The sequence below is a fragment of the Amycolatopsis sp. NPDC021455 genome, assembly GCF_040640995.1.
Lineage (GTDB): Bacteria > Actinomycetota > Actinomycetes > Mycobacteriales > Pseudonocardiaceae > Amycolatopsis.
Window position 1 is genome coordinate 1 of the sequence record NZ_JBFACT010000009.1, and the last position, 201,027, is coordinate 201,027.

The following is a 201,027-nucleotide window of genomic DNA, read 5'->3' on the forward strand; positions in this document are numbered from 1 at the left end:
GCGGCGGGGCGTGTGAGCAGGTCGTGCTCACCCCCTACAAAGCCGAAACCAACCGGCCGCTCACCGCCGGGCAGAAGACCGCGAACGCGGTGTTCTCCGGGCTGCGCTGCGCGGTTGAGGGCGGCTTCGCCGCCCTCAAAACCTGGCGCATCCTCGACAAACTCCGCCTCCACCCCCGCCACGCCACCACCCTCACCCGCGCCCTGCTCGTGCTCACCCAGCACGAACAAGACACCCGCGACACGGCCCGGCCAGCCGCAGCCTGACCATTACCACACCCCGTCAACCCACCCCCACCAGCACAAACCAAGATGAAAAATCCCCATTGGGGCCGCTTGACCCGCGCTGTGGACAACTCCGGCCGGCCGCGGGCGGAGAGCCCGGAACTGTCGGTGCGTGCCGGTAGCGTGGAAAGCGGGGGGCGCCCCCAAGCGGCTCGGGCAGTTCGAGCAACTCAGCCGACGTCCGGCGCGGCTTCCGCCCGCTCGACCATCGCGACCAGCTCGGCGATCCACCCCAGCACCACCTCGCTGCCCGGGAACCGCGCCTCGGCCGCCGCCGTCAGCGACTCGCGGATCACCCGCGTGATCTCCGCCGCCTGGGCCGCGGTGAACATCCCCAGGGAGATGAACGAGTAGTCGGCCGCCACGAACTCCCGCAGCTCGGCGGCCAGCCCGGCGTCTTCGACCCGGTCGGCGACGGCTCCCACCACCCACTGCACCGCCGCTCCGCTCGGCATCCACGCCAAGCCGAGCGGAACCTTCCCGGGCGGGTCCAGGACGAAATCCCCCGACACCGCGTCAGCCCAGCCGCCGCGCCGTCACGAACCGGGCCCGGCCGGTCAGGTCCGCGTGGTCCTCGACCCCCGTCAGCACCCGCCGGGCCCGGACCAGGGCCGGGACCGCCGAGCCGTGCGTGTCGTCGTGCTCGATCGCCAGCCCGCCGCCTGGGCGCAGCAACCGCGCGCCCGCCGCGATCGCGTGACGGATCACCGCCAAGCCGCTCTCCTCGGCGAACACCGCGCGCGGCGGGTCGTGCTCCGCCACCTCCGGCGGCACCGGCGTGCCCTCCGGGACGTACGGCGGGTTGCACAGCACCAGGTCGACCAGGCCGTCGAGCTCGGCGAACATCGTCGGGTCGCCGATGTCGCCCGAGTACAACCTGATCGGGGTGTTGCCCGCGTCCGCGTGGACGTCGGCGTTGTGGCGGGCCCAGGCCAGTGCCTGCGGGTCGACGTCCACCGCGTAGACGACCGCGTCCGGCCGCGCGTGCGCGACCGCCAGTGCCAGCGCGCCGGATCCGGTGCACAGGTCCACCACCACCGGGAACTCCCGGCTCTGCAGGAACTTGACGCCCCACTCGAGCAGCAGCTCGGTCTCCGGGCGCGGGACGAACACGCCGGCGCCGACCGCGACGGTGATGTCCCCGAGCGCGGCCCAGCCGGTCAGGTACTGCAGGGGGATCCGCTTCGCGCGTTGCTGGACGAGCTGCCCGATGGCCTCGACGACCGGCGGATCGACCAGCGGCACCATCGGCAGCCGCCCGCGCTCGACCCCGAGCACGTGCGCGGCGATCACCTCGGCGTCGAACCGCGGCGAGGCGACGCCCGCGCGCTCGAGGATCCGGGTGGCCTCGATGATGGCCAGGCGCAGCGGCTGCCGATTCACTCGTCGTCCTTCACCTCGTCAAGCCTGGCACACCAGGCGGAACTCCCCCGTGAGGACACGCGCCGGTCCTACGCCGTCCAGCGTATCGAGGCGCCCTCAGCGCCCAGGCGACAAGTACCCGGCCAGCGCGCTCCGGCGCCGCTGCAGCGTCCCGATCCGGTCGTCCATCGCGGTCAGCTCGCGGCGCAGCAGCCGGGACAGCTCCGGGCACAGGTCCAGGTGGGCTTCCTCGCCGCTCGCGCACTGCAGCACCGAAGCGATGACCTCGGTGTTCAGCCCGGCCCCGAGCAGCCGCCGGATCTGCCGGACGCGGACGACGGCGTCGTCGGCGTAGGTGCGGTACCCGTTGTGGTCGCGTGACGCCGTCAGCAGGCCCTGCTCCTCGTAGTACCGCAGCAGCCGCGTGCTGACGCCGGTGCGTTCCGCGAGCTCGCCGATCCGCATGTGACCCCCGAAAGGTTGACCTTGACACCGATGTGAATGCCTAACGTCGCCGGCATGACCGAACATTTCCAGCACGTCGTCCGCGGATCCGGGCCCGGCCTCCTGCTCGCCCACGGAGGCGGCGGCAGCGTCGAAGGCAACTTCGGCCCGATCCTCGACGACCTCGCGCGCACGCACACCGTCGTCGGCCCCGACTACCCCGGCTCCGGCGCGACACCCCGCGGCGACCGCCCGCTCGACCTCGACGAAGTCGCCGACGAGCTGGTCGCGATCGCCGTCGGCGCCGGTCTGGAGCGCTTCGCGATCCTCGGTTATTCACTCGGCACGGCGGTGGCGGTGCGCGCGACCACACGGCACCCCGACCGCGTCACCGGGCTGGTCCTGACCAGCGGGTTCGCCCGGCTCGACAACCGGATCCGGCTCGCCGTCGACGTTTGGGCGGCCCTGCTGGACGGTGACCGGGAGCTGCTCGCGAAGTTCCTCACGCTGATGGCAGCAGGCGGACGGCACCTGGAATCCCTGACGCCGGAACAGCTCGACGCCGCCGTCGCCGGGCTCGCCGCGTTCATCCCCGCGGGCAGCCCGGAGCAGGTCGGTCTGGTCTCCCAGGTCGACACCCGGGCCGAACTGGCCGCGATCGCCGTTCCGGCGCTCGTCATCGCGACCACCCTCGACGGGCTCGCGTCGCCGGCGCTGTCGCGCGAACTCGCCGACGGCATCCCCGGCGCCCAGCTGGTCGAGATCGAAGCCGGCCACAACATCGGCGGGGAAGCGCCGGGCGAATGGCTCGCCGCGATCCAGAAGTTCCTCGGAGGGCTGTGATGGACCTCGAAGTCGTCCTGCCGAGCGAAGAGCCCGACCTCGACCCCGCGCGGCCCGCCGAGCTGGCCCGGCTCGCCGAGGACCTCGGCTACCACGCCGCCTGGCTGCCCGATCACCTGATCCCGCCCGGCGCGTACGGCGAGGTCTTCGGCGGCGTCTACGAGCCGCTGGTCACCCTCGCACACATTGCCGCGCTGACCACCCGGATCCGGCTCGGGACGTCGGTGCTGATCGTGCCACTGCGGGAGCCGTACGCGCTGGCCAAGCAGGTCGCGACGCTCGACCGGCTGTCGGGGCACCGGTTCACCCTCGGCATCGGCAGCGGCTGGAACGCGCCGGAGTTCGCCGAGGTGGGCGCCGACTTCGGCGGCCGCGGCAAGCGGACCGACGCGACGCTCGACCTGCTCGCCGAGCTGTTCCGCACCGGCCGCGGGCCGGGCGGCGGGTACTTCGAGCCGCGCCCGGCGGGCCCGGTGCCGATCACCGTCGGCGGCAACTCGGCCGTGGCGCTGCGCCGGGCCGCGCGGATCGGCGCGGGCTGGACCAGCGCCGGCCTGTCCCCCGCCGCGTTCGGCGAACGCGCTCGTGAACTGAAGACCCTGAGGAGCGGAAGTGAACCGCGGTTAACCTCCGGCGCGGACGACGTGAACGGCGGTTAACCGCCAGGATGGAGTGGGACGGCGACGATCTCGCCGCCGCCGTCGCGCAGTTCCGCGCGTATATCCTGGCGGGGGCGGACGCGGTGGCCGTCCACTTCGGCCCGGCCGGGACCTTCGAGCGGCGGATGACCACCTTCGCCGAGGCCGTGGCCGGAACCTAGGATGTAGACGCCGACCCCACGGGAGCGCCAGTGCCGACCGAGCCGACCACGCGCCGCCGGGTCGCGTTCATCTTCCCGATCTACAACGAGGAAGCGAACATCGACGTGCTGCACCGCACGGTCGACGAGGTCACCGCGCCGCTGGCCGGGCGCTACCGGTTCAGCTTCCTCTACGTCGACGACGGCAGCCGGGACGGCTCCCTGGCCCGGCTCACCGAGCTGGCCGAGCGGGACGCGCGGGTCACGGTCATCGAGTTCTCCCGCAACTTCGGGCACCAGATGGCCGTGACCGCCGGGCTCGACCTGGTCGACGCGGACGCCGTGATCATCATGGACAGCGACCTGCAGGACCCGCCCCGGGTGGCGCTCGAGCTGCTCGAGAAGTGGGAAGAGGGCTACGACGTCGTCTACGCGCAGCGCCGGTCGCGCCGGGACTCGCCGTTCAAGCGGTACACCGCGAGCGCGTTCTACTGGTTCCTGCAGAAGATGGCCGCGGTCGAAATCCCGAAGAACACCGGCGACTTCCGGCTCGTCGACCGCAAGGTCGTCGACGAGCTGCGCAAGTACCGCGAACGCGACCGGTTCCTGCGCGGCCTCGTCAGCTACGTCGGGTTCAAGCAGACGGCGGTGCTGTTCGACCGCGACAAGCGCTACGCCGGTGTCACGGGCTATCCGCTGACGAAGATGCTGCGCTTCGCCGCAGACGGCATCCTCGGATTCTCGGTGACGCCGCTGCGGATGATCACGCGGATGGGGTACCTGATCTCGCTGCTGAGCTTCGTCGGCGTGCTCTACGTCGTCGGGGTGAAGCTGTTCGCCCCGGAGACCGCGGTGCCCGGCTGGGCGTTCATCACCATCGCGATGTTCTTCCTCGGCGGCATCCAGATCATCATGCTCGGCGTGCTCGGCAGCTACATCGGCCGCACGTACTCGCAGGTGCAGAACCGGCCGCTGTACACGGTGGCGTCGGTGCGCACGGGGGTTCCCGAGTCCGCCGAAGAGAGCCGGAGCGCCGCCCGATGAGGCTCGTCACGGCCACGCAGGTGCGCTTCGGGATCGTCGGGATCGGCAACACGCTGGTCGACGCGCTCGGCTACGCGCTGCTGGCGACGCTTGGCCTGCCGGTGTTCGTCGCCAACCTCATCTCCACGACGGCCGGCATGCTGCTGTCGTTCGCGCTCAACCGGAACTTCACGTTCCGGGCCAAGGACGGCGACCTCCGCCGCCAGGCGCTGCTGTTCTTCGGGGTCACCGCGTTCGGGCTCTGGGTGGTGCAGTTCTTCGTGATCTGGCTGGTCAGCCACCTGTTCACGGGCGTTAACCTGCTGATCCCGAAGGGTGCCGCGATCGTCGTCGGGCTGTTCTGGAACTACCTGCTCTACCACTACGTCGTGTTCCGGCACCGCCCCGTGAGCCCGGTACCCGGTGCCGCACCCGCCGACTCAGCGTGATCTCGTACGCTCTTCCGGGTGCGATCCCGTGAACTGCGCTTCGGCCTGGGCGTCTTCGTCCTGTCCCTCGGCGCTCTGCTGCTCCGGTTCCTCGTACCCAGGCCGATCGGGATGGCCGACAACGGCGACGGCTGGCGCCTGCTGTGCGACCTCGGCGGCCGGCACCCCGACATCAAGCCCGAGTTCTACGTGCACTTCAGCTACGGGCCGGGCCAGGTGTGCACCACCCAGTACATCTCGAGCCAGGCGTGGCTCGACTGGTTCGCGAGCAAGCTGGGGAAGGTGCTCGGCTCGTCGGCGGAGCTCAATCTGCTGGTGCTCGGCGCGATCACCTGCGTGCTCGTCGCGGGAGGCATCGCGGCCACCGTCCTCGGCCTGGAGCTGAGCCGCCGCAACCGCGTCATCGCCGCCGTCCTGCTGCTGCTCGTGATGGCCGACTCGGCGTTCTTCGGCTACTTCGCCTCGGTGCTCAGCGAGGGCGCCGGGTTCCTGGGGATGCTGCTGACCGCTGGTGGCCTGCTGCTGATGCACCGCACGGGCGCGTGGCGCTACTGGGGCGCGGCGCTGACCGTGGTGGGCGCGCTCATCGGCATCAACGCGAAGTCGCAGACGCTGCTGCTGATCCCGCTGTTCGTGATCGCGCTGGCGCTGGTCCGGCCGCTCGGCGCGAAGGGCCGCAAGCGGTGGCTGGTGCCGCTGGGCGTGCTGCTGGTCGTCGGCGCGGGCACGGCCGCGGTGCAGTCCCACGGCGACCCGGCCAACGCCGAGTACCGCGAAGCGAACATGTACCACGTGGTGTTCGACAGCATCGTCGACGGCAAGCACGACACGGACGCCGACCTGGCCGCGCTCGGCCTGCCGCCGACCGCGAAGAAGTTCATCGGCACGGGCTGGTGGGAAGTGAGCCCGTGGAAGGACGCGGACTACAACGGCTTCCGCGACAAGATCAGCCGCCGCAACGTGGTCAAGTACTACGCGTCCCACCCGGGCCGCACGCTGCAGATCCTCCAGCAGGGCGCGGTCGACACGCTCACGGCGCGCCCGTCGCGGCTGGGCAGCTTCGCCGACACGTCCGGGATGCCGCCGATGGCGCAGGAGTACCGGGTCCCGGTGCTGTCCGGGCTGTCCGCGCTCGCGGCCCCGCTGGGATTGTTCGTGCTGGTCCCGTTCTGGCTGCTGATCGGCTGGGCCGGGATCCGCGCGTTCCGCCGCCGCGCGCGCGAGTACGGGATCGTGGTGTTCTTCCTGCTGCTGTTCGCGGTCGGGCAGTTCGGGCTGTCCGCGCTGGGCGAGGGCGTCGAGGGCGTGAAGCACCAGCTGCTGACGCTGTTCCCGACGTTCCTGGCGGCGGTGTTCGCGGTGCTGAGCTTCTTCCCGCGGCCGGCTCCCCCGGTCACGGAGGAAGAGCCGGCCGAGGAGCCCGAGCCGGCGACCGAAGTGTTCGACGCCTTCCGCGAGCCCGAGGAGCCCGCGGTCCGCTGACACCCTGCGGCCGGCAGGAGGCATCCGCCCCCTGCCGGCCGCAGGGTGTCACCGCGGATCGGCGAGGCCGGTGGTCCGGTCGCCCATCGCCGTCCGGAAGAAGGCCGCGAGTGCCGCGTCGATGGGATGGGGCAGCAGCCTGCCCGAGGGGTCGAGCGCGTTCCACCGCTGCAGGTTCACCGCGACGGACATCCGCCGCCGGCCGTCGGCGCTGATCATGGCCATCGTTCCGCCGCCCCAGACCGTGCCGCCGTGTCCCCAGACGGCGCCTCCGCCGGGCACCGCGACCGGGTGCAGGCCGAGGCCGTAGTCGATCAGCTTGCCCTCCTGGGAGATGACCGGGACGGTGGTCTGCATCCGCGCCAGCGACGACGGGCTGACGATCTCGCCGGCCAGCAGCAGGCCGAAGAAGCGGTTCAGGTCCGCGACGGTCGAGATCAGTGCGGCCGCGGGCCCCACCCAGGACATGTCGTAGACGCTGTAGTCGCGCGGCGGGTCGATCATGCCGAACCACGCCTCGTAGAGCCGCGAATGCGGCCCCTCGATCTCCGGGCCGGCGGGCAGTTCGGTGTCCCGCAGCCCGGCGCGCTCGATGACGTTCCGGGTGATGCACTTGTCGGCCGTCGAGCCGGTCACCTTTTCCAGGAGTTCGCCGAGGAGCAGGTAGTTGGTGTTGGAGTATACCCCCGGAGTCCCGCCGGGGACGCCGGTGGCGGGGGCGACGACCCCCATCCCGATCAGCTCGACGGGATCGAACCGCGTGCACCGGTGGTCGTCCAGGCTCTGCGGGCTCGTGCCCGCCAGGTCCGGGTACGCCGCGAGCGAGGGGTAGGCGTAGGGCAGGTATTCGGCGAGCCCGCTGGTGTGGTTGATCAGCATCCGGACCGTGATCGCCTGCCCGCGTTCCCCGGGGACCAGCCGCGGCAGGTAGCGCCCGACCGGGGCGTCGAGGTCGAGCTGCCCCTCTTCGACCTGCTGCAGCACCGCGGCGGCAGTAAAGGTCTTGGTGACACTGCCGACGCGGTGCCGCATGCCGGCGGTGACCGGACGGCCGGTGGCGACGTCGGCGACCCCCGCGGCGCCGCGCCAGACCTCGTCGCCGTCCCACACCTCGGCGAACAGGCCGGGCACTCCGGCGTGGTGGACGTTTTCGAGGGCGGAATCCAGTGAGTTCTGCAAGACGTGATCCTTTCAACCCCATGTGTCCTCATTATGCACGCAGTGCGTGCAACAGCAAGTGCATAAGCTATGCTGGCGCAGGACGAGAGGAACGGGATGGCAGGCCGACGGCGCTGGACGACCGAAGAAATCCTGGACACGGCGGCGGAACTGCTGCGCACGAGCGACGCCGAGTCGTTCAGCGTGCGCAAGCTCGCCGCGGCACTGGGGACCGATTCCTCGAGCCTCTACCGGCACTTCCGCACCAAGACCGAGCTGCTGCGGGCGGTCGCCGACCGGACCCTCGCGGACGCCATGGACGGTTACCGGCCCGAGGGCGACTGGCAGGAGCGGCTGATGGCCACCGCGTTGCGCTTGCGCGCGGCTTTCGGCAGGCAGCCCCAGATCGCGGCGATCTGGGGGCGTTACGCGTCAGGCGGCACCGGATCCCGGCTCGTCATGGAAGAGGTGCTGCAGGCCCTGCGCTCGTCGGGCCTGCCCGACGAGCGGATCCCGGGGATCTACCACCGGCTCGCGATCCTGATCTCCGCGTTGATCGCCGCCGAAGCCGGGATCAGCACGGTCACTCCCGAGGAGCACGAACAGAGCATGGAGCTGTTCCGGGTGGCAGTCCTGGGCGCCGACCCTGAACGCTTCCCCGCGCTGGCCCACTTCGCCCGCGACGTCCGGCCGCTCGGGGTGGACCGCCAAGGCGCGTTCGTGGAACTCTTCGCCGCCCAGCTGACCCGGATCGAGGCCGAGATTCCCTGACAACAGTCCCGTGGCTCGGCAGACTGGGGGCCATGCGGATCATGCATCAGGTCGTCACCTTCGACGCCGCCGATCTCGCGGCCGAGAGCCGGTTCTGGGCGGGCGTGCTCGGCGGAGAGGTCGACGAGGACGGCGACTGGCACATGGTCATGGTGGACGGCGCGCCGCGGATCGGCGTCCAGCTCGCCCCGGACCACGTGCCGCCGGAGTGGCCGGACGGTCCGACGAAGCAGCAGATCCACCTCGACCTCTGGGTCGAGGACTTCGCCGAAGCGCACGAGCACGTCACGGCGCTCGGCGCGAAGGTGCTGAAGCCGGTGGAACCAGGGGGCGACTTCCAGGTCTACGCGGACCCGGCCGGGCACCCGTTCTGCCTGTGCTGGCTGGTTCCCCGGCAGCCGGGAACTCAGCCCGACTGAGCCGCCAGGCGCTCTTCGCGGTCCGCCGTCGCCAGGGCGTCCAGGACGCCGTCCAGGTCGCCGTCGAGGACCTGGTCCAGGTTGTACGCCTTGTAGTTCACCCGGTGGTCCGAGATGCGGTTCTCCGGGAAGTTGTACGTGCGCACCCGCTCCGAGCGGTCGACCGTGCGGACCTGCGAACGGCGGGCGTCGGACGCCTTGGCCGCCGCCTCCTCCTCCGCGATCGCCTGCAGCCGCGCCTGCAGCACCTGCAGGGCGCGCGCGCGGTTCTGGATCTGCGACTTCTCGTTCTGGCAGGACACCACGATGCCGGTCGGCAGGTGCGTGATCCGGACCGCCGAGTCGGTCGTGTTCACGCTCTGGCCGCCCGGGCCCGACGAGCGGAAGACGTCGATGCGCAGGTCGTTCGGGTCGATTTCGACCTCGACCTCCTCCGGCTCCGGGTAGATGAGCACGCCGGACGCGGACGTGTGGATGCGGCCCTGCGACTCGGTCGCCGGCACGCGCTGGACGCGGTGCACGCCGCCCTCGAACTTCAGGCGCGACCACACGCCGTCGACGTCGGCCGTCTTGCTCTTGATCGAGAGCGTGACGTCCTTGAAGCCGCCCAGGTCGGAGTCCACCGAGTCGAGGACCTCGGCCTTCCAGCCGTGACGCTCGGCGTAGCGCAGGTACATGCGCAGCAGGTCGCCGGCGAACAGGGCCGACTCCTCGCCGCCCTCGCCGGACTTGATCTCCATCACGACGTCGGAGCCGTCGTACGGGTCACGCGGCAGCAGCAGCTCGGTGAGCTTCGACTCCAGCTCGGGGATCTTCGCGGACAGCTCCTCCGCCTCCGCCGCGAACTCCGCGTCCTCCGAGGCCATCTCCCGCGCGGCCGCGAGGTCGTCCCGGGCCGTGTCGAGCTCCTGGACCGCGCGGACGACCGGCGTCAGCTCGGCGTAGCGGCGGCCGAGCTTGCGGGCGCGCCCCTGGTCGGCGTGCACCGCCGGATCCGCCAGCTGCTGCTCCAGCTCCGCGTGCTCGGCGAGCAGCCCCTTGAGCGAGCTCGAATCCACCTCTGCCACCTCTCAGCCCGGAAAACCAAAGACAAAAAACGACGCCCACCCGCGCAGGCGAGTGGGCGTCGTCGGAAAAGCTACTTGGCGTCGGCCTTCTTCTGGCGCTTGCCGTAGCGAGCCTCGAAGCGCGCGACCCGGCCACCGGTGTCCATGATCTTCTGCTTGCCCGTGTAGAACGGGTGGCAGTTCGAGCAGATCTCGACGTGGATGTTGCCGCTGGTCTTGGTGCTGCGCGTGGTGAAGCTGTTGCCGCAGTCGCAGTTCACGTTCGTGACCACGTACTCGGGGTGAATACCGCTCTTCATGGTGTCCTCTCTCGTTGGCTCCGGGTCCCCAGTCGTTCCCACGGGGTGAACCGGCGCCGGACTTCAGCGGGTAATTCTGCCAGACGGGCAGACGCTCACTGGAACGCACCCCGCTGACCAGGTATTCCCGACGCCGTGAAGGCCTCCTTCCCGGCCATAAGAGCCGGTAAGGAGGCCTTCACGGACCTTGCCGAGGTGACGCTCAGTCGTCTTCGCCGCCGCCGAGGGCGGTCTTCGAGACCTGCATGAGGAACTCGACGTTGGTCTTGGTCTTGCGCAGCCGCGAGATCAGCAGGTCGATGGCCTGCTGCGAGTCGAGCGCGTGCAGCACCCGGCTCAGCTTCACGGTGACCGCGAGCTCGTCCGGCGAGAGCAGCAGCTCGTCCTTGCGGGTACCGGACGGGTTGACGTCGACCGCCGGGAACACGCGGCGCTCGGCGATCTTCCGGTCCAGCTTGAGCTCGGCGTTACCGGTGCCCTTGAACTCCTCGAAGATGACCGTGTCCATCGTCGAGCCGGTCTCGACCATCGCCGTGGCGAAGATGGTCAGCGAGCCGCCGTTCTCGATGTTGCGGGCCGCACCCAGGAAGCGCTTCGGCGGGTACAGCGCCGTGGAGTCGACACCACCGGACAGGATCCGGCCGGACGCCGGGGCCGCCAGGTTGTAGGCGCGGCCGAGGCGGGTGATCGAGTCGAGCAGCACGACGACGTCGTGGCCCATCTCGACCAGGCGCTTGGCCCGCTCGATCGACAGCTCCGCAACCGAGGTGTGGTCGGACGGCGGCCGGTCGAAGGTCGAGGCGATGACCTCGCCCTTCACCGAGCGCTGCATGTCGGTGACCTCTTCCGGACGCTCGTCGACCAGGACGACCATCAGGTGGCACTCGGGGTTGTTCGTGGAGATCGCGTTCGCGATGTCCTGCATGATCGTGGTCTTACCGGCCTTCGGCGGCGACACGATCAGGGCGCGCTGCCCCTTGCCGACCGGCATGATCAGGTCGATCACGCGGGTGGTGAGCTTGTGCGACTCGGTCTCGAGGCGCAGGCGCTCGTTCGGGTACAGCGGGGTCAGCTTGGTGAAGTCGGGACGCCGCTTGGCCTCGTCCGGCTCCAGGCCGTTGATCGAGTCGACGCGCACCAGCGGGTTGAACTTCTGCCGCTGCTGCTCGCCGTCGCGCGGCTGGCGCACGACACCGGTGATGGCGTCACCGCGGCGCAGGCCGTACTTGCGGACCAGCGACAGCGAGACGTAGACGTCGTTCGGGCCGGCGAGGTAGCCGGAGGTGCGGACGAACGCGTAGTTGTCCAGCACGTCCAGGATGCCCGCGACGGGCAGCAGGACGTCGTCCTCGCGGATCTCGGTGTCCGGCGAACCGCCTTCGCCCCGGCCGCCACCGCTGCCCCGGCGACGGCGGTCGCGGAAGCGACGGCCGCGACGGCCGCCTTCCTCGTCGTCGTCCTGCTGCTGGGCCCGGTTGTCGCGGTTGTTCTCCTGACCGCCGCCGCGGTTGCCGCCGTCCTGCTGGTTGTTGCGCTGACGGTTGCCGTCCTGGCGGTTGTCACCCCGGTTGTCGCCGCGGTTGCCACCGCCCTGGCGCTGCTGGTCGCGGTTGCGGTCGCCGCCCTGCTGGCGGTCACCCTGCTGACGCTCGCCCTGCTGGCGGTCGCCCTGGCCCTGCTGGCCGTCGGGGGCCCCGGCGGCGCGGTTGGAGCCGCGGCGACGCCGGCTGCGGCCGCCCTCCTCGGGCTGGCCGTCCTGGCCCTGCTGGCCGTCCTGCTTGTCCTGCTGCGGGCGCTCGGCCTGCGGCCGGTCGTCCGACGGCGCGGAGGCGGGCGCCTCGGCCTTGGGCTCCGGCTTGGTCTCGACCGCGGCGGCGGGCGCCTCGGCCTTCGGCTCGGCCTTGGGGGCCTTCGGCGGCTCGCCGACACCCTCCAGCGGCAGCGTCTCGGCCGCCGCACGCGGCTTGCGCGACTTGCCCTGGCGCTCGCGGATCGCGGCGATCAGGTCGCCCTTGCGCATGCCCGTCGTCTCGCCGACGCCGAGCTCCCCAGCCAGCGAACGCAGTTCGGCGACGGTCTTACCGGTCAGCCCGCCGACCGTCCGCTTGGGAGCGGGGGCGGTGCCGTTCGTCTCGGCCGTGCCGCTCACGTCGCTCAAAAGATCGGTGTTGCTCACACATGTCCTTCCTGACCGATCCACGCCTCCAGGTGGATCAGCGGACTGCCGCTCGCTTCTGATCGCGAACCGGCGTAGTTGCCCCCCGATACGCGAGATGAGCTCTTCGGCCGTGCGGAACACAGCTGGAGCGCCTCCACCACAGGGGTTTGCGTCCTCCAAACGGAGGACACGGAATTCGGCACCGCCGAAACCGGAAACCCGCCCAAGTCGTTCCGCGTTACCCCGCTTGCCAGGCGGTGCGGATTCGGCGGATCGACGACGGATGCGGATCCGGGGATTCCCCGGGACCGGCATCGGGTGCGGAAACGCACGGTGATCGAACGCCCCCGAGGGTAGACCGCGGCGGTGCCGGGTGCAACAACCACCCCCCGCGTGGCGGCGTCGGCGTCGGCCACGTGACCGAGCCTTTACTGAGCCGCAACCTGCACACCCGTGAGATCCACGGGCAGCTCGAAGACGTCGAATCCCTCAACGCCGACCTCGGCCGGAAGTATTCCCGCGGTGGTCAGCGCCAGCACCGTCGGACCCGCACCGGAGATGGCGGCGGCCACGCCCTGTGCACGGAGCGTGGCGACGAGTGCCGTACTCGCCGGGTACGCGGGCGCGCGGTAGTGCTGGTGCAGCCGGTCTTCGGTGGCAGCGAGCAGAAGGTCCGGCTTCGCCGTCAGGGCGTGCAGGGCGAGCGCGGCGCGGCCGGCGTTGTGCGCGGCGTCGGCGTGCGGCACGGTCGGCGGCAGCAGGCCGCGCGTGGTCGCGGTGGCCGAACGCACCGACGGCACGGCGACGACCGGCCGGATCGACGCGTGCGGCGCGAACCGCTCGGCGTGGAACCGCCCGCCGTCGCTCCAGGCCAGGACCAGCCCGCCGAGCAGGCTCGCGGCGGCGTTGTCGGCGTGGCCTTCGAAGCCCGCGGCCAGCTGCAACGCGCCGGGCTCGTCGATCTCGCGGCCGGCCAGGGCGTACCCGGCGGCGACCCCGGAGACGACGGCGGCCGCGGACGAGCCGAGCCCGCGCGCGTGCGGGATCGCGTTGAAACAGCGCAGGTGCAGGCCCGGCGGTTCGACGCCGAGGTGCGCGCAGGTCTTGCGGATCGCCCGCACGACCAGGTGGGTTTCGTCGGTCGGGACGTCGGCGACGCCACCGGCGCCGGCGTCGATCACCTCGACCTTGAGCCCGGCGTCGGTGACCTGCACCTCGACGACGTCGTACAGGCCCAGCGCCATGCCGAAGGCGTCGAAACCCGGCCCGAGGTTCGCCGCGGATGCCGGGACGGTGATCTTGAATCCGATGCTCACCGCAGGTCCAGGGCGGCGGCGACGGCCGAGGGGTCGACGGCGAGGGGTTCGACCTCGACGTTGCCCGCCAAGGCCGTCTGCGGGTCCTTGAGGCCGTGTCCGGTGACCGTGCAGACGACCCGCGAACCGCGCGGGAGCCTGCCGTCGGCGGCCGTCGCGAGCAGGCCCGCGACGCTGGTGGCGGACGCCGGCTCGACGAACACGCCTTCGCGCGAAGCCAGCAACCGGTACGCCTCGAGGATCTTCTCGTCCGTGACGGCGTCGAAGAGCCCGCCGGACTCGTCCTTCGCCGCCACCGCGGACGTCCAGGACGCCGGGCTGCCGATCCGGATCGCCGTGGCGATCGTGTCGGGGTCGCGCACCGGCTCGCCCAGCACCAGCGGCGCCGCACCGGCCGCCTGGAAGCCGAACATCCGCGGCGTGTTCTTCACCACACCGTCGGCCGCGTACTCGGAATAGCCCGCCCAGTAGGCGGTGATGTTGCCGGCATTGCCGACCGGCAGGCAGTGGATGTCCGGCGCCGTGCCGAGCACGTCGCAGATCTCGAAGGCCGCGGTCTTCTGGCCGGCGATGCGCACCGGGTTCACCGAGTTGACCAGGGTGACCGGGTAGTCGTTCGCGGTCTTGCGGGCCAGCTCGAGGCAGTCGTCGAAGTTGCCGTCGACCTGCAGGATCCGCGCGCCGTGCAACACGGCCTGGGCGAGCTTGCCCATCGCGATCTTGCCCTGCGGCACCAGCACGGCGCAGGTGAGCCCGGCACGGGCGGCGTAGGCGGCGGCCGAGGCGGACGTGTTGCCGGTCGACGCGCAGATGACCGCCTTGAGGCCGCTGGCGAGCGCGTGCGTGATGGCCACGGTCATCCCGCGGTCCTTGAAGGAGCCGGTCGGGTTGGCGCCCTCGACCTTGAGGTACACCTCGCAGCCGGTCAGCTCGGACAGGTGGTGGGCGGGCAGCAGCGGCGTGTTGCCCTCCCCGAGCGTGACGACCCGCGCCCCGTCCGGGACCGGGACGCGGTCCCGGTACGCCTCGATGAGCCCGGGCCAGGGGTGCCTGATCACTGGTCTTCGCCTTCCACCCGCATCACGCTGACAACTTCGTGCACGACGTCGAGCCGCGCGATCTGGTCCACAGTGGACTGCAGAGCGGCGTCGGGTGCTTGGTGCGTCACCACGACGAGGCTCGCGCGGTCGCCGACGTCGCTCTGCCGGACCGCCGCGATGCTGACGCCGTGGTCGGCGAACGCCTGCGCCACCTGGGCCAGCACACCCGCGCGGTCGGCGACGGAAAGGCTTACGTGGTACCGGGTCGGCGTCTGCCCCATCGGCCGCACGGGCAGGCCCGCGTGCGCGGATTCGCGCGGGCCGCGGCCACCGGCGACCCGGTTGCGGGCCACCGCGACGAGGTCGCCGAGCACCGCGCTCGCGGTCGGCGCGCCGCCCGCGCCCTGGCCGTAGAACATCAGCTCGCCGGCCGCGTCGGCCTCGACGTAGACGGCGTTGAACGCGCCGCCGACACCCGCCAGCTGGTGGCTGCGCGGGATCATCACCGGGTGCACGCGGGCGGACACCGACTCGACGCCGTCGTCGTCGGTGACCCGCTCGCAGATCGCCAGCAGCTTCACCGTGCGGCCGAGCATCCGGGCCGCGGCGAGGTCGGCGGCGGTGACGTCGGCGATGCCTTCGCGGTGCACGTCCGACGCCGTCACCCGGGTGTGGAAGGCGAGCGAGGCGAGGATCGCGGCCTTCGACGCGGCGTCGTAGCCGTCGACGTCGGCGGTCGGGTCGGCCTCGGCGTACCCGAGCCGGCTGGCCTCGTCGAGCGTCTCGGCGTAGCCGGCGCCGCTGGAGTCCATCGCCGACAGGATGTAGTTGGTGGTGCCGTTGACGATGCCCATCACGCGGGTGATGCGGTCGCCGGCGAGGGATTCCCGCAGCGGGCGCAGCAGCGGGATGGCCCCGGCCACCGCGGCCTCGAAGTACAGGTCGGCGCCCGCGGCGTCGGCCGCCTCGAACAGGTCCGCGGAGTGCTCGGCCAGCAGCGCCTTGTTCGCCGTGACGACGGACTTCCCGGCCTTCAGCGCGGCGAGCAGCCAGCCGCGCACCGGCTCGATGCCGCCGACCAGCTCGACGACGACGTCGACGTCGTCGCTGGTCACGAGCTTCTCGGCGTCGGCGGTCAGCAGCTCCGGCGGCAGCTCGGGGTGCTTGTCCGGGCGGCGCACCGCGATGCCGGCCAGCTCGACCGGCGCGCCCGCCCGCGCGGCCAGCTCGTCGGCCTGCTCGGTGAGCAGCCGGGCGACCTCGCCGCCGACGGTCCCGCAGCCGAGCAGGGCGACCCTGATGGCACCTTCCTGTGGGGCAGCCACTGTGTTCAGACCTCCAGGCGCAGCATGTCGTCGGTCGTCTCCCGCCGCAGCAGCAGCCGCGAGCTGCCGTTGCGCACGGCGACCACGGCCGGGCGGGGCATCCGGTTGTACGTGCTCGCCATCGAATAGCAGTACGCGCCGGTCGCCGCGACCGCCAGCAGGTCGCCGGGAGCCAGCGTGTCCGGCAGCCAGCAGTCTCGTACGACGATGTCGCCGGACTCACAGTGTTTTCCCACGACCCGGGACAGTACGGCCTGCACCGGCTGTTCGTTGTCGCCCGCGGAGCGGGAAACCACCCGGACGTCGTAGACCGCGTCGTAGAGCGCGGTGCGGATGTTGTCGCTCATGCCGCCGTCGACGCTGACGTACCGCCGCGCCGACTCGTCGCCGAGCGAGACGTCCTTGATGGTGCCGACCTCGTACAGCGTGATCGTGCCGGGACCGGCGATCGCGCGGCCCGGCTCGCCGGCGATCCGCGGCACCGGCAGGCCCGCGTACGCGCACTCCTTGCGGACGATCTCGCGGATCTGCGTGATCATCTGCGCCGGCGGCGGCGGGTTGTCCTTCTCGGTGTAGGCGATGCCGAAGCCACCGCCGAGGTCGACCAGGCTCAGCTGGTCGAGCAGCTCCGGGCCGTGCTCCTTGGCCAGGTCGGCGAGCAGCCCGACGACGCGGCGGGCGGCGACCTCGAAGCCGTCGGCGTCGAAGATCTGCGAACCGATGTGGCTGTGCAGGCCGACCAGCTTGAGTGAACGGGCGTTGAGCACCCGGCGCACGGCCTCGGCGGCGTCGCCGGAAGCCAGCGAGAACCCGAACTTCTGGTCCTCGTGCGCGGTCGCGATGAACTCGTGGGTGTGCGCCTCGACGCCGACGGTCACCCGGATCAGCACCGGCTGCACGACGTCGTGGCGCGCGGCGATGTCGGCCAGGCGCGCGATCTCGAAGTAGGAGTCGAGCACCACCGTGCCGACGCCGGCGACGACCGCGGCTTCGAGCTCGGCGGGCGACTTGTTGTTGCCGTGGAAGGTGATCCGCTCGGCCGGGAAGTTCGCGCGCTGCGCCACGGCCAGCTCGCCGCCGCTGCAGACGTCCAGGCTCAGCCCCTGCTCGGCCACCCAGCGGGCGACCTCGATGGAGAGGAACGCCTTGGACGCGTAGTGCACGAGCGACGGGTCGTCGAACGCTTCGGCGTAGTCCGCGCACCGCGACTTGAAGTCGGCTTCGTCGACCACGAACAGCGGCGTGCCGTGCTTTTCGGCCAGCTCCCGGACGTCGACCCCGGCGATCCGGACGACACCGTCGCCGCCGCGGAAGGTGTTGCGCGGCCACACTTTCGCGGGCAGCTTGTCGAGCTCCTCCACCCCGGACGGCTGGAGCCCGGAGGTGTCGGCGTGGGGGTAGACGTCGGCGTGCCGTGGGCCCGCGGGGTGCGCCATTTCTCTTACATCCGTTCCGGAGCGGTGACACCGAGGAGCGCGAGGCCGTTCGCCAGCACCTGGCGAGCCGCCCCGTACAGCGCGAGCCGCGCATACGTCAGCGGCGTCGCCTCTTCGTCGCCCTGCGGCAGCACGCGGCTGGAGTTGTAGGACTTGTGGAAGGCGCCCGCGAGTTCTTCGAGGTAACGCGCGATCCGGTGCGGCTCCCGCATTTCGGCGGCGCGGCGCACGGTTTCCGGGAACTCGCCGATGGTGCGGATCAGGTCGCCCTCGGCGGTCAGGGTCAGGAGTCCGTAGTCGACGTCCGAAGTGGATTTGAGCCCGAGGTCGCCCGCGGCGCGCTCGATCGAGCGGATCCGGGAGTGGGCGTACTGGACGTAGTAGACCGGGTTGTCGTTGGAGTGCTTGCGCAGCAGGTCCAGGTCGACGTCCAAAGTGGAGTCGACGGAGTAGCGGATCAGCTCGTAGCGGGCCGGGTCGACACCGACGGCCTCGACGAGGTCCTCCATCGTGATCACGGTCCCGGCGCGCTTGGACATCCGCACCGGCTTGCCGTCGCTGACCAGGTTGACCATCTGGCCGATCAGCACCTCGACCGTCGCCGGGTCGTCGCCGAACGCGGCGGCCGCGGCCTTCAGGCGCGCGATGTAGCCGTGGTGGTCCGCGCCGAGCATGTAGATGCACAGGTCGAAGCCGCGGTTGCGCTTGTCCTTGAAGTAGGCCAGGTCACCGGCGATGTAGGCCGGGTTGCCGTCCTGCTTGATGACGACGCGGTCCTTGTCGTCGCCGTACTCCGACGACTTCAGCCACCAGGCGCCTTCGTCGAAGTAGAGGTTCCCGGAGTCCTTCAGCTGCTGGACCGCGGCGTCGACGGCACCGGACTTGTGCAGCGAGTCCTCGTGGAAGTAGACGTCGAAGTCGGTGCCGAACTCGTGCAGGCTCGACTTGATCTCGCCGAACATCAGCTCGATGCCGATCCGGCGGAACGTCTCGTGCCGCTCGGCCTCGGGCAGCGACAGCGCGCTCGGCTCGGCCTTGATGACTTCGGCGGCGATGTCGTTGATGTAGCCGCCCGCGTAGCCGTCCTCCGGCGCGGGCTCGCCCTTCGCGGCGGCGATCAGCGACCGGACGAACCGGTCGATCTGGGCGCCGGCGTCGTTGAAGTAGTACTCGCGGGTGACGTCGGCGCCCTGCGCGGCCAGCACCCGGCCCAGCGCGTCGCCGACCGCGGCCCAGCGGGTGCCGCCGAGGTGGATCGGGCCGGTCGGGTTCGCCGAGACGAACTCGAGGTTGATCCGCGTGCCGGCCAGCGCGTCGCCGCGGCCGTAGGCGGCGCCGGCGTCGAGCACCTGGCGCACGATGTCGCCCTGCGCGGCCGCGGCGAGCCGGAAGTTGAGGAAGCCGGGGCCGGCGACCTCGGCCGAGGCGACGCCGTCGTCCGCCGAGACCGCCTCGGCCAGCGCTTCGGCAAAGTCGCGGGGCTTGAGGCCGGCCTTCTTGGCCACCTGGAGGGCCAGGTTCGTCGCGTAGTCGCCGTGGTCGGGGTTGCGCGGGCGTTCGATGGTCACCTGCTCCGGCAGCACGGCGTCGTCGATGCCGCGTGCGGCGAGCACCTGCACGGCGGAGCTGCGGACCAGGTCGGCGAGAGCGGCGGGAGTCACTCGCGGAATTCTAGGTGTGCCCAGGTCGGGCGCTCGCATCGGTCTCGAAGACGTCACGACGGGTCGGTGTGTGAGGTGTTAACCGTGATCAGACGGGTGGCCCCTAGACTGGCCGGGGCGGGAATCCGTCCGCAGCCACCAGAGGGAGAACGCGGGAGCCATGGCGAACGGGACAACTCGGAAAAAGGGGTCGGCGGTGAAGGCTGCCCGAGGTTCCGTCGTGACCAAGAAGGGCACGCCCTGGGGCACGATCATCGCCGTCGTCGCCATCGTGGCACTGGCCGCTTCGGTGATCATCTACTACATGGTGCAGTCGGCGCCGAAGCGTGAGCAGGCCGACCGCGAGGCCGCCGCCGCGTCCTTCGCCCCGACCGCGTCGGACCCGGACCCCTCGAAGCGCATCCCCGGCGTCGTGACCGCGACCTACACCGGAAGCGTGCACGTGCTCCCGACCGAGCGGGTGGCGTACGACAAGACCCCGCCGTTCGGCGGCCCGCACGACGGCTACTGGGCGGCGTGCACCGGCATCGTCTACCCGAACGCGGTGCGGACCGAGAACATGGTCCACGCGCTCGAGCACGGCGCGGTCTGGATCGCCTACAACCCGCAGCAGGTGACCGGCGACGCGCTGAACCAGCTCAGCGTCCGCGCGAAGGGCAAGCCGTACACGATGATGTCGCCCTACCCGGGCCTCGACAAGCCGATCTCGCTGCAGTCGTGGGGCCACCAGCTGAAGCTGGACGACGTCAACGACCCGCGGATCGACGAGTTCATCGCGGCCCTGCGGACCAACCCGAACGGCGTCTACCCCGAGGTCGGCGCGTCCTGTGACGCCCTCGGCCCGGGCCAGTTCGACCCGGACAACCCGCCGCCGTTCGACCCGTCGAAGCCCGGCCCCGACGCCAAGCCGATGGACTACAAGGGCAGCGCGGGCGCGCAGCAGGAGCAAGGCGGCATGAACCAGCCTTCGCAAGGCGCGCCTTCCTCGGGTGCCTCCACGCCCCCGGCCACGCCGAGCAAGTGACGTCCGAAGAACAGCCCACCTGGTCGCGCTGGGTCATCATCGGCGGGACGCTGCTGGCGGTCCTGCTGATCGGCGCGACGGCAGGCATGTTCCTCACCCGGGCGATCGACGACGCCCCGGCTGCCACCCCGGCAGCCGGGTCGGTCGAGGTCGGCTTCGCGCAGGACATGTCGACGCACCACCTGCAGGCCGTGACCATGGCCGGCTGGGCCCGTGACCACTCGACGGACCCGGAGGTCCGCCAGCTGGCGTTCGACATCGAGCGCACCCAGCTCGAGCAGGTCGGCCGCATGAAGGGCTGGCTGATGCTGTGGGACAAGCCGGAGCAGCCGATCGGCGCGCCGATGCAGTGGATGACCGAGCCGACGCAGGGCCACGACGGCATGTCGATGCCCCCGTCCTCGCTGAACCCCGCGGGCGGCCCGCTGATGCCCGGCATGGCGACGGACGCGGAGCTGGCCAAGCTGCGCTCACTGTCGGGCAAGCAGCTGGACGTTTATTTCCTCCAGCTGATGCTCCGCCACCACCAGGGCGGGACGGCGATGGCCCAGTACGCGGCGTCGCATTCGAGCCTGCCGGCGTTGAAGGCCCTGGTGAACAGCATGCTCACCTCGCAGGGCGCGGAGATGGACCAGATGAAGCTGATGCTTTCGGCCCGGGGTGCCCAGCCGCTGTCTTGATCACGGCTTCACCGCCCGCCGCTACCAGGACAGCTCTTGGCAGCGGCGGGCGCACTGCGGCGCCTCCACCTGCAGGGTGGCGTGCTCGATCGCGTACCGGGACGACAGCAGGTTCTGCGCTTCCGTCAGCACGTCCGATTGCTTCGCGGGCGGCGCGAGCGTCAGGTGTGCCGAAGCCACCTCCATGCCCGAGGTGAGCGTCCAGATGTGCAGGTCGTGCACGTCCGCCACGCCCGGGAGCGCGGACAGCTCGGCGTTGACCGCCCCGACGTCGACGCCCTGCGGCGCGTGCTGGAAGAGGATGCGCAGCGCGCGCCGGGCCAGCGTCCACGTGCGGGGCAGCACGAACAGCCCGATCGCGACACCGATGATCGGGTCGGCGTAGCGCCAGCCCGTGAGCAGCGTCAGCGCGCCGCTGATCAGCACGCCGACCGAGCCGACCAGGTCGGCCAGCACTTCGAGGTACGCGCCGCGGACGTTGAGGCTTTCCTTCGCGCCCGAGCGCAGCACGGCGAACGAGATGATGTTGGCCACCAGGCCCGCCGCCGCGGCCAGCAGCACCGGCAGGCCGGGCACCGCGGGCGGGTCGCCGATCCGGCCGATGGCCTCGACGAGGACGTACCCCGCGACGCCGAAGAGCAGCACCGCGTTGGCGAGCGCGGCGAGCACCTCCGCGCGGTAGAGCCCGAAGGTGCGGCTGACCGTGGGCCGGCTGCGCCGCGCCAGGACGATGGCGGTCAGGGCCATGCCGACCCCGAGGACGTCGGTGAACATGTGCGCCGCGTCCGAGATCAGGGCCAGCGAGCCGGTCGTGAAGCCGACGACGAACTCGAGCACCATGAAGCCGGCGCCGACGCCGAGGGCGATGGCCAGGCTCCGCACGTACCGGCCCGACGCGCTCGCCGGTTCGATCGCGTGCCCGTGGCCGTGTCCCTGCCCCATTCCGCCTCCGTTCCCGGTTCACCGTCGGGCCCAACATATAGTCGGATGCGCATATATGCAACAGAGGGCACCCTAAGTTCACTCACCCGAAAGCTACCCCGGCGTGCCCGCGCCCACCAATCCACCAGGCGGGGTTTCCCAACGCGCGGACTCGTCACGCTTCGACGTCGACCATCCGTTGCAGCAGGTCACGCAATCGGACACGCTCGGCGGGCTCGAGCGCGGCCAGGGGTTCGGCCGCGAAGCCCAGCGACCGGCGAAAGTTTCGCGCCAGCACGGCGCCCGCCGGCGTGGCCACGATGTTCTTGATCCGCCGGTCGCGCTCGTCCGGACGGCGTTCCACCAGGCCGCGCGCTTCGAGCCGGTCGATGATCCCGGTCACGTTCGAGCGCTCGGACTTCAGCTTCTCGGCGATCCGGTGCATCGGCAGCGGCTCCCCGAGCGCGGCGAGCACCTTGGCCTGCACCGTCGTCAGGCCCTGCGCGGCGGCCGCGGACTCGTACGAGGCGACGAACCGGTCGACGATCCGGGCGAGCAGGGAGACGACGTCGTCGGTGATCGGGTCAGTGCTCATGCGCAGAGTGTATGCCGATAGTTGACTACATGAACCATCCATGTCTATAGTGGTTTTAGTTCACTCCATTAACCATCATCCACCTGAATCACATCGAGGTTTCCGAGATGAGCAACGACCGCGTCGTCCTGATCACCGGCACGTCCACCGGGATCGGCCTCGCCACGGCGGTCCAGGCGGCCCGCGCGGGCTTCCGGACCGTGGCCACGCTGCGCGACCCCGCGCGCGCCGACCGCCTGCGCAAGGCGGCCGCGGACGCCGGCGTCCAGTTGGACGTCCGCCCGCTCGACGTCACCGACGCCACGTCCGTCCGCACGGCGTTCGAAGGCGTCCTGGCCGACTACGGCCGGCTCGACGTCCTGGTCAACAACGCCGGCGCGGGCCACATCGGCACGATCGAGCAGGAGCCGGTCTCCGCGGTCCGCGAGACCATGGAGGTCAACTTCTTCGGCGTCGTCGAGGCGACGAAGGCCGCGCTGCCGGCGTTGCGCGCCAGCGGCGGCCGTGTCATCACGGTGAGCAGTGTCGGCGGCGTGATCGGCCAGCCGTTCAACGAGGCCTACTGCGCGGCGAAGTTCGCCGTCGAAGGCATGATGGAGGCCCTGGCGCCGGTCGCCGCGGCCCAGGGCGTCACGGTCTGCGTCGTCGAGCCGGGCGCGGTCGCGACGGAGTTCGTCAACAACGTCGGCCTCGACGAACGGCTCTTCGCCGAAGCGGGGCCGTACGCCGACACCCTGCGGTCCTACATCGCCAGCGTCACGAAGAACTTCCAAAGCGCCCAGACGGCCGACGAGGTCGCCGCCGTGATCCTGGACGCGATGACGGCGGACGCGCCCGCGTTCCGGATCCAGACGTCGAAGTGGGCCGAGGACTTCGCGGCGATCAAGTTCGCCGACCGCGACGGCTCGGCCGTGCAGCGGATGACCGCCGGCTGGCTCGCCTAGCGCACCAGCCGGAAGAAGCCGCGGATCTGCTCGACGAGCATCTCCGGCTGTTCGAGCGCGGCGAAGTGACCGCCCGCGGGCAGCTCCTCGAACCAGCGCAGATCGGTGTAGCGCTGCTCGGCCTGGCGCCGCGACGGCCGCACGATCTCCTTCGGGAACACCGAAACCCCGGCCGGAACGTCCACTGTGGGCTGAACGCGACCGTTGTTCTCCCAGTACATCCTCGCCGAGGAGGCCGCGGTCGCGGTGAACCAGTAGACGGAGATGTCGTCGAGGATCTTCTGCCGGTCGATGGCGTCCTCCGGATGGCCGTCGTTGTCCGTCCAGGCATGGAACTTTTCGACGATCCACGCGGCCTGGCCGACGGGCGAGTCGGTGAGGCCGTAGCCGAGCGTCTGCGGTCGGGTGCCTTGCTGGCCGGAGTATCCGCTGCCGGTCCGCCGGAACTCCTCCAGGTCGGCCAGTGCCCGCTGCTCCGCCGGCGTCGGATCGTCGACTTCGAGCCGCACGGGCGCGAAGTTGACGTGCACCCCGGCGACCCGCCCGAACGACGCGAGCGCGTTGGTCACGCCGGCGCCCCAGTCGCCGCCCTGGGCGCCGTAGCGGTCGTAGCCGAGCGACGTCATCAGCCGGTCCCACAGCTCGGCGACCCGCGGGATCTTCAGCGCGGGCTTGTCGCTCCACCCGAACCCGGGCAGCGACGGCGCGACGACGTGGAAGGCGTCGGCGGGATCTCCACCGTGCTTTTCGGGCTCGGTGAGCGGCCCGAGGACATCGAGGAACTCCAGCACGGACCCGGGCCAGCCATGGGTGAGGATCAGCGGAAAGGCATCGGCATGCGGCGACCGGACGTGCACGAAGTGCACCCCGACGCCGTCGACATCGGCCCGGAACTGCGGAAAGGCGTTGAGCCGCGCGGCGAAGCCGAAGTCGTACTCCTCACCCCAGTCGCGGCACAGCTCGCGCAGGTAGGCGAGCGGAACCCCCTGAGACCAGTCCCCGACGGTCTCGGCCTCGGGCCACCGCGTCCGCCGCAACCGCTCCCGCAGATCGGCAACGTCGCCCTCATCGAGGACGACCTTGAAGGGCTCGGCCATGTCAGCTCCTTCGGGTGGGGTTCCCACGCTAGCGACGCCCCGCCGAATCGATCAACTTCATAGTCCTGACCAGCGGATACCCTGGTGGAGGAACCTGCCCGCAGCGGCCCCGGAGGATGCGCTAAGCTTTCGGAGTCGCCCAGCGATGGGCCCTCGTAGCTCAGGGGATAGAGCACTGCCCTCCGGAGGCAGGTGTCGCAGGTTCGAATCCTGCCGAGGGCACCCGAGGACGAAAACGGGAGAGATGCCGGGCATCTCTCCCGTTTCTGCGTCTACACCCCTCACAGCCGGCTGGTCGACCCGGCTCCGCCTGCTTCGAGCACCGCGAGGTCGCGCACCGCGTAGCGGTGGTGCTCGGCTTCTTCCTTCAGCACCACCTTGAGACAGCGGCGCACGACGTACTCCTGGTCGGGATAGGGATCCGCCGGCTTGCGAGCGCACACCCGGTCGAGCTCCGCCACGGTGAGCCCGTCGATGACACGCCGCATCGCTGCCATGCGGGCCAGCCGGGGCGCGAGCACCTCGTCGAGCGCCGGGGTGGCTTCGAGGGTGAGGCCGAGTTCCTTCAGCGGCGCTCCTCCGGCCGGCAAGCCCAGCGGGTGATAGGGCGCCTCCTCCTCGAGCACCGCGTTGCCGAGCCACGCGTCGCAGGCGAACAGGAGATGGCGCTGCGTCTCGACGAACGACCACTCGCCGTCGACCCGCTCGTGCAGTTCGGCCTCGGGCCGCGACCTCGCCCGCTCGAGCGTCGCGCCCCACAGGGCCTCGATGGCGTCCCAAGCAGCCCGGTACTCCTCGGGGGTCGCCGCGTCCCGGGCCAGCGCCCGGACGGGATGCCGGCGGTCCAGTTCGGCTTCGACATAAGCGGTCACGTCTACGTCGTTGACGACGAGACGCTCGAAGTCACCCCCGAGATAGACGTCGCTGCCGTAGCAGTCGACGATCTTCAGGCCGTTCACCTCGCAGTCCCGGATCTCCAGACCGGTGAGGTCGCACAGGTGGATACGACCACCTCGGAATCGGTCGCTCTGGGCGTACTCGGAAACCATCGAAGCAGTCTGGCCCACTCGTCACGTCCGCGCCAGGTTCGCAGCGACGCGGACTATCCAAAGTGGAATCTCCGGGGAACGCGGTCGCATCGGGGATAGCGTTACCCCCTACCCGTATGTATCATCCGGTTCCGAGCTGCCTCGACGGTTTCGGTCCGCTAGGCTGCTTAGTAGATCGGCGTGGCCGAGGGAGGCGCGGTGCAAGGTGCTCTCGTGGTGCTCGCCGGTGTCCTCGTGCTCGTCGCGGCGGCCTACGGCGTCGCGAGGCTCGTCCGGCTGGCACCGACGGCCCGGGACGTTCTGCCGTACCTCTCGGGCGGCTCCCCGGCCGAACACGCGGTCTCCCGCTACCACGTCCGGTGGTACACCATCACGATGGTCTTCCTGGCCTTCGACATGGAGATGGTGTTCATGTACCCGTGGACGCTCGTCGTCGCGGAGGTCGGGACGCCGGCCGTGGTCGAGATGTTCGCTTTCCTGGCCGTGCTGTTCGCCGGTGTCTGGTACGCCCGGCGCGAAGGCGTCTTCCGATGGACCTGACGGCCTGGCTGCTCGGCCGGACGCCCGTCCGGCCGCTGATCGCCACCGCGGTCGGCGGGACAGGGGTTCGGCTCGCCGTCGAACGGGAGGCGCGCCGGCGCGGCTGGCGGCCCGCGCTGCACCCCGCGGAGGCGAACCTCCTGGTGGCCGCGGGCCCGGACGACCCGGCGATGGCACCGTTCGCCGACGCGGTGTGGCAGCTGGTTCCGGCGCCTCGCGTGCGCATCAGCCTGACGGATCCCTCGGAGGTCCCGGCCGCGCTGTCCGACGCCGAGCAGCGGCTGCGATCGCCGGCCCACCACGACATGCCCGCGGCGCGCAGCGAGCACGAAAACCACGCGCCGCACCACGAGCACGCCGAAATGGACCATTCCGACCACCACGGCCACGACATGAGCGGCATGGAGATGCCCGGCGGCATTCCGATGGCCGACCGGGCCGAAGACCGCGACGGCCTGAAACTCGACCGCCTGACCGTCCCGCTCGGCCCGGTACTCCCGGCTTGGCCGGCCGGCCTGCTCGTCCGCACCTGGATGCAGGGCGACGTCGTGCAGGAGGCGACCGCCGAAACCGTCCTGACCTCGCGGCCCGGGACGCGCGCGTTCTGGGACAGCGAGGCCCGGCTCTCCGCACGCCGGCTCGACAGCTGCGTGCGGCTGCTGACCGTGGCGGGCTGGGAGCACGCCGCCGTCGTCGCCGCGCGCCTGCGGGACGACCTGCTCTCCGGCCAGGACCCGGGCCCGCGGTTCACGCGCTGGGCGAAGCGGGTCCGCCGCTCACGAGTCCTGCGCTGGTCGCTGACCGGCGTCGGCGCGCAGGCCGGCTCCGGTGACGTGTGGGACCGCCTGATCCGCTGGATCGACGAGGCCGACAACCCGGCCGTCGAGGACCCGGCCGAGATCCTCGACGCCCTGCCGGCGCTGCTGGCCGGAACCGAGCTCACGGCGGCCCGGCTGGTCATCGCCAGTCTCGATCCCGACCTCGAACGCCTGCGGGTGTCCCATGGTTGACGAACTCCCCTGGTGGGGTGGCCTGCTGCTGCCCGTCGTGCTGGCGGTCCTGGCCACGGCGACCGCCTCGTGGGACGCGGTGCTGCGGGACCGGGCCGGCGGCGGTCCCGGGCGAAGGGCGCTGACGCTGCCCCTGCGTCAGGCCGGCGGGCTGCTCGTCCAGCAACGCCGCCGCACGCTCGCGGCCGACGTCCTGCTCGGCCGCGGCGGTGCTCTCGCGCTGCTGCTCGCCGCGGTGCTCGCCTCGCTGGTAACCCCGCTCGGACACCGGGCAGTGGCGGACCTGTCGATCGGGATCGTCTGGTTCAACGCGATGGAGGTCGTCGCCTGGGCCGCCGTCTGGCTGGTCGGCTGGGGCGCCAACTCGGCGTACGGCCTGGTCGGCGGCTACCGGTTCGTCGCGCAGGGCCTGGCCTACGAGCTGCCGCACATGTTCGCGCTCATCACCGCCGCGCTCGGAGCCGGTTCACTGCGGGTCGCCGACGTCGTGGCCGCGCAGGACGGGCTGTGGTTCGTGGTGTGGATGCCCGTCGCGTTCGTCGGCTACCTGCTGTCGGTGCTCGCGATGGCGTTCTGGGGCCCCTTCGGCCACCCGGTCGGCGCCGACGCCGCGGGCGGCGCGGCCGCCGAGCTGTCCGGTGTCGACCGGCTCGTCTTCCAGGGCGCCCGGTGGCTGCTGCTGACCTCGGGAGCGGCGTTCGCGGTGCCGCTGTTCCTCGGCGGCGGGTCCGGGCCGCTGCTGCCCGCGTGGCTGTGGTCGCTGGTGAAGACCCTGGCCGTGCTCGCGGTGCTGGTGTGGGTCAAGCTCCGGATCCCGACCTTGCGGATGGAGCGCTACCAGGAGATCGCCTGGGTGGTCCTCATCCCGCTGACGCTGGTGCAGGCCCTCGTCGTCGCCGTCGTCGTCCTCGTCCGCTGAAGGGAGTCCGTCGCATGTGGACACAAGTCGCGTTCTGGGTGTGCGCGGCCGGAGCGATCGTGACGGGAATCGCGGTGTTCCGGGTGGACTCGATGGCGCGCGCGACCTTCGCGCTGCTGGCGTCGTTCGTCTTCGCCGCGGGCACGGTTCTCCTGCTGAACCTCGCCTACTTGGGCGTGCTCGTGATCCTCATGATGATCATGGAGATGGTCGTCATGGTCGTCTTCATGATCATGTACATGATGAACCCGGCCGGGTTGATGCCGATGACCATGGTGCACAACCAAAAGGGCGCACTGGTCATCGCGGGCGGGGTGTTCGCCGCGCTCGCCGCCGGCATCTTCCTGGTCGACTGGCCGACCTCGGACCGGCCGCGTCCGGCTGATCCGACGCGCGCGTTGGGCGAAGCCCTGATGGGCTCGAAGATGCTGGTCATGATGGTGCTCGGGCTGTGCCTGTTCGCCACGATCGTCGCCACCGTCGTCCTCGCGACCCACCGCGGCCGTTACGACCGCTACGGCGACCGGCTCCGCGAGAAGCGACCCACCGACCCGATCCGGGGAGGGCTGGACCGGTGACCCTGCAGGCGTTTCTCCTCTTGGCCGCGGCGCTGTTCAGCGTCGGGCTCTACGGCGCGCTGTCCCAGCAGTCCATCGTGATGATCATGATGGGGCTGGAGCTGATGGCCAACGCGGTGATCGTCGCCGGTGCCGCGTTCTGGTACTTCGCCTCGCCGACGCGGCCGGACGGCCAGGTGGTCGTGCTGGTCGCGGTGACCCTGATGGCGGTCGACATGGCGATCGGGTTCGCGGTGGTCACGGCGATCTTCCGGCGCCGCGACGTCGACCTGACCGACTCGGCCGCGGACCTCAAGGGCTGAGCCGATGACCCTCTGGCTGCTGATCGCCCTTCCCCTGCTCGCCGGAGCCGGGCTGCTGCTCGCCGGTCGCGCCGCCGACCGCGTCGCGCCCGCGGCCGGCGTCGCGACGGCCGTCGTCACGCTCGTCCTGGCGGTCGCCGCCGCGGTCGCGCGGCCCGGAGTGTCGGCTCCGCTGCTGGCCCGGCTGCGGGCCGGGCTCGCCGTGGACGGGCTGTCCGCGGTCATGGTCGTGACGGTCGCGGTCGTGCTGGTGGCTGTCCTGGTCTTCGCCGCCGGGGAGTTCGGGACCGAGGAGTCGCGGGCCCGCTTCCACGGCCTGATGCTGGTCTTCGCCGGAGCCATGCTGGTCACGGTCACCGCCCGGGACCTCGTGGTGCTGCTGATGGCGTGGGAGGTCATGGGCGCGTGCTCGTACGCGCTGATCGGCTTCTGGTGGCGGGAGGACCACCGCGTCGGCTCGGGCGCGATCGCGTTCCTCACCACGCGCTCCGCCGACCTCGGCCTGTACCTCGCGGCCGGCGCCGCCCTCGCGGGCGGGGTCGCGGGCCTGAGCCTGGCCGGGCTGCCCCAAGCCACCGACGGCTGGCGAGACGCCGTGGCCGCCGGGATCGCGCTGGCCGCCCTGGGGAAGTCCGCGCAGCTGCCGTTCAGCTTCTGGCTCTCCCGCGCGATGGACGGCCCGAGCCCGGTCTCGGCGCTGCTGCACTCGGCGACCATGGTCGCGGCGGGCGCGTACCTGCTGATCCGGGTCGAGCCGCTGCTGGCCGCGACCGGCTGGGCCGCGGACACGGTGGCCTGGGCCGGCGTGCTGACCGCGCTGGTGCTCGGCGCGGCCGCCGTGGTGCAGCGGGACCTCAAGCAGGTGCTGGCCGCGTCGACCTGTTCGCAGATCGGGTTCATGGTGCTCGCCGCCGGCGCCGGCGGTGGCACCGCCGGGACCGGCCAGCTCGTGGCCCACGCGGCGACCAAGAGCCTGCTGTTCCTCGGTGCCGGGGCCTGGCTGGTCGCCCTCGGCACCAAGGACCTCGACCGGCTTCGCGGCGCCGCACGCCGGTATCCGCTGCTCGGCGTGCTGTTCACGATCGGTGCGCTCACCTTGGCCGGAGTGCCGCCGCTCTCGATCTGGGTGACCAAGGACGCCGTGCTCGCCGCGGCGCTGGCCGACTCCCCCGCGCTGTACGTCGCCGGGCTGGCGGCCGCGCTGGTCAGCGGCGCCTACGTCGGCCGGGTGCTGGCGATCCTGTGGCAGCCGGCCGAAGTGGCCGAGCGGCGGCTGAGCCCGCTGCTGCTCGCGCCGTTGCCGGTCCTCGCCGCGGCGGCCGCGTTGCTCGGGATCGGTGGCCTGCCGGGCTTCGCGCGCCGGTTCGCCGGGCTCGTCGGCGCCCCGGAGGTCACGCCCGGGTGGGGCGAGCTGGTCGCGTCGGGTCTGCTCGCGATCGCCGGCGTCGTCGGGGCCGGTCTCTGGATCCGCCGGCGAGCTCTGCCGGAAACGGGGGTCCTCGCCGACTGGCTACGGCTGGAGCGCATCGCCCACCTCGCCGTGGCGACGCCGGCGATGCGGCTCGCACGAGGCCTGGCCCGGTTCGACGACCGGGTCGTGGACGGCGGCGTGCGCGCGGCCGCCGCGACCGGCGCGGCGCTCGGGAAGCTGGCCGACGTCCGCGTGGAGGTGTCGATCGACGCCGTCGTCCGCGGGGTGTCCCGGGGAGCTCGCGCGCTCGGGCGGCTGGCGCCGCGGCCGCAGACCGGGCAGCTGCACCACTACTACGCCCAAGCCGCGGTCGCGCTGGGCGTCCTGGCCGTGTTGTTGATCATCCTGTGAGGAACGTGAGGTAGCGCGTGCTCAGCGTCGTGGTGTTCCTGCCCCTGGTGGCCGCGGTGGTGCCGCTCGCGCTGCCGCGCGCCGGCGCCCGGTTCGTCCGCTGGTGGTGGATCGCCGCCGCCACGGCCGACCTGGCCCTGGTCATCGCCCTCTGGATCGGCTACCCCGGCGGCGACGGCTACGCCTACGAAGTAAACCTGCGCTGGATTCCCAGCATCAGCTCGGGCTACCACCTGGGCGTCGACGGCCTCAGCCTCCCGTTGCTGGCCCTGACGGCCGTGTTGTTCCTCGCCTGCGCGGTCTACTCGCTGCGGCAAGACCACCGCGTCCGGTCCTTCGCCGTGCTGTTCCTCTTCCTCGAGTCCGTCAGCCTCGGGTTGTTCGTCTCGCTCGACCTGATCCTGTTCTTCGTCTTCTTCGACCTGTCCATCGTGGGCATGTACTTCGTGATCGCCGGCTGGGGCCATCGAGACGCCGCCCGCGCCGCGCTGAAGTTCTTCCTCTACACGTTCGTCGGGTCCCTTGCGCTGCTGGTCGGGTTCATCGCGCTGTACGTGACCGCGTCACCGCACACCTTCGACATCGTGGAACTGACCCGTCGGACGCCGTTGGCAGGCGGCGGGTGGGCCGCGGGGCTGGTGCTGCTCGCGCTCGGCGCCGGGTTCGCGATCAAGACCCCGACCGTCCCGTTCCACACCTGGCTGCCGCCCGCGCACACCGAAGCGCCCGCGGCCGGGTCGGCGATCCTGGCCGGCGTCCTGCTGAAGATGGGCACCTACGGTTTCGTGCGGATCGCGATGCCGATCCTGCCGGACGCCTGGCGCCGCTACGCGGTCGTGTTCGTCGTCATCGGCGTCGTGAGTGTCCTTTATGGAGCGTTGGTCGCCCTGGGACAACGGGACTTCAAGCGGATGATCGCCTACACGTCGGTCAACCACATGGGATACATCGTGCTCGCGGTCGGCGCGGCCGGGCTCGTCGCGAATTCGGACGCCGAAGCGCGCCGGCTCGCCGTCACCGGCGCGGTCACCCAGATGGTCAGCCACGGCCTCATCACCGGCGCGCTGTTCCTCCTCGCGGGGGTGCTGTACGAGCGCGGCGGCACCTACGACATGGACCGCTACGGCGGCCTGGCCGCGAGCGCGCCCCGGTTCGCCGGGCTGACGGCCGCGGCGGCGTTCGCCTCGCTCGGGCTGCCCGGGTTCTCCGGATTCATCGCGGAGTTCCAGATCTTCACCGGCTCGCTCGGCTCGGCGCCGGTGGCGACGGTCCTCGCCTTCCTCGGCATCCTGGTGACGGCCGCGCTGTTCCTCCGCGCGTTCCAGAAGGTGTTTCTCGGCCAGGCGGACACGACGGCGGCCGACCTCACCGTCACCGAAAGCGCCTCGATCGCGCCGCTGCTGGTGCTCGCCGTCGTCGTCGGCGTCTTCCCGCGGTTCCTGCTCGACCTGATCGAACCCGCATCGCGGTCGGTCCTGCACCTCCTGGCCCGGTGACCGCGCCGTGGAGATGATGAACGAGGACCCCCTCGCGCTGCTGCCCGAGATCATCCTCGCCGTGGCCGCGGTCGCCGGACTGCTGCTCGGGTCGTACCTGCCCCGGCAGCGGCAGTGGCCGGTCCGGCTGCTCACCGCCCTCGCCTGCGCGGCCGCCCTGGTCGCCACCGTGGCGGTGTGGAACGACCCGGCCCGCACGGTGTTCGGGGACAGCTACGCCATCGACGTCGCCACCGATGCCGGGCGCGTCATCGTCCTGGTCGCCGTCCTGCTCACGCTCGGGGTGAGCGCCGGGGAGTTCCGATCGTCGCCGCGCGAGAGCGAGCTGTACGTCCTGGTGCTGCTCGCCGCGCTGGGCACGATCGTGCTCACCGGCGCGAACGACCTGCTCCTGCTCGTGGCCGCGTACCTGCTGGCCAGCATCCCGCTGTACGCGATCGCCGGGTTCGCCAAGGACGACCTCGGCACCGAAGGCGCGCTGAAGTTCTACCTCCTCGGCGCGCTGCTCGGGATCACGATGCTGGCCGGGGCCACCGTCCTCTTCGGCGTCGGCGGCGCGACGACCTACACCGACCTGCAGAAGTCGCTCGGCGCCGCGCCCGCCGCCGCGGTCGCGGCCGGGTTCGTCGGGGTGCTGGCCGGGCTGCTGTTCAAGATGGGCGCCGTCCCGGCGCACTTCTGGATCCCGGACGTCACCGAAGGCACCCGGCCGCCCGCCGCGGCGTTTCTCACGACCGTCCCGAAGGTCGGTGGCGTCGTCGCCGCGTACCGGCTGGCGGCGACCGCGATGTCCGGCTCGGCCGTCGACTGGCCACTGCTGGTGGCCCTGATCGCCGCGGTGACCATGACGCTGGGCAACCTGGCCGCGTTCTTCCAGCGCGACGTGCGCCGGCTGCTCGGCTACTCGACAATCAGCCAGGTCGGCTACCTGCTGATGGCCGTCGTCGTGGCCGGCCGCAGCCCACTGGCCCTCCCGAGCACGCTGCTCTACCTCGCGGCCTACGCCGTGACGAACCTCGGCGCCTTCGCGGTGGTCTGCGCCCTCCCGCGGCGGAAGCTGATCGACGAGTACCGCGGGCTGCTGCGCCAACGCCCTTGGCTGGCCGTGAGCCTGGCGGTGTGCCTGCTCGGGCTCGTCGGGACCCCGCCGACCGCCGTCTTCGCCGGGAAGCTGACCGTCTTCACCGCGGCACTCGACGGCGGGTACGGCTGGCTCGTCGTCGTGGCCGCCGTCAACACCGTCGCCAGCCTCTTCTACTACCTCCGCTGGATCGCCCCGGCCGTGCGCTCCGCCGCAGTACCGGAAACCGCCGAAGTCGACGGCTGGGCCGCCACGACCGCGTATGCGGCCGCGGTGGGATCACTCGCTTCGGGGCCGTTGTCGGGCCTCCTCCTCGCCGCGTTCCGGGTGAACTGAGGGCGATGTACTATCGAATTTAGTAGATCCGGTCGCCCGAGCAGAGGACCCCATGACGCCTGCCGAACGCCCAGCCACCCCGGACCGTTTGCTGAACCGGCGCGGCTTTCTCGCACTCGGCGCCGGCGCAACGGCCGCCCTCGGGCTCGCGGCATGCTCGTCCGGCACCGCACCGGCGTCACCGACCAAGGTCGGCCCGACGTCACCGCTGGTCGCTCGGGCCGAAGCCGCGCGGCGGCCGGCTGACGCCGTCGTCCGCCCGGTTGACCTGACCGCTCAGGTCGGCGATCTGGACCTCGGCGGCGTTCAGGTGAAGACGTGGAGCTTCGGCCGGCTCCCCGGCCAGGAGATCCGGCTCAAGCGCGGCGAAGTGCTCCGGGCCAAGCTGAACAACCGGCTGCCCCAGCCGACGACGATCCACTGGCACGGCTTGGCGCTGCGCAACGACATGGACGGCGTACCCGGCCTCACCCAGCCCGCGGTCGCCGCGGGCAGCGACTTCACCTACGAGTTCGCGGTCCCCGAAGCGGGCACCTTCTGGTTCCACCCGCACGTCGGCGTGCAGCTCGACCGCGGCCTCTACGCCCCGCTCATCGTGGAGGACCCGGCCGAGGGCGGCGACTACGACACCGAGCTGGTGATCGTCTTCGACGACTGGCTCGACGGCACCGGCACCGATCCCGACGCCGTGCTGGCCAACCTCAAGCAGAACGGCATGACCATGGGTGGCATGCCGGACATGCCCGGCATGGGGCACCTGGGCGGGATGCCGAGGTCCGACCTCCTCGGCGGCGACGCCGGCGACGTCACCTACCCGCATTTCCTCGCCAACGGCCGGACCGCCGCCGCACCGACGTCGTTCGCGGCCAAGCCGGGCCAACGCATCCGGCTGCGCCTGATCAACGCGGGCGCCGACACCGCGTTCCGGGTCGGCGTGCCCGGCGTCCCGTTGCGGGTCACCCACACGGACGGTTTTCCCGCCATGGCATCCGGCGAGGCCGAGGCGGTGCTGCTCGGCATGGGCGAGCGGATCGACGCCGTGTTCACCGTGCCGGCCACCGGCGTCCCGGTCGTCGCCCTCGCGGAGGGCAAGAGCGGATACGCGCAGGTTCTCGTGCACGCCGGGAACAGCCGGGCGGGCACGGCGAACGAAAGCGCCGCCGAGCTGCTGAAGAAGGCGAAGGTGCAGACCGTCGATGACTTCTCGGCGGCACCGCAGGTGAACCTGAAGAACCGCGCACCCGACGTCACGCACGACCTGAAACTGGCCGGCCCGGGCGCGAAGTACGACTGGACCATCAACGGAAAGCCGTACGATCCCGCGGACGGCCTTCCGGTCCGGCAGGGACAGCGGGTCCGGCTGCGATTCGTGAACGACTCCGACATGTACCACCCGATGCACCTGCACGGCCACACGTTCCAGGTGCGCGGCCGGAACGGGCCCGGCCCGCGGAAGGACACGGTGCTCGTCCTCCCGCGCCGGACGGTCGAAGTGGACTTCGACGCCGGCAATCCGGGGCAGTGGCTGACGCACTGCCACAACGCCTACCACGGGGAGTCGACCATGATGACCGTGGTGTCCTATGTGGAATGAAAGCCGGCCTGGCACGTTCTACTACTCTACTAAGTAGCTCAGTTTTGAAGCCGGAACGATGAACCGGCTCACCGTGGCGCCCGTGTAGGAGACGAGTCCCGGGAACGGCCCGGGGTCGTCGTTCGGAGATGCCATGCCGGCGGGCGCGCTCAGCGGGACACAGCGGCTGTTCCTGCTGTTCGCGCTCGCCTTCGGCGTCATCCTCATGCACCACGTCAACGCGCCCGGCGCGATGGCCGGCACGGCGGAAACCGTCGTCGAACACGCGGAAGCGGTGCCGGCCGCCCCGACCCAGGATTCCGAGCCCGCCTCGCCGCACCATGCCTGCCCGCCGTGCGGCGCCCATGTGATGACGCACGTGTGCCTGGCGGTATTGGACGGGATGCCGCCGATCCTGCTCGTGCTGTTCGCACTTGCCGGGTTCGCCGGGCTCGGCGCGACGACGGCAGCGGGCTCCCGCGGCGCCCCACGGCCCAGCCGGCCGCCCGACCTGCACGGGCGAGCAGCCCTCACCTCCCTCTGCGTGTTGCGGGTGTGATCGAACGGGTTCTCCGCGAGACCTCGTTCGACTCCCTTGAACCAGCAGAGAAGGAACCGACGTGCGCAAGACTCCGATCATCAGTGCCATCACCCTGGCCTCGGCCCTGCTCCTCGGCGCCTGCGGCGCCGAATCCGGCAGCACCGCCATGCCCGGGATGCAGTCCTCCGCGGCGGCCGCGGGTGCCGGCCGGGAGGCCGGGCACAACCCCGACGACGTCACGTTCGTCCAGCAGATGATCCCGCACCACACCGACGCGGTGAACATGGCGAAACTGGTGCCGAGCCGCAGCAAGAACCCCCAGGTGATCGATCTGGCGAGCCGGATCGAGAAGGGTCAGGACCCCGAGATCCAGCAGATGCAGGGCTGGCTGTCGACGTGGAACGCGTCGATGCCCGGGATGCCCGGGATGTCCGACGGCTCGATGCCGGGCATGAGCGGCGGATCCATGCCCGGCATGATGTCCGCCGAAGACATGCAGAAGCTCGGAGAGGCCAAGGGCGCCGAGTTCGACAAGATGTGGCTCGACATGATGATCAAGCACCACCAGGGCGCCATCGACATGGCGAAGACCGAGCTGGGCAAGGGCGCGAGCACGGAAGCCAAGACGCTCGCCCAGAAGATCATCGACGCCCAGCAGGGCGAGATCACCGAGATGCAGGGCATGCCCTCGAAGAGCTGACGGAACGCGCGACGACGCGTTGTGAACGACCGACGTTCACAACGCGTCGTTCCGTTACGCGGTAGCCGACAAGTCGACTACCGCCTCTCGTACTACGACACCTAGCAGAAGACCCCGCGGGGCACACCGCACAGAGCTGAGTACCGTAGAGACGTGGCGACGAACCGGCTCGGCAAGGCACAGCAGGTCATGCTGCTGTGCGCGCTCGCGCTGTGCGTCGCCGCCATGCACCACGTCAGCATGGCGAGGAGTCCCGAGGGCGTCTCCGGGATGCAGACCATGGCGGCCACCCAGGTCGTGGCGGCCGCGGCCGTCGACGCGGGCTCCGGCGAGCACCATCCCGGCATGCCGGACGGCACGCACAACCTCCTCCACCTCTGCTTGGCCGTCGTCTCCGCCGCGGTGGCGCTTTTCCTCGCGCTCGTGGCACTCGGCCGGGTGCTGCCGGTGGCGGTCGCCGCACCGGCGAGTCCCCGCGGCTCCCCCCATCCCGAGCGCCCGCCCGACAGACGTGGCCGGCGGATCCTCACCTCTCTCTGCGTTCTGCGGACCTGACCGGCCGCGTTCTCCGCGGTCGTCACGGTCTTCCAGCAGCAATTCACAGAGAAGGATTTGTCATGCCCAAAAACCTGCTCGCCGGCGGCATCGCCGTCATCACCGCGCTCGTACTGAGCGCGTGCAGCAGCAGCGACCACCCGTCCATGCCCGGCATGAGCGCCGGCTCGTCCGCACCGGCTCCGTCCCCGAGCGGGCAGGCGGCGGGCCACAACGCCGACGACATCGCGTTCGCCCAGCAGATGGTTCCGCACCACAGCCAGGCCCTCGACATGGCGAAGCTGGTGCCGTCCCGCAGCACCAACCCCAAGGTCATCGACCTGGCGAGCCGGATCGAAAAAGCTCAGGACCCGGAGATCCGGCAGATGCAGGGCTGGCTGACCACCTGGGGCGCTCCCTCGGCCTCGTCGATGCCCGGCATGGACCACGGGTCGATGCCGGGCATGAGCGGGTCGATGCCCGGCATGATGTCCGACGCCGACATGCAGAAGCTCGGACAGGCCAAGGGCGCCGAGTTCGACAGGATGTGGCTCGACATGATGATCAAGCACCACCAGGGCGCCATCGACATGGCGAAGACCGAGCTGTCCAAGGGCAGTGACGCCGACGCGAAGGCACTCGCCCAGAAGATCATCGACGCCCAGCAGGCGGAGATCACGGAGATGCAGGGGCTGCTGCAGCAGAGCTGATTCCGGCCAGGTGAAGGCCACCCCGGGGTTCCCCGGGGTGGCCTTCACGCACGCGCCAGGGGCGTGACTTCCATCCTTCGTGGCCCCAGGAGCGAAAATCTTCACCACGGGCTGACAACTACCCGTCTAGTACTAAGCAAACTAGTACTCCATGCACCGAAGGTCCCCACGACAGGAGATGCAGCACCCGTGACTCCGCACCGGCGATCCCTGCGACATCCGCTCGCCGCCACCACCGCACTGCTGCTCATCGGCTTGGGCACGCTCCCCGCGAGCGCGCAACCGGCACCGCCGCCCACCGGCGGCCAGGACCCGATGCAGCGCTACCAGGAACTGGGCGCGCAGGCCGCCAAGGCCGACGAGGACCTGCTGACCGCCCAGGATCAGCTCAACGCGCGACAGGCCGACCGCGACAAGGCCAACGCGGACGTGACCAAGGCCGACGACGACCTCGGCAAAGCGCAGGCGGCCATCGCGCAGTTCCGGCCGCAGGTCGGCACCATCGCGCTGTCCGCGCTGGACGGCGGCCCGCTCGACAACGCCGCGATGCTCCTGGACAGCGGCAACCGGCAGGAGTTCCTCGACCGCGCTTCGGCGTTGTCGATGCTGGCCGATCGGAAGACCGCCGTCCTCAGTGGCCTGCGCGACGCCGTGAACCAGGCCGAGAACGCGAAGACCACCGCGGCGAACGCGCAGAAGACGGCCCAGCTCGCCGCCGACGACGCGGCCACGGCCCTGGACGAGGTCCGCAAGCGCCAAGAGGACCTGAAGGGGCAGATCGCCGAAGTCCGCGAGGCGCTCGGCAAGCTTCCCTCGGCCGACCGCAAGAAGCTCGGCACGGTCCAGGACAGCGGTTCCTACCTCGGTCCGCCCGGCGCCGCGAACGACGCGTTGCAAGCCGCGCTGTCCAAGCGCGGGTCGGAGTACGAGTGGGGCGCCACCGGGCCGGACGAGTTCGACTGCTCCGGTTTGACGTCCTGGGCGTACAAGCAGGCCGGCATCACGATCCCGCGCACCAGCCGCCAGCAGTTCACCGCCGGCAAGGCCGTGCCGCTCACCCAGCTCCTCCCGGGCGACCTCCTGTTCTACGACGACGGCACGGGCAACGCGGGCGCGATCCACCACGTCGCGATGTACGTCGGCGACGGCAAGATGGTCGACGCGCCCACCGAAGGGCAGCTGGTCGACGTGCGTCCCCAGCGCGGCGACGGCCACCTGATGGGCGCGCGGCGCATCGTCGGGTGATCCCGGCCGGGGAAGGTATCCTTCTGCGCGGAGGTGCCATGCTGAAGTTGGGCGAGCTCGAGGCGTCGGTCATGGACGTGCTCTGGAGCGCGACGGAACCGATGCGGGTCCGCGAAGTGCTCGACGAGCTCAACCAGCACCGCGACCTGGCCTACACGACGGTGATGACGGTGCTGGACAACCTGCACCGCAAGGGCTGGGTGGTCCGCGAGATGGAGAACCGCGCCTACCGCTACACCGCCGTCACCTCCCGCGAGGAGGCCACCGCGCAGACGTTGCGGGAGCTGCTCGACGCCGGCGGCGACCGGGAGTCGGTGCTGCTGCACTTCGTGCGTTCGACGTCGGAGGAAGAGTCGGACATTCTCCGCAAGGCACTGCGCCGGAAGCCGCGCAAGCGGTGATCACCGCGGCGGCGCTCCTGCTCGGGGTTCTCGTGGTCGGCTGGTGGTCACCACGGCCGCTGAGCAGGCTCTCCGCCCTGGTCGGCCCCGGCACGGCACTCACCTGGTGGTTGCTGACCGCGGCCGGGCTCGTCGCCGGGACCATCGCCGGCGTTCTGCTCCTGGTGCTGCCCGGGCACGGCCCCGCCGCGGCCGTCCTGGCCGTGCTGCACGACTGCTGGGCCGCGGTCGGTCACGGCGACCTGCCGGCCCTCGACCCGATAGCCGGGGGCGTGGCGGCCGCCGTCGTGCTGGCCGCGGCCGCCCGGCTCGCACTGGCTTCGGCCGGACGCCGCCGGCGCCGCAACGTCCTGCACCGCCGCCATCTGGTCGCCCTGCGGCTGTCCGGCTCGGCCGACGGCCGGCCGCTGCCGACCCTCTGGGTGCCGGAGGACGAGCCGGTCGCCTACAGCCTCGGCGGTCGCCAGGCGTTGATCGTCGCCAGCACGGGGCTGGCGGACCGCCTGTCGGGCCCGGAGCTGCGCGCGGTCCTGGCGCACGAGCGCGCCCACGTCCACAGCCGTCACCACCTGCTCACCGCGGTGGCCGACGTCCTGGGCCGCACGCTCGGGTTCGTCCCGCTGATGCGGGAACTGCCCGGCGCGGTCCAGCTGCTGGTCGAGCTGGCGGCCGACCGGACGGCGGCCGAGCAGTGCGGCCGGGAGCCCCTGCGTTCCGCCCTGCTGTCGATCCGGGCGGTCGAGGGTCCCCGGCGTTCGCTGGCCATGGCGGGCGGCGACACCGCGATCCGGCTGCAGCGGCTCACCGCCCACACCGGCTCGCGGCTCGTGTCCCGGGTGGTGACCGTCGCCGGCGGGCTCGCCGCGCTGGTCGCACCCGCGGCGGTCGCCGCCACGCTGGTGGTCGGGACCGGCCTGGTTTCCTGTCCGTGAGGGCCGCCCACCGGCCGGCGGACGGCCCTCACGGGTCGGTCAGCCCGCCGCGCGGAACCCGCGCAGGCGGAGACTGTTGCTGACCACGAAGACCGAGCTGAACGCCATCGCCGCGCCGGCGATCATCGGGTTCAGCAGGCCGGCCGCGGCCAGCGGCAGGGCGGCGACGTTGTAGGCGAACGCCCAGAACAGGTTGCCCTTGATCGTCCGCAGCGTCCGCCGGGACAGCCGGATCGCGTCCACCGCCGCCCGCAGGTCACCGCGCACCAGCGTCAGGTCCGCGGCCTCGATCGCCACGTCGGTGCCGGTGCCCATCGCCAGGCCGAGATCCGCCTGGGCCAGCGCGGCCGCGTCGTTGACGCCGTCCCCGGCCATGGCCACGACCTTGCCCTCCTCCTGCAACCGCCGGACGACCTCGACCTTGTCCTTGGGCAGGACCTCGGCGACCACCTCGTCGATCCCGACCTCGGCGGCCACCGCCTGCGCGACAGCCTCGTTGTCCCCGGTCAGCAGCACCGGGGTCAGCCCGAGCGCCCGCAGCTTCGCGATCGCCTCGGCCGAGGTCGGCTTGACCGTGTCGGCGACCACCAGTACCGCACGGGCCTGTCCGTCCCAGCCGACCGCGACCGCTGTCCGGCCCAGTTGCTCGGCCGCGGCCTTCGCCTCGGCCAGCTCGCCGGGCAGGTGCAGGCCCCACTCCGCCAGCAGCGCCGTCCGGCCGACGAGCACTGCCGCGCCGTCCACGACCCCCTGGACGCCGAGTCCTTCGACGTTCGTGAAGCCTTCGACCTCGGGCAGGTCGCCGACCTTGCCCCGGGCGCCCGCGGCGATCGCCTGGGCGATCGGGTGCTCGGAGGCGTTCTCCAGCGCCCCGGCCAGCCGCAGCACCTCGTCCGGCTCGACGCCGTCCGCGGTGTGGACCTCGACCAGCGCCATCCGGCCGGTGGTGACCGTGCCGGTCTTGTCCAGCACCACGGTGTCCACGCGCCGGGTCGACTCCAGCACCTCCGGGCCCTTGATCAGGATGCCCAGCTGCGCACCCCGCCCGGTCCCGACGAGCAGCGCGGTCGGCGTCGCCAGCCCGAGCGCGCAGGGGCAGGCGATGATCAGCACGGCCACCGCGGCGGTGAACGCCGCCGACGCCGTGCCGCCCGCGCCGAGCCAGAAGGCCAAGGTCCCCACGGCGAGCGCGATGACGATCGGGACGAACACCGCCGACACGCGGTCGGCGAGCCGCTGCACCTGCGCTTTGCCGGTCTGCGCGTCCTCCACCAGCTTCGCCATCTGCGCGAGCTGCGTGTCGGCGCCGATCCGGGTCGCCCGGACGACCAGCCGGCCACCCGCGTTGACGGTCGCGCCGACCACGGAATCGCCGGGCCCGACCTCGACCGGCACGCTTTCGCCGGTGAGCATGCTCGCGTCGACCGCCGAGCTGCCGTCCTCGATCACGCCGTCGGTGGCGATCTTCTCCCCCGGCCGCACCACGAACCGGTCCCCGAGCCGCAGCTGGTCGACCGGGACGCGCTCCTCACGGCCGTTCCGCAGGACGGCGACGTCCTTCGCGCCCAGCTCGAGCAACGCCCGCAGGGCGGCACCGGCGCGGCGCTTGGAACGGGCCTCGAAGTAGCGGCCGGCGAGGATGAACGTCGTCACGCCCGCCGCGACCTCGAGGTAGATGTTGCCGTCGCCGGCCATCCGCTCGATGGTCAGCTCGAAGGGGTGCTTCATGCCCGGCATGCCGGCGCTGCCCCACAGCAGTGCGTACAGCGACCAGAGGAACGCGGCCAGCGTGCCGAGTGAGATCAGCGTGTCCATCGTCGCGGCGCCGTGGCGCAGGTTCGCCCACGCGGCGCGGTGGAACGGCCACGCACCCCACACGAGGACCGGCGCGGCGAGCGTCAGCGAGATCCACTGCCAGTACGTGAACTGCAGCGCCGGAACCATGGCCAGCAGCACGACCGGCAGCGACAACGACGCCGAGACGGCCAGCCGCTGCCGCAACGCGCGGGTCGGGTCCTCGTCCCCGGCCGTCTCCGGTGCCTCGGTCTTCGGGGCGGGCAGCGTGGCGCCGTAGCCCGCGGCCTCGACCTGCTCCACCAGCCGCTCCGGCTCGACATCGCCGGAGTAGACGACCTTCGCCTTCTCGGTGGCGTAGTTGACCGTGGCGGTCACGCCGTCCAGCTTGTTCAGCTTCCGCTCGATCCGCATCGCGCACGACGCGCACGTCATCCCGGTGATGGCCAGCTCGACCTCGCCGGTCGCCACTTCGGTGCTCATGCCCCGGCCCCCGCTCGCGTGCCGACGGTGAACTCGGCCGTGCGGACCTTCCCGGCGTGCCGGAAGTCCAGGAACAGCCGGTAGGTGCCGGCCGAGGGGACCTCGGCGTGGAAGGTGACCGCGGGGCCCGCGGGGGTCTTGCCGTCGCCGGGTTCGCCGTCCGGGTGGACGTGCAGGTAGGCGAGGTCGCCGCCGCGCAGCGCCACCAGGTGGCCGTACGCGCCGAGGTAGGGCTGAAGGTCGGTGACGGGCTTGCCGTCCTTGGTGACCGTGACGGTGACCTTCGACGTGCGGCCGGGCACCAGGTCGCCGTCGAGCCGGACCTCGTAGCCGTCCACAGTGGACGATTTCGAAAGTGCGTAGCCGACCGGCCGGAAGTCGCCCGGTGCCACGAGGTCGACGCCCAGCGTCGTCGCCGCGGCGCCGGCCGGCTTGAAGTCGGCGAACGCGCGGTAGCTGCCCGCGTCCGCGATGGACAGGGGCACGCTCCAGGTGCCGTCGGCGGCGAGCTCGGGGTGCACGTGCTGGAACCCGGCGGTGTCCCGCCGGACGACGATGAGGTGCAGCCGCTTTTCGTGCTCGACGTCGAACTCGGTCACCGGGTGCCCGTCCGGGCCGGTGATGCGGAAGGTGAAGGGCGTCTTCGTCCCGGGAGTGAGCGTCGTGCTGGTGGGCGTGAGGGTGTAGCCGCCCCTGGACGACGCGAGCCCGCCGGGCTCGTCGGTGTTCGCGGCCTCCGCGACGGTGCCGCTGTGAGTGTCCCCGTGCCCGGCTTCCTCGTCGCCGGGCACCCCAGCCGTGCTGGAGAAGGGACCGACAGCGGTGCCGGCCGCCCAGGCGCCACCGGCGGCCAGGGCGAGCGCCGCACCGTAGGCGGAGAGCTTCGCTGCTGTGTTCATTTCCGTGTCCTCACCGCGGGCGAGTGCCCGCAGGTCGAGGAGCTGCCGCGCCTCAGGCGGTCAGCTCGTAGCCGGCTTCCTTGACGGCGCCGCGCACGTCCGCGACGTCGAGGTCCTTGCTGCTGGTCACGGTCACCTTCCCGGTCGGCAGGTCCACCACGACGCCGGTGACGCCGTCGATTTCGCCGATCTCCTCGGTGACCGAACGCACGCAGTGGTCGCAGGTCATGCCGGTCACGGTGTAGGTCTGCTCGCTCATGTTCTTCCCCTTCGGTTCTTCAGGAACGGACGAGCCGGGCGATCGCGTCGCTCGCCTCGCGGATCTTGTCTTCGGCGGTCGTCCCGCCCTCGGCGATCGCCTGGCTGACGCAGTGCTGCAGGTGTTCGTCCATCAGGCCGAGCGACACCGACTGCAGCGCCTTCGTGGCCGCGGAGACCTGGGTCAGGATGTCGATGCAGTACTTGTCGTCCTCGACCATCCGCTGCAGCCCGCGGAGCTGCCCCTCGATGCGCCGCAAGCGCTTCAGGTAGTCCTCTTTGCCGGCGCTGTACCCGTGCCGGCCGGAGGTCGTCTCGCTCATGGCTCATTTATACCCTAGGGGGGTAGGGTAAGCAACAGCGCACGACGACAGGAGTTCCCATGACACGCCTCACTCCGCTCGCCCCGGCCGACGCGCCGGAACGGTCCCGGCAGCTGCTCCGGGAAATCATCGAGCGACACGGCGAAGCCGGCGCGATGACCGCGACGATGGCTCATTCCCCCGCCCTGCTGCAGGGCTACCTCGAACTGTCCCGCGCGATCAAGCGCGTGAAGCTGCCGCGCACGCTCAGCGAGAAGATCTCCTTGGCCGTTCAGGAATGGCTGGGATGCGCACTGTGCCTCGCCGCGCACACGGAGGCCGCCCGCGACGCCGGGTTGAGCGAGGCGGACATCTCGCTGGCACGTCAGGGCACTTCGACCGACGCACGCGAAGCGGTATTGCTGACCTACGCCGTCCAAGTCCTGGCCGAGCCGTCGTCGATCACCGGCGAGGACATCGCCGGACTGCGGCGGCACGGCTGGAGCGACCGGACGCTCGCCGACGTCGTGGGGCTGGTGTCGCTCAACCACCTGACCGGCGCGTTCAACCTGGTGGCCGGGCTGGAGCCGGCACCGGCGAGCTGACCGCGCCACCCCGGGCCGCGACCACCAGGTAGGCACTGCCGAGCCGGCTCCGGACACCGCGGCCGAGGGTGCCTTCCGGGTGCTCGCGCCACCGCGTCGACCAGCGCCACAACAGCCGGTCGAACGGCGGGACGACCGGCGCGACGTCGTAGTGCACGACGTCGATCGGCTGCCAGCCCGCGCGGCGGAGCAGCCGGCACAGCCGCCCGGAGGACAGCGCCCTGATCCCGGTGCGGGGCGGGTTGTGCCGCCTCCGGGCGGGGACGCCGAACACCTTTTCGAGCCTGCCCAGCAGCCGCAGGGCGGGCCAGTACACCGCCCATTCGAACATCCGGTACGGACTGGCCGGGTTCAGCATCGTGACCAGCAGGAGCCCGTTCTCGCGCACGACCCGCGCGCACTCCCGCAGCGCCTCAGGGATGTCGCAGTACTCGAATACCCCCATCGCCACGGCGACGTCGAAACTCCCGTCGGGAAACGGCACATCCCCGGCCTCCCCCACGGCCAGGCGGACACCGAAGCCGCGGACCCGGGCCGCCGCTTCGGCGACCATCGCCGGGGACTGGTCGACGCAGGTGATCCGGAAGTCGTCCGGCCTGACCTCGCCGAGGTGCCGCGCGAACATGCCCGGACCGCACCCGATGTCGACCAGGTCGCCGCCCGGCCACCGGTCGAGCGCGGCCATGACAGCACACATCCGGGACGAGAAGTACCGCTCGGACGGACCCCGGCTCCGGTACGCCGCAGCGTAGGACGCCACACCGGCCGGGTCCGCGAACTGCGCCCGGACGAGCCTTTCGCGCCCGCCGACCGCGGGCCGATCGGCAGCCCGCCCCCGTGTTCGGCCATCCACCAGGCCCCCCTCCGTTTCCAACTATCTCTCATAGTAGTTGTACCTACTATGAGAGATAGTTGCACCGGCCCGCTATACTATTTTTCGTAGTAGCAGCAGGCGACCCGGGAGGGCCCGTGCGCGGACTCGGCGAGCTGGAACGGGCGGTGATGGACGTCCTGTGGGCCGGCGGCGGCCCGATGAAGGTGCGGGACGTGCTCGACCGGCTCGACACCGGCAAGGCTCTCGCCTACACGACCGTGATGACGGTCCTGGACAACCTCCACCGGAAGCAGTGGGTGAGCCGCGAACGGACCGGCAAGGCCTACGCCTACGAGCCCGCGGTGACCCGCGCCGACGCTTCGGCGCAAGCCTTGCGCCAGGTGCTCGACGAGTCCGGTGATCCGGAAGCGGTGTTGCTGCATTTCGCGCGGTCGGCCACCGCGCACGAATCGGCCGCGCTCCGCAAGGGCCTCCGGCGGACGGCCGCCGACGGATGACAGCGGCGCTGGCTCTCCTGCTGGGCGCCGTCGCCGCCGGCTGGCTCGCGCCGGCCGTGCTCGCTCGGGCCGACCTGGCCCGCACCGAACCCGCCGCGCTACTGACCGGATGGCTGTTGTCCGCGGCCGGGGTGCTCGCGGCGACGGTTTCCGGAATCGCCCTGCTGTTGTTCCCCGGTCACGGGAACGGCACTGGCATGGCGACGGCCATTCACGGTTGCCTGGAGGCGATTTCCCACGGCACGTCTCCGCGCGGCGAAGAGTTCGCCGGCGTGGTCGGCCTGCTCCTCGTTTCGGGGTTGATCGGCCGGTTCGCGGTCACCGGCACCCGGCTGGTCCGGCGCCGGGCGCGGACCCGCCGGGAGCACCTGTCCCTCTTGCGGGTCACCGCGCGGTGTGCCGGAAGTTCGCCCGCGACCTGGTGGCTCGACCACGACGAGCCGATGGCCTTCAGCATCGCCGACGGCGCCGGGGTGATCGTCGCCACCGAGGGATTGAGCCGCCGCCTGTCGGCGACCGAGGTCGCCGCCGTCCTGGCGCACGAGCAGGCGCACCTCCGGGGCCGCCACCACTTCCTGGTCACCTGGGCGGACGCGCTCGGGCAAGCCCTGCCCTTCGTCCCGTTGTTCCGCCGGGCTCCCGCTGCCGTGCGGGAACTGGTCGAACTGGCCGCGGACGTGGCCGCCGTCCGGGCGTGCGGGACGCATACGGTGCGGACGGCGCTGGCCGGCGTCGCCGGGCACTCGGCGCCGGACGGCACCCTCGGCATGGCGCAGGGAAACATCGACCTCCGGCTGGCTCGCCTGGAATCGGGCAAGGCCCCGGCGGGCCGGCTGCGCCGCATGTTGTCCTGCGGCTTCGCGGCTGCCGCCGTGACCGCGCTACCGGCGATCACCAGCTCCGCCGCGCTCCTCGCCATCGCTGTCGTGACCTGCCCGCTGTCGGGCGGCTGATTTCCCGTTCTGCCGCATGCCCGGGTGCCGGGGGCCGGCGGCATGCGCGGCGAAGCCGGGGACGTGGTGCGCGCGCACCCGCCGCCGGGTGAGCACAGCCACGACAACGATCTTCAGAACGACGACCGCGAGCACGACGTCCGCAGCCACGCTGGTCCATCGCCAGGACGTGAGCGCAGCGCTGCCGACCACCACGTGCGCGACGACCGCCAGCACCACCGCCGCGGCCAAAGCGATCTTCGTCCCCCGCTTGCGCACCCCGCCGGATGCGGGCGTGTCCACGCCCTGCCAGACGACCTGCAGGCCGTCCCGCTGCCCGAACCGCTCGAGGTCGGCAGTGAGCAGATCCCGGATCACCCGGAGCCGGTCGGCGCCGTCCACGTCGAGTTCCACCACCAGTTTCTCCGCGGTGGCCCGCAGCGTGCACCGGCCCCACGTGAACTCGATGAGCCCCGCTTCGTCGGTCCATTCGACGCGGGCCACCTCGGGACGTTCATGGTCACCACCGGGCAGCTGCCGCGCTCGCCCGCCCATGGCCTCGGCATGACGGCAAAGCTGGACGAGGAACCGGCTCGCCCGCGGGGTCCGGACGGTGGCCTCGGCGACCGGCATGGCTCAGCTCCTCGTCAGGGCGGCGAACCACGCGCGGACGCCGTCCGGGCCGGTGGTGATGTCGATGGTGGCCGGTTCGATCGAGTCGACCAGCCAGCCGCCGGAGAACGTGACGGCGATGTCCCCCTGGCTGACCCGATGTACGTGGGACCAGCGATCTCCGCGTTCCAGGTCGCTGAAGCACAGGACGAAGCAGCGACCGCCCGGGCCGAGGACCGAGCCGAGGCTTTCGACGTACGCGGCGCGGTCGTCACCGTCGAAGATGTGGAACAGCCCGCAGTCGAGGACCGTGTCGAACGACTCGCCGAGTTCGGCCAGCTTGCGGGCATCGTGCCGGAGGAACCGGGCCGCAAGGCCGCGGTCGCGTGCCTTCTCCCCGGCTGTGCGCAGCGCCGCCGAAGCCAGGTCGACCCCGGTGGCGTCCAGGCCGAGCTCCGCGGCCATGAGGACGTGTTCACCGGTTCCGCACCCGACGTCGAGCACCCGACCGCGGAGCACATCGGCATCCGCGAGGGCCCGGAACGCCGGCTGTGGCCTGCCGATGTCCCACGGTGGGCGGGTGGCATAGAGATCGTCAGGACCGCGCACGGCCTGCGGATGTCCGCTTGAGTCAACCATGCCGTAAGTTTTATCGAGACATAGTGTCGCTGTCAATTCAATATGTATTGACCATGCCGCCGTGTACGCTCTCCTGGTGCCCAAGCTGTGGAACGAGACGATCGAGACCCACCGCCAGGCGGTGCGCGACGCGACACTGGACACGACTGCCGCGCTGGTCGCCGAGCACGGCCTCACGGCGGTGACGATGTCGAAGATCGCCGAGAAGACCGGCATCGGGCGGGCGACGCTCTACAAGTACTTCCCGGACGTCGAGTCGATCCTGTCCGCCTGGCACGAACGCCGGATCAGCGCCCACCTGCATGAACTCGCCGCCGTCCGCGACCGGGTCGCGGATCCCGCCGCCCGCCTCGAACGGGTCCTGAAGGCCTACGCCTTGATTCACCAGGAACGGGTACGACACCACAACGAGCCCTACGGCGCCGAACTCGCCGCCCTTCTGCACCCCGACGAGCACGTCGCCCACGCGCAACGACATCTGCACGAGATGTTCCGAGAACTGCTGGAGCAGGCAGCCGAGGCCGGCGCTGTTCGCGACGATGTCGCCGCCGAGGAACTGGCCACCTACTGCCTGCACGCCCTCACCGCGGCCGGGGGCCTCCCCTCCGAGGCCGCGGCCGAGCGGCTGGTCGAGGTCACCCTGACCGGCCTCCGCCCGCCGGACGCCAAACCCCCCGCGAACATCGATCGGCGCCCGTAGCCGGTGCACACCGTCGCCGGCAGGCCGTCGTGCCCGGGTCGAGAGCACGGTGCCGGTGAACACGACGGGCGACACGGGCGGCGGCGTCACGCAAGATGCCGATGCCGGACCGCCGCGATCATCAGTGATCCCGCCACCGCGGCAGCGACCGAGACCGGCTTTCGCAAGCTGCCCGCATACCGCGAGGACGCGGACAACCCGCGAGAGGGTTGCTCAGGGACTGCCTCCTCCGAGATCCAATCGCCCTCACGCCCGCACTACTAACCTCTCTAGTAGCGTAGCCGTTGCGCGTAGCACCTTGCACGGGGTCTTCGCGCGACGCGGCGGCTTTTGCCGGCGCGGCAACGGACGGGTCTCTTGCGCATGGACTCGAACCGCTGTGGGTGCGGCGGCCGCCGGCCTGGGAACCGGCCGGCCGCCGCACCGTCGGCGGCGCTCCTCCCCTTCATCGAGCAGGTTCGCGGGCTGCTGCGGATGGTCGAGATCGCCGTCGTTCCCTGGGCCTGCTCCAGGAACAAGGGCGCCGAGACGAAGGTGGCGCGGCGAATCACCGCATCGGCAGGCACCGCGCGGCGCTACCGCGATCAGAGATCCGCTGTCAGGTTCGTTGACAGCGGCCGGCTCAAGCGCCCCAATGTGGCGTTGGTTGCGTCCAACGCACCGAACGCCACATTGGGTGCGCTGGACGCACCGAACGCCACATTGGGGCGCATCGGCCAGAACGTGAACCGACTGACAACTCACAACACTAGTGGTGCGGTGGAGTGAAGCGCAGGACGTCGATGCCGCCGGAGTACTGGGCGGCGTAGACCAGTCCATCGTGGTAGGCCGGGACGGCTGCCTCGCTGTCCTTCGGGAAGAAGTAGCCGACCTGAACCGGGTGCCGGGGGTCGGAGAAGTCGATGAACTTGGTGCCCTGGCCGTAGAAAGCCTGGACGAGGATGTTGCCGTCGCCGACGCCGGGCATCGGGTCGAAGTAGTGCGCGGAGCAGTCGGCGTTGGGCTGCTCACCCGGGCTGCCGACCGGCCCCCAGTCACCGACGACCTTGAGCCGGAAGGGATGCTCCGGCGTCGAACGCCAAGCTTCGCCGCCATAGCTGCCCTTGAGCGAGACGATCAGCAGCCGTCCGGCGTCGGCGCAGGTGTCGCCGAAGTCCTCGTCGGTGACGAACAGCAGCTCGCCGGGCGCGAAGCCGCCGATCGGGCGCAGCGGGTGCCAGGAGTTGTGGTCGAACGTGTACGCGGGATCGTTGGGGCTGATGATCTTCCCGCCCGCGTACGGAATCGGGTCGGCCGCGGTGGCGAACCGGATCCGGCCCTGGACCGGGTCGAAGTGCACGCCCGTGGTCCAGTAGCCGCGGACACCTCCGGCGCCCGATGCCCAGGCGACACCGGCCGCGTCGACGTCGGTGTTGTGCACGTAGTCGGTGACGCCGTCGTTGCGGTGGAGGTCCACCGGCGTCGGGAAGGTGTACGGGTGGCTGGGCCGGCTGACGTCGGTGACCCAGGCAGGCTGTCCCTGCCAGTCCGGCGGCTGGTTCCCGGTTCCGGTGTGCGACGGCCCGCCGCTCCACAGGTACCGGCAGCCGTTGATGCACTGCGAGGTGTGCCCGCCGGGTTCCTCGTGGAAGCCGATCAACCGCAGGTGGGCCGGGTCGTGGGCGTCGACGAGGTCGATGCCCGAGGTGCCGGTCTGCTTGTTCCCGCCGAAGGCACGCGGGTCCCGGGTCAGGAAGACGAGCTTGCGCACCGGGTCGACCTGCAAGTGCTCGCCTTCCCAGAAGCCCTTGCTCACGTCGTCGCCGGGCAGCGCCAGCGCCGACGCGGGCAGCTCGCCGATCAGCTTGGGGTGCCGCGGGTCCGTCAACGACCACGCGCGCAGGCCGAACACCCCGTCGGCGAACATCACGTCCGAGTCATGCCGCCCGGGGTAGGCGATGAACGCCAGTCCGGCGACGGCCGACGGCGTGTCCGCGTGCGCCAGCCAGGTCACGTTCTGGGCGTCGGCCGGTCCGGTCGGCGGGCCGTCGGCGGCGTACGCGGTGGTGCTGCCGGCGGCCAGGCCCACCGCGGCGGCCAGGGAAAGGAACAGGCGAGAGCGGCCCATCGGATGTCTCCTCGCTCAGAAGGTGCCGAGCCGGTCGGGTTTGACGATCCACAGACCGTTGCTCATGTCGCTGGCCAGGATCACGTGGTGGATCTTGTCGATGTACACGCCCCAGACCTCGGACGACGAACCGTCGCTGTTCGGCGGCGGCACGAACTGGCCGCGTTGGGTGCCGACGCCGTGCTCGGTCATCGTCCACCACACGATGCCGTCGGAGTACCAGGACGAGAAGAACTGGTCGTGTGCGGCGACTTCGGTGTTGTGATCGGTGTACTCCCCGTCGGTCCGGGTCGAGCGGCTGTCGCTCGTGGAGAAGGTGCCGAGGAACACCGGCTGTTTCGGGTTGCTGTTGTCGTAGACGTGCACCTCGCCCCAGCCGCCGGACGCGGAGTCGCCGGGACAGTCGGCCGGCGAGGTGTCTTCGGTGTTGATGATCAGCCATTGCCCGTTGTGGGCCAGGGTCATGGAGTGGTTGTCGCCGTCCTCGTCCGGCGGGGTGATCTTGGTTGTGCTCACCACCGCGGGTGCGGCCGGCTTGCTGATGTCGAGGTGGACCGTGCCCGCGTCCCAGTACGAGACGTACACGGAGTTGCCGCCGTCTTCGAAACGGGCGCTGTGCGCGAACTGCACGGCCGAGCAGCCCACCCCCTGACCGGGGTCGGCATTGAGGGACCAGTCGGCGCGCGTCGCCGGGCCGGCCGGGTTGGTGGCGTCGATCAGGTGCAGCGCCGTCGCACCCTTGCTGTTGCGGTGGTCCACCAGGTTGCGGGCGCAGGCGACGAGCACCTGCCCGTCGGCGCGCTGCACGGCGTCGATCTCGTGGCAGCCGATCGTGCCCTGCGGCAGGTCCCAGTGCCCCAGCAGCGCCGGGTGCGCCGGATCGGTCACGTTGAACAGGCGGATGCCGGGCACGACCTCGGCTTCGTGGCCGCTGCCGAAGCACGCCTGGATGCCGACCACCGCGAGCGCACCGGTGAACGACGGCGTGCGCACGTCGAGCACGGTGACGTCCTCGGCGCGCGTGTAAGCCGGGTTCGGCAGCTTGCTCACCAGGCGCGGGCGGTTCGGCCGCGAAATGTCGACGACCTGGACGCCGTCGCCGCCTTGGTGCGTGGCGGAGCATCGGCTGCCGATGTAGGCGTAGTTCCCGTGCGCGGAGAGGTCGCCGTAGTCACCGAACCCGTCGAGCCCGGAATGTCCGACGAACGTGAAATTCTCGAGCACGGTGCCCGCCGGCGGCCGACCGGAATCCGGTGCCGCGCTGGCCGGGACCGAGGACCCCAGCAACACCAAGCCGAAGAGACTGCCCAGAAGCACCGACCGCGAACGCCTCATCCCACACCCCCGAGGACGACGGAGATTTTCGTCTGCACGCGAAGTCCGGTGGGATTCTCCTCCACGCCATCCCCGATGTCACCAGACGATCGGTCCCGGAGAGCGGACAAAGAGACCAAAGTGGACGGCTTCGCGAAACGTCACCCGGGTGGCGGAGCGAGGGCAGCCAGCAGGGTCGCTTCGAGGACGCGACCCGCGTCCTGTTGCGGGAGCCGCTCGGCGTTGACGTCTTCGGCGGCGGCGTGCAGCAGGGTGTAGACGGTGGTGACCAGCCAGCTAGGCGGCAGGTCGGTCCGGAAGACGCTTCTGCCGCGCCGATTCCGGCGGGCGCAGGCGGTCTTGCCCGCTGCCCGGCACGTTTCCCTTCCGGGGAGCGGTCACGTGCCCATGATCGACGATCCGGACCGGGTGGCCGAGCTGGTCCTCGCCCGATGAAGTCGCTCGTCGTGGCCGGGATCCGCATTGTCAGACCGGCTCATGGTCCTGGTGATCCAGACGCCGTCGGTGCGGCGCTCCCCGGGCTGTCACGCCGGATCGCGATCCCGATCAGGCTGTCACCGTTTCGGGCTGACGCCCGCGGCGATGAACAGCGGCAGAGCCAGGAACATCCGGTCCGATTCCGCGCGCCGGGTCTGCTCGGCTACCCAGGTGGCCGCCCGATCGCGCTCGACAGCCCCGGCAGCCGACGCCGCAGTGGCGAGCCCGGCCAGCACCGGGAGCATCAGCCGGTCGGTGAAGATCGCCGTCCGCACCTCGACAGTGACGTCCTCGAATCCGGCGTCGAGCAGCAGGGCCCGGTATCCCCGGGCCGCCCGCGGGCTGGGCACGGTGCCGGCTCGGGCGTGCACGATGGTGCGGGTCGGTTCCGGCTCGTCGGAGTCGATGACGAAGGTGTCCCAGTCCTGGCCGACCAGGACGATCCGCCCATCCGGCAGCAGCACCCGTCGCGCCTCGGCCAGCGCCGCCGCGGGATCGGTGAGCTCGTGGAACACCTTGTCGGCGCGGTATCCGGCCACGCTGCCGTCGTCGAGAGGAAGCTCCGCGGCGACGCCTTCGCGGAAGTCCTGCTCCGGCCAGCGCCGCCGCGCCGCGGCGAGCATCCGCGGGTCCGGGTCGACGCCGATCGGCTGCGCCCCTCGGCCGGCGAGTTCGGCGACCGCGCGGCCGGCGCCGCAGCCGACGTCCACGACCCTCTGCCCTCGGTCGATTCGCAGCAGTCATAGGTGTGGGCGCGCAGATCGGCCGCGCCGGGCAACGCATCGGCGGCATCGAGCAGCCGGATCAGGGACTCGGTGGCGTCGGGCTGAGAGGTCGCAGAGCTGGACATGTCCGCCATGCTGCGACTTAATGTCGACGTGAAGTCAACCGGCGCGGAGATGAGCATCGGCGAGATCGCGCAGCGCTTCGGCCTGGCCACCCATGTCCTGCGACACTGGGAATCGGTGGGACTGCTGACCCCGTCCCGGGTCAACGCATCCCGTCGCCGCTACGGCTCGGCCGACCTGTACCGGGTCGCGGTGATCCTGCGCGCGAAGGAAGCCGGGTTCAGCTTGGATGACATCCGGGAGCTGCTCACCGCCCAGGATCCCGCCGGCCGGACGACTGTCCTGCGCCGCCGGCGCGCCGAGCTCGCCGCCCGGATCGCGGCGGCGCAGGCGTCGCTGGATCTGTTCGACTGCGCGTTGGAGTGCGATCACGAAGACATCGCCGAATGCCCGCACTTCCAGGCCACGGTGGCCGCCCGGATCAGCCCCGGCTCCGTGCCGCCGCATGTACGCGTATGACCGCCACTCGGCCGAATCTGCGAAGGACCAGCAGCCCATGTGCGACACGGATCCGGCCCGCTCACCCATCCGATGGGCCGGATGAGGCCACCCCGGCTACGGACTCGGCACCGGGTCCGAGAGCTCGACGCGCAGGCCCGCCTCGGCGAGCCGGGCGAAGAATCGTGCCGGGCCGATGACCTGCTCGGGCATCCAGGCGCCCGGCCGCGAAATCTCGCCCTCGACCAGCGATCGCACCATGGCCGCAGTGCTCGTCGCGGTCGCGTGCGCCTGACCCTGGCCGGTCAACGCCGCGTGCGCGGCGCGGCCGTCGTGGGTCACGTCGACCCGCACCGCGTACGGCGCGTCCGGCCGTCCGGTGCGGCCGTGGCGCAGCCGGCCGAGCACGGCACGAACAGGCGCCGTCGCGACAAGGCGACTGGCGCGCGTGGCCACCAGCAACGCCGGCAGCCGGCTGATCCGGGCAGGAGCGATGGCCAGCCGGGTCGTCACGGTGCGGGCGCCGAGGGTGCGCGGATACAGCACCTGGTCGGAGAACGGGAACAAGTAGCCGTGTGCCGGCGGCGGGAAGTCGACGACCCGGGGTGCGGTGAACGCCCGCACCCGGCGATCGGTTCCGTCGACGTGGATGTCGAAGGACATCGCCAGCTCCTGCAGCAGGTAATCGAATGAGCCCGGTCCCATGACGTCGTCGGCGCTGAGCAGTAGCGAGGTTTCGATGCCGGTCGCGCCGCCGAGCCGGTCGTTCAGGGCACGCACCATCACGTTGGTGATGCCCGGCGCGATCCCCGCTCCCAGGAGGATCCGCGCGCCGGACGCCGTGGCCGCCGCGTCGATGCGGTCGTAAGCGGCGCCACACCCGAGGTCGGTCAGGTGCGGGGTGATGTCGGTGTAGGCCAAGCCGCGTTCGACGGCAGCCCACAGCAGACCGCGCTCGGGCTGGTCGATGCAGTTGACCGCGACCGAGACGCCCTCCAAGGCGGCGTCGATCGACGAGGGCTCGGTGACGTCGATCCGACGGCCTCGCACTCCGTGCCCGATCTCGGCCGCGCGGGCGTCCGCCAGTTCCCGGGTGCGGCCCGCGACGACAACTCCGTCCGGGAAGCCGGTCGCGAGATCGGCCGCGATCCGGCTGCCGACCACACCGTACCCACCCACGACGAGAATCGATCCGGTCGTCATGCTGATCCCCTCCGGGAGGACGCGCGGCGGAACAACACGGTGGAGCGGGCCGGTTTCATCAGGACTCCGAACCCCGGCCGGTGCGACCGAGCAGCGTGTCGAGCCTGCGGTGGTATTCGTCTTCGTCGATCTCGCCGCGCGCGTACCGGTCGGCGAGTATCCGTTCCGGGGCTGCCCGCTGGGCAGCGGGGACCGCGGTGTGCTGCGATCCCCGGCCGAGCACACGGACCAAGGCGACAACACCGAAAATCAGCAGGCCCCAGAACAAGACCATGCCCACGGTCATGAGGACGTAGCCCCAGCCGCCCATCCCGTTGCCATACCAGAACATCATGACTAATGCCCCATTCCTCGCATCATCAGCGCCATCATCACGGTGCACATGACGGCGACGATCAGGAAATCGACGCCGACGACACCGGTCGCCAGCAACACGGCGGCGATCACCAGCATCGGAACGCAGCAGGCGATCATCATCCAGCCGTGTCCACCACCCTTGTGCCCGCTGCGTTTGCCGGAGCCGGCCGGGAACTGTTGCCGGGCCGGTCCGGGGAGGTGGCCGCGGGGATCACGTGGCGTCGTCATCGCGTCCTCCGGAACGACCGTGGTACGTAGCCGAGCTTCCGGTACAGCGGGCAGTGCCCCAGCGCGCCGGTGACCAGGAGGTCGACGCCGGCCACAACGAGGAGAACCTCGAGCACCACCGCGAGCACCGAGCCGGCACCGAGCAGGAGCAGGATGCCGCCGGCGATGGCGGCGAGACCGATCAGGATGCGGCCCCACCGTTCGACCGGCGTGATGTTCACACTGCGCCAGGTCGCAGGTGCGGCACCAGGCGCCGCGGAGACCTTGTGCTGAGTCATTACCTCTCCTTCCGTTGTGTCGTCACCGTGCCGCGCCACCGCGTCGACCGGCCACTTGCCAACGTCATCGCCGCTGGGGCACAAGGTCCTATCCCGGATAGTTGAGGTCCGTGGTCACCCGATCCGGGACCTCCGGCCCTGGGCGGGATGTCCGAGGTCCCTACCCCGGGTGGGTATGTGCGCGAACAGTGGGTGCGGACGAAGCGTCGGCGGAAGAGGTGAGCAGGGTGACGGCGGCATACGGACAGGTGACCACCGGCTACTGGCCCGCGGTCGTGATCGGAGTGGCGCTACTGCTGGTCCTGGTCGTGACCACGATCGTCGCGGTGCGGCGTTGGCACCGTGCTGCCACGTCGTCGGCACCGGCAGTACCGGGAGACGCGGACGTTCCGCGCGAGCGATGCCGGGTCCTGATCGCGGAAGCTCTCATCGTCCGCGAACGCGTGGCCGGCCGGATCGACGCGGCCACCTACCGGACACGCATGAGCGACCTCGTGTCCCGAGGTCGTGGAGGAGCCGATCATGTCGAGCGTTGATGTCGTCGTCGTGGCGATCGCCGTAGCGGCGATCGCCGCCTTGGGCTGGTATTTCTTCGCGCCGCGCCGCGCCCGCACCGCCACGATCAGCGGCGGCGTTCAGCGGCTCCAGGTCACCGTCCACGGCGGCTACAGCCCCGATGTCGTCCAGGTTCGCCAGGGTGTTCCGGTGGAGATCGAATTCGACCGGCAGGAAAGCGGGGACTGCAGCTCGCGTGTCGTCTTCCCCGATCTCCAGGTCTCCGCGGCGCTGCCCGCGCACCAGCACACGACCGTCCGCTTCACCCCGCGCGAGGCCGGGTCGTTCGGGTTCGCCTGCGGGATGAACATGATCCACGGCACCCTCGTCGTGACTCCCAACGGCACCTCACCGGAGGAGCACGCACCCGCGACGACCGCGGCGGTGTCGAAACCGGCGGCGGACATCGAAGCGGCCCAGGCCAGGGAGCGCCACGCCGAAATCACGGACCTGACCCGTCGCGTCGTGATCGGCGCGGTGCTCACCGCCCCGGTGCTGTTCGCCGTGATGGCCCAGTCGCTGTTCGGCGCGGGCTGGGTGCCCGGCGTGCTCCTGAACCACTGGCTGCAGCTCGCGCTGATCACCCCGGTGATGATCTACGCCGGGTGGCCGATCCACCGCACCGGCTGGCTGGCTCTCGCCCACCGCAGCGCCGACATGAACAGTCTCATCACCCTCGGCACGGTCGCCGCCTACGGCTACAGCCTGCTCGTCACCCTCGCTCCAGGCGTCCTGCCCATGGAGGTCCGCGAGGTGTACTTCGAAGCCGTCGGCGTGATCCTCACCCTGATCATGCTCGGCCGGCTGCTGGAAGCCCGCGCCAAGGCCGGCACCGGCGAAGCCATCCGCGCGCTGCTCGGCCTGCAGGCGCGCACCGCACGCGTCCTGCGCAACAGCGTTGAAGCCGAGATCCCGATCGACCAGGTCGTGGTCGGGGACGAGATCCTGATCCGGCCCGGCGAGAAGATCCCCGTCGACGCGTCCGTCCTTTCCGGACAGTCCGCCGTGGACGAGTCGATGGTGACCGGTGAACCCATGCCGGTCACCAAGCACGCCGGAGACACCGTCATCGGCGCCACCGTGAACACCACCGGTTCCCTGCGGGTGCGGGCGGCCAAGGTCGGCGCGGACACGATGCTGGCGCAGATCATCCGCATGGTGCAGGCGGCGCAAGCCTCGAAGGCCCCGATCCAGCGGATGGCCGACGCCGCCTCGGCGTACTTCGTGCCGGTCGTGATGGCGATCGCGCTCGCCACGTTCGCGGTCTGGTTCGTGGTCGGCCCGCCGCCCGCGGTGACCCAGGCGCTGGTGTCCGCGGTGGCCGTGCTGATCATCGCCTGCCCCTGCGCGCTCGGCCTGGCCACCCCACTGTCGATCATGGTCGGCACCGGGAAGGGCGCCCGCGCCGGCATCCTCATCCGCTCGGCCGAAGCCCTGGAGACCGCGCACAAGCTCGACACGATCGTGCTGGACAAGACCGGCACCATCACCGCCGGCAAGCCCGCCCTCACCGACGTCCACCCTGTCGGCGCGTGCGCCGAGGACGAGCTGCTGACGCTGGTCGCCGCCGCCGAGTCGATGAGCGAACATCCGCTCGCCGCCGCGATCGTCACCGGCGCTCGCAACCACAGCGTTCCCGCGGCCGAGGACTTCACCTCGATCACCGGCAAGGGCGTCCGCGCCACCGTCGCCGGGCACGCCGTCCTGGTCGGCACGGCCAAGCTCATGAGCGAAGCCGGCATCGGCACCGGCGAACTCACCGCGATCAGCGACCGGCTGTCCGCCGAAGGCAAGACGCCGATCCTGGCCGCGATCGACGGCGAACCGGCCGGGGTCCTCGCGGTGGCCGACACGGTCAAGGACGACTCCGTCGCCGCGATCGCCGCGCTGCGCAAGCTCGGCCTCGACGTCGTCATGCTCACCGGCGACAACGCTCGTACCGCCGCGGCGATCGCCCGCCAGGTCGGTGTCACCCGCGTGCTCGCCGAAGTCCTGCCCGAGCACAAGGCCGGCGAAATCCGCCGCCTGCAGGCCGAAGGCCGTCGCGTCGGCATGGTCGGCGACGGCATCAACGACGCCCCCGCCCTCGCCCAGGCCGACGTCGGGCTGGCGATCGGAACGGGCACCGACGTGGCCATCGAAGCCGCCGACATCACCCTCATCTCCGGCTCGCTGGCCGGCGTCGTCACCGCGATCCGGCTGTCCCGGGCCACGATGCGCAACATCCGGCAGAACCTGTTCTTCGCCCTGATCTACAACGCCGTCGGCATCCCGGTCGCGGCCGGTGTGCTCTACCCGCTGCTGGGGCTGCGGCTCTCGCCGATGATCGCCGCCGCCGCGATGGCCCTGTCCTCGCTGTCGGTCGTCGGCAACGCCAACCGCTTGCGCCGCCACCACGTCGAACCGCTGCCGCCGGCTGAGCCGCCTGCCATCGAACCCCAGGTGGAAACCGGCGCCGACCGGCTCGAAACGGTGGGCCGATGAACACGTTCGACCGCCGCAGCATCCTCCGTGCCGGCCTGCTGGCCGCCGGCGCGGGCGTACTGTCGGCCTGTACCGCTTCCCCGAGTACCGCGAACCTGGTGCTTCCCAGCGACCCTCGCGTGGCCGAGGCAGAAGCCCGGCGGCACACGTCCGGCCAGGTCCGCACGGTCCGGCTCACCGCCCGGCCCGGGCCGGTCGACCTCGGCGGCCCGCAGGTCAGCACCTGGACCTACGACGGCGTCCTGCCCGGCAAGGAGATCCGCGTCCGCGCCGGCGACACCATCCACGCGGAACTGACCAACCGGCTCCCGGCCGAAACCAGCGTCCACTGGCACGGCCTCGCCCTGCGCAACGACATGGATGGCGCGCCTGGCCTCACCCAGCAAGCCATCGGCACCGGCGCCTCGTTCACCTACCGGTTCGTCGCCGAGCAGCCGGGCACCTACTGGTTCCACCCGCACTCCGGCACCCAGCTCGACCGCGGCCTGTACGTGCCGTTGATCGTCGAAGACCCGCACGAGCCGGGCGGCTACGACCACGACTGGGTGGTCGTGCTCGACGACTGGATCGACGGCACCGGGCAGACCCCCGACGACGTGCTCGCCACACTCCGGCAGGGCATGGGGTCCATGGGCGGCATGATGGGTTCGCCGTCCGGCATGGGCGGCAGCAGCCCGCTGCTCGGCGGAGATGCCGGGGATCTGCGCTACCCGCACTACCTGATCAACGGCCGGGTCCCCGCGGCGCCGGCCACCTTCACCGCCCGCCCCGGGCAGCGCGCCCGCATCCGCATCATCAACGCCGGCTCCGACACCGCCTTCCGCGTCGCGCTCGGCGGCCACCGGCTGCGGGTCACGCACACCGACGGCTACCCCGTCCAGCCCGCCGAAACCGACACCCTGCTGATCGCCATGGGCGAGCGCTACGACGTCACCACTACCCTCGACGACGGCGTGTTCCCGCTCGTCGCGCTGGCCGAAGGCAAGAACGCCACCGCGCTCGCCCTCGTCCGCACCGGCGCCGGCACCCCGCCCCCGGCCACGATCCGGCCTGCCGAACTCGACCGCGACCGCGTCACCTACGACCGGCTCGTCCCAGCCGACGAGGTCCGGCTTCCCGCCAAGTCCCCGGACGTCACGCACACCCTGGACCTCACCGGCGGGATGATGAACTACGACTGGGGCATCAACGGCCAACCGCTCGACATGGGCAGGCGCCTGCTCGTCCAGCAGGGGCAGCGCGTCCGGTTCGTCCTCCGCAACCGCACGATGATGTGGCACCCGATCCACGTCCACGGCCACACCTTCCAGCTCGGCGACAGCGGGCCCCGGAAGGACACCGTCGCCGTACTGCCCGGGCAGACCGTCACCGGCAACCTGGACGCGAGCAACCCCGGACAGTGGATGATCCACTGTCACAACACCTACCACGCCGAGACCGGCATGGCGGCCATCCTCGGCTACCAGACCTGAGGAAACGTTCATTCGCCGAACGTGCCGCCAAGGCAGCCCCGGTGCCGGTGCGGGTCATCCCCGGACACGCCGAAGCCCTCCCCGCCGAGGACAACAGCATCGACGTCGCCGCGGCCATCCGGGCCGCCGGGCTTCCGGGCCGCCGGGCTTCCGGGCCGCCGGGCTTCCGCATCGAGCACCTGGAACACGTCCACTACGCCCCACTGCGGTTCATCCCGCCCCACGACCCATGCGTGTGGGAGCGACCCCCAGCGAGAGCCGATTCGTGTCCGGGGCCGGGCTCACCCGGCTTGCTCGACGTGGAAGTAGCCGACCGGCTCGGGGCCTTCGGTGATCACGACGACGGTGCCCTCCTGGACCCGGTACGGGCCCGCGTTGTCGACCACGAGCCAGCGTCCCGCCGCGGCTGTCGCCCAGTTGCTGGGGTCGAAGTCGCCGAGCACGAACGACGCCATGCCGGAGCCGGCCGTTTGCGGCGGCACGAAGGCGTTCGCCGCGTAGACACCGCTCTCGCCCGGCCTTGGTGGGCCCGTGGTGCGGCCGCCTTGCTCGGGAGTCAGCCACACCACCCGGCCGCGGAACGGGAACGGGACGTCGTTCGGGAGCTTCGGCACCGGACGAGTATGCACCGCTCGACGCCGGCCCGGCCGCGCCCGCGGTGAAAGCGTTTTCAGTACAGACGACCCGCTTGGCCCACTCGGACCTCCGGTGCCCGGTGCTACCGTCGGCTCACCGAAGATCCCGTTCCCGCGCCAGCTGCCCGGGAGCGCTCTCGGATTCGGTTTTCCGCAATTCCTGCCCGCAAGGAGGCGTGCATGAGTTCGTACGGAAGCGTCAAGAAAGCGCTTACAGCAGCTGCCGCGCTGGTCACGATCGGCGCGCTCGCGCCGCCGTCGGCAGCCGCGGCCACCACTCTCTACGTGGCCCCCAACGGCAAGGACTCCGCCGCCGGCACGCAGGCGGACCCGACGACACTGCCGTCCGCACTCGGCCGCATCACCGCCGGCGGCACCATCTCGCTGCGGGGTGGCACTTATTCCTACGCCCAGACCGTCACCATCGCACCCGCGAACAGCGGCACGTCGAGCGCGCGCAAGACGTTGTCCGCCTACCCCGGCGAGACGCCCGTGCTCAACTTCTCGGCCATGAAGGAGGACCCGGCCAACCGCGGTCTCGCCGTCAACGGCTCCTACTGGCGCGTCGCCGGGATCGTCGTCGAACGCGCCGGGGACAACGGGATCTTCGTCGGCGGGAGCAACAACGTCATCGAACGGGTCGTCACGCGCTTCAACCGCGATTCCGGGCTGCAGATCTCGCGGATCGCGTCGAGCACGCCGAAGGACCAGTGGCCGTCGAACAACCTCGTCGTGAGCTCCGAATCCCACGACAACGCCGACTCCGACGGCGAGGACGCCGACGGGTTCGCCGCGAAACTCACCGCCGGTCCCGGGAACGTCTTCCGCTACGACGTCTCCCACAACAACATCGACGACGGCTGGGACCTCTACACCAAGACCGACACCGGTCCCATCGGCCCGGTGACCATCGAGGACTCGCTCGCCTACGCCAACGGCACCCTCAGCAACGGCACCGTCAACAAGAACGGCGACCGCAACGGCTACAAGCTCGGCGGCGACAAGATCGCGGTCGACCACATCGTCCGGCGCGACATCGCCTACCGCAACGGCCACCACGGGTTCACCTACAACAGCAACCCCGGGACGATTTCCGTTTCCGACAACGTCGGCATCGACAACGCCGAACGCAACTTCTCCTTCGACGCCGGCACGTCGGTGTTCCGCAACGACACTTCCTGCCGCTTCGCCAGTGGCGGCTCGAACGACAAGACCGTCGGCAGCGTCGACAGCTCGGACCAGTTCTGGACCGGCAAGAACGGCTCCCGGTGCTCGTCGTACGCCGGCACGATGAAGTGGTCCTTCGCCTCGGACGGCCGGCTCGTGGTCACCTTCGGCTGACAGCGGACGCCGTGAACGACCGTTCACGTCGACGTGAACGGTCGTTCACGGCACCTGCCGCAGCAGGACCGCGAAGGCGTCGTCCACCGCCGGCCCCAGTGCCACCGGGTCGGCACCCGCCACCGCGTGGCCCGCGCGGAAGCACGCCAGCGCGACGTGCGCCGCCAGCGACGCCTCCGCGGGCGCCATCCCCCGCGCCGTCAGGAGGTCCGCCATCGCCTCCGCCAGGTTCAGCAGCTTCCGCTCGCCGCGGTCGTGCAGCTCTTCGTTCTCCGCCACCAGCTTTTCGTGCAGCCGGTACCGCTCCCGGTCCGCCGTCACCGCCTGGCACATCACCTCGACCGCCAGCCGGGCCTCCTCGATCGCCTCGCGGAACGACGGCGGCCCGGGCGCGGGCGGCGAGGCCGCACGGAGGCCGTCGAGCAGGCTCTGCTCCTCGGCGAACAGCACCTCCTGCTTGTCGCCGAAGTAGCGGAAGAACGTCGTGCGGCCCACTTCCGCGCGTTCGGCGATCTCCGTCACCGTCACGTCCGCGAACCCCCGCTCGGCGAACAGCGCGTACGCCGCGTCGACGATCGCCTCCCGGGCTCGGCGCTTCTTGCGCTCGCGGAGCGGCACCTCGGTCATGGGCGCATCCTAGCGACGCCGGACCCGATGCCTTACGGTACTCAGTACCAGTTGGTATCGAGTTCGAGGAGCGGCCGTGGAGACCCTGCTGATGACCGGGGCGAGCCGGGGACTGGGCCGGATCGCCGCCGAAAAGATCCTCCGGGAGCGGCCGGACATCCACCTCGTCGTGACCGCGCGCGCCGGAACACTCGCCGACGACCTGACGCGCAGCACCGGCAACCCGAACGTGACGGCGCTGACGTGCGACCTCGCGTCCGGGCGATCGGTCCGAGCCGCCGCGGAGGTCCTGGCCGGCCGCCTCGACAGCGGTGCGCTGCCGCCGTTGCACGGCTTCATCGGCAACGCCGGCCTGCAGCTGACGAGCCGCGCCCGCGCCACCGAAGCCGGCATCGAGCCGACCTTCGCCGTGAACGTCCTGGCCAACCACCTCTTGGTGCGCCTGCTGTGGTCCCGGTTCACCGCACCGGGCCGGATCGTGCTGGTCGGCAGCGACACCCACTTCGGCGACCTGCGGCACAACCTCGGCATGGTGCCCGCGCCGCGCTGGGAGCCCGTCGCCGACCTCGCCCGTCCCCGCCCGGACGCGCGCACCGCCACCGACGGGCGCCGGGCTTACTCGACCAGCAAGTTAACCATCGTTTACCTCGTGCACGCCCTGGCCCGGCGGCTGCCGGACGGCATCGACGTCTACACCTTCAACCCCGGTTACGTCCCCGGCACCGGGCTCGTCCGCGATGCCGGCCCGGCCGTCCGCTTCCTGTCGCGCACGCTGCTGCGTGCCCTCACCGCGACTCCGCTCGCCCTGTCCGCCGCCGCGGCGGGCGCGTTGCTCGCCGAGGCCGCCGTCGGCCCGCGTCCTGGTGAGAGCGGCGCCTACATCGACCGCCACAGGGTGACCGCGTCCGCGCCGGCGTCCTACGACCACGACCGCGAAGAGGAGCTTTGGCGCGGGCTGTGCGCGCTGGATCCTGTTGAAATGCTGTGAACCGGACAGAACTGGCACTCCCCGCGCCGCCCGTGCGTTCTCAGGGAGAGAAGAACGGAGGGATCATGGGTGCCTTGGGGACGCTGCTGGGGTTCGCGCTGAGCCTGTACCTGCTCGTGCTGATCGCGCGGATGGTGCTCGACTGGATCGGGATGGTGGCCGACACCCCGCCGTGGGCGCGGCGCGCCCGCGGCCTGGCCTACGCCGCCACCGAGCCGGTGATCGGGCCGGTCCGGCGGGTCGTGCGGCCGGTGCGGATCGGCGGGATTTCGCTCGATCTGGCCTTTACGCTGGTCTTCATCGGCGTGATCGTGCTGCGCGGGATCGTGTACGCCCTCTAAAGCGAGCCGCGGAAACCCGCGGACAGCCGGTCGACGCTGCGCTCCAGCTCGGCGCGGAGCCCGCGCAGGTCGACGCCGTCGGGGTCGATCAGCGCCTCCATCGAGATCCCGCGCAGCTGCGCGAGCAGCGCCGACGCGTACGAATCGGGGTCGTGGACGCCGGTGATCGACCCGTCCGCGACGCCGCTGGCCACGGTCTGGGCGATGGCGAACCGGAACCGGCGGTCGGCCTCCGTCAACGCGCCGCGGAGGGCCGAGTACTCCGCCGCCGCGTCGCCCCAGAGGGCCAGGAACGCCTGGTTGAGCGTCGGCATCGTGCGGATCAGCTCGAAGATGATGTCCAGGAGCGCGCGCAGCATGTCCATCGGCGTCGCGGTGGCCGCACCCGTCCGGGCCGCCACCGCTTCGCTGTAGGCCTTGGTGAACTCTTCGACGGCGTGCTCGACCAGCCGCCGCCCGAGCCCGTCCTTGTCGCCGAAGTGCTGGAAGACCACGGACCGCGCGTAGCCGGACCGGGCGCAGACGGCCCCGATCTTCAGCCTGCCGAACCCTTCGTCGGCGATGAGATGCGCGGCGGCGGCCAAGATGCGCGCCTCGACGATCTCCTCGCCGTCTTCCTGGATCCGGCCTGCGGCGGAGCGGTCCACCCGCGTCATGTTAGCGACTGCAACCGCACGCGCCACCGGCCGTAAGCGGATGGTGCGGAAACCGTCAGCGGCCGCGGGCAGCCTCGGGTCAGCACAGCGACCCGAGAGGAACTGAAGATGACCGCCAAGACCGTGCTCGTCTCCGGAGCCGGCATCGCCGGCCCGTCCGCCGCCCACTGGCTGCACCGCGTCGGCTACCGCGTGACCGTCGTCGAGGCCGCGCCCGGCCTGCGGCCCGGCGGCCAGGCCGTCGACTTCCGCGGCGAACAGGTGAAGCTGCTGAACGCCATGGGCGTCCTCGACGACGTCCGCCGGTACGAGACGGCGATGGGTGACCAGACCGTGCTCGGCCTGGACGCGCGTCCCCTGATGACCGTGCCCGGCGCCGCCTGGAGCGGGGAGGTCGAGATCCTGCGCGGCGACCTCGCGCGGATCCTGTACGAGCACACCGCCGGCCACACCGAATACGTCTTCGGCGACCGCGTGACGGCCCTCGCCGAGACGGCGGACGGCGTCGAGGTCACCTTCCGCCACGGCGCGCCGCGGAAGTTCGACCTGGTCGTCGGGGCCGACGGCGTGCACTCCGGGGTGCGGGCCGCCGCCTTCGGGCCGGAGCGGGACTTCCGGCGCGACCTGGGCTTCGGCATCGCCGGGTTCACCGCGCCGAACCACCTGGGCCTGGACCACACGAGCGTGATGTACAACGAGCCCGGCCGCGGCCTCAGCGTGGGCAGCCACCGGCTGCCGGACCGCCTGCACGTCGGCCTGGTCTTCGCCGCGGACGGCGTGGAGTTCCCCCGGAAGACGGCCGACCAGCGCGCGCTCGTCGCGCGGCTGTTCGCGGACACCGGCTGGGAGACACCGAAACTCCTCGAGGCGCTGCCGACGGCCGACGACCTCTACGTCGACTCGATCAGCCAGGTCCACCTCGACCGCTGGGCGAAGGGCCGGGTCGTGCTGCTCGGCGACGCCGCCTGGTGCGCCGGGCCCGGCGGCTCCGGCACCGGGCTCGCGATGATGGGTGCCCAGGTGCTGGCCGGCGAGCTCGCGGCGGCCGGCGGCGACCACGTGACGGCGTTCGCGAAGTACGAGGCGCGGCTGCGCAAGCCGGCCGCGGTCGGGCAGAAGAACGGCAAGGGGTCCGGCAACTTCCTCGCGCCGCGCACGGCCGCGAAGATCCGCGGCCGCAACCGCGCCTACCGGATGCTGACCACACGGCTGTTCGGCAGCATCTTCCTCAAGATGACCGACCGGGCGGCCAACGCGATCGAATACCGCGAGTACCCCGCGCTCACCGCCGCCTGAAGTGCCGATCTTCGTCTCATCGGGGGACTCCGGTGGCGGCCCGGCGTGGCGTGCGTCACTCTTGACGCCATGTCAATACGCCGGGCCTCCGACGCTCCGGTCAGGACGGCGCTTGTCGGCCTGGCGGTGCTGGCCCTGGGCGTACTCACCGCGCTCAACGCGCGCTCCCTGCCGGTCATCGGCGACGGGACGACCTACTCCGCCGAGTTCGGCGAAGCAGCCGGGCTGATCGAGGGCAACGACGTCCGGGTCGCCGGTGTCGAGGTCGGCCACGTCTCGGACATCCGGCTGAGCGGTGCCCACGTCCTGGTTTCGTTCAAGGTCAAGGGCGCGTGGCTGGGCGACGCGACGGGCGCGGCGATCCGGCTGAAGACCGTGCTGGGCCAGAAGTACCTCGCCCTGGACCCGCGGGGCGACGGAACGCTCGACCCGGCGAAGCCGATCCCGCGGGCACGGACCAGCGTGCCCTACGACGTCCTCGCGGCGTTCGGCGAGTTGTCGTCCACTGTGGACCAGATCGACACCGGCCGGCTGGCGAAGAGCTTCGACACGCTGTCGGCGACGCTGGCGAACACGCCGCAGAGCGTCCGCGCCGCGCTCACCGGACTGTCCCGGCTCTCGGACACGCTCGCCACCCGTGACCACCAGCTCGCCACGCTGCTCGGCAACACGCGGGTTGTCTCCCAGACGCTCGTCGACCGCGACGCGGCCGTGCAACAGCTCCTGGACGACGGAAACCAGCTGCTCGCCGAGGTGAGCAACCGCGAAACGGCGATCAGCGCGTTGCTCGACGGCTCACGGCAGCTCGCGGCCGAGCTGTCCGGGCTGATCAGCGACAACGACACGCGGATCGGCCCGCTGCTCACCCAGCTCGACCAGCTGACGTCGATGCTGCAGCGCAACCAGGACGCGCTGGCCGCCGGCATCAAGGCGTTCGCCCCGCTGGTCCGGCTCGGCACGAACATCGCCGGCAGCGGCCCGGTGGATCGACGGCTACCTGTGCGGGCTCCTCCTGCCGTCGTTCGGCCCGCTCAACGAGGAAGGCTGCCACGGCTGACGAACCGGACGTCCACTGTGTACTGACCACGAGCGGCTAGGCCACGATGAGCCGGAAGCCCGCGTCCCACTCCGGGAGGTCCAGCAAGTCGGCGTGCTCCGCGTGCCAGCGGCCGGACTCCAGGTCCGCCCGCAGCCGGGCGATTCCGCGATCCACCGCGGCCGGCGCCGTCTGCGCGAGCGCCGAGCACGACCGCCGCACCACCGGGTCGAGGTAGGCCTCCGGACGCCGCCAGTACGCCGGGAAGACGCCGTCGGTGAAGTCCCACGGCACCGGCAGCTCGATCACCGAAGCCGCGTCCAGGTACTCCGCGATCTCCGGTGCGGACGGCCTCGACGCTTCCAGCGCGGCGACCTCCGGTACGTACTGCCGCACGAACCAGAAGTCGTTGTGCAGCGCGGTGTCGTAGGCCAGGACGACCTGGCGGCGCGCGACCCGGCGCAGTTCGTCGAGGCCGCGCCGCCAGCCGGGCCAGTGGTGCACGGTCAGCACCGCCAAAGCGGCGTCGAACGTCCCGGCGGCGAACGGCAACGCCTCCGCGACCGCCCGCACCACCGGCGCGGCGCCGGGACGGCGTTGCCGGACCATCTCCGCCGACGGCTCGACCGCGGTCACCCGCCGCCCGGGCGGCTCGTACGACCCCGTCCCGGACCCGACGTCCAGCACCGTGGTCGCGGAGCCGAGCGCGCCGAGCACCGGCGCGAGCCAGCGCGGGTCCGTCCGCCTCCCCAGCGTGTAGCCGACGCCGATCTCGTCGTAGCGCGTCATCAGCGCTCGGGCCCGTCGCCGCCGTTCTGCTCGGCGAGGAACCGCTCGAACTGCGACCCCAGCTCCTCCGCGGTCGGCATGTGCTCGACCGACTCCGCGAGCAGGCTGCCCCGCGCGGAGGCCTCGATGAACGTGTCGTACTGCCGCTCCAGCGCGCGGACGACGTCGGCGATCTCGTCGGACTCGGCGACCTGGCGGTTGATTTCGGCGTCGGCCAGGTCCGCGGCCGCGCGCAGCTCGCCCTCGGCCAGGTTCAGCCCGGTCGCGCGGCTCAGCGCGTCCAGCACGATCAGCGACGCGGCGGGGTACGTCGACTGCGCGAGGTAGTGCGGCACGTGCGCGGCGAAGCCGACGGCGTCGTGGCCCCACTCGCCGAGCCGGTACTCCAGCAGCGCGGCGACGCTGCCCGGCACCTGCAGCCGGTTGGGCAGCGGCTGGTGCTCGCCGACCAGGTCCTTGCGGGTGGCGTGCGCGGTGACGCCGAGCGGGCGCGTGTGCGGTGCCCCCATCGGGATGCCGTGGAACCCGGCGGTCAGCCGGACGCCCCAGCGCTCGACGAGGTTGCGGACCGCGCGGCAGAAGCGCTCCCAGTCGTGGTCCGGCTCCGGGCCGGACAGCAGCAGGAACGGCGTCCCGTCGCCGTCGTGCAGCAGGTGCACGACGAGTTCCGGCGCGTCGTAGTCCTCCCAGTGGTCGACCGCGTAGGTCATCGTCGGCCGCCGCGAGCGGTAGTCGATGAGCCGGTCGACGTCGAACCGGGCGATCACCCGGTGCTCTCCGCCCAGCAGGTGCTCCGCCAGCAGACGGCCCGCCGAGCCGGCGTCCATGAACCCTTCGAAGTGGTGCAGCAGCACCGCCCCGGTCAAGTCGGGGACGTCCGAATCCACCTCGTACAGGTCGTCGGGATCGAGTCCCACGGGTCCTCCTGCTTTCCGACATGCCAACGCTTCAAGCACAACACAGCCCGACCGGGATTCCATTCCTCCGTCGGTGTCGCCGATCGTAACGGCCCGCGATCGAAGCCGAACCGGCTCGGCAACATGACATATGTCGTGGGCACGCAAGCCGCCGATCGGGCACGCTTGAGCGGTGAGCGAACACACCACGAACACGGCGTTGCGGCTGCGCCCGCCGGCGCACCGGGTCAGCCGCCGGGCCATCGGCTACTGGACGGTGGCCGCCTCGATCCTGTGGATCATCCTGATCGGCGTGCAGACGCTCATCGTCGTGACCAGCGACGACGCGCCGTCGTTCCTGACCGTGACGCTGGTGATCTCCGGCATACTCGCCCCGCTGCACCTGATCGTCATGCCGCAGTGGCGGTACCGCGTGCACCGCTGGGAGGTCACCGGCGAGGCCGTCTACACCCAGTCGGGCTGGCTGAAGCAGGAGTGGCGGATCGCGCCGGTGTCGCGGATCCAGACCGTCGACATCGAGCGCGACCCCTTCGAGCAGCTGTTCGGGCTGGCGAAGATCACCGTGACGACGGCGTCGGCGGCCGGCCCGCTGCGCATCGCGGGCCTGGCGCACGACCGGGCGCTGGCGCTGGCCGACGAGCTGACGAAGACCACTCAGGCGGTACGCGGGGACGCCACATGAGCAGCACCGAAGCGGTCGTGACGCCGCCGGCCGAGGGCACGCAGGACGCGCCGTGGCACCACCTCGACCGGCGGATGCTGCTCATCCGGCCCGTGCTGGACCTGGTGAAGTCGCTGCCGGTGCTGCTGGGCGCGCTGCTGTTCGGCCACGGCGAGCCTTGGCAGTGGATCGGTCTCGTCTTCACCGCGATCGCCGTGTTCACCGGGGTCTCCCACGTGCTGACCTCGCGCTACCGGATCACCGAGTCGCAGGTCGAGTGGCGCACCGGGCTGCTGCAGCGCAAGCACCGGGCCGTCCCGCGCGACCGGATCCGCACGGTCGACGTCACCTCCGAGCCGAAGCACCGGCTGTTCTCCCTCGCCGCCGCGCGGATCGGCACCGGGCGGCATTCGCACGGCAAGGGACCGGGCAAGGACGAGCTCGTCCTGGACGCCGTCACCATCGCCGAGGCCCAGCGGCTGCGGACGCTCCTGCTGCACCGGAAGGAGACCGTGGCGGCGGAGACCGCCGCCGCGCCGCCCGAGCAGCTGATCGCCGCGGTCGACAAGCGGTGGCTGCGGTACGCGCCGTTCACGCTGTCCGGGCTGGCCGTGGTGGGCGCCGCCGTCGGCACCGTCTACCACTTCGCGCACGAGCTGCACTTCGACCCCATCCAGTTCTCGCTGGTCCAGACGGTCGTCGGGCACTTCGCCGACACCCCGGTGTGGCTGAGCCTGGTGCTCGCCGCCGCCGGCCTGCTGGTGCTCGTGTCGCTGTTGTCGGTCGGCGGGTACGTGCTGTCGTTCTGGAACTTCCGGCTCACCCGCGAGCCCGCCGGCACGCTGCACATCCGGCGCGGGCTGATCACGACCCGGTCGGTGTCGATCGAGGAGGAGCGCCTGCGCGGCGCCGAAATCCGCGAGCCGCTGCCGCTGCGGCTGGCCGGCGGCGCGCGCTGCGTCGCCATCGCCGCCGGCCTGCGGGAGGGCAAGAGCGCGGACAAGGGCGGCGGCCTGCTGCTGCCGCCCGCCCCGCTCGCGCGGGCGCACGAAGTCGTCGCGGAAGTGCTCGGCGAGGACCCGGTCGCGACGCCGCTCACGCGTCACCCGCGCCGGGCGCTGTACCGGCGGCTTTCACGGGCCGTCGTCAGCGTGCTGCTGCTCGCCGCCGCGCTCTACGGGCTGGCGTGGCTCGGCGCGCTCCCGGACTGGCCGTGGCAGGCCGCGCTCGTGCTGGTGCCGTTCGCCGCGCTCGTCGGCTGGGACCGCTACCGCGGCCTCGGGCACGCCTTCACCGGCCGCTACCTCGTCACGCGTTCGGGCTCGCTCGACCGCGGCACGGCGGCGGTGCGCAGCGACGGGATGACCGGCGTCGTCGTCGAACGCTCGTACTTCCAGCGCCGGGCCGGGCTCGTCACGGTGATCGCGCCGGTGGCCGCGGGCAAGGGCAAGTACCACGTGGTCGACGTCGGCGAGAGCGACGGGCTGGCGCTGGCCGACCGGGCCGTCCCGGGCCTGCTGACGCCGTTCCTGACCGGTGAGCGGGACCGCGGTTGACGGTTCACCGGCGCGGCTCGTAGCGTGCATTCCGCCGTCCGAAAACCTCGACCGCAGTTCGCGTTCACGAGAGGACGGCAAGATGTTCCGGAAGCTCTTCGGTGTGCTGGCCGCGGCGATCGCCGTGGCTTCGGCGCTCGCGCCCACCGCGGCGGCCGCGGCAGTCGTCACCGAAAACCCCTACGGCGACCCGAACCTGGTCTCGATGTTCGACGGAACCGACCTGAGCCCGTGGACGTCGTCGAAACCCGGTTTGTGGTCGGCGAAGAACGGGGTGATCCACGGAAACGGCACCGCCCGCGGCTGGTTGTACTACAACAAACAGCAGGTCGGAACGTTTCGGTGGATATTCAATGTCCGGCAGGTCAAGGGCAACCACAAACCGACCGTGCTGATCTGGGGCACCACCGACCCGATCCGCGACGCGCTGAGCGCCATCCAGTTCCAGCCGCCCAACGGCGGGCACTGGGACTACCGGCCGGGCCACAACGACGGCGGCGGGAAACTGTTCAAGCAGCTGTCCCACACCACGATCGACATCAAGAAGTGGGCGCAGTGCGAGCTGATCGGCGACATGACCACCGGCGTCGCCCGGATGGCGTGCTGCCCGCTCACGGGAACGGCCGTCACCTGCAAGGGCGTCGAGGTGCTGCAGTTCACCGACAAGACCGCCGGGCGCGTCGGCCCGCTCGCGCTGCAGGTGCACAACTCCGGGATCCAGGACGAGTACCGCGGACTCTACGTCGAGTCACCGGTGGTGACGAAACCGGGCGAGTTCCTCACGATGTGAACCCTCGAAAAGCGGCCGGCCATCGGGATTGCTGGCCTTCCTTTCACACAACGTGCTAATTTATTCACCCCGTGTGATAGCGAAGGTCGTTTTTGTCTCACCGAGAGGTCATGATGACGCCTGCCGTCAGTGCCGTCGACGGTTCCGCCACCACTTCCCCGCGCCGCACCCCGGGTGCCAGCAGTTCCCGCAAGGTCCTCCAGCTGCTGCTGGCCTTTTCGGAGCGCCGGTGGGAAGCCAGCGTCGCCGAGCTCGCCGCGACGATCGGCACCCCGGTCGCGACGACCTACCGGTACGTGGCCCTCCTCAAGGAGCTGCAGCTGCTCGAGGAGGGCCGCGCCGGGCACTACCACCTGACCAGCCAGGTGATGCCGCTGGCACGGGCCGCGCAGCTGGCGAACGACCTCGTGCGGCTGGCGAGGCCGTCGATGGAGGAAGCCGCACGGGAGCTCGGCGAGACGGTGATGCTGTTCCAGCAGTTCGGCGACACCGCCGTGTGCGCGGACCGCGTCGAGTGCGACCGCGCCATGCGGTTCACGTTCGAGCCCGGGCATTCGATCCCGCTCGGCCTCGGCGCGTCCGGCAAGATGCTGCTCGCGCTGCTGCCCGAGATGGAACGTGAACGGCGGTTAACCTCGATCGTCGACCGGCACGGTCCTGCCGTGCGCGACGAGCTTAAGCACGCTCTGGAGTACCGGTTTTCGGTCAGTTCCGGGGAGATCGACGAAGGCGTCTGGGCGTGTTCGGTGCCGGTGCCGACGATCGGCAGGCGGCCGACCGTGCTGAGCATGGCGGGCCCGGCCGCCCGGATCACCGAAGAAGCCCGGCACACCGCGATCACCACGCTGCGGGAGTACGCGATCCGCATCGAGCGGACGATCGCCTCTTATTCGCTGTGAAAACGCCGGCCGGGCGCGTAGAACTGCCCGGGTGATCCGGCTCGCGCGTCCCGACGACCTGCCCGCGCTGATCGACGTCGAACGCGAGGCGGGCGCCCTCTTCCGCGACGTCGGCATGACGGCGATCGCCGACGACGATCCCGGCTCGGTGGCCGAGCTGGCGGTGTACCAGTCCGACGGCCGCGCGTGGGTGAGCGTCGACGCCGCCGACCGGCCGGTGGCCTACCTGGTCGCGGAGGTCGTCGACGGGCACGCGCACATCGAGCAGGTCTCGGTCCGGCCGTCGTACGCGCGGCGCGGGCTGGGCAGCGCGCTGATCGAGACGCTCGCCGGGTGGGCTCGTTCCCGTGGGCTGCCGGCGTTGACGCTGACGACGTTCGCGGCGGTGCCGTGGAACGCGCCCTACTACGAGCGGCTGCGCTTCCGGGTCCTGCCGGAGGCGGAGCTCGGCGACGGGCTGCGCGCGATCCGCCGGGCCGAGGCCACCCGCGGCCTGGACACCTGGCCGCGGGTCGCCATGATTCGGCCGCTCTGACCTGCGGTTTCTTTTCGTGCTCCCCTACTAGGGGGAGAGAGTGGCGCGAGTGGTCGAACATGTGTTCTACTGTGCTCGCCGGTCCCGGAGGGGGAAGCTCCTGGGCCGGCCCCACAGACTTCGGGAGGTTGTTGTGGCGGTCAAGATCACCCACCTGACGAACGGCCAGCAGGTCCGGTTCGCCAACGCCGACGGCGCGCGCCGCTACGCCGAGATCATGGGCGGCGGCGTGGACAAGTGGCGCTTCACGGTCGTGCCCGAGGACCCGATGCTCCGGAAAATGTCGGACTCGGTCGTTAACGTGCCGGTATGGCGCATGACTTCCAGGTAGTGGTGGATACGGCCGACCCGCACGTGCTCGCGGACTGGTGGGCCGAGACGCTCGGCTGGCCGGTGGAACCGACGGACGAGGACTTCATCCGCGAGATGATCGCGAAGGGGTACGCGAAGGAGGAGGAAACCCGGACCTACCGCGGCGCGCTGGTCTGGAGATCGGGGGCGGCGATCCGCCACCCGGACTCACCACCGGACGGCCCGCCGAAGCGGATCCTCTTCCAGGAGGTACCCGAACCGAAGACGGTGAAGAACAGGCTGCACATCGACGTGTGGGTCGGCGCGGACAACGTCGAGGCGACGCTTGAGAAGCTGACATCACGCGGCGCCGAGTTCCTTCACCGCGGGAGGCAGGGACCACACAGCTGGGTGACAGTGGCGGACCCGGAGGGCAACGAGTTCTGCATCTCGTGAGACATCGGCAAGCCGGCGGCGAACTGGGGGTCGCCGCCGGCTCGCCGTGAGTTCCGGCCCCAATCACGCGAGACCCGGGCCCGATCACGCCGAACCCGGGCCCCGTCACGTGGCCACAGACGTCAGACTTGCGCCGCCAACCGCTCCAAAGCCTTCGGCAACGCCGACGCCAGCAGGTCCAGCTCCGGCTCCGCCGCGACCAACGGCGGCGACACCGCGACACCCCGCCCCAGGTTGCGCACGATCACGCCCTCGTCGCGGCAGGCCCGCTGCAGCTTCACCGGCGCACCGGGGTCGGCGTCGACGACCTCCGCCGCCAGCTCCACCGCCGCCAGGAAGCCCAAGCCCGCGCGCACCTCTGCCACCAGCGAGTGCTCGGCCACTCCCGACACCGCGTCGGCCAGCGGTTTCTCCAGTTCGCGGCCACGGGGGATCAGCCCGTCGCGCTCGTAGATGTCCAGGGTCGCCAGGCCCGCCGCGCACGCGACCGGGTGACCCGCGTACGTCGCGCCGTGGCGGAAGATCGGCGCGCCCGGCGCGCCCGTGAAGAACGGCTCCGCCACCCGCGGCGCCACGATCAGCGCGCCCAGCGGGATCGTGCCGCCGGTGATGCCCTTCGCCGTCGTGATCAGGTCCGGCCGGACCGGCCAGCGGTCGATGCCGAACCACGTGCCGAGCCTGCCCCACGCCGCGATCACGCAGTCGGCCACGAACAGCACGTCGTGGCGGCGGCAGATCGCCGCCACCTCCTCGAGGTAGCCCTCCGGCGGCAGCAGCACGCCACCCGCGCCGATCACCGGCTCGCAGAAGAACGCCGCGACGCGCGAAGCGCCGACTCGCTGGATCTCCGCCTCCAACGCCGTCGCGCTGTCGTACGGGACGTGCGAGAAGTCCGGTGGCTGCGGGCCGAAGCCCGCCGCGTTCGCCGGGATGCCGCCGACCGCCGTGCCGAAGCCGTGCGTGCCGTGGTAGCCCTGCGCCCGGCCGATCACGTGCACCTTCTCCGGACGGCCGGTGTGCGCGAAGTACGCCCGCGCGAGCTTCACCGCCGTGTCGATGACGTCACCGCCGCCCGAGCCGAAGAACACCTTCGACCCCGGCTCCGGCGCCAGTTCGGCGACGCGGTCGGCCAGCTCGATCGCCGGCTGGTTCGCGTTGTAGCCGAACAGGTTGTACGAGTCGAGCGTCCGCAGCTGCCGGGTGACGGCTTCGGTGATCTCGGGACGTCCGTGGCCGAAGTTCGCGTACCAGAGCGACGCGGTCGCGTCGAAGTACCGGCGGCCGGCGTCGTCCCAGACGTACGAGCCCTCGCCGCGGGTGATGACCATCCGGTCGCCGTCGACCGCGCCCATGTCGGCGAACGGGTGCCAGAGGGCGTGCTGTGCTGCCATCGGTCCTCCTCAATCCTGTCCCCATCCCTACCAGGGCGGAGCGGGAAGCGCGAACACTCCATCGTGCACAGTTCGCGATTCCGGACTGGCCGGTCAGTCCAGGAACCCGGCGATCTCCTCGGCGGAGTAGCCCAGCTCCGCGAGGACTTCCGCGGTGTGCTGGCCCAGCGTCGGGGGTGCCGACGCCGGCCGGGCCGGGGTGTCCGACGCCTTCACCGGGAACCCGGTGCCGACGTACGTCCCCACCGCCGGGTGCGGCAGCCGCACCACCTGCTCGCGCGCGGCCGTCCACGGGTCCGCGTAGACGTCGTCGATCTCGTTGATCGGGGCCGCCGGGATGCCCGCCGCGTCGAAGTCCTTCAGCCACTCCGCCGCCGGGCGCGCCCGCAGCACCGGCTCGAGCAGCGAGTTCAGCTCCTCGCGGTGCGCCGATCGTGAAGCGTTCGACGAAAACCGCGGATCGGCGGCGATGTCCAGGCCGAGCACCGCGCAGAACGCGTGCCACAGCTTTTCGCTGCCGACCGCGATGATCAGCCAGCCGTCCGCGACGTGGTACGCCTGGTACGGCACGATGCTCGGGTGCGCCGAGCCCATCCGGCGCGGCCGCGGCGTGTCGTAGAAGTGCGCGCCCGCGGCGTAGACGTGCCACGCCAGCTGACTGTCCAAAAGGGATACGTCGAGGTACTGGCCGCGGCCCGTCGTGTGCCGGGCCTGCAGCGCCATCAGCACCGCGATGATCGCCCACGTCCCCGCGTTCAGGTCCGCCACCGGCAGCCCGACCTTCGCCGGCGCGCCGTCGGGCTCGCCGGTCAGCGACATCACGCCGCCGAGCGCCTGCGCCACCAGGTCGTAACCCGCGCGGTCGCGGTACGGCCCGGTCTGCCCGAACCCGGTGATCGACACGTGGATCAGCCGGGGGTTGAGCGAAGACAGCACGTCGTACCCGATCCCCCACTTCTCGAGCGTGCCCGGCCGGAAGTTCTCGACGAGCACGTCGGCGTCCGTGACCAGCCGCCGGAGGGCTTCGCGCCCGCGGTCGCTCTTCAGGTCGAGCACGATCCCGCGCTTGTTCCGGTTCGCGGCGAGGTAGTAGACGGCCTCGCCGCCGACGAACGGCGGCCCCCAGCCGCGGGTGTCGTCGCCGTGCCCCGGCGGCTCGACCTTGACCACGTCCGCGCCCATCTCGCCGAGGTACTGGGTGCAGTACGGCCCCGCGAGGATGCGTGACAGGTCGACGACCTTGATCCCGTCCAGCGGGCGGAATCCGGCACGGTCGGCAGGCATCGACGTCACTCCACTCTCCCTGCGCTGAGCTCCAGCAGGCGGGCTTCGGCGTCGCGGAGGTAGCGGTCGAGGACCGCCTCCGCGGCGTCGAACCGGCCGCGGCGCAGGTCACGCAGGATTTCGTCGTGGCAGCGGAGGAACGGCTCGTAGAACTCGCGTGTGTTCTCGTTCAGCACGAAGAAAAGCCGCGTTTCGGCGAGCACCTGGCGCATCGTCGCGGAGAGACGCTCACTGCCGGCCAGGTCCGCGAGGGCCTGGTGGAAGTGGATGCTGGCGGTGCCGACCGCCGGCCAGTCCTCGGCCGCCGCGGCCACCCGGCCCTCACGGAGGGCACGCTCCACTGCGGACAGATCCACAGTGGACAGCTCGGCGGCCCGGCGCAGCGCACCGCATTCGGTGGCACGGCGGACGACGTAGAGGTCCGCGATGTCCTCCGTGGTCAGTTCGCGCACGAATACGCCGCGGTTCAGCTCGTGCACGGCCAGCCGTTCGTGGGCCAGCAGCTGGAACGACTCGCGCAGGGTGTTGCGCGAGACGCCGAGTGCCGAGCTGATCACCGGCTCCGAGAGCCGTTCACCGGGGGCGAAGACGCCGTCGGTGATGTACTGGCGCAGGATGGCCGCGACGCGCTCGGCCGTGCCGCTGCGCATCAGCTGGTGCCGCTCGCTCTCCAGCCCCGAGGCATCGACGGTCACGGCACTACCTGACGCCGAGTTCGAAATCGAGACTGTAGCGGTTGCCCGGCATCGCACCCGCGGCCTTCGCGCCGTCGATCGGCAGCACGACGCCGTTGACGAACCGCGACTCGTCGCTCGCCAGGAACACCACGGCCTTCGCGACCTCCCAGGCCTCGCCGACGCGCGCGGCGGGCGTGCTGGCGACGAGCTGGTGCTGCTTGGTCTCGAACTCCTCCGGCGACGCGAGGGTGCCGCGCAGCATGTCGGTGTCGATCGCGCCCGGGTTCACCGTGTTGGCGCGGATGCCCTGGTGCGCGTGCGCGACGGCGATCGACTTCGTCAGCCCGACCAGCGCGTGCTTGGTGGCGTTGTACACCGGGTCGCCGGGACGGCCCATCACGCCGCCGTTCGACGACGTCGTGATGATGCTGCCGGCCTTCTGCTCGATCATGTGCGGCAGGACGGCGCGGGTGCCGAGGAAGGCGGCGCGCACGTTCAGCGCGAAGATGTTGTCGAACTCGGCCAGCGTGGTGTCCACCAGGGACTTCCCGAGGTGGATGCCGACGTTGTTGAACAGCACGTCGATGCGGCCCGCCTCGGCGATGACGCCGTCGACGAACGCGCCGACCTGCTCTTCGTCCGTGGCGTCCACGATGGAGTAACCGGGTATCTCTTCGACGGGCTCACGGATGTCGGAAGCGAACACCGTCGCGCCCTCGGCGAGGAACTCCTTCACCGTGGCGAGACCGATGCCCCGCGCGCCGCCGAAGACGACCGCCACTTTACCGGCCAACCGACCCATGTTCACTGCCCTGCTCTCAGTCGTGCTGTCTGCTCTTCGTCCACCGCGTAGTCCCCGGGGAGCCGGACGAGCGCGTCCGGCTGCCCGAGGTACCGCACTTCGACGCCGTACACCTCGCGCGCCGCTTCCGCCGAGACGTAACCCTCGACGACGTCGGCGAGCACGGCCGCCACCGGCCGCTCGCGCGGCGGCCCGTACCCACCACCGCCGGGCAACGTGACGTCCACGACGGACTCGGGCGTCAGCGTCACGCGGCTCTTCGCGGGCAGGTCCGCGCCGCCGTGCAAGCCGAACCGGCCGGCCGCACCAGGGCATCCACCGTCCACGCCGGACGCGGCGGCGCGCACCCGGTCGACGTTCCCGTTGACGCTCCAGGAAGTCACGCCGAGTGCGCCCATCGTGGTCACCTGTCCGAGTCCGCCGCGGAACCGGCCCGCGCCGCCGGAGTCGGTCCGCAGCGCGCGGGAGTGCTGGACGAGCGGCGCCATGGTCTCGATCACCTCGGTCGGCGTCGAGCGCAGTCCACTCGGGAATCCCGTGGTGTTCAGGCCGTCCTTGTCCACGCGGGCGCCCATGCCGCCGGTCTGGAAGACGTTGAGCATGAACCCGGGGCCGCGCCAGATGGTCATCCACAGCGCGTCCGCGCTCGGCGCGATCGCCGTCCGGGGCAGGGCGCCGATCAGCAGCGACGGCAGGAAGTGCCCGATCAGGTGCCGAGACGCGACCGGCGCCGGCGGCAGGCAGTTCAGCACCGAACCTTCGGGCGCGGTGACGTGCACCGGCCGGAACGACCCGGCGTTGTGCGGCACCTCCGGCGAGATCGCCGCCTTGACCGCGAACGACGCGTACGCCCGCGTGTAGTTCAGGACGACGTTGATCCCGCGACGGCTCTGCGGCGACGAGCCCGCGAAGTCGAGGCTGATCTCGTCACCGTCCACAGTGGCCGTCACGCGCAGGACGACGTCTTCGTCGTCGAAGCCGTCGGTGATGATCTCGTTCGTGTACGTCCCGTCCGGCAGTTCGCGCAGCGCGTCGCGCAAGGCCTTTTCGGACCGGTTCATGATCTCGGCGGCGACGTCGTCGAGGGTGTCGAGGCCGAACTCGTCCAGCAGGCGCAGCAGGCTCGCCGCGCCGACTTCGTTGCCGGTGACCTGCGCGTACAGGTCGCCGATGGTCTCCTCCGGCGTCCGGACGTTCGCCCGGATCAGCCGTTCCAGGTCGGCGTTGACCTCGCCCGCGCGCAGGAACTTCATGATCGGCAGCCGCAAGCCCTCTTCGAAGACCTCGTGGGCCTCGGCCGACACCAGCCGCCCGCCGATGTCGGGCGCGTGGCAGCACGACGCGAACCACGCGACCAGCCTGCCGTGCCGGAACACCGGGGTCGCCACCGTGATGTCGTTGATCTGCCCGGCCGTCTGCCACGGGTCGTTGGTCAGCAGCACGTCCCCGGGTTCGAGCGTCTCCGGCGGGTACGCGGCGGCGAAGTGGTGCATGCCGGTCGCCATCGCGTTGATGTGTCCCGGCGTGCCGCCGACGGACTGGCCGATCATCTCGCCGCGCGAGTCGAACACGGCGCACGCCAGGTCGAGCGATTCCCGCACCACCGCGGAGAAGGCCGTGTTGACCAGCGCGTTCTGCTGCTCGGCGAGGATCGAGTGCAGGCGGTTGCCGAACAGCCCGACGACGATCGGGTCGGTGCCCATTGCCGCCTCCGCGGGAAAAAGTGCGTCGGCGGGGCTCACACCGTCACCTCCAGGCTCCCGTCGGACCGGACGACGCAGTGCGCGTCCGGTGGGATGACCACAGTGGACTCGCGTTCCTCCACAATGGCCGGTCCGTCCACCCGGGTCCCCGGCGCCAGCCGGTACCGATCGAACACCGCCGTGTCGGCAAATCCCCCTGCCGATGGGAAGTAGGCCTTGCGGGTCCCCTTGCGCGCGTCTCCCGGGGAAGCCCCGGCGGCGAGCCGCAACGTGACGTCCGGCGCGGGGCCGCTCGAGACGACCCGCCAGTTCAGCACCTCGACGCCGACTTCGGGTCCGGTGCGCCGGTAGAGCGTGCGATAGGTGCGGGTGAACTCGTCGATCAGCGTTCCGGGCCAGCTGCCGCCGTGGACCGGGACGCGGATCTCGTAGCCCTGCCCGGCGTACCGCATCTCGGCGATGCGCCGGTGCGTCACCTCCACGACCCCGGACTTCGCCAGCAACGCGGCGCCCTCGGCCTCCATCTCGGCGAACAGCGCGTCGACCTGCGCCCACTCCAGGTCGTGCACGGCCGCGCGAGCCGAGCGCACGAAGTCGAACGCCAGCGGCGCGGTGAGGAAACCCGCGGCGCTGAGCACCCCGGCGGCGGGTGGCGCGACGACGGACGGCGCTCCGAGCGCCCGTGCGACGCCGGCGCCGTGCACCGGACCCGCCCCGCCGAAGGTGTACATCGGCAGCTTCGCCGGGTCGTGCCCGCGCTCGACGGCGTGTACGCGAGCAGCGTTGGCCATGTCCTCGTTGACACTGGTGTGGATGCCCCAGGCGGCCTCTTCGACGCTCAAGCCGAGCGGACGGGCGATCTTCTCGTGGAGCGCTGCTTTGGCGGCCTCGGCGTCCAGGCGCATGCCGCCGCCGAGGAAGTAGCCCGGGTCGAGGTAGCCGAGGACGAGGTCGGCGTCGGTGACCGTCGGCTCGGTGCCGCCGCGGCCGTAGCAGACCGGGCCGGGCTCGGATCCCGCCGAATCGGGACCGACGGTCAGCAGGCCCATTGCGTCGATCCGCGCGATCGACCCGCCGCCGACGCCGATCTCGATCATGTCGGTGACCGGGACCCGCACCGGCAGCCCGGAGCCGGGCAGCAGCCGGTACTTGCGGTCCACTTCGAACTGGTGGGTGACCAGCGGCTCGCCCCCGGCGATCAGGCACAGCTTCGCGGTGGTGCCACCCATGTCGAAGGCCAGCAGGTCCGGCGGCCCGATCGCGGCCGCCGCCAGCGCGCCGCCCGCCGGGCCGGACTCGAGGATCCGGATCGGATAACGAGCGGCGGTGTCCACAGTGGCCAGTCCGCCGTTGGAGAGCATGATGTGCGGCGCGCGGGTGACCCCCAGCCGCTGCAGCCGCAGTTCGAGGTCGCGCAGGTACCGCTCGGTGAGGTCCTGGACGTAGACGTTGGCGACCGTGGTCGACGCGCGCTCGAACTCGCGGATCTCCGGCACGACGTCGGAAGACAGCGCCACCCTGAGTGAAGGCGCGACCTCGGCGAGGATCTCCGCCGTCCGGCGTTCGTGCGCCGGGTTGGTGAAGGAGTGCAGGAAGCAAACCGCGACGGCCTCGATCCCGCGGTCCGCCAGCTCCCGCCCGAGCCTGGCGACGTACTCCTCGTCGAGTCCCGTGTGGACGGACCCGTCGGCGAGGATCCGCTCCGGGACGTCGAACCGCAGGTGCCGCGGCACGAGCGGCGCGGGCAGTTCCAGGTGCAGGTCGTACAGCTCGTACCGGTGCTCGCGGCGCATCTCCAGGACGTCGCGGAAGCCGGCGGTCGCGAGCAACGCGGTCCGCGCGCCCTTGCGCTCGATCAGCGCGTTGGTGACCAGCGTCGTCCCGTGCACCACCTGCTCGACGGTTCCGACGTCCGAAAGCAGCGTGGCCAGACCTTCTTCGACCGCCCGCGCGGGCTCGTCGTGCGTGGTGAGGACCTTGTGGACGGCGACGATCCCGGTCGCGTCCACCGCGCAGAGGTCGGTGAACGTGCCGCCGATGTCGACGCCGATCCTCATGTCCGGTACCACCGCGGCGAGGTGTTCAGCGGCGGCTTCAGCTTCGCCTTCACGACCAGCACGTTCGGCTCGTCCGACTCGACGAACTCGCCGAGCAGCCGCCGGAACGCCCGCCCGAACCCGGAGACGCGGTCGGCGTGCACCCCGAACGACCGCGCCAGGCCGACGAAGTCCGGGCTGTCCCAGTCGACCCCGCGGTGCGGCAGGCCCTCGCGGTCCTGGTCGTAGCGCAGCATCCCGTAGCCGCCGTCGTCGACGAGGACGACCGTGACCGGCAGCTGTTCCTGCGCGAGCGTGGCCAGGTCGCCGCAGCCGTAGAGGAACCCGCCGTCGCCGGTGATGCAGATCGCGCGCCCGGTGCCGGCCGCGGCCGCGCCGAGCGACGCCGGGAAGCCGTAGCCGAGGGTGCCCCAGCCCATCGGGTAGGCGAGCTTGCGCGGCGCCCGCACCCGGTGGAAGCCGCCGACCCAGTACCCGGCGACGCACATGTCCGAGACCAGCACCGCGTCCGTCGGCAGCACCTCGTCTAAAGTGGACAGGAAGTCGTAAGCCTGCGGTTCCTCGTCGCGGATCCGCTGGCGCACGCGCCGGCCGATGCCGGCCAGCCGCAGCGTGATGTCGTCGAGCCCGTCCCGCTGCTTCGGCAGCAGCCGCTCGACGATCGAGCGCGCGTCCCCGACGAGCGTGAGGTCGGGCCGGTAGTTCTTGGCGGCGTCGTCGGCGTCGACGTTGATCGCGATGAGCCGGGGCGGCTTGGGCATCCGCCAGTTCTGCGTCATCAGGCCGTCGAAGTCGGTGCCGATGGCGAGCACGACGTCCGCCTCGTCCCACAGCTCGCCGACCTCCGGCGTGTGCACGGGGTTCGGCGCCAGGCACGGGTGGTCGAGCGGGAGCAGGCCGCGGGCGGCGAAGGTGGTGATCACCGGCGCGGCGAGCTTCTCCGCGAGGGCGCCGATCGCGTCGCCGGCCCCCGAACGCAGTGCGCCGCCGCCGGCCCAGATCAGCGGGTGCCGCGCGTCCGACAGCATCGCCTCGGCCCGCGCGAGATCCGGGACGTCGACGTCGGGCTTGCGGTGCGGCGCGGGCGGACGGCGGTGCGGCACGCTCTCGCGCAGGTAGTCGGTGGGCACGCCGAGGTAGACCGGGCCGCTCTGCGGCAGTTGCGCGAGCCGGGCGGCGCGGTGGACGGTGGTGCCGATCTGGTCGGGCGCCCGCACGGTGAAGCCGCCCTTGGTCACCGGCGCGAACATCGCCTGCTGGTCGGAGGTCTCGTGCAGCACGCCGCGGACGACGCCGGGCCGCCGCAGCGCCGAGGGGATGTCGGTGGCGATGACGAGCACCGGCGCGGCGGACGCCATGGCCTCGCCGACCGCGCCGAGCGTGTTGGCAGCGCCCGGGCCGGTGGTCACGAGGGCGACGCCGAGCTTGCCGGTGGCGCGGGCGTAGCCGTCGGCGGCGTACCCGGCGGTCTGTTCGTGGCGGACGCCGATGAGCTTGATGCGGGTTTCACCGAGCGCCTCCCACAGTGGCAGGTTGTGCACCCCCGGAAGGCCGAAGACGATCTCCGTTCCCAGCGCTTCCAGCGCGTCCACCAGCTCCCGAGCACCACTCACAGCCACGGCTCGGATACTGCCAGATCGTTCAACGATCTGGCAATCGGCCCCTAGACGATGTTGTGCTCGGCGCTCGTGGTGCCCGCGGCGAACCGGCGGACGTCGAGTTCCGCGATGTCCACCGCCGGCTGCCGGCCCAGGTAGAGGTCCCGGATCAGCTCGCCGGCGGCCGGGCCCATCTGGAAGCCATGCCCCGAGAAGCCGGTCGCGTAGAAGAACCGCGGCAACAGGACGCTTTCCCCGATGATCTGGTTGCGGTCCGGCGTCATTTCGTACAGCCCGGCCCAGGCCGTCCGGATGCCGGCGTCGAGCACGGCCGGGATCCGGCGGCCCGCCAGCTCCGCCAGCCGCGGCAGCCACTCGCCCGGCTCGTACCGCGTGCCGAAGCCCGGGAAGCCGTCGTCCTCGCTGAACGACATCGCCAGGCCGGGCCCCTCGCGGTGGCAGTAGAACGCCGAGGGCAGCTCGATGGTCAGCGGCACGTGTTCCGGCAGCCCGGGCACCGGCCCGGTGAACACGACCTGCCGCCGGAACGGGCGCACCGGCAGGTCCAGCCCGGCCAGCTCGCCGATCCGTCCCGACCACGCGCCGGCCGCGCACACCACCGCGCCGGTCCGGACGAACCCCGCCGTCGTGTTAACGCCGGCTAACGTGTCGCCGTCGCGCTCGATCCCGGTGACCTCGATCTTGGTTCGCAGCTTCGCGCCGTGCGCGCGGGCGGCTCTCGCGTAGCCCTGGACGACGGCGTCCGGCGTCGCCTTCGCGTCGTCCGGCGACCAGAGGGCCGCGACGATCCCGTCTCGTTCTATCAGGGGGAGAACAGCCTGCGCTTCCGCGGGATCAAGCAGGTGGCTGCGGACCCCGTACTCGCGCTGCAGCTCCGCGCAATGTCCGATTGCGGACACGTCCGCCGGGTCGGTGAGCAGGTACAGGTAGCCGTCGCGCCGGAAGTCGATCTCGACGCCGAAGTCGCGGGAGAAAGCGCTGTACGCGGCGAGCCCGCGCAGTCCCAGCTCGACGTTGACACGGGTGGTGAACGACGACCGGATGCCGCCCGCGGCTTTGGCCGTCGAGCCGCCGCCCAGCTCGCCGCGCTCGAGCAGCAGCACGTCGACACCGGCCTCGGCGAGCCGGAAAGCGCAGCTCACGCCGATCACGCCACCGCCGATCACGACGCATTCGGCCATCTGTGGCACGGACGTTTCCCCGGCGCCGCCGACGGTCATACTCGCCAGAGTAGAACGTGATCCACCCGCGGGCGCCGAGCGCGTAGAGTCGGCGTGCCGAGCGCGGAAGGTGATGTCCCATGGCGATGATGCCCGTGACCGACTCGATGTTCCTCCTGGTCGAAACGCGCGAGCATCCGATGCACGTGGGCGGGCTGCAGCTGTTCAAGAAACCCGACGGCGCCGGCCCGGAGTACCTGCGCGACATCCGCGGTTCGCTGCTGGAGTCGGACAACATGCGCTCGGTGTTCCGGCGCCGCCCCGCCCGGCCGGTGAACACGGTGGGGCACGTCGCCTGGTCCACCGACGCCGACCTCGAACTCGACTACCACTTCCGGCACTCGGCGCTGCCGCGGCCGGGCCGCATCCGCGAGCTGCTGGAACTGACCGGCCGCTGGCACAGCACCCTCCTCGACCGGCACCGGCCGCTCTGGGAGACCCACCTCGTCGAGGGGCTGGACGACGGCCGGTTCGCCGTCTACACCAAGGTCCACCACGCCCTGATGGACGGCGTCTCGGCGTTGCGCCAGCTGCAGGGCACGCTGTCGGACGATCCCGCGGACCTGGACTGCCCGCCGTGGTGGGGCACCCGACGCAAGCCCGGTGGTGAGCGCGAGAAGCGCCCGCGATCGCTGCTCGGGACGGCGAGGAAGACGGCCAACCAGCTCGCGAGCCTGGCGCCGGCCGCGATGAAGGTGGCGCGCGAGGCGTTCGGTGAACACACGTTAACGCTGCCGGGCCAAGCGCCGAGGACGATGCTCAACGTCCCGATCGGCGGCGCGCGGCGGTTCGCGGCGCAGTCGTGGTCACTGGACCGCGTCCGGAAGGTGGCCACGGCGGCCGGGGTGTCGCGCAACGACGTCGTGCTCGCGATGTGCTCGGGTGCGCTGCGGGACTACCTCATCGAACAGCGCGCGCTGCCGGACGCGCCGTTGATCGCGATGGTGCCGGTGTCGCTGCGCCGCCAGAACGACCCCGGCGAGGCGGCGGGCAACAACATCGGCGCACTGCTGTGCAACCTGGCCACCGACCTGCCGGACGCGGGCAAGCGGCTCGTCACGATCCACCAGTCGATGCGCAACGGCAAGCGGCTGTTCTCGGAGCTGACGCCGTTGCAGACGCTGTTGTTATCGGCCGTTAACGTCGCACAGCTCGGCGTCTCGCCGATCCCCGGCGTCGTCAAGAACACGCGACCGCCGTTCAACCTGGTGATCTCGAACGTGCCCGGCCCGCGCAAGCAGATGTACTGGAACGGCGCCCAGCTCGACGGCATCTACCCGGCTTCGGTGCTGCTCGACGGCCAGGCCGTGAACATCACGCTGACCAGCAACGGCGACAACCTGGACTTCGGCGTCACCGGCTGCCGCCGCAGCGTCCCGCACCTGCAGCGGATCCTGACCCACCTCGACACGGCCCTGGTGGAACTCGAAGCCGCGGTGCGGTAGCCCGCTCACCGGCTCCCCCATCGGAAGGAATCTTTCCGAACTCGCTGGTCAGTCCGCTCCGGACGCTCCTAGGGTGGCGATGGTCACCCCAGGAGAGAGGAGCAGGACATGCTCGAGGAGTGGACGACCCCGGACTTCGTCGAATACGAAACCCCCATGGAGGTCACCGCTTACGCGGCCCGCATGGCGGACTGACGGATGCTGGTCGAGCCACTTCCGGAAAGCGCATTCATCGACGAGCTGCGCGGACTTTCCGGCCGGTACTGGGGAACGCACCCGTTCCACCGCCGGCTGCACGCGGGCGAGCTCGACGAGCGCGCGCTGCGGCTCTGGGCGGCGAACCGCTGGTACTACCAGTGCGTGCTGCCCCAGAAGGACGCGGCGATCATCAGCAACTGCCCATTGCCGGAGATCCGCCGCCAGTGGCTCGACCGGATCGTCTACCACGACGGCGCGAGCGCCGGCACCGGCGGGATCGAACGCTGGCTGCGGCTCTGCACGGCGGTCGGCCTGGACCGGGACGAGGTTCTCGACGAACGGCACGTCGTCCCCGGCGTCCGGTTCGCCGTCGACGCATACGTGACTTTCGCGCGCACGAAACCGTGGTGGGAAGCCGTCGCCTCGGGGCTGACCGAAATGTTCGCCGGGCACCTGATGCAGCAGCGCGTCGCGGACATGCTCGCGCACTATTCCTGGATCTCGCGCGAAGACCTCGCCTACTTCACCAACCGCATCGACAAGGTTTCCGGCGAAGGCAAGGACACCCTCGACATCGTCGTCCACCACTGCGTCACGCGGGAGCAGCAGGACCGCGCGATCGCCGCGTTGTCGTTCAAGTGCGACGTGCTGTGGTCGATGCTGGACGCGGTCGAACGGGCGGCCGCGTGATCACCGCCGATTCGGTCCCGCAGCTCCGGCGCGGTGTCCGATTGTCCTTCGACCACGTCCGGGAGACGCACGTCCTGCTGTTCCCCGAAGGCGTCCTGGTCCCGAACCCGACGGCGGCGGCGGTGCTCGAGCTCTGCGACGGCGCCCGGTCCGTCATCGAGATCACGACGGCGCTTTCCCGGCGCTACTCCGGCGTGCTCGAGCAGGACGTCCTCGCGGTACTGACGCGGCTGGGCGAACGGCGGGTCGTCGCATGGACGTGAGCCCGCCGCTCGGCCTGCTCGCCGAGCTGACCCACCGCTGTCCGCTGCACTGTCCTTATTGCTCGAACCCGGTGGAACTGACCACCCGAGACGCCGAGCTGTCCACCGACGACTGGCTGTCGGTGCTGTCCCAGGCCCGCGAGCTGGGCGTGCTGCAGGTGCACATGTCCGGCGGCGAACCCCTGCTCCGGCCGGACCTGCCCGAGCTGGTCGGGCACGCGAGCGGGCTCGGCTGCTACGTCAACCTGGTCACGTCGGGGCTCGGCCTGACGTCGTCACGGCTCGACGACCTCGTCGAGCGCGGACTCGCGCACGTCCAGCTGTCGGCGCAGGGCGCGACGCGGGAGCGGTCCGATCTGCTGGCCGGCGCCAAGGCGTTCGACCGGAAGCTCGCCGCGGCTTCTCTGGTGAAGTCGTCCGGGCTGCCGCTGTCGCTGAACGTGGTTCTGCACCGGCGCAACCACGACCAGCTCGCCGGGATCATCGAGCTGGCCGAGCGGATGGGTGCCGACCGGCTGGAACTGGCGAACACGCAGTACTACGGCTGGGCGCTGCGCAACCGGGACGCGCTGATGCCGACTCCGGCGCAGCTCGCCGCGGCCGAGCCGGTGGTGCGCGCGGCCGTTGCCCGATTGCGGGGCACGATGGAGATCGTCTACGTCGTCGCCGACTACCACGAGCCGTACCCGAAGCCGTGCATGTACGGCTGGGGTGCGCGGCAGCTGACCGTGGCGCCGGACGGCACCGTCCTGCCGTGCCCGGCGGCGTCGGCGATCTCGACGCTTTCCCTCTCGTCCGTGCGGGACACCCCGCTCGCCGAGATCTGGTACCGCTCCCCGTCGTTCAACGCCTACCGCGGCGAGGAGTGGATGTCCGAGCCTTGCAGCACGTGCGACCGCCGCGGGCTCGACTTCGGCGGTTGCCGCTGCCAGGCGTTCCTGCTCACCGGCGACGCCGCGGCGACCGACCCGGTGTGCTCGCGATCGCCGCAGCGTGGCGTCGTGGACCTGGTGCTCGCCCGTCCTCCGGCCGCCGACCTGGTCATGCGCCGGTGAAGGTGATCCTGCTCGGCACCGCCGCGGGCGGCGGGTGCCCGCAGTGGAACTGCGCGTGCCGCCTCTGCGTTTCCGGACTGCCGCCGCGCTCGCAGGACTGCGTCGCGATCAGCGCGGACGGCGCGGGCTGGTACCTGCTCAACTGCTCACCCGACATCCGCGCCCAGATCCTCGGGACACCGGAGCTGCGCGCCGGGCCGGGCCCGCGCGAGATCCCGCTGCGCGGAGTACTGCTCACCGACGCGGAACTCGACCACTCGCTGGGCCTGCTGATGTTGCGCGAGTCGGGCGGGCTCCCGGTGTGGGCACCGGAGCCGGTGCTGTCCGCGCTGTCCCCCTTCCGCACCATCGTCGACGGCTACGGCGGCTGGACCTGGTTATCGGCCGTTAACATCCCCAGGCTGCGCGTCGACGTGCTGCCGGTCAGTGACAAGCGACCGAAGTACGTCCCGGCTGGTGCAGCGGACGGCCCGTGGGTGGTGGCCTACCGGATCGAGGACAGCACGACGGGCGGCGTGCTGGTATACGCGCCGTGCCTGCGCAGCTGGCCCGCCGGGTTCGACGCTTTCGTCGCGGACGCGGACCTGGTGCTGCTGGACGGGACGTTCCACGCGCCGGACGAGATGGCCGGCGTCGGCGGACCGGACCAGCTCGCGATGGGGCACCTGCCGATCACGGCGAGCCTGGCCCAGATCGCTGGGCGAGCGGGGCACTGGGCGTTCACGCACGTTAACAACACGAACCCGGTGCTGGATCCGGCATCCCCCGAGCACTCGGCCGTGCTGGCCGCCGGTGCCGCATTGCCGGCGGACGGCACCTGTTACGAGCTTTAGCCAAGGAACCCCCAAATAACCCTTTGACGGTGCTGTCAGACTCGGGACATGCCCCACGACCACCTCCGGGTCCTGGCCCACCCGCTCCGCCTGCGGATCCTGTCGCTGCTGACGGGCACCCCGCTGAGCGCGGCCGAGGCGGCGCGCGAACTCGGCGAGACCCAGGCGAACGTCAGCTATCACGTCCGCCGCCTGCACGACGCGGGCCTGCTGGAGGTGACGGAGGAGGTCCGCATCCGCGGCGGCCGGGCGAAGCGCTACCGCCACAAGCCGGACTCCGGCAAGCACTTGACCAGCCGCGACCCGGCCGAAGAACAGCTCCTGACGAAGGCGATCGCGGACGAGCTCCTCCGTCGGGCCGGGCAACGCGCCGCGGACCGTCCGGCGTCGCTGACGGACGCCGAGTTGTGGGTGGATCCGGAGGTGTGGTCGCGGCTGCTGAAGCAGGCCACGGCACTGAGCGTGGAGCTCCACGACGCGGCGCAGCCCCCTCGAACGCCCGGGACAGTGCGGGTCAGCGCCAGTGTGGCGCTGTTCGAACTCACCGCACCTGCTGACGGAGGTGAGGTGTGACGGTTCCGTACCCGCGTCCCGCTCACGCGGTCCGACCGGAGCTCACCGCGCCGCCGTTCCGCACTCCAGCACGTCCCGATCGCCCCGTCCGACCGGAGGAGCTTCCGTGACCACGCCCCTGCTCGCCCCGCTGCGGGAAGCTCGCTTCCGCGCCCTCGTCACCGGGCGGACGTTCGCCGACTTCGCCAATGCCGTCGCGCCGTTCGCACTCGCGTTCGCCGTGGTCGACCTCACCGGGTCGGCCGTCGACCTCGGCATCGTCGTCGGGGCGCGGTCACTCGCCAACGTGCTGCTCGTCCTGTTCGGCGGGATGCTGGCCGACCGGCTGCCTCGGTCGGTCATCCTGCAGGGCACCGAAACCGCCGCCGCCCTCACGCAGGCGGCCATCGCCGCGAGTGTCCTCTGGGGATTCGCGTCCGTCCCGCTGCTGGTCGGGCTCAGCCTGGTCAACGGGGCCGTCTCGGCGATCTCGCTGCCCGCCGCCGCTTCGCTGACGCCGTTGACCGTGCCGGGGTCCCTGCTCGCCCAGGCGAACGCGCTGGTCCGGCTGCTGTCGAACGCCGGCCGCATCGCCGGCGCCGGGCTCGCCGGGGTCCTCGTCGCCTTCGCCGGCTCGGGCTGGGCACTCGGCGGGAACTCCGTGCTGTTCCTCGCCGCCGCGCTGGCCTACAGCCGGATCCGGCTGCCGCGCACCGAACGGCTCCCCGGCCGCCGACCACTCGCCGAACTCACCGAAGGCTGGCGCGAGTTCCGCTCACGGTCCTGGGTGTGGCTCGTGGTGCTGCAGTTCATGATCGTCAACGCGGTCATCGCGGGTGCGCTGCTGGTGATCGGCCCGCTGGTCGCCGACGACACCTTCGGCCGCACCGGCTGGGGCCTCGCGCTGGCCGTCCAGACCGCCGGCTCCCTGCTCGGCGGCGTCATCGCCGCGCACTGGCAGCCCCGGCGGATGCTGCTGGTCGGCGTCGCGCTGGTCATGGCCGAGGCGCTGCCGATGCTGGCCCTCGGCGAAACGCCGTACCTGCTGCCGCTGCTGGCGGCGATGTTCCTTTCGGGCGTGACGATCGAGCAGTTCGCCGTCGCGTGGGACGTGTCGCTGCAGGAAAACATCCCGCCGGACAAGCTCGCCCGCGTCTATTCCTACGACATGCTCGGCTCGTTCGTCGCGATGCCGCTCGGCCAGATCACCGCCGGTCCGCTGGCGGAGTACGCCGGCCGCGAGGCGACGCTGCTCGGAGGCGCGGCACTCGTCGTCGGCGCGACCGCGCTCGTGCTGTGCAGCCGCCAGGTGCGAACCCTGGTCCGGCGCGCGCCGGTCAGCCCGGGCGCACCAGGATGAAGTTCAGCAGGCTCGCGCTGAACACGATTTCGCCGCCGCCGTCGACGAGTTCGACGCGGGTGCGCACCAGCCCGCGGTCGGGTTTCGAACGGGAGCGCCGCGCCTCGGTGACGATGGCCCGCAGCCGTAGCACGGCGCCCGGACGCACCGGACGCGGCCAGCGCAGTTCGTCGACGCCCGGGCTGCCCAGGCTGGACACAGTGGACAGGTAGTGGTCCGCGTACAGCCGCATCATCAGGCTCGCCGTGTGCCAGCCGCTGGCGATCAGCCCGCCGAACGGACCATTCGCTGCCACGGCCGGGTCGGCGTGGAAGTCCTGCGGGTCGTAGCGCCGGGCGAACTCGACGATCTCGGCCTCGGTCACCGCGACGCTGCCGCAGTCGTAGGTGACGCCCGGGACGTAGTCCTCGAAATAACGATCGATCACGGCCGCAGGGTGCCACAGGAAATGTTCGATCCGGAGCGAAAGGTTCCGCGGCTACGCTGACGCGATGCCCGCCGAGCCGGACATCGCGTCGGTCGCCCAGGCCATCGGCGAGCCGGCGCGCGCAGCCATGCTGCTGCAGCTGATGGACGGCGACGCACACACCGCCCGGGCCTTGGCGGCGGTCGCCGGGATCGCGCCGTCCACGGCGAGTCCCACCTGCGCCGCCTGTGCGAGACGGGTCTCGTCGAGGTGGCCGAAGCAGGTAGACGACGCCTCCACCGGCTCGCCGGCCCGGAGGTGGCCGAGTTGGTGGAGGCCTTGGCGGCAATCGCCCCACCTCGGCTGCCGGAACGGCTCCAGCCCACCCCACCCGCAGGACCGTTGCTGCGGGCCCGCGCGTGCTACGGCCACCTGGCCGGCCAGCTGGGCATCGACGTCGCCGTGGCGCTGCGCGAGGACGGAGTCGTCGGCGACCTGACGCCGGGCGAGACAGGCGTGCTGCACACTTTCGACCACCCGCTGCTGGCGGCGCTGGGCATCGGCGGGCTGCCGGGCGCAGGACCGGCCGTGCGGGGGTGCCTGGACTGGTCCCATCGGAAGGTGCACCTCGCGGGAGCACTGGGAGCCGCACTGCTGACGGCGCTGCTGGGCGCCGGCTGGGTACGCCGCCGCCCAGGTGGGAGGGCCCTGCGCATCACCGAAGCCGGACGGCGCCGGCTCGGCGAGTTCGGCCTCGTCTGAGGTGTGGCCACAGCCCGGATTCGGTCTCGGACATGGTCTCGGCCCCGGCCGACCGCTGCGTTGTCCACAGTCGTGCCCGAATGTGGACAACTCCAGCGCCGAGCCGTCGGAAAGCCAGGATTGACGCGACTCGCCGATAGAATGGGCTGGGGGCAACCCCCGGGACAGGGTGGGCCCTGCCCGGCCGGTTCTTTCCCGCAAGCGCGTTGCCGCTACCGGACCACGCGTTACCTACCGGCCGACGCGGGGGCCTGACGTGAGGTCCCGGTGGCCGTCGAGGCGCCACCAGCTCTCCAGCGTCTCCCGCAGCGCCTTCAGCAGCTCGCCGCCCGTTTCCAGCGGGACCAGCGCCGCCTTGCCGTCGTCCACCCTCAATGCCGCGGACAGCCGGTCACCCTGCTCGATCAGGCCGACCACCACACGGGTCGGTTTCCCGGTGACGTCGACTGTCGGGATGGCTCGTTCGCAGCGCCAGCCTTGAGCGTTCACCCGGCCGACAGTGGCACAGCTTTCCCCGCCGCGGACCGGGTTTCACCCTCAAGTGTGGTCAGGCGGCGGCCCAGGGCCGCACTTCCTCCAGGAGTTTCGCCACGGCCAGCACGAGGTCGTCCGAGTGCCGGGGCCCGACGATCTGCAGGCCGACCGGCAGCCCCGCCGACGTGCGGCCGGCCGGCACGCTGATCGCCGGCTGCTGGGTCATGTTGAACGGGTACGTGAACGGCGTCCACTCCGGCCACTCGCTCAGCCCGCTGCCCGGCGGCACGTCCTGCCCCGCCTCGAACGCCGCGATCGGGACGGTCGGGGTGATCAGCACGTCGTAGCGGGTGTGGAACTCGCCCATCAGGATGCCCAGCGCGGCCCGCTCGGCGGTCGCGTCGAGGTAGTCGCTCGCCGTCCACGTCCGGCCCAGCTCCCAGACCTTGCGCAGGCCGGGGTCGGTCCGCGCCTCGGAACCCGGCGGGAACGTATCGAGCAGCTTCGCCGCACCCGAGGACCACAGGATGTCGAACGCCGGCTTCGGGTCGGCGAACCCCGGGTCGGTCTCCTCGATGTGCAGGCCCGCGTCGTCCAACGCGCGGACCGCCGCCACGACGATCGCGGCCACCTCCGGGTCGACGTCGACGTAGCCGAGCGTCGGCGAGAACGCCGCGATCAGGCCGCGCACGTCCCGCCGGACCGCCTCGCGGAACGACGCCACCGGCGGTGCCAGCGCGGCCGGGTCGCGGTGGTCCGGCATCGACAGCACGTCCAGCAGCAGCGCGGTGTCGTCGACCGACCGCGCCATCGGGCCGGCGTGCGAGAGCGGGCCGAACGGGCTCGCCGGATACAGCGGGATCCGGCCGTGGGTCGGCTTGAGCCCGACGATCCCGCAGAACGACGCCGGGATCCGCACTGAGCCGCCGCCGTCCGTGCCGACGGACAGCTCGCCCATCCCGGCCGCGACGGCCGCGGCGCTGCCGCCGCTCGACCCGCCCGCGGTCTTCGACGGGTCGGCCGGGTTGCGCGTGATGCCACACAGCGGGCTGTCGGTCACGCCCTTCCACGCGATCTCGGGGGTGGTCGTCTTGCCCAGGAGCACCAGGCCGGCCTCGCGCATCCGCGCGGCGACGGGGCTGTCGACGTCCCACGGCTGGTCCGGGCTGATGCTCTTCGAACCCCGGACGGTCGGCCAGCCCTGGGTGAGGAACATGTCCTTGATCGAGGACGGCACGCCGTCGAGCCAGCCGATCGGATTGCCGTCGCGCCAGCGGATCTCGGACGCCTTGGCCTGCTCCAGCGCCCGGTCGGCGTCGACGAGGCAATAGGCGTTGCACTCGCCGTCGCGGGCTTCGATGGCCTGCAGCGCGTTCTGCGTCGCTTCGATCGGTGACAGCTCACCGGTCGCGTAGGCGGCGACGAGTTCGCTGGCGGTCAGCATCCTGTCGTTCATCCGGCTCCCTGGTTCCCCGACGGCACGTAGCCGAGTGTCTTGTCGACGACATTGCGCAGCGGCTCCCCAGCGCGCCAACGGCGGAAGTTCTCGGTGAACACCTCGACCAGCGTGGTGCGCCAGCCGACGAAATCCCCGGACATGTGCGGCGAGACCAGCACGTCCGGCATCGTCCACAGCGGGCTTTCGGAAGGCAGCGGCTCGGTGTCGAACACGTCGAGCGCGGCGCCGGCAATGGTGCGGTTCTCGAGCGCCGCGACCAGGTCGGACGTCACCACCAGCTCGCCGCGGCCGACGTTGACGAACCGCGCCGACGGCTTCATCGCGGCGAACGCGCGCGCGTCGAACATGCCCTTGGTGTGCTCGGTCAGCGGCGCGACGGCGACGACGTAGTCGGCGTGCGGCAGGAACTCCGTAAGCCGCGCGGACTCGTGGACGACGCCGAAGTCCGGGTCACCGATGCGCTCGCGGCGCCCGGCACCGCTCACCCGCATCCCGGCCGCGCGCAGCAGCCGCGCGATGGCCCGGCCGATCGGCCCGGTGCCGACGACGACCACCTCACGCCCGGCGATCCGCTCGCTCTCCCGGTGCAGCCAGCGACCTTCGCGCTGCAGGTCGTGCGAGCGCGCGAAGTCCTTCGCGAAGGCGAGCACCACCCCCAGCACGTACTCGGCGATGGCGTCGTCGAAGACGCCGCGCGAGTTGGTCAGGACCACGTCGCTCTCCCGCAGTCCGGGGAACAGCACCGGGTCGACCCCCGCGCTGGCGATGTGCAGCCACCGCAGCCGGTCGGCCGCGTGCCACGCACCAGGCACCGCCGTGGAGAGGAAGTCGTAGACGAAGAGCGCGTCCGCTCCGGACAACGCTTCGGCCAGGCCTGCCGCGTCCGTGTAACGCACGACCGCCCCGGATTCGACAGCACGCATGTCCGGTGGGCGGGACTCGCCACAGAGCACTGCCAGGACGGGAGCTTCCCGGTCTTCCGAGGCGATCACGTTGACACGGTAAAAGTCACTCGTATGATTGTCAACAATCCGAGGAACGACCCCCGGAGCACCGGACGTGTCACGTACAGACGTATTCCGGAGGCTGAGCCTTGGATTTCGACTTCCTGGCGTTCGAGGGCCCGCTGGCGCAACGCGGCATCGGGGTGATCGCCCCCTTCGACCTCGCGCTGGAGCGCGAGCTCTGGCGCTGGGTACCGATGGAGGTGTCCCTCCACCTCGCCCGCACGCCGTACGAGCCGGTCCCGGTCAGCATGGAGATGGCCCGCCTCGTCAGCGACAGCCATCACCTGGCCAGCGCCACCCGGGACGTGCTGCACGTCGAGCCCGAGGTCGTCGCCTACCTCTGCACGTCGGGCAGCTTTGTCAACGGCGTCGACTACGAGCGGTCGCTGACCAAGGCGATCTGCGACGCCGGCGCGCCGGACGCCGTCACCACCTCGGGCGCACTGGCCGAGGTACTGACCCAGCTCGACCTCCACCGCGTCTCGGTGCTCACGCCGTACGACGCCGACCTCACCCGCGCCCTGCACGACTTCCTCGCCGAACTGGGCGTCGAGACCGTGGCCAGCGACCACCTCGGGCTGGGCGGCGGGATCTGGAAGGTCAGCTACCGGACCATCGCCGAGCGCATCCTCGCCGCCGACCACGGCGACGCCGAAGCGATCTTCGTCAGCTGCACCAACCTCCCCACCTACGACCTGATCGAGCCACTGGAAGCCGCCCTCGGCAAGCCGGTGCTCACCGCGAACCAGCTGACGATGTGGGCGTGCCTGCGCCGGATGAACCTCCCCATCGTCGGACCCGGAAGGTGGCTTCGTGACGTGTCGTGAAGGTATTCCTTGACCAGCCCTCTAGGATTGTCGACAATTTGCGTCCCCTCCGGAGGTTCCGTGACCACCATCGGCTTCATCTACCCCGACCACGCGGCCGAAGACGACTACCTGCTGGCCGAGCAGCTGCTCGGCGGCACGGCCGTCGACGAGGGCGACATCCGGCTGGCGGTCGAGCACATCTACGGCACCGACAAGCACGCGGTGGCCGAGCTGCTGGACCTCGGCAGCGAGGCCCGGCTCGCCGACGGAGCCGCCCTCCTCGCGAAGCACGAGCCCGCCGCGGTCATCTGGGCGTGCACCAGCGGCAGCTTCGTCTACGGCTGGGAGGGCGCCCGCGACCAGGCCGACCGCCTCGCGGCCGTCGCCGGGGTCCCGGCCTCCAGCACCTCCTTCGCGTTCGTGCACGCCGCGCAGGCCATGGACGTCAAACGAGTCGCCGTCGCCGCCAGCTACCCGGACGACATCGCCCGGCTGTTCGTGGACTTCCTCGGGGCCGGTGGCATCGAGGTCGTCTCGATGGCCAGCGCCGACATCATCACGGCCGCCGAGGTCGGCGCGATGACCCCGGAGGCCGTCGTGGAGCTCGCCGTGAGCCACGACCACCCGGACGCCGGGGCCGTCCTCGTGCCGGACACCGCCATGCGCACCCTCGGCGAGATCAACGCCGTCGAAGCCGCGCTCGGCAAGCCCGTGCTGACCGCCAACCAGGTCACGGTCTGGGAGGGCCTGCGCCTGACCGGGCAGCACCGGCTCGTCCGCTCGCTCGGCGCGCTCTTCCGCCACCTGCCGGACGGGAGAGCCTGACATGGCCCTGCCACCGGGCACATTGCCCGAGATCGAGCCGGTCAGCCGCGAGTCGACGGCCGCCGTCATCGCGCGTCAGCTACGCGACGCGATCATGACCGGCGCCCTCCCGCCCGGCACCCAGCTCGGCGAAACCGAGCTGGCGTCACGGTTCCAGGTGTCACGGGGGCCGCTCCGGGAGGCCATGCAGCATCTCGTCTCCGAAGGGCTCCTCCGCAGCGAACGGCACCGCGGGCTGTTCGTGATCGACCTCGAGCCCGGCGACGTCTACGACATCTATGCAGCTCGCTCGGCGATCGAACGCGCCGCCATGCTCCGCGCGCTGCGCGGGGACCGCGACCGGATCGCCGACCTGCTCGAACAGACCGTCGTCGAGATGGCGACCGCCGCAAGCGAAGACGACCCGAACGCGCTCTCCACCGCGGACCTCAAATTCCACGAGGTCCTCATCGACGCCTCCGGCAGCAAGCGGCTCGTCCGGATGGCCCGGACGCTCCTCATCGAGACCCGGATGTGCCTGACCGCGCTGCAGAGTACGTACCAGCGGGTCGAGGAACGTGTGGAAGAGCACACGAAGCTCATCCAGGCGCTGCGGGACGGCGACGAAGAGACGGCGCTGGCGCTGCTGGAGGCCCACATGGAGGACGCCGTGCAACGGCTTGCGCCGGGCACCAGCCTCAGGGGCGGGCACGTCCCGCCGGTGCCGGGAAACGCGTGACCGGAACGCCGCCACGCTTGATCGGAGCGCCGACGCGCGTGTTCGCAGGACCGACACCCGCGCCCGGACGGCCGGTTCGGGAACGACGAAGGACGACACACGGGCATGAACGGCCCGCGAGGGTGTCGGGAAGCAGTTGGTGGGCCGGGCGCACCTGCAGTCAGCGGCCACGACGCACCCCCAGCACCGGCTGCCCGCCTTCACCGTCGCGGAAGTCGGGTGACCACGGCCAGCGGCCCTGGTCGTCCGCGTGGACCAGTTGCAGCGCATGGATTTCCGGGCCGAACAGCGCGACCGCGAACACCAGGTGCGCCGACGGTTCCGCGAGCGCGACGACCTCGACCAGCGGGCCGCCCCGCAGCGGGATGCGTTCACCCGGCGAAGGTGGCGACGCGTGCAGGGAGTGTTCGGCCATGCCGTTGAGCAGGTCGCCCGCCGCCCGCAGGGGCAAGCCCGTCACGACCAGCTCCGGCAGGCCGAACCCGCTGAGCCCGATCGTGTAGGCCCAGGGCGGGTACAGGCCTGATCTTTCCACTCCCTGCACGAGCCAGCCCCGGTCGGCCACGCCTTCCCGGAGCAGCATCAGGTATTCGGACTGTGGCCGGTCCGGGTTGTCGCACTGCCAGCACATCGGTTTCTCCTCCCCCTCGGTGGGCTTGGGGCCACCGTGCCGGAGGGCACCGACAAAAACTCAGCCCAGCGCTTCGGCCACCGCCGTGCCGAGCCGTTCTGTGGTATCCGTGCCGCCGAGGTCCGGGGTGCGCACGCGGCCCTCGTCGAGCACCCGGTCCACTGCGGCCCGGATTGCTTGTGCGGCAAGGGTTTCGCCCACGTGTTCGACCAGCATCGCGGCCGCCAGGATCTGCGCCACGGGGTTCGCGATCCCTTGTCCGGCGATGTCCGGAGCGCTTCCGTGGACCGCCTCGAACATCGACGGGAATTCACCCGATGGGTTGATGTTGCCGGACGGTGCCATGCCGAGCCCGCCGGTGATCGCGGCCGCGAGGTCGCTCAGGATGTCGCCGAAGAGGTTCGACGCCACGACGACGTCGAGCCGGTCCGGCGCCTGGACCATCCGGGCGGCCAGGGCATCCACGTGCATCTGTTCACTGTGGACGTCCGGGAACTCCGCCGCGACCTCGGCGAAGATCTCGTCCCAGAACGGCATCGAGTGGATCAGGCCGTTGGACTTCGTCGCCGAGCAGACGCGGGAAGACCGCGTCCGGGCCAGTTCGAACGCGTACCGGATGATCCGCGTGACGCCGACGCGCGTGAAAACCGACTCCTGCAGCACGAATTCGTCGGGACGGCCGGCGTTGTGCCGTCCGCCGATCGCCGAGTACTCCCCTTCGGAGTTCTCGCGGACGATGACCAGCTCCAGCTCCTCGGCCTTCCGCCCGGCCAGCACGGACGTCGTGCCGGGCAGCAGCCGCACCGGCCGCAGGTTGACGTACTGCTGGAACGCGCGCCGCAGCGGGATCAGCAGGCCCCACAGGGAGACGTGATCGGGCACGCCGGGGAAGCCGACCGCGCCGAGCAGGATCCCGTCGAACGCCGAGAGCTGCTCGACGCCGTCGTCCGGCATCATCGCCCCGAGCCGGGCGTACCGTTCGCAGCTCCAGTCGAACTCGGTCCACTCCAGGGAAAAATCGAAGAGAGCGGCAGCCCGGTCGAGGACCTTGCGGGCCTCGACCGTGACGTCCACGCCGATCCCGTCGCCCGGGATGCTCGCCAAGCGGTAGGCCGTCACAGGGCCACCGCGATGTACTTGGTTTCCAGGAACTCGTCGATGCCGACCGAGCCGCCCTCGCGGCCGAGCCCGGACTGCTTGATCCCGCCGAACGGCGCCGCCGGGTTCGACACGATGCCCTGGTTGAGGCCGATCATGCCGGCCTCCAGGGCTTCCGAGACCCGCAGCGCGCGCTTGAGGTCACTGGTGAAGACGTAGGAAACGAGCCCGAACTCGGTGTCGTTCGCCTTCGCCACCGCCTCTTCCTCGGTGTCGAACAGCGTGATCGGGGCGACCGGCCCGAAGATCTCCTCGTGCGTCAGCCGCGCCTCCTGCGGGACGTCGGTGAGCACGGTGGCCGGGTAGAAGTGGCCCGGCCCGTCGATCTCCGAGCCGCCGGTGAGCACCTTCGCGCCGCGGTCGGTGGCGTCCTTGACCAGCTCGGTCACCTTGTCCACGGCGTTCTGGTCGATCAGCGGGCCGACCACGACGTCCTTCTCGGTGCCGCGGCCCATCGGAAGGGACCGCATTCGCTCGGTCAGCCGCCGCGCGAACTCCTCGGCGACTCCGCGCTGCACGTAAAATCGGTTCGCCGCAGTGCACGCCTCGCCGATGTTGCGCATCTTCGCCTGCATCGCGCCGTCGATGGCGGCGTCCATGTCCGCGTCGTCGAAGACCAGGAACGGCGCGTTGCCGCCCAGTTCCATCGACGTCCGCAAGACCTTGTCGGCGCACTGCTCCAGGAGCTTCCGGCCGACGCCGGTGGAACCGGTGAAGGAGAGCTTGCGGGCGCGGCCGTCGCGGATCAGCGGTTCCATCACACCACCGGAGTCGCTGGTCGTGACGACGTTGAGGACACCTTCGGGCAGCCCGGCCTCGGCGAGGATGCCCGCCAGCGCGAGCATCGACAGCGGCGTCTGGGCGGCCGGCTTGATCACCGACGTGCAGCCCGCGGCGATCGCCGGGCCGATCTTGCGCGTCCCCATCGCCATCGGGAAGTTCCACGGCGTGATCAGCAGCGTCGGCCCGACCGGCTGCTTCGTGATCAGGAACCGGCCGGCGCCGTTCGGGGCGGTCGCGTAACCGCCGTCGATGCGGACGGCTTCCTCGGCGAACCAGCGGAAGAACTCCGCGGCGTAGGCGATCTCACCCTTCGACTCGGCGAGCGGCTTGCCCATCTCCAGCGTCATCAGCAGGGCGAGCTCCTCCTGCCGCCGCATCAGCAGCTCGAAGGCCCGGCGCAGGATCTCGCCACGCTCGCGGGGCGCCATCTTCGCGAAATCGGCCTGTGCCGCGACGGCGGCGTCGAGCGCCGCGACGCCGTCCGACGGGGAAGCGTCGGCGACGTGGCACAGCTCCTTCCCGGTGGCCGGGTCGACCACCGGGAAGGTCTTCCCGTCCTGGGCGGCGACCCACTTGCCGCCGATGAACAGTTCCTTGCCGACCGCCTCGACGACGCCGGACTCGGTGCTCGCGCTCATCCCGACTTGCTCCTCACGTGTTGTCCCGGGGGCCATGCTATGGATATTGTCAACAATCGACAACCCGCTCAGAACGACCGAGGAGCACGCTGTGGCTCAGCTCTCTCCGCTGCTCAAGCAGGCAACGCCCGTCGTGGTCGACCACGGTGAAGGGGTTTACCTCTACGACGTCGAGGGCAAACGCCACCTCGACTTCACCGCCGGCATCGGCGTCACGAGCACCGGGCACTGCCACCCGCACGTCGTGCGGGCCGCGCAGGAGCAGATCGGCAAGCTCGTCCACGGTCAGTACACGACGGTCATGCACAAGCCGCTCCTCGAGCTGACCGAGCGGCTCGGCGAGGTCCTGCCGAGCGGGCTCGACTCGCTCTTCTACGCGAACTCGGGCAGCGAAGCCGTCGAAGCGGCGTTGCGGCTTTCGCGGCAGGCGACGAAACGCCCGAACGTCATCGTCTTCCAGGGTGGCTTCCACGGCCGGACCGTCGCGGCGGCGTCGATGACGACGTCCGGGACGCGGTTCAGCGCCGGCATCGGCCCGCTGATGGCGGGGGTGCACGTCGCGCCGTTCCCCTACGCCTACCACTACGGCTGGGACGAGCAGACCGCGACGAAGTTCGCGCTGCGGGAGCTGGACTACCTGTTCCAAACGGTCAGCGCGCCGAACGAAACTGCCGCGATGTTCGTCGAGCCCGTACTCGGCGAAGGCGGATACGTCCCGGCGAACACCGAGTTCATGGCGGGACTGCGCGAGCGCGCCGACCGCCACGGCATCCTGCTCGTCGTCGATGAGATCCAGACCGGCTTCGGCCGCACGGGGAAGTTCTGGGGCCACGACCACTTCGACGTCTCGCCGGACATCGTCCTCATCGCGAAGGGCCTCGCGAGCGGCTTCCCGCTGTCCGGCATCGCCGCTTCGCAGGAGCTGATGGCGAAGGCGTTCCCGGGATCGCAGGGCGGAACATATGGCGGCAACGCCGTTTCATGCGCGGCGGCGATCGCGACACTCGAGGTCATCCAGCAGGAGAACCTCGTCGAGAACGCCGCCGAACGCGGGCGCCAGCTCCTCGAAGGCGCGCGGGTGATCGCGGACAAGACGCCATCGATCGGCGAAGTGCGCGGGCTCGGGCTGCTGGTCGGCTCGGAGTTCACCACCGCCGACGGCGAGCCGGACACGGCGACCGCGCAGGCCGCGCAACAGGCGGCGGCGAAGAACGGCCTGTTGCTGCTCACGTGCGGGCCGTACATGAACGTCGTCCGCATGGTGCCGCCGCTGGTCGTCACCGCCGAGCAGGTCGACGACGCGCTGCGCGTCTGGGGAGACGTCGTCGCGTCGGTCGCGGGGAGCTGAGCATGGCCCGGTACATCACGATCACCCTCGACAAGCGCGGTGTCTCCTGCCGGGCCCGGCTGCTGGACGACGAAGCACCGCGCACCTGCAAAGCGGTCTGGGACGCGTTGCCGCAGAGCGGTTCCGCCTACCACGCGAAGTACGCGCGCAACGAGGTCTACACGCTCGTGCCGCCGTTCGCGGAACCCAAGCCGGGACGGGAGAACCCGACGATCACGCCGATCCCGGGCGACGTCGTGTACTTCGGCTTCGAGGCGTGGGAAATCGGCAACCCGGCGTACGGCTACGACGAAGGCAGCGAGGCGCACAGCGACCAGGGCGCGACCGACCTGGCGATCTTCTACGGACGCAACAACCTGCTGATCAACGGTGACGCGGGCTGGGTGCCCGGCAACGTGTTCGCCACGATCGAGGAGGGCCTGGCCGAGATGGCGGCGGCCGCGCAGGACCTCTGGCTGCGGGGTGTCGAAGGCGAGACGCTCTCGTTCGCGCGAGCCTGAAACAAGCCCGGCCGCGGGGAGACCGCGGCCGGGCCGGTTCACCCGAGCGCGTTCAGCCGCTCGAAGTCGTCGTCCGAGAGTGCTACTTCCGCGGCGGCGCAGTTCTCTTCGAGGTGCGCGACCGACGACGTCCCCGGAATCGGGATCACGACCGGCGAGCGGCGCAGCAACCAGGCCAGCGACACCTGGGCGGGTGTCGCGCCGAGGCCGGCCGCGACCTTTCCGAGCATCCCGCCCGCCGTCGCGTGATCGCCCCGCGCGATCGGGAGCCACGGCACGAACGCGATCCCCTCGCGCTCGCAGTAGGTGAGGACGTCGTCGGAAGCGCGGTCGGTCAGGTTGTAGCGGTTCTGCACGCTCGCGATCGGCGCGATGGCCCGCGCTTCGGCCAACTGCGCGACGCTGACCTCCGACAACCCGATCCGCGCGATCTTGCCCTCGTCCCGCAGCCGGGCGAGCGCGCCGACCTGGTCGGCGAGCGGCACCTGCGGGTCGAGCCGGTGCAGCTGCAGCAGCTCGAGGCGTTCGACGCGCAGGCGTCGCAGCGAAAGTTCCGCCTGCTGCCGGAGGTATTCGGGCCGGCCGAGCGGAACCCACTCGCCGCGGCTCGGGCGGGCGTGCCCGCACTTCGTCGCGATGAGCAGCCCGGGGTACGGGTGCAGCGCGTCAGCGAGCAGTTCTTCGTTCAGTCCCAGGTCGTAGGCGTCCGCGGTGTCGAAGAAGGTGACGCCGAGCTCGGCCGCCCGGCGCGCGACCGCCACGGCGCCGGCTTCACGTGGTCCCATTCGGTCAGCCGCATGGCGCCGAAACCCAGCCGGTGCACGGAAAAGCCGTCTTCGAAGGAGTACGTCGTGGTCATGCCGGAAGCTTCGCCGCCGTGCCCGTCACCCACCAGAGATTTAGCCAGAACTAAATCCGGGTTGAACACTCTCCGTAAGATTACCCATTGTTGTTAACGCGAACAGTCCATCGCGATTACGCCGTTCGGGGATATCCGGATGCATCGGCCAACTTTAGGGTGATCGAACCTGACCACGCCCGTGCGTCGCCGGAGACCGAGGAGAAGCGATCCCCATGAACATCGAAACGGCGCTGAAGGAAGCCCTTTCCATCACCGGTGCGGTGGGTGCGGCACTGGTCGACTACGAGAGCGGGATGGCGCTCGGCACGCTGGGTGGCGGCGACTGGCTGGACCTCGACACCGCGGCCGCCGGCAACACCGAAGTCGTCCGATCCAAGCTCAGAGTGATCTCCGCGCTGAGACTCAACGACGAGATCGAGGACGTCCTCATCACACTGCGCCGCCAGTACCACCTGATCCGGCTGCTGCAATCGGGCAAGAACAACTCCTCGCTGTTCCTGTACCTCGTCCTGGACCGGGAGCGGGCCAACCTCGCGCTGGCGCGCCACCACCTCAAGAACATCGAAGCCGAGCTGGTCGTGTGACGAGGATGCAGGCGGACGTGCCCGGGACCCCGGTCCCGCTGCCCACGCGCAGACAGGGAAGCGCCGAGACGGTCCCGGCGCAGCAGAAACTCCGCGAACCCCACCCGGACGCCAACGCCGCAGCCAAGGCACTGGAGAAGATCCGGGACAAGGTCGACCGCGTCAACATCACCGGACTTCTGGTGGCGAGCCGGGATGGCCTGCTACTGGCCAGCGACACCCAGGAAATCGAGGACGACAGCGTGGCGGCCATGGCCGCGGCCTCGGTCGGGCTCGCCACGCGGTTCGTCGGGCAAGCCGGCCTCGGCGAGGCACGGGGAGCGATGTTCCAGGGCTCCCTCGGACACGTCTGCGTCTTTCCCGTGCAAGGACCGATCCTGCTGGTCGTGTTCGCGCGGCCGGACACGACCATGGGCTTGTTCAACGTCGTCGCGCGCCAGGCGCTGACGCTGCTCCAGGATGCGTTAACCACGACTAACTGACCCCGGAAGCTCCTCCGCGCCAGAACGTGAAAAAGATTCATAGCGGCGTACCGGCGGTACGTACTACGCTGCGGTAACCACAGCGACGGCGCGGAGGAGAGACTGCCGATGGGCGACGTGACGGCACGGCTGGCCGAGATCGTCGGGGACAAGAACCTGCTCACGGGCGAAGCGATCTCCGAGGACTACGCGCACGACGAAGCGCTTACAGCGGAGCCGCAGAAGCCCGCGTACGTAGCGAAGCCGGCAACGGCCGAAGAAGTGGCGGAGCTGCTGAAGGCCGCTTCGGAGCACAAGGTCCCCGTGACCGCCCGCGGATCCGGCAGCGGGCTGTCCGGGGCCGCCCGGCCGAGAGAAGACGGGCTGCTCATCTCCTTCGAGCGCATGAACGCCGTGCTCGAAGTCGACACCGGGAACCACGTCGCCGTCGTCCAGCCCGGCGTGACCCTCGCCGAGCTCGACGCCAAGACCGCCGAAGCCGGGCTCAGCTACACCGTCTACCCCGGTGAGCTGAGCGCGAGCGTCGGCGGGAACGTCGGGACCAACGCCGGCGGGATGCGCGCGGTGAAGTACGGCGTCACCCGGCACAACGTCCTCGGCCTGCAGGCCGTGCTGCCGACCGGCGAGATCATCCGCACCGGCGGCAAGACGTCGAAGGTGTCCACCGGCTACGACCTCACCCAGCTGATCATCGGCTCCGAAGGCACGCTCGCGCTGGCCACCGAGATCACCGTCAAGCTGCACCCGCGGCTGCCCCACGGCGCCACCGTCCTCGCCCCCTTCGGTGACTTCGGCCAGGTGATGGCCGCCGTGCCGGAGATCCTCTCCAGCGGGCTCGCGCCGCACATCCTCGAGTACATCGACAACCTGACGATGGCGGCGATCGTCTACAACGAGAAGCTCGAGCTCGGCGTCCCGGACAAAATCCGCGAGACCAGCGAGGCGTACCTGGTGGTCGCGCTGGAAAACCGCGAAACCGGACGGCTGCACGAAGACGTCGAGACCGTCGGTGAACTTCTCGGCGAACTCGGCGCGACCGACGTCTACGTCCTCGAAGGCAACGCGGCGCGCAAGCTCATCGAGGCTCGCGAGAAGGCCTTCTGGACCGCGAAGGCGGCCGGCGCCGACGACGTGATCGACGTCGTCGTGCCGCGGACCGCGATGCCGCAGTTCATCTCGAAGGCACGGGAGCTGGCGATGGCCGCCGGCGGCGGTGCGCTCGGCTGCGGGCACGCGGGCGACGGGAACGTCCACTTCGGGATCTTCTGCAAGGACGCGGCCAGGCGGAAGCAGCTGCTCACCGATATCTTCGCCTACGGCATGGAACTCGGCGGCGCGATCTCCGGCGAGCACGGCCTCGGCCGCACCAAGGCCGGCTACCACCAGGAACTCGAAGACCCGGCGAAGATCGAGCTGATGCGCCGGATCAAGCAGAGCTTCGACCCCGCCGGGATCCTCAACCCCGGCGTTCTCTTCCCCGAAGGAACCGCATGAGTGAGCCTGCGAACGAATCATTCAACACAGCGCTTGCCGCTCAGGCCGCGCTGAGCGTCGGCGAGGTGCGCGCATGAGCGAGCTGAACGGCGCCCAGTCCCTGATCCGCACCCTGGTCGACGCCGGTGTCGAGGTGTGTTTCGCGAACCCCGGCACGTCGGAGATGCACTTCGTCGCCGCGCTCGACACCGTTCCGGAGATGCGGGGCGTGCTCGCGCTGTTCGAAGGCGTCGTCACCGGCGCCGCCGACGGCTACGCGCGCATCGCGGACAAGCCCGCCGCGACGCTGCTGCACCTCGGTCCCGGCCTGGGCAACGGCCTGGCGAACCTGCACAACGCGCGCCGCGCGCACACGCCGATCGTCAACGTCGTCGGCGACCACGCGACCTACCACAAGCAGTACGACGCGCCGCTGGAGTCGGACATCGAGGCCGTCGCGGGCTCGCTGGAAGGCTGGGTACGCCGCTCGGAGCACACCAAGGATGTCGGGGCGGACGCCGCAGCAGCAGTCGCCGCTTCCCAGGACGCTCCCGGCCGCGTCGCGACACTGATCCTGCCCGCCGACGCGTCGTGGGGCGAGGGTGGCGAGACGTGCGCGCCGATCCCTCCGCGGGTGCCGCAGGCCGTGGACGCCACGACCGTCAAGGACGTCGCCGCGGTGTTCGGCACCGGGGAGCCGGTGGCGCTGCTCGTCGGCGGCAGCGCGTGCCGCGAAGAAGGCCTGCGCGCGGCCAGCCGGATCAGCGCCGCAACCGGCGCGAAGGTGTTCGTCGAGACGTTCCCGTCTCGCCTGGAGCGCGGCGCCGGCCTGCCGAACATCGAGCGGCTGGGCTACCTCGCCGAGCAGGTCGCCTACCAGCTCGACGGCATCAAGCACGTCGTCGTCGCGGGCACGAAGGCGCCGGTGTCGTTCTTCGCCTACCCGGGCAAGGCCAGCGATCTGGTGCCCGAAGGCGCGAAGGTGCACACGCTCGCGTCGATCGCCCAGGACGTCACGCGCGCGCTGAACGAGGTCGCCGACCTGGTCGCCGCGGACACCGAACCCGTGCTGCAGCAGGCGTCGCGGCCCGCGCTGCCCAGCGGGCCGCTGACCCCGCAGAACTGGGTCGACGTCGTCGGCGCGCTGCTGCCGGAGAACGCGATCATCGCCGACGAGGCCAACACGTCCGGCCTGATGCTGCCGATGGCGACGGCCGGCGCGCCGCGCCACGACGTGCTGACGCTGACCGGTGGCGCGATCGGCTACGGCATGCCGGTGGCGACCGGGGCAGCCGTCGCAGCTCCGGATCGGCCGGTGCTGAACCTGCAATCGGACGGCAGCGCGTTGTACACGATCTCGGCGCTGTGGACGCAGGCGCGGGAGAACCTGAACGTCACGACGGTCCTGCTCAACAACCGCGCGTACGCGATCCTGCGGCTGGAGCTGCAGCGCGTCGGCGCGGCCTCGGGCGGTCCGAAGGCGAACGACCTGCTGGACCTGTCCCGGCCGGACATGGACTTCGTGAAGATCGCGGAAGGCATGGGCGTGCCCGCGTCGCGGGCGACGACGGCCGAAGAGCTCGCGGAGCAGCTGCAGCGGGCCTTCGCCGAGCCGGGTCCGCACCTCATCGACGCCGTGGTCCCGCCGTTGCTGTAGAAACCGGACTATCCTCCCGTCACACCGACGGCGAGGAGTGACGATGACCGACGAACACGCGAAGCGCGGGATCGACTTCGACAAGCCGAACGCGGCGCGCGTGTACGACTACTTGATCGGCGGCAAGCTCAACTACGCGATCGACCGGATGTTCGCCGAGCAGATCCTCCAGGTGCGGCCGGAGGCCAGGGACCTGGCGCTGCTGAACCGGCGGTGGCTGCGCCGCGCCGTGCGTTTCGGCGCCGAGCAGGGCATCCGCCAGTTCCTGGACATCGGCTCGGGCATGCCGACGGTCGGGCACGTGCACGAGGTCGTCCAGTCGATCGACCCGGAGTCCCGGGTGGTCTACGTCGACAACGAGCCGGTCGCCGTCGCGCACAGCGAGATCGTGCTGCAGGACAACGACAACGCGGCGATGGTGCAGGCCGACGCCGAGTTCCCGGCCGACGTCCTCCAGCACGAGACGACCGAACGACTGCTGGACTTCGACCGGCCGGTGATGGTGGTCATGGCGGCGTTCATCCACTTCATCCCGGACGAGCGCGATCCCGCCGGGCTGATCGCGGCCTACCGCGACGCGGTCGTCCCGGGCAGCTACCTGGCGCTGTCGTCGGGCACGTTCGAGGGCCAGGGCGAGGAGGTGCGCCGCGCGGCCGAGCTCTACCAGAAGAGCGGCACCGACGTCGTCGCGCGGTCGAAGGAGGAACTGCGGGCGCTGCTGGACGGCTTCGAGATCCTGCCGCCCGGGATCGTGTTCACGCCGGAGTGGCGCCCGGACGACCCCGCCGAAGTCGGCGAGCACCCGGAGCAGGCCAGCCAGCTGGCCCTGGTCGCGCGCAAGATCTAGGCACCCACCACCTGGAGCGCCGGGTTGGCGGGTGCCGAGACCGAGCTCGAGTGGTTAACGCGCGTTTACCGCGCCGTGGACCGCATGTTGAACGACACGAGTCACCTCGCGGGCTGACCGGCGGGTCCGGCTATTCTCGCGGCAGACTTGATCCAGGGAGCGGCGGATGAGCGAAGACGAGCACGCGCGGCGGGGCATCGACCTCGACAAGCCCAACGCCGCGCGCGTGTACGACTACATCCTCGGCGGGCAGCTCAACTACGCCGTGGACCGGATGTTCGCCGAGCAGGTGCTCTCCGCGCAGCCGAACGCGCGGGAGCGGGCGCGGCTCAACCGTCAGTGGCTGCGCCGGGCCATCCGGTTCGGGATGGACCAGGGCATCCGGCAGTTCCTCGACATCGGCTCGGGCATGCCGACCGTGGGACACGTGCACGAGGTCGCCCAGGCCGTCGACCCGAAGGCGCGGGTCGTCTACGTCGACAACGAGCCGGTCGCCGTCGCGCACAGCGAGATCGTGCTGGAGGACAACGAGAACGCGGCGATGGTGCACGCCGACGCCGAGTTCCCCGACGACGTCCTCGAACACGACACCACCGAGACCATGCTGGACCTGGACCAGCCGCTGATGGTGGTGATGGCGCTGTTCGTGCACTTCATCCCGGACTCCCGCGACCCGGCGCGGCTGATCGCCGCCTACCGCGACGCGCTCGCGCCCGGCAGCTATCTCGCCCTGTCGTCGGCCACCTACGAGCAGCAGAGCGAAGGCACCAACCGAGCCGTCGAGATGTACAAGCAGAGCGCGAACCCCGTTACGCCGCGCTCGGCCGACGAGCTCCGCGCGTTGGTCGACGGCTTCGAGATCGTCGACCCGGGCATCGTGTTCATCCCGGAGTGGCGCCCGGAGGAAGCCCACCCGAACCCTTCGGAGAGCGGCGGCCTCGCGCTGGTGGCGCGCAAGAACTAGACGGCGACCAGCTCCGGCGCGGTCCGCGTCTTCGGGACCAGCGCCGCCAGCAGCACACCGGCCAGCGCGGCGAAGGCGGCCACCGCGAACGTCGCGCGGAAGCCGGCCAGCGACGGCACCGGCAGGCCGCCGACCGTGATCGTGAGCTGGGCCAGCATCGCCGCCATGACCGCGCTCGAGACCGCCGTGCCGACCGAGCGCATCAGGGAGTTCAGCCCGTTCGCCGACGCCGTTTCGGTGACCGGCACCGAACCCATGATCAGCGCGGGCATCGCCGCGTACGCGATGCCGACGCCGGCCCCGATGATCACCGACGCCGTGATCAGCTCGAACGCGTTGTCCATCAGCACGATCGCGAACACGTACCCGGCGGCGATCACCAGCGCGCCGCTCATGAGCGTCGGGCGTGGGCCGAACCGGCCGATGAGCCGCGCCGAAACGGGCGAGAGCAGCATCATCACCAGGCCGTTCGGGGCCAGCGACAGCCCGGACTCCACCATCGTCTGGCCCAGCCCGTAGCCGGTCGCGGCGGAGGCCTGCAGCAGCTGCGGGAACGACAACGCCATGGCGTACATGGCGAACCCGACCATGATCGACGCGAGGTTCGTGAACAGCACCGGACGGCGAGCGGACACTCGCAGGTCGACCAGCGGGTCGCGCCGGCGCAGCTGGTAGGTGCCCCAGGCGAGCAGGACGACGATTGCCGCCGCGGCCAGCCCGAGCGTCGGCGCGCTGGTCCAGCCCCACGTGCCGCCCTTGACCACCGGGAGCAGCAGACACAGCAGACCTGCGGCCAGGCCGAACGCGCCGAAGTAGTCGAACGGCGCGGGCGTGCGCAGCGGTGACTCCGGCACCACGGTGAGGATGAGCAGCGCACAGGCCAGCCCGAGACCGGCGGCGGTCCAGAAGAGCACGTGCCAGTCGGCGTTCTCGGCGACGACGGCCGCGACCGGCAGCCCGATCGCGCCGCCCACGCCGAGGGTCGCGCTCATCAGCGAGATCGCGCCGCCGACGCGTTCCGGCGGCAGCTCGTCGCGCATGATGCTGATGCCGAGCGGGATCACGCCCATCGCGCAGCCCTGCAGACCGCGGCCGAGGATCTGGAACGCGAGCGCGCTCGTCGTCGCGGACACGACCGAGCCGGCGATGAGCAGGCCGAGGCTGACGAGGATCATCCGTCGCTTGCCGTAGAGGTCGCCGAGCCGTCCGCTGACCGGGGTGATGACGGACGCGGCCAGCAGCGTCACGGTGACCACCCAGGACGCGTCGGCCGCCGACGCGTGCAGCAGCCGCGGGAAGACCGGGATCAGCGGCACGACCAGCGTCTGCATGAACGCCGCGACGAGCCCGCAGGACGCGAGCACCACGACGATCGCGCGGCCCGACCGTCCGGACACCGGCACACCCCCCAGCGCGTAGTTAGTAAGCGTCATGCAACTTCATGCACTGTACCTACGCGCTGGGGGATTTCCGCCCCGATGGTGCTCTCGTCACAGCCAGGTCTTGACGCCGCCGTGGCCGGAGCAGGTGCCGGAGCGGTGCTGGCTGTAGCTGTAGGTGCCGTCCTTGCACTGCGCGGTCGCGCCCGACGGGTTGTCGCTGGGCCGGTGCACGCAGTTGCCGTCGGAGTTTCGGTAGTAGTCGGCCCCGCACCCGGCCGGTTCCGGCGCGGCCTGCGCGGTGGTCTTCGGCTTGGCCACCGTCGTCTTCGGCGCGGCCGCTTTCGTGGCCGGCGGAGCCTCGGTGACCGCCGGCGCTTCGGAAGTCGTCGCGACCGGAGTGGTGGTTTCGGTCGGCACAGGAGCGGAATACGACGGTATCGAATATGTCGATGTGGGCGTTTCCAAAACGCCGAGACCGCCCGTGTCCTTGGGCGGCACGGAACCGACCCCACAGCCGGCGACCAGGACACCCGCGGCCAGCACCGCACCGAACTTCATCCGCACGAGGACTCCTTAGCATGACGAATTAACGTGGCGGATGTCGATCGGAAGCCGTTCTCCGTTACACCGGAAACGGTTTTGGAAAACAATCGGTTTCATTCCGGCCACGGGTGTAACGCCGTACTCCTAGACTGGGCGCATGTCCTGGTTGCGGCGTTACGCGGCGGAGCTGGCGGTCACCATCACCGTGCTCGCCGGCTCGCTGTTCGCCGTGTTGAACGACGGCGCCAAGCCCGCCCACCACGCCGCGCTCGGCTGGGCGCTGACTGTCCTGTGCTGCGCCGCGCTGTTCCTGCGGCGGCGCTACCCGCTGAGCGTCGCCGGGTTAACGCTTGTTAGCTGCGCTCTCTACTACCCGCTCACCGACCCGGACGGCCTGGTCCTGCTGGCCTTCGCGTACGCGCTCTACAACGCCGCCGCATCCGGACGGATCCGCGGCGCCGCGCTGCTGGTCGTCGCCGCGATGGCGGGCGTCACCGCCGGCGAGATCAGCTCGCGGACCGGCCGGCACGTCGACAACTTCGCGTTCTTCCTGATGACCGGCTGGTTCGTCGCCCTCGTTGCGGGCGGTGCCGTCGCGCACTACCGCGCCGAGGCCGAGCGCACCAAGGAAGCCGAGGCCCGGGCGCGGGCCACCGACGAACGCCTGCGCATCGCCCGGGAACTGCACGACGTCCTCGGCCACCACCTCGCGCTGATCAACGTCCAGGCCGGCGCCGCGCTGCACCGCCGTGATCCCGCACAGGCCGAAGAGGCTCTCGGCACCATCAAGGACGCGAGCAAGACCGCACTCCAGGAGTTGCGCGCGACGCTCGGCATGCTCCGCCAAGCCGACCAGCCGTCGCTGTCGAGGGTCGCGGAGCTGGCAGAATCCGTCGGCGCGTCCGGGCTGACCGTGCGCACCGAGATCGACGGTGTCGCACACGACCTGCCGCCGGACGTCGAGCACGCCGCGTTCCGGGTGGTGCAGGAGGCGCTGACGAACGTCGCCAAGCACGCCGGTGCGAAGACCGTCGTCGTCCGGCTCGGCTACGGCCCTGACGCGCTGTCCGTGCAGGTCGACGACGACGGCCGCGGTGGCGACGCCCCGCCGGGCAACGGCATCCGGGGCATGGCCGAGCGGGCGCGGGCGCTCGGCGGCGAGCTGACGGCGTCGGCGAAGGAGGACGGCGGTTTCCGGGTGCGCGCCCGGCTGCCGGTGCGATGATGGGCCGATGATCCGGGTTCTCCTCGTCGACGACCAGCGGCTGGTCCGCGCCGGTTTCCGGTCCATTTTGGACACCGAGGACGACATCACGGTCGTGGCCGAAGCCGCGGACGGGCGCGAGGCACTGCAGGCCGCGCACGACCACCGCCCGGACGTCGTGCTGATGGACATCCGCATGCCCGTGCTCGACGGCCTGGCCGCCACCCGGCACGTCCTGGAAGACCCGGCGCTCACCGGCACGAAGGTCGTCATCCTCACGACGTTCGACCTCGACGAGGACGTCTACGGCGCGCTGCGCGCGGGCGCGAGCGGGTTCCTGGTCAAGGACACCGAGCCCGAAGAGCTGGTCCACGCCGTGCGCGTCGTCGCCCGCGGCGACGCGCTGCTGGCGCCGTCCATCACCCGGCGCCTGATCTCGGAGTTCGCCGCGCGGGTCACCCGCCCCGGGCCGGCCCCGGCGCTGAACCGGCTCACCGACCGCGAGCGCGAAGTGCTCGCCCTGGTCGCGGCGGGTTTGTCGAACGACGAGATCGCCCGGGAGCTCACGCTCAGCCCGGCGACGGCGAAGACGCACGTCAGCCGCATCATGACCAAGACCGGCATGCGCGACCGGGCGCAGCTCGTCGTCCTCGCCTACGAGTCCGGCGCGGTGACACCACGGTGGTTGACTCCCTGAGCCGTACTCCCCCGGGAGTACGGGAAAGGACTTAAGGGACACCGGCGGGAGCAGGCGAAGTGTCCTCCGCTGCGCGACGCGCGGTAGGGCTCTCCTCGCGAATCCTTGTCCCCCATGGACACCATCACTCGCCCCACCGGGGGAAGCCTGGCGAAACTGGCCGGCTGGGCGCAGCGCCACCGGTGGCTCGCCGTCGCACTCTGGGCGCTCGTTCTCATCGGCGTCACGTTCACTTCGCGCCTCACCGGGAGCGCCTTCCACGATGACAACTCGCTGCCCGGCACCGAGTCCCAGCAGGTCGTCGACCTGCTGAAGAACACCGCGCAGTCGGGCGCCAGCGCGCAAATCGTGCTGAAGGCCGACAACGGGCTGACCAGCGAACGCGCTGCAATCGGACACATGCTCGAGAATGTCCGGGCCCTGCCGCACGTGCGCTCGGTGACCGGGCCGTTCGAGACACTCTCGCCCGACGGCCGGATCGGCTACGCCACGGTCACCTTCGACGCGGCCTCGACCGACCTCCCCTACGACGACATCGTCGAGTTCGCCGACACCGCGAAGCAGGCCGGACCGGTCAAGGTCGCCCTCGCCGGGGACCCGGTCAAGCGGATCTCGGAGGGCGGCGGTCCCGCGGAAGGCGTGGGCTTGCTCGCCGCGCTGGTCATCCTCGTGTTCCTGTTCCGCTCGCTGCTCGCGGCCGGGCTGCCCGTCCTCACCGCGGTGTTCGCCGTCGGGAGCACGCTCGGTGTCATCACGGTCGTCTCGCACTTCGTCGACATCGCGAGCTACACCTCGCCGCTGATGATGCTGGTCGGGTTCGGCGTCGGCGTCGACTACGCGCTGCTGATCTTCTCCCGCTACCGCACCGAGATCTTGAACGGCTTCGACCGCGAAGCCGCCGCCCGGCGAGCGCTCGACACCGCCGGCCGCTCGGTGCTGTTCGCCGGGACGACGGTGATCATCGCCCTGCTCGGCCTGCTCGCGCTCGGACTCGGCGGGCTGCGCGGAGTCGCGCTGTCGGTGGCGCTCACCGTCCTGATGACGATGCTCGCGTCGGTGACGCTCCTGCCCGCGCTGCTGTCGCTGTTCGGCAAGCGGCTGGAACGCGGGATCCGCCGGCACGCCGTCCGGCGGGAACACGGCAAGGCGTGGCGACGGCTCGCCGACGGCGTCCAGCGGCGCCCGCTGGCGCCGCTCGCGATCGGCCTGGCCGTTCTCATCGGGCTGTCCATCCCGGCCGCCGGCATGCGGCTCGGGTTCGCCGACGCGAGCACCGACCCCGCCGGGTCCACCACGCGACAGGCGTACGACCTGCTGGCCGAAGGCTTCGGGCGGGGTTTCACCGGACCGCTCGCGATCGTCTCCGAGGACGGCGATCCCGTCGCGCTGGAGCGGAAACTCGCGTCGACACCCGGGATCGCCCGGGTCCTGCCGCCGATGGGCCCGACCGTGCTCGCGTTCCCGGCGACGTCGCCGCAGGACGCGGCAACCGCCGACCTGGTGACGCGGCTGCGAGCCGAGGTCCTGCCGTCGCTGCCGGGCCACTACCTCGTCGGCGGGTCGGTCGCGGCCGCGACGGACTTCGCCGGCGCCGTCGCCGACCGGCTGCCGCTGTTCGTGCTGGTCGTCGTCGGGTTGTCCGCACTGCTGCTGATGGTGGTGTTCCGGTCGATCCTCGTCCCGCTCAAGGCGGCGCTGCTGAACCTGCTGAGCATCGGCGCCTCGCTCGGCGTGATGACGCTGGTGTTCGGCGACGGCTGGTTCGGCGCGCAGCCCGGCCCGATCGAGGCGTTCGTGCCGGTGATGATCTTCGCGATCGTGTTCGGGTTGTCGATGGACTACGAGGTGTTCCTCGTGTCGCGGATGCACGAGGAGTGGCGGCGCACCGGCGACGCGCGGCTCGCGGTGCGCGAAGGACTGGCTTCGACCGGCGCCGTGATCACCGCGGCCGGCGCGATCATGGTCCTGGTGTTCGGCGCGTTCCTGCTCGACCCGTCGCGGATGCTGGCGCAGTTCGGTCTTGGCCTGGCGGTCGCGGTGCTGCTGGACGCACTGGTGATCCGCTGCCTGGTCGTCCCGGCGATCATGCGTCTGCTGGGCGCCCGCGCCTGGTGGCTGCCGGCCTGGCTGGACCGCCGGCTCCCGCACTTCGCGCTGGAACCCACGTCGTGACGCCGTGAAGGCCACCTTGAGGAACTCAAGGTGGCCTTCACGTTAGCGACGGTTTACCCGAAACGTTAGTGACGGTTTACTCGTAGATCTCGCCCTTGGCGGCCTTCTCCACGAGCGACGCAGGCGGCTCGAAGTGGTCGCCGTAGCGGGCGGCCAGCTCGCGGGCCCGGTCGACGAAGCCCTGCAGGCCACCCTCGTACTGGTTGATGTACTGGATGACGCCACCGGTCCACGCCGGGAAGCCGATGCCGAAGATGGAGCCGATGTTGGCGTCGGCCACCGACGTCAGCACGCCCTCGTCGAAGCACTTGACCGTCTCGAGCGCCTCGGCGAAGAGCATCCGCTCCTTGAGGTCCTCGAACGGCACCTGCGCCGAGCCGGACTTGAACGCGTCACGCAGCCCCGGCCACAGCCCGGTGCGCTTGCCGTTCTCGTCGTACTCGTAGAAGCCCGCGCCGCTCGAACGGCCCTTGCGGTCGAACTCCTCGACCATCCGGTCGATCACGACCTCCGACGCGTGCGCCTTCCACGTGCCGCCGGCGGCCTCGACGGCCTCCTTCGTCTCCTTGCGGATCTTGCGCGGCAGAGTCAGGGTCAGCTCGTCCATCAGCTGCAGCGGCGGCGCCGGGTAGCCCGCCTGCGAACCGGCCTGCTCGATCGACGCCGGCTCGACGCCCTCGCCCAGCGCGGCGACGGCCTCGTTGATGAACGTGCCGATCACGCGCGAGGTGAAGAAGCCGCGGCTGTCGTTGACGACGATCGGGGTCTTCTTGATCTGCAGCGTGTAGTCGAAGACCTTGGCCAGCGTGGCCGGCGACGTCTTCTCGCCGCAGATGATCTCGACCAGCGGCATCTTGTCCACCGGCGAGAAGAAGTGGATCCCGATGAAGTCCTCGGTCCGCTGCACGCCCTCGGCGAGGGTGGTGATCGGCAGCGTCGAAGTGTTGGAGCCCAGGACCGCGTCGGCGTTGACGATGCTCTCGATCTCGCCGAACACCTTGTGCTTCAGCTCGACGCTCTCGAAGACGGCCTCGATGACGAAGTCGACGCCCGCGAAGTCGGCCGGGTCGGCGGTCGGCTTGATGCGCGCCAGCAGCGCGTCCGACTTCTCCTGCGTGGTCTTTCCGCGCGAGAGGGCCTTCTCCTCGAGCTTGACCGCGTAGCCCTTGCCCTTCTCGGCCGCCTCCTGCGAGACGTCCTTCAGGACGACGTCGATGCCGGCCTTCGCCGACACGTACGCGATCGCGGCGCCCATCATGCCCGCGCCGAGAACACCCACCTTGCGAGCCGTGTACTTCTCGAAGCCCTCCGGCCGCGAGCCGCCGGAGTTGATGGTCTGCAGGTCGAAGAAGAACGCCTTCGTCATGTTCTTCGAGACCTGGCCGGTGGCGAGGTGGATGAAGTAGCGCGTCTCGATCTGGAGCGCGGTGTCGAAGTCGACCTGCGCACCCTCGATCGCGGCGGCCAGGATCGCCCGCGGCGCCGGCATGTTCGCGCCCTTGATCTGCTTGCGCAGGTTCGCCGGAAACGCCGGGAGGTTGGCCGCGAAGCTCGGGTTCGACGGGGTGCCGCCGGGGATCTTGTAGCCCTTGACGTCCCACGGCTGGACGCCGCCCTCGGGGTTCGCCTTGATCCACGCCTTCGCGGCCGGGACGAGCTCCTCGACCGTGCCGACGAGCTCGTGCACGAGGCCGAGCTCGAGCGCCTTGGCCGGGCGGTGCCGCTGGCCCTGGAGCAGGACGTTCAGCAGCGCGCTCTGGATACCCAGCAATCGGACAGTGCGGACCACGCCACCGCCGCCGGGCAGGAGGCCCAGCGTCACCTCGGGCAGGCCGATCTGGCTGCCCTTGACGTCGGCGGCGATGCGGTGGTGCGTCGCCAGCGCGATCTCGAGGCCGCCGCCGAGCGCGGCGCCGTTGATGGCCGCGACGACCGGCTTGCCGAGCTGCTCGATGCGGCGCATCTGCCCCTTCATCAGGGTGCTGCCCTCGGTCAGCTCGACCGCGTGCTCCGGCTTGGCCTGGATGAGGTCGTTCAGGTCGCCGCCGGCGAAGAACGTCTTCTTCGCGGACGTGATGACGACGCCGGTGATGTTGTCCTTCTCCGCCTCCAGGCGGTCGACGGTCACGCCGAGCGACTCGCGGAAGTCGGCGTTCATGGTGTTCGCCGACTGCTTCGGGTCGTCGAGGGTCAGCGTGACGATGCCGTCCTCGTCCTGCTCCCAGCGGATGGTCTTGCTCTCAGCCATTAGTGTCCTCACACCCGCTCGATGATGGTCGCGACGCCCATGCCGCCGCCGATGCACAGGGTCACCAGCGCGCGGCGCGCCTGGCGGCGTTCGAGCTCATCGACCACCGTGCCGACCAGCATCGCGCCGGTCGCGCCGAGCGGGTGGCCCATGGCGATCGCGCCGCCGTTGACGTTGACCTTCTCCTCGTCGAGGTGCAGGTCCTTGATCCACTTGAGCACGACGGAGGCGAAGGCCTCGTTGAGCTCCCACAGGTCGATGTCCTCGGGCTTGAGGCCCGCGGTCTTCAGCACCTTCTCGGTGGCCGGCGTGGGACCGGTGAGCATGATCGTCGGCTCGGAGCCGACCGACGCGGTCGCCACGATCCGGGCGCGCGGGGTCAGCCCGAAGGTCTTGCCGACCTGCTCGGACCCGACCAGCACCAGCGCGGCGCCGTCGACGATGCCGGAGGAGTTGCCACCGGTGTGGACGTGGTTGATCTTCTCGACGGAGTGGTACTTCTGCAGCGCGACGGCGTCGAAGCCACCCATCTCGCCGATGGTGGTGAAGGCCGGCTTGAGCTTGGCGAGACCCTCGATCGTGGACCCGGGACGGCGGTGCTCGTCGTGGTCCAGGATCGTGACGCCGTTGATGTCCTTGACCGGCACGACGGACTTCGCGAAGTAGCCACCGGACCAGGCGGCCTCGGCGCGTTCCTGCGAGCGGACGGCCCACGCGTCGACGTCCTCGCGGGAGAAGCCCTCCATGGTCGCGATCAGGTCGGCGCCGATGCCCTGCGGGACGATGTAGTTGTCGTAGGCGGTGGCCGGGTCCATGAACAACGCGCCGCCGTCGGAGCCCATCGGCACCCGCGACATCGACTCGACGCCGCCGCCGATCACGAGGTGGTCCCAGCCGGAGCGGACCTTCTGCGCGGCGGTGTTGGTGGCCTCGAGGCCGGAGGCGCAGAAGCGGTTGAGCTGCACGCCGGCGACGGTCTCGGGGAGGCCCGCGTTCAGCGCGGCGGTGCGCGCGATGACGGCGCCCTGCTCGCCGACCGGCGAGACGACGCCGAGGACGATGTCGTCGATCGCGGCGGGGTCGAGGTTCGGGTGGCGGACCTTGAGCTCTTCGATCAGGCCGACCACCAGGTCGACCGGCTTGGTGCCGTGCAGGGCACCGCCCTTGTTCTTGCCGCGAGGCGTGCGGATCGCCTCGTAGATGTAGGCCTCGCTACTCACTGAACAACTCCTCGCGAGCGTGTCGGACGTCGTCGTACCGCGGCCGATGATACCGGCCAGTAGGGCTAATGCCCATTAACATATCGCCGGATAACCCCATGGTGTCAATGGGTTGCAGCTGTGCCGTTAGCCGCTATGGTGTTTTCACCATGACCGACGTCGAGCGCAGTGCCCGACCGCGCGACCGCAAGGCCCAGCTGGCCGCGGTGGCGGCGGAGCTGTTCCGCGCGCGCGGCTTCCCGGGCGTCGGCATCAAGGACATAGCGGACGCGGCGGGCGTCACCGGCCCGGCGCTGTACCGGCACTTCGCGGACAAGCAGGCGATCCTGGCGTACGTGGTCCTGAGCGGCTTCGAGGACCTGGAGGCGGCGACGGCGGAGGCGCTGTCGGACTCGGTTCAGCCGTCCGACCAGCTGCAATCCCTCCTCGTCCGGCTCGCGACGCAGGCCGTCGAACGCCGCGAGATCGCGGCGCTCTGGCGCTGGGAGGGGCGCCACCTGCCGAAGGAGGACCAGCGGGAGATCGCCCGCCGGTCGACGCTGGCGCTGGCGACGTGGGCGAAAGCTCTGCAGGTCAGCCGCCCGGAGCTGTCCTCCGAGGACGCCGAACTGCTCTGCTGGGCGGCCCTGTCGGTGTTCGGCAGCGTGTCGGTGCACCACACGTCGGTGGCCCGCCGCCGCTTCGCGGCTCTACTGGTCGAGCTGGCGCTCGATGTGCTGAACGCCACACTGCCCTCGCCGTCTTCGGTTTCGGAGGCCCCCGCGTCGCGGCTCGGCACACCATCCCGCCGCGAGCAGGTCCTGGCGGAGGCAACAGCACTGTTCGCCCAGCGAGGCTTCCACGACGTGAGCATGGAGGACATCGGAGCGGCGGCGGGCATCGCGGGCCCCAGCGTCTACCGCCACTTCCCGAGCAAGGCGGCCCTGATGGTGGCCATCGGCCACCGGGCGGCGGACCGCCTCGCCCTGGCGGCCGAGCGCGCGCTCCAGGCACCGGACGAACGCTCGGCACTGCGCCGCCTGGCGGCGTCGTACGTGCACACGATTCTGCACACGCCGGAACTGCTGGTGTCGTTCTCGGCGGACCGCGTCACGATGCCGGACCGCGACAAGGTGGATCTGCTGCGGGTTCAGCGGGATTACGTCGCCCAGTGGGTGACGCTGCTTTCGGCGGTGCGGCCCGAGTTGCCGGCACGGGAGGCGAAGATCACGGTCCACGCGGCGCTGACCATCGCGAACGACCTGGCTCGCACGCGCCGCGTCGCATCCAGGCCACACTTCGAAGCCGAACTGACGGCGCTCCTGCACACAGTCCTCGGCGTGACCTGAACAATACTGCCCGAGCACGTGAAATCAAATGGTGCGAGCATACGAAGTACATTCTTTTCTCATTGTTCTCATTCAACGAAACCGGCCGCGCCCCGATTGACACTCACCTGAGTCAGCTTCCAAGCGCGATGTCTATGTAACGCAGGGTAGTTAGCCAATGGGCCAAACGGGCCACCTTGATCGAACAGGGGTACGACTGGCAGTTCGAGTTGGAATCTCAGTGCGACCAGCCACAACGCATCGGTGATGGGCGGCCCCGAATGGGCGTAAGGTGGGCGTGCTAACTTACGCGCTCCAAACGGTTCTTCTGGACGAGAGGAATGTCCTCATGCTGTCGCCGGGTGGCAGCGAGCAGCCGGGGATCAAATCCGAACTCCTCGACCTGAGCGCTGTCTCACTGTCCGAACTGCGGAAACTCAATGTCACCGCACTCCGCCGTTCGATTCGTCACGCCGTGGCTCGCTCGGCGCACATCCCGGTGACCGCCAGCGGAAGCCAAGGCGGCGCCAAACGCGTCGACTGAATTCGCTCCGAAGGGCACATACTGTGCGCACGCAGGACCACCTGGTGTCCGGCCCCGAGCTGCATTCGATCAGCTGGGACATCTTCGATCAGCTGGCCGTCGGCGGCGGCGGAGTAACCGCCGTGAATCTGTTGCGCAGCGCCGACCGCAGCCGCCGGTTGCTCCTGTTCGCCGGCCTCGTCGAGCGCGCGGAGACGGAGGACCGCCTGGCAGGTCCGCTTTCGTCCGCCGCTGAAGGCGCCTGGGAACTGCTCGTGCGGGCTCAGGAAGCCGAGCCCGACGCGCTGGAGCGCGTGATCGCCCACCCCTACACCGGGAGCTGGGCCGGCTACACCACCCGCCTGGTCGAGCAGGACCTGGCAGGCGAATGTCCGCTCTGGGTCCACTACGGCTACCTCCACACGCTCGCCGCCGCCGCCGCGATCCACGCCGGCCTGGAGTTCACGATCCGGGTGCCGGTCTGGAACGACACCGTGGTGCTGCCGACGCTGGGCGCGGCCCGGCTGGACGAGGGTGGCGGGTTCACGACCGCCGAAGTGCACGGAACGGCGGGCACCTTCACGATCAACGGCGGTCGCTCGCAGGTCGCGCCCGGCACACCGGCTTGGTCACCCCTCCGGGAGTTCCGGCTCGAAGCCGGCGGGCGAACCCTGGACCTGTGGCTTGACGACCTGGATCCCCACCGCGGCCTCTACCACCCGATTCCGCCCGACCGGCTCGCGGAAGCCGAAGCGGTGCGGTGGCGCGACCTGCTGGACGAAGCCTGGCAGCTGATCGTCGAGCACCTCCCCGAGTACGCGGAGATCCTCCCGGCGGGTCTGACGTCGATCGTGCCGCAACCGGCCGTCCCGTTCCGGCTTCCCAGCGCGTCGACGGGCGAAGCCTTCGGCAGCGCGGTCATCGCCGCGCCGCACGACGAGGAACCGGCCACGCTCGCCGCGGCGCTCGTGCACGAGTTCCAGCACATCCGGCTCGGCGGGCTGCTGCAACTCGCGCGGCTGCACGACGACGACCGCACGGAGCGGCTCTACGCGCCGTGGCGGGAAGATCCGCGGCCGCTCGGGGGGCTGGTGCACGGCGTCTACGCGTTCTTCGGCGTTTCGGCCTTCTGGCGGGCGCTGTCGCGGGCGCGCCCCGACGACCGGTTGGCCGCTTTCGAGTTCGCCCACTGGCGCACCCAGACCTGGCAGACTCTCGAATCGATCCGGGACGACGCCGCGCTGACCGAAGCCGGACGCCGGTTCCTGAGCGAACTCGCCGCGGTGTTCGGCCCTTGGCAATCGGAGCCGGTCGCCCCTGAAGCAGTGCAGTGGGCGGAGACGCTGGCCGCGGACCACTACGCCGGCTGGCGGCTGCGCCACATCCGTACCGAGCCCGGAACGACCGCGGACGTCGTCCGCGCCTGGTCGCACGGGGAGCCTTGCCCGCGGGTGGTTCCGGGCAGCCGTCTCGACACCGTTTCCGACGGGGAGTGGGCCAACGCCCGCGCGGACTTGATCCGGGTCCGATTCGGCCGTGCCGGCGAAACGAGGCTGTCGCAAGTCTGGCGGAACGTGCCGGGCTCGCTCGAAGGCGACTTCCGGTTGGTGACCGGTTCGACCGACCAAGCGCGCGCCGCTTATCGGTCCGTCCTCGGACAGGATCCGGATCATCCGGAGGCCCTGATCGGCCTCGGCCTTTCCCTGCCGCCCGGGCCGGCCACGCGTGCCTTGCTCGGCGTGCCGGAGCTGGTGCGCGCAGTGCACCGGATACTGCGCGACGCCGGGAACCCACCGCCGCTCGACGAGTTGGCCGGCTGGATCGGCGAAGCGCTGCCCTGACCGCGTCACAACGGTATCGGGTCGATGTCGCACTCCGCTCGCACCGCGGTCTCCGCCGCGGTGATCGCGGGATGGCCGGGCCGCAGCACCCGGTAGGCCGCGGCGAGCACGTCCCGGTGCTGACTGACCGCTTCCCGGACGCGACCCAGTCGTTCGAGGTCCAGGGCCCGGTTGAGCCGGGCCGCGAGAGTGGTGGGATGACTCTCGGGCAGGGCACGGCGAAGCCGGGCCAGCGTGTCGGTGTTCATCCGCAGGGACCGCGGGACGTCGCCGAGCGCGAACCAGTCGTTCGCCGTGTTGATCGAGCAGGCCAGCACGTGCGGATGGATCGGGCCCAGTCGATCACGCAGTCCCGACAGGGCGCGCTCGTCCCTGGTCAGTGCCTTGGCCGGATCACCGAGCAGACGCAAGGTGACGCCGATGTCCGCCTCCGCGGCGAGCGTGTGCGGGTGCCGGGCGCCCAAGCTGCCCCGGTACAGCGCCAGCGCTTGCTCACCCAGCTCCAGCGAGGTCGGCAGATCACCGGCGTTGCGCAGGTCGATCGAATGGGCGAGCGCGCAGGCCATGGCGTTGGGGTGATCGGACCCGTACTTGCGCCGGAACCGTTCCAACGCGCTGCCCGACAAGTTCAGCGCGGCCTCGTGGTAACCGTCTTTGCGCTGCGCCACCGCCAAGTGGTAGTCGCGGCGGATGACCCCGCCCGTACCCGCTCCGAACAGGCCGCGGACGCGCTCCACGACCTTTTCCTGTTCGATTCGCGCCCACGAATAGTCACCGAGTTCACGACGACAGATGATCATGATGTTGAGGGTGTTGATCGTCTCCCAATTGTCGTACCCGAACACCTCGGACCTGCGCTCGTACGTGTCCTCACTGAGCCAGCGAGCCTCGTCGTAGTCGCCGGTCAGCAGGAGTGAGACGATCAGGTCATGCGCCGCACCCAGTGCGGTCGGGTCGTCTTCTCCGAAGAGAGACCGGACCTTTTCGTAAGTTTGCCGGTTGAGATCGCGGGCCGCGAAGAAGTCACCGCTGGCCTTCAGCCCGATCGCCACCAAGATTTCGGCGCGCAAGGCCTGTTCCGAATCCGCTCCCGCCGTTCGCCGGTAGAGCCGCAAGGTCTGTCCGCTGACCTCAGACGACTCCTCGTACCGGCCGACGACCCACAGCAATAACCCTAGTTGCCAGGACGCTTCCAGCGTCTGCGTGTCCTCGGCGCCGTACCGGACCGTCCAAGCAGCCACGACCTCTTGCGACAGCGCCAGTGCGCCGGTGTGGTCCCCGGAGACGTACAGGAACTTCATCAGGTTGAGCAGCAACCGGCGTACCCACGGGTCGTCGCAGTCGATCAGCTCCGCGTGCCGGAGATGCGGCAGCACCATCTGGTACTGCGGCCACTGCCGAGCTGATTCCGGGTCATTCGGATCGACGTTGCCGAGCAGGAGATGAGCGCCGTGCCGCATCTGCGAGCGAGTCTCGTCGGTCATCCTCGCGCGCAGCACCAGCTGCGCGAGCCGATGCAGGAGCAAGGTGCCGCTGCGGTGGTCCAGCTTGGCCAGGCGGCACCGGTTGATCTCCCGGAGCGCCCGGTCGAGCAGGACGGGATCGCGCATCGCGGTGTCCAGCTCCGGCGCGATCGACACTCCGCGGACTCCGGCGAACAGGCTGCGGGAAATCGGTTCGGCGGCGAAGAACGCACAGACCTGGAGCAGCTGGTGCGCGGCCGGGTTACGGGTCGAGAGCCCGTCGAAGGACACGTTCCAGGCGGCCGTCACGGAAATCTCGTAGTCCGTCGGACGCGGAGACATGGCGGCGAGTTCGGCCATCTTCTCGTCCAGCAGCCGGGTGTACTCGGCGACCGGCATCCCGGTCTCGGCACGCCACGCCGCCGCCTGGACCAGCGCGATCGGCAAGTCTCCCAGCTTTCCCGCCAGAGCGTCGGCGTCCGAAGAGGTCATCCCGGCATCCCAGCGGCGCAGGAGCTCGACGCTCTCCCGCCGGGCGAACCGGTCGACGTCGATCGTCACCGCCGGGATGGAGCCGGCGACGTCCCGTGAGGTGACCACGATCCGCCCCGGCCCGTCGATCGGCAGGAACGGCCGCAGGAGCTCGGGCTGGTCGGTCGCGTCGAAGACCAGGAGCCAGCGGCGGTACGGCTTGCCGGCCCGGAGCGCGGCCAGGACGGCCGGCACCGCGGTGACGGTCTCTTCCGCCCCCGGCAGCCGCAGTTGCCGGGCGAGTTCGGTCAGCGACGCCCGGATCTGGCTCTCCTGCGGCGCACTCACCCACCACACGAGATCGTGGTCGTGCAGCCGCCGGTAGATGTACTCGACCGCGATCTGGGTCTTGCCCAAGCCGCCCGGCCCGTGCAGGACCGCACAGCCGGCCGACTCCAGGGCCGCACCGAGCCGGTCCAGCAGTTCGCGGCGGCCGACAAACTCCGGGTTGCGGGCGGGAACGGCACCCCAGACGACCGGTGCGTCGGTGGTGATCCGCCGGATCCGGCGCAGCGAGGTGGCTGCTTCCTCCCTGACATCCGCGACGAGTTCGTCGGGGACGCCCGGCTCGACCATCGCCGGCGGTCCCATCGTGTCCGGGCTTTCCGCTTCGTCTGTGGTCTCGCCAGCCACCTCCGCCGCGGCGAGTTCACGTTCCCGCTCCTGCAACTGCTCGGCTCGCCACGCGTATGGACCCGATAGCGCGCGCATCACGACCCGCTCGAGGGAGATGTCCGCGGCCTCTTCGGGCAGGGACGCGTGGTCGGGATCGACCAACGCATCGGCGATCCTCAGCAAGACCGGGTGCTGTTCCCCGAACAGCTGCCCGGCCACAGACACTACTTGCACGGTATCCGCCCGCCGGCCGGCTGCCAGCAGAGCTTCGCGAATCGGGACCGGGAAATCGAATACGGCGTCGTCCCCGCCAGGACTTCCTGTCATGGGCGTACCGAGGAGCCCGCTGGTGAGCACCTCGGCGAGGTGCGAACTGTCGGCTTCGGGCACCAGCTCCGCCTGGACCAAGCGCGCGATCGGGAGGCTGACCGGTACCGCGGCCAGCAACGTCGCCAGCCGGAACGCCTGCGGTGTCGCGGCACCGAGGAACCGCTGGACCCGCTCCTGCGCCGTCAGCGGCCAGGCCGGCTCGTCGTCCTCGGCTTCGGGCGTCGGCTGGTCACGCGCGAGCAGGACCGTCCCCGGCACCGCCTCGCCGATCACACGCGAGAGAAGACGGACCCACCAGCCGAACCAGCGGCCGTCCAGTTCGAGAATGGGGACCGGTACCGCGCCGGTGATCGCCTTTTCCGGATCCGCCATCGTCATCCAGGCATCCGGGAGGTCGAATCCGTAGCGGCGGTTCGGCTGGAACGGACCGGGCGAGGTCAGCAAAGCCCGGTGCAGCGGGATACCGGTCTTCTTCCACAGGTGCTGGGGCAGCAGGTGCACCAGCGCGACCGGCATCCGCCTGCTCCACTGCGCCAGCAGCGGTGAGACGAGATCACGGCGCCACGCTTCACCCACCCCGTCGGTCAGAACGACCATCAGCCGGCCGCCGTACCAGTCCAAGAGCTCGGCCACGCTGTGCTGGGGTGCGTCCGGCGTGCCGCCGCGCAGCACGGGAGCGAGCGATCCATCGGTCGCCCTTGTCTCCGTTTCCAGGTACCGGATGCGGACAGTCCGAAACGCTCCGAGCTGCTGCACCAGCTCGAGGAACGCCGTCACCTCCGATCGCCACAAGATCATCGACGCCCCGGCATCGACCACCACCGTGAGATCCAGGACGCGGGTCGTCGGAGCGGGCTTGAGCCGGGGAAGCCAGAGGCCGGTCTGAACCGCTTGTTCGGCGGTCAGCTCCTCGTCCAGCTCGAGCTCGTCCTCGCGCGGCGACGGGCGTAGCTGTTTGAGCGGCCGGAGGGCACGCAGGATGTCCGGGCCCCCAGGCATCCTCGACGGCCTCGGAGCCAGGCCGTTCCCCAGCTTCGCTTTGTCGCGTCCGGGAACGTCCCGTACGTGTTCTCCGGCGACCGGCCACCGCTGTTGCCCGGTGACCCGGGCTTTCCCTACCGACGACAGCGGCGGCGGACCGGCGACCGGGTCCGGCTCGGGCTCCGGACGCGGTCCGGGGTCCAGCCCCGGCTCGGGCGGGTCGAAAGATGCTTCCGGTTCGCCGGCCTCCTGCGCCACGGGCTCTCCGAGTACTGCCGCGAGCCAGACCGCGTCCGCGACCTCGCTCCACGACAGCGGCTCGCCGTCGCCCGTTCGCCCATGCGGTTCCCCGGCCATCTCAAGGCGCCATGGAGTTCAATTGCCGCCAGAGCGCGTCCACCAGCCGGGGCCAGGACTCGCCTTCGTCGCGGTAGGCCCCCGACGTCGCGAGGTAGACCGCTTCGAGGAGTTTGTCGACCGGCAGCCCGCCGTACGCCTCGCTGCGGCTGACGAACTCCTCGATGATGCGCGACCTGTGGACATCGCTCGGATCGAGCGCGTGCGCCGCCACCATCGCCGACAGCTGTTCGATGTCCGGGTCCTTGATTTCGAGCCGGAGACACCGGCGCAGGAACGCCGGTGGGAAGTCGCGATCGCCGTTGCTGGTGATGACGACGAACGGGAAGGCGGCACACCGGACCCGGCCGTCCACTATCGTGGCCGTCGCGTCCGGGTCGGCCGTGAAGACCTCCACCTCACGGGTCCGGCTGCGCATCCGCACCAGCTCGGGGATCGTGAACTCACCGTCTTCGAACAAGCTGAGCAGGTCGTTGGGCAGATCGGCTTCGCTCTTGTCCAGCTCGTCGATCAGCAGCACGCGTGGTTGCCGGCGCGGGAGGAAGACGGTACCGAGTTCGCCGAGCCGGAGGTATTCACCGATCGGCGGTTCGAGGTCGCCGTCCCGGTGGTTGACCGCAGCCCGGGCACCGGCGGCCTGGGCACGGCCGATCGCGTCGTAGCTGTAGAGGCCGCCCTTGAGCGTGGTGTGCGACGTGATGGGCCACCGCAGCACCCGGCCGAGCCGCAACTCCCGCGCGACCCGGTACGCCAGGCTCGACTTCCCGCTGCCCGGACGGCCGGTCACCAGCAGCGGACGACGAAGGTACAGCGCCGCGTTGACCATCTCGATCTCGTGCGGGTCGACGTGCCGGGCGGCGAGCCGGTGCTCGGAGCCCAGCCGGCGATCCGCCTCGCCCTCGTCCTGCGGCACGACGTCGTCGGCGGGCAGCGGTCCGCCGTCGAACGCCCGCCACGGCGGCGCGGGCGGAAGCAGATCCGCCAGCGAAGCACCGGCGAGCGGGCGGCCGGTGCCGCGGTAGATCCACCAGTCCGGTTCCTCAGCATGCTCTACCGCGTTCATCTGATTCCTCCCGCATCGCGTCCGGCAGGTAGGGGCCGTCATCGAGGAAAAGCAACCTGCTCGGGTCGTCCCACAGGACGACCAGATCCCGGGCGATCCGGAGGTCGACGGGAATGGTCACCTCTCGGAACGCCGCCCGCCGCGAATTCTGCGTCCGGCTGGGCAGGTCGGCGAGACCGTCACCGTCGAGGAGCCACGCGACGACTTCGTGCAGCACCTCGGCGGAAGCGTCCGGGTGCCAGAGCAGCACGGGGATGCCGGAACGCAGGCCCGTCGCGAGCTCGTCGCCGCCGGGGCGCGGCCGTGTCGGCGGTGGGCCGGCGAGGACCATCATCAACCACCTGCCGTCGCTGAGAATGGCGTCGAGTCGATGGCGCTCGGCGATATCCCGCGAAGAGCAGTAGTACACCCGTTCGGCGGAGGGATTTCCGGCCATCGCCTCCCACCGGATGCGCCAGGCCCGGTGCCACTGCCGGGAGAACATCCGTTCCAGCGAACGGATGACGATGGGATAGTCCAAGAACAGTGGCCGGGGATCCCCGGTTTCGTGTTCCTTGCACCACCGGTGCACGGGCAGGTTCACCAGCGCCCTCGGCAGCACGAACTCGAGCGCCGCCTCCTCGCGGTATTCCGACCAGGCCCGTTCCGCATCGACGATCAGCCGGTCGACGTGGCGTTCGAGCTCGTCTCCGCGAATGGTCGCGATCCCGCCTCTGGCGGGCGGCCACTCCTGCGGGTCCTCCTGACGCCAATGGGAAACGACATGCCGGTCGGGATCGATCCCGTCCACCTCGACCATGATCACCAGGTGCAGGCGCATTCCGTCACCGCCGTGGTCGCGTTCGGCGCGCAGTTCACTCAGCCGTTCCTCGCCCTGAACGCGGCGCGCCTGGCTGCTGTTCCAGTCCCGCAGTTCGTCGCCGAGCGGTCGCGCGCACGTCGCGGCTACCAGTTCGACGAAAGCCAAGGACGGCGGCAGTCCGTGGGCCGGCGTGTTGAGCTCGGTCAGCAGGCAAAACGCTGCCCAGGCATCGCCCGGTTCACCGGCCGGGCAGGTCGCCGGGCTCGCCGCTCGCCTGACTAGCGCACCGAGCTTGGGCGGGGTGAATCCGGCCAGTACGGACCGCAACCAGAGCAATTCGGAATCCGGCAGCAAGTCGTGCATCCGCGGTTCGTGGACGAGCCGGTGCAGCAGCTCGGATTCCGGCGAGCCCGGGCGCAGCATCCGGACAGCGCGGTCGAGCGCGTGCATCCCGTCGTTCACCCGGGCGCAGGCGTTGACGATGTCGATCAGCTGGTCCCGCCCGGTCACGTGTTCGGACAGCGTCAGCTGAAACCCGAGGTTGTCGTGGATCAGTTCCACCAACAGCGATCGGCTCGGCCGGTCACCGGCCAACCCGGCATTGGCGAGCAGATTGACGATCGCCTCTCGGACGGCCACCCGAACCGTGGACGTAAGGTGCAGCTCGCGTCCCGGTTTGTAGGTTCGTTCACCGGCCGACACCTGACGGACCACCTCCCCGCCCGGAAGCCCGGGAATCGTGATTTTACCTACCGAACCCCGGAGAAATATCGGGCAAAAGATGGACACGAGGTGCGCCGGAACCGGACGCCCCGCTCAATGGTGCGGGTTCACCCACCCTCGATGAGCGCGGCGAGTGCGGTGACCTGTGGGGATTCCGGCTCCAGAAGCCTGATCGCGTCCAGCAGGTCGACGAGACCGCGATCGAACCGCCGGCACGTCATGGCCAACGCGATCACGTGGAGGCGGTCTTCGGTGTGGTGGGGAATGATGTCCGCGATATCGCGACGAGGGAACAGGTCCAGCAGGAGACGGCGGCCTTCCGCACCTCGGACACACGACACTGCGAGGAGGGCCTCCACCAAGTCCGGCAAGGCCGGCCCAGGCACCGATGACAGCGATTTCCGGCCAGGAAACGTGGTATCGACCGCACCGAGCAGGCGTAGCCAAGCTCCCGTCTTCGTTTCGTCGACCGAAACGCGCATCCGCCGATAAGACGGAGCGGCCGCCGAGTCGGCTCGCACGAGATCACGGTAGAACGAGTCCGAGGCGATCAAGGCCAACGCGGCCCCTGACCGTTCCAGCGCCCTCTTCGTTTCGGGCGCCTCCACCAAACTGAAGGCGTGGCTGGTCGCGGCACCGGCCGTGCAATCATTGTCCTGGCGGGCCTCTCCAGTGTGGAATGCCACGCGCAACTGCACGTGCACGTCTCCAGCAGACGAGACGTTGAAGCGCCGTACCCAGGCCAGTAAGAAGTCGGGCAGCCAGCGCACCAGATCCGTCGTCACTACCTGGGCGGGAAGCTGAATCAACGAGCCTTCGCCGGTGTCCTCTGCGGAAAGAACGTCCCAGGAAACACCGGCCTCTTCGAACGAAGCCCGCAGCTGCTCCCACAGACCTCGGTGATCGAAGAGCCGGCGCGCCGGAGGCCCGGTGTCGTCGTGACCGGCGAAGCCCAGCGCCATGAACGTCTTGCGGCAAGCGGCTGAGTCCATGGGCACCGGACCTCCCCGAGTTCGCGGCATCCGCCATTGTCACAGGTCAACACGTTCGCCGCCACGCTTGCGGGGAGGCAGCCGATCACGGCGGCGGCACGGCCCGTGTCACCCTGACGGCAAACGACATCCGTCCCTGTTGCATCGGCCGGAAATGCGGGATGATGCGAAGCGGGCCGACGGGGTCCGTTCTCCGTGCGAAAGGGGAATGGTGATGCAGCACGTACCACGCTCGGACGGGGAAGCGGGAATCGCGTCGGAGCTCATCGACCTCGGCGAAGTACCACTCGCCCGGCTGCGCGCCTTGGACGGCCGCGAATTACGGAGCGCGGTACGGCACGCAGCCGACCGGGTTTCCGCCATCCCCGTGACAGCAAGTGGCAGCGGAGGCGCCCGGCGGGTCGATTGACCGTGACTTCGGATGAACTGTCCCCCCATCGCCTGTCGTGGGTCGATTTCGACACGTTCGCACGCGGACGCGGTGACGGCGCGTCGGTACGCCGGCTACGCGCGGCCGAGCGGAGCAGACGACTGCTCCTCTTGAGAGGAATCATCGACCAGGTCGCCAAATCACCGGAGATTTCCGGGCCACTTCCCTCGCCCGAATCGGCGTGGGAGCTGCTCGCCCGGATTCAGGAACTGGCCCCCGCCGCGGTCGAAACGATCCTGGCACACCCCTATACCGGAACCTGGGCCGGTTACACCACGCGATTGTGCCGTCAGGACATAACCGGCGTCTGCCCGTTCTGGGTCCACCTCGGGCACGTGCACTGCCTGGCCGCGGCGGCAGCCGTGCACGCCGGCGCAGCCTTCGAGGCCGAACTTCCCATCTGGCAAGGCAACGTTTCACTGCCTACGCTCGGTACGGTCCGCCTCCGCACAGGTGAGGCGTTCGGGGTGGCACAGGTCTCCGCCGGTAGTGACGGCGTCTTCTTTCGGAACCGGGACACCGAGGTCCGCCTGCCGGACGACTTGAGCATCGAGACCGCCGGCTGGCAACCGGTCCGCCGGGTCACGAGCTGGTGCGGCGACCGGCGGCTTTCAATCAGGCTCGACGACGTGGATCCCTATCGCGGGCTGTACGAACCGATTCCCCCTCGGCGCCTCACGGCGTTGGAGGTCGAGTCCTGGCGTACGGTCGTCGACGGCGCGTGGCAGCTGCTGATGACTCACCTGCCGGGTGTGGCCGAGACGTTGCCGGTCGGCCTCGAATCGCTGGTACCGGCCCCGGCGGTGGCCTTCCGGCTGCCCAGTGCGTCGACGGGGGAAGCTTTCGGCAGTGCGATCGTGGCCTACGGCGCGGATCCCGAGCCACTCGCGGCCGCACTCGTCCACGAGTTCCACCACATCCGGCTCGGCGGCGTGCAGCACCTGGCCACCTTGCACGCCGACGACGGCCGGGAACGGTTGTACGCACCTTGGCGGGAAGACCCCCGGCCCATCGGTGGTGTGCTGCACGGGATCTACGCGTTCTTCGGGGTCACTGCGTTCTGGCGGGCGTTGTCCGCTGCGGAGCCGGCCCATGAACTGGCTGCCTTCGAGTTCGCGCTGTGGCGTACCGCGGTCTGGCGCACCCTGCGCGCGGTGTACGACGACGAAAGCCTCACCCCCACCGGGCGTAGGTTCCTCGAAGGAATCGCGACCGAACTGACGCCGTGGCAGAAGGAACCGGTGCCCGCCGAACCTGCCACCTGGGCGGCGACAGCGGCGCTCGACCACTACGCGACCTGGCGCCTCCGCCACCTGCGCCCCGATGCGCGGACCGTCTCGGCCCTCGCCGACGCCTGGCGCCGAGGGGAGGCATGGCCCAAGCTCGGCCGGTTGCCCGAACCACACATGCCGACTCCCGTCCCGGACGGTGGCTGGTCCGACGCGCGGACCGACCTGATCCGGCTACGACTGGGCCGGGACCGGAACTCGTTCGCCGTCAACGGGCCGATGGTCCCTGGGGTGACCAGCGCGGATCTGGCGCTGGTGGCCGGTACCCACGAGCTGGCAGCGGACGGTTACCGGGACCTGCTGGCTGTGGACCCCGACGTCCCGGCCGCGCTGGTCGGTCTCGGGCTCGCCTTGGCCGCGCATGGCACCGGACCGGCGGCACGAGCTCTGCTGCACAGTCCGGAACTGGTCCGGGCGGTACACCGCGAAATCCGCACGAACACCGACTCCACTCCGGCAGTCGAAGTCATCGCCGGGTGGATCGGCCGGTTCACCCACTGATCGAAAGTTAAAGCGGCATCGGGTCGATGTCGCAGTCGGCGCGGACTCCCTGTGACGCCGCGATCGTGCCGGGATGCGCTTCGCCAAGAACGTGCCGGTAGCGGCTCATGACGTCCTCGTACAGCTGGTCCGCCTCTTCGATCAGGCCGAGTGCCCTGAGGTCCAATGACCGGTTGAGCTGAACTGCCAGCGTTGTCGGGTGGTCTTCGCCGAGAACCCGCCGTGAACGGTCCAGCAGTTCCGCATCACGCTCGGCGGCTTCTTCGACACGATCCAGTGCCGCGAGGTCACTTGCGACACCGATCCCGCACACGATCGTGTGCGGGTGATCCTCACCGAGCAGGAGCCGGAACTCCTCCAACGACCGCTCGTCCAGGGCCCGCGCACTCGACGGATCGCCGGAGAGCCTCAGGGTCACACCGAGGTCGAGCGCCGCGGAGAGAGTGTGCGGGTGCTTTTCTCCCAAGCTTTCACGATAGAGATCGAAGACTTCCTCGCCCAGTTCACGGGCCCTCGCGAACTCGCGATTGTGCCGCAGGTCGATCGAGTACCCGAGAGCGCACGCCAGTGCGTTCGGGTGTTTGTTGCCGTACCGGATCCGGAACCGGCGGAGGGCGTCCTCGGAGATCTTGCGTGCCTCGTCGTGATCGCCGTCCTTCCGGCACGCGACCGCGAGGTGGTACTTGCGACGGAGGGTGCCGATGCTGTCCTCACCATACTGCCGCTCGACCCGGTCGGTGATCTGCTGCTGCTCGATCCTCGCCCACGGGTAGTCGCCGAGCTCGCGCCGCGCGATCACCATCAAGACCTGTGTCGTGACGGTCGACGTGTTGTCATAGCCCAAGACCTCCGCACGCCGATGGTAGGTTTCGCCGGCCAGTTCGTTCGCCTGCCCGTAGTCCCCCGTCAGGAGCAGCGCCGTAACATAGTCGTTGGCTGCTTTCAGCGTGATCGGGTCGTCGTTACCGAACAAGCCACGCGCCTTGACGAAGATCTCTTCGTTCCGCTGTGCGGCTTCTGCGAAGTCACCTCTCGTCTTCAAGATCAGCGCGTAAGTCAGTGCGGCGTTGAGTGTCTCTTCCTGGTCGGCACCGATCGCCTCGCGGTAACGGTCGAAAGTGCGTTTGCTGATTTGCGCCGCATCGGCGTACCGCCCCACTGCCCACAGGTAGAACGCCAGCCGCTCGGACGCTCCCAGCTCCTGCATGGGCGGGTCTTCGATAGGTGCTTCGCCCCTGCCCTGCCGTTCGAGCCGGTCCCGCTCCCACGCCTGCACCGCACGTTCCCCGAGCGTGACCGCGCCCTCGTGGTCCCCCCAGTGGTAGAGGAACTGCATCAAGTTGATCACCAGCTGCCGCACCCACTGGTCAGTGCACTCGATCAGCTCGGCGTCGTAGATGTGGGGCAGCACTTCTTGGTAGCTCTGCCACTGCCGGGGTGATTCCGGAGCCCGCGGGTCGAGGTTGGCCAGCAGCTCGTGCGCGCCGTGCCGCATTTCGTTGCGGCGCTGCTCCGTCATGCGGTTCCGGAGGACCAGCTGCACGAGCCGGTGCAGCAGGATGGTGTCGGTCCGGTGGTCGATCTTCGCGAGGCCGAACCGGTTGATGTCGCGGACCGCCCGGCCCAGCTTGATCGGGTCACGCAGTGCGGCGTCGAGTTCGGGGGACACCGTGAGCCCGCGGACTCCGGTGAACAGGCTGCGCGACACCGGCTCAGGGGCGAAGAACGCACAGACCTGCAACAGCTCGTGCGCGGCCGGGCTGCTGACACTCAGCTGGTCGAACGAGACGTTCCACGCCGCCGCGACCGAAGTCTCATAGTCCTGCGGATTCGACGTGTCGAGGATCTCCGCGACCTTCTCGTCGAAGAGCCGGAGGTATTCCCTGGCTGTCATGCCCGTTTCCGCCAGCCACGCCGCCGCCTGTTCGATGGCCAGCGGCAGGTCGCCCAGCTTCTCGGAGATGCGGTCGGCGTCCGTGTCATCCAGTTGGGGACCGCGTCGGCTCAGCAGCATCTTGCTTTCGCTGCGCTCGAACACGGCCACCTCGAGAGGACGCGCAACAGCCGCCCAGTTCGGGTTGCGCGAGGTCACCAAGATGTCTCCCGGGCCGCCGACCGGGAAGAAGGGCCGGACCATGTCCAGGTCTTCCGCCGAGTCGAAAACCAGGAGCCATCGACGGTACGGCCGACCGAGCCGCAGCGCTTCCTTGACCGCCGGCACCGCGGTGTTCGCCTCGGATGCCCCCGGCAGGCGAAGGTGCTGGGCCAGCTCCGTGAGTGACGCGTGGATCTGGGTCGGCCGCGTGGCCTGGATCCACCAGACGATGTCGTAGTCCTGCAGGTGCCGGTAGATGTACTCGGTGGCCATCTGGGTCTTGCCGATGCCGCCCATGCCGTGCAGGGCGGCAGGCAGGACGGCCGTCGTGCCCGTACCCAGTTTTTCGCTCAACTGGGCCAGCAGTTCGCCACGGCCGGTGAAGTTGGGGTTCGGCGGCGGAATTGCACCCCAGATCGGGGGCACCTCTTCACCCGAACGCCGGACTTGACGCGAAGTAGACGTGCCGACACTGGCCACCACACTCGCCTTCTCGGCGGTGACCGGTTTACCCAAACCGCTTGGCGCTAGTTCTACCAGGGCTCGGCTCTCCTCTTTGGCAGCTGCGGTTTCACCAGGAACCACCCTGTGCACCTCAGCCATCCGCTCACCTCGGGGCAGGACATTGGCGTCAGCCTGATTCAGGTCGACGCCAGACGCAAGCCTACCCAATCGGTCCAGCCCTGCTAACCTGCCCAAACGATCAGCCCGGGAGAGATACGGGCCGGACAGGGCAGTCATCACATCTCGTTCGAGGGCTATCTCCTCACTCGTCGCCGTCTCGGGCTCCGGGTCCGGTGTCGAATCGGGATCGACCAGAGCTGCTTGAAGCCTTGCCAGCACTGCGTTCTGGCTGCCGATGCGCCGCGACGCCACGCGCACCGCGTGGGCAGTATCCGACCTTCGTGCCCCGCTGAGCAAGACCCTTCTCGTCTGGCCGGAAAATTCCCACGGCGTCGTTCTGTCCCATGGTTGCCGGGTTCCGTCGTTGTGAAGCAGCCCGCTCGTGAATACCTCGACCAGGTGATCCGGGCCGGAACCCGGGAGCATTTCCGCTTGCACCGCGGACGCCACTTCGATATCGACCGGAACTGCCGCCAAGAGCGTGACCAGCCGGAATGCGGATGGCGAAGCCTGACTGTGAAAATCTCTCACCTGATCTTGAGCGGTGACCTGATTATTCGACGGCTCCGAATTTTCACTCGATTCGGGGACAGATACCGCCGGACGGTCGTGAACCACCATGACCGAGCACTTCCGCGGCTCGTCCGCTCGACCGGTGACGATCTCCGCCCACCTGCGAAACCAGCGTTCCTGCAATTCCAGGACGGGGACGGCGATCGAGTCCCCGGCCGGTTCCGCTCGCTCGAGGCCGTCGGACAGCAGGTCGGTCAGGTGGACCCGGTACGAGTCGTTGGGCCGGACCGGGCCGGTCGTCGTGATTTCGGCGTTCTGGGCGTCGACGCCCCCACGCGCCCACAGCCGCCTCGGCAGCAGGTGGACGATCGCCACCGGGACCTTGCGGCCCCAGCGGGCGATCAGCGGCTGCACCAGATCCTGGTGCCAGGCGTCGCTGATCCCGTCCGTCAGCACGAGCATCACCCGGCGCCCGGAGGAGCCGACCGGCTCGCCGGCGCCGCGCACCGGGCTTTCCGGGGTGCCGCCGCGCAGCACCGGCTCCATGACCATGCCGCCCTCGGCGCGCCCGGCCTTCCCCGTCTCCAGCAGCCGTACCTGGACCGACCGGAAGACGCCGAGCCGGCGCCGGCACAGCGTGACGAACGCCGCGATGGTCGGGGCCCACAACGCCATCGACGGCGCCTGCTCGACCACGAGCGTCAGGTCCAGCCACGGCAGCCGCTTCCGCTTGGTGACCGGGACCCACATCCCCGCTTCCGCGCTGACCTCGGCGGTTCGCGCCTCGTCGAGTTCGGCGTCCTCCGGCCGGGCCGAAGGCACCTTGCGCTTGAACGCCCGGAAGGCGCCCACGAGCTTGCCCACATCGGGCAACGGCGAAGCGGCGCCGGGCGTGGGCGTCCCCTCCTGTCCCGGCCGGGCACCCGCGGCCGGAGCACGCTGGTCGGTCCCGGCCCGCATCGGGACGACCGGCTCGGGCAGGCCGGGCGGTGGCCCGGCTCCGGCGTGCTCGGGTTCCTTCATCGGAGGAGGATGCGCCCGGCCGCTCTCGGGCGGCTGAGGGCGGGCTGAAGACACTGGTGGCTGGGCGGGAGGAGGCGGCGGCTCGGTCGTGTTCGCCGCGATGGCCGCCATCAGCCACAAGCCGTCCGCGACCTCTCTCGCGGTCAGGTCGTGGTCCTCCGGACCTCCCGGGGTGGCCGGCATTTCAGTGGCCCTGCTGGTTCAGCTGCTGCCACAGCGCCTCGACCAACGACGGCCAGCCGGGATCGTCGGGCTGGTAGGCGCCGGAGGTCGCCAGGAAGATCGCGTCGAGCAGCTTGTCCGCCGGCAGGCCACCGAGCGCCGCGCGCCGCGCGACGAAGTCCTCGATGAGCACTCCCCGCTGCCGCGGGTCGAGTGCGTGCGCGGCGACGATGGCGGCGAGCTGCGCCGGGCTCGGGTCCTTCATCTCCAGGCGCAGGCAGCGGCGCAGGAAAGCGGGTGGGAAGTCCCGCTCCCCGTTGCTGGTGATGACGACGACGGGGAACGCCGAACAGCGGACGACGCCGTTCTCGATCTCGGCGGTGTAGCCGGGATCGGCCGTGAACACCTCGGCCACCGGCGACTGGCGGGCGTCCCGGGCCAGCTCGGGGATGAGGAACTCGCCGTCCTCGAAGATCGAGAGCAGGTCGTGGGGCAGATCGGATTCGGCCTTGTCGAGCTCGTCCACCAGGAGGACCCGCGGCAGGCGGCGCGGCAGGAACGCGGTTCCCAGCTCGCGCAACCGGACGAAGTCGCCGATCGGCGGCTCCGCCGCCCCGCTCTCCACCGGGCCGGCGCGGCGCGCGGCCGACGCCTGCACCCGTCCGATGGCGTCGTAGTCGTACAACCCGGACTGCAGGGTCGTCTGCGAAGTGATCGACCACCGGAGCACCCGGCCGAGGCGCAGCTCGCGGGAGATCCGGTAGGCCAGGCTCGACTTGCCGCTGCCGGGTTTCCCGGTCACCAGGAGGGGACGGCGCAGGTACAGGGCGGCGTTGACCATGTCGACTTCGGCGCGGTTGGCGTGCCCGGCGGTGAAGCTCAGTTCCACGCCCAGGCGCCGGTCGGTCTCCGCGTCGTCCTGCGGCACGTCGGCGGCGAGCGGTTCGCCGTCCCGCCGGAAGTCACGCCACGGCGGCGGCGGGGGCAGCCGATCGGCCAGGTGCGTGTCCTGCAGGGGGTGTCCGGTGCCCCGGTAGATCCACCACTCCGGCGTGCGATCAGGAAGCTCGGTCGTGCTCATCGGCACCTCCTCCCCCGGCCGGGCCTCTTCCGCCATCGCCGAGGGGGAGCGTGCGGCTCGGGTCGTCCCATAGCACCACCAAATCCCCTATGACGCCGCCATCCGGAGACGACGACCGATTTCCCAGTGCATCGAGACGGTGCTTGCGGGTCAGTGCTGGCAAATTCCCCAAATCACCACTACCGGCCAACCAGGCTACCACCTCGCGCACGACTTCCGAAGAGACCGTGGGGTGCCAAACGATCACGGGCAGTCCGGCGCGCAATGCGGCGAAAAGCTCGTCGCGCCCCGGAATCGGGCTCACCGGCGGCGTCTGCGTCAGAACGGCCATGAGCCACCGCTCGTCACTGAGAATCGCGTCGAGGCGATGACGATCTTCGGTGTCCTCGCGGTTGCAGAAATACACGCGCTCGAACGACGGCTCCTCGCTCCAGGCCGCCCATCTCCGGCGCCAAACTCGGTGCGAACGCCGCGAACTCATCCGTTCCAGTGAACGAATAACCGTCGGATATGTCATGTACAGCGGTTGCGGCTCTCCGATGTCACGCTGCGTGTTCCACGTGTGCACCGGAAGGTCCAACAGCACGCGCGGAAGCACGAACTCGAGAACGGCTTCGGCATCGCGTGTCGACCACGCCTCTTCCGCCGCCGAGATCGTTTTCGCCACTTCGTCCTCGAGCCCGGCCGACGTCGTCCAAACGGTTTCCCCCCGAGGTGGCGGCCACTCGGCGGGATCGTCCTGCCGCCAGTGCGAAACCTCGTAGAGATCCTCTTCGACGGGGTCGGGACTGATCATGATGGTCAAGTGCAGCCGCCCCGACGCCGACGGCGTGACGTGGGCCCGAAGCTCCCGCAGCGCATCGTCGAGCCGAAGGTGGTTCGCCTGTCCTTCAGCCCATTGCCGGAGCTGCACGGCCAGCCGGTCGTCACACTCCGCCGCGATCAGCTCGGCGAAGGCCACGACCGGCGGCAGCTCCCCCGGGGCGGCATTGAAGTCCGCAAGGCCGAAGAAGGCTTCGGCGGCGTCCGCGTACTGCGGTGCCGGCACGACATACCGGGCGGCGCGGCGAACGGCGGCCCGGAGCCCCGGTGGCGAGAATCCTTCGAGCTGGCGGCGGAATCGCTCCTGGTCCGCCTCCGGTACCACATCCCGCAATGGCAGGGAATCCACCAAAGCGCGGAACTCCGTGCATTCCTTCGTACCCGGCCGGAGGAACTCCAGGACATCGGCCAGTACCGGCAGGCCTTCTTCGATCCCGCTGCACCCGTTGACGATTTCGATCAGCTGTGCTCGCGGCGCCAGCTGATCCGGCACGGTGAACGGATTGTCCAGCGCTCTCCGGAGCTCCGCGACCATCAATGTGCGGATCGACTTGTCATCGGCGAAACCGGCGACCACCAGCACGTCGACGAGTGCCCGGCGAATCGCTATGCCGATTTGGGGGCGCCCTTGCGTTGTCGACACCGGCGTACCACCTCCCGCCCCCGCGAAGTGCCCCGAAGATCGCGAGTCTACCTATCCGGTGCACCGCGAAAAGGGGCAAAAGGCGGACAACTGCTAACGAACTCCATACGCCGAGCGACTCGCGATCACCGCGCCGAGCTTCTCGACCTGCGGCGACGCCGGATCCAGCATGCGCACCGTGGCGAGCAATTCCTCCAGACCGCCGTCGTAACGCTCGCACGTGCGCGCCAATTCGATCACGTGCAAGCGGTCTTCCGCCTGGTGCGGCACCGCGTCCGCGATCTCGCGGCGGGAAAACATCTCCAGCAGGAGCCGGCGGCTTTCCGCGTTCCGCACGCACGTGATCGCCAGCAGCGCCTCGACCAAAGCCGTGAACGGGAGCGGCCGGTCCGCTCGTTCGACGGCCGGCGCCGTCGCCGACACGGCGATCGCGGCGAGCGGGGCACCCAAGAGACGCAGCCACGCCCACGCGGCGTGCTCCCCCACCTTGACCTTCACCGGGATCCGGCGGTAGGACCGCGGATCGGCGGCCGGGTCCTGGGAGACGACGTCCTCGTAGATCAGGTCCGAGGTGATCAGCGCGAGGTCCGCCTTCGACTCCTTCTGCGCTGCCTTGGCCTCGGGCGCGTCGAGCATGCGGAACGTCGCGCTCACCGCCTTGCTGACCTTGCCGTGACTGCCTTCGGCCACTTCGCCGGCGTGCAGGGCCAGCCGGAGCTGCACCTGAGCCTCGGCCGCGTGGACGTGGTTGTACCGTCGAAGCTCGTCCCGCATCCGGTCGGGGAACTCGGCGACGAGGTCCGCCTTGGCGATCTCGGGAGGCAGCAGGATCATGGCGCCGTCGCCGGTGTTCTCGACGAAGCACGCGTCCCACGGGATGCCCGTTTCGGCGAAGCTCGTGCGCAGGACCCGCCAAAGTCCGTCGTGCACCTCGCGCAAGTGGGCCATGGTTCTGCTCGGGTTGTTGTACCCGGCGACGTCCACGGCCATGATCGTCCGGTGCAGCGCGGCCGGATAGGAATGCACGGCCCACCTCCCCACGTCCCGGGCCCATTGTCCCAGACCCATGCACGCTCGGCCATGTTCGCGCAGGGCGTTACCGGAAATCCGGAGCTCCCCGGCCGGCTTTCGTCCATAATTCGGCGTGCCCACGACACGCCTGCACCTGGTCAGCGCGGATGAAGACCACCGCGTCTCGACCATCGAGCTCTTCTTCGACCTGGTCTTCGTCTACGCCATCACCCAGACCACCCAGCTGATGGCCGACCACCTGAGTCCCACCGGTGTCGGGCAGGGGCTGGCCATGCTCGCCGTCCTGTGGTGGTGCTGGTGCTCCTATGCCTGGCTCGGGAACACCATCCACGTCGACCACGGGATCGCGCGGCTCGCCATGTTCGGGGCCATGGCCGTGATGTTCCTGGTGTCGCTGACCATTCCCGAGGCCTTCGTCGACCACCCCGGAGGGTTGTACGCGCCCGCGCTGTTCGTCGCCTGCTACGCGCTCGTGCGGCTGCTGCACCTCGTCGCCTACCTCGGCGCCGCGAAACACGACCCCGGGTTGCGGCGGGTGCTGCTCAAGATGTTCGTCGGCGTGACGCCCAGTGTCGTGCTGCTCGCGGTCGCCGCCTTCCTCGGCGGGCCGTGGCAGCTGGGGCTGTGGGTCGTCGCGCTCCTCGTCGACTACCTCAACGTCTACCTCACCGGGCCCGACGGCTGGCGGCTGAACTCGCCCGCGCACTTCGCCGAGCGGTTCGGGCTCATCGTGATCATCGCGCTCGGCGAGTCGATCGTCGCCATCGGCATCGGGATCGGCGCGCTGCCGATGTCGTGGCTGGTCGCCGGGGCCGCCGTGTGCGGGCTCGCGCTGGCCGCCGGGATGTGGTGGACGTACTTCGACGTCGTCGCGCGGGTGTCCGAGCACCGGCTGACCCAGGCCACCGGCGTCGAGCGCACCAAGCTCGCCACCGACAGCTACACCTTCCTGCACCTGCCGCTGATCGCCGGGATCGTGCTCGTCGCCCTCGGGCTGAAGAAGGCGTTCCTCTACATCGCCGACACCGAGAACCACACGCCCGGCGAGGCTGTGCACGGCGTGCCGATCTGGACGCTGACCGGCGGCCTCGCGCTCTACCTCATCGCCCTGAGCTCCCTGCGCAAGCGCAACCTCGGCAGCTGGAACGTCCAGCGGCTGGTGGTCGGCGTCCTGCTCGTCGCGGCGACGCCGCTGCTGGAACACGTGCCCGCGGCCGCGCTGCTGCTGATCGTCGCCGGGCTCGTGCTCGGGCTTGTCACCTTCGAACGGCTTCGGTTCGCGGAATGGCGCAGGCAGGTGCACAAAGCGCACGCGTGACGGACCCCGCACTGGCGCTATCCCCGGCCCCGGGTTAACCTACTGGCGAGTAGGTAACGGGATGGAGGGCCACATGGCTGCGCCAAGGAAACGGGACGCGATGGGCTGGGGCCTGTCCGCGCTGACCCGGCTGGCCGGGAGCAAGGTCGTCGAGCGAGCCGGGCTGCGCAAGCCCCTCGAAGGCCTGGTCACCGCGGGGACCCGCAACGGCTTCCGCGTCGCCGGCGCGGCTACCCGGTCGTTCAAGTCGGTGCAGAAGCTGGGCAAGCCCGCCCGGCTGGCGCCGTCCGCGGACACCGGGCTGTTCGACCTCACGCCGACCGAGGACCAGCAGCTCATCGTCGAGACGGTGACGGAGTTCGCCGCCGAGCAGCTGCGGCCGGCCGCCGCGGACGCCGACGCCAAGCTCGAAGCACCCGAGGGCCTGCTGAGCCGGTCCGCCGAGCTGGGCATCAGCCTGGTCGGCATCCCGGAGGAGCTCGGCGGCATCGGCACCGAACGCTCGGTGGTCACCAACGCGCTCGTCGCGGAAGCGCTTGCTCACGGCGACCTCGGCCTGGCCGTGGCCGTGCTCGCGCCGTCCGCGGTGAGCACCGCGCTGGTCAGCTGGGGCGACGAGCAGCAGCAGGCCGACTACCTGCCCGCGTTCACCGGCGAGCACGTCCCGGCCGCGGCGCTGGCGCTGCAGGAGCAGAAAGCGCTCTACGACCCCTTCAAGCCCGCGACGAAGGCACGTCGCACGCCGAAGGGCTACCAGCTCGACGGCGTGAAGTCGCTGGTGCCGCGCGCGGCGGCGGCCGAGCTGTTCATCGTGTCGGCCGACCTCGAAGGCCGCGGCCCGGCGCTGTTCCTCGTCGAGTCGTCGAACGCCGGCGTCTCCATCGAGAGCGAGCCCGCGATGGGCCTGCGCGGCGCCGCGACCGGCAAGCTGCACCTTTCGAGCGCCAACCTGCCCGCGGGCGCGCTGCTCGGCGGCGGCAAGCCCGACGTCTTCACCGAGGCGGTCCGGCTGTCGCGGCTGGGCTGGGCGGCGCTGGCCGCGGGCACCGCGAAGGCCGTCCTCGACTACGTCGTCCCTTACGTCAACGAGCGGACGGCGTTCGGCGAGCCGATCAGCCACCGGCAGGCGGTGGCGTTCTCCGTGGCCGACATCGCGATCGAGCTGGAGGGCCTGCGGCTGGTCACACTGCGCGCCGCGGCGCGGGCCGAACAGGGCAAGCCCTACGCCCGCGAGGTCGCGCTGGCGCGGAAGCTGGCCGTGGACAAGGGCATGCAGATCGGCAGCGCGGGCGTGCAGCTGCTCGGCGGGCACGGCTTCGTCAAGGAGCACCCGGTCGAGCGCTGGTACCGCGACCTGCGCGCCATCGGCGTCATGGAAGGCGCCGTCCTTCTCTAGGCTTTCGGAAAGGCAAGTTAACGATGATTAACCTGGAAGTCCCCAAGAAGGCCGGCGCCCTGATCAACCAGGCGTACCAGGCCGCGGCCGAGGTGTTCCGGCCGATCTCGCGCAAGTACGACCGCGCGGAGCACACGTACCCGGCCGAGCTGGACATGTTCGCGGCGCTGCTGGACGGGCTCAACTCCTCCGGCGAGGGCGGCGCGGGCGCGGCCGGCGTGCGCCGTTCGAAGGATGAGAACGAAAAGGGCAACCGCAACGGCGCCAACCTGAACGTCGTCCTCGGCACGATCGAGATGTGCTGGGGTGACGTCGGCCTGCTGCTGTCGATGCCGCGCCAGGGCCTCGGCAACGCGGCGATCGGCTCGGTCGCCACGGACGAGCAGCTCGAACGCTTCTCCGGCATGTGGGCGGCGATGGCGATCACCGAGCCGTCCTGCGGCTCGGACTCGGCGGCCATCACGGCGACCGCCCGCCTGGACGGCGACCACTACGTCCTCAACGGCGAGAAGATCTTCGTGACGTCCGGCGAGCGCGCCGACGCGGTGGTCGTGTGGGCGACCCTGGACAAGACCAAGGGCCGCGCGGCGATCAAGTCGTTCGTGGTGGAGAAGGGCACGCCGGGCTTCGAGGTGGTGCGCGTCGAGCACAAGCTCGGCATCCGCGCCTCCGACACGGCGGTGCTGCGCTTCGAGAACTGCCGCGTGCCCAAGGAGAACCTCCTGGGCACCCCGGAGATCGACACGGCCAAGGGTTTCGCGGGCGTCATGCAGACGTTCGACAACACCCGGCCACTGGTGGCGGCGATGGCGATCGGCGTGGCCCGCGCGGCGCTGGAGGAGACCAAGCGGATCCTGTCCGAAGCCGGAGTGGAGATCGACTACGACCGCCCGGCGAACGCCCAGCACGCGGCGGCCGCGGAGTACCTCCGCCTGGAAGCGGACTACGAGTCGGCGTACCTGCTGACGCTGGAATCGGCGTGGATGGCGGACAACCGCAAGCCGAACTCGCTGCAGGCGTCGATGGCGAAGGCGAAGGCGGGACGCTCGGTCGTCGACATCACCCTGAAGTGCGTCGAGTTAACGGGCGCTTACGGCGAGGAGTCCCTCCTCGAGAAGTGGGCACGGGACGCGAAGATTCTGGACATCTTCGAAGGCACGCAGCAGATTCAGCAGCTGATCGTGGCTCGCCGGATCCTTGGGAAGTCCTCCGCCGAACTGAAGTAGTTGTGGTGTAACGGAAAGCCGCCCGGTCGCTTGCCCTTCTCGGGGCTCTGCGACCGGGCGGCTTTCGCGTCGGCGGGAAGGGGGTTTCATGATCAGGCCGCCTCCAGGCCGTCATCGAAGGCAGGCCGTCCGAACACCGCGTCGACGGCCTCGCGCGCCCGTTGGTGGCTCGACGGGACCAGGTGCGTGTACGTCCGGAGCGTGAAGCCCGGGTCCGCGTGCCCAAGGTAGTCGGCCAGCTCCGCGATCGAGACCGCACGGGCCAGGAGCGTCGAGGCATAGAAGTGACGGAGCGCGTGCATCCCGTCCGCGCGACCTCGGTACTTGACCCCGGCAGCCCGGAACGCTCCGTGCCAGACAACCTTAGTGAATAGGTCCCCGGAGTACAGCCGGCCACCTTCCCCGGTCATCAGCAGCCGTGCCGTCACCGGGTCACCGTCAGCGCTCTGCCAGGGCAGCGTGACGGCTACGGACGGGAACCGGTCCTCGTGGTCGTCGATCTCGGCCAGCATGGCGGCCGACAGCGGGATGGTCCGCTCCTTGCCCCGCTTGGGGAGCGCAAACATCATCACGCCTCTGACCGTCTTGATCTGTCGACGAATCCGCACGGTCATAGCCGTTCGGTCAACGTCGTCCGGCGAGAAGCCCAGAATCTCACCCTGTCGCAGACCGAACCCGGCACCGAGCGGCACGGCGATCTTGAACCGTTCCGCGAGCCCCGACCGCACCGCCTGAACGCGTTCCTCCGGCCAAACGACGATCGGCGGGCTACTCGCGACCGGTCGCCGCACGGTCTTCGCGTGGCACGGATTCTCACGGATCCGGCGGTCGTCTACGGCCGAATCCATCACGCCCGAGACGGTGTTGAACAAGACCGCCTGGTAGTTGTCCGAGAGCTTCCGCTCTTCCATCGAGCCGACCCAGTCACGAATGGTCGACGGCTTGATCTGCCCCACCTTCTTGGTCTCGAAGACCGGGTAGATCTGACTTTCGAGCCGACTGAGGATGGTCGACCGCGTGCCCGGGTCCGGAGACTGGCCCTTCAACCAGCTCTCCGCCTGCTGGCGAAACGTCGTCATAGAGGCTCGCGGATCGATGTACTTGTCTTCGCGCTTGTCGGACTCGACGCCGATGAGGAAGTCCTCAGCGCGCTTCTTCTGCTTGTCCGCGAACGACTTCGAACGTTCGTTGTTGTCCGGGTCGAGGTAGCGGACCTTGTACCGCAGCCCGATGCCGTACAACTCGGACCGTTCCATGACGGGCTTGCCCCGCGCGTTGAGGATGACCTTCCCGGTCACCGCATCCCGCGCGGGGCGAAACCAACGGTCTTGAATGTGCCCCATCAGGCCGCCTCCGCGTCGACCCAGGCGCGCAGCTTGGCCGGGTCATAGCGCAGGTGCCGGCCGATCTTCTTCACCGGCGGGCCCTCGCCGCGCCATTTCCACTGGTAGAGCGTCTTCACCGGGACCCCGAGGTAGTCGGAGACGTCCTCGACGGTCCAGAGCCGATCGATGTTGCTGATGTTGTTCATTGCTCCCCCTTTGATCAGGCCGCGAGTCCAGTTGCCGAAGTTTCTGGAGGTCTCTCAGCCGCGAGTAGCGCCCGGTCGTACTCGGCCTTCCACGTGATCCGTTCCGCGATCGCCCGCATCACCAGGTGAGGCCGGGGCGGAACTTGCGAATCTCCGGGCTCGACCTTCCGCCACACCTGCTGAGACCGGTCGGCCTCCGGCTTCTCGATCCCGACCGCCGCGAGCGCCTGCAGCACAAAGGCCCGCCGGTCGGCCTTGTGGTCCACGAGCGTCTTGCCCGACCACTTCCGCGAGACCAGGACCCGACGGCCGGGCAGCCCGAGCGTGGTCCGGCGGTGAGCCCGGCCCTTGCAGTGCCCCGGCGTGGTCTTGCCGGTGACGCCCTTGGGCTGGACGCCGTAGAGCAGCCAAACCGCGCAGCGCGGCGAACACGGCGTGACCGACAGCTCGGCATGTAGCCGGTCGTGGTGATCGGCCTGCGCCGCGCTGTCCGCCTCGACCACCTCACCCGTTGACTTGGTCAAGTACTTCGTCAGATAGCCGATGTGACGGCCGGCCTCCTCAGTGCCACCGAGGATGCCCTTCGAATGAACCTGCCTACCGAACCGGACGACATGCGCCGGACGCTCGACCGCCTCCACCGCGTCGTCCCACCGGGCCAGCGGCTGACGGCGTCTCCGGATCAACGAACCCGGTGTCCGGGCCGTCCCAGACCGGAAGGCGATCGGCGTAGACGATCTCGTCGTGCGCCGGCCACCAGACCTGGTGGTAGGTGGCCTCGGTGACCTGACGGATCACGTCATGCGGCACCGAGCCCCGGATCGCGGCGTGCAGGTGCGGAGCGGCCCGACGTTGGGGCTCGACCGTGGCGAAGTACTGCGCGTCCCAGCCGACGACACGGCGGAGGTTCTGCCACCACCTGTCCACCAGCGCGGAGAAGTGCACGGCGTCCCGGGCCGCCCGCCGGTAGTCATATCGACTCCGGTCGACCGGTGAGCCGTCGCCACGGACCGGGCCGTAGGTGTCGCAGGTCAGCGTGACGAACATCGACGGCCGGAACTTCCCCGCGTACTCCCGCCCTACGGTGGTCTTCGCGACTTTGCGCCGAGGCAGGTTCGGCGCGTCCTGCCGCCGCTTGGTCGACCGCTTCACGGCCCGCTTGGCTGGCAGGTCGAGGGCGGGCAGGCGACCCCGCATCCCGAGTTGCCGAAGTTCAGCGTCGACCCCGGCGACCTCCTCCCGCAGTTCCTCGGCCTCCGCCTGGTCGTGCTCGACTACCTCCCGATAGGCCGCGACCAGGTCCGCCCGGTAGGTCAGCAGCTCCTGGTGATCGTCCGAGGGCGGCTCGGCGGTCAGGTTGGGTTCTTCGGTCATGTGCCAGCCCTCGCGGCACTGGGCCTGCCGAAGCGCCTTCGCCTTCCGAGCGCACGGCAAGCACACCGACTCGACGGTGGAGCCGCAGGGCACCGGGACGTAGCGGAGTTCGCCGGTCGTGGTGTCGCCGACTTCCATCGTGAAGGGCCGGACGCAGACGCCGTGCTTCTCCGCCGTCGCCCGGATCACGTCAGCCGCGAGCGGTGTCCGCATCCGCTCCGCGCGTGTCTCGGTCATCAGGCCGCCACCTCCCCGGGCGAGGACCAGCCACGCAGCAGGTAGACGGGCATGTCCTGCTTCGCCCCGGCCGGGAGGTCGGGGAACGTGCTCGGCTCGAACGGAACCACGCCGAAGACGCGGACGGGGATGCCGCAGGGTGTCCGGCCGGTGATCGACAGGTGGACCCACCTCCCGTCCCGCAGCCGCCACAACTGGGCCGAGACGTCCTCGAGCGTGTGCGCCCACACCATCAGCGCCCGGGCGATCTCGGACAGGCCATCGGCGTCGAGCTGGACCTTGATCGGGCTCGACCAGGCGTTGACGTCGACCGTCGCGGTCGGCGGCAGCTGGTGGGAGTCGAGGTGGTCGCGGATGGCGTCGAGGAAGATCATCAGCCGGTTCACGCGGCCACCCCCTCACCGCCGTGCCGCAGATCCGCGACACCCCCGTTGGTCACATACGCCTCCAGCGCCTTCACCGTGGAGTCGGAGACCCACCCAGCACGGATGCGCAGCGGCTCGCGGATGCCTTCGCCCCACACGTAGCCGACACCGGCCTCCGAGTCACCGATCCGGTTCGCCCACGCCCCGCGCTCGTACGCCCCGTCACCCAGCACCATCCCGACATGCGTCTTGGACGTCACGCGCAGGCACACCCGCCGGGTGAACAGCTCCCGGACCGGGACGGTGTCCTTCGTGGGCTCTTGCACGTAGCCACGGACCGAGATGCCCAGCGCCCGACCCTGCGTCGTCAGCAGCGCGACACGCTCCACAATGGCCTCACGCGTCTTGCGGTCGGTGTACTTGGTCAGCGCGCCGATCTCATCGAACTCCAGCAACTCCAACGGATACTCCGTCGACACCGGGATCGTGCGCAGCCGACCGGCGAACGCGCGCTTGCGCGATTCCATCTCCTCCACCAGGCCGTCAAGCAACTCGACCGCGTCCTTGCCGCCCACCGCGTACCGGGAGAAGATCCCGCGCCCGTAGGCCAGTTCCATGCCCTTCGGGTCGATCCCGGACATACGCACCACCCCGGCCCGGATCGCCGAGGCTGCCGCCACCAGCGGGCACCACATGACGCTGTCTTGCCCGCACCCGACGCACCGGCAGTCAGGCAGTGCGCGCCAGAGCCGAGCAACGGAACGCGCCAGTCACGGCCGTACTCGGTCCGACCGGCCCAGACGTTGCGCAGGTCCACGCCGGTCGAGTCGACGCCGTCCGGAACCTGGGGACCGGCCACCCCGCCGCTGAGCAGGTCACGCCGCTGGAAGTCAATCGACACTACGTTGGGCGCCAGCTCGCGGACCTGGCAACGAGCGACCTTCCGCGCAACGGCCAAGGCACGAGCGGCGTCGTCGAAGTCCTCCGGCTTCTGCCCGGCCACCAGCTCCACCCGCACCTCATCCCACGACGCACCCGACCGCACGCCGAGCACCTTCGGCAGCCGCGCATTCGGCCGGTTCGACATCGATCGGGACAGCGCGCGTCGACGGCCGACGAGGTTCACATTCACCACCACCGGCAGCGCCTCATCCCGCACCGACAGGCCGCAGGCGTGCAGCCACTCCGGCAGCTTCCGGCCGTACACCGCCCACCGTGACCACCACGAGCGCAGGAACCGCCAGCACCACTGATCGAACGAAACAGCGTCGATCGCCCACCAGGTGGCCAGAAGCGCCGCGACGCTGCCCAGAGCGAGCACCAGGGACGGCCAGCCGAGCAGTTCGCACCAGGCGTAGACCGCGACGACGGCGAGGCTGGTCCGCCAGCGCGTCACAACCTGCGCGAGCATCCACACGACCGCCTTGCACAGCCACCACAGGGCAACGAACACCACCGCCGCCGCAGCCAAAGCTTCCAGAATCGAGGCCAGGGCACGACCGATCTTGTGCAGCACCCACACACCGAGCCCCAGTCCAGCCAGAGCCACCACCGCGAAGCCGAGAGACATCACCGACCACCCCGCATCGGCTGGAGATCCAGCGGCAGCATTCCCAAGCAGGGGGCGCACTGAGTCTCGCCGGGCAGGAGTTTGGCGAATCGTTTGCAGGAGGCGCAGCGCGTTCGGGTGACCCCCTTTGACGGCCGCCGGTTGTTGTCGTTTAGCGTTGTCATTGTTCACTTCCGCTGGTTGTGGACAGCGCAGGAGCGGCAAGGTTGGTAGCCGGTTTCCGCTTCTGCGCCTTACGGATCACGATCATCCGCATCAGGACGTGTTTCATCGCCGCACGTCATTGCGTGCGTTTTTCGCTGATACTGTTGACTTTTCGCTCGTCTACATGGGACTAGTCAGCAGGCGTCCCTTCCGCCTGAAGGTCCGCCGAGATCTCACCCGCCTTCCGCTCCTCGTACCCGGCCCAGTACAGCGCCTCGTGGTGGTGACCCCGGTCGACGTCCGCGACCGCCTTATACAGCCGCGCGTTGCCGAGGCGGAACGCCAGCCACACCGACGGGTTCGCGTCGCTCGGTGGCCGGCGGTCCATCACGACCTCGTGCGCGTCCCGCAGCGTCCTTGGCTCACCCCAGCGCACGATCACGCCTCTCCGCGCGGGCTTCCAGCAGCGCCGCCAGGTCCTCGGCGTGATCGCGGAGCCGGCGAAGGAACACCGCGCACCCCGCCCAGGCGGTCTGGTCCTCCGGCGGCACCAGCGTCACCACGCACAGCCCACCAGCCAGCACCAGGACCGGCGGATGCGACGCGCCCGTCCCGGTCTCCTCCACCGCCACCTCGGTACCCACGCCGACTGTCCAGCGCAGCCCCAACCCGTCCCACGTTGCCGTCATGTTCTTCCCATTCCCGGGCCAGGTCGGCGAACCCCTCGGCCGCCGACTCCAACGCCGCCACACACCACCACGGCAACCCACGCACCTGCGCCAGCTCGTGCCACGCCCGCGACACCCGCCGAGCAGCATTCGCCGTGTTCGTCGCACTCACCGGCGACAGCACCGCACGGCCGTGCTCCCAGGCGGCCATGTAGTCCCGATACGCCTGCTCCCACGCCTCGACCCGCTCGCGGAAGCCCATCCCTGTCACGCCGCCTTCGCCGTCTCACCGGCCCCACCGGACCGAGACGGCTTCGCGTTACTGGTGGCCTGCTTGAACCCGGTCGCACGGAACACATAGGACTGGTACTTGAACTCACCCTGCCCCGCCACGCGCGGCTCCGCCGTCAGCCCGTCCAGCTCAATCGGCCGCATCCCCGGCAACGCCTCCGACGTCGTCGGCACCGGCTGCACGTCAGCGAGAAGCGTGATCTCGAACGACGCCCGCTTCGCCCGCGTCTCCGCCGGGTCGGTGACCATCACCTTCCACTGCCGCTTGCCCGTCACCTCGTCGACCCGCTGCCGCACCGGGCGGTTGGCGGCCCGGTCCTCACGCGACTGGTACTCGTTGTCCGGCGACACCTCACCCACCATCACCAAACCCTGCGGAAACGCGTCGTCGAAGTCGATCCCGAACCGGTGTCCCTTGTCGATAGCCATGCTGCATCCTTGTGTCGTCTGTTAGTTGGTTTCTTCGGGCGGTTCTCCGCCTCGTGCCGCTGCGGCGTCCAGTGCCGCGCTCACCTCGTCCAGTTCCCTCCGCAGTACGGCGATGGCGTCGGAGTCCACGAGCAGGACCACCGGGAACGCCTTGCCGAACCGGACTTCCGCGCGGTTTGCGTAGGTCAGCGCCCTGACACGAATCGGCAGATCAGCCGTGACGTGGATCTGAACCGTGTCGCGCATGCCACGCCGCGCCTACGCCGCACGTCGGCGAGGTACCGCCCGCTTGTCCAAGCCAGCCGGCCGGACGGCGGTTTCATTGGTCACGCCTACCTCCTCGGTGTCCTGGTCACCGGGCCTGCCCCGGCAACCTGACACCCAGACTCCGCCAAAAGGCGGGACGTGATCACCACGTGGCGGGACATCTCGGGACGTCCCTGGTACCGTCGAAGACGTCCCTACACGTCCCAAGGGGTGCCGATGCCGAACGAACGCCTGCGTGACGCGCTACTGCGCAACGGCCTGACGTTGGAACAGGTCGCCAAGGCCGTCGGCGTCGATCAGAAGACCGTCGAGCGCTGGATCACCAAGAACCGGACGCCCTACCCCAAGCACCGGCACAAGATCGCCGCTATGGCGCGCGAGTCAGAGACCTACCTGTGGCCGGACTCCGTCGCCCCGGAGCGCAAGGCCGAGACGGCCGCCGCCGAGCTTGTGCAGGTCTTCCCGCACCGCAACGCCGTCCCCGTCGAGCTTTGGGACCGGCTGATCAAGGAAGCATCGGAGACTGTCGAGATCCTGGTACACGCGGCGTTGTTCCTGGTGGAACGCCCGCGGTTCATCAAGGACCTGACAGCCAAGGCAGCGGCCGGCGCGAAGATCCGGCTCGTGTTCGGAGACCCCGAGGGAGACAGCGTCGCGCTGCGCGGTGAGGAAGAGCAGCTCGGCGACGGAACGCTTGCGGCGCGCATCCGCAACGCCCTGGCGTTCTACCGGCCGCTGATCGGCGTCGACGGGGTCGAGATGCGCTTCCACAACACGACGCTCTACAACTCGATATTCCGGTTCGACGACGAGATGATCATTAACACGCACGTGTACGGGTTCCAGGGAGCCCACGCCCCGTCCCTCCACCTGCGGAGACTCTCCGCCGGGGACCTCTTCGAGACCTACTCGGAGAGCTTCGAGTCAGTCTGGAACCTCGCCAAGCCCGCCACCTTCTAGGGAGGCAGCATGACCCGAGTCGACTACTACAACGACCCGAACGCACCCAAGGCCAACAGCATCGCAGTAGCAGTGTCGGCGTTCATCCAGGACGACGAAGGCCGGATCCTGATGATCAGGCGCACTGACAACGACCTGTACTCCATACCGGGCGGCCAGCTTGAACTCGGTGAGACGCTAGCCGAGGCCACAGTCCGAGAGGTTCGCGAGGAGACGGGCATCGAGTGCCAGGTCACAGGGATTATCGGCCTCTACTCCGACCCCAAGCATGTCATCGCCTATGACGACGGCGAAGTCCGTCAAGAGTTCTCGATTTGTTTCCGCGCCATCGCTTCAGGCGGAAACTTACACACCAGCAGCGAAAGCAAAGAAGCCTTCTGGATTGATCCGTCGAAATTGAAGGACCTAGTGATCCATGAATCAATTCGACTGCGACTCAAACACGCCACCGAAAAGCGTGTGAGCCCACATTTCACGTGACCACTTGCCCGAAAATATACGAAGTTTTATGGCCACGCCACAAATGAACCATTGCATCAGTAGAGTGAACTCATTGAACGTCCGTACTGCGCCAGTCCACCGGGACACCCATCGCATTTCGTCTCACAACAGCTTCTCGACTCGACACAGCCCTGGATATCGCCAGTTTCCACGCTACGTCGATATTATCACTCACTTTTACAGCACGCCCAGAGCCTTCCTTTTTTTCACTAAACTTCCCACCAGTCAGATTAATGAAACGAAGACCTATACTCGCCTGCAACTTTGTTTTCCCACTCAGGAAGTTGACATCGCCCTCGTTTAGCAGCCTCGCCGCACGGCTAGCGAGAAGGTCGAAGCTCATGGCGATGGCCAGAGCGTCGTTTGAGAATGACGTCAGATCGCTCGGCTGTATACTCGCCCTTACATCGTGTGCAGCGTTATTCCTGTTACGTTGGAGAGTCTCATAAGCCTGCCGCAAAGGAAAGCCGCCAAATCCGCAGCGAGCCGCCAGATCCGACATCTCTCCCCATGGATCAGCTATGTGAAGCGCACCCATAATCGACGAGACCTCGTCTGCGGTTACATTCGAACCGCTATACCCAAAAGTATAGTGACTCAACTGAAGAGCCCCCGTACCAGTACTTGCCACCGCCTCAGCAACTTTCTGCACAAGGGCGACCGGATCGCCGCCAACTTTACTCGCTAGCGACGCCTGGAGTATCGTTGATCTGAATGCTCCAATAGTGGCCGAACTCTGCAGAGACTTTGGTAAGGTTGAAAACTGAACGACAGTCCTACTTATGTGATCCAATAGCTCAGCACTGCGATTGCGCAAAAAATCCTCGAGCGACGTGAATGCGACCACCATCAAACCGTTACGCAGCAACCCGGCTCGCCGATTATGTAGCAAGTCTGTCAATGGCCCGTCAACGAGCCACGTCTGACGGACAGCTTCGCGAACCGTGTCAATTCTCTCTATCAGCTTCTGTCGCGCCGGTGATGTTACGCTCATTTCGCATGCGCCTTCAGCAAATCCGTCATTCTGGCGATGCGCAACTTCACCCGAGCCGGCGTATTTGTCGCAACACGAACAGAAGCCTCGAATTCAGGATCAGCAAATAAGTCGCGCGTCGCCCTTACGACTTTATCGGATCGAGCAAGCACACTCTCGGCCTCAGTTTCATTCAGCGAGTCGACGGCGACCATTTGCGCATCGTACATACCAGCCAGCGCCTGGTCCCGCCAAGTGCCTCTATCGGGTCGCTTGAAAGCGTGCGGACCCCAAATACTTTGGCATATCTTTAGACTCCGAAGGAAGCTAGCCGAGTACTCATCTATTCTCTTGGCGTCAGCCTTCTGGTGCATCGCCATAAACCGATCCATCGATCGTCGGAAATCGCCCGAGAAGTTCTCCCATTGCTCCCGCAAGGTCAAGAACCTCAGCACGAACTCGACGTCAGTCATATCGCGATAAGAACTCGATTTTTCGTCCCTTATCTTGAGTTGCAGCTTCAAGAACGGCTGCGAAGACAATTGGACGATGAGATCATTAAGAGGACCCCTAAAGATGACATTTCGAACTTCTTGGGCATTAAGCGGCTGCCCACCCGAATTGAGACGATGGAAGACTTCGAACTTCGTAACCTCATCAGACTGACGCAATATTGTGATGGCGCGAATATAGGGTCGCACCTCCAAGGCGTTTCTTAGCTCATCCGGAAGGTGGCTATATTTGAGCCCCTCCAGTTCCGTGAACCTCTCCAAAGACGAGAGTGCATATCGGTTACGCATAAAGTCATGGATAGCCGTAATACGTTGCTTTCCATCAATAACCGAGTACTTCCCGAACTGCTGTTCAGCCAAGTAGACCGGCGGGACTGGTATGTTCATCAAAAATGACTCAATCAATGAAGACTGTCGGAATACATCCCATCGTTCCCGTCGCTGAAACAAGGGCGCCACGTCGATTGATTCTTTTTGCACCATTGCCGCGATGGTTTCCAACGACAGATCGGAGGCTTGTAGAACCAACGCATTTTGAGCATCCTCGAAGCGCTTCACAATATCTTGCTTGCTGACCGCCAACTCGCCCTCCGAGGTATTGTGTTTTCAACAACTTACCAGTCCGCGGTTCCTAGGTCGCCGGTGACGATTCGCGCGCCGAATCGACCTGCGCAGACTGCCGAACTTGGCTCTATGAGATCAAGGCCGCGCCGCCGCTGGCGGCGCGCCTGTCGCCTACGTAGCCCCTCACCTGGGCGACCGCATCCGCTTCCGACACGGCGGGCTGCCGCTCCGCTCCGCCCGCCGGCCGGGCGGTGCGGCCGCCAGCGGGTCACCTGACGCAGCGCCGCACGGCGGCGGCACACTGGTCCCCAGAGCCAACGTTGGCCTCCTCTGCGAGCGGTCGTGACATACGGGTCGTTCGTGACTCGATCTCCGTTACGCACCGTCGTGAGAGACCTCCATCCCGACGCCGGATCGTGACAACGGCCGGTAGCACCGCGTCAAGACGGGAAAGCGTGTCTTGACCCGGCACCACCGGCCGCGTGCTGGCTTCGTATCGGGATGCAGGGGTGGGTGTGGCTGGTCCGCCAGGCCGTCTCCAGGCCGTCAGAGGCTCGGGAGCAGCGACAGACGACGAGAACTAACGAGACGCATCAGCGCAGCTCAGAGGCGGTTTTCGCCCAAGATCACGAGGTCAAGGAAAACCGGCTGAGAAATCCTGGACATCTTCGAGGGGACGCAACAGATCCAGCAGCTCATTGTGGCCCGCAGGATCCTCGGGAAGACTTCGGCCGAGTTGAAGTGAGGCCGTTGAGGGCCGCCCCGGACGGGGTGGCCCTCAACGGCCTCACGAGATCTGGTCGTCGAGGAACTCGTCCAGGTAGCGCCACGTCGTGCCGCGGGCCTTGCGGCCGGTCAGGACGCCCAGGTGACCGCCCGGCGCCGTCTTGAAGCGGACCTCCGGGGCCTTGTCCAGCAGCTCCACCACCCGCTCGACCGACGGCCGGGGCGCGATCGTGTCGTTCTCGCCCGCCACCACCAGCGTCGGCACGCGGACCGATGACAGCGAGATGATCCGGCCGTTCAGGTCCACCTTGCCCTCGGCCAGGTCGTTCGTGCGGAACAGCCGGTGGTACAGCTGGCCGAACGTGCGCCCGGGGTAGGCGTACATGTTGCTCATGAAGTGGTCGACCGCCTCGATCTGGGCGAGGTAGTCGCGGTCGTCGAGGTTCTTCAGGATGGCAATGGGCTTCGTGATTTCCTTGCTGATGCCCGTCGCGCGGAACACGCGGCTGACCAAATAGGACGGTGCGCCGCCGAACGCGCGGTAGATCGGGGTCAGCAGGTGGCCGCGCGTCAGGTCGACCAGCGGGCGGAACGGCGCCACGATCGGGATCGCCGTGAAGTCCACCGGGGAACCGATCGCGGTGATCGACGCGATCGGCAGGTCCGGCCGGTCGGCGTTCACCAGCAGCGAGAAGATCCCGCCCAGCGACCACGACACCAGGTGGACGTCCTGACCGCCCGCGTCCTGGCTCACCTTGCGGATCGCCCGCGGCAGCACCTCGTCGATCCAGTGCTCGATGCCCAGGCGCCGGTCGGAGAAGGCGACCATGCCGTAGTCGACGAGGTAGGTGTTGCGGCCGCCCTCGACCAGGTGCTCGATGAGGCTGCAGCCGCGGCGCAGGTCGAAGCAGATGGCCGGCGCCGCGAGCGGCGGGACGAGCAGGATCGGCGGCCCGGACACCGGGCGGCTGCTGTGCGTCATCCGGTACAGCGACCGGTTCGGGCCCTGGTCGATCAGCACCCGCGGCATCGGGCGCAGGTCGGCGACGCCGCCGTGCAGCACCTTGCCGACCACGTTCGACGCCGCGGCGGCCAGCCGTGCGGGTGGTGAAGCCATTTCTCGTGCCTCCTGGAAGCGGATTCGGAGGCAATCTTGCCGGGCGGAGCGGGCGGACTCAACATCTCCACGTCCGCGAGCACCCGGCAAGTACGTCCAATTCGGACAGTCGCTAGTCCGTCCGAGTTACCCCGGGCCCACTCTCCGCGGCCCGCGCTTCGTACGCCGCACGAGCCGGGGAATGGGCTGCTGAAGCCAAAAGCCGGTCCGCCTTCAACGCCCGCGCGAACGCTTCGCCGGCCCGCCGCGGCAGCAGCCGCGTGAGCTTGCCCATAGTGCCCAGCGACCGGGGCACGAAAACGTCGAAACGAGGTTTGCGCAGCGCGGATACGATGGCGTCCGCCACATCCTCCGGCCGCACCGACTTGAACATCTTCGCCTCGCCGAGGCCGCTCGCGAGCTCCGTCCGCACGATGCCCGGCATCACGCACGAGACGTGGACGCCGCTGCCGTGCAGTTCCAGGTGCACCGCTTCGGAGAACCCGACGACGGCGTGCTTGGTGGCGCAGTAGGTCGCCGCGCCGGGGAAGCCGGCCTTGCCCGCGAACGACGCCACGTTGACGATGTGCCCACCGGCTCGCGGCCGCATCCGCTTCACCGCCTCGCGGGTGCCGTGGATGACGGCGTGGACGTTGATCTCCAGCTGCCGCCGGGTCGTCGCGTCGCTCTCCTCCTCGATGGTGGCGAGCGGCATGATGCCGGCGTTGTTGATCAGCACGTCGATGCGGCCGTGCCGGCGTTCGACCTCGTCGAGGAACGCGGTGAACCCGCGGATGTCGGTGACGTCCAGCGGCAGCGCGTCGGCGCCCAGTTCCCCGGCCGTCTTCTCGGCGCGGACCTGGTCGAGGTCGCCGATCACCACCCGCGCGCCCAACCGGGACAGGGCGGACGCGGTCGCCGCGCCGATTCCCTGCCCGCCGCCGGTGATGACGACGACCTTGCCCGCGAGCTCCTCGGCCATGGCGACTCCTTCGTCTGTTGGCAACGCGTCAACAGTGTCGCCCGCGCCGCCGGATCCCGCTACCCCAGGCGCTGCTCCAGTACCTGCCCGACCCAGTCGTCGACGTTGAACCGAACGGTCGGCCGGAACCCCTGGCTCTCGTAGTACCGCTGCAGTTCGCCGTCGCCGCCCGCCCAGCAGTCGACGCGCACCAGGTCGATGCCTCGCCGCCGCGCCTCGTCGAGCGCGTACTCGATGAGCCGTCCGCCGACACGCTGCCCAGTGAATCGCCGCGACGTGATCAGCAGCCGGATGTAAAGTTCACGCTCGTTAACCGGCGGCACGTGCACGTCGTGCTCCTCGGAAACGATCAGCGCGCCGGCGGGTTCGCCGTCGACGACGGCGATGCGCAGGCCCGGGTCCGCCACCATGCCCTTCACCCGCTCGACGCGCTTCGGGACCGCACTCCACGGCTCGGTCCCCCACTGCTTCGAGCTGCCGCGGGCGACCAGCCATTCCACGGCTTCATCGAAGAAGCACAGCAGCGTGTCAGCGTCCCCGGAATCACCCGATCGTATGACGAAGTGGCTCATGACCCCTGTCTACCGCACGGTGAGCACCCGCGGGCCGTCTTCGGTGATCGCGATGGTGTGCTCGACGTGCGCGGCCCGGCTGCCGTCCAGGGTGAGGATCGACCAGCCATCCTCGGCGTAGCGGTAGGCGTCGGTCCCGCCCGCGACGAGCATGGGCTCGATCGCGAGCGCGAGGCCCGGCTTCAGGCGCATCCCCCGGCCCGCGCGACCCTCGTTCGGCAGGTGCGGGTCCTCGTGCATGGCCCGGCCGATGCCGTGACCGCCGTGGTCCTCGACCATGCCGAAGCCCGACGCGCGGCCGGCGGCGCCGATCGCGTACGAGATGTCGCCGAGCTTCGCACCCGGCTGAGCGGCGGCGATTCCTGCGGCCAGCGCCCGCTCGGTCGCCTCGATCAGGGCGAGGTCGGCCGGGTCGGCGTCGCCGACGACGAAGCTGATCGCGGCGTCGCCGTTCCAGCCGTCGACGATCGCCCCGCAGTCGATGCTGACCAGGTCGCCGTCCTGGATGCGGTACGCCGTCGGGATCCCGTGCACGACGACATCGTTGACACTGGTGCAGAGCACGCCGGGGTAGGGCGTGGGCGCGGACCGCGGCTGGTAGCCCAGGAACGACGGTTTCGCCCCGGCGTCGCTGATGAACTGCACGGCGACTTCGTCCAGCTCGCGCAGGGAGACGCCGATCGCGGCGGCCTCCTTGACCGCCTCCAGGGTCTTCGCCACCACACGTCCGGCTTCGCGCATGACCGCCAACTCGGACTCAGTCTTGATCTCAACCATGGCGATAACTATACCGGTATAAGTATTGGCGTCCAGTGGCCGGCGGGTCGGGGTCCAGAGACAGGATGGCTACCAGCAAGCGCCGGGATACGCGCGGCCGTTCCGGTACTGCCGTTCGAAGGCCTTTATCGAACTACAGAAGCCATCGACTACCCCTGCTTCCACCGCGTCTTCGACGGCCGCGCCGTCCTGCAGCGGCGTCCAGACGCCCGGCGCCAGCTGGACGGCCTTGGCGGTTCCTTTCATCTGGTACCAATTCCGGACCTGGTTCGGCAGCGACCGAACGGCGACGACTTTCGGATAGCCGGAAGGAAACGCCGCCGTCGGCTCAGCGGAAGATGACGCGATCGGCGTACTGACCGCCGCAGAGGCGGAGGGCGTCGGGGGGACGCTCGACGTCGTCGCGGGCGAGGTCGTTCGCACCGCATCGAGCGTGCCCGCGGTAGGCGGCGTCGTACCCGCCGATGCGCATCCGGCCGCGACACAGACTGCCGCGGCACATACCGCGACGAGCGAGAACCGCATCGTGACCTCCTCGTCAAGCAGTCCTTGCGAGCCACAGTCGGAGATCACGCATCGAACGTTACGAGGTTCAGACCACCCCGAGGTGGCGCGAGATCAGCATCTTCTGGACCTCGCTCGTCCCCTCCCCGATCTCGAGGATCTTCGCGTCGCGGTAGAAGCGGCTCACCGGGAACTCGTTCATGAAGCCGTAGCCGCCGAAGATCTGGGTCGCGTCGCGGGCGTTGTCCATTGCCGCGTTCGAGGCCACGAGCTTCGCGATCGATGCCTCCTTCTTGAACGGCTCGCCTCGCAGCATCTTCGAGGCCGCCTGGTAGTACGCCAGGCGTGCGGTGTGCGTGCGGACCTCCATGTCGGCGATCTTGAACTGGATCGCCTGGTACTCGCCGATCCGCTTGCCGAACGCGACGCGGTCCTTCACGTACTTCAGGCACTCGTCGACGCAGCCCTGCGCCAGTCCCACCGACAGCGCCGCGATCGCGACCCGGCCCTCGTCCAAAATGGACAAGAACTGCGCGTATCCGCGGCCGCGGACGCCGACCAGGTTCTCGAGCGGCACCCGGACGTCCGAAAAGGACAATTCGTGTGTGTCCGAGCAGTTCCAGCCGACCTTCGAGTACTTCGGCGCCACCTGGAACCCCGGTGTGCCCGAAGGCACGATGATCGCCGAGATCTCCTTGCGGCCGTTCTCCATCACGTCCGTCACCGCCGTGACCGTGACCAGCCGGGTGATGTCGGTGCCCGAGTTCGTGATGAACGCCTTGCTGCCGTTGATGACCCACTCGTCACCGTCCTGGGACGCCCGCGTGCGCGTCGCCCCGGCGTCCGAGCCGCCGCCTGGCTCGGTCAGGCCGAAGCCGCCGAGCGCAGTGCCCTCGCACAACGACGGCAGCCACTTCTCCTTCTGCTCCTGCGTCCCGAAGCGGAAGATCGGCATCGCGCCGAGAGAAACCCCGGCTTCCAGGGTGATCGCGACGGACGAGTCGACGCGCGCCAGCTCCTCCAGCGCCAGGCACAGCGCGAAGTAGTCGCCGCCCATGCCGCCGAACTCCTCGGGGAACGGCAGGCCGAACAGGCCCATCTCGCCCATCTTCGCGACGATGGCGTACGGGAACTCTTCCTTCTCGTACAGCTCGCCGATCACCGGCGCGACTTCGGCGTGCGCGAAATCCTCGACGGTCTTGCGGAGGGACTCGTACTCCTCGTCCAGGCGGAAGTCGATCACTGCTGCTCCTCGTGGGGCTTCACTACGGCAAGGGTTTCGTCCAGCGCGACCTGTTGGCCGGCCCGGACGGGGAGTTCGCTGACCACGCCGTCGATCGGCGCGGTGACCGTGTGCTCCATCTTCATCGCTTCGACGACCAGCAACGGCGTTCCGGCCTTCACGACGTCACCCGCGGCGACCTTCACGACGAGCACCGTGCCTGGCATCGGGCTGGTGACCGGCCCGGCGCCAGCTGCCTCGCCACGGGACGAAAGCACGAACTCCTGGTCCCCGAAGGGAAAGCTCAGGCCGTCACGAGCCAGCCAGACCGTCCTGTCAGGACCGCAGGCTTGACGGTATCGGTGGAAGCCGCCGGCGTGGCGGATCTCCAGGACGTCACCGTCCCGCCGGGCCGACACGTGAACCGGCGAAGCGTCGTCGACGAACACCGTCGCGGAAGACGGCGTTCCCTGGACCCGGACCACCGCGCGGGCGGCGCCGGACTTCAGCCGGAACGTCACCCCGCCGGAGCCGCCCATCCGCCAGCCGTCCGGCACGTCCCACGGGTCCACCACGGGACCCGGCGGCTGCAGCTCCAGGAACCGGTCCAGCGCGGCCGCGACGAAGAACTCCGCGGGCACCTCCGGCGAGACCACAGTGGACAGGCTGCGGTCGACCAGCTCGGTGTCGAGGCGGCCGGCGCGGACGTCGGCGTCGGCCAGCAGCCCGCGCAGGAACGCGGTGTTCGTGCCGATGCCCAGCAACGCCGTGTCGGCCAGGGCCAGGTCGAGGCGGTGCAGCGCCGCCGCGCGGTCCGGGCCCCAGGCGATGACCTTGGCCAGCATCGGGTCGTAGTTCGAGCCGACCACCGCGCCGGGCGTCATCCAGGAGTCGACGCGGACGCCTTCGCCGGACGGCTCGTGCACCGCCAGGACCGTGCCGCCGGTCGGGATGAAGCCGCGCGCCGGGTCTTCGGCGTACACGCGGGCCTCGACGGCGTGGCCGGTCAACACCACGTCTTCCTGCGTGAGGGAAAGCTCTTCACCCGCCGCCACCCGGACCTGCCACTCGACCAGGTCGAGGCCGGTGACCAGCTCGGTGACGGGGTGCTCGACCTGCAGCCGGGTGTTCATCTCCATGAAGAAGAACTCGTCCGGGTTCTTCGCCGACATGATGAACTCGACGGTGCCCGCGCCGACGTACCCCACCGAGCGCGCTGCCTCGACGGCCGCCGAGCCCATTTTCTCGCGGGTGGCCTCGTCGAGCAGCACCGACGGCGCTTCCTCGATGATCTTCTGGTGCCGGCGCTGCAGGCTGCATTCGCGCTCGCCGAGGTGGAGCACGTTCCCGTGCGCGTCGGCCAGCACCTGGATCTCGATGTGCCGCGGCGTCGTGACGAACCGCTCCATGAGCAGCGTGTCGTCGCCGAAGGACCCCTTGGCCTCGCGCCGCGCCGATTCGACGGCCGCGTCCAGCTCGTCGGGGGCGTGCACCAGCCGCATGCCCTTGCCGCCACCGCCGGCTGACGGCTTCAGCAGCAACGGGTAACCGACCTTCGCGGCGGCATCGGCGAAACCACCGGGAGGGATGTCCACGTCGGACGCGCCCGGCACGACCGGGACTCCGGCCTTCGACACCGTCGCCTTCGCTCGGATCTTGTCGCCCATGGCGTCGATCGCCGCGACCGGCGGGCCGATGAACACGAGCCCGGCGGCCTCGCAGGCGCGCGCGAACTCGGCGTTCTCCGCCAGGAAGCCGTAGCCCGGGTGCACGGCCTGCGCACCCGACGACACGGCGGCGTCCACGATGGCCGGAATGGAGAGGTAACTGCGAGCGGCTTCCGCCGGGCCGATGCGCACCGCCGTGTGCGCCTCGCGGACGTGCCGCGCGTCGGCGTCCGCGTCGCTGTACACCGCGACCGCGCGGATGCCCAGGGCCCGCAGGGTGCGGATGACCCGGACCGCGATCTCGCCCCGGTTCGCGACCAACACTGAGTCGAACATGATCACATCCGGAAGACGCCGTAGTTGACATCGGACAGGGGTGCGTTGGCCGCCGCCGAGAGGGCGAGGCCGAGCACCGTGCGGGTGTCCGCCGGGTCGATGACGCCGTCGTCCCACAGCCGCGCGGTCGAGTAGTACGGGCTGCCCTGCGCCTCGTACTGCTCGCGGATCGGGTTCTTGAACGCCTCTTCGTCCTCGGCGGACCATTCGCCACCGCGGGCTTCGATGGCGTCGCGACGGACGGTCGAAAGCACCGACGCCGCCTGCTCGCCGCCCATCACCGAGATCCGCGCGTTCGGCCACATCCAGAGGAACCGCGGCGAGTACGCCCGCCCGCACATCGAGTAGTTCCCGGCGCCGAACGAGCCGCCGATAACGACCGTTAACTTCGGCACCCGCGCGCAGGCCACGGCGGTGACCATCTTCGCGCCGTGCTTGGCGATGCCGCCCGCCTCGTACGCGCGCCCGACCATGAACCCGGTGATGTTCTGCAGGAACAGCAGCGGGATCGAGCGCTTGTCGCAGAGCTCGATGAAGTGCGCGCCCTTCATCGCCGACTCGGCGAAGAGCACGCCGTTGTTCGCGATGATGCCGACCGGGTGGCCGTGGATCCGGGCGAACCCGGTGACCAGCGTGGCGCCGTACTCCTTCTTGAACTCGCCGAACCGGCTGCCGTCGACGATCCGGGCGATCACCTCGCGGACGTCGTAGGGCACGCGCGGGTCGGTCGGCACGACGCCGTACAGCTCGGCCGGGTCGACGGCGGGGGCTTCGGTCGGCAGGACATCCCAGGGACGCGGGGTGCGCGGCCCGAGCGTCGCCACGATCGACCGGACGATCCGCAGCGCGTGCGCGTCGTCGTCGGCCAGGTGGTCGGTGACGCCGGACTGCCGCGCGTGGACGTCGCCGCCGCCGAGCTCCTCCGCCGTCACGACCTCGCCGGTCGCGGCCTTCACCAGCGGCGGGCCGCCGAGGAAGATCGTGCCCTGGTTCCGGACGATCACGGCCTCGTCGCTCATCGCCGGGACGTACGCGCCGCCGGCGGTGCAGGAGCCGAGCACCGCGGCGATCTGCGGGATGCCGCGCGCGGACATCGTCGCCTGGTTGTAGAAGATCCGGCCGAAGTGTTCACGATCCGGGAAGACCTCGTCCTGCCTGGGCAGGAACGCGCCGCCGGAGTCCACCAGGTAGACGCACGGCAGGTTGTTGTGGAGCGCGACCTCCTGGGCGCGCAGGTGCTTCTTCACCGTCATCGGGTAGTACGTGCCGCCCTTGACGGTGGCGTCGTTGGCGACGACCACGCACTCGCGGCCGGAGACCCGCCCAACCCCGGCGATGATCCCGGCGCAGGGCGCCTCGTCGTCGTACAGTCCGTTCGCGGCCAGCGGCGAGAGTTCCAGGAACGGCGAACCCGGGTCCAGCAGCGTGTCGACGCGGTCGCGCGGGAGCAGCTTGCCGCGTTCGACGTGCCGCGTGCGCGCCTTCTCCGGGCCGCCGAGCCGGGCGCTCGCCAAACGTTTGCGGAGGTCCTCGACCAGCTCCGCGTGGGATGTGGCATTGCGGGCGTAGGCCTCGCTGTCCGGGGCAGCCGAAGTCCCCAGTACCGGCGTGTCCATGGGCTCCCTCGAAGTTAGCAGGCGTTAACCTCCGTCTCGATGTTAGCGACCGCTAACGTGGGTGTCCAGTCGCCGGAACGCCGTGAAGGCCACCCCGGCGGACCGGGATGGCCTTCAGTGGGTGCGGGTCAGCCGATGGCCGTCCGCAGCGGGGTGAAGTAGCCGCCCGACTGCCCGGCCGCGGTCGGGTGGTAGGACTCGATCACCGGCCAGGTCAGGCTGTGCAGGTAGTCGTCGGCCGACGAGCAGATGTTGTGGCCGGCGAACGACGGCCGGACGTCGACGAACGTCGCCCCGGCCGCCGCGGCGCGCTGCTGGGTGACCGACGCGAGCGCGTCGGCGCCCGAGTTGATCGCCGTGCGCTTGGTGTCGCTCAGCCCGACCCAGCAGGAGCCGGGCACGGCGTAGAAGCGCGGGTACGACAGGACGACGAGCCGGGCACCCGGCGCCTTGGCCTTGATCGCGTTGTAAGTGTTGGTCAGCAACGCCGGCAGCGTGTTGTTGACGTACGTCTTCGCCGTGTTGACGCGGTTGACGCAGTCGGAGTCGCTCCCCAGCGTGCAGGACGTCATCACGTCGGCGAAGCCCGCGTCGTTGCCGCCGACGGTCACCGTGACGAGCGTGGCCGACGCGGGGATCGAGTTCGCCTGGTTGATCACGTCGCCGGTCTTCGCCCCCGAGCAGGCGAGGAAGGTGAACGACGTCCCGCTGTGGGCGTTGGCCCACAGTTGCGGATAGGCCTTCGAGCTGCGGTAGCAGCTCCCGGAACTGCCGTAGCTGCCGGCTCCGACTCCCGAGGAGTAGGAGTCGCCGAGCGCGGCGTAGACGGTCCCGGCGGCCTGGGCGAGGCCCGTGACGCCGAGCGAAGCAAGGACAACGGCCCCCAGGGCCGTACTCAACCGTAGGAGGGATCGCCGGAAATTACGGGTGGGAACAGCCATGGGTCACTCCTTTGTGACAGGGCCGACCCAAATAGAACAGCAGGTGGAGGCCCCACAAGGAAGAGCGTGTTACCAGTAAGTAACCCACTCGGCTCACACCGTAAGGCGGGAACGCGTGTTAGCGCTCGCTAACCTGCCGCTCTAATATGGCGGGATGCCGGCCAACTCCACGCCGCTCGTGAACGGCGAGAAGGCGAACAGGCGCGAACAGATCCTGTCCGCGGCCGCCGAACTGTTCGCCCACCACGGCTTCCACGGCGTCGGTATCGACGACATCGGCGCCGCCGTCGGCATCTCCGGCCCGGCGCTCTACCGGCACTTCCGGAGCAAGGACGCGATCCTCGGCGAGATGCTGAACTCGATCAGCCGCTACCTGCTCGACGGCGGCACGAGGTGGGCGGCCCGGCCCGGTGACGCGGACAACCGGCTGGCCGGGCTCGTGGCGTTCCACGTCGGCTTCGCGCTCTCGCACCCGGCCTTGATCACCGTCCAGGAGCGCAACCTCGCGAACCTCACCGACGCCGACCGCAAGCAGGTGCGCGCGCTGCAGCGCCAGTACGTCGAGGTGTGGGTGCGCGTGATCCGCGAAGCGGTCCCCGGCCTCGGAGAACTGGAGGCCCGGTCGGCGGCACACGCCGTGTTCGGACTGATCAACTCGACGCCGTACAACCGCCATCTCGGTGACGGCGAGCTCGCCGAACTGCTCTCCCGGCTCGCATTGGGTGCCCTCCGCGCGGCCGGATGACAGACCCGGATCAAGGTATCCCCACGAGTGGCGTCGCTGGTGTTTGATGGGGCACGTGGATGCGGACTGGAACGAGCAGGAGCTCGTCGAGAAGGCCCAGCGCGCGTTGACCGCGCTGAGCCTCGGTGACGACGCCGAAGCCCTCGTCGAGGTCGCGCCGACGGCCGTCGAACCGCAGGCCCGCGCGGACGAGACGAAGGCGTTGATGCTGCTGCTCTTCGGCGAGTGCAGTGCGATGGTCTCCACTCTCGGCGACGGGGGCAGCGCGCCGGTGAAGGTCCAGGTCTTCGACGAGGACGGCGAAGAGGTCTCGATCGACCAGGCCGACCCGCCGGTGCGGACCGCGGTCCGGACGCTGCTCGCGGAGGTGCACGGCAACACCGAAGCCGCGCAGGAGCAGGTCGAGATCGCCCTGGCCAACGCGGCGCCGGAGGAGGTCGACAGCCTGGTGCTGCAGGCACTGCGCTGGACGATCCGGCTGTCGGTGGAGTGCCTCGACCGCGACCTGCCGGTGGCCCCCTGGATCTCGGAAGCCGTCTCCGACTAACCCAGCAACGCCTTGACCAGGGCCGCGATCTGCCCGGTTTCGATGAGGAACGAATCGTGGCCGTACGGCGACGACACCACCGCCGGCCCGGCCGCGCCCGGGATCCCGTCCGCGATCTCCGCCGACTGGTACAGCGGGTAGAGCCGGTCGCTGTCGACGCCGGCGATCACCGCCCGCGCCGTCACCCGGCCCAGCGCCGCCGCCACGCCGCCGCGGCCGCGGCCGACGTCGTGGGTGTTCATCGACTCCGTCAGGACCAGGTAGCTGTTCGCGTCGAACCGGCGTGCCAGCTTGCCGGCGTGGTGGTCGAGGTAGGACTCGACGGCGAACCGCCCGCCCCGCAAGGGGTCTTCGCCGTCCTGGGGTGCCCCGCCGAACCGCCGGGCCAGCTCCGGCTCGCTGCGGTAGGTGACGTGCGCGATCCGCCGCGCGATGCCCAGACCGGCGTGCGGCCCGGACGGCGCCGAATAGTAGTCGCCGCCGTGGAAGAACGGATCGCTCCGGATCGCGTGCAGCTGCGGAGCCGCCCACGCGATCTGTTCGGCCGACGCCCGCGCGGTCGACGCCAGCACCAGCACCGAGGCCACCCGGGCGGGTAGCGAAATCGCCCATTCGAGGGCACGCATCCCACCCATGGACCCGCCGACGACCGCCGCCCACCGGTCGATGCCCAGTGCGTCCGCCAGCGCCGCTTCGGCCGCGACCTGGTCCCGCACCGTCACGACCGGGAACCGGCTGCCCCACGGCCGCCCGTCCGGATCCGGCGACGACGGGCCGGTGGACCCCTGACAGCCGCCCAGCACGTTCGGGACCACGACGAAGCAGCTCGTCGTGTCCAGAGCCTTCCCCGGCCCGATCAGCTCGTCCCACCAGCCGGCGCTCGGGTGCCCCGGCCCGGCGGGGCCGGCCGCGTGGCTGTCGCCGGTCAGCGCGTGCTCGACGAGGACCGCGTTGGACGCGTCGGCGTTCAGCGTTCCCCACGTTTCGTACGCGAGCGAGAAGGACGGCAGCACGCCACCGGCCTCCAGCGCGAGCGCGCCGGGGCCGGTGACGAACTTCCGGCGGCCTGGCGGATCGCCGATCCGCCAGGCGCCGGTGACGCTCACAGTGCGGCCTTGGCCGCCCGGAATCCGGCTTCGAGGTCGGCCTTGAGGTCCTCGATCCCCTCCAGCCCGACGGCGAGACGGACCAGTCCCGGCGTGACGCCGCTGGAGAGCTGCTCCTCGGGCGTCAGCTGGCTGTGCGTGGTCGACGCGGGGTGCACGATGAGGCTGCGCACGTCGCCGATGTTCACCAGCTGGCTGTGCAACTCGGTGCCGTCGACGAACTTGCGGCCCGCCTCGGCACCGCCGCGCAGGTCGAACGACAGGACCGCGCCCGCGCCGCGCGGGAGGTACTTCCGCGCGTTGGCGTAGTGGGGGCTCGACGGAAGGCCGGCGTAGTAGACCTTCTCGACCTCGTCGCGCTGCTCCAGCCACTCGGCCAGCGCCTGCGCGTTCGAGACGTGCCGCTCGAGGCGCAGCGACAGCGTCTCGATGCCCTGAAGGATCAGGAAGCTGTTCAACGGCGAGATCGCCGCGCCCGTGTCGCGCAGGATCTGGACGCGCGCCTTGGCCGCGTACGCACCCGGTCCAAGCGCTTCCCAGTACTTGAGGCCGTGGTAGCTCGGGTCGGGTTCGGTGAAGCCCGGGAACCGGTCGGTGCCGAAGTCGAACGTGCCGCCGTCGACGAGCACGCCGGCCACCGTCGTGCCGTGGCCGCCGAGATACTTCGTCGCGGAGTGCACGACGACGTCGGCGCCGTGTTCGATCGGGCGCAGCAGGTACGGCGTCGGCACGGTGTTGTCGACGACGAGCGGGACGCCGGCTTCGTGCGCGACGTCGGCGACGCCGCGGATGTCGAGGACGTTGCTGCCCGGGTTGGCCAGCGTCTCGGCGAAGAACAGCTTCGTGTTCGGCCGGACGGCGGCGCGCCACTGCTCCAGGTCGTCCTGGTCCTCGATGAACGTGACCTCGACGCCGAGCTTCGGCAGCGTGTAGTGGAAGAGGTTGTAGGTGCCGCCGTAGAGCGACGGGCTCGAGACGAAGTGGTCGCCCGCGCCCGCGAGGTTCAGGATCGCCGCCGTGGTCGCGGCCGAGCCCGACGCGAACGCCAGCGCCGCGACGCCGCCTTCGAGCGCGGCCAGCCGCTGCTCCAGCACGTCCTGGGTCGGGTTCATGATCCGCGTGTAGATGTTGCCGGGCTCGGCGAGGCTGAACAGGTCCGCGCCGTGCTTGCTGTCGCGGAAGACGTACGACGTCGTCTGGTAGATCGGCGTCGCCCGCGCGCCCGTGGCCGGGTCCGGCGCGGCGCCCGCGTGGATCTGCTTGGTCTCGAAGGACCACGCCGAAGTCTCGGCCATCGATTTCTCCTTGCGGCTCAAGGGTTCCGGAGGGCTTCCAGGCCGAAGCTACTGCGGCCGAACGGAGCACCCAACTGCTCCCACGTCCTGGGAGCAACCCGGTTGCCGAATAGATCTCTCTACATCTAAGATACTCTTCAGATGAGATTCACAGGCAGGGAGGAAGTCATGACGGAGCGAGTGCAGGTCCTGGTCGTGGGGGCCGGACTGGGCGGGCTCACCGCGTCGCTGTTCCTGGCGCGCGAAGGAGTGGAAGTGCTGACCGTGGAGCGGCATCCCGGGACGTCCGTCCACCCCCGCGCCGCCGGGCAGAACTGGCGCACGATGGAGCTGTTCCACTGGGCGGGCATCGACCACGAGGTGCTGGCCGCGAGCCCGCGAACGGGACTGCGGATCACGGTCGCGACCAGCCTCGCCGGCCGCGTCCTGCACCGGATCGCCGAAGACGGCAGCGAGTTCGACGTCTCGGCGTCGACCACGATCCCCTTCGGCATGGCGGGGCAGGACGTCGTCGAACCGATCCTGCTCGCCCACGCCGAGAAAGCCGGCGCGCGGGTGCGGTTCCGGACCGAGCTCACCGAACTGACGCAGGACGACGACGGCGTCACCGCGACACTGCGACACCGGGATTCGGGCGAGGAAACCGTGGTGCGCGCCGACTACGTCGTCGCGGCCGACGGCGGCCGGAGCGGCATCCGGCGGCGGCTCGGCATCGGGACCACCGGGCCGGACGCGCTGAGCCACTGCCTCGGCGTGGTGTTCGACGCCGACCTCGGCGACCGCGTCCAGCCGGGCCTGGCCGACCTGTTCTACCTGCAGCACCCGGACTTCACGGCCGCGCTGGTGAACACCGACGTGCCGAACCGGTACGTCTTCGCGCCGGACTACCACCCGGACCGGGGCGAAAGCCCGGCGGACTTCCCCCACGACCGGCTGGTGGCGATGATCCGCACCGCCACCGACCTGCCCGGCCTGGCACCCGAGATCGTCTGGACCGGCTCGTGGGAGGTCGCCGCGCGGCTCGCCGACCGGTTCTCCACCGGCCGGGTCTTCCTGGTCGGCGACGCCGCGAAGGTGACCCCGCCGACCGGCGGGATGGGCGGCAACACGGCGATCGGCGACGGCGCGGACATCGCGTGGAAGCTCGCCGCGGTCCTGCGCGGCGACGCGGGTCCGGCATTGCTGGACACCTACGAAGCCGAGCGGAAGCCGATCGCGCGGATGATCATCGACACGTCGCTGCACAACATGAAGCAGCGCATGAACCCCGGCCTGGACGTCTCCGGGCTGACGAAGGCCGAGGACCCGCTGGGCATCCAGCTCGGGTTCCGCTACCGCTCGACGGCGGTGTTGCCGGAAGGACCGGACGACGGCGAGCGCGTCGAGGACGTCCAGGCGCCGACCGGGCGGCCCGGCTTCCGGGCGCCGGTCCTGGAGTCCACTGTGGACCTCCTCGGGCAGTCGTGGGTGCTGCTGTGCGCCGCCGACGGCACGCGGTGGCGTCCGGCCGCGGCGGACATCGCGGCGGAACTGGGCATCCGTCTCGACTGCCACGTGGTCGACGGCGACGCGTTTGCGTCCCGATACGGCCTCGCGGCGGGCGGGGCTTCGCTGGTGCGCCCCGACGGCATGGTCGCGTGGCGTTCCCGGGAGCCGGCCGCCGACCCGGCGGGCGAGCTGTGGCGGGTCCTGACAGCGGTCCTGTCGCGTTAGCCGCGCTGCTGCAGCGCGCGGTCCTCGGGGTTTTCGCCGGGGTTTTCGCTGAGCACGAGGTCGTCCCGTCCGGGGCGGTCACCTCGACCCAGCGGCGGCCCTGGTCGTCGTAGGGCACATCCATCGTGGACATGACCACGGCGGAGTTTCTTCGGCGAGCAGTACACCCCCGAGGACATCGACGCGCGGAAGCCGCACGAGGTCTGCTCACCCGGCCGCCGGACGGCCGGCGATTCCGGCGAAGTGCTCGTGCAGTTCGCACACGTGCCGGGCCCAGAAGAGCTGGCGGCCGCCTCGAGTGCGGGGCACCGCCAGCCCTTTGCGGGCCGCGAGCCGGTAGAAGCCGGGCCCGGCGTCGTCGGCACCGAGGTTCCGGACGAGCGCGCCGAGCAGCCGTCCGCCGGCCTCCTCGAACGCGGCCTCGGAGATCCGGTCGAGCAGGTACGCCATGCTCGCGCGCCCGGCGCCGGTGGTGAAGTCGAAACCCGCCACACCGGTTCGGCGGCACAGCGCGGCGGCGAATTCCCCGTACGAAGTGGTCCGGTCCACCACCGCCCGCGCGATCAGGATCTCCCGGCCCGCCTCGATCATCTTTTTCCATTCCGACACGTCACGCCCGTACAAGCCGACCACCTCGCACTTTCCGGCGAATCCCCGAATGACGGCGAGAGGATGCCACAAGATCGAAGCGGGCTCGCAGCGGGGGATGTTCCGGCACAGCAAGGAAATTTCGGCATCCGCAGCCGACGGACGGACGGTTTCTTTTCGCTTCCCCGGCGTCCTCGGCAAGAACTTTCGACTATTGCGAAAAATGGGGGAACCTTCTGGGAATGCCGGGTCTCATGCCATAGAGTCGGCCCCCTCCTCGGGCCTGAAAACGATCAGCCCGGCATTTCCGGAAACCGCAAGGGAGCGCAGTGAGCGACACCCGAGCCCGGTCTTCGTTCGACTTCCTCGCCTGGGCGCTGGGCGAGTGCCGGACGGCCCGGACCACCGGTTCGCTCTACCTCGCGGGCCGCCCCGGCGGCGTCTTCCACCTGCGCGAAGGCCAGGTGATCGCGGTCGACGGCCCGGGCGCGCCCGGAGCGGACGCGCTGCTGCTGCGGTCGGGCCGGATCAGCGAAACGGACTGGTCCGCGGTCCTGCGCACCGCGGCCGGCGGCACGGCACCCCACGACGAGCTGTTCGCCCGCACCGGGATCGGCGGCGCCGAGCTCGGGCTGGTCACCACGATGGCCGCGCAGGACGGCGCCTTCGCCGTCGTGGCCGGCACGATCGACGAGTACGCCGTGGACCTGAAGCCGCTGGACGTGCCGCTGCCGATCGTCCCGGCCCTCGACCCCGGGCTGCTGCTGGCCGAAACCGCGCGGCGGATCGACGCGCTCGCGTCGCTGCCCACGCCGGTGTCCCCGCACCGGGAACGGCTCGCGCCCGTACCCGGCGTGACCGCGACGGCGGCCGCGCTGAGCGCCACCCGCCGCGACATCGTCGCCTGCGCCAACGGCCGCCGCAGCGCCCGGGACATCGCGTTCCTGCTCGGCCGCAACGTCTTCCCGGTGACGGTCGAGGTGTCCCGGCTGGTCGGAGACGGGCTGCTCACCGTCGCCGACCCCACCCCCAGGGTCACCGGCGGACCGCTGCGGCCGCTCCGCCCGCGCGCCCCCGAAGCCGGCAGGACGGCCGTCGTCACCGAGCCGAAGCCGCCGCTGCCCCGGCGCGAACCGGGCGCGAGCGGCGTCACGGACACCGCGCGTCCACAACGGACGTCCGGCTGGCAAGCGCTGCCCCGGCTGCTCAACCGCATCCGGGCCGGGCCGGGCGGTGCCGCGCAAGGAGACACCGAAGACGACAACCCACCTCCGAAGGGAACCGCACGTGGACCGTGACGCGCTGGCCGGCGAGCTCAACGCGCTCCGGCGGGAGGTGAGCGGGGTGACCGACGCCCTCGTGGCCGGGGTCGACGGCCTGCTCATCGTGGCCGACACCGAAGACCGGATCGACCCCGAGGGCGTCTCCGCGCTCGCCGCCGCCCACCTCGGCCTGTCGCACACGACCGCCGCCGCGATCGGCCAGGGCGCGTTCCGCCAGGCCGTCGTCCGCAGCAGCGGCGGCTACCTGGCCGTCTACTCCGTCGACCGGCTCGCGCTGATGGTCGTGCTCGGCGACGAAGGCCTCGACATCGGCCGCCTGCACCGCGCTTCCCTGCCCACGATCGAGCGGATCGGCTCGATCCTCACCGCCTGCTGAACCCCGGACCCCCACGAGAAGGAGAACTGACATGCTGGGCAACGGCCAGAACATGTCGGACCAGATGAGCCTCATGGTCAAGCGGATGCGACAGGAGGTGCCCGACTGCCTGGCCTCCGGCGTCGTCGACCTGGCGACCGGCATGCTGCTGGCCGTCGAGACCACCGACGCCCACCCGCCCGAAGTGCTGGACCTGCTGGCCGGGGCGACCCTCGACATGTTCCAGGGCCGCACCGTCGTGATGATCGAGGACATCTTCAAGGAGCGGCGCGGCGTCGCCAGCGGCGAGCACTACTTCCAGGAGATCCTCGTCAACAGCGCCAACCTGACCCACCTGTTCATCCGGAACAACCGGAACGCCGACGTGGTCGCCGTCGTCGTCTGCCCGAAGTCGGTGAACATCGGCATGCTCTTCGCCGGTGCGCGCCGCGTGGTCAAGGGCCTGGAGCTCTGACCCCCTGATCGCCTGCCGGGGCGGCGCGTCCGCCCGCCACCGCCCCGGCAGGCCCTGGCTCAGCGCCGGCCGAGCACCCAGTGGAAGGTCGCCGGCCCCTCCGGCTCCCGCATCGTCACGGTCTCGTCCACCTCGAGGGTGAACCCGGCGGCGGCGAGCAGCCGCCGGTTTTCCGCCGGGGCGTGGCTGCTGAAGAACATCGGCGCACCCAGCCAGTCTTCTTCGACGCCGTTCGCCTCGCTGCACCCGAGCGCGGCCAGGAACCAGCCGCCGGGACGCAACCAGCCGGCGATCCGCGCGAAGAGCGCGCCCTGATCCTCGCGGGGCACGTGCAGCACCGAGTAGAACGCGGTCACGGCGTCGAAGCGACCGTCCGGAAAGGACAGTCCGGTCATGTCGCCCCGCTCGAACCGCGCGTCGGGGACGTTCCGCCGCGCCAGTTCCAGCTGCGCCGCGGAGACGTCGACGCCGAGGACGTCGTGCCGTTCGGCGAGCGCCGCGGTGCTCGGTAGCCCGGCGCCGCAGCCGAGGTCGAGGACCCGGGCGCCGTCGTCGAGCCGGCCGGTCAGCTCCGCCACGAACCGCGCCCGCGGGTCGTCCGGGATGCGCGCGCTCCACTCGAGGTACCGCTCGGCCACGCTGTCGTAACCGCTTTCCACGATCTGCCGGGCTTCGCTCACCCGGACGACCCTACCGAGCCGCCGACGGGTTTCTCGGCGAGAATGACCCCGTGGTCTCGGTACGCAGCGTGGTCGACCGGGTGGGGCCGACGCTGCTCCACGCACTCCAGGTGCCCGACGACTCGCCCGCGGTCGCCGACGTCGTGATCGCCGAGCCCGGTGGCGCGGTCACGTTGTCCGCCGGCGACCTCGTGCTCGGCGTCGCCACGGTCGGCCCCGAAGACGCCGCCGAGCTGGTGAAACAGAGCGCCGGGCAGGGCGCCGCCGCCGTGCTCCTCAAGCCGCCGGTGGCCGCGAAACCCGCCGTGAAACGGGCCGCGAAGGCCAGCGGGATCGCGCTCATCCAGGTGCACGCGGCGACGTCGTGGGCCCAGCTCGTCTGGCTGCTGCGGACCGTCCTCGACGCCCTCGCCGACGAGTCCGAGGACCTCGACCCCGGTTCCGGCGACCTGTTCCGGCTGGCCGACGCCGTCGCGAGCGTCGTCGACGCGCCGGTGACCATCGAGGACACCAACTCGCGCGTGCTCGCCTACTCCGCGCGCCAGGACCTCACCGACCCCGCGCGCGTGGCCACGATCATGGGCCGCCGCATCCCGGACGACGTGCTCGCGCGGTTCCGGTCGCGCGGGGTGTTCCGCGAGCTGTCCCGCGGCCGCCAGACGATCTTCGTGCCCGCCCAGCGCGACGGCACGCTGCCGCGGCTGATCGTGCCGATCCGGATGGGCGGCGAGCTGCTCGGCTCGATGTGGGCGGTGGTCGCCGGGCCGGTGTCCGACGAGCGCGCGGCCGCGTTCGCCGACGCCGCCCCGGTCGTCGCGCTGCACCTGCTGCGGCGCCGCGCGCACACCGACGCGCAGCGCCGCGCGTCGGCCGAGCTGCTGCGCGCGATGCTCGAAGGCCGGGCGAACCCGCGCAAGGCGATGGCCGAGCTGGACCTGGCCGACGAGCCGCACCGGGTGGTCGTCATCGAGGTCACCGGCGGCGACGGCCGCGACGCCGAGGGCCTGCGGCTGGCCCTGCTCGAACGGATCTCGCAGGGCATCGGCACCCGTCCGGTGGCGACCGAGCTGGGCGGCCTGCTCTACGCCGTGGTCCCGGACCGTCCCGGCCGCGGCGGCTGGGCGGAACTGCGCGAGGCTCTCGTCGCGACGGGACCGTCTCGTCGCACTGGCGCTCCGCGCGCGGCCGCGGGCGCCCCCGGCGAGATCGGCGACCTCTCGGTGTCGCGCGCCCAGGCCGACGAGGCCCTCGGGCTGCTGCGCGCCGAGCTCACCGGCGAGCGCGTGATCGCCTTCGACGAAGCCTGGACGGCGTTGACGCTGCACCGCGGCGCGACGGCGGCGGCCGCGGCGAAGGTCGCCGACCTCGGCCCGCTGGGCGCCCTGCGCGCCCACGACGAGACGAGCAAGGCGGGTTACGTCGAGACGCTCTACGAGTGGCTGCGGCACCCCGGCGACCCGCGGGCGGCGGCGCGGGAGCTGCGGATCCACCCGAACACCCTGCGGTACCGGATGCGGAAGCTGCTGGAGCTGGTGCCGCTGGACCTCGACGACCCCGACGTCCGGCTGGCGCTGCTCACCCAGCTCGTCGCCCTCCGCTGGAGCTGATGGGCCGTTCGGCGTAGCGCTCGACTTATGCGTTACTCCGCATGGATCGCGCCGATCGTTCGGATTGTCTTTTCCAGCCGAAAGATGGTGGATAACGAAGATCGCGTGCCGCATTTTCTCTTCACCACCCCGGGTAGCCGGGTCGTTGCAAGAGGAGTGTCCATGCGCAGTTCGGAGCGGCTCGCCCACGCCGTCAAGCTGGGGGCGGTTTCCGCGCTCTCCCTGGTCGCCCTGGCCGTCCCGGCCGCCGGAGCCGGGAGCGCCACCGCGGCGCCCAGCAGTGACTGCTTCACCCCCGCCCACGCTGCCGACCGCAGCAAGGACGGCCACGCCGACACGGTGTCCCCGGCGGAGGCGGCCCGCATGGAAGCGGACCTGCAGAGCAAGCTCGCCGGCAAGCGCACGGCGCGCACCGCCCAGGCGGCCGCGGTGTCGATCCCGGTGTACTTCCACGTGATCACCAGCGGCTCGACCGGCAACCTGCCGGCGTCGACGATCAGCAAGCAGATCTCGGTGCTCAACAGCGCGTACGCCTCGAGCGGCTTCAGCTTCTCGCTGGTCAGCACCGACTACACGAACAACTCCACCTGGTACAACGGCATCACCGACGGCACGTCGGCCGAGCGCAACATGAAGAACGCGCTGCGCAAGGGCGGCAAGAACGCGCTGAACATCTACACCGCCAGCCTCGGCGACGGCCTGCTCGGCTGGGCGACGTTCCCGTCGAGCTACGCGTCGCAGCCGAAGATGGACGGCGTCGTCATCCTCGACGAGTCGCTCCCGGGGCGCTCGGCGACGAACTACAACGAAGGCGACACGGCCACCCACGAGGTCGGCCACTGGATGGGCCTGTACCACACGTTCCAGGGCGGCTGCTCCGGTTCGGGCGACTACGTGTCGGACACCCCGGCCGAAGCGACGGCGACGTCCGGCTGCCCGGCGAACAAGGACACCTGCACCTCGGCGGGCAAGGACCCGGTCCACAACTTCATGGACTACAGCTACGACAGCTGCATGTACGAGTTCACCGCGGGCCAGGCCACGCGGATGCAGAGCTCGTGGACGGCCTACCGCGCCTGACGCCCGCTCCCGCGGCAAGTCCGTGAAGGCCCCCTTCCCGGCTCTTATGGCCGGGAAGGGGGCCTTCACGGCACTTCGTAGCTGAGGTCTGTCGCCACCAGGCGGGACGGACGCAGGTGCACCCACAGGGTGTCCGCGTTGTCGTGCAGGTACGCGCGGAACCGCGGATCCCAGCGTTCTTCGTCGTCGCCGAGGTAGCGCACGAGCTTCCGGCGGCCGCGGGGGACGTCGAAGGGGCGCAGGTCCGCGTCACCGCTCGCCAGCACCTGCCGGACCAGCCCCGTGTCCAGCTCGCAGACGTCCACGGTGAGCGCGATCCGCGGCCGCGCGCGGACCCGGGCCGGCAGGCGCGACCACGGCCCGCTGAGGATCCAAAACGCCCTGCCTTCCCAGAGGTACCACGTGGGCCGCACGGTCGGCCCGTCCGTGGCGACCCGCGCGGTGAGCGGCCGCGCGAGGAACTCGTCGACGTCGAAGTCCCTCATACGACCAGGAGCGTCTTTCCCACCGTGGCCCGGGATTCGATCGCTGCGTGGGCGTCGGCGGCCTTCTCCAGCGGGAACCGCTGCCCGATCACCGGGACCAGCCGGCCGGCCGCCGCTTCCGCCAAAGCCGACTCCGTGAACGCCCGCATCTCCTCCGGTCCCCCGATCGACCGCACCAGCGAAACTCCCCGCGCCGCAGCGTCCTCTTCGGACACTTCCGCCCACGCGCCGCCCGCCAGGCCGTACATCGCCATCCGGCCGCCGCGGCGCAGCAGCCCGAACGCCGCCGTGCCGATCGCGCCCCCGACGCCGTCGAAGACGACGTCCACCGGGCCGACCGATGACGTCCAGTCCGGCGCGAGGTAGTCGACCACCGAGTCCGCCCCGAGCACGCGGGCCACCTTCGCCGGTCCGCCCGCCGCGCCGATCACCGAAGCGCCCGCTGTCTTCGCCAGCTGCACCAGCAGGCCGCCGACGCCACCCGCCGCCGCTTCCACCAGGACCCGGTCGCCGGGCCCGACCCCGGTGGCGCGCACCAGGCCGGTCGCCGTCCGGCCGTCCGCGAGGAGCGCCACCGCCGCGTCGAGCGAGAGCGCGGAGGGCACCCGGAACACCGCCGTCGCGTCCACCGCGACGCGCTCGGCGTACCCGCCGGAACCGCCCGTCGAGGTCACCACCCGTTCCCCCACGAGCCCGGGGTCCACCCCCGCGCCGACCGCGCTGATCACGCCGCCCACGCCGTTGCCCGGGATCAGCGGCGGCGAGGCCCGGAACGGCCCGGCACCGCCCGCCCGGAACTGCGTCTCGACGAACGTGGTGTTCGCGAACGCCACCTCCACCAGCACCTGACCGGGCGCCGGCACCGGATCCGGCGCGTCCCCCGGGACCAGCACCTCCGGACCGCCGAACTCTCTCAACCACACGGCTCGCATGCGTTCACGCTGCAACTTCAAGCGAAGTCGAAGTCAATGGCCTTGTCCGGCGAGCACCACGATCGACCTGACGAACTGTCCGCGCAGCACGATGACACCGCTGTCCGGGTGGCTCACCGTGAGTGGCAACACCGCACCGATTCCGGACGCAGACCGACCCAGGAGGCCGACCGTGCGTATCGCCGTTCCCCGTGAAATCAAGAAGCACGAGTACCGGGTCGCCCTGACCCCGGCCGGGGTGCACGAGCTGGTCGGCCGCGGGCACGACGTCTTCGTCGAGACGGGCGCCGGGACGGGTTCCTCGATCACCGACGAGGAGTACGTCGACGCCGGCGCGAAGATCCTCGCCACCGCCGACGAGACGTGGGCCGAGGGCGAGCTCGTCCTCAAGGTCAAGGAGCCCATCGCCGAGGAGTACGGCCGGCTCCGGCGCGACCAGGTCCTCTTCACCTACCTGCACATCGCCGCCGACCGGCCGCTGACCGACGCGCTTCTGGCCGCCGGCACCACCGCGATCGCCTACGAGACGGTGCAGACCGCGAACGGCGCCCTCCCGCTGCTCGCCCCGATGTCCGAGGTCGCGGGCCGGCTGGCCCCGCAGGTCGGCGCGTTCTCCCTGATGAAGCCCAGCGGCGGCCGCGGTGTGCTGCCCGGCGGCATCCCCGGCGTGCACCCGGCGCGCGTCGTCGTCATCGGCGGCGGCGTCGCGGGCCTCAACGCCGCCCGCGTCGCGCTCGGCCTCGGCTCGGACGTCGAGATCCTCGACACCAACGTCGACCGCCTCCGCCAGATCGACAACGACTTCGGCGGCCGCATCCGCACGGTGACGTCGAACCGGCTGTCGGTCGAGGAGTCCGTGCTGCAGGCGGACATGGTCATCGGCGCGGTGCTCGTCCCGGGTGCGAAGGCGCCGAAGCTGGTCTCGAACGACCTGGTGGCCCGCATGAAGCCGGGCAGCGTGCTCGTCGACATCGCGATCGACCAGGGCGGCTGCTTCGCCGACTCGCGCCCGACCACGCACGACGAGCCGACCTACACCGTCCACGAGTCCGTCTTCTACTGCGTCGCGAACATGCCGGGCGCGGTGCCCCGGACGTCGACCTACGGCCTCACGAACGTCACGCTGCCCTACGCGGTCCAGCTGGCCGAGCACGGCTGGAAGGCCGCCCTGCAGGCCGACGCCGCGCTGGCCAAGGGCCTCAACACGCACGACGGCGCCCTGACGAACGGCCCGGTCGCGGTGGCCCACGACCTGCCGCACACGCCGCTGGACACCGTCCTCGCCTGAGCTAACCCGCCCGAGCGGGCTCCTGTCGCACCGCGGCAGGGGCCCGCTCTCCTTTTGCCAGTAGCCGCCGCCCGGAGGCGATCGAAGGCAGCTCCACCCACCGCCGCAGCCCGCACGCGAAGAGCAGCGCGACGGCGGAGGTCGCGACGGCCTTGCCCAGCCCGGCCGGGAACACCAGGCCGGTCACGCCCGCGGCGCCGGTCTGGGCGAGGTAGAGCGCGTACGACCGGTCCCCGATGTACGTCAGCGGACGGCTCGAGAGCAGCCGCCGGACCGGGCCCTGCGCGAGCACGGCCACGAGCAGCAGCGCCGAGCCCGCCGCGTAGACCGGGACGACGCACTGCCAGTGCCCGCCGAGCTGTTGCCCCAGCGGCTTGACCGACAGCTGCAGCACGCCGAATCCGAGCGCGACCAGCACCGCGGCGGCCGGGCTGGTCAGCGGCCGCAACACGGCGAACCCCCGCGGGTGGTGCAGTGCCAGCCCGAGCAGGCAGCCGATGACCAGCGAGCAGTAGTGCACGCTGAGCTCAGCCCACCGCTGCGAAGGTGCGAGCGGCAACGCTCCGAAGAGGACACCGGTCACCACGCCGCCGCCGATCAGCAGGCGCAGCGCGGTCTTGCCGGTCTTCGCGAACGACGTCAGCACGAGCAGCGCGGGCCAGACGAGGTAGAACTTCTCCTCCACGCCCAGCGACCACGACGTCGGGTACGGCGTGTTGTAGCCGACCAGCTCATTGCCGAAGACCAGGTAGAACGGCATCGCGTCGGCGAGCCGGCTGCTCCGGTACGCCCCGGCGAGCGTGACGGCCAGCGCCGTCAGGCCGAGCAGCAGGAAGTACACCGGCATGATCCGGAAGACGCGGCGGAGGTAGAAGCCGCGCAGCGAGACGCGGCCGGCGGAGTCCTCTTCGCGCAGCGCCAGCGTGGTGATCAGGAAGCCGGACAGCACGAAGAACAGCTGGACGGCGATCCAGCCCTGCAGCCGGTCGACGACCGGGCCGCCGTAGTGGAAGAACACCACGGCCAGCGCGGCGAGCGCCCGCAGGCCGGTCAGGCCCGGGAACCACGAGGAAGCCCGGTATTCGGCGTGGTCGAGAGGCCGCCAGGAGATGTTCATGCCCGCAGCGTCGATCTTGGCCGCTGAACCGGGCCTGAAGCGGGCTTAAGACGTCTTCAGCTCCGGCAGCCGGACGACGAACCGGCTGCGGCCCTCGACCGCCGCCGTGCCGTCGTGGGCGCGGGCGATGTCGGCGACGATCGCCAGGCCCAGCCCGGAGCCGCCCTCGTCGCGGTCGCGCGCGTCGTCCAGCCGGACGAAGCGGTCGAAGACGCGCTCGCGGTCCGCTTCCGGAATGCCGGGCCCGTCGTCGTCGACCGTCAGCACCGCCTGTCCGTCCACTGCGGACACCGTGACGGCGACGCGGGAGACGGCGTGCCGCTGCGCGTTGTCGACGAGGTTGCGGACCAGCCGTTCCAGCCGCGACCGGTGACCGCGCACCGACGGCGTCCCGGTGACCTCGACTTCGACCCCGCTCCGGCCGGCCACGACGGCACTGACCACTTCGGACAGTGCGACCGGTTCGAGCCGGTCGGGGCCGGCGTGGTCGAGCTTGCCGAGCAGGACGAGGTCGGCGACGAGGTCCTGCAGCCGGGTGACGTCGAGCAGCGCGTTCTCGCAAGCGTGCTGCCAGTCGAGCCGGTCGGGATGGGCCAGGAGCACTTCGAGCTGGGTCCGCAGCGACGCGAGCGGGGTGCGCAGCTCGTGCGACGCGTCGGAGGCGAACCGGCTCTGCCGGGTGACGGCCTCGTCGAGCCGGGCGAGCATGGTGTTCATCGTCCCGGCCAGCCGCGCGATCTCGTCGCCGGTGCGCGGGTCCGGGACGCGGCGGCCGAGGTCGTGCGCGCCGATCTCGGCGACCTCGCCGCGGATGGCCTCGACCGGACGCAGCGACCGCCGGACGGCGAGCCACGCGATGACGCCGATGAGCAGTGCGACCGCGGGCACGCCCGCCGTCAGCACGGTGCGGACGGAGTCGACCGCTGCCTGTCCCTCGGGATCGAGCTGCACGCCGGCGTAGACGTCGTACTTGCTGTCGCCGCTGTAGGCGTGCACGACGTGCAGGGTGAGGTCGTCGTCGAGCCCGCGCAGCTCGGGCGCGCAGCCGACGGACGCCCGCGCGGACCGGTCGTACTGGTACGGCCGCAGGGTGACCTCGGTGTCGTAAGCGGCCAGTGTTGCTTCGCGCAGGACCGGGCAGGACGCGACCGACGCGCCCTGCTTGTCCTTGACCTCGTAGATCGAGTCGCGGACGAGCAGCGCGAGGTCGCCGGGCCGGGCGCCGGTGTTCAGCAGCTGGACGATCGCGTCGGCATGGGCGTCGGCGAGCTGCGTGGCGGCGTTCTCGAGGCGGCTCTGCGCCTGGAGCACGAACCACACCGACACCGCCCCGAGCGCCACCGCGGACGCGGCGAAGGCCGTGACGGCGACGCGGAACCGGGTCGAGCGCCGGAAGTCAGGCACCCGCGGTCACCACGTGGTAACCGGCGCCGCGGACCGTCCGGATGGTTTCGGCCCCGAACGGGACGTCGATCTTGCGCCGCAGCGCGCTGACGTGCACCTCCACCAGGTTGGCCGTCGCGGAAGCGGCGAAGTCCCAGAGGTTGTCGAGCAGCTCGGCCTTGGTGACGACCTGCCCGGGCCGCTGCATGAGGTAGGCGAGGAGGGCGAACTCCTTGCCGGTGAGCGTGATGTCCGCCGTGCCGCGCCGGCAGGTCCGGCTCGCCTGGTCGAGCTCGAGGTCCCCCAGTTTGAGGACGCCCGGCCGGGTGGCGCCGCCGCGGCGGATGAGGGCGCGCAGCCGCGAGAGGAGGACGCCGTAGGAGAAGGGCTTGGGGAGGAAGTCGTCGGCCCCGGTGTCGAGGGCCTCGATCTCGTCGTCCTCGCCGTCCTTGGCGGTGAGCATGAGGATCGGGGTGCTGTTCCCCTGCTCCCGCAGCCGCCGGCAGACGCGGTAGCCGTTCAGCCCCGGCAGCATGATGTCCAGGACGATGGCGGCGTAGGGGTGTTCGGTGGCGTGCCAGAGGGCATCTCGCCCGTTGTGGGCGACATCGACGGCGTACCCCTCGGCGGTCAGCCCGGCCCGCAGCGCCTCGGCCAGCCGCCGTTCGTCCTCCACGAGCAAGATCCGCATCGCGTCACGATGCCACACGACCTGCGGTGACGCGGGCACAAGGACCACGCTGGTAGCCGAGCGCGAGGCACCGTGGGGGCTCCGGGGGCTCGGCCCCCGGGCAATACGACGAAGTCGAAGCGAAGCGGAGACGAAGGGGCGACCCGCTCAACCAGCCTGGGGGTCACTGGGAGCGGGCCGCCGATACCTAGCTTAGAGGTCGCGGGCTGACTTCGCTGCACCGGGTCGGCAAGTCGCACGAATTCTTTACCAAGTTGATCTGACCGGCCCCGCGAAACCTCAGGTCAGCGCCCCCGGCGGTAGCGGAAAGTGACGAAGGTCGCTCTGCGCGGGTTCGCGCGTTCCGTGCGCGCGTCCGGCGCCGGTAGGGCAGGATGACGCCGCATCAAGCGGGGAACGTTAGGGGACGGTATGCACGACGGCAGTGGCCGGATTGTGGTGCAGAACCTGAGCAAGCAGTTCGGCGCGGTGAACGCGGTGCAGAACCTCAGCTTCACGGTGGAGCCGGGTTCGGTGACGGGCTTCCTGGGGCCGAACGGCGCCGGCAAGACGACGACGTTGCGCATGCTGCTCGGGCTGGTGACGCCCACGTCGGGGATGGCGACGATCAACGGCCGTCCGCACTCGCAGCTGGGGAACCCGGCGCGGGTGGTCGGCTCGGTGCTCGAGAACGAGGGGTTCCACCCGAGCCGGACCGCGCGCAACCACCTCCGGGTGTACGCCGCGGCCATCGGGGTGCCGGACCGGCGGGCGGACGAGGTGCTCGGCCTGGTGGGCCTGGGCAGCGCCGCGGACCGGAAGGCGGGCGGCTTCTCGCTCGGCATGCGGCAGCGGCTGGCGCTCGCGACGGCGTTGCTCGGTGACCCGCAGGTGCTGGTGCTCGACGAGCCGACGAACGGCCTCGATCCGGAGGGCATCCTGTGGCTGCGCAACTTCCTCCGGTCGTACGCCCGTGAGCAGGGCCGGACGGTCCTGGTGTCGAGCCACCTGCTCAACGAGGTCGAGCAGCTGATCGACCAGGTCGTGATCATCAGCCAGGGCGTCACGCGGTACTACGGGCCGCTGGAGCAGCTGCGCCGGAGCCAGCAGTCGCGGGTGCTGGTGCAGCCGGCGGACCCGTCGGCGCTGGTGAAGGCGTTGCAGGAGAACGGCATCACCGGGGTTTCGCCGACGCCGGACGGCCGCGTCTCGGTCGCCGGCTCGAGCGTCCAGCAGATCGGTGACATCGCCGCGAAGGCCGGGATCGCGGTCTACGGGATGCAGGAGGACCACGCCGACCTGGAGCGGATGTTCTTCCAGCTGACGCAGGGTCAGTACACCGGCGCGCCGGGCCAGCCGCCGCCGGGTTACCCGCCGCAGCCGCAGTACCAGGGCCCGCCGCCCGGCTATCCGCCGCAGCAGCACTACCAGCAGGGCCCGCCGCCGGGTCCGCAGCAGCACCAGCAGCAGTACTGGGGAGGTCCGCAGCAGTGATGGGGAACCTGATCAAGGCGGAGTTCCGCAAGACGCTCTCGCTGAACACGTGGTGGGTGCTGCTGATCCCGCTGGTGCTGGTGGCGTTCTGGCTGACCTTCGCGTGGGGCAGCCTGACGAACAACTTCGCGGACTTCCTGGGCAGCGGCGACGCCAAGCAGGTCAGCGAATCGATCGGCCTCGACCCCGACAAGATCCCGGTGGGGCTGCTGGCGCTGGCGCACGGCGTCAACATCGCGCAGCTCGTCCCGGCGCTGTTCGGTGTCTTCGCCCTGGCCGGCGAGTACCGCAGCAAGACGATCACGACGACGTTCCTCACCGCGCCGAACCGGATCTCGGCGCTGACCGCGAAGATGCTCACGTACGTCGTGTGGGGCGCCATCTACGGCGTGGTCAGCTTCGGCGTCTCGGCGGGCGCGGTCATGGCGTCGGTCGACTCGGGCCGCTGGCCGTCCGCGGGCCAGTGGCTGGCCGCGCTCGGCGGGACGGTGCTGGCCGGGGTGCTGGTGACGTTGTTCGGCATCGGGTTCGGCGCGGTGCTGCGCAGCGTGCCGCTGGCCGTGGTGCTGCTGCTGGTGTGGTTCCTGATCGTGGAAAACGTCCTGGTGATCGCGTTCTGGGGCTGGGCCGACGTCCGCATCCTGGGCGGGATCCTGCCGAACGGGACCGCGAACGGGATCGTCGGCGGCATCGCGGCGGACGCCTTCGGGTTCAACTCGCTCGCCCTGCCGGCCAGCGTCAGCTCGGGTTCGCAGCTGGTGCTGCAGCTGACGGCGGGCGCGCCCGGCGTCCTCTCGTGGTGGGCTTCGGCGCTGATCTTCCTCGCGTGGACGATGCTCTTCTTCGGCCTCGGCTGGGCGGGCAACCAGAAGCGCGACATCACGTAGTTCCGCGGTGGTCCGTGAAGGCCTCCTTACCGGCTCTTATGGCCGGTAAGGAGGCCTTCACGGCATTCGAGGAAATATTTTGTCGGTGGTGGCGCTTACTGTCACAACGTGACTGTCACCGCGCCTCGCTCCCGTCAAGAGCTCCCACGCGCCGAGACAGCCGGCTGGATCCGCCGGCTGTCGGCCGCGGCGTGGGAGCACCGCGTGCTCGTCGTGCTGTCACTGGTCGCCGCCACGCTCAGCGTCGGCGTGCAGGCCGTGAGCCCGCTGCTGGTGCGCACGGCGGTGGACGACGCGGTGGCGGGGCAGACCGGCGGGCTGCCCGGTATCGCCGTCTTCCTGATCACGCTGCAGCTCGTCGCCTTCGGCACCGCGTTCGTGCGGCGTTACGTCGGCGGGAAGCTCGCCCTCGACGTCCAGCACGACCTGCGGCAGCGTGTGTTCAACGCCGTTTCGCGGCTGGACGGCGGAAAGCAGGACGCGCTGCGCACCGGCCAGGTCGCCTCGCGCGCGATCTCCGACCTGCAGCTGGTCACCGGCATCCTGATGCAGGTCCCGCTGTCGTTCGGCTCGGTCGTCTTCGCGGTGCTCTCCTTCGGCGCGATGCTGTGGCTGTCCCCGGTGCTGACGTTGATCGCGCTGGTCGTTACACCCGCGGTCGGCATCATCGTGACGCGCAGCCGCAAGCGGCTCTTCCCGGCGACGTGGTCGGCGCAGCAGCGCGCGGCGGACGTCGCGCAGCAGGTCGAGGAGACCGTCACCGGCGTCCGGGTGGTCAAGGGGTTCGGTCAGGAGACGCGGGAAGTCTCGAAGCTGGAAGGCACCGCGCGCAAGTTGTTCGCGGAGCGGCTTCGCGCGGCGAAGCTCGCGGCGGTCCCGACGGCGACCACCGCCTCCCTGCCCGCCGCCGGCCAGGTCGCCGTGCTCGGCATCGGCGGCGTCCTCGCGCTGAACGGGTCCATCACCCTCGGCACGTTCCTGGCTTTCGCGACCTACCTCGCCACGCTGATCGGCCCGGCCCGGATGCTGTCCGGCCTGGTCGTGCAGGCCCAGCTCACCCGCGCGGGCGCGGAGCGGGTGTACGAGCTGATCGACGCGCAGCCCGAGGTCGTCGACGCGCCGGACGCGCGGCCGCTGCCGGACGGCCCGCTCGGCGTCGAGCTCGACGGCGTCCGGTTCGGCTACACACGCAGCGAACCGGTACTGGACGGGCTTTCGGTCACCGCGAACCCGGGCGAAACCCTCGCGCTGGTCGGCACCGCGGGCTCCGGGAAGTCGACGATCTCGTTGCTGCTGCCCCGGTTCTACGACGTCCACGCGGGCGCGGTGCGGGTCGGCGGCCTCGACGTCCGCGACGTCCCGTTGCGGCAGCTGCGGCAGGCGATCGGCGTGGTGTTCGAGGAGGCGTTCCTGTTCTCCTCGTCGATCCGCGACAACATCGCCTACGGCCGCCCGGACGCGAGCGACGAAGAAGTCGTCGCGGCGGCCAGGGCGGCGGAGGCGGACGGCTTCATCCGCGCGCTGCCGGACGGCTACGACACGCTGGTCGGCGAGCGCGGGCTCACGCTCTCGGGCGGCCAGCGGCAGCGGCTCGGGCTGGCCAGGGCGCTGATCACCGACCCCCGGCTGCTCGTCCTCGACGACGCGACGTCGGCCATCGACACCGTCACCGAGGCGGCGATCCACGACACGCTGCGGTCGGTCACCGCGACCCGGACCACCCTGCTGATCGCGCACCGGCGTTCCACCCTGGCGCTGGCCGACCGGATCGCGGTGCTCGACGAAGGCCGCGTCGTCGACGTCGGCACCGAGGCCGAGCTGATGGCGCGGTGCCCGCTGTTCCGCGAGCTGGTGGCGGGCCCGGGCGACGACGTCGAGGAAAAGCACCGCTGCGAAGGCTTGGACTGCGGCCAGGACGGGGTCACGCCGTCGCTGTGGCCGCGGGACGAGAGCCGCGACGAAGTCGACGCCCTGGCCGAAGCCGCGCGAATGCGCAGCGGTGACACGAACAGCAGCGGATTCGTCGGCGGAGGCGGCGGCCTCGACGTCCCGCCGACGCCGGAGCTGATCGAAGGCGTGCGCAAGCTCCCGCCGGCCGTCGACGAGCCGCGGCTGCCCGGCGCGGACGTCACCGCACCCGACCCGAAGTTCCGGCTGGCCGGGCTGCTGCGGCCGGTCCGCTGGCCGTTGGCCGTGGTGATCGCGCTGGTGGCGGCGGACGCGCTGGCGTCGATCGCGCTGCCGGGGCTGTACCAGTTCGGCGTCGACCACGGCGTCCGCACGGGTATCGAGTGGATGATCTGGCTGGCCGCTGGGATCGGTGCCGCGGTGATCGCGGCCGACTGGCTGGTGGTCTTCGCGCAGACGCGGCTGACCTCGAGGGTGGGCGAGACGGTGCTGTACGCGCTGCGCGTCCGCAGCTACGCGCACCTGCAACGGCTCGGGCTCGACTACTACGAGCGGGAGCTGTCCGGGAAGATCATGACCCGGATGACGACGGACGTCGACGCGCTCTCGACGTTCCTGCAGACCGGGCTCGCCACCGCGGTGGTCAGCGCGCTGACGCTGGCCGGGATCACCGCCGCGCTGCTGGTCACCGACGCCGGGCTGGCGCTGTACGCGCTGGCGATGGTGCCGGTCCTGGCGGTGGCCACGGTCATCTTCCGGCGGTCGGCGTCGAAGGCGTACAACGAGGCCCGCGAACGGGTCAGCGTCGTGAACGCGGACATGCAGGAGAACGTCAGCGGGTTGCGCGTCGCACAGGCGTACACGCGCGAAGACCGCTCCGCGGAAGCGTTCGCTTCGCGCAGCGACGACTACCGGCGCTCGCGGCTGCGGGCCCAGCGGTACGTCGCGACCTACTTCCCGCTCGTGGCGCTGCTGTCGGACCTGGCGACGACGACGGTGCTGGTGGCGGGTGCGAACCGCGTCTCGGCGGGCACGCTGTCGGCCGGTGTGCTGCTCGCGTTCCTGCTGTACCTGCAGCAGTTCTTCTCGCCGATCCAGCAGCTGTCGGCGGTGTTCGACGGCTACCAGCAGGCGCGCGTCGGCCTGAACCGCATCGGCGACCTGCTGCGGACGCCGACGTCGGTGCCGGCGGCCGAGCAGCCGGTGGCGGTGCCCGAGCGGCTGCGTGGCGAAGTTTCGTTCAAGGAGGTCGACTTCGCCTACACCGGCGCCGAGACGAAGGCGCTGGAGCAGTTCTCGCTGGACGTCGCGGCCGGGGAGACGATCGCGCTGGTCGGCGCGACCGGCGCGGGGAAGTCGACGGCGGTGAAGCTGGTGGCGCGCTTCTACGACGTCACCGGCGGCGAGGTCCGGATCGACGGCACGGACGTCCGCGAGTACGAGCTGGCCGGGGTGCGGCGCCGGATGGGCGTGGTGCCGCAGGAGGCGCACCTGTTCTCGGGCACGGTGGCCGACAACGTCCGCTACGGCCGCCCGTCGGCTTCCGACGCGGAGGTCGAGGCGGCGGTCCGCGCGGTGGGCGCGCTCGACGGCGTCGCGGCCCTGCCCTCGGGCTTCCTGCAGCCGGTGGGCGAGCGCGGCCGGTCGCTGTCGGCGGGCCAGCGTCAGCTGGTGGCGCTGGCCCGGGCGGAGCTGGTGGACCCGGACGTGTTGCTGCTCGACGAGGCGACGGCGGCCCTGGACCCGTCGACGGAGGCGGCGGTCCTCCGCGCGACGGAGACGGTGGCCCGCCGCCGCACGACGTTCGTGGTCGCCCACCGCCTCGCGACGGCGGCCCGCGCGGACCGCATCGTGGTCCTGGACCACGGCCGCATAGTGGAGACGGGAACCCACGAGGAGCTCCTGGCCGCAAACGGCCACTACGCCCGCCTCTGGTCCCTCGGCTGACGTGCAGGAAGGGTCGACACGCGTGATTGAGCAGTCGACACGCGTGTTCGGAGGGTCAACACGCCCGAACAAACCCGGCTTCGCCGTGTCGACCCTCCAATCACGCGAGCTGACCCTCCAATCACGTGTGTTGACCCTTCGATCACGCGAGCCGAGGCCCGAAGGGCCGAAACCTGGGAGCATGGCGGGCATGTTCGAGGAGAAGCGGGTGCCTGACCGGCAGGTCCGGGCGGCGCAGACGGGGAACACCGTCCGGGTCTACCTGTCCTGCTCGCCCGCCGTCGCCGATGCCGCTCTCGAGAAGCAGACCTTCGGGCGGGGCGAGACGGTGCAGTTCACGCCGTCGTTCCGCCTGGCGGCCTTCGAGAGCGACAACGGCCGCAAGCCGGGGCACGAGCACGTCCTGGCCGTCGACCTCACCCGTGAAGGCTTCGGGCGAGCCCTCCAGGGGCACGTCGAGTGGGTGCCGGAGCGAGATCTCGACCACACACCGCTGAACTTCCAGGCGATCCGGATCGGCGGCGAGCTCGCCGAGGAGTGGATCACCGGCATCACCGACGTCACACCGGTGATGCGCGACATAGCCGGACTCCTGGCCACCGACCAGCTGCACCTGGCCGTCAAGCTCGTCCCCCACGAGCCGCCGTACGAGCTGGGCTAAGGCAGCGCCCGCCACTTCAGCGAGCCCATCCCGGCCGCCTCGACGTCCGGCCGGGACGCCCACCGGACCGTGCCCGGCCGGACGTGCACCCCGGCGCCGACCAGCCAGTCCGGCTCATCGGGCTCGACCCACTCCATCTCCTCGAAGTCGGCCAGCGTCGGCCAGACGGCGGAGCACGAGTCGCACCGCAGCACGACCGCGCCGGACTCGGTGACCAGCGGCCGCACCAGGCCCTGGTCCCAGAACGAAGGACATTCGACCAGCCACATCGTCCCAGGAGAACCCGGCGCGGTGAACGCCCGTGAGCCACGACGCGAACCGGACGACAAGAGCCCGGAAACCCTGTACCGGGTCCAGCGCTTAAGGTTCCCTTAGCACATCTTGATCGAGTCAGTGACCGATACCCTAGTGCGCCACGCCTCACACAGGCCGGTTCCATCACATCGCGGTCACCGAGGGGGTTAGCCTGGTAGGCGCATCAGCGGATTCAAGATCGAGATCGAGACGGATAGAGGCGAGCCCCAGCCGTGTCCAGCAGCAGCCCTGCGTCACAGTTCGGCCCCAACGAGTGGCTGGTCGAAGAGATGTACGACCAGTTCCTCGCCGACCCTTCCTCAGTCGATGCCGCTTGGCACGACTTCTTCGCGGACTTCAAGCCGACGCAGAACGCGCAGGCCAAGGCGGACAACGCCCGGCAGCAGCAGGCCGACGCCAAGCCGTCCACCAACGGCCAGGCGGCGCAGCCCTCGGCCACGGCCGTGCGGAACGCGGAGTCGGCGGCCAAGCAGTCGGCCACCAAGCCGGCCCCCGCGAAGCCGGCGCCCAAGCCCGCCGCGAAGGCCGCGCCCAAGGCGGAGCCGAAGGCCGACGCGAAGAAGGAAGAGCCGGAGTCGAAGCAGTTGCGCGGCGCCGCGGCGGCCATCGCCAAGAACATGGACGCCTCGCTGAGCGTCCCCACCGCGACCAGCGTGCGCGCGGTCCCGGCCAAGCTGATGGCGGACAACCGCATCGTCATCAACAACCACCTCAAGCGCACCCGCGGCGGCAAGATCTCGTTCACGCACCTCATCGGCTACGCGATGGTGCGGGCGCTGAAGAGCTTCCCGAACATGAACCGGCACTACCAGCTGATCGACGGGAAGCCGTTCGCGGTCACGCCGGAGCACGTCAACTTCGGCCTCGCGATCGACATGAAGGGCAAGGACGGCTCGCGCAACCTCGTCGTCGCCTCGATCAAGGGCGTCGAGGACATGACGTTCCTGCAGTTCTGGCAGGCCTACGAGGACATCGTCAAGAAGGCCCGCAACAACAAGCTGACGGCCGACGACTTCTCCGGCACCACGATCTCGCTGACGAACCCGGGCGGCATCGGCACCAACCACTCGGTGCCGCGTCTGCAGGCCGGCCAGGGCGCCATCATCGGCGTCGGCGCCATGCAGTACCCCGCCGCCTTCGAGGGCACCAGTGAAAAGACCCTGGTCGACCTCGGCATCAGCAAGATCATGACGCTGACCTCGACCTACGACCACCGCATCATCCAGGGCGCGGAGTCGGGCGAGTTCCTCAAGCGCATCCACGAGCTGCTGCTCGGCGAGGACGGCTTCTACGACGACGTCTTCACCAGCCTGCGCCTGCCGTACGAGCCGATCCGCTGGGTCGCCGACATCCCGGACGGCCCGGTCGACAAGACCGCCCGCGTGATCGAGCTGATCGACGCGTTCCGGATGCGCGGCCACCTGATGGCCGACACCGACCCGCTGAACTACCGCCAGCGCAGCCACGCCGACCTGGACGTCCTGTCCCACGGCCTCACCCTGTGGGACCTCGACCGCGAGTTCCCGGTCGGCGGCTTCGCCGGCCAGGAGCGGATGAAGCTGCGCGACATCCTGGGCGTGCTGCGCAACTCGTACTGCCGCACGGTCGGCATCGAGTACACCCACATCCTCGACCCCGAGGAGCGCCGCTGGATCCAGGAGCGCGTCGAGATCCCGCACGAGAAGCCGGACCCCGCGGTCCAGAAGTACGTGCTCTCGAAGCTGAACGCCGCCGAGGCGTTCGAGACGTTCCTGCAGACCAAGTACGTCGGCCAGAAGCGGTTCTCCCTCGAGGGCGGCGAGACGGCGATCCCGCTGCTCGACACCATCCTCGACAAGGCCGCCGAGCACGAGCTCGACGAGGTCGTCATCGGCATGCCGCACCGCGGCCGGCTGAACGTCCTGGCCAACATCGTCGGCAAGCCGATCAGCCAGATCTTCCAGGAGTTCGAGGGCAACCTCGACCCGGGCCAGGCGCACGGTTCCGGTGACGTGAAGTACCACCTCGGCGCCGAGGGCAAGTACTTCCGGATGTTCGGCGACGGCGAGACGAAGGTGTCGCTGACCGCGAACCCGTCCCACCTGGAGACGGTCGACCCGGTCCTCGAGGGCATCGTCCGCGCGAAGCAGGACATCCTCGACAAGGGCGGCGAGGGCTACACCGTCCTGCCGGTCCTGATGCACGGCGACGCGGCCTTCGCGGGCCAGGGCGTCGTGGCCGAGACGCTGAACCTGGCGCTGCTGCGCGGCTACCGCACCGGCGGCACCGTGCACGTCATCGTCAACAACCAGGTCGGCTTCACGACCGCGCCGGAGCACTCGCGCTCCTCGCAGTACGCCACCGACGTCGCGAAGATGATCGGCTCGCCGATCTTCCACGTGAACGGCGACGACCCGGAGGCCGCGCACTGGGTGGCCAAGCTGGCCGTCGAGTACCGGCAGGCGTTCCACAAGGACGTCGTCATCGACCTCATCTGCTACCGTCGCCGCGGCCACAACGAGGGCGACGACCCCTCGATGACGCAGCCGGCGATGTACGACATCATCGACACCAAGCGCTCGGTCCGGAAGACCTACACCGAGTCGCTGATCGGCCGCGGCGACATCTCCGTCGAGGAGGCCGAGGCCGCGCTGCGCGACTTCTCCAGCCAGCTGGAGCACGTCTTCAACGAGGTCCGCGAGCTGGAGAAGCACCCCGCGAAGGCCAGCCCCTCCGTCGAGGAGGAGCAGCAGGTGCCGGCCAAGGTGAAGACGTCGGTCGCGAACGAGGTCATCGAGCGCATCGGCGACGCGTTCGTCCAGGTGCCCGAGGGCTTCACGCCGCACCCGCGCGTCAAGCCGGTGATGGAGCGCCGCCACAAGATGTCCCGCGAGGGCGACATCGACTGGGCGTTCGGCGAGCTGCTGGCGTTCGGGTCGCTGGCGATGGAGGGCCGGCTGGTCCGGCTGTCCGGCCAGGACTCGCGGCGCGGCACGTTCACCCAGCGGCACTCGGTGTTCATCGACCGCAAGACCGGCCAGGAGTACGCGCCGCTGCAGAACCTGGCCGACGGCCAAGGCCGCGTGATGATCTACGACTCGGCGCTGTCGGAGTACGCGGCCGTCGGCTTCGAGTACGGCTACTCGGTGGCGAACTCCGAGGCGCTGGTGATGTGGGAAGCGCAGTTCGGCGACTTCGTCAACGGCGCCCAGACCGTCATCGACGAGTACATCTCCTCGGGCGAGGCCAAGTGGGGCCAGCGCTCGGACGTCGTGCTGCTGCTGCCGCACGGCCACGAGGGCCAGGGCCCGGACCACACGTCCGGCCGCATCGAGCGCTTCCTCTCGCTGTGCGCGGAGGGCTCGATGACGGTGGCGGTGCCGTCCACCCCGGCGAACTACTTCCACCTGCTGCGCCGCCACGCCCTCGACGGCATCCAGCGCCCGCTGATCGTCTTCACGCCGAAGTCGATGCTGCGCAACAAGGCCGCGACGTCGGCGGTGGAGGACTTCACCGGCGAAAGCCGCTTCATGTCCGTCATCGACGACACGACGCCGGACCCGTCGAAGATCCGCAAGGTGCTGCTGACCTCCGGGAAGCTGTACTGGGAGCTCGTCGCCGAGCGGGCGAAGCGCGAGGCCGACGACGTCGCGATCGTGCGGATCGAGCAGTACTACCCGCTGCCGAAGAAGAAGCTGGTCGCGGCGCTGGAGCGGTACACGAACGCGGCGGAGGTCGCGTGGGTGCAGGAGGAGCCGGAGAACCAAGGCGCGTGGCCGTTCTTCGGGCTCAACCTGCCGCGGAAGTTCCCGGAGCTGTTCTCGAAGCTCGAGGTCGTGTCCCGTCGCCCGATGGCCGCGCCGTCGGCCGGCTCGTCGAAGGTGCACGAGGTGGAGCAGAAGGCGCTGATCGCGAAGGCGTTCGACTGATCGCTTGAACCACGACGAAGGCCTCCTCCCGGTCCCCGGCGAGGAGGCCTTCGCCGTTCCGGGAACTGTCGGTGCCCTCCGGTAGCGTGGAAACCGGGGGCGCAGCCCAAACCGATTGCCCTCCGCCACCGCTTCACGGCAAGGTGGTGATCATGCTGATCCGCCGGGAAACACCCGCCGACCGCGCCGCGATCCACGCGGTCCACAGCGCGGCCTTCCGGCGCGAAGAGGGCGTCACGCCGGTCGAAGCGCCCCTTGTGGACGAACTCCGCGCCGAGGGTGACCTGATCGGCGCACTCTCGCTGGTGGCCGTCCACGACGGCGACATCGTCGGGCACGTCTGCTGCAGCCGGGCCCGCCTCGGCGACGACGCAAGAGCCGCCGTCGGGCTCGGCCCGCTCGGCGTGCTGCCCGAGCACCAGGCGAGCGGCGTCGGCTCCGCGTTGATGCACGCGGTCGTCGGCGCGGCGGACGCGCTCGGCTACGGCCTGGTCGTCCTGCTCGGCGAACCCGCCTACTACGAACGCTTCGGGTTCGTCACGGCGTCGGACCTGTCGATCACCGCCCCGGACCCGCAGTGGGGCCGGTACTTCCAGGCGCGGACGCTCGCCGCGTACCAACCGGCCCAGGCGGGCGCGTTCGAGTACGCGCCGGCGTTCTCCCGGATCTGAACAGGAGTCTTCGCATGTACGAACCCCGGTCGTCGGTGGGTGTCCGGATCAACCGCGAGCAGCCGCCGTCTCGGCTGATCGAGCTGGCCAAGCAGGCCGAAGACGCGGGGCTCGACGAAGTCTGGCTGGTCGAGGACTGCTTCTGGGCGGCGGGGATCGCCACGGTCGCGACGGCGCTGGCGGTGACGTCGAAGATCAAGGTGGGCATCGGGGTGTTACCGGCGGTGGCGCGCAACCCGGCGATCGCGGCGATGGAGCTCGCGGCGCTGGCCGAGGTGCACCCGGGCCGGCTGATCGGCGGCTTCGGGCACGGCGTCGCGTCGTGGATGCGGCAGATCGGGGCGTACCCGGCCTCCCCGCTGGCGGCGCTGGAGGAGACGCTGCTGGCGGTCCGGCGGCTGCTGGCGGGCGAGCGCGTCTCGATGGACGGCAAGCACGTCCGTCTGGACGAGGTCGAGCTGGTGTTCCCGCCGTCGTCGCCGCCCCCGCTGGTGGCGGGCGTCCGCCGTCCGAAGTCCCTGGCGGTCGCGGGCAGGGCGGCGGACGGGACGATCCTGGCCGAGCCGTCCCCGCCGGAGTTCGTCCGCACGGCGCTGGCAGGCATCGCGCCGGGCCGCGCGGCCGAGGGCGCACCGCCCCACCACACGGTGGTGACGTACAACTGGCTGGCCCTCGGCGACCGCGAGCGGGCGCGCCTGACGGTCGCGGAGTCGCTGAACCCCGGCTCGCGGGTGCAGGTCGAAGGCTTGCCGTTCGCCGGGGAACTGCTGTCCCTGATGGATTCGTCGTCCACAGTGGACGAACTGGCCGCGGGCCTGCGTCCGGAGTGGATCGACCGCCTGGCCATCTGCGGGGACGTCGAAACCTGCGCGGCGGCGGTCCGCGCCCTGCACGAGGCGGGCAGCGGCTCGGTGGTCCTGCTGCCGCTGCCGGAGGAGCCCCCGGAGCGTGGCATCGAGGACGCGGGCCGGGTGGCCGCGGCCCTGCGCGGCTAGGACTTGAGGTTGTTGCGGGCGAGGAAGTCCTCGGCGATGTCGAGGGGGTTGCGCTTTTCCTCGGTGAACTCGACGTTGAGCCGCGTGAGCTGATCGGTCGTCAGCACCGCCGACACCCGGTTGAGCGCGGCCGCCTCGGCCGGCGACAGCGTCCCGCGCGCCACGAGCGGCACGATGTTCTGCGCCGGGAACATGTTCTTGTCGTCGACCAGCGGCACGAACCCGTTCGCGGCGATCGTCGACGACGTGCTGAACAGGTCCGCCACCTGCACGTCGCCGGACTTCAGCGCCGCCACCGTCACCGGCCCGCCGGTGTCGGTCGTGCGGATCTCCTTGAACTCGCAGCCGTACAGGGCCTTGATCTTGTCCTTCCAGCGGCTGCTCCACTGGCCCGGCCCGCCGAACACCAGCTCGCGGCACCGCGGGCCCAGGCCGGACAACGTCCTGACGGAAGCCAGCCGCGGCCCGACGACGAGCAGGTCCTTGTCCTCGGCAGGCGCCTGGTCGAGCACTTCGAACCCGGCGGGGATCTTCTGCCGCAGCTGCGCGTAGACGTCCTGGGGTGTCGTCGCGGTGGTGTCCTTGTCGAAGTACCGCAACAGGTTCCCGCTGTAGTCGGGCACGACCGACAGCGACTTGTCCTGCAGGGCCTTGACGACGACCTCGCGGCTGCCGACCGGCGGCCGCACGGTCACGTTCGCGGCACCCGCGTTCCGCAGCGCGCCGGCGTAGATCTGGGCCAGCAAGAGGCTTTCCCCGACGTCGGACGCGCCGATGATGATGTCCCCCGTCGCGCCGCCCTCGCCGCCGCCCGCCAGGGGGTTGCCGCAGCCGGCCGCCAGCACCAGAACCACCAAGAAAACCAGCCGCTTCACGCCGTCACCTTCTTCACGGCCGCGGCGAGCCGGACGCCCCGGGGCACCAGGGCGCGGTTCAGCACCGCGAAGAGCAGGTCCAGGACGATGGCCAGCAACGTCGTCAGCAGTGCGCCCGCGATGACCTCGGAATAGTCCAAAATGGCCAGTCCGTCGAGCAGGAACCGGCCCAGGCCACCGAGTCCGACGTACGCGGCCACCGCGGCGGTCGCCACGAGCTGGAGGACGGCGTTGCGGATGCCGCCGAGCACGAGCGGCAGCGAGATCGGCACCTCGACCTGCCACAGCCGCTGCCAGCCGGTCATGCCGACGCCTTCGGCCGCGTCGACCACGCCGTGGTCGGTCGCCTGCAGGCCCGCGTACGTGCCGGCCAGGATCGACGGCACGGCCAGCACGACGAGCCCGATGATCGTCGAGGTGACACTTTCGGTGAAGAGCAGGAAGAGGAACGTGACGAGCCCGAGCGTCGGCAGCGCGCGGATGGCGTTGCCGACGCCGACCAGCGCGACGCCGCCGCGTCCGGTGTGGCCGACGAACAGTCCCAGCGGAACGGCGACGACCAGCGCGATCGCCAGCGACAGGAACGTGTAGCCGAGGTGTTCCAGCAGCCGCTGCGGCACGCCGTCCGGGCCCGACCAGTGTGCCGGGTCGCCGAACCAGCGGAAGAGGTCGGTGATCACGGCGCCCCCACCCGGGTCCACGGCGTCAGCAGGTTTCGCGAGCCCACGAGCACGAGGTCGACGACCAGCGCCAGCAGCAGCGTCAGGACGATGCCGACGACGATCGGCGAAAAGTACTCGCGCTGGAAGCCGTCGGTGAACAGCACGCCGAGCCCGCCGGTGCCGATCAGCGCGCCGACGCTGACCAGGCTGATGTTGCTGACCGACGCCACCCGCACGCCGGCCGCGAGCACCGGCACCGACAGCGGCAGTTCGACGGCGAAGAACCGGCGCAGCGGCTTGTACCCGACGGCGGTGGCGGCGGCGATCACCGGCGGCGGCACGGCGTCCAGCGCGTCGAGCACCGGGCGGACGAGCAGGGCGGTGGTGTAGATCGTCAGCGCGACGACGACGTTGACGCTGTCCAGGATCTTCGTCCCGATCAGGCCGGGGATGACGACGAACAGCGCGAGCGACGGGATCGTGTAGAGCAGGTTGGCCAGCACCATCAGCACCTGCCGGGCGGGTGCCCAGCGGCTGCCGAGCCAGCCCGCCGCGATCGCCAGCACGATCCCGATGACCAGCGGGAGCAGCGCCAGGTAAACGTGATCGCCCAGGTCACCGAGGATCTGGACGCGGTTGTTCGCGCTGCCAAGGTAGCGGCCGAGCTCGTCGAAGAAGCTCATGACACCTGAGGCGTGCCCTCGATGACGTCCAGCACCTGCCGCGCGACGACGGCGCCGAGCACCCGGTGATCCTCGTCGACGACCACGCCGAGACTCGCGGGCGACGACAGCGCGGCGTCGAGCGCGCCGCGGATCGGCGTTCCGCGGACCCAGAGCGAACCGCCGGCCACGAGGTCGTCCTCACCGAGCGGTCCGTCCACTGTGGAGTTCGGCGGCAGCCAGCCGCGGGGCTGCTTCTCGGTGTTGACCGCGAGCCGCCAGCCGTCGCTCGCCGGAACCGCCGAACCGAGCTCGACCAGCTCCAGCTCCTTGACCTCGACGCCTTCGGCGGAGAGGAAGGACAGCCCCCGGTAGCCGCGGTCCCGGCCGACGAACGACGCGACGAAGTCGTCCACCGGGTGCCGCAGGACGTCGGCCGGCGTGCCGTACTGGGCGAGCTTGCCGCCGACCCGCATCACCGCGACCTTGTCGCCGAGCCGGACGGCCTCGTCGATGTCGTGCGTGACGAACACGATCGTCTTGCCCAGCTGCGACTGCAGCCGCAGCAGCTCGTCCTGCAGGCCCTCGCGCACGATCGGGTCGACGGCGGAGAACGGCTCGTCCATCAGCAGCACCGGCGAGTCCGCGGCGAGCGCGCGGGCGACGCCGACGCGCTGCTGCTGGCCGCCGGAGAGCTGCGCCGGGTACCGCTTGCCGAGCTCGACCGGCAGGCCGATGATCTCGAGCAGCTCGGCGGCCCGCTTGCGCGCCTTCGCCTTGTCCCAGCCCGAAAGCAGCGGCACGGTGGCGATGTTGTCCAGGACCGTCCGATGTGGAAAGAGGCCGGCGTGCTGGATGACGTAGCCGATGCCGCGGCGCAGCAGGGCCGGGTCGCCCTCTGCGACGTCCCTGCCGTCCAGCAGCACCTGCCCGGCGGTCGGCTCGACCATCCGGTTGATCATCCGCAGCGACGTCGTCTTGCCGCAGCCGGACGGGCCGACGAACACGGTGATCGTGCCGTCTTCGACCGTGAGGTTCAGCTTGTCGACGGCGACCGTCCCATCCGGATACTGCTTGGTCACGTCGCGGAATTCGATGGTCACTGCCACTCCCCATGTCCCGGTGCAACCGACCGTAGCCGAGTTGACGGCGGTTGGCACGGTGTTCCGAGGGCCGGCCACTAGGCTCGGAGTCCGTGAACGCCCTCGACGACGTCCTCGCCGCGCACGGCGTCGGCGTCCGCCCGCTGTACCGCGTCCTCGACCTGCTGCGCACCGGCGACCACGACCTCGGCGAGCTGGTGCGGCTGAGCACGGCCCCGCGGCGCAGCGTGGAGGCCGTCCTCGCCGCCCTCGGCGACGACCTGGACCGCAGCGGCGACCGCCTGCGGATCTCCCCCGGCGTCGCGGCGTCGTACCTGCAGTACCACGCGCCGCGCTACGCCGACCCGCTCGACGAGGCCGTCGCGACGCACGAGCTGCTGCCGAAGGTCGCCGAGTGGGTGGCGGAGGTGCCGTCGCCGCTGGCCGCACTCGACCACGTGCAGGCCACGCCGGAAACCGTCCTGCGCCGCGCACTCTGGCTGGACGCGCAGTACGACCTCGCCTCGGCGCGCCTGCTGTTCCTCGGCGACCACGACCTGACGTCACTCGCGGTACGCGCGGTCTGCCCGTCGGCGGCGCTGACGGTCGTCGACCTGGACGAGCGCGTGCTCGCCTACCTGGACGATCGCGGCGGCCGCGAGATCCGGACCGTGCACGCGGACCTGCGCGTCGGGCTGCCACCGGCGTTGAGCGGCGGCGCGGACCTCGTGTTCAGCGACCCGCCGTACACGCCGGAAGGGATGGGGCTGTTCGCGGCGCGCGGGGTGCAGGCGCTGCGCGAGCCGAGCGAGGGACGGCTGCTGCTGGCGTACGGCTACAGCCCGCGGCACCCGGCGCTGGGCGCGCAGGTGCAGCGGTCGCTGGCGACGCTCGGGCTGACGTTCGAGGCGATCCTGCCGGGCTTCAACCGGTACTTCGGGGCGCAGGCGATCGGCAGCGCGGCGGACCTGTACGTCTGCCAGCCGACGGCGAAGGCCAAGAAGATGCGCGGCGGCAAGGCGATCTACACGCACGGGCCGCAGTCGGTGGAGGCGGCCGGCACGAAACCGGCCCTGCTGGAGAAGCTGAAGGAGATCGCGGGGGCCGGCGGCCTCGCGCTGGAGTCGCGGCCGGTGGACTGGTCGATCTCCGGCCCCGAGGGCGACGCGGTCGCGATGGACCTCTCGGCCGACCCGGGCCCGTGGCTGCTGCGGACGCTGCTGGGCACGAACGCCCGGCGGCTGGCCCTGCTGGTCCCCAACTCCCACCCCGACCTGGCGGACCAGGCGTCCCAGGAGGCGCTCGCGTCACTCGTCCGGGGGAAGTACGCGCTGCGGTACCTGCGGAGCACGCCGGACAACCGGCACGCGGTGGTCGTCGCGGAGGCGGTGGAGCACCAGGACGAGGTCCTGACCCGCGCCCACGCCCGCCTGGCGAACGTCTCCCTCGACGTCCCGCCGGACCTGGTCGACCTGCGCCTGGTCGACGTCCCCCGCCACCGCCTCCCGGACCTGCTGGACGTCTGAAAAGCCGTGAAGGCCTCCTTCCCGGCCATAAGAGCCGGGAAGGAGGCCTTCACGGAC

194 protein-coding genes, 1 tRNA gene and 3 pseudogenes are annotated in these 201,027 nt (G+C 70.4%); 99 read left to right on the top strand and 99 right to left on the bottom strand.

What is annotated here, in order from left to right; genetic code table 11:
• A partial coding sequence (locus AB0G28_RS14325) for a transposase family protein (protein ID WP_361088033.1) occupies positions 1-266 on the top strand: 266 nt, incomplete at its 5' end.
• Between the two features lie 188 nt (positions 267-454).
• Here AB0G28_RS14325 and AB0G28_RS14330 read toward each other — a convergent pair.
• The 3 genes from AB0G28_RS14330 to AB0G28_RS14340 form a co-directional block, all read right to left on the bottom strand.
• Positions 455-796, bottom strand: a complete 342-nt coding sequence (locus AB0G28_RS14330; RefSeq protein WP_361088036.1) for a hypothetical protein — start codon at positions 794-796, stop codon at positions 455-457.
• A 4-nt stretch (positions 797-800) separates the two neighbouring features.
• Positions 801-1,667 carry a peptide chain release factor N(5)-glutamine methyltransferase gene (gene prmC / locus AB0G28_RS14335; RefSeq protein ID WP_361088039.1) on the bottom strand — a complete coding sequence of 289 codons (867 nt, stop codon included), beginning with the start codon at positions 1,665-1,667 and terminating at the stop codon, positions 801-803.
• A 96-nt stretch (positions 1,668-1,763) separates the two neighbouring features.
• Positions 1,764-2,111 carry a MerR family transcriptional regulator gene (locus AB0G28_RS14340; RefSeq protein WP_361088042.1) on the bottom strand — a complete coding sequence of 116 codons (348 nt, stop codon included), beginning with the start codon at positions 2,109-2,111 and terminating at the stop codon, positions 1,764-1,766.
• A gap of 54 nt (positions 2,112-2,165) precedes the next feature.
• Between AB0G28_RS14340 and AB0G28_RS14345 the strand changes: the two genes are divergently transcribed.
• From AB0G28_RS14345 to AB0G28_RS14370, 6 genes are read left to right on the top strand one after another with little or no spacing between them, the layout of a single operon-like run.
• On the top strand, positions 2,166-2,933 hold the full coding sequence (locus tag AB0G28_RS14345) for an alpha/beta hydrolase (RefSeq protein ID WP_361088045.1): 768 nt from the start codon (positions 2,166-2,168) through the stop codon (positions 2,931-2,933).
• On the top strand, positions 2,933-3,592 hold the full coding sequence (locus AB0G28_RS14350; protein WP_361088048.1) for an LLM class flavin-dependent oxidoreductase: 660 nt from the start codon (positions 2,933-2,935) through the stop codon (positions 3,590-3,592). The genes AB0G28_RS14345 and AB0G28_RS14350 overlap by 1 nt, the downstream gene beginning before the upstream one ends.
• 8 nt (positions 3,593-3,600) lie before the next feature.
• Positions 3,601-3,753 (top strand): hypothetical protein, encoded by a 153-nt coding sequence (locus AB0G28_RS14355; RefSeq protein ID WP_361088051.1) that lies wholly within the window; start codon positions 3,601-3,603, stop codon positions 3,751-3,753.
• A gap of 30 nt (positions 3,754-3,783) precedes the next feature.
• Complete coding sequence (locus AB0G28_RS14360; RefSeq protein WP_361088054.1) at positions 3,784-4,776, top strand: glycosyltransferase; 993 nt, start codon at positions 3,784-3,786, stop codon at positions 4,774-4,776.
• Positions 4,773-5,204 carry a GtrA family protein gene (locus AB0G28_RS14365; protein ID WP_361088057.1) on the top strand — a complete coding sequence of 144 codons (432 nt, stop codon included), beginning with the start codon at positions 4,773-4,775 and terminating at the stop codon, positions 5,202-5,204. The genes AB0G28_RS14360 and AB0G28_RS14365 overlap by 4 nt, the downstream gene beginning before the upstream one ends.
• A gap of 18 nt (positions 5,205-5,222) precedes the next feature.
• Positions 5,223-6,686: a hypothetical protein gene (locus AB0G28_RS14370; protein WP_361088060.1), complete on the top strand. Its 1,464-nt coding sequence runs from the start codon at positions 5,223-5,225 to the stop codon at positions 6,684-6,686.
• Between the two features lie 48 nt (positions 6,687-6,734).
• On the opposite strand, the gene AB0G28_RS14375 is transcribed toward AB0G28_RS14370, so the two are convergent.
• The gene (locus tag AB0G28_RS14375; protein WP_361088063.1) at positions 6,735-7,865 is read right to left on the bottom strand and encodes a serine hydrolase domain-containing protein; all 1,131 of its coding nucleotides are present in this window, start codon (positions 7,863-7,865) and stop codon (positions 6,735-6,737) included.
• A gap of 96 nt (positions 7,866-7,961) precedes the next feature.
• Here AB0G28_RS14375 and AB0G28_RS14380 point away from each other — a divergent pair, with 96 nt between their 5' ends.
• On the top strand, positions 7,962-8,615 hold the full coding sequence (locus AB0G28_RS14380) for a TetR/AcrR family transcriptional regulator (protein ID WP_361088066.1): 654 nt from the start codon (positions 7,962-7,964) through the stop codon (positions 8,613-8,615).
• A 32-nt stretch (positions 8,616-8,647) separates the two neighbouring features.
• On the top strand, positions 8,648-9,034 hold the full coding sequence (locus AB0G28_RS14385) for a VOC family protein (protein ID WP_361088069.1): 387 nt from the start codon (positions 8,648-8,650) through the stop codon (positions 9,032-9,034).
• Here AB0G28_RS14385 and prfA read toward each other — a convergent pair.
• From prfA to argS, 8 genes are all read right to left on the bottom strand, one after another.
• Complete coding sequence (gene prfA, locus AB0G28_RS14390) at positions 9,022-10,092, bottom strand: peptide chain release factor 1 (protein WP_361088072.1); 1,071 nt, start codon at positions 10,090-10,092, stop codon at positions 9,022-9,024. The two genes, AB0G28_RS14385 and prfA, sit on opposite strands and share 13 nt — an antisense overlap.
• Positions 10,093-10,172: 80 nt before the next feature.
• Complete coding sequence (gene rpmE / locus AB0G28_RS14395) at positions 10,173-10,400, bottom strand: 50S ribosomal protein L31 (RefSeq protein WP_003102730.1); 228 nt, start codon at positions 10,398-10,400, stop codon at positions 10,173-10,175.
• Between the two features lie 202 nt (positions 10,401-10,602).
• Positions 10,603-12,576 (bottom strand): transcription termination factor Rho, encoded by a 1,974-nt coding sequence (rho, locus tag AB0G28_RS14400; protein WP_361088077.1) that lies wholly within the window; start codon positions 12,574-12,576, stop codon positions 10,603-10,605.
• 410 nt (positions 12,577-12,986) lie between these two features.
• Positions 12,987-13,868 carry a homoserine kinase gene (gene thrB / locus AB0G28_RS14405; protein WP_361088557.1) on the bottom strand — a complete coding sequence of 294 codons (882 nt, stop codon included), beginning with the start codon at positions 13,866-13,868 and terminating at the stop codon, positions 12,987-12,989.
• 2 nt (positions 13,869-13,870) lie between these two features.
• A complete protein-coding gene (gene thrC / locus AB0G28_RS14410; protein ID WP_361088079.1) occupies positions 13,871-14,932 on the bottom strand; it encodes a threonine synthase in 1,062 nt (353 codons plus the stop codon).
• Positions 14,929-16,239, bottom strand: coding sequence for a homoserine dehydrogenase (locus AB0G28_RS14415; RefSeq protein ID WP_361088082.1), 1,311 nt, complete (start codon positions 16,237-16,239; stop codon positions 14,929-14,931). The genes thrC and AB0G28_RS14415 overlap by 4 nt, the downstream gene beginning before the upstream one ends.
• 5 nt (positions 16,240-16,244) lie before the next feature.
• Positions 16,245-17,675, bottom strand: coding sequence for a diaminopimelate decarboxylase (lysA, locus tag AB0G28_RS14420; RefSeq protein ID WP_361088085.1), 1,431 nt, complete (start codon positions 17,673-17,675; stop codon positions 16,245-16,247).
• Positions 17,676-17,680: 5 nt separating this feature from the next.
• Positions 17,681-19,336: an arginine--tRNA ligase gene (gene argS / locus AB0G28_RS14425; protein ID WP_361088088.1), complete on the bottom strand. Its 1,656-nt coding sequence runs from the start codon at positions 19,334-19,336 to the stop codon at positions 17,681-17,683.
• Positions 19,337-19,532: 196 nt separating this feature from the next.
• Between argS and AB0G28_RS14430 the strand changes: the two genes are divergently transcribed.
• Positions 19,533-20,360, top strand: a complete 828-nt coding sequence (locus AB0G28_RS14430) for a DUF3105 domain-containing protein (protein WP_361088090.1) — start codon at positions 19,533-19,535, stop codon at positions 20,358-20,360.
• A complete protein-coding gene (locus tag AB0G28_RS14435) occupies positions 20,357-21,040 on the top strand; it encodes a DUF305 domain-containing protein (RefSeq protein ID WP_361088093.1) in 684 nt (227 codons plus the stop codon). The genes AB0G28_RS14430 and AB0G28_RS14435 overlap by 4 nt, the downstream gene beginning before the upstream one ends.
• Positions 21,041-21,061: 21 nt before the next feature.
• Here AB0G28_RS14435 and AB0G28_RS14440 read toward each other — a convergent pair whose 3' ends face one another.
• A complete protein-coding gene (locus AB0G28_RS14440; protein ID WP_361088095.1) occupies positions 21,062-21,982 on the bottom strand; it encodes a cation diffusion facilitator family transporter in 921 nt (306 codons plus the stop codon).
• 154 nt (positions 21,983-22,136) lie between these two features.
• Positions 22,137-22,556, bottom strand: coding sequence for a MarR family transcriptional regulator (locus AB0G28_RS14445; protein WP_361088098.1), 420 nt, complete (start codon positions 22,554-22,556; stop codon positions 22,137-22,139).
• A gap of 107 nt (positions 22,557-22,663) precedes the next feature.
• Between AB0G28_RS14445 and AB0G28_RS14450 the strand changes: the two genes are divergently transcribed.
• Positions 22,664-23,500 carry an SDR family oxidoreductase gene (locus AB0G28_RS14450; protein WP_361088101.1) on the top strand — a complete coding sequence of 279 codons (837 nt, stop codon included), beginning with the start codon at positions 22,664-22,666 and terminating at the stop codon, positions 23,498-23,500.
• Here AB0G28_RS14450 and AB0G28_RS14455 read toward each other — a convergent pair.
• Positions 23,497-24,597 carry an epoxide hydrolase family protein gene (locus tag AB0G28_RS14455; RefSeq protein ID WP_361088104.1) on the bottom strand — a complete coding sequence of 367 codons (1,101 nt, stop codon included), beginning with the start codon at positions 24,595-24,597 and terminating at the stop codon, positions 23,497-23,499. The genes AB0G28_RS14450 and AB0G28_RS14455 overlap by 4 nt on opposite strands.
• A 149-nt stretch (positions 24,598-24,746) precedes the next feature.
• Here AB0G28_RS14455 and AB0G28_RS14460 point away from each other — a divergent pair.
• Positions 24,747-24,819: transfer RNA gene (locus tag AB0G28_RS14460), tRNA-Arg, on the top strand.
• Between the two features lie 59 nt (positions 24,820-24,878).
• Here AB0G28_RS14460 and AB0G28_RS14465 read toward each other — a convergent pair.
• The gene (locus tag AB0G28_RS14465) at positions 24,879-25,646 is read right to left on the bottom strand and encodes a DinB family protein (RefSeq protein WP_361088107.1); all 768 of its coding nucleotides are present in this window, start codon (positions 25,644-25,646) and stop codon (positions 24,879-24,881) included.
• A gap of 198 nt (positions 25,647-25,844) precedes the next feature.
• Between AB0G28_RS14465 and AB0G28_RS14470 the strand changes: the two genes are divergently transcribed.
• From AB0G28_RS14470 to AB0G28_RS14545, 16 genes are all read left to right on the top strand, one after another.
• Positions 25,845-26,186 (top strand): NADH-quinone oxidoreductase subunit A, encoded by a 342-nt coding sequence (locus AB0G28_RS14470; protein WP_361088110.1) that lies wholly within the window; start codon positions 25,845-25,847, stop codon positions 26,184-26,186.
• Positions 26,177-27,196 carry a hypothetical protein gene (locus tag AB0G28_RS14475; RefSeq protein ID WP_361088114.1) on the top strand — a complete coding sequence of 340 codons (1,020 nt, stop codon included), beginning with the start codon at positions 26,177-26,179 and terminating at the stop codon, positions 27,194-27,196. Before AB0G28_RS14470 ends, AB0G28_RS14475 begins: the two co-directional genes overlap by 10 nt.
• Positions 27,189-28,115 carry an NADH-quinone oxidoreductase subunit H gene (locus AB0G28_RS14480; RefSeq protein WP_361088117.1) on the top strand — a complete coding sequence of 309 codons (927 nt, stop codon included), beginning with the start codon at positions 27,189-27,191 and terminating at the stop codon, positions 28,113-28,115. The genes AB0G28_RS14475 and AB0G28_RS14480 overlap by 8 nt, the downstream gene beginning before the upstream one ends.
• A 14-nt stretch (positions 28,116-28,129) precedes the next feature.
• Positions 28,130-28,693 carry an NADH-quinone oxidoreductase subunit J gene (locus AB0G28_RS14485; RefSeq protein WP_361088120.1) on the top strand — a complete coding sequence of 188 codons (564 nt, stop codon included), beginning with the start codon at positions 28,130-28,132 and terminating at the stop codon, positions 28,691-28,693.
• Positions 28,690-28,995 carry an NADH-quinone oxidoreductase subunit NuoK gene (gene nuoK, locus AB0G28_RS14490; protein ID WP_160695714.1) on the top strand — a complete coding sequence of 102 codons (306 nt, stop codon included), beginning with the start codon at positions 28,690-28,692 and terminating at the stop codon, positions 28,993-28,995. The genes AB0G28_RS14485 and nuoK overlap by 4 nt, the downstream gene beginning before the upstream one ends.
• A 4-nt stretch (positions 28,996-28,999) precedes the next feature.
• On the top strand, positions 29,000-30,817 hold the full coding sequence (locus AB0G28_RS14495) for a proton-conducting transporter membrane subunit (RefSeq protein WP_361088124.1): 1,818 nt from the start codon (positions 29,000-29,002) through the stop codon (positions 30,815-30,817).
• Positions 30,818-30,834: 17 nt separating this feature from the next.
• Positions 30,835-32,313: an NADH-quinone oxidoreductase subunit M gene (locus tag AB0G28_RS14500; protein ID WP_361088127.1), complete on the top strand. Its 1,479-nt coding sequence runs from the start codon at positions 30,835-30,837 to the stop codon at positions 32,311-32,313.
• Between the two features lie 16 nt (positions 32,314-32,329).
• The gene (locus AB0G28_RS14505) at positions 32,330-33,730 is read left to right on the top strand and encodes an NADH-quinone oxidoreductase subunit N (RefSeq protein ID WP_361088129.1); all 1,401 of its coding nucleotides are present in this window, start codon (positions 32,330-32,332) and stop codon (positions 33,728-33,730) included.
• Between the two features lie 52 nt (positions 33,731-33,782).
• Positions 33,783-35,324 (top strand): multicopper oxidase family protein, encoded by a 1,542-nt coding sequence (locus AB0G28_RS14510; RefSeq protein WP_361088132.1) that lies wholly within the window; start codon positions 33,783-33,785, stop codon positions 35,322-35,324.
• A 133-nt stretch (positions 35,325-35,457) separates the two neighbouring features.
• Positions 35,458-35,862, top strand: a complete 405-nt coding sequence (locus AB0G28_RS14515) for a hypothetical protein (protein WP_361088135.1) — start codon at positions 35,458-35,460, stop codon at positions 35,860-35,862.
• A 61-nt stretch (positions 35,863-35,923) separates the two neighbouring features.
• Positions 35,924-36,544 (top strand): DUF305 domain-containing protein, encoded by a 621-nt coding sequence (locus tag AB0G28_RS14520; protein WP_361088137.1) that lies wholly within the window; start codon positions 35,924-35,926, stop codon positions 36,542-36,544.
• A gap of 153 nt (positions 36,545-36,697) precedes the next feature.
• The gene (locus AB0G28_RS14525; protein ID WP_361088140.1) at positions 36,698-37,099 is read left to right on the top strand and encodes a hypothetical protein; all 402 of its coding nucleotides are present in this window, start codon (positions 36,698-36,700) and stop codon (positions 37,097-37,099) included.
• Between the two features lie 62 nt (positions 37,100-37,161).
• Entirely contained in the window at positions 37,162-37,788 is a 627-nt protein-coding gene (locus AB0G28_RS14530; RefSeq protein WP_361088142.1) for a DUF305 domain-containing protein, read from the top strand.
• A gap of 189 nt (positions 37,789-37,977) precedes the next feature.
• Positions 37,978-39,033, top strand: coding sequence for a C40 family peptidase (locus AB0G28_RS14535; protein WP_361088144.1), 1,056 nt, complete (start codon positions 37,978-37,980; stop codon positions 39,031-39,033).
• A 38-nt stretch (positions 39,034-39,071) separates the two neighbouring features.
• Positions 39,072-39,434, top strand: coding sequence for a BlaI/MecI/CopY family transcriptional regulator (locus AB0G28_RS14540; protein ID WP_361088147.1), 363 nt, complete (start codon positions 39,072-39,074; stop codon positions 39,432-39,434).
• The gene (locus AB0G28_RS14545; RefSeq protein ID WP_361088150.1) at positions 39,431-40,366 is read left to right on the top strand and encodes a M56 family metallopeptidase; all 936 of its coding nucleotides are present in this window, start codon (positions 39,431-39,433) and stop codon (positions 40,364-40,366) included. Before AB0G28_RS14540 ends, AB0G28_RS14545 begins: the two co-directional genes overlap by 4 nt.
• A gap of 39 nt (positions 40,367-40,405) precedes the next feature.
• Here the strand turns inward: AB0G28_RS14545 and AB0G28_RS14550 are convergent, their stop codons facing one another.
• Genes AB0G28_RS14550 through AB0G28_RS14565 form a run of 4 tightly spaced genes read right to left on the bottom strand, consistent with a single transcriptional unit; the run spans position 40,406 to position 44,123 of the window.
• The gene (locus AB0G28_RS14550) at positions 40,406-42,643 is read right to left on the bottom strand and encodes a heavy metal translocating P-type ATPase (protein ID WP_361088153.1); all 2,238 of its coding nucleotides are present in this window, start codon (positions 42,641-42,643) and stop codon (positions 40,406-40,408) included.
• The gene (locus AB0G28_RS14555) at positions 42,640-43,542 is read right to left on the bottom strand and encodes a hypothetical protein (RefSeq protein WP_361088156.1); all 903 of its coding nucleotides are present in this window, start codon (positions 43,540-43,542) and stop codon (positions 42,640-42,642) included. Before AB0G28_RS14555 ends, AB0G28_RS14550 begins: the two co-directional genes overlap by 4 nt.
• A gap of 52 nt (positions 43,543-43,594) precedes the next feature.
• A complete protein-coding gene (locus AB0G28_RS14560) occupies positions 43,595-43,801 on the bottom strand; it encodes a heavy metal-associated domain-containing protein (RefSeq protein WP_361088159.1) in 207 nt (68 codons plus the stop codon).
• 19 nt (positions 43,802-43,820) lie between these two features.
• Positions 43,821-44,123 carry a metal-sensitive transcriptional regulator gene (locus tag AB0G28_RS14565; protein ID WP_361088162.1) on the bottom strand — a complete coding sequence of 101 codons (303 nt, stop codon included), beginning with the start codon at positions 44,121-44,123 and terminating at the stop codon, positions 43,821-43,823.
• A gap of 59 nt (positions 44,124-44,182) precedes the next feature.
• Here AB0G28_RS14565 and AB0G28_RS14570 point away from each other — a divergent pair, with 59 nt between their 5' ends.
• The gene (locus AB0G28_RS14570) at positions 44,183-44,707 is read left to right on the top strand and encodes a carboxymuconolactone decarboxylase family protein (protein ID WP_361088164.1); all 525 of its coding nucleotides are present in this window, start codon (positions 44,183-44,185) and stop codon (positions 44,705-44,707) included.
• Here AB0G28_RS14570 and AB0G28_RS14575 read toward each other — a convergent pair.
• Positions 44,667-45,392, bottom strand: coding sequence for a methyltransferase domain-containing protein (locus AB0G28_RS14575; protein WP_361088167.1), 726 nt, complete (start codon positions 45,390-45,392; stop codon positions 44,667-44,669). The two genes, AB0G28_RS14570 and AB0G28_RS14575, sit on opposite strands and share 41 nt — an antisense overlap.
• Before the next feature lie 284 nt (positions 45,393-45,676).
• Between AB0G28_RS14575 and AB0G28_RS14580 the strand changes: the two genes are divergently transcribed.
• Positions 45,677-46,039: a BlaI/MecI/CopY family transcriptional regulator gene (locus AB0G28_RS14580; protein ID WP_361088170.1), complete on the top strand. Its 363-nt coding sequence runs from the start codon at positions 45,677-45,679 to the stop codon at positions 46,037-46,039.
• Positions 46,036-46,992: a M56 family metallopeptidase gene (locus tag AB0G28_RS14585; protein WP_361088172.1), complete on the top strand. Its 957-nt coding sequence runs from the start codon at positions 46,036-46,038 to the stop codon at positions 46,990-46,992. The genes AB0G28_RS14580 and AB0G28_RS14585 overlap by 4 nt, the downstream gene beginning before the upstream one ends.
• On the opposite strand, the gene AB0G28_RS14590 is transcribed toward AB0G28_RS14585, so the two are convergent.
• Both AB0G28_RS14590 and AB0G28_RS14595 read right to left on the bottom strand, forming a co-directional pair.
• The gene (locus tag AB0G28_RS14590; RefSeq protein ID WP_361088175.1) at positions 46,921-47,604 is read right to left on the bottom strand and encodes a DUF2218 domain-containing protein; all 684 of its coding nucleotides are present in this window, start codon (positions 47,602-47,604) and stop codon (positions 46,921-46,923) included. The two genes, AB0G28_RS14585 and AB0G28_RS14590, sit on opposite strands and share 72 nt — an antisense overlap.
• A gap of 3 nt (positions 47,605-47,607) precedes the next feature.
• Positions 47,608-48,222, bottom strand: coding sequence for a class I SAM-dependent methyltransferase (locus AB0G28_RS14595; protein WP_361088178.1), 615 nt, complete (start codon positions 48,220-48,222; stop codon positions 47,608-47,610).
• A gap of 76 nt (positions 48,223-48,298) precedes the next feature.
• Between AB0G28_RS14595 and AB0G28_RS14600 the strand changes: the two genes are divergently transcribed.
• Positions 48,299-48,922, top strand: coding sequence for a TetR/AcrR family transcriptional regulator (locus tag AB0G28_RS14600; RefSeq protein WP_361088181.1), 624 nt, complete (start codon positions 48,299-48,301; stop codon positions 48,920-48,922).
• A gap of 363 nt (positions 48,923-49,285) precedes the next feature.
• The gene (locus tag AB0G28_RS14605; RefSeq protein WP_361088184.1) at positions 49,286-49,690 is read left to right on the top strand and encodes a hypothetical protein; all 405 of its coding nucleotides are present in this window, start codon (positions 49,286-49,288) and stop codon (positions 49,688-49,690) included.
• On the opposite strand, the gene AB0G28_RS14610 is transcribed toward AB0G28_RS14605, so the two are convergent.
• The 3 genes from AB0G28_RS14610 to AB0G28_RS14620 form a co-directional block, all read right to left on the bottom strand.
• Positions 49,671-51,029, bottom strand: a complete 1,359-nt coding sequence (locus AB0G28_RS14610) for a hypothetical protein (RefSeq protein ID WP_361088187.1) — start codon at positions 51,027-51,029, stop codon at positions 49,671-49,673. The two genes, AB0G28_RS14605 and AB0G28_RS14610, sit on opposite strands and share 20 nt — an antisense overlap.
• Before the next feature lie 15 nt (positions 51,030-51,044).
• On the bottom strand, positions 51,045-52,253 hold the full coding sequence (locus tag AB0G28_RS14615; protein WP_361088190.1) for a hypothetical protein: 1,209 nt from the start codon (positions 52,251-52,253) through the stop codon (positions 51,045-51,047).
• Between the two features lie 665 nt (positions 52,254-52,918).
• Complete coding sequence (locus AB0G28_RS14620; RefSeq protein ID WP_361088193.1) at positions 52,919-53,551, bottom strand: methyltransferase domain-containing protein; 633 nt, start codon at positions 53,549-53,551, stop codon at positions 52,919-52,921.
• A gap of 138 nt (positions 53,552-53,689) precedes the next feature.
• On the opposite strand from AB0G28_RS14620, the gene AB0G28_RS14625 reads away from it, so the two are divergent.
• Positions 53,690-54,148 (top strand): MerR family transcriptional regulator, encoded by a 459-nt coding sequence (locus AB0G28_RS14625; protein WP_361088196.1) that lies wholly within the window; start codon positions 53,690-53,692, stop codon positions 54,146-54,148.
• A 96-nt stretch (positions 54,149-54,244) separates the two neighbouring features.
• Here AB0G28_RS14625 and AB0G28_RS14630 read toward each other — a convergent pair whose 3' ends face one another.
• Genes AB0G28_RS14630 through AB0G28_RS14645 form a run of 4 tightly spaced genes read right to left on the bottom strand, consistent with a single transcriptional unit; the run spans position 54,245 to position 56,193 of the window.
• Entirely contained in the window at positions 54,245-55,330 is a 1,086-nt protein-coding gene (locus AB0G28_RS14630; protein ID WP_361088199.1) for a saccharopine dehydrogenase NADP-binding domain-containing protein, read from the bottom strand.
• A gap of 58 nt (positions 55,331-55,388) precedes the next feature.
• On the bottom strand, positions 55,389-55,664 hold the full coding sequence (locus AB0G28_RS14635; RefSeq protein ID WP_361088202.1) for an SHOCT domain-containing protein: 276 nt from the start codon (positions 55,662-55,664) through the stop codon (positions 55,389-55,391).
• A 2-nt stretch (positions 55,665-55,666) separates the two neighbouring features.
• Positions 55,667-55,915 (bottom strand): hypothetical protein, encoded by a 249-nt coding sequence (locus tag AB0G28_RS14640; RefSeq protein WP_361088205.1) that lies wholly within the window; start codon positions 55,913-55,915, stop codon positions 55,667-55,669.
• The gene (locus AB0G28_RS14645) at positions 55,912-56,193 is read right to left on the bottom strand and encodes a YgaP-like transmembrane domain (RefSeq protein ID WP_361088208.1); all 282 of its coding nucleotides are present in this window, start codon (positions 56,191-56,193) and stop codon (positions 55,912-55,914) included. Before AB0G28_RS14645 ends, AB0G28_RS14640 begins: the two co-directional genes overlap by 4 nt.
• Before the next feature lie 227 nt (positions 56,194-56,420).
• Between AB0G28_RS14645 and AB0G28_RS14650 the strand changes: the two genes are divergently transcribed.
• The 3 genes from AB0G28_RS14650 to AB0G28_RS14660 are packed head-to-tail and all read left to right on the top strand — an operon-like array spanning position 56,421 to position 60,704.
• Complete coding sequence (locus AB0G28_RS14650; RefSeq protein ID WP_361088211.1) at positions 56,421-56,729, top strand: hypothetical protein; 309 nt, start codon at positions 56,421-56,423, stop codon at positions 56,727-56,729.
• Positions 56,716-59,232, top strand: coding sequence for a heavy metal translocating P-type ATPase (locus AB0G28_RS14655; protein ID WP_361088214.1), 2,517 nt, complete (start codon positions 56,716-56,718; stop codon positions 59,230-59,232). The genes AB0G28_RS14650 and AB0G28_RS14655 overlap by 14 nt, the downstream gene beginning before the upstream one ends.
• Positions 59,229-60,704, top strand: a complete 1,476-nt coding sequence (locus tag AB0G28_RS14660) for a multicopper oxidase family protein (RefSeq protein ID WP_361088217.1) — start codon at positions 59,229-59,231, stop codon at positions 60,702-60,704. Before AB0G28_RS14655 ends, AB0G28_RS14660 begins: the two co-directional genes overlap by 4 nt.
• Positions 60,705-60,712: 8 nt before the next feature.
• Here the strand turns inward: AB0G28_RS14660 and AB0G28_RS14665 are convergent, their stop codons facing one another.
• Positions 60,713-60,928: a hypothetical protein gene (locus AB0G28_RS14665; protein ID WP_361088220.1), complete on the bottom strand. Its 216-nt coding sequence runs from the start codon at positions 60,926-60,928 to the stop codon at positions 60,713-60,715.
• A gap of 57 nt (positions 60,929-60,985) precedes the next feature.
• Complete coding sequence (locus tag AB0G28_RS14670; RefSeq protein WP_361088222.1) at positions 60,986-61,318, bottom strand: hypothetical protein; 333 nt, start codon at positions 61,316-61,318, stop codon at positions 60,986-60,988.
• A gap of 201 nt (positions 61,319-61,519) precedes the next feature.
• Here AB0G28_RS14670 and AB0G28_RS14675 point away from each other — a divergent pair, with 201 nt between their 5' ends.
• Entirely contained in the window at positions 61,520-62,680 is a 1,161-nt protein-coding gene (locus tag AB0G28_RS14675; RefSeq protein ID WP_361088225.1) for a right-handed parallel beta-helix repeat-containing protein, read from the top strand.
• Positions 62,681-62,725: 45 nt separating this feature from the next.
• Here the strand turns inward: AB0G28_RS14675 and AB0G28_RS14680 are convergent, their stop codons facing one another.
• Positions 62,726-63,307 (bottom strand): helix-turn-helix domain-containing protein, encoded by a 582-nt coding sequence (locus AB0G28_RS14680; RefSeq protein WP_361088228.1) that lies wholly within the window; start codon positions 63,305-63,307, stop codon positions 62,726-62,728.
• A 76-nt stretch (positions 63,308-63,383) separates the two neighbouring features.
• Here AB0G28_RS14680 and AB0G28_RS14685 point away from each other — a divergent pair, with 76 nt between their 5' ends.
• Positions 63,384-64,295 carry an SDR family NAD(P)-dependent oxidoreductase gene (locus AB0G28_RS14685; protein WP_361088231.1) on the top strand — a complete coding sequence of 304 codons (912 nt, stop codon included), beginning with the start codon at positions 63,384-63,386 and terminating at the stop codon, positions 64,293-64,295.
• 65 nt (positions 64,296-64,360) lie between these two features.
• Positions 64,361-64,636: a YggT family protein gene (locus tag AB0G28_RS14690; RefSeq protein WP_361088234.1), complete on the top strand. Its 276-nt coding sequence runs from the start codon at positions 64,361-64,363 to the stop codon at positions 64,634-64,636.
• Here the strand turns inward: AB0G28_RS14690 and AB0G28_RS14695 are convergent.
• Positions 64,633-65,292 (bottom strand): TetR family transcriptional regulator C-terminal domain-containing protein, encoded by a 660-nt coding sequence (locus AB0G28_RS14695; protein ID WP_361088237.1) that lies wholly within the window; start codon positions 65,290-65,292, stop codon positions 64,633-64,635. The two genes, AB0G28_RS14690 and AB0G28_RS14695, sit on opposite strands and share 4 nt — an antisense overlap.
• A 108-nt stretch (positions 65,293-65,400) precedes the next feature.
• On the opposite strand from AB0G28_RS14695, the gene AB0G28_RS14700 reads away from it, so the two are divergent.
• Positions 65,401-66,588 (top strand): FAD-dependent monooxygenase, encoded by a 1,188-nt coding sequence (locus tag AB0G28_RS14700; RefSeq protein WP_361088240.1) that lies wholly within the window; start codon positions 65,401-65,403, stop codon positions 66,586-66,588.
• A 69-nt stretch (positions 66,589-66,657) separates the two neighbouring features.
• Positions 66,658-67,645: pseudogene (locus tag AB0G28_RS14705) on the top strand (MCE family protein).
• 36 nt (positions 67,646-67,681) lie between these two features.
• On the opposite strand, the gene AB0G28_RS14710 reads toward AB0G28_RS14705, so the two are convergent.
• Complete coding sequence (locus tag AB0G28_RS14710) at positions 67,682-68,413, bottom strand: class I SAM-dependent methyltransferase (RefSeq protein ID WP_361088243.1); 732 nt, start codon at positions 68,411-68,413, stop codon at positions 67,682-67,684.
• On the bottom strand, positions 68,413-69,330 hold the full coding sequence (locus tag AB0G28_RS14715; RefSeq protein WP_361088246.1) for a PAC2 family protein: 918 nt from the start codon (positions 69,328-69,330) through the stop codon (positions 68,413-68,415). Before AB0G28_RS14715 ends, AB0G28_RS14710 begins: the two co-directional genes overlap by 1 nt.
• Before the next feature lie 172 nt (positions 69,331-69,502).
• Between AB0G28_RS14715 and AB0G28_RS14720 the strand changes: the two genes are divergently transcribed.
• The 7 genes from AB0G28_RS14720 to AB0G28_RS14750 all read left to right on the top strand — a co-directional run bounded on the left by AB0G28_RS14720 (position 69,503) and on the right by AB0G28_RS14750 (position 74,518).
• Positions 69,503-70,012, top strand: coding sequence for a PH domain-containing protein (locus AB0G28_RS14720; protein WP_361088249.1), 510 nt, complete (start codon positions 69,503-69,505; stop codon positions 70,010-70,012).
• Positions 70,009-71,547: a PH domain-containing protein gene (locus AB0G28_RS14725; protein ID WP_361088252.1), complete on the top strand. Its 1,539-nt coding sequence runs from the start codon at positions 70,009-70,011 to the stop codon at positions 71,545-71,547. The genes AB0G28_RS14720 and AB0G28_RS14725 overlap by 4 nt, the downstream gene beginning before the upstream one ends.
• An 82-nt stretch (positions 71,548-71,629) precedes the next feature.
• Positions 71,630-72,337 carry a family 16 glycoside hydrolase gene (locus tag AB0G28_RS14730; protein ID WP_361088255.1) on the top strand — a complete coding sequence of 236 codons (708 nt, stop codon included), beginning with the start codon at positions 71,630-71,632 and terminating at the stop codon, positions 72,335-72,337.
• Between the two features lie 113 nt (positions 72,338-72,450).
• Positions 72,451-73,236, top strand: coding sequence for an IclR family transcriptional regulator (locus AB0G28_RS14735; protein ID WP_361088559.1), 786 nt, complete (start codon positions 72,451-72,453; stop codon positions 73,234-73,236).
• A 31-nt stretch (positions 73,237-73,267) separates the two neighbouring features.
• Positions 73,268-73,771, top strand: coding sequence for a GNAT family N-acetyltransferase (locus AB0G28_RS14740; protein ID WP_361088258.1), 504 nt, complete (start codon positions 73,268-73,270; stop codon positions 73,769-73,771).
• Positions 73,772-73,904: 133 nt separating this feature from the next.
• The gene (locus AB0G28_RS14745; RefSeq protein ID WP_004561810.1) at positions 73,905-74,102 is read left to right on the top strand and encodes a hypothetical protein; all 198 of its coding nucleotides are present in this window, start codon (positions 73,905-73,907) and stop codon (positions 74,100-74,102) included.
• Positions 74,081-74,518 carry a VOC family protein gene (locus AB0G28_RS14750; RefSeq protein WP_361088261.1) on the top strand — a complete coding sequence of 146 codons (438 nt, stop codon included), beginning with the start codon at positions 74,081-74,083 and terminating at the stop codon, positions 74,516-74,518. The genes AB0G28_RS14745 and AB0G28_RS14750 overlap by 22 nt, the downstream gene beginning before the upstream one ends.
• 122 nt (positions 74,519-74,640) lie before the next feature.
• Here AB0G28_RS14750 and AB0G28_RS14755 read toward each other — a convergent pair whose 3' ends face one another.
• From AB0G28_RS14755 to AB0G28_RS14790, 8 genes are all read right to left on the bottom strand, one after another.
• Positions 74,641-75,909 (bottom strand): aspartate aminotransferase family protein, encoded by a 1,269-nt coding sequence (locus AB0G28_RS14755; RefSeq protein WP_361088264.1) that lies wholly within the window; start codon positions 75,907-75,909, stop codon positions 74,641-74,643.
• Positions 75,910-76,002: 93 nt separating this feature from the next.
• The gene (locus AB0G28_RS14760; protein ID WP_361088267.1) at positions 76,003-77,193 is read right to left on the bottom strand and encodes a CoA transferase; all 1,191 of its coding nucleotides are present in this window, start codon (positions 77,191-77,193) and stop codon (positions 76,003-76,005) included.
• Between the two features lie 5 nt (positions 77,194-77,198).
• Positions 77,199-77,888, bottom strand: a complete 690-nt coding sequence (locus tag AB0G28_RS14765) for a GntR family transcriptional regulator (RefSeq protein ID WP_361088270.1) — start codon at positions 77,886-77,888, stop codon at positions 77,199-77,201.
• A 4-nt stretch (positions 77,889-77,892) separates the two neighbouring features.
• Positions 77,893-78,672: an SDR family oxidoreductase gene (locus AB0G28_RS14770; RefSeq protein WP_361088273.1), complete on the bottom strand. Its 780-nt coding sequence runs from the start codon at positions 78,670-78,672 to the stop codon at positions 77,893-77,895.
• A gap of 2 nt (positions 78,673-78,674) precedes the next feature.
• A complete protein-coding gene (locus AB0G28_RS14775; protein ID WP_361088561.1) occupies positions 78,675-80,375 on the bottom strand; it encodes a hydantoinase B/oxoprolinase family protein in 1,701 nt (566 codons plus the stop codon).
• A 35-nt stretch (positions 80,376-80,410) separates the two neighbouring features.
• Positions 80,411-82,432: a hydantoinase/oxoprolinase family protein gene (locus tag AB0G28_RS14780; protein WP_361088276.1), complete on the bottom strand. Its 2,022-nt coding sequence runs from the start codon at positions 82,430-82,432 to the stop codon at positions 80,411-80,413.
• Positions 82,429-84,051, bottom strand: coding sequence for a thiamine pyrophosphate-binding protein (locus AB0G28_RS14785; RefSeq protein WP_361088278.1), 1,623 nt, complete (start codon positions 84,049-84,051; stop codon positions 82,429-82,431). The genes AB0G28_RS14780 and AB0G28_RS14785 overlap by 4 nt, the downstream gene beginning before the upstream one ends.
• 44 nt (positions 84,052-84,095) lie before the next feature.
• Complete coding sequence (locus AB0G28_RS14790; RefSeq protein ID WP_361088281.1) at positions 84,096-85,271, bottom strand: FAD-binding oxidoreductase; 1,176 nt, start codon at positions 85,269-85,271, stop codon at positions 84,096-84,098.
• A gap of 80 nt (positions 85,272-85,351) precedes the next feature.
• Here AB0G28_RS14790 and AB0G28_RS14795 point away from each other — a divergent pair, with 80 nt between their 5' ends.
• The 8 genes from AB0G28_RS14795 to AB0G28_RS14830 all read left to right on the top strand — a co-directional run bounded on the left by AB0G28_RS14795 (position 85,352) and on the right by AB0G28_RS14830 (position 91,667).
• Complete coding sequence (locus AB0G28_RS14795) at positions 85,352-86,716, top strand: wax ester/triacylglycerol synthase family O-acyltransferase (protein WP_361088284.1); 1,365 nt, start codon at positions 85,352-85,354, stop codon at positions 86,714-86,716.
• A 108-nt stretch (positions 86,717-86,824) separates the two neighbouring features.
• Positions 86,825-86,911 (top strand): pyrroloquinoline quinone precursor peptide PqqA, encoded by an 87-nt coding sequence (pqqA, locus tag AB0G28_RS14800; RefSeq protein ID WP_043790872.1) that lies wholly within the window; start codon positions 86,825-86,827, stop codon positions 86,909-86,911.
• Positions 86,912-86,914: 3 nt separating this feature from the next.
• On the top strand, positions 86,915-87,604 hold the full coding sequence (gene pqqC, locus AB0G28_RS14805; protein WP_361088287.1) for a pyrroloquinoline-quinone synthase PqqC: 690 nt from the start codon (positions 86,915-86,917) through the stop codon (positions 87,602-87,604).
• Positions 87,601-87,867: a pyrroloquinoline quinone biosynthesis peptide chaperone PqqD gene (pqqD, locus tag AB0G28_RS14810; RefSeq protein ID WP_361088290.1), complete on the top strand. Its 267-nt coding sequence runs from the start codon at positions 87,601-87,603 to the stop codon at positions 87,865-87,867. Before pqqC ends, pqqD begins: the two co-directional genes overlap by 4 nt.
• Positions 87,858-88,922 (top strand): pyrroloquinoline quinone biosynthesis protein PqqE, encoded by a 1,065-nt coding sequence (gene pqqE, locus AB0G28_RS14815; protein WP_361088292.1) that lies wholly within the window; start codon positions 87,858-87,860, stop codon positions 88,920-88,922. The genes pqqD and pqqE overlap by 10 nt, the downstream gene beginning before the upstream one ends.
• Positions 88,919-89,755 carry a pyrroloquinoline quinone biosynthesis protein PqqB gene (gene pqqB, locus AB0G28_RS14820; protein WP_361088295.1) on the top strand — a complete coding sequence of 279 codons (837 nt, stop codon included), beginning with the start codon at positions 88,919-88,921 and terminating at the stop codon, positions 89,753-89,755. Before pqqE ends, pqqB begins: the two co-directional genes overlap by 4 nt.
• A 48-nt stretch (positions 89,756-89,803) precedes the next feature.
• The gene (locus AB0G28_RS14825) at positions 89,804-90,328 is read left to right on the top strand and encodes a helix-turn-helix domain-containing protein (RefSeq protein ID WP_361088298.1); all 525 of its coding nucleotides are present in this window, start codon (positions 89,804-89,806) and stop codon (positions 90,326-90,328) included.
• Between the two features lie 106 nt (positions 90,329-90,434).
• Positions 90,435-91,667, top strand: a complete 1,233-nt coding sequence (locus tag AB0G28_RS14830) for an MFS transporter (protein WP_361088301.1) — start codon at positions 90,435-90,437, stop codon at positions 91,665-91,667.
• On the opposite strand, the gene AB0G28_RS14835 is transcribed toward AB0G28_RS14830, so the two are convergent.
• Together AB0G28_RS14835 and AB0G28_RS14840 are read right to left on the bottom strand one after the other, a co-directional pair.
• The gene (locus AB0G28_RS14835) at positions 91,645-92,094 is read right to left on the bottom strand and encodes a MaoC family dehydratase (RefSeq protein ID WP_361088305.1); all 450 of its coding nucleotides are present in this window, start codon (positions 92,092-92,094) and stop codon (positions 91,645-91,647) included. The genes AB0G28_RS14830 and AB0G28_RS14835 overlap by 23 nt on opposite strands.
• 51 nt (positions 92,095-92,145) lie before the next feature.
• Positions 92,146-92,373, bottom strand: coding sequence for a hypothetical protein (locus tag AB0G28_RS14840; protein ID WP_361088308.1), 228 nt, complete (start codon positions 92,371-92,373; stop codon positions 92,146-92,148).
• A gap of 39 nt (positions 92,374-92,412) precedes the next feature.
• On the opposite strand from AB0G28_RS14840, the gene AB0G28_RS14845 reads away from it, so the two are divergent.
• The gene (locus tag AB0G28_RS14845; RefSeq protein ID WP_361088311.1) at positions 92,413-92,835 is read left to right on the top strand and encodes a hypothetical protein; all 423 of its coding nucleotides are present in this window, start codon (positions 92,413-92,415) and stop codon (positions 92,833-92,835) included.
• A gap of 231 nt (positions 92,836-93,066) precedes the next feature.
• Here the strand turns inward: AB0G28_RS14845 and AB0G28_RS14850 are convergent, their stop codons facing one another.
• From AB0G28_RS14850 to AB0G28_RS14860, 3 genes are read right to left on the bottom strand one after another with little or no spacing between them, the layout of a single operon-like run.
• Positions 93,067-93,324: a hypothetical protein gene (locus AB0G28_RS14850; protein WP_361088314.1), complete on the bottom strand. Its 258-nt coding sequence runs from the start codon at positions 93,322-93,324 to the stop codon at positions 93,067-93,069.
• A gap of 58 nt (positions 93,325-93,382) precedes the next feature.
• Positions 93,383-94,765, bottom strand: a complete 1,383-nt coding sequence (locus tag AB0G28_RS14855) for an amidase (RefSeq protein ID WP_361088317.1) — start codon at positions 94,763-94,765, stop codon at positions 93,383-93,385.
• Positions 94,762-95,760 carry a D-2-hydroxyacid dehydrogenase gene (locus AB0G28_RS14860; RefSeq protein WP_361088320.1) on the bottom strand — a complete coding sequence of 333 codons (999 nt, stop codon included), beginning with the start codon at positions 95,758-95,760 and terminating at the stop codon, positions 94,762-94,764. The genes AB0G28_RS14855 and AB0G28_RS14860 overlap by 4 nt, the downstream gene beginning before the upstream one ends.
• 101 nt (positions 95,761-95,861) lie before the next feature.
• Between AB0G28_RS14860 and AB0G28_RS14865 the strand changes: the two genes are divergently transcribed.
• Genes AB0G28_RS14865 through AB0G28_RS14875 form a run of 3 tightly spaced genes read left to right on the top strand, consistent with a single transcriptional unit; the run spans position 95,862 to position 98,127 of the window.
• Entirely contained in the window at positions 95,862-96,602 is a 741-nt protein-coding gene (locus AB0G28_RS14865) for an Asp/Glu/hydantoin racemase (RefSeq protein ID WP_361088323.1), read from the top strand.
• 60 nt (positions 96,603-96,662) lie between these two features.
• Positions 96,663-97,409 carry a maleate cis-trans isomerase gene (locus AB0G28_RS14870; protein WP_361088326.1) on the top strand — a complete coding sequence of 249 codons (747 nt, stop codon included), beginning with the start codon at positions 96,663-96,665 and terminating at the stop codon, positions 97,407-97,409.
• Position 97,410: 1 nt separating this feature from the next.
• On the top strand, positions 97,411-98,127 hold the full coding sequence (locus tag AB0G28_RS14875) for a GntR family transcriptional regulator (RefSeq protein WP_361088329.1): 717 nt from the start codon (positions 97,411-97,413) through the stop codon (positions 98,125-98,127).
• A gap of 160 nt (positions 98,128-98,287) precedes the next feature.
• On the opposite strand, the gene AB0G28_RS14880 is transcribed toward AB0G28_RS14875, so the two are convergent.
• From AB0G28_RS14880 to AB0G28_RS14890, 3 genes are read right to left on the bottom strand one after another with little or no spacing between them, the layout of a single operon-like run.
• Positions 98,288-98,758 carry a DUF4262 domain-containing protein gene (locus AB0G28_RS14880; RefSeq protein ID WP_361088332.1) on the bottom strand — a complete coding sequence of 157 codons (471 nt, stop codon included), beginning with the start codon at positions 98,756-98,758 and terminating at the stop codon, positions 98,288-98,290.
• 60 nt (positions 98,759-98,818) lie between these two features.
• Positions 98,819-99,877: a tartrate dehydrogenase gene (locus tag AB0G28_RS14885; RefSeq protein WP_361088336.1), complete on the bottom strand. Its 1,059-nt coding sequence runs from the start codon at positions 99,875-99,877 to the stop codon at positions 98,819-98,821.
• Positions 99,874-101,337, bottom strand: coding sequence for an NAD-dependent succinate-semialdehyde dehydrogenase (locus tag AB0G28_RS14890; protein WP_361088339.1), 1,464 nt, complete (start codon positions 101,335-101,337; stop codon positions 99,874-99,876). The genes AB0G28_RS14885 and AB0G28_RS14890 overlap by 4 nt, the downstream gene beginning before the upstream one ends.
• 91 nt (positions 101,338-101,428) lie before the next feature.
• Here AB0G28_RS14890 and AB0G28_RS14895 point away from each other — a divergent pair, with 91 nt between their 5' ends.
• A complete protein-coding gene (locus AB0G28_RS14895) occupies positions 101,429-102,685 on the top strand; it encodes an aminotransferase class III-fold pyridoxal phosphate-dependent enzyme (RefSeq protein WP_361088342.1) in 1,257 nt (418 codons plus the stop codon).
• Positions 102,686-102,687: 2 nt separating this feature from the next.
• Positions 102,688-103,185 carry a DUF3830 family protein gene (locus AB0G28_RS14900; protein ID WP_003079597.1) on the top strand — a complete coding sequence of 166 codons (498 nt, stop codon included), beginning with the start codon at positions 102,688-102,690 and terminating at the stop codon, positions 103,183-103,185.
• 38 nt (positions 103,186-103,223) lie between these two features.
• Here AB0G28_RS14900 and AB0G28_RS14905 read toward each other — a convergent pair whose 3' ends face one another.
• Positions 103,224-103,970 (bottom strand): aldo/keto reductase, encoded by a 747-nt coding sequence (locus tag AB0G28_RS14905; RefSeq protein ID WP_361088345.1) that lies wholly within the window; start codon positions 103,968-103,970, stop codon positions 103,224-103,226.
• 289 nt (positions 103,971-104,259) lie between these two features.
• Here AB0G28_RS14905 and AB0G28_RS14910 point away from each other — a divergent pair, with 289 nt between their 5' ends.
• The 6 genes from AB0G28_RS14910 to AB0G28_RS14935 all read left to right on the top strand — a co-directional run bounded on the left by AB0G28_RS14910 (position 104,260) and on the right by AB0G28_RS14935 (position 110,054).
• Positions 104,260-104,631, top strand: coding sequence for a hypothetical protein (locus AB0G28_RS14910; protein WP_361088348.1), 372 nt, complete (start codon positions 104,260-104,262; stop codon positions 104,629-104,631).
• A gap of 5 nt (positions 104,632-104,636) precedes the next feature.
• On the top strand, positions 104,637-105,113 hold the full coding sequence (locus AB0G28_RS14915; RefSeq protein ID WP_361088350.1) for a roadblock/LC7 domain-containing protein: 477 nt from the start codon (positions 104,637-104,639) through the stop codon (positions 105,111-105,113).
• 108 nt (positions 105,114-105,221) lie between these two features.
• Positions 105,222-106,607 carry an FAD-binding oxidoreductase gene (locus AB0G28_RS14920; RefSeq protein ID WP_361088353.1) on the top strand — a complete coding sequence of 462 codons (1,386 nt, stop codon included), beginning with the start codon at positions 105,222-105,224 and terminating at the stop codon, positions 106,605-106,607.
• A gap of 73 nt (positions 106,608-106,680) precedes the next feature.
• Positions 106,681-108,243, top strand: coding sequence for an acetolactate synthase large subunit (locus AB0G28_RS14925; RefSeq protein ID WP_361088356.1), 1,563 nt, complete (start codon positions 106,681-106,683; stop codon positions 108,241-108,243).
• 43 nt (positions 108,244-108,286) lie between these two features.
• Positions 108,287-109,090, top strand: coding sequence for an SAM-dependent methyltransferase (locus AB0G28_RS14930; protein WP_361088359.1), 804 nt, complete (start codon positions 108,287-108,289; stop codon positions 109,088-109,090).
• 166 nt (positions 109,091-109,256) lie between these two features.
• A complete protein-coding gene (locus AB0G28_RS14935; protein WP_361088362.1) occupies positions 109,257-110,054 on the top strand; it encodes an SAM-dependent methyltransferase in 798 nt (265 codons plus the stop codon).
• Here AB0G28_RS14935 and AB0G28_RS14940 read toward each other — a convergent pair.
• Together AB0G28_RS14940 and AB0G28_RS14945 are read right to left on the bottom strand one after the other, a co-directional pair.
• Complete coding sequence (locus tag AB0G28_RS14940) at positions 110,051-111,451, bottom strand: MFS transporter (protein ID WP_361088365.1); 1,401 nt, start codon at positions 111,449-111,451, stop codon at positions 110,051-110,053. The two genes, AB0G28_RS14935 and AB0G28_RS14940, sit on opposite strands and share 4 nt — an antisense overlap.
• 93 nt (positions 111,452-111,544) lie before the next feature.
• Positions 111,545-111,994: a DUF3761 domain-containing protein gene (locus tag AB0G28_RS14945; protein ID WP_361088564.1), complete on the bottom strand. Its 450-nt coding sequence runs from the start codon at positions 111,992-111,994 to the stop codon at positions 111,545-111,547.
• Positions 111,995-112,136: 142 nt separating this feature from the next.
• On the opposite strand from AB0G28_RS14945, the gene AB0G28_RS14950 reads away from it, so the two are divergent.
• The 3 genes from AB0G28_RS14950 (at position 112,137) to AB0G28_RS14960 (ending at position 116,052) form a co-directional block, all read left to right on the top strand.
• Positions 112,137-113,204, top strand: a complete 1,068-nt coding sequence (locus AB0G28_RS14950; RefSeq protein WP_361088368.1) for a sensor histidine kinase — start codon at positions 112,137-112,139, stop codon at positions 113,202-113,204.
• 7 nt (positions 113,205-113,211) lie between these two features.
• Positions 113,212-113,880 (top strand): response regulator transcription factor, encoded by a 669-nt coding sequence (locus AB0G28_RS14955; protein WP_361088371.1) that lies wholly within the window; start codon positions 113,212-113,214, stop codon positions 113,878-113,880.
• Between the two features lie 114 nt (positions 113,881-113,994).
• Positions 113,995-116,052: an MMPL family transporter gene (locus AB0G28_RS14960; protein ID WP_361088373.1), complete on the top strand. Its 2,058-nt coding sequence runs from the start codon at positions 113,995-113,997 to the stop codon at positions 116,050-116,052.
• 76 nt (positions 116,053-116,128) lie between these two features.
• Here the strand turns inward: AB0G28_RS14960 and AB0G28_RS14965 are convergent, their stop codons facing one another.
• Both AB0G28_RS14965 and AB0G28_RS14970 read right to left on the bottom strand, forming a co-directional pair.
• Positions 116,129-118,300, bottom strand: a complete 2,172-nt coding sequence (locus tag AB0G28_RS14965) for a 3-hydroxyacyl-CoA dehydrogenase NAD-binding domain-containing protein (protein WP_361088376.1) — start codon at positions 118,298-118,300, stop codon at positions 116,129-116,131.
• Between the two features lie 8 nt (positions 118,301-118,308).
• Positions 118,309-119,520 (bottom strand): acetyl-CoA C-acetyltransferase, encoded by a 1,212-nt coding sequence (locus AB0G28_RS14970; RefSeq protein ID WP_361088379.1) that lies wholly within the window; start codon positions 119,518-119,520, stop codon positions 118,309-118,311.
• 149 nt (positions 119,521-119,669) lie between these two features.
• Between AB0G28_RS14970 and AB0G28_RS14975 the strand changes: the two genes are divergently transcribed.
• From AB0G28_RS14975 to AB0G28_RS14985, 3 genes are all read left to right on the top strand, one after another.
• The gene (locus tag AB0G28_RS14975) at positions 119,670-120,848 is read left to right on the top strand and encodes a TetR/AcrR family transcriptional regulator (RefSeq protein ID WP_361088382.1); all 1,179 of its coding nucleotides are present in this window, start codon (positions 119,670-119,672) and stop codon (positions 120,846-120,848) included.
• Positions 120,849-121,176: 328 nt separating this feature from the next.
• Positions 121,177-121,371: a hypothetical protein gene (locus AB0G28_RS14980; protein WP_361088384.1), complete on the top strand. Its 195-nt coding sequence runs from the start codon at positions 121,177-121,179 to the stop codon at positions 121,369-121,371.
• A gap of 23 nt (positions 121,372-121,394) precedes the next feature.
• Positions 121,395-123,191: an HEXXH motif domain-containing protein gene (locus tag AB0G28_RS14985; protein WP_361088387.1), complete on the top strand. Its 1,797-nt coding sequence runs from the start codon at positions 121,395-121,397 to the stop codon at positions 123,189-123,191.
• A 5-nt stretch (positions 123,192-123,196) separates the two neighbouring features.
• On the opposite strand, the gene fxsT (AB0G28_RS14990) is transcribed toward AB0G28_RS14985, so the two are convergent.
• From fxsT (AB0G28_RS14990) to AB0G28_RS15005, 4 genes are all read right to left on the bottom strand, one after another.
• The gene (gene fxsT / locus AB0G28_RS14990; protein WP_361088389.1) at positions 123,197-127,468 is read right to left on the bottom strand and encodes an FxSxx-COOH system tetratricopeptide repeat protein; all 4,272 of its coding nucleotides are present in this window, start codon (positions 127,466-127,468) and stop codon (positions 123,197-123,199) included.
• Position 127,469: 1 nt separating this feature from the next.
• Positions 127,470-128,531, bottom strand: a complete 1,062-nt coding sequence (locus AB0G28_RS14995) for an AAA family ATPase (RefSeq protein WP_361088392.1) — start codon at positions 128,529-128,531, stop codon at positions 127,470-127,472.
• The gene (locus tag AB0G28_RS15000; protein ID WP_361088395.1) at positions 128,509-130,035 is read right to left on the bottom strand and encodes a hypothetical protein; all 1,527 of its coding nucleotides are present in this window, start codon (positions 130,033-130,035) and stop codon (positions 128,509-128,511) included. The genes AB0G28_RS14995 and AB0G28_RS15000 overlap by 23 nt, the downstream gene beginning before the upstream one ends.
• Positions 130,036-130,163: 128 nt before the next feature.
• A complete protein-coding gene (locus tag AB0G28_RS15005; RefSeq protein ID WP_361088398.1) occupies positions 130,164-131,048 on the bottom strand; it encodes a hypothetical protein in 885 nt (294 codons plus the stop codon).
• An 897-nt stretch (positions 131,049-131,945) separates the two neighbouring features.
• Here AB0G28_RS15005 and AB0G28_RS15010 point away from each other — a divergent pair.
• Positions 131,946-133,268 (top strand): HEXXH motif-containing putative peptide modification protein, encoded by a 1,323-nt coding sequence (locus AB0G28_RS15010; protein WP_361088401.1) that lies wholly within the window; start codon positions 131,946-131,948, stop codon positions 133,266-133,268.
• Between the two features lie 7 nt (positions 133,269-133,275).
• Here the strand turns inward: AB0G28_RS15010 and fxsT (AB0G28_RS15015) are convergent, their stop codons facing one another.
• The 4 genes from fxsT (AB0G28_RS15015) to AB0G28_RS15030 all read right to left on the bottom strand — a co-directional run bounded on the left by fxsT (AB0G28_RS15015) (position 133,276) and on the right by AB0G28_RS15030 (position 141,257).
• On the bottom strand, positions 133,276-137,706 hold the full coding sequence (gene fxsT / locus AB0G28_RS15015; RefSeq protein WP_361088404.1) for an FxSxx-COOH system tetratricopeptide repeat protein: 4,431 nt from the start codon (positions 137,704-137,706) through the stop codon (positions 133,276-133,278).
• Between the two features lies 1 nt (position 137,707).
• Positions 137,708-138,766: an AAA family ATPase gene (locus tag AB0G28_RS15020; RefSeq protein WP_361088407.1), complete on the bottom strand. Its 1,059-nt coding sequence runs from the start codon at positions 138,764-138,766 to the stop codon at positions 137,708-137,710.
• Positions 138,744-140,231, bottom strand: coding sequence for a hypothetical protein (locus tag AB0G28_RS15025; RefSeq protein ID WP_361088410.1), 1,488 nt, complete (start codon positions 140,229-140,231; stop codon positions 138,744-138,746). The genes AB0G28_RS15020 and AB0G28_RS15025 overlap by 23 nt, the downstream gene beginning before the upstream one ends.
• Before the next feature lie 93 nt (positions 140,232-140,324).
• A complete protein-coding gene (locus AB0G28_RS15030; protein ID WP_361088413.1) occupies positions 140,325-141,257 on the bottom strand; it encodes a hypothetical protein in 933 nt (310 codons plus the stop codon).
• A gap of 118 nt (positions 141,258-141,375) precedes the next feature.
• On the opposite strand from AB0G28_RS15030, the gene AB0G28_RS15035 reads away from it, so the two are divergent.
• The 3 genes from AB0G28_RS15035 (at position 141,376) to AB0G28_RS15045 (ending at position 145,203) form a co-directional block, all read left to right on the top strand.
• Positions 141,376-142,581, top strand: coding sequence for a low temperature requirement protein A (locus AB0G28_RS15035; protein WP_361088416.1), 1,206 nt, complete (start codon positions 141,376-141,378; stop codon positions 142,579-142,581).
• Positions 142,582-142,681: 100 nt separating this feature from the next.
• A complete protein-coding gene (locus AB0G28_RS15040; RefSeq protein WP_361088566.1) occupies positions 142,682-143,977 on the top strand; it encodes an acyl-CoA dehydrogenase family protein in 1,296 nt (431 codons plus the stop codon).
• A gap of 23 nt (positions 143,978-144,000) precedes the next feature.
• Entirely contained in the window at positions 144,001-145,203 is a 1,203-nt protein-coding gene (locus AB0G28_RS15045; protein ID WP_361088418.1) for an acyl-CoA dehydrogenase family protein, read from the top strand.
• 92 nt (positions 145,204-145,295) lie between these two features.
• Here the strand turns inward: AB0G28_RS15045 and AB0G28_RS15050 are convergent, their stop codons facing one another.
• The 9 genes and pseudogenes from AB0G28_RS15050 to AB0G28_RS15090 all read right to left on the bottom strand — a co-directional run bounded on the left by AB0G28_RS15050 (position 145,296) and on the right by AB0G28_RS15090 (position 152,058).
• Entirely contained in the window at positions 145,296-146,501 is a 1,206-nt protein-coding gene (locus AB0G28_RS15050) for a site-specific integrase (RefSeq protein WP_361088421.1), read from the bottom strand.
• 44 nt (positions 146,502-146,545) lie between these two features.
• On the bottom strand, positions 146,546-146,734 hold the full coding sequence (locus tag AB0G28_RS15055; RefSeq protein WP_176175096.1) for a helix-turn-helix domain-containing protein: 189 nt from the start codon (positions 146,732-146,734) through the stop codon (positions 146,546-146,548).
• A gap of 14 nt (positions 146,735-146,748) precedes the next feature.
• Positions 146,749-148,345, bottom strand: a pseudogene (locus AB0G28_RS15060) (replication initiator).
• Positions 148,345-148,731 (bottom strand): hypothetical protein, encoded by a 387-nt coding sequence (locus tag AB0G28_RS15065; protein WP_361088426.1) that lies wholly within the window; start codon positions 148,729-148,731, stop codon positions 148,345-148,347. Before AB0G28_RS15065 ends, AB0G28_RS15060 begins: the two are co-directional and overlap by 1 nt.
• Positions 148,728-150,280, bottom strand: a pseudogene (locus AB0G28_RS15070) (FtsK/SpoIIIE domain-containing protein). Before AB0G28_RS15070 ends, AB0G28_RS15065 begins: the two are co-directional and overlap by 4 nt.
• Positions 150,281-150,614: 334 nt before the next feature.
• On the bottom strand, positions 150,615-150,866 hold the full coding sequence (locus AB0G28_RS15075; RefSeq protein ID WP_361088429.1) for an AMED_5909 family protein: 252 nt from the start codon (positions 150,864-150,866) through the stop codon (positions 150,615-150,617).
• On the bottom strand, positions 150,847-151,113 hold the full coding sequence (locus tag AB0G28_RS15080; protein WP_361088431.1) for a hypothetical protein: 267 nt from the start codon (positions 151,111-151,113) through the stop codon (positions 150,847-150,849). Before AB0G28_RS15080 ends, AB0G28_RS15075 begins: the two co-directional genes overlap by 20 nt.
• 246 nt (positions 151,114-151,359) lie before the next feature.
• Positions 151,360-151,812 (bottom strand): hypothetical protein, encoded by a 453-nt coding sequence (locus tag AB0G28_RS15085; protein ID WP_361088434.1) that lies wholly within the window; start codon positions 151,810-151,812, stop codon positions 151,360-151,362.
• Between the two features lie 21 nt (positions 151,813-151,833).
• A complete protein-coding gene (locus tag AB0G28_RS15090) occupies positions 151,834-152,058 on the bottom strand; it encodes a hypothetical protein (RefSeq protein ID WP_072476542.1) in 225 nt (74 codons plus the stop codon).
• 237 nt (positions 152,059-152,295) lie between these two features.
• On the opposite strand from AB0G28_RS15090, the gene AB0G28_RS15095 reads away from it, so the two are divergent.
• Together AB0G28_RS15095 and AB0G28_RS15100 are read left to right on the top strand one after the other, a co-directional pair.
• Entirely contained in the window at positions 152,296-153,039 is a 744-nt protein-coding gene (locus AB0G28_RS15095) for a DUF5919 domain-containing protein (RefSeq protein ID WP_354813184.1), read from the top strand.
• A 9-nt stretch (positions 153,040-153,048) separates the two neighbouring features.
• Entirely contained in the window at positions 153,049-153,519 is a 471-nt protein-coding gene (locus AB0G28_RS15100; protein WP_361088438.1) for an NUDIX domain-containing protein, read from the top strand.
• A 70-nt stretch (positions 153,520-153,589) separates the two neighbouring features.
• On the opposite strand, the gene AB0G28_RS15105 is transcribed toward AB0G28_RS15100, so the two are convergent.
• The 11 genes from AB0G28_RS15105 to AB0G28_RS15155 form a co-directional block, all read right to left on the bottom strand.
• A complete protein-coding gene (locus tag AB0G28_RS15105) occupies positions 153,590-154,390 on the bottom strand; it encodes a hypothetical protein (RefSeq protein WP_361088441.1) in 801 nt (266 codons plus the stop codon).
• A 140-nt stretch (positions 154,391-154,530) separates the two neighbouring features.
• Complete coding sequence (locus AB0G28_RS15110) at positions 154,531-155,607, bottom strand: DUF262 domain-containing protein (RefSeq protein WP_361088443.1); 1,077 nt, start codon at positions 155,605-155,607, stop codon at positions 154,531-154,533.
• 769 nt (positions 155,608-156,376) lie between these two features.
• Complete coding sequence (locus AB0G28_RS15115; protein ID WP_361088446.1) at positions 156,377-157,432, bottom strand: alpha/beta fold hydrolase; 1,056 nt, start codon at positions 157,430-157,432, stop codon at positions 156,377-156,379.
• 112 nt (positions 157,433-157,544) lie between these two features.
• On the bottom strand, positions 157,545-158,393 hold the full coding sequence (locus AB0G28_RS15120; RefSeq protein ID WP_361088449.1) for an SDR family oxidoreductase: 849 nt from the start codon (positions 158,391-158,393) through the stop codon (positions 157,545-157,547).
• A gap of 59 nt (positions 158,394-158,452) precedes the next feature.
• A complete protein-coding gene (locus tag AB0G28_RS15125; RefSeq protein ID WP_361088452.1) occupies positions 158,453-158,965 on the bottom strand; it encodes a GNAT family N-acetyltransferase in 513 nt (170 codons plus the stop codon).
• 9 nt (positions 158,966-158,974) lie between these two features.
• Positions 158,975-159,742 carry a type I methionyl aminopeptidase gene (gene map, locus AB0G28_RS15130; RefSeq protein ID WP_361088455.1) on the bottom strand — a complete coding sequence of 256 codons (768 nt, stop codon included), beginning with the start codon at positions 159,740-159,742 and terminating at the stop codon, positions 158,975-158,977.
• Between the two features lie 69 nt (positions 159,743-159,811).
• On the bottom strand, positions 159,812-160,315 hold the full coding sequence (locus AB0G28_RS15135) for a hypothetical protein (protein WP_361088458.1): 504 nt from the start codon (positions 160,313-160,315) through the stop codon (positions 159,812-159,814).
• Between the two features lie 19 nt (positions 160,316-160,334).
• On the bottom strand, positions 160,335-161,489 hold the full coding sequence (locus AB0G28_RS15140; protein WP_361088460.1) for an acyl-CoA dehydrogenase family protein: 1,155 nt from the start codon (positions 161,487-161,489) through the stop codon (positions 160,335-160,337).
• Positions 161,486-163,471 (bottom strand): biotin carboxylase N-terminal domain-containing protein, encoded by a 1,986-nt coding sequence (locus AB0G28_RS15145; protein WP_361088463.1) that lies wholly within the window; start codon positions 163,469-163,471, stop codon positions 161,486-161,488. The genes AB0G28_RS15140 and AB0G28_RS15145 overlap by 4 nt, the downstream gene beginning before the upstream one ends.
• A 2-nt stretch (positions 163,472-163,473) precedes the next feature.
• Positions 163,474-165,087 carry a carboxyl transferase domain-containing protein gene (locus AB0G28_RS15150; RefSeq protein ID WP_361088466.1) on the bottom strand — a complete coding sequence of 538 codons (1,614 nt, stop codon included), beginning with the start codon at positions 165,085-165,087 and terminating at the stop codon, positions 163,474-163,476.
• A 128-nt stretch (positions 165,088-165,215) separates the two neighbouring features.
• The gene (locus AB0G28_RS15155) at positions 165,216-165,986 is read right to left on the bottom strand and encodes an SGNH/GDSL hydrolase family protein (protein WP_361088469.1); all 771 of its coding nucleotides are present in this window, start codon (positions 165,984-165,986) and stop codon (positions 165,216-165,218) included.
• A 196-nt stretch (positions 165,987-166,182) separates the two neighbouring features.
• Here AB0G28_RS15155 and AB0G28_RS15160 point away from each other — a divergent pair, with 196 nt between their 5' ends.
• Entirely contained in the window at positions 166,183-166,773 is a 591-nt protein-coding gene (locus AB0G28_RS15160; RefSeq protein ID WP_361088472.1) for a TetR/AcrR family transcriptional regulator, read from the top strand.
• A gap of 46 nt (positions 166,774-166,819) precedes the next feature.
• Positions 166,820-167,320, top strand: a complete 501-nt coding sequence (locus AB0G28_RS15165; RefSeq protein WP_020641092.1) for a hypothetical protein — start codon at positions 166,820-166,822, stop codon at positions 167,318-167,320.
• Here the strand turns inward: AB0G28_RS15165 and AB0G28_RS15170 are convergent.
• Both AB0G28_RS15170 and AB0G28_RS15175 read right to left on the bottom strand, forming a co-directional pair.
• Positions 167,317-168,426: a homoserine O-acetyltransferase gene (locus tag AB0G28_RS15170; RefSeq protein WP_361088476.1), complete on the bottom strand. Its 1,110-nt coding sequence runs from the start codon at positions 168,424-168,426 to the stop codon at positions 167,317-167,319. The genes AB0G28_RS15165 and AB0G28_RS15170 overlap by 4 nt on opposite strands.
• On the bottom strand, positions 168,423-169,721 hold the full coding sequence (locus AB0G28_RS15175) for a bifunctional o-acetylhomoserine/o-acetylserine sulfhydrylase (protein ID WP_361088479.1): 1,299 nt from the start codon (positions 169,719-169,721) through the stop codon (positions 168,423-168,425). Before AB0G28_RS15175 ends, AB0G28_RS15170 begins: the two co-directional genes overlap by 4 nt.
• A 168-nt stretch (positions 169,722-169,889) precedes the next feature.
• Here AB0G28_RS15175 and rdmE point away from each other — a divergent pair, with 168 nt between their 5' ends.
• The gene (gene rdmE / locus AB0G28_RS15180; protein ID WP_361088482.1) at positions 169,890-171,434 is read left to right on the top strand and encodes an aklavinone 12-hydroxylase RdmE; all 1,545 of its coding nucleotides are present in this window, start codon (positions 169,890-169,892) and stop codon (positions 171,432-171,434) included.
• 207 nt (positions 171,435-171,641) lie between these two features.
• On the opposite strand, the gene AB0G28_RS15185 is transcribed toward rdmE, so the two are convergent.
• The gene (locus tag AB0G28_RS15185; RefSeq protein ID WP_361088485.1) at positions 171,642-172,043 is read right to left on the bottom strand and encodes a hypothetical protein; all 402 of its coding nucleotides are present in this window, start codon (positions 172,041-172,043) and stop codon (positions 171,642-171,644) included.
• 308 nt (positions 172,044-172,351) lie between these two features.
• Here AB0G28_RS15185 and AB0G28_RS15190 point away from each other — a divergent pair, with 308 nt between their 5' ends.
• From AB0G28_RS15190 to AB0G28_RS15200, 3 genes are read left to right on the top strand one after another with little or no spacing between them, the layout of a single operon-like run.
• The gene (locus AB0G28_RS15190; protein WP_361088488.1) at positions 172,352-173,320 is read left to right on the top strand and encodes a hypothetical protein; all 969 of its coding nucleotides are present in this window, start codon (positions 172,352-172,354) and stop codon (positions 173,318-173,320) included.
• Positions 173,310-173,681, top strand: a complete 372-nt coding sequence (locus AB0G28_RS15195) for a roadblock/LC7 domain-containing protein (RefSeq protein WP_361088491.1) — start codon at positions 173,310-173,312, stop codon at positions 173,679-173,681. The genes AB0G28_RS15190 and AB0G28_RS15195 overlap by 11 nt, the downstream gene beginning before the upstream one ends.
• 31 nt (positions 173,682-173,712) lie before the next feature.
• On the top strand, positions 173,713-174,135 hold the full coding sequence (locus AB0G28_RS15200) for a hypothetical protein (protein ID WP_361088494.1): 423 nt from the start codon (positions 173,713-173,715) through the stop codon (positions 174,133-174,135).
• A gap of 59 nt (positions 174,136-174,194) precedes the next feature.
• On the opposite strand, the gene AB0G28_RS15205 is transcribed toward AB0G28_RS15200, so the two are convergent.
• Positions 174,195-174,815 (bottom strand): methyltransferase domain-containing protein, encoded by a 621-nt coding sequence (locus AB0G28_RS15205; protein WP_361088497.1) that lies wholly within the window; start codon positions 174,813-174,815, stop codon positions 174,195-174,197.
• A 50-nt stretch (positions 174,816-174,865) separates the two neighbouring features.
• On the opposite strand from AB0G28_RS15205, the gene AB0G28_RS15210 reads away from it, so the two are divergent.
• Together AB0G28_RS15210 and AB0G28_RS15215 are read left to right on the top strand one after the other, a co-directional pair.
• Positions 174,866-176,422, top strand: a complete 1,557-nt coding sequence (locus AB0G28_RS15210) for a helix-turn-helix domain-containing protein (protein WP_361088500.1) — start codon at positions 174,866-174,868, stop codon at positions 176,420-176,422.
• A gap of 162 nt (positions 176,423-176,584) precedes the next feature.
• Entirely contained in the window at positions 176,585-177,502 is a 918-nt protein-coding gene (locus AB0G28_RS15215; RefSeq protein WP_361088503.1) for a zinc metalloprotease, read from the top strand.
• A 65-nt stretch (positions 177,503-177,567) separates the two neighbouring features.
• Here the strand turns inward: AB0G28_RS15215 and AB0G28_RS15220 are convergent, their stop codons facing one another.
• Positions 177,568-177,987, bottom strand: a complete 420-nt coding sequence (locus AB0G28_RS15220; RefSeq protein ID WP_361088506.1) for a pyridoxamine 5'-phosphate oxidase family protein — start codon at positions 177,985-177,987, stop codon at positions 177,568-177,570.
• Positions 177,984-178,919: a zinc-binding dehydrogenase gene (locus AB0G28_RS15225; RefSeq protein ID WP_361088509.1), complete on the bottom strand. Its 936-nt coding sequence runs from the start codon at positions 178,917-178,919 to the stop codon at positions 177,984-177,986. The genes AB0G28_RS15220 and AB0G28_RS15225 overlap by 4 nt, the downstream gene beginning before the upstream one ends.
• 172 nt (positions 178,920-179,091) lie before the next feature.
• Between AB0G28_RS15225 and ald the strand changes: the two genes are divergently transcribed.
• Complete coding sequence (gene ald, locus AB0G28_RS15230) at positions 179,092-180,207, top strand: alanine dehydrogenase (protein ID WP_361088512.1); 1,116 nt, start codon at positions 179,092-179,094, stop codon at positions 180,205-180,207.
• Position 180,208: 1 nt separating this feature from the next.
• Here the strand turns inward: ald and AB0G28_RS15235 are convergent, their stop codons facing one another.
• From AB0G28_RS15235 to AB0G28_RS15245, 3 genes are read right to left on the bottom strand one after another with little or no spacing between them, the layout of a single operon-like run.
• On the bottom strand, positions 180,209-181,324 hold the full coding sequence (locus AB0G28_RS15235; RefSeq protein WP_361088515.1) for an acyltransferase: 1,116 nt from the start codon (positions 181,322-181,324) through the stop codon (positions 180,209-180,211).
• Between the two features lie 45 nt (positions 181,325-181,369).
• Positions 181,370-182,728 (bottom strand): ATP-binding protein, encoded by a 1,359-nt coding sequence (locus AB0G28_RS15240; protein ID WP_361088518.1) that lies wholly within the window; start codon positions 182,726-182,728, stop codon positions 181,370-181,372.
• On the bottom strand, positions 182,721-183,398 hold the full coding sequence (locus AB0G28_RS15245; RefSeq protein ID WP_361088521.1) for a response regulator transcription factor: 678 nt from the start codon (positions 183,396-183,398) through the stop codon (positions 182,721-182,723). Before AB0G28_RS15245 ends, AB0G28_RS15240 begins: the two co-directional genes overlap by 8 nt.
• Before the next feature lie 411 nt (positions 183,399-183,809).
• Here AB0G28_RS15245 and AB0G28_RS15250 point away from each other — a divergent pair, with 411 nt between their 5' ends.
• The 4 genes from AB0G28_RS15250 (at position 183,810) to AB0G28_RS15265 (ending at position 190,274) form a co-directional block, all read left to right on the top strand.
• On the top strand, positions 183,810-184,871 hold the full coding sequence (locus tag AB0G28_RS15250; RefSeq protein WP_361088524.1) for an ABC transporter ATP-binding protein: 1,062 nt from the start codon (positions 183,810-183,812) through the stop codon (positions 184,869-184,871).
• On the top strand, positions 184,871-185,758 hold the full coding sequence (locus AB0G28_RS15255) for an ABC transporter permease subunit (protein WP_361088527.1): 888 nt from the start codon (positions 184,871-184,873) through the stop codon (positions 185,756-185,758). The genes AB0G28_RS15250 and AB0G28_RS15255 overlap by 1 nt, the downstream gene beginning before the upstream one ends.
• A 108-nt stretch (positions 185,759-185,866) precedes the next feature.
• The gene (locus AB0G28_RS15260) at positions 185,867-189,613 is read left to right on the top strand and encodes an ABC transporter ATP-binding protein (protein ID WP_361088530.1); all 3,747 of its coding nucleotides are present in this window, start codon (positions 185,867-185,869) and stop codon (positions 189,611-189,613) included.
• Positions 189,614-189,794: 181 nt separating this feature from the next.
• On the top strand, positions 189,795-190,274 hold the full coding sequence (locus AB0G28_RS15265; protein WP_361088533.1) for a DUF4291 family protein: 480 nt from the start codon (positions 189,795-189,797) through the stop codon (positions 190,272-190,274).
• Here the strand turns inward: AB0G28_RS15265 and AB0G28_RS15270 are convergent.
• Complete coding sequence (locus AB0G28_RS15270; protein ID WP_361088536.1) at positions 190,271-190,543, bottom strand: hypothetical protein; 273 nt, start codon at positions 190,541-190,543, stop codon at positions 190,271-190,273. The two genes, AB0G28_RS15265 and AB0G28_RS15270, sit on opposite strands and share 4 nt — an antisense overlap.
• Positions 190,544-190,801: 258 nt before the next feature.
• Here AB0G28_RS15270 and AB0G28_RS15275 point away from each other — a divergent pair, with 258 nt between their 5' ends.
• The 3 genes from AB0G28_RS15275 (at position 190,802) to AB0G28_RS15285 (ending at position 196,163) form a co-directional block, all read left to right on the top strand.
• Positions 190,802-194,497 carry a multifunctional oxoglutarate decarboxylase/oxoglutarate dehydrogenase thiamine pyrophosphate-binding subunit/dihydrolipoyllysine-residue succinyltransferase subunit gene (locus tag AB0G28_RS15275; protein WP_361088539.1) on the top strand — a complete coding sequence of 1,232 codons (3,696 nt, stop codon included), beginning with the start codon at positions 190,802-190,804 and terminating at the stop codon, positions 194,495-194,497.
• A gap of 152 nt (positions 194,498-194,649) precedes the next feature.
• Positions 194,650-195,168, top strand: coding sequence for an N-acetyltransferase (locus AB0G28_RS15280; RefSeq protein ID WP_361088542.1), 519 nt, complete (start codon positions 194,650-194,652; stop codon positions 195,166-195,168).
• A gap of 14 nt (positions 195,169-195,182) precedes the next feature.
• A complete protein-coding gene (locus AB0G28_RS15285; RefSeq protein WP_361088545.1) occupies positions 195,183-196,163 on the top strand; it encodes an LLM class flavin-dependent oxidoreductase in 981 nt (326 codons plus the stop codon).
• On the opposite strand, the gene AB0G28_RS15290 is transcribed toward AB0G28_RS15285, so the two are convergent.
• The 4 genes from AB0G28_RS15290 to AB0G28_RS15305 are packed head-to-tail and all read right to left on the bottom strand — an operon-like array spanning position 196,160 to position 199,465.
• Positions 196,160-197,038 (bottom strand): ABC transporter substrate-binding protein, encoded by an 879-nt coding sequence (locus AB0G28_RS15290; protein ID WP_361088547.1) that lies wholly within the window; start codon positions 197,036-197,038, stop codon positions 196,160-196,162. The genes AB0G28_RS15285 and AB0G28_RS15290 overlap by 4 nt on opposite strands.
• Positions 197,035-197,718 (bottom strand): ABC transporter permease subunit, encoded by a 684-nt coding sequence (locus AB0G28_RS15295; protein WP_361088549.1) that lies wholly within the window; start codon positions 197,716-197,718, stop codon positions 197,035-197,037. The genes AB0G28_RS15290 and AB0G28_RS15295 overlap by 4 nt, the downstream gene beginning before the upstream one ends.
• Positions 197,715-198,383, bottom strand: coding sequence for an ABC transporter permease subunit (locus AB0G28_RS15300; RefSeq protein ID WP_361088551.1), 669 nt, complete (start codon positions 198,381-198,383; stop codon positions 197,715-197,717). Before AB0G28_RS15300 ends, AB0G28_RS15295 begins: the two co-directional genes overlap by 4 nt.
• Entirely contained in the window at positions 198,380-199,465 is a 1,086-nt protein-coding gene (locus tag AB0G28_RS15305) for an ATP-binding cassette domain-containing protein (RefSeq protein WP_361088553.1), read from the bottom strand. Before AB0G28_RS15305 ends, AB0G28_RS15300 begins: the two co-directional genes overlap by 4 nt.
• Positions 199,466-199,557: 92 nt before the next feature.
• On the opposite strand from AB0G28_RS15305, the gene AB0G28_RS15310 reads away from it, so the two are divergent.
• Positions 199,558-200,970 carry a bis-aminopropyl spermidine synthase family protein gene (locus tag AB0G28_RS15310; protein WP_361088555.1) on the top strand — a complete coding sequence of 471 codons (1,413 nt, stop codon included), beginning with the start codon at positions 199,558-199,560 and terminating at the stop codon, positions 200,968-200,970.
• Positions 200,971-201,027: the final 57 nt, after the last annotated feature.

Coding starts and splice junctions, on each gene's coding strand:
- AB0G28_RS14340 (WP_361088042.1), bottom strand. CDS start 2,111: ATGCGGATCGGCGAGCTCGCGGAACGCACCGGCGTCAGCACGCGGCTG.
- AB0G28_RS14345 (WP_361088045.1), top strand. CDS start 2,166: ATGACCGAACATTTCCAGCACGTCGTCCGCGGATCCGGGCCCGGCCTC.
- AB0G28_RS14350 (WP_361088048.1), top strand. CDS start 2,933: ATGGACCTCGAAGTCGTCCTGCCGAGCGAAGAGCCCGACCTCGACCCC.
- AB0G28_RS14355 (WP_361088051.1), top strand. CDS start 3,601: ATGGAGTGGGACGGCGACGATCTCGCCGCCGCCGTCGCGCAGTTCCGC.
- AB0G28_RS14365 (WP_361088057.1), top strand. CDS start 4,773: ATGAGGCTCGTCACGGCCACGCAGGTGCGCTTCGGGATCGTCGGGATC.
- AB0G28_RS14380 (WP_361088066.1), top strand. CDS start 7,962: ATGGCAGGCCGACGGCGCTGGACGACCGAAGAAATCCTGGACACGGCG.
- AB0G28_RS14385 (WP_361088069.1), top strand. CDS start 8,648: ATGCGGATCATGCATCAGGTCGTCACCTTCGACGCCGCCGATCTCGCG.
- rpmE (WP_003102730.1), bottom strand. CDS start 10,400: ATGAAGAGCGGTATTCACCCCGAGTACGTGGTCACGAACGTGAACTGC.
- lysA (WP_361088085.1), bottom strand. CDS start 17,675: ATGGCGCACCCCGCGGGCCCACGGCACGCCGACGTCTACCCCCACGCC.
- AB0G28_RS14440 (WP_361088095.1), bottom strand. CDS start 21,982: ATGGGGCAGGGACACGGCCACGGGCACGCGATCGAACCGGCGAGCGCG.
- AB0G28_RS14445 (WP_361088098.1), bottom strand. CDS start 22,556: ATGAGCACTGACCCGATCACCGACGACGTCGTCTCCCTGCTCGCCCGG.
- AB0G28_RS14450 (WP_361088101.1), top strand. CDS start 22,664: ATGAGCAACGACCGCGTCGTCCTGATCACCGGCACGTCCACCGGGATC.
- AB0G28_RS14455 (WP_361088104.1), bottom strand. CDS start 24,597: ATGGCCGAGCCCTTCAAGGTCGTCCTCGATGAGGGCGACGTTGCCGAT.
- AB0G28_RS14465 (WP_361088107.1), bottom strand. CDS start 25,646: ATGGTTTCCGAGTACGCCCAGAGCGACCGATTCCGAGGTGGTCGTATC.
- AB0G28_RS14475 (WP_361088114.1), top strand. CDS start 26,177: ATGGACCTGACGGCCTGGCTGCTCGGCCGGACGCCCGTCCGGCCGCTG.
- AB0G28_RS14480 (WP_361088117.1), top strand. CDS start 27,189: ATGGTTGACGAACTCCCCTGGTGGGGTGGCCTGCTGCTGCCCGTCGTG.
- AB0G28_RS14485 (WP_361088120.1), top strand. CDS start 28,130: ATGTGGACACAAGTCGCGTTCTGGGTGTGCGCGGCCGGAGCGATCGTG.
- AB0G28_RS14495 (WP_361088124.1), top strand. CDS start 29,000: ATGACCCTCTGGCTGCTGATCGCCCTTCCCCTGCTCGCCGGAGCCGGG.
- AB0G28_RS14505 (WP_361088129.1), top strand. CDS start 32,330: ATGAACGAGGACCCCCTCGCGCTGCTGCCCGAGATCATCCTCGCCGTG.
- AB0G28_RS14510 (WP_361088132.1), top strand. CDS start 33,783: ATGACGCCTGCCGAACGCCCAGCCACCCCGGACCGTTTGCTGAACCGG.
- AB0G28_RS14515 (WP_361088135.1), top strand. CDS start 35,458: ATGCCGGCGGGCGCGCTCAGCGGGACACAGCGGCTGTTCCTGCTGTTC.
- AB0G28_RS14530 (WP_361088142.1), top strand. CDS start 37,162: ATGCCCAAAAACCTGCTCGCCGGCGGCATCGCCGTCATCACCGCGCTC.
- AB0G28_RS14540 (WP_361088147.1), top strand. CDS start 39,072: ATGCTGAAGTTGGGCGAGCTCGAGGCGTCGGTCATGGACGTGCTCTGG.
- AB0G28_RS14550 (WP_361088153.1), bottom strand. CDS start 42,643: ATGAGCACCGAAGTGGCGACCGGCGAGGTCGAGCTGGCCATCACCGGG.
- AB0G28_RS14555 (WP_361088156.1), bottom strand. CDS start 43,542: ATGAACACAGCAGCGAAGCTCTCCGCCTACGGTGCGGCGCTCGCCCTG.
- AB0G28_RS14560 (WP_361088159.1), bottom strand. CDS start 43,801: ATGAGCGAGCAGACCTACACCGTGACCGGCATGACCTGCGACCACTGC.
- AB0G28_RS14565 (WP_361088162.1), bottom strand. CDS start 44,123: ATGAGCGAGACGACCTCCGGCCGGCACGGGTACAGCGCCGGCAAAGAG.
- AB0G28_RS14570 (WP_361088164.1), top strand. CDS start 44,183: ATGACACGCCTCACTCCGCTCGCCCCGGCCGACGCGCCGGAACGGTCC.
- AB0G28_RS14575 (WP_361088167.1), bottom strand. CDS start 45,392: ATGGCCGCGCTCGACCGGTGGCCGGGCGGCGACCTGGTCGACATCGGG.
- AB0G28_RS14585 (WP_361088172.1), top strand. CDS start 46,036: ATGACAGCGGCGCTGGCTCTCCTGCTGGGCGCCGTCGCCGCCGGCTGG.
- AB0G28_RS14590 (WP_361088175.1), bottom strand. CDS start 47,604: ATGCCGGTCGCCGAGGCCACCGTCCGGACCCCGCGGGCGAGCCGGTTC.
- AB0G28_RS14595 (WP_361088178.1), bottom strand. CDS start 48,222: ATGGTTGACTCAAGCGGACATCCGCAGGCCGTGCGCGGTCCTGACGAT.
- AB0G28_RS14605 (WP_361088184.1), top strand. CDS start 49,286: ATGGACTCGAACCGCTGTGGGTGCGGCGGCCGCCGGCCTGGGAACCGG.
- AB0G28_RS14610 (WP_361088187.1), bottom strand. CDS start 51,029: ATGGGCCGCTCTCGCCTGTTCCTTTCCCTGGCCGCCGCGGTGGGCCTG.
- AB0G28_RS14625 (WP_361088196.1), top strand. CDS start 53,690: ATGTCCGCCATGCTGCGACTTAATGTCGACGTGAAGTCAACCGGCGCG.
- AB0G28_RS14630 (WP_361088199.1), bottom strand. CDS start 55,330: ATGACGACCGGATCGATTCTCGTCGTGGGTGGGTACGGTGTGGTCGGC.
- AB0G28_RS14635 (WP_361088202.1), bottom strand. CDS start 55,664: ATGATGTTCTGGTATGGCAACGGGATGGGCGGCTGGGGCTACGTCCTC.
- AB0G28_RS14640 (WP_361088205.1), bottom strand. CDS start 55,915: ATGACGACGCCACGTGATCCCCGCGGCCACCTCCCCGGACCGGCCCGG.
- AB0G28_RS14645 (WP_361088208.1), bottom strand. CDS start 56,193: ATGACTCAGCACAAGGTCTCCGCGGCGCCTGGTGCCGCACCTGCGACC.
- AB0G28_RS14655 (WP_361088214.1), top strand. CDS start 56,716: ATGTCGAGCGTTGATGTCGTCGTCGTGGCGATCGCCGTAGCGGCGATC.
- AB0G28_RS14660 (WP_361088217.1), top strand. CDS start 59,229: ATGAACACGTTCGACCGCCGCAGCATCCTCCGTGCCGGCCTGCTGGCC.
- AB0G28_RS14675 (WP_361088225.1), top strand. CDS start 61,520: ATGAGTTCGTACGGAAGCGTCAAGAAAGCGCTTACAGCAGCTGCCGCG.
- AB0G28_RS14680 (WP_361088228.1), bottom strand. CDS start 63,307: ATGACCGAGGTGCCGCTCCGCGAGCGCAAGAAGCGCCGAGCCCGGGAG.
- AB0G28_RS14690 (WP_361088234.1), top strand. CDS start 64,361: ATGGGTGCCTTGGGGACGCTGCTGGGGTTCGCGCTGAGCCTGTACCTG.
- AB0G28_RS14695 (WP_361088237.1), bottom strand. CDS start 65,292: ATGACGCGGGTGGACCGCTCCGCCGCAGGCCGGATCCAGGAAGACGGC.
- AB0G28_RS14700 (WP_361088240.1), top strand. CDS start 65,401: ATGACCGCCAAGACCGTGCTCGTCTCCGGAGCCGGCATCGCCGGCCCG.
- AB0G28_RS14710 (WP_361088243.1), bottom strand. CDS start 68,413: ATGACGCGCTACGACGAGATCGGCGTCGGCTACACGCTGGGGAGGCGG.
- AB0G28_RS14725 (WP_361088252.1), top strand. CDS start 70,009: ATGAGCAGCACCGAAGCGGTCGTGACGCCGCCGGCCGAGGGCACGCAG.
- AB0G28_RS14730 (WP_361088255.1), top strand. CDS start 71,630: ATGTTCCGGAAGCTCTTCGGTGTGCTGGCCGCGGCGATCGCCGTGGCT.
- AB0G28_RS14735 (WP_361088559.1), top strand. CDS start 72,451: ATGACGCCTGCCGTCAGTGCCGTCGACGGTTCCGCCACCACTTCCCCG.
- AB0G28_RS14750 (WP_361088261.1), top strand. CDS start 74,081: ATGGCGCATGACTTCCAGGTAGTGGTGGATACGGCCGACCCGCACGTG.
- AB0G28_RS14755 (WP_361088264.1), bottom strand. CDS start 75,909: ATGGCAGCACAGCACGCCCTCTGGCACCCGTTCGCCGACATGGGCGCG.
- AB0G28_RS14760 (WP_361088267.1), bottom strand. CDS start 77,193: ATGCCTGCCGACCGTGCCGGATTCCGCCCGCTGGACGGGATCAAGGTC.
- AB0G28_RS14770 (WP_361088273.1), bottom strand. CDS start 78,672: ATGGGTCGGTTGGCCGGTAAAGTGGCGGTCGTCTTCGGCGGCGCGCGG.
- AB0G28_RS14775 (WP_361088561.1), bottom strand. CDS start 80,375: ATGGGCACCGACCCGATCGTCGTCGGGCTGTTCGGCAACCGCCTGCAC.
- AB0G28_RS14780 (WP_361088276.1), bottom strand. CDS start 82,432: ATGAGGATCGGCGTCGACATCGGCGGCACGTTCACCGACCTCTGCGCG.
- AB0G28_RS14790 (WP_361088281.1), bottom strand. CDS start 85,271: ATGACCGTCGGCGGCGCCGGGGAAACGTCCGTGCCACAGATGGCCGAA.
- AB0G28_RS14795 (WP_361088284.1), top strand. CDS start 85,352: ATGGCGATGATGCCCGTGACCGACTCGATGTTCCTCCTGGTCGAAACG.
- pqqA (WP_043790872.1), top strand. CDS start 86,825: ATGCTCGAGGAGTGGACGACCCCGGACTTCGTCGAATACGAAACCCCC.
- pqqC (WP_361088287.1), top strand. CDS start 86,915: ATGCTGGTCGAGCCACTTCCGGAAAGCGCATTCATCGACGAGCTGCGC.
- pqqE (WP_361088292.1), top strand. CDS start 87,858: ATGGACGTGAGCCCGCCGCTCGGCCTGCTCGCCGAGCTGACCCACCGC.
- AB0G28_RS14825 (WP_361088298.1), top strand. CDS start 89,804: ATGCCCCACGACCACCTCCGGGTCCTGGCCCACCCGCTCCGCCTGCGG.
- AB0G28_RS14855 (WP_361088317.1), bottom strand. CDS start 94,765: ATGAACGACAGGATGCTGACCGCCAGCGAACTCGTCGCCGCCTACGCG.
- AB0G28_RS14875 (WP_361088329.1), top strand. CDS start 97,411: ATGGCCCTGCCACCGGGCACATTGCCCGAGATCGAGCCGGTCAGCCGC.
- AB0G28_RS14880 (WP_361088332.1), bottom strand. CDS start 98,758: ATGTGCTGGCAGTGCGACAACCCGGACCGGCCACAGTCCGAATACCTG.
- AB0G28_RS14890 (WP_361088339.1), bottom strand. CDS start 101,337: ATGAGCGCGAGCACCGAGTCCGGCGTCGTCGAGGCGGTCGGCAAGGAA.
- AB0G28_RS14900 (WP_003079597.1), top strand. CDS start 102,688: ATGGCCCGGTACATCACGATCACCCTCGACAAGCGCGGTGTCTCCTGC.
- AB0G28_RS14905 (WP_361088345.1), bottom strand. CDS start 103,970: ATGGGACCACGTGAAGCCGGCGCCGTGGCGGTCGCGCGCCGGGCGGCC.
- AB0G28_RS14910 (WP_361088348.1), top strand. CDS start 104,260: ATGAACATCGAAACGGCGCTGAAGGAAGCCCTTTCCATCACCGGTGCG.
- AB0G28_RS14915 (WP_361088350.1), top strand. CDS start 104,637: ATGCAGGCGGACGTGCCCGGGACCCCGGTCCCGCTGCCCACGCGCAGA.
- AB0G28_RS14920 (WP_361088353.1), top strand. CDS start 105,222: ATGGGCGACGTGACGGCACGGCTGGCCGAGATCGTCGGGGACAAGAAC.
- AB0G28_RS14925 (WP_361088356.1), top strand. CDS start 106,681: ATGAGCGAGCTGAACGGCGCCCAGTCCCTGATCCGCACCCTGGTCGAC.
- AB0G28_RS14930 (WP_361088359.1), top strand. CDS start 108,287: ATGACCGACGAACACGCGAAGCGCGGGATCGACTTCGACAAGCCGAAC.
- AB0G28_RS14935 (WP_361088362.1), top strand. CDS start 109,257: ATGAGCGAAGACGAGCACGCGCGGCGGGGCATCGACCTCGACAAGCCC.
- AB0G28_RS14945 (WP_361088564.1), bottom strand. CDS start 111,994: ATGAAGTTCGGTGCGGTGCTGGCCGCGGGTGTCCTGGTCGCCGGCTGT.
- AB0G28_RS14950 (WP_361088368.1), top strand. CDS start 112,137: ATGTCCTGGTTGCGGCGTTACGCGGCGGAGCTGGCGGTCACCATCACC.
- AB0G28_RS14955 (WP_361088371.1), top strand. CDS start 113,212: ATGATCCGGGTTCTCCTCGTCGACGACCAGCGGCTGGTCCGCGCCGGT.
- AB0G28_RS14960 (WP_361088373.1), top strand. CDS start 113,995: ATGGACACCATCACTCGCCCCACCGGGGGAAGCCTGGCGAAACTGGCC.
- AB0G28_RS14965 (WP_361088376.1), bottom strand. CDS start 118,300: ATGGCTGAGAGCAAGACCATCCGCTGGGAGCAGGACGAGGACGGCATC.
- AB0G28_RS14975 (WP_361088382.1), top strand. CDS start 119,670: ATGACCGACGTCGAGCGCAGTGCCCGACCGCGCGACCGCAAGGCCCAG.
- AB0G28_RS14980 (WP_361088384.1), top strand. CDS start 121,177: ATGCTGTCGCCGGGTGGCAGCGAGCAGCCGGGGATCAAATCCGAACTC.
- fxsT (WP_361088389.1), bottom strand. CDS start 127,468: ATGGCCGGGGAACCGCATGGGCGAACGGGCGACGGCGAGCCGCTGTCG.
- AB0G28_RS14995 (WP_361088392.1), bottom strand. CDS start 128,531: ATGAACGCGGTAGAGCATGCTGAGGAACCGGACTGGTGGATCTACCGC.
- AB0G28_RS15005 (WP_361088398.1), bottom strand. CDS start 131,048: ATGGACTCAGCCGCTTGCCGCAAGACGTTCATGGCGCTGGGCTTCGCC.
- fxsT (WP_361088404.1), bottom strand. CDS start 137,706: ATGCCGGCCACCCCGGGAGGTCCGGAGGACCACGACCTGACCGCGAGA.
- AB0G28_RS15020 (WP_361088407.1), bottom strand. CDS start 138,766: ATGAGCACGACCGAGCTTCCTGATCGCACGCCGGAGTGGTGGATCTAC.
- AB0G28_RS15040 (WP_361088566.1), top strand. CDS start 142,682: ATGGGCTGGGGCCTGTCCGCGCTGACCCGGCTGGCCGGGAGCAAGGTC.
- AB0G28_RS15045 (WP_361088418.1), top strand. CDS start 144,001: ATGATTAACCTGGAAGTCCCCAAGAAGGCCGGCGCCCTGATCAACCAG.
- AB0G28_RS15055 (WP_176175096.1), bottom strand. CDS start 146,734: ATGAACAACATCAGCAACATCGATCGGCTCTGGACCGTCGAGGACGTC.
- AB0G28_RS15080 (WP_361088431.1), bottom strand. CDS start 151,113: ATGACGGCAACGTGGGACGGGTTGGGGCTGCGCTGGACAGTCGGCGTG.
- AB0G28_RS15085 (WP_361088434.1), bottom strand. CDS start 151,812: ATGGCTATCGACAAGGGACACCGGTTCGGGATCGACTTCGACGACGCG.
- AB0G28_RS15090 (WP_072476542.1), bottom strand. CDS start 152,058: ATGCGCGACACGGTTCAGATCCACGTCACGGCTGATCTGCCGATTCGT.
- AB0G28_RS15095 (WP_354813184.1), top strand. CDS start 152,296: ATGCCGAACGAACGCCTGCGTGACGCGCTACTGCGCAACGGCCTGACG.
- AB0G28_RS15100 (WP_361088438.1), top strand. CDS start 153,049: ATGACCCGAGTCGACTACTACAACGACCCGAACGCACCCAAGGCCAAC.
- AB0G28_RS15105 (WP_361088441.1), bottom strand. CDS start 154,390: ATGGTGGTCGCATTCACGTCGCTCGAGGATTTTTTGCGCAATCGCAGT.
- AB0G28_RS15115 (WP_361088446.1), bottom strand. CDS start 157,432: ATGGCTTCACCACCCGCACGGCTGGCCGCCGCGGCGTCGAACGTGGTC.
- AB0G28_RS15120 (WP_361088449.1), bottom strand. CDS start 158,393: ATGGCCGAGGAGCTCGCGGGCAAGGTCGTCGTCATCACCGGCGGCGGG.
- AB0G28_RS15125 (WP_361088452.1), bottom strand. CDS start 158,965: ATGAGCCACTTCGTCATACGATCGGGTGATTCCGGGGACGCTGACACG.
- map (WP_361088455.1), bottom strand. CDS start 159,742: ATGGTTGAGATCAAGACTGAGTCCGAGTTGGCGGTCATGCGCGAAGCC.
- AB0G28_RS15145 (WP_361088463.1), bottom strand. CDS start 163,471: ATGTTCGACTCAGTGTTGGTCGCGAACCGGGGCGAGATCGCGGTCCGG.
- AB0G28_RS15150 (WP_361088466.1), bottom strand. CDS start 165,087: ATGGACACGCCGGTACTGGGGACTTCGGCTGCCCCGGACAGCGAGGCC.
- AB0G28_RS15160 (WP_361088472.1), top strand. CDS start 166,183: ATGCCGGCCAACTCCACGCCGCTCGTGAACGGCGAGAAGGCGAACAGG.
- AB0G28_RS15165 (WP_020641092.1), top strand. CDS start 166,820: ATGGGGCACGTGGATGCGGACTGGAACGAGCAGGAGCTCGTCGAGAAG.
- AB0G28_RS15175 (WP_361088479.1), bottom strand. CDS start 169,721: ATGGCCGAGACTTCGGCGTGGTCCTTCGAGACCAAGCAGATCCACGCG.
- rdmE (WP_361088482.1), top strand. CDS start 169,890: ATGACGGAGCGAGTGCAGGTCCTGGTCGTGGGGGCCGGACTGGGCGGG.
- AB0G28_RS15200 (WP_361088494.1), top strand. CDS start 173,713: ATGCTGGGCAACGGCCAGAACATGTCGGACCAGATGAGCCTCATGGTC.
- AB0G28_RS15215 (WP_361088503.1), top strand. CDS start 176,585: ATGCGCAGTTCGGAGCGGCTCGCCCACGCCGTCAAGCTGGGGGCGGTT.
- AB0G28_RS15220 (WP_361088506.1), bottom strand. CDS start 177,987: ATGAGGGACTTCGACGTCGACGAGTTCCTCGCGCGGCCGCTCACCGCG.
- AB0G28_RS15225 (WP_361088509.1), bottom strand. CDS start 178,919: ATGCGAGCCGTGTGGTTGAGAGAGTTCGGCGGTCCGGAGGTGCTGGTC.
- AB0G28_RS15235 (WP_361088515.1), bottom strand. CDS start 181,324: ATGAACATCTCCTGGCGGCCTCTCGACCACGCCGAATACCGGGCTTCC.
- AB0G28_RS15245 (WP_361088521.1), bottom strand. CDS start 183,398: ATGCGGATCTTGCTCGTGGAGGACGAACGGCGGCTGGCCGAGGCGCTG.
- AB0G28_RS15250 (WP_361088524.1), top strand. CDS start 183,810: ATGCACGACGGCAGTGGCCGGATTGTGGTGCAGAACCTGAGCAAGCAG.
- AB0G28_RS15255 (WP_361088527.1), top strand. CDS start 184,871: ATGGGGAACCTGATCAAGGCGGAGTTCCGCAAGACGCTCTCGCTGAAC.
- AB0G28_RS15265 (WP_361088533.1), top strand. CDS start 189,795: ATGGCGGGCATGTTCGAGGAGAAGCGGGTGCCTGACCGGCAGGTCCGG.
- AB0G28_RS15270 (WP_361088536.1), bottom strand. CDS start 190,543: ATGTGGCTGGTCGAATGTCCTTCGTTCTGGGACCAGGGCCTGGTGCGG.
- AB0G28_RS15280 (WP_361088542.1), top strand. CDS start 194,650: ATGCTGATCCGCCGGGAAACACCCGCCGACCGCGCCGCGATCCACGCG.
- AB0G28_RS15285 (WP_361088545.1), top strand. CDS start 195,183: ATGTACGAACCCCGGTCGTCGGTGGGTGTCCGGATCAACCGCGAGCAG.
- AB0G28_RS15300 (WP_361088551.1), bottom strand. CDS start 198,383: ATGAGCTTCTTCGACGAGCTCGGCCGCTACCTTGGCAGCGCGAACAAC.